Annotated in this window: 153 protein-coding genes and 2 pseudogenes; 58 read left to right on the forward strand and 97 right to left on the reverse strand. The window is 71.4% G+C overall.

Annotated elements, in window-relative coordinates; genetic code table 11:
* Window positions 1–131: 131 nt before the first annotated feature.
* The 8 genes from ABZ948_RS05760 to ABZ948_RS05795 all read right to left on the reverse strand — a co-directional run bounded on the left by ABZ948_RS05760 (window position 132) and on the right by ABZ948_RS05795 (window position 6,833).
* Window positions 132–629 (reverse strand): hypothetical protein, encoded by a 498-nt coding sequence (locus ABZ948_RS05760; protein WP_351348072.1) that lies wholly within the window; start codon window positions 627–629, stop codon window positions 132–134.
* Window positions 630–744: 115 nt separating this feature from the next.
* Window positions 745–1,344, reverse strand: a complete 600-nt coding sequence (locus ABZ948_RS05765; RefSeq protein WP_359757571.1) for a CGNR zinc finger domain-containing protein — start codon at window positions 1,342–1,344, stop codon at window positions 745–747.
* Window positions 1,345–1,457: 113 nt separating this feature from the next.
* A complete protein-coding gene (locus tag ABZ948_RS05770) occupies window positions 1,458–2,360 on the reverse strand; it encodes a universal stress protein (RefSeq protein ID WP_359757573.1) in 903 nt (300 codons plus the stop codon).
* A gap of 162 nt (window positions 2,361–2,522) precedes the next feature.
* On the reverse strand, window positions 2,523–2,765 hold the full coding sequence (locus tag ABZ948_RS05775) for a DUF397 domain-containing protein (protein ID WP_359757575.1): 243 nt from the start codon (window positions 2,763–2,765) through the stop codon (window positions 2,523–2,525).
* A gap of 83 nt (window positions 2,766–2,848) precedes the next feature.
* The gene (locus ABZ948_RS05780; RefSeq protein ID WP_359757577.1) at window positions 2,849–4,015 is read right to left on the reverse strand and encodes a thiolase family protein; all 1,167 of its coding nucleotides are present in this window, start codon (window positions 4,013–4,015) and stop codon (window positions 2,849–2,851) included.
* Complete coding sequence (locus tag ABZ948_RS05785; protein ID WP_359757579.1) at window positions 4,012–5,076, reverse strand: thiolase family protein; 1,065 nt, start codon at window positions 5,074–5,076, stop codon at window positions 4,012–4,014. The genes ABZ948_RS05780 and ABZ948_RS05785 overlap by 4 nt, the downstream gene beginning before the upstream one ends.
* Window positions 5,073–6,014, reverse strand: a complete 942-nt coding sequence (locus ABZ948_RS05790; protein ID WP_359757581.1) for a Zn-ribbon domain-containing OB-fold protein — start codon at window positions 6,012–6,014, stop codon at window positions 5,073–5,075. Before ABZ948_RS05790 ends, ABZ948_RS05785 begins: the two co-directional genes overlap by 4 nt.
* 18 nt (window positions 6,015–6,032) lie before the next feature.
* Window positions 6,033–6,833, reverse strand: coding sequence for a crotonase/enoyl-CoA hydratase family protein (locus ABZ948_RS05795; protein WP_359757583.1), 801 nt, complete (start codon window positions 6,831–6,833; stop codon window positions 6,033–6,035).
* Window positions 6,834–7,009: 176 nt separating this feature from the next.
* Between ABZ948_RS05795 and ABZ948_RS05800 the strand changes: the two genes are divergently transcribed.
* The gene (locus ABZ948_RS05800) at window positions 7,010–8,629 is read left to right on the forward strand and encodes an acyl-CoA synthetase (protein ID WP_359757585.1); all 1,620 of its coding nucleotides are present in this window, start codon (window positions 7,010–7,012) and stop codon (window positions 8,627–8,629) included.
* Window positions 8,630–9,242: 613 nt separating this feature from the next.
* Here the strand turns inward: ABZ948_RS05800 and ABZ948_RS05805 are convergent.
* Complete coding sequence (locus ABZ948_RS05805) at window positions 9,243–9,464, reverse strand: hypothetical protein (RefSeq protein WP_359757834.1); 222 nt, start codon at window positions 9,462–9,464, stop codon at window positions 9,243–9,245.
* Between ABZ948_RS05805 and ABZ948_RS05810 the strand changes: the two genes are divergently transcribed.
* Window positions 9,426–11,084 (forward strand): alkaline phosphatase family protein, encoded by a 1,659-nt coding sequence (locus ABZ948_RS05810; RefSeq protein WP_435857462.1) that lies wholly within the window; start codon window positions 9,426–9,428, stop codon window positions 11,082–11,084. The two genes, ABZ948_RS05805 and ABZ948_RS05810, sit on opposite strands and share 39 nt — an antisense overlap.
* 7 nt (window positions 11,085–11,091) lie before the next feature.
* Here the strand turns inward: ABZ948_RS05810 and ABZ948_RS05815 are convergent, their stop codons facing one another.
* The 4 genes from ABZ948_RS05815 to ABZ948_RS05830 all read right to left on the reverse strand — a co-directional run bounded on the left by ABZ948_RS05815 (window position 11,092) and on the right by ABZ948_RS05830 (window position 14,864).
* On the reverse strand, window positions 11,092–11,547 hold the full coding sequence (locus ABZ948_RS05815; protein WP_359757587.1) for an SRPBCC family protein: 456 nt from the start codon (window positions 11,545–11,547) through the stop codon (window positions 11,092–11,094).
* A 111-nt stretch (window positions 11,548–11,658) separates the two neighbouring features.
* A complete protein-coding gene (locus ABZ948_RS05820; RefSeq protein ID WP_359757589.1) occupies window positions 11,659–12,360 on the reverse strand; it encodes an alpha/beta fold hydrolase in 702 nt (233 codons plus the stop codon).
* Window positions 12,361–12,422: 62 nt separating this feature from the next.
* Window positions 12,423–13,280, reverse strand: a complete 858-nt coding sequence (locus ABZ948_RS05825) for an alpha/beta fold hydrolase (protein WP_359757591.1) — start codon at window positions 13,278–13,280, stop codon at window positions 12,423–12,425.
* An 87-nt stretch (window positions 13,281–13,367) separates the two neighbouring features.
* Window positions 13,368–14,864 carry an acyl-CoA synthetase gene (locus ABZ948_RS05830; protein ID WP_359757593.1) on the reverse strand — a complete coding sequence of 499 codons (1,497 nt, stop codon included), beginning with the start codon at window positions 14,862–14,864 and terminating at the stop codon, window positions 13,368–13,370.
* Window positions 14,865–15,018: 154 nt separating this feature from the next.
* Between ABZ948_RS05830 and ABZ948_RS05835 the strand changes: the two genes are divergently transcribed.
* Window positions 15,019–17,499: a penicillin acylase family protein gene (locus ABZ948_RS05835; RefSeq protein WP_359757595.1), complete on the forward strand. Its 2,481-nt coding sequence runs from the start codon at window positions 15,019–15,021 to the stop codon at window positions 17,497–17,499.
* 40 nt (window positions 17,500–17,539) lie between these two features.
* Here ABZ948_RS05835 and ABZ948_RS05840 read toward each other — a convergent pair whose 3' ends face one another.
* From ABZ948_RS05840 to ABZ948_RS05850, 3 genes are all read right to left on the reverse strand, one after another.
* Window positions 17,540–18,799 (reverse strand): DUF418 domain-containing protein, encoded by a 1,260-nt coding sequence (locus ABZ948_RS05840; protein WP_359757597.1) that lies wholly within the window; start codon window positions 18,797–18,799, stop codon window positions 17,540–17,542.
* Window positions 18,800–18,911: 112 nt separating this feature from the next.
* Window positions 18,912–20,465 carry an acyl-CoA synthetase gene (locus tag ABZ948_RS05845; RefSeq protein ID WP_359757599.1) on the reverse strand — a complete coding sequence of 518 codons (1,554 nt, stop codon included), beginning with the start codon at window positions 20,463–20,465 and terminating at the stop codon, window positions 18,912–18,914.
* A complete protein-coding gene (locus ABZ948_RS05850; RefSeq protein WP_359757601.1) occupies window positions 20,462–21,571 on the reverse strand; it encodes an NAD(P)H-dependent flavin oxidoreductase in 1,110 nt (369 codons plus the stop codon). The genes ABZ948_RS05845 and ABZ948_RS05850 overlap by 4 nt, the downstream gene beginning before the upstream one ends.
* 139 nt (window positions 21,572–21,710) lie before the next feature.
* Between ABZ948_RS05850 and ABZ948_RS05855 the strand changes: the two genes are divergently transcribed.
* On the forward strand, window positions 21,711–23,492 hold the full coding sequence (locus ABZ948_RS05855) for a serine hydrolase domain-containing protein (RefSeq protein WP_359757603.1): 1,782 nt from the start codon (window positions 21,711–21,713) through the stop codon (window positions 23,490–23,492).
* Between the two features lie 185 nt (window positions 23,493–23,677).
* On the opposite strand, the gene ABZ948_RS05860 is transcribed toward ABZ948_RS05855, so the two are convergent.
* The 3 genes from ABZ948_RS05860 to ABZ948_RS05870 all read right to left on the reverse strand — a co-directional run bounded on the left by ABZ948_RS05860 (window position 23,678) and on the right by ABZ948_RS05870 (window position 28,471).
* Window positions 23,678–25,270, reverse strand: a complete 1,593-nt coding sequence (locus ABZ948_RS05860; protein WP_359757605.1) for a phytoene desaturase family protein — start codon at window positions 25,268–25,270, stop codon at window positions 23,678–23,680.
* A gap of 58 nt (window positions 25,271–25,328) precedes the next feature.
* Window positions 25,329–27,557, reverse strand: a complete 2,229-nt coding sequence (locus ABZ948_RS05865) for a serine/threonine-protein kinase (protein ID WP_359757607.1) — start codon at window positions 27,555–27,557, stop codon at window positions 25,329–25,331.
* 65 nt (window positions 27,558–27,622) lie between these two features.
* Window positions 27,623–28,471 (reverse strand): oxygenase MpaB family protein, encoded by an 849-nt coding sequence (locus ABZ948_RS05870; RefSeq protein ID WP_359757609.1) that lies wholly within the window; start codon window positions 28,469–28,471, stop codon window positions 27,623–27,625.
* A gap of 196 nt (window positions 28,472–28,667) precedes the next feature.
* On the opposite strand from ABZ948_RS05870, the gene ABZ948_RS05875 reads away from it, so the two are divergent.
* Complete coding sequence (locus ABZ948_RS05875) at window positions 28,668–30,191, forward strand: ABC transporter substrate-binding protein (protein ID WP_359757611.1); 1,524 nt, start codon at window positions 28,668–28,670, stop codon at window positions 30,189–30,191.
* Window positions 30,192–30,202: 11 nt separating this feature from the next.
* Window positions 30,203–31,954, forward strand: a complete 1,752-nt coding sequence (locus ABZ948_RS05880) for an ABC transporter permease subunit (protein WP_359757613.1) — start codon at window positions 30,203–30,205, stop codon at window positions 31,952–31,954.
* Window positions 31,955–32,013: 59 nt separating this feature from the next.
* Here ABZ948_RS05880 and ABZ948_RS05885 read toward each other — a convergent pair whose 3' ends face one another.
* From ABZ948_RS05885 to ABZ948_RS05900, 4 genes are all read right to left on the reverse strand, one after another.
* Window positions 32,014–32,328, reverse strand: coding sequence for a hypothetical protein (locus ABZ948_RS05885; RefSeq protein ID WP_359757615.1), 315 nt, complete (start codon window positions 32,326–32,328; stop codon window positions 32,014–32,016).
* Window positions 32,329–32,361: 33 nt separating this feature from the next.
* A complete protein-coding gene (locus tag ABZ948_RS05890; protein ID WP_359757617.1) occupies window positions 32,362–32,877 on the reverse strand; it encodes a class F sortase in 516 nt (171 codons plus the stop codon).
* A 154-nt stretch (window positions 32,878–33,031) separates the two neighbouring features.
* The gene (locus ABZ948_RS05895) at window positions 33,032–33,859 is read right to left on the reverse strand and encodes a DUF4397 domain-containing protein (protein WP_359757619.1); all 828 of its coding nucleotides are present in this window, start codon (window positions 33,857–33,859) and stop codon (window positions 33,032–33,034) included.
* A gap of 111 nt (window positions 33,860–33,970) precedes the next feature.
* Window positions 33,971–34,612: a sigma-70 family RNA polymerase sigma factor gene (locus ABZ948_RS05900; RefSeq protein ID WP_359757621.1), complete on the reverse strand. Its 642-nt coding sequence runs from the start codon at window positions 34,610–34,612 to the stop codon at window positions 33,971–33,973.
* Window positions 34,613–34,770: 158 nt separating this feature from the next.
* Between ABZ948_RS05900 and ABZ948_RS05905 the strand changes: the two genes are divergently transcribed.
* From ABZ948_RS05905 to ABZ948_RS05920, 4 genes are all read left to right on the forward strand, one after another.
* The gene (locus ABZ948_RS05905) at window positions 34,771–35,877 is read left to right on the forward strand and encodes a MerR family transcriptional regulator (RefSeq protein ID WP_359757622.1); all 1,107 of its coding nucleotides are present in this window, start codon (window positions 34,771–34,773) and stop codon (window positions 35,875–35,877) included.
* Window positions 35,878–36,092: 215 nt separating this feature from the next.
* Window positions 36,093–37,304 carry an FAD-dependent oxidoreductase gene (locus ABZ948_RS05910; protein ID WP_359757624.1) on the forward strand — a complete coding sequence of 404 codons (1,212 nt, stop codon included), beginning with the start codon at window positions 36,093–36,095 and terminating at the stop codon, window positions 37,302–37,304.
* Window positions 37,301–38,032 (forward strand): class I SAM-dependent methyltransferase, encoded by a 732-nt coding sequence (locus ABZ948_RS05915; protein ID WP_359757626.1) that lies wholly within the window; start codon window positions 37,301–37,303, stop codon window positions 38,030–38,032. The genes ABZ948_RS05910 and ABZ948_RS05915 overlap by 4 nt, the downstream gene beginning before the upstream one ends.
* Window positions 38,029–39,588: an FAD-dependent oxidoreductase gene (locus tag ABZ948_RS05920; RefSeq protein ID WP_359757628.1), complete on the forward strand. Its 1,560-nt coding sequence runs from the start codon at window positions 38,029–38,031 to the stop codon at window positions 39,586–39,588. The genes ABZ948_RS05915 and ABZ948_RS05920 overlap by 4 nt, the downstream gene beginning before the upstream one ends.
* Before the next feature lie 40 nt (window positions 39,589–39,628).
* Here the strand turns inward: ABZ948_RS05920 and ABZ948_RS05925 are convergent, their stop codons facing one another.
* The 7 genes and pseudogenes from ABZ948_RS05925 to ABZ948_RS05955 all read right to left on the reverse strand — a co-directional run bounded on the left by ABZ948_RS05925 (window position 39,629) and on the right by ABZ948_RS05955 (window position 47,145).
* Entirely contained in the window at window positions 39,629–40,633 is a 1,005-nt protein-coding gene (locus tag ABZ948_RS05925) for a Rieske (2Fe-2S) protein (RefSeq protein ID WP_359757630.1), read from the reverse strand.
* Window positions 40,626–41,609, reverse strand: coding sequence for a phytoene/squalene synthase family protein (locus tag ABZ948_RS05930; protein ID WP_359757632.1), 984 nt, complete (start codon window positions 41,607–41,609; stop codon window positions 40,626–40,628). Before ABZ948_RS05930 ends, ABZ948_RS05925 begins: the two co-directional genes overlap by 8 nt.
* A complete protein-coding gene (gene crtI / locus ABZ948_RS05935) occupies window positions 41,596–43,167 on the reverse strand; it encodes a phytoene desaturase family protein (RefSeq protein ID WP_359757634.1) in 1,572 nt (523 codons plus the stop codon). Before crtI ends, ABZ948_RS05930 begins: the two co-directional genes overlap by 14 nt.
* Window positions 43,164–44,306: a polyprenyl synthetase family protein gene (locus ABZ948_RS05940; protein WP_359757636.1), complete on the reverse strand. Its 1,143-nt coding sequence runs from the start codon at window positions 44,304–44,306 to the stop codon at window positions 43,164–43,166. Before ABZ948_RS05940 ends, crtI begins: the two co-directional genes overlap by 4 nt.
* A gap of 160 nt (window positions 44,307–44,466) precedes the next feature.
* Window positions 44,467–46,044, reverse strand: coding sequence for an SDR family oxidoreductase (locus ABZ948_RS05945; RefSeq protein ID WP_359757638.1), 1,578 nt, complete (start codon window positions 46,042–46,044; stop codon window positions 44,467–44,469).
* Window positions 46,045–46,125: 81 nt separating this feature from the next.
* A pseudogene (locus ABZ948_RS05950) lies at window positions 46,126–46,479 on the reverse strand (MMPL family transporter); the annotation flags it as partial.
* 186 nt (window positions 46,480–46,665) lie between these two features.
* Entirely contained in the window at window positions 46,666–47,145 is a 480-nt protein-coding gene (locus tag ABZ948_RS05955; RefSeq protein ID WP_359757641.1) for a MarR family winged helix-turn-helix transcriptional regulator, read from the reverse strand.
* Window positions 47,146–47,270: 125 nt separating this feature from the next.
* On the opposite strand from ABZ948_RS05955, the gene ABZ948_RS05960 reads away from it, so the two are divergent.
* Window positions 47,271–48,635, forward strand: a complete 1,365-nt coding sequence (locus ABZ948_RS05960; protein WP_359757643.1) for a pyridoxal phosphate-dependent decarboxylase family protein — start codon at window positions 47,271–47,273, stop codon at window positions 48,633–48,635.
* 68 nt (window positions 48,636–48,703) lie between these two features.
* On the opposite strand, the gene ABZ948_RS05965 is transcribed toward ABZ948_RS05960, so the two are convergent.
* From ABZ948_RS05965 to ABZ948_RS05975, 3 genes are all read right to left on the reverse strand, one after another.
* Window positions 48,704–49,585, reverse strand: a complete 882-nt coding sequence (locus tag ABZ948_RS05965) for a universal stress protein (RefSeq protein WP_359757645.1) — start codon at window positions 49,583–49,585, stop codon at window positions 48,704–48,706.
* 193 nt (window positions 49,586–49,778) lie between these two features.
* Window positions 49,779–50,453 (reverse strand): helix-turn-helix domain-containing protein, encoded by a 675-nt coding sequence (locus tag ABZ948_RS05970; protein ID WP_359757647.1) that lies wholly within the window; start codon window positions 50,451–50,453, stop codon window positions 49,779–49,781.
* Window positions 50,454–50,472: 19 nt separating this feature from the next.
* On the reverse strand, window positions 50,473–51,549 hold the full coding sequence (locus ABZ948_RS05975) for a zinc-dependent alcohol dehydrogenase family protein (protein ID WP_359757649.1): 1,077 nt from the start codon (window positions 51,547–51,549) through the stop codon (window positions 50,473–50,475).
* A 218-nt stretch (window positions 51,550–51,767) separates the two neighbouring features.
* Here ABZ948_RS05975 and ABZ948_RS05980 point away from each other — a divergent pair, with 218 nt between their 5' ends.
* On the forward strand, window positions 51,768–52,151 hold the full coding sequence (locus ABZ948_RS05980; RefSeq protein ID WP_359757650.1) for an STAS domain-containing protein: 384 nt from the start codon (window positions 51,768–51,770) through the stop codon (window positions 52,149–52,151).
* Window positions 52,152–52,200: 49 nt separating this feature from the next.
* Here ABZ948_RS05980 and ABZ948_RS05985 read toward each other — a convergent pair whose 3' ends face one another.
* The gene (locus ABZ948_RS05985; protein WP_359757652.1) at window positions 52,201–53,082 is read right to left on the reverse strand and encodes a universal stress protein; all 882 of its coding nucleotides are present in this window, start codon (window positions 53,080–53,082) and stop codon (window positions 52,201–52,203) included.
* A 54-nt stretch (window positions 53,083–53,136) separates the two neighbouring features.
* Window positions 53,137–54,021, reverse strand: a complete 885-nt coding sequence (locus ABZ948_RS05990; protein WP_359757654.1) for a universal stress protein — start codon at window positions 54,019–54,021, stop codon at window positions 53,137–53,139.
* Between the two features lie 222 nt (window positions 54,022–54,243).
* On the opposite strand from ABZ948_RS05990, the gene ABZ948_RS05995 reads away from it, so the two are divergent.
* On the forward strand, window positions 54,244–54,945 hold the full coding sequence (locus ABZ948_RS05995; RefSeq protein WP_359757656.1) for a response regulator: 702 nt from the start codon (window positions 54,244–54,246) through the stop codon (window positions 54,943–54,945).
* A gap of 114 nt (window positions 54,946–55,059) precedes the next feature.
* On the opposite strand, the gene ABZ948_RS06000 is transcribed toward ABZ948_RS05995, so the two are convergent.
* Complete coding sequence (locus tag ABZ948_RS06000) at window positions 55,060–56,793, reverse strand: sensor histidine kinase (protein WP_359757658.1); 1,734 nt, start codon at window positions 56,791–56,793, stop codon at window positions 55,060–55,062.
* Window positions 56,794–57,005: 212 nt separating this feature from the next.
* Between ABZ948_RS06000 and ABZ948_RS06005 the strand changes: the two genes are divergently transcribed.
* Window positions 57,006–58,016 (forward strand): 2-hydroxyacid dehydrogenase, encoded by a 1,011-nt coding sequence (locus ABZ948_RS06005; protein WP_359757660.1) that lies wholly within the window; start codon window positions 57,006–57,008, stop codon window positions 58,014–58,016.
* A gap of 39 nt (window positions 58,017–58,055) precedes the next feature.
* On the opposite strand, the gene ABZ948_RS06010 is transcribed toward ABZ948_RS06005, so the two are convergent.
* Complete coding sequence (locus tag ABZ948_RS06010; protein ID WP_359757662.1) at window positions 58,056–58,496, reverse strand: pyridoxamine 5'-phosphate oxidase family protein; 441 nt, start codon at window positions 58,494–58,496, stop codon at window positions 58,056–58,058.
* Window positions 58,497–58,782: 286 nt separating this feature from the next.
* On the opposite strand from ABZ948_RS06010, the gene ABZ948_RS06015 reads away from it, so the two are divergent.
* Both ABZ948_RS06015 and ABZ948_RS06020 read left to right on the forward strand, forming a co-directional pair.
* Complete coding sequence (locus tag ABZ948_RS06015) at window positions 58,783–59,685, forward strand: universal stress protein (RefSeq protein ID WP_359757664.1); 903 nt, start codon at window positions 58,783–58,785, stop codon at window positions 59,683–59,685.
* Window positions 59,686–59,722: 37 nt separating this feature from the next.
* Window positions 59,723–60,226, forward strand: a complete 504-nt coding sequence (locus ABZ948_RS06020) for a flavodoxin domain-containing protein (protein ID WP_359757666.1) — start codon at window positions 59,723–59,725, stop codon at window positions 60,224–60,226.
* A gap of 70 nt (window positions 60,227–60,296) precedes the next feature.
* Here the strand turns inward: ABZ948_RS06020 and ABZ948_RS06025 are convergent, their stop codons facing one another.
* From ABZ948_RS06025 to ABZ948_RS06075, 11 genes and pseudogenes are all read right to left on the reverse strand, one after another.
* Complete coding sequence (locus ABZ948_RS06025; protein WP_359757668.1) at window positions 60,297–62,669, reverse strand: glycoside hydrolase family 65 protein; 2,373 nt, start codon at window positions 62,667–62,669, stop codon at window positions 60,297–60,299.
* A 183-nt stretch (window positions 62,670–62,852) separates the two neighbouring features.
* Window positions 62,853–62,939 (reverse strand): annotated as a pseudogene (locus ABZ948_RS06030) (universal stress protein); the annotation flags it as partial.
* 35 nt (window positions 62,940–62,974) lie between these two features.
* Window positions 62,975–63,856 carry a glutathione S-transferase C-terminal domain-containing protein gene (locus ABZ948_RS06035; protein ID WP_359757670.1) on the reverse strand — a complete coding sequence of 294 codons (882 nt, stop codon included), beginning with the start codon at window positions 63,854–63,856 and terminating at the stop codon, window positions 62,975–62,977.
* A 351-nt stretch (window positions 63,857–64,207) separates the two neighbouring features.
* Window positions 64,208–65,593, reverse strand: a complete 1,386-nt coding sequence (locus tag ABZ948_RS06040; RefSeq protein WP_359757672.1) for an NtaA/DmoA family FMN-dependent monooxygenase — start codon at window positions 65,591–65,593, stop codon at window positions 64,208–64,210.
* A gap of 22 nt (window positions 65,594–65,615) precedes the next feature.
* Entirely contained in the window at window positions 65,616–66,827 is a 1,212-nt protein-coding gene (locus ABZ948_RS06045) for an LLM class flavin-dependent oxidoreductase (protein ID WP_359757674.1), read from the reverse strand.
* Window positions 66,828–66,900: 73 nt separating this feature from the next.
* Window positions 66,901–67,887: an ABC transporter substrate-binding protein gene (locus ABZ948_RS06050; protein ID WP_359757676.1), complete on the reverse strand. Its 987-nt coding sequence runs from the start codon at window positions 67,885–67,887 to the stop codon at window positions 66,901–66,903.
* Between the two features lie 37 nt (window positions 67,888–67,924).
* Complete coding sequence (locus ABZ948_RS06055; protein ID WP_359757678.1) at window positions 67,925–68,731, reverse strand: amino acid ABC transporter ATP-binding protein; 807 nt, start codon at window positions 68,729–68,731, stop codon at window positions 67,925–67,927.
* On the reverse strand, window positions 68,728–69,750 hold the full coding sequence (locus tag ABZ948_RS06060) for an amino acid ABC transporter permease (protein WP_359757830.1): 1,023 nt from the start codon (window positions 69,748–69,750) through the stop codon (window positions 68,728–68,730). The genes ABZ948_RS06055 and ABZ948_RS06060 overlap by 4 nt, the downstream gene beginning before the upstream one ends.
* Before the next feature lie 31 nt (window positions 69,751–69,781).
* The gene (locus ABZ948_RS06065) at window positions 69,782–70,738 is read right to left on the reverse strand and encodes an ABC transporter substrate-binding protein (RefSeq protein ID WP_359757680.1); all 957 of its coding nucleotides are present in this window, start codon (window positions 70,736–70,738) and stop codon (window positions 69,782–69,784) included.
* Window positions 70,735–71,268 carry a GNAT family N-acetyltransferase gene (locus ABZ948_RS06070; protein ID WP_359757682.1) on the reverse strand — a complete coding sequence of 178 codons (534 nt, stop codon included), beginning with the start codon at window positions 71,266–71,268 and terminating at the stop codon, window positions 70,735–70,737. The genes ABZ948_RS06065 and ABZ948_RS06070 overlap by 4 nt, the downstream gene beginning before the upstream one ends.
* Complete coding sequence (locus tag ABZ948_RS06075) at window positions 71,265–72,392, reverse strand: LLM class flavin-dependent oxidoreductase (protein WP_359757684.1); 1,128 nt, start codon at window positions 72,390–72,392, stop codon at window positions 71,265–71,267. Before ABZ948_RS06075 ends, ABZ948_RS06070 begins: the two co-directional genes overlap by 4 nt.
* Window positions 72,393–72,989: 597 nt before the next feature.
* On the opposite strand from ABZ948_RS06075, the gene ABZ948_RS06080 reads away from it, so the two are divergent.
* Window positions 72,990–73,997: an amino acid ABC transporter permease gene (locus tag ABZ948_RS06080; RefSeq protein WP_359757686.1), complete on the forward strand. Its 1,008-nt coding sequence runs from the start codon at window positions 72,990–72,992 to the stop codon at window positions 73,995–73,997.
* On the forward strand, window positions 73,994–75,970 hold the full coding sequence (locus ABZ948_RS06085) for an FAD/NAD(P)-binding protein (RefSeq protein ID WP_359757688.1): 1,977 nt from the start codon (window positions 73,994–73,996) through the stop codon (window positions 75,968–75,970). Before ABZ948_RS06080 ends, ABZ948_RS06085 begins: the two co-directional genes overlap by 4 nt.
* Before the next feature lie 284 nt (window positions 75,971–76,254).
* On the opposite strand, the gene ABZ948_RS06090 is transcribed toward ABZ948_RS06085, so the two are convergent.
* Window positions 76,255–76,926 carry a DUF6308 family protein gene (locus tag ABZ948_RS06090; protein WP_359757690.1) on the reverse strand — a complete coding sequence of 224 codons (672 nt, stop codon included), beginning with the start codon at window positions 76,924–76,926 and terminating at the stop codon, window positions 76,255–76,257.
* Entirely contained in the window at window positions 76,923–78,149 is a 1,227-nt protein-coding gene (locus ABZ948_RS06095) for a VWA domain-containing protein (RefSeq protein WP_359757692.1), read from the reverse strand. Before ABZ948_RS06095 ends, ABZ948_RS06090 begins: the two co-directional genes overlap by 4 nt.
* A 494-nt stretch (window positions 78,150–78,643) precedes the next feature.
* Here ABZ948_RS06095 and ABZ948_RS06100 point away from each other — a divergent pair, with 494 nt between their 5' ends.
* On the forward strand, window positions 78,644–80,164 hold the full coding sequence (locus ABZ948_RS06100; RefSeq protein ID WP_359757694.1) for a TerD family protein: 1,521 nt from the start codon (window positions 78,644–78,646) through the stop codon (window positions 80,162–80,164).
* Window positions 80,145–80,834, forward strand: a complete 690-nt coding sequence (locus tag ABZ948_RS40910) for a transposase (RefSeq protein ID WP_402127843.1) — start codon at window positions 80,145–80,147, stop codon at window positions 80,832–80,834. Before ABZ948_RS06100 ends, ABZ948_RS40910 begins: the two co-directional genes overlap by 20 nt.
* Window positions 80,835–80,888: 54 nt before the next feature.
* On the opposite strand, the gene ABZ948_RS06110 is transcribed toward ABZ948_RS40910, so the two are convergent.
* Window positions 80,889–83,189 carry a transposase gene (locus ABZ948_RS06110; protein ID WP_435857463.1) on the reverse strand — a complete coding sequence of 767 codons (2,301 nt, stop codon included), beginning with the start codon at window positions 83,187–83,189 and terminating at the stop codon, window positions 80,889–80,891.
* Window positions 83,190–83,613: 424 nt separating this feature from the next.
* Here ABZ948_RS06110 and ABZ948_RS06120 point away from each other — a divergent pair, with 424 nt between their 5' ends.
* From ABZ948_RS06120 to ABZ948_RS06135, 4 genes are read left to right on the forward strand one after another with little or no spacing between them, the layout of a single operon-like run.
* Entirely contained in the window at window positions 83,614–84,498 is an 885-nt protein-coding gene (locus ABZ948_RS06120; RefSeq protein ID WP_359757695.1) for a TnsA-like heteromeric transposase endonuclease subunit, read from the forward strand.
* Complete coding sequence (locus tag ABZ948_RS06125; RefSeq protein ID WP_359757697.1) at window positions 84,495–86,873, forward strand: transposase; 2,379 nt, start codon at window positions 84,495–84,497, stop codon at window positions 86,871–86,873. The genes ABZ948_RS06120 and ABZ948_RS06125 overlap by 4 nt, the downstream gene beginning before the upstream one ends.
* Complete coding sequence (locus ABZ948_RS06130; protein ID WP_359757699.1) at window positions 86,870–88,120, forward strand: AAA family ATPase; 1,251 nt, start codon at window positions 86,870–86,872, stop codon at window positions 88,118–88,120. Before ABZ948_RS06125 ends, ABZ948_RS06130 begins: the two co-directional genes overlap by 4 nt.
* 5 nt (window positions 88,121–88,125) lie before the next feature.
* The gene (locus ABZ948_RS06135; RefSeq protein WP_359757701.1) at window positions 88,126–90,096 is read left to right on the forward strand and encodes a TniQ family protein; all 1,971 of its coding nucleotides are present in this window, start codon (window positions 88,126–88,128) and stop codon (window positions 90,094–90,096) included.
* A gap of 12 nt (window positions 90,097–90,108) precedes the next feature.
* Here ABZ948_RS06135 and ABZ948_RS06140 read toward each other — a convergent pair whose 3' ends face one another.
* From ABZ948_RS06140 to ABZ948_RS06150, 3 genes are all read right to left on the reverse strand, one after another.
* Entirely contained in the window at window positions 90,109–91,581 is a 1,473-nt protein-coding gene (locus ABZ948_RS06140; protein ID WP_359757703.1) for a UvrD-helicase domain-containing protein, read from the reverse strand.
* A 106-nt stretch (window positions 91,582–91,687) separates the two neighbouring features.
* Complete coding sequence (locus ABZ948_RS06145) at window positions 91,688–92,374, reverse strand: DUF6083 domain-containing protein (RefSeq protein ID WP_359757705.1); 687 nt, start codon at window positions 92,372–92,374, stop codon at window positions 91,688–91,690.
* 159 nt (window positions 92,375–92,533) lie between these two features.
* Window positions 92,534–92,797 carry a helix-turn-helix transcriptional regulator gene (locus ABZ948_RS06150; RefSeq protein WP_359757707.1) on the reverse strand — a complete coding sequence of 88 codons (264 nt, stop codon included), beginning with the start codon at window positions 92,795–92,797 and terminating at the stop codon, window positions 92,534–92,536.
* A 545-nt stretch (window positions 92,798–93,342) separates the two neighbouring features.
* Between ABZ948_RS06150 and ABZ948_RS06155 the strand changes: the two genes are divergently transcribed.
* Window positions 93,343–94,119 carry a hypothetical protein gene (locus ABZ948_RS06155; protein ID WP_359636263.1) on the forward strand — a complete coding sequence of 259 codons (777 nt, stop codon included), beginning with the start codon at window positions 93,343–93,345 and terminating at the stop codon, window positions 94,117–94,119.
* A 383-nt stretch (window positions 94,120–94,502) separates the two neighbouring features.
* Here the strand turns inward: ABZ948_RS06155 and ABZ948_RS06160 are convergent, their stop codons facing one another.
* Window positions 94,503–95,660 (reverse strand): acetate/propionate family kinase, encoded by a 1,158-nt coding sequence (locus ABZ948_RS06160; protein ID WP_359757709.1) that lies wholly within the window; start codon window positions 95,658–95,660, stop codon window positions 94,503–94,505.
* A gap of 440 nt (window positions 95,661–96,100) precedes the next feature.
* On the opposite strand from ABZ948_RS06160, the gene ABZ948_RS06165 reads away from it, so the two are divergent.
* Entirely contained in the window at window positions 96,101–96,637 is a 537-nt protein-coding gene (locus ABZ948_RS06165) for a phosphate-starvation-inducible PsiE family protein (RefSeq protein ID WP_359636259.1), read from the forward strand.
* On the opposite strand, the gene ABZ948_RS06170 is transcribed toward ABZ948_RS06165, so the two are convergent.
* Both ABZ948_RS06170 and ABZ948_RS06175 read right to left on the reverse strand, forming a co-directional pair.
* Window positions 96,611–98,785: an FUSC family protein gene (locus ABZ948_RS06170; protein WP_359757711.1), complete on the reverse strand. Its 2,175-nt coding sequence runs from the start codon at window positions 98,783–98,785 to the stop codon at window positions 96,611–96,613. The two genes, ABZ948_RS06165 and ABZ948_RS06170, sit on opposite strands and share 27 nt — an antisense overlap.
* Window positions 98,786–99,029: 244 nt before the next feature.
* Window positions 99,030–100,133 carry a hypothetical protein gene (locus tag ABZ948_RS06175; protein ID WP_359757713.1) on the reverse strand — a complete coding sequence of 368 codons (1,104 nt, stop codon included), beginning with the start codon at window positions 100,131–100,133 and terminating at the stop codon, window positions 99,030–99,032.
* 607 nt (window positions 100,134–100,740) lie between these two features.
* On the opposite strand from ABZ948_RS06175, the gene ABZ948_RS06180 reads away from it, so the two are divergent.
* Window positions 100,741–101,190, forward strand: a complete 450-nt coding sequence (locus ABZ948_RS06180; protein WP_359757715.1) for a DUF1931 family protein — start codon at window positions 100,741–100,743, stop codon at window positions 101,188–101,190.
* Between the two features lie 148 nt (window positions 101,191–101,338).
* Complete coding sequence (locus tag ABZ948_RS06185; protein ID WP_359636253.1) at window positions 101,339–102,532, forward strand: PP2C family protein-serine/threonine phosphatase; 1,194 nt, start codon at window positions 101,339–101,341, stop codon at window positions 102,530–102,532.
* 65 nt (window positions 102,533–102,597) lie between these two features.
* Here the strand turns inward: ABZ948_RS06185 and ABZ948_RS06190 are convergent, their stop codons facing one another.
* From ABZ948_RS06190 to ABZ948_RS06250, 13 genes are all read right to left on the reverse strand, one after another.
* On the reverse strand, window positions 102,598–103,026 hold the full coding sequence (locus tag ABZ948_RS06190) for a DUF2267 domain-containing protein (RefSeq protein ID WP_356917601.1): 429 nt from the start codon (window positions 103,024–103,026) through the stop codon (window positions 102,598–102,600).
* A gap of 34 nt (window positions 103,027–103,060) precedes the next feature.
* Window positions 103,061–103,453, reverse strand: coding sequence for a DUF2267 domain-containing protein (locus ABZ948_RS06195; protein ID WP_356917600.1), 393 nt, complete (start codon window positions 103,451–103,453; stop codon window positions 103,061–103,063).
* Window positions 103,454–103,512: 59 nt separating this feature from the next.
* Window positions 103,513–105,441 (reverse strand): MFS transporter, encoded by a 1,929-nt coding sequence (locus ABZ948_RS06200; protein ID WP_359757717.1) that lies wholly within the window; start codon window positions 105,439–105,441, stop codon window positions 103,513–103,515.
* A gap of 471 nt (window positions 105,442–105,912) precedes the next feature.
* Window positions 105,913–106,410: an Hsp20/alpha crystallin family protein gene (locus ABZ948_RS06205; RefSeq protein ID WP_359757719.1), complete on the reverse strand. Its 498-nt coding sequence runs from the start codon at window positions 106,408–106,410 to the stop codon at window positions 105,913–105,915.
* Window positions 106,411–106,457: 47 nt separating this feature from the next.
* Complete coding sequence (locus ABZ948_RS06210; RefSeq protein WP_359636246.1) at window positions 106,458–108,239, reverse strand: FAD-dependent oxidoreductase; 1,782 nt, start codon at window positions 108,237–108,239, stop codon at window positions 106,458–106,460.
* Window positions 108,239–108,502 carry a UBP-type zinc finger domain-containing protein gene (locus ABZ948_RS06215; protein ID WP_359636245.1) on the reverse strand — a complete coding sequence of 88 codons (264 nt, stop codon included), beginning with the start codon at window positions 108,500–108,502 and terminating at the stop codon, window positions 108,239–108,241. The genes ABZ948_RS06210 and ABZ948_RS06215 overlap by 1 nt, the downstream gene beginning before the upstream one ends.
* A gap of 6 nt (window positions 108,503–108,508) precedes the next feature.
* Window positions 108,509–108,967 carry a thioredoxin gene (gene trxA, locus ABZ948_RS06220; protein ID WP_359757721.1) on the reverse strand — a complete coding sequence of 153 codons (459 nt, stop codon included), beginning with the start codon at window positions 108,965–108,967 and terminating at the stop codon, window positions 108,509–108,511.
* Window positions 108,964–111,603: an ATP-dependent chaperone ClpB gene (clpB, locus tag ABZ948_RS06225; protein ID WP_359757723.1), complete on the reverse strand. Its 2,640-nt coding sequence runs from the start codon at window positions 111,601–111,603 to the stop codon at window positions 108,964–108,966. Before clpB ends, trxA begins: the two co-directional genes overlap by 4 nt.
* The gene (locus ABZ948_RS06230) at window positions 111,594–112,001 is read right to left on the reverse strand and encodes a chaperone modulator CbpM (RefSeq protein ID WP_189591915.1); all 408 of its coding nucleotides are present in this window, start codon (window positions 111,999–112,001) and stop codon (window positions 111,594–111,596) included. The genes clpB and ABZ948_RS06230 overlap by 10 nt, the downstream gene beginning before the upstream one ends.
* Complete coding sequence (locus ABZ948_RS06235) at window positions 112,001–112,954, reverse strand: DnaJ C-terminal domain-containing protein (protein ID WP_359757726.1); 954 nt, start codon at window positions 112,952–112,954, stop codon at window positions 112,001–112,003. The genes ABZ948_RS06230 and ABZ948_RS06235 overlap by 1 nt, the downstream gene beginning before the upstream one ends.
* A gap of 6 nt (window positions 112,955–112,960) precedes the next feature.
* A complete protein-coding gene (locus ABZ948_RS06240; RefSeq protein WP_358315595.1) occupies window positions 112,961–113,578 on the reverse strand; it encodes a nucleotide exchange factor GrpE in 618 nt (205 codons plus the stop codon).
* 9 nt (window positions 113,579–113,587) lie between these two features.
* Window positions 113,588–115,498, reverse strand: a complete 1,911-nt coding sequence (dnaK, locus tag ABZ948_RS06245) for a molecular chaperone DnaK (RefSeq protein ID WP_358315598.1) — start codon at window positions 115,496–115,498, stop codon at window positions 113,588–113,590.
* 51 nt (window positions 115,499–115,549) lie between these two features.
* Window positions 115,550–116,038 (reverse strand): general stress protein, encoded by a 489-nt coding sequence (locus ABZ948_RS06250; RefSeq protein ID WP_298552286.1) that lies wholly within the window; start codon window positions 116,036–116,038, stop codon window positions 115,550–115,552.
* A gap of 217 nt (window positions 116,039–116,255) precedes the next feature.
* Between ABZ948_RS06250 and ABZ948_RS06255 the strand changes: the two genes are divergently transcribed.
* Window positions 116,256–118,028: a PucR family transcriptional regulator gene (locus tag ABZ948_RS06255; RefSeq protein WP_359757729.1), complete on the forward strand. Its 1,773-nt coding sequence runs from the start codon at window positions 116,256–116,258 to the stop codon at window positions 118,026–118,028.
* 372 nt (window positions 118,029–118,400) lie between these two features.
* On the opposite strand, the gene ABZ948_RS06260 is transcribed toward ABZ948_RS06255, so the two are convergent.
* Both ABZ948_RS06260 and ABZ948_RS06265 read right to left on the reverse strand, forming a co-directional pair.
* Window positions 118,401–118,955, reverse strand: a complete 555-nt coding sequence (locus ABZ948_RS06260; RefSeq protein WP_359757731.1) for an ImmA/IrrE family metallo-endopeptidase — start codon at window positions 118,953–118,955, stop codon at window positions 118,401–118,403.
* Between the two features lie 11 nt (window positions 118,956–118,966).
* On the reverse strand, window positions 118,967–119,338 hold the full coding sequence (locus ABZ948_RS06265) for a helix-turn-helix domain-containing protein (protein ID WP_359757736.1): 372 nt from the start codon (window positions 119,336–119,338) through the stop codon (window positions 118,967–118,969).
* Window positions 119,339–119,713: 375 nt separating this feature from the next.
* On the opposite strand from ABZ948_RS06265, the gene ABZ948_RS06270 reads away from it, so the two are divergent.
* Together ABZ948_RS06270 and ABZ948_RS06275 are read left to right on the forward strand one after the other, a co-directional pair.
* On the forward strand, window positions 119,714–120,739 hold the full coding sequence (locus tag ABZ948_RS06270; RefSeq protein ID WP_359757738.1) for a nucleotidyltransferase family protein: 1,026 nt from the start codon (window positions 119,714–119,716) through the stop codon (window positions 120,737–120,739).
* Window positions 120,740–121,210: 471 nt separating this feature from the next.
* Window positions 121,211–121,717 (forward strand): hypothetical protein, encoded by a 507-nt coding sequence (locus ABZ948_RS06275; RefSeq protein ID WP_359636227.1) that lies wholly within the window; start codon window positions 121,211–121,213, stop codon window positions 121,715–121,717.
* 66 nt (window positions 121,718–121,783) lie between these two features.
* Here the strand turns inward: ABZ948_RS06275 and ABZ948_RS06280 are convergent, their stop codons facing one another.
* Both ABZ948_RS06280 and ABZ948_RS06285 read right to left on the reverse strand, forming a co-directional pair.
* Window positions 121,784–122,962, reverse strand: coding sequence for an acyl-CoA dehydrogenase family protein (locus tag ABZ948_RS06280; protein ID WP_359757740.1), 1,179 nt, complete (start codon window positions 122,960–122,962; stop codon window positions 121,784–121,786).
* A gap of 121 nt (window positions 122,963–123,083) precedes the next feature.
* A complete protein-coding gene (locus tag ABZ948_RS06285; protein WP_359757742.1) occupies window positions 123,084–123,458 on the reverse strand; it encodes a four-helix bundle copper-binding protein in 375 nt (124 codons plus the stop codon).
* Window positions 123,459–123,583: 125 nt separating this feature from the next.
* Here ABZ948_RS06285 and ABZ948_RS06290 point away from each other — a divergent pair, with 125 nt between their 5' ends.
* The 11 genes from ABZ948_RS06290 (at window position 123,584) to ABZ948_RS06340 (ending at window position 133,176) form a co-directional block, all read left to right on the forward strand.
* Complete coding sequence (locus ABZ948_RS06290; protein ID WP_359757744.1) at window positions 123,584–124,084, forward strand: ChaB family protein; 501 nt, start codon at window positions 123,584–123,586, stop codon at window positions 124,082–124,084.
* 37 nt (window positions 124,085–124,121) lie between these two features.
* Window positions 124,122–124,487 (forward strand): DUF6479 family protein, encoded by a 366-nt coding sequence (locus tag ABZ948_RS06295; protein ID WP_359757746.1) that lies wholly within the window; start codon window positions 124,122–124,124, stop codon window positions 124,485–124,487.
* Window positions 124,488–124,551: 64 nt separating this feature from the next.
* Window positions 124,552–124,902, forward strand: coding sequence for a DUF8129 domain-containing protein (locus tag ABZ948_RS06300; protein WP_359757748.1), 351 nt, complete (start codon window positions 124,552–124,554; stop codon window positions 124,900–124,902).
* A gap of 219 nt (window positions 124,903–125,121) precedes the next feature.
* Window positions 125,122–125,628, forward strand: a complete 507-nt coding sequence (locus ABZ948_RS06305; protein ID WP_359757749.1) for a SigE family RNA polymerase sigma factor — start codon at window positions 125,122–125,124, stop codon at window positions 125,626–125,628.
* Between the two features lie 11 nt (window positions 125,629–125,639).
* Window positions 125,640–126,170: a cellulase gene (locus tag ABZ948_RS06310; protein ID WP_359757751.1), complete on the forward strand. Its 531-nt coding sequence runs from the start codon at window positions 125,640–125,642 to the stop codon at window positions 126,168–126,170.
* Window positions 126,171–126,305: 135 nt separating this feature from the next.
* Entirely contained in the window at window positions 126,306–127,586 is a 1,281-nt protein-coding gene (locus tag ABZ948_RS06315) for a bifunctional glycosyltransferase family 2/GtrA family protein (RefSeq protein WP_359757753.1), read from the forward strand.
* Window positions 127,583–128,872 carry a putative hexosyltransferase gene (locus ABZ948_RS06320; protein ID WP_359757755.1) on the forward strand — a complete coding sequence of 430 codons (1,290 nt, stop codon included), beginning with the start codon at window positions 127,583–127,585 and terminating at the stop codon, window positions 128,870–128,872. Before ABZ948_RS06315 ends, ABZ948_RS06320 begins: the two co-directional genes overlap by 4 nt.
* A gap of 152 nt (window positions 128,873–129,024) precedes the next feature.
* A complete protein-coding gene (locus ABZ948_RS06325; protein ID WP_359757757.1) occupies window positions 129,025–130,689 on the forward strand; it encodes a purine-cytosine permease family protein in 1,665 nt (554 codons plus the stop codon).
* Window positions 130,690–130,840: 151 nt separating this feature from the next.
* Window positions 130,841–131,296: a hypothetical protein gene (locus ABZ948_RS06330; RefSeq protein WP_359757758.1), complete on the forward strand. Its 456-nt coding sequence runs from the start codon at window positions 130,841–130,843 to the stop codon at window positions 131,294–131,296.
* A gap of 131 nt (window positions 131,297–131,427) precedes the next feature.
* Window positions 131,428–131,913 (forward strand): cation:proton antiporter regulatory subunit, encoded by a 486-nt coding sequence (locus ABZ948_RS06335; protein WP_359757760.1) that lies wholly within the window; start codon window positions 131,428–131,430, stop codon window positions 131,911–131,913.
* Window positions 131,914–131,919: 6 nt separating this feature from the next.
* Entirely contained in the window at window positions 131,920–133,176 is a 1,257-nt protein-coding gene (locus ABZ948_RS06340) for a cation:proton antiporter (RefSeq protein ID WP_359757762.1), read from the forward strand.
* Window positions 133,177–133,240: 64 nt separating this feature from the next.
* On the opposite strand, the gene ABZ948_RS06345 is transcribed toward ABZ948_RS06340, so the two are convergent.
* From ABZ948_RS06345 to ABZ948_RS06370, 6 genes are all read right to left on the reverse strand, one after another.
* Window positions 133,241–133,822 (reverse strand): Rv1733c family protein, encoded by a 582-nt coding sequence (locus tag ABZ948_RS06345; RefSeq protein ID WP_359757764.1) that lies wholly within the window; start codon window positions 133,820–133,822, stop codon window positions 133,241–133,243.
* A 56-nt stretch (window positions 133,823–133,878) separates the two neighbouring features.
* Window positions 133,879–134,991, reverse strand: coding sequence for a winged helix DNA-binding domain-containing protein (locus ABZ948_RS06350; protein ID WP_359757766.1), 1,113 nt, complete (start codon window positions 134,989–134,991; stop codon window positions 133,879–133,881).
* Window positions 134,992–135,294: 303 nt separating this feature from the next.
* On the reverse strand, window positions 135,295–138,315 hold the full coding sequence (locus tag ABZ948_RS06355) for a family 78 glycoside hydrolase catalytic domain (protein ID WP_359757831.1): 3,021 nt from the start codon (window positions 138,313–138,315) through the stop codon (window positions 135,295–135,297).
* A 145-nt stretch (window positions 138,316–138,460) separates the two neighbouring features.
* The gene (locus ABZ948_RS06360) at window positions 138,461–139,729 is read right to left on the reverse strand and encodes an ABC transporter substrate-binding protein (RefSeq protein WP_359757768.1); all 1,269 of its coding nucleotides are present in this window, start codon (window positions 139,727–139,729) and stop codon (window positions 138,461–138,463) included.
* Window positions 139,730–139,761: 32 nt separating this feature from the next.
* Window positions 139,762–140,583 (reverse strand): carbohydrate ABC transporter permease, encoded by an 822-nt coding sequence (locus ABZ948_RS06365; protein ID WP_359757770.1) that lies wholly within the window; start codon window positions 140,581–140,583, stop codon window positions 139,762–139,764.
* A complete protein-coding gene (locus ABZ948_RS06370) occupies window positions 140,580–141,530 on the reverse strand; it encodes a carbohydrate ABC transporter permease (RefSeq protein ID WP_359757772.1) in 951 nt (316 codons plus the stop codon). The genes ABZ948_RS06365 and ABZ948_RS06370 overlap by 4 nt, the downstream gene beginning before the upstream one ends.
* Before the next feature lie 246 nt (window positions 141,531–141,776).
* On the opposite strand from ABZ948_RS06370, the gene ABZ948_RS06375 reads away from it, so the two are divergent.
* Window positions 141,777–142,814: a LacI family DNA-binding transcriptional regulator gene (locus ABZ948_RS06375; protein WP_359757774.1), complete on the forward strand. Its 1,038-nt coding sequence runs from the start codon at window positions 141,777–141,779 to the stop codon at window positions 142,812–142,814.
* Between the two features lie 6 nt (window positions 142,815–142,820).
* Here the strand turns inward: ABZ948_RS06375 and ABZ948_RS06380 are convergent, their stop codons facing one another.
* Window positions 142,821–143,714, reverse strand: a complete 894-nt coding sequence (locus ABZ948_RS06380) for a helix-turn-helix domain-containing protein (RefSeq protein WP_359757776.1) — start codon at window positions 143,712–143,714, stop codon at window positions 142,821–142,823.
* Between the two features lie 105 nt (window positions 143,715–143,819).
* Here ABZ948_RS06380 and ABZ948_RS06385 point away from each other — a divergent pair, with 105 nt between their 5' ends.
* From ABZ948_RS06385 to ABZ948_RS06395, 3 genes are read left to right on the forward strand one after another with little or no spacing between them, the layout of a single operon-like run.
* Window positions 143,820–144,410 (forward strand): non-oxidative hydroxyarylic acid decarboxylases subunit B, encoded by a 591-nt coding sequence (locus tag ABZ948_RS06385; RefSeq protein WP_359757778.1) that lies wholly within the window; start codon window positions 143,820–143,822, stop codon window positions 144,408–144,410.
* A gap of 48 nt (window positions 144,411–144,458) precedes the next feature.
* Window positions 144,459–145,889 carry a non-oxidative hydroxyarylic acid decarboxylases subunit C gene (locus tag ABZ948_RS06390; RefSeq protein WP_359757780.1) on the forward strand — a complete coding sequence of 477 codons (1,431 nt, stop codon included), beginning with the start codon at window positions 144,459–144,461 and terminating at the stop codon, window positions 145,887–145,889.
* Window positions 145,890–145,947: 58 nt separating this feature from the next.
* A complete protein-coding gene (locus tag ABZ948_RS06395; RefSeq protein WP_359757782.1) occupies window positions 145,948–146,199 on the forward strand; it encodes a non-oxidative hydroxyarylic acid decarboxylases subunit D in 252 nt (83 codons plus the stop codon).
* Window positions 146,200–146,224: 25 nt separating this feature from the next.
* Here the strand turns inward: ABZ948_RS06395 and ABZ948_RS06400 are convergent, their stop codons facing one another.
* From ABZ948_RS06400 to ABZ948_RS06430, 7 genes are all read right to left on the reverse strand, one after another.
* On the reverse strand, window positions 146,225–146,926 hold the full coding sequence (locus ABZ948_RS06400; protein WP_359757784.1) for a hypothetical protein: 702 nt from the start codon (window positions 146,924–146,926) through the stop codon (window positions 146,225–146,227).
* Window positions 146,926–147,243 carry a PadR family transcriptional regulator gene (locus ABZ948_RS06405; protein ID WP_359757786.1) on the reverse strand — a complete coding sequence of 106 codons (318 nt, stop codon included), beginning with the start codon at window positions 147,241–147,243 and terminating at the stop codon, window positions 146,926–146,928. The genes ABZ948_RS06400 and ABZ948_RS06405 overlap by 1 nt, the downstream gene beginning before the upstream one ends.
* 154 nt (window positions 147,244–147,397) lie before the next feature.
* Window positions 147,398–149,140 (reverse strand): amylo-alpha-1,6-glucosidase, encoded by a 1,743-nt coding sequence (locus ABZ948_RS06410; protein WP_359757788.1) that lies wholly within the window; start codon window positions 149,138–149,140, stop codon window positions 147,398–147,400.
* A gap of 60 nt (window positions 149,141–149,200) precedes the next feature.
* Window positions 149,201–150,028 carry a carbohydrate ABC transporter permease gene (locus ABZ948_RS06415; protein WP_359757790.1) on the reverse strand — a complete coding sequence of 276 codons (828 nt, stop codon included), beginning with the start codon at window positions 150,026–150,028 and terminating at the stop codon, window positions 149,201–149,203.
* Window positions 150,025–150,999, reverse strand: a complete 975-nt coding sequence (locus ABZ948_RS06420; RefSeq protein WP_359757792.1) for a carbohydrate ABC transporter permease — start codon at window positions 150,997–150,999, stop codon at window positions 150,025–150,027. Before ABZ948_RS06420 ends, ABZ948_RS06415 begins: the two co-directional genes overlap by 4 nt.
* Window positions 151,000–151,019: 20 nt before the next feature.
* The gene (locus ABZ948_RS06425) at window positions 151,020–152,264 is read right to left on the reverse strand and encodes a sugar ABC transporter substrate-binding protein (RefSeq protein ID WP_359757794.1); all 1,245 of its coding nucleotides are present in this window, start codon (window positions 152,262–152,264) and stop codon (window positions 151,020–151,022) included.
* A 105-nt stretch (window positions 152,265–152,369) separates the two neighbouring features.
* Entirely contained in the window at window positions 152,370–153,416 is a 1,047-nt protein-coding gene (locus tag ABZ948_RS06430) for a LacI family DNA-binding transcriptional regulator (RefSeq protein ID WP_359757795.1), read from the reverse strand.
* A 354-nt stretch (window positions 153,417–153,770) separates the two neighbouring features.
* On the opposite strand from ABZ948_RS06430, the gene ABZ948_RS06435 reads away from it, so the two are divergent.
* Complete coding sequence (locus ABZ948_RS06435) at window positions 153,771–156,413, forward strand: cellulosome protein (RefSeq protein WP_359757832.1); 2,643 nt, start codon at window positions 153,771–153,773, stop codon at window positions 156,411–156,413.
* A gap of 122 nt (window positions 156,414–156,535) precedes the next feature.
* Here the strand turns inward: ABZ948_RS06435 and ABZ948_RS06440 are convergent, their stop codons facing one another.
* The gene (locus ABZ948_RS06440) at window positions 156,536–156,880 is read right to left on the reverse strand and encodes an ArsR/SmtB family transcription factor (protein WP_359757797.1); all 345 of its coding nucleotides are present in this window, start codon (window positions 156,878–156,880) and stop codon (window positions 156,536–156,538) included.
* A gap of 134 nt (window positions 156,881–157,014) precedes the next feature.
* Between ABZ948_RS06440 and ABZ948_RS06445 the strand changes: the two genes are divergently transcribed.
* Window positions 157,015–157,992, forward strand: coding sequence for a quinone oxidoreductase family protein (locus tag ABZ948_RS06445; protein WP_359757833.1), 978 nt, complete (start codon window positions 157,015–157,017; stop codon window positions 157,990–157,992).
* Window positions 157,993–158,066: 74 nt separating this feature from the next.
* On the opposite strand, the gene ABZ948_RS06450 is transcribed toward ABZ948_RS06445, so the two are convergent.
* Together ABZ948_RS06450 and ABZ948_RS06455 are read right to left on the reverse strand one after the other, a co-directional pair.
* Window positions 158,067–159,140, reverse strand: a complete 1,074-nt coding sequence (locus ABZ948_RS06450) for a threonine aldolase family protein (RefSeq protein ID WP_359757799.1) — start codon at window positions 159,138–159,140, stop codon at window positions 158,067–158,069.
* A gap of 134 nt (window positions 159,141–159,274) precedes the next feature.
* On the reverse strand, window positions 159,275–159,946 hold the full coding sequence (locus ABZ948_RS06455; protein WP_359757801.1) for a TetR/AcrR family transcriptional regulator: 672 nt from the start codon (window positions 159,944–159,946) through the stop codon (window positions 159,275–159,277).
* Between the two features lie 153 nt (window positions 159,947–160,099).
* Between ABZ948_RS06455 and ABZ948_RS06460 the strand changes: the two genes are divergently transcribed.
* Window positions 160,100–161,218: a PP2C family protein-serine/threonine phosphatase gene (locus ABZ948_RS06460; RefSeq protein WP_359757803.1), complete on the forward strand. Its 1,119-nt coding sequence runs from the start codon at window positions 160,100–160,102 to the stop codon at window positions 161,216–161,218.
* Window positions 161,219–161,233: 15 nt separating this feature from the next.
* Here ABZ948_RS06460 and ABZ948_RS06465 read toward each other — a convergent pair whose 3' ends face one another.
* From ABZ948_RS06465 to ABZ948_RS06475, 3 genes are all read right to left on the reverse strand, one after another.
* On the reverse strand, window positions 161,234–161,764 hold the full coding sequence (locus ABZ948_RS06465; RefSeq protein WP_359757805.1) for a cupin domain-containing protein: 531 nt from the start codon (window positions 161,762–161,764) through the stop codon (window positions 161,234–161,236).
* Window positions 161,765–161,840: 76 nt separating this feature from the next.
* A complete protein-coding gene (locus tag ABZ948_RS06470) occupies window positions 161,841–162,971 on the reverse strand; it encodes a phosphotransferase family protein (RefSeq protein ID WP_359757807.1) in 1,131 nt (376 codons plus the stop codon).
* A complete protein-coding gene (locus ABZ948_RS06475) occupies window positions 162,968–163,972 on the reverse strand; it encodes a C-terminal binding protein (RefSeq protein ID WP_359757809.1) in 1,005 nt (334 codons plus the stop codon). The genes ABZ948_RS06470 and ABZ948_RS06475 overlap by 4 nt, the downstream gene beginning before the upstream one ends.
* Before the next feature lie 672 nt (window positions 163,973–164,644).
* Between ABZ948_RS06475 and ABZ948_RS06480 the strand changes: the two genes are divergently transcribed.
* Window positions 164,645–165,913 carry an MFS transporter gene (locus ABZ948_RS06480; RefSeq protein WP_359757811.1) on the forward strand — a complete coding sequence of 423 codons (1,269 nt, stop codon included), beginning with the start codon at window positions 164,645–164,647 and terminating at the stop codon, window positions 165,911–165,913.
* A gap of 81 nt (window positions 165,914–165,994) precedes the next feature.
* Here ABZ948_RS06480 and ABZ948_RS06485 read toward each other — a convergent pair whose 3' ends face one another.
* Window positions 165,995–166,774 (reverse strand): fumarylacetoacetate hydrolase family protein, encoded by a 780-nt coding sequence (locus ABZ948_RS06485; RefSeq protein WP_359757813.1) that lies wholly within the window; start codon window positions 166,772–166,774, stop codon window positions 165,995–165,997.
* Between the two features lie 185 nt (window positions 166,775–166,959).
* On the opposite strand from ABZ948_RS06485, the gene ABZ948_RS06490 reads away from it, so the two are divergent.
* Window positions 166,960–167,991: a LacI family DNA-binding transcriptional regulator gene (locus ABZ948_RS06490; protein WP_359757815.1), complete on the forward strand. Its 1,032-nt coding sequence runs from the start codon at window positions 166,960–166,962 to the stop codon at window positions 167,989–167,991.
* Window positions 167,992–168,085: 94 nt separating this feature from the next.
* On the opposite strand, the gene ABZ948_RS06495 is transcribed toward ABZ948_RS06490, so the two are convergent.
* Both ABZ948_RS06495 and ABZ948_RS06500 read right to left on the reverse strand, forming a co-directional pair.
* Entirely contained in the window at window positions 168,086–168,607 is a 522-nt protein-coding gene (locus tag ABZ948_RS06495) for a hypothetical protein (protein ID WP_359757817.1), read from the reverse strand.
* 326 nt (window positions 168,608–168,933) lie between these two features.
* The gene (locus ABZ948_RS06500) at window positions 168,934–169,527 is read right to left on the reverse strand and encodes an NADPH-dependent FMN reductase (protein WP_359757819.1); all 594 of its coding nucleotides are present in this window, start codon (window positions 169,525–169,527) and stop codon (window positions 168,934–168,936) included.
* A gap of 407 nt (window positions 169,528–169,934) precedes the next feature.
* On the opposite strand from ABZ948_RS06500, the gene eno reads away from it, so the two are divergent.
* The 7 genes from eno (at window position 169,935) to ABZ948_RS06535 (ending at window position 177,008) form a co-directional block, all read left to right on the forward strand.
* Complete coding sequence (gene eno, locus ABZ948_RS06505) at window positions 169,935–171,245, forward strand: phosphopyruvate hydratase (RefSeq protein WP_359757821.1); 1,311 nt, start codon at window positions 169,935–169,937, stop codon at window positions 171,243–171,245.
* Between the two features lie 60 nt (window positions 171,246–171,305).
* Window positions 171,306–172,310: a VOC family protein gene (locus ABZ948_RS06510; RefSeq protein WP_359757823.1), complete on the forward strand. Its 1,005-nt coding sequence runs from the start codon at window positions 171,306–171,308 to the stop codon at window positions 172,308–172,310.
* Window positions 172,311–172,334: 24 nt separating this feature from the next.
* On the forward strand, window positions 172,335–172,886 hold the full coding sequence (locus ABZ948_RS06515; protein WP_359757825.1) for a carboxymuconolactone decarboxylase family protein: 552 nt from the start codon (window positions 172,335–172,337) through the stop codon (window positions 172,884–172,886).
* Between the two features lie 49 nt (window positions 172,887–172,935).
* Complete coding sequence (locus tag ABZ948_RS06520) at window positions 172,936–174,036, forward strand: alcohol dehydrogenase catalytic domain-containing protein (RefSeq protein WP_359757826.1); 1,101 nt, start codon at window positions 172,936–172,938, stop codon at window positions 174,034–174,036.
* A 96-nt stretch (window positions 174,037–174,132) separates the two neighbouring features.
* Window positions 174,133–175,032, forward strand: coding sequence for a LysR substrate-binding domain-containing protein (locus ABZ948_RS06525; RefSeq protein WP_359757827.1), 900 nt, complete (start codon window positions 174,133–174,135; stop codon window positions 175,030–175,032).
* 210 nt (window positions 175,033–175,242) lie between these two features.
* Complete coding sequence (locus ABZ948_RS06530) at window positions 175,243–176,106, forward strand: 3-hydroxybutyryl-CoA dehydrogenase (protein WP_359757828.1); 864 nt, start codon at window positions 175,243–175,245, stop codon at window positions 176,104–176,106.
* Window positions 176,107–176,492: 386 nt separating this feature from the next.
* Complete coding sequence (locus tag ABZ948_RS06535) at window positions 176,493–177,008, forward strand: MarR family winged helix-turn-helix transcriptional regulator (RefSeq protein WP_359757829.1); 516 nt, start codon at window positions 176,493–176,495, stop codon at window positions 177,006–177,008.
* Window positions 177,009–177,082: the final 74 nt, after the last annotated feature.

Raw genomic sequence — 177,082 nt, forward strand, 5'->3', positions numbered from 1 at the left:
ACGCCCACCCCCAGTGGCCCGGGCGCGGCGGGCGCGGGGGGGGGGCCCCTCGCGGGGGGGCACGACGCGGCGGGGGCCGGCGTGGTGAGGCGGACAGCGGCCCTTTCGTGTGTGCGGGCGGCCCGCCCGGTTCAGCCCTGCTGGAAGAGCTCCGCGGGCAGGGGCTTGAGGAGCGCGTACAGGTCGTCCGTGATGGGGCGGTCCCAGGCGGCGATGGTCACCAGGACGTTGTCGCTGCGGTCGAACTGGACGCAGGAGATGCGGCCCTCGGAGAGCTTGACGCGCCGCACGATCAGGAGGTTGTCGCCCTGCATGACGGGGACGTCCTCGGTGCCGACGACGGTGACCTCCTCGTCGTTCTCCAGCGCCAGGAGCAGCTGGGCCACCTCGAAGGGCACCTCGCCCTCGGGGACGTCGCGGGCCGGGGAGCCCTCCGGCAGATTGCCGATGATCATCGCGGGGCCGCGACCGCCGAACAGGTCGTAGCGCAGGAAGACGCCCTGGCAGGTGCCGTCGGGCGCGGGCAGCAGTCCCGCACCGAGGTTGCCGGGCCAGTCGCCCGGGTCCATGGCCAGTACGTCGAAGTCGGGCCCGGCGGGAGTGGCGCTGCGGCGGCGGAGGAACGACATGTCGCCCATGGTACGTGCCCCGGCCTGCGAAGTGCCGGGCGGGCGGCGCACCGAGTCGGACCGGATCGCGGCCCGCGCCGCCGCCGGGGGCCGGGCCACTCGGGCCGTGCCGGCCCTAGGCCGTCGCCTTGTGGCGCTGGTGGTGGCGGGCCACCCGGGCGCGGTTGCCGCAGGACGGCTTGCACCACTCCTGGCGTGCGTGCTCCTTGAGGAAGTACCGCACGCAGCGTGGTGCGTGGCAGGCCCGCAGCCGCTCGCGTTCGGGGCTCGCGAGGAACGCGATCACCGCGTGCGCGAGGGACGAGGTGAGTTCGTCGTCGGGGCGGACGGGCCGCCGGTGCACGACGGGGGCGGCCTCGTCGGGCCAGTGCAGGACGGGCACGGTGGGGGTGCGGGCGGCCGCCTCGTTCAGGAGGCGTACGGCTTCCGGCACGGGCAGCAGGCGGGCCGCGTCGGCGGGGCTCGGTTCGCCGGGGCGCACGGCCCGGGCGAAGAGCGCGCGGACGGCGGCCCGCAGTTCGCGGACGGCGGCGAGCTGCGCGGCGCCGGCGGTGAAACGGCCGGTGTCGGGCAGGATCTCGGGGTGGGCCCGGACCCAGGCGGTCAGGCCGGCCGGGTCGGTCAGGTCGTCGGTGACGCCGCCGCTCCCGTCGTGCCGGATGGTGAGGGCCAGGTCCAGGGCGAGCCGGGCGTCCCTGCTGATCGGTTCCCGCATGCGGCTAATGATAGGCCGACCGGTATCCATTACCCGATCGGTATCCATTACCCGACTGGTATCCATGACCCGATCGGTATCCATGACCCCGACCGGTATCCATGACCGCGAGGTCAGTCCTCCGGCGGCGCGGGTGGGACCACCGCGACGGGGGCGGCCGAGTGCAGCAGGACGGCGTGGGTGACCGAGCCCATCATGCGGGCGGGTGCCAGCAGGTGCCGCCGGTGGCGGCCCACGACGACGAGGTCGGCGCCCGGGGAGGCCGCCACGAGGTGGCCGGCCGCGTCGCCCGGAGCCGGGACCGGCTCGGTCGGGACGTCGGGGTGCCGTTCGCGGTGCGGGGCGAGGAAGCCCTCGGCGAGGACCCGGGCCTCGTCCTCGATCACGTCCTGGTCGACGATCGGCGGCGCCAGTTCCCCGGGCAGCATCCAGGGCTGCGCGGGCCAGGGGTAGGCGGCGATCGCCTGGAGCCGGGCGCCGCGCCGGGCGGCCTCGGCGAAGGCGAACTCGAGGGTGGCCTCGTCGGGCCCGTCGACCTTGAGGCCGACGACGACCCGCGGGCCGGGACCGGCCGGTGCCTCGCCGTACACCTCGCGTCCGGGCGGGGGCACCACGACGACGGGGCACTCGGCGTCGCGGGCGGCGGTCATGCTGTTCGAACCGAGCAGCAGGCCGGCGAAGCCGCCGCGGCCCCGGGAGCCGAGGACCAGCAGCTGGGCGGTGGCACCCAGTTCGGGCAGCAACGCGGAGGTCGCGCCCTCCAGGCCGACGTACTCGGTGGCCGGCAGCCCGGCGCGGCCTGCCAGATGGGCCCGGACCCGGTCGAGGACGGGGTCGTCCTGCGGGTCGGTCGGCCCGGCGGCGAGGAACTCGGGCTGTGCCCAGTGGGCGTACTGGCGGACGTGCGCGACGCGCAGGGGCGCCGAGCGCCGACGAGCGGCGTCGACGGCCCACTCCAGGGCACGCAGGCTGCCGTCCGAACCATCGACCGCCACGACGACCGGCAGGGTGCTCATGGGTCCTCACCTCCGGGACACGACCGTTGTCTCCCCGGGGCCAGCCTGGCTCAAGTGGCGGTCCCGGGGCGGTGCCTCGGTTCGCGTGTCCCCGAATGCGGGCGGAACACCCCCGGATCGGCCGTCGGATCGGCCGTCGGATCACGGCCGCCCCGCAACGTCTCAGGTGAGGTCGAACTCCCCTTCCCGCGCTCCCGAGACGAACGCGCCCCACTCGGCGGGCGTGAAGATCAGGGAAGGGCTCTCGGGGCGGCCACTGTTCCGCATGGCGATGAAGCCTTCCACGAAGGCGATCTGCACATCCCCCAGGCCTCGGCTGCTGGACTGCCACTGTGCGTTGGTGAGGTCCAGGTCCGGCTTGTCCCAGCCCATGAGCGGGCGCTGCTGGGTGGTGGTCTCGGCCACGTCCGTGCTCCTCCCGATTGCGTCGTCCGCGGCCAGCCTAGCGATCGCGTCCCATGGCCAACAGGGCACGTGAGGGGGACCTTTCACGAGTCCGGGGGCCGGTCTCCCACGAGCCACATGGAGAAGAACTGCGATCCACCGCCGTAGGCGTGCCCCAGGACCCTGTGGGCGCCCTCCACCTGGTGTTCTCCGGCCTGGCCGCGCACCTGGAGCGCCGCCTCGGCGAAGCGGATCATGCCGGAGGCGCCGATGGGGTTGGTGGACAGGACACCGCCCGACATGTTGACGGGCAGGTCCCCGTCCAGTTCGGTGACGCCCGCCTCGGTGAGTTTCCAGCCCTCGCCCTCGTCGGCGAAGCCGAGGTTCTCCAGCCACATGGGTTCGTACCAGGAGAACGGCACGTAGATCTCGGCGCCGTCGATCTCGCGGCGGGGGTCGGTGATCCCGGCCTGCCGGTAGACGTCGGCCGCGCAGTCCCGCCCGGCCTGCGGGGAGACGAAGTCCTTGCCGGCGAAGAGGGTCGGTTCGCTGCGCATGGCGCCGCCGAGCATCCAGGCGGGCGGGCGCGGTGCCCGGGCGGCTCCGGCCCGGTCGGTGAGGATCATGGCGCAGGCGCCGTCGGAGGAGGGGCAGGTCTCGGAGTAGCGGACGGGGTCCCACAGCATGGGCGAGGCCATCACCTTCTCCAGGGTGATGTCGTGCTCGTGCAGGTGGGCGTAGGGGTTCTTCAGGGCGTTGCGGCGGTCCTTGTAGGCGACGAGGGCGCCGATCGTCTCGGGTGCGCCGCTGCGTCGCATGTAGGCGCGGATGTGCGGGGCGAAGAACCCGCCGGCCCCGGCGAGCAGGGGCTGCTGGAAGGGGATGGGCAGGGACAGGCCCCACATGGCGTTCGACTCGGACTGCTTCTCGAAGGCGAGGGTGAGGACGGTGCCGTGGACGCGGGCGGCGACGAGGTTCGCGGCGACGAGCGCGGTGGATCCGCCGACCGAGCCGGCGGTGTGCACGCGGAGCATGGGTTTGCCGACGGCGCCGAGGGCGTCGGCGAGGTAGAGCTCGGGCATCATGACGCCCTCGAAGAAGTCGGGCGCCTTGCCGATCACGACGGCGTCGATGTCGGCCCACGTCAGCGCGGCGTCGTCCAGGGCCCGGCGGGCCGCTTCGCGGACCAGTCCCGCGATCGAGACGTCCCGGCGGGCCGCGACGTGCTTGGTCTGGCCGATGCCGACGACGGCCACGGGCTCCTTGCTCATCGGGGCTCCCCTTCGAGGACGGCGACCAGGTTCTGCTGGAGGCAGGGGCCGGACGTGGCGTGGGCGAGGGCGCGGTCGGACACGCCGCGGTGGATGCGGGCGGCGGCCTCTCCGAGGCGGATGAGGCCGGCGGCCATGATCGGGTTGGCGGCGAGGGCGCCGCCGGAGGGGTTGACGGTCACGTCGTCGCCGAGGCGGAGGGCCTTGCGCAGGACGATCTCCTGGGCGGTGAAGGGCGCGTGCAGCTCGGCGGTGTCGACGGGCTGTTCGAAGGCGCCGGCCCGTTCGGCGGCCAGCCGGGTGGAGGGCGAGTCGGTCAGGTCGCGCACGCCGAGGCCGTGGGCTTCCGTGCGGTGGTCGATGCCGCGGATCCAGGCGGGGCGCGCGCACAGCTCCCGGGCCCGGTCGCCCGCCGCGAGGATCACGGCGGCGGCCCCGTCGCCGATGGGCGGGCAGTCGCCGGTGCGCAGGGGCCGCACGAGGTGGTCGCCCTGCGGCACGGCGCCTCGCAGCTGGGCGTGGGGGTTGGCGGCCGCGTTCTCCCGGTTGCGGGTGGCGACGGCGGCGAGCGCCGGTTCGTCGCTGTCGCCCGCGTCGATGAGGGCCTGCGCCTGGAGGGCGGCGAGGGCCACGGAGTCGGGCCACAGGGGCGCCACGTAGTAGGGGTCGAGCTGGCGGGTGAGGACGTCGCGGACCGGGCCGGGCGAGGACTTGCCGTACGCGTAGACGAGGGCGGTGTCGGCGTCGCCGGTCAGGAGTTTGGTCCAGGCCTCGTACAGGGCCCAGGCGCCGTCCATCTCGACGTGCGACTCGGAGATCGGAGGCCAGGCTCCGACGCCGTCGAGGGCGAGGGTGAAGGAGAAGGCGCGGCCGGCGAGGTAGTCGCTGGAGCCGGAGCACGTGAAGTCGATGTCGGCGGTCTTCAGGCCGGTCCGGTCGAGGACCTCGTGCAGCACCGGCATGAGCATCTCCACCTCGGAGAGCTCGTCGTCGGCGCGTCGGTGGTCGGTCTGGGCGAAGGCGACGACGGCGATCTCGCGGCCCCTCGGTGCGCTCGTCACAGCAGCTCCTTGTAGGTGTCGTAGTCCGCGTCGGGCTCGCCCGTGGGCCGGTAGTGGTCGGGGTAGCGGGCGCCCTCGGTCCACACGGGTTCGACGCGCAGCCCCATGCGGACCTCGTCGTACGGGATGCCGCCGATCCGGCCGTGCAGCGCGAGGTCGGCGCCGTCGAGGGCGATGTGGGCGTAGACGTACGGCACCTCGATGTCGAGGTTCTTCGCCTTGATGTTGACGATGCAGAACGTGGTGACGGTGCCGCGCGGCCCGACCTCGACCTGCTCGGATGTGGCGACCCCACATGTGGGGCACGCACCCCTCGGCGGGACGTACACCTTGCGGCAGGCCGGGCAGCGCTCGCCGACGGTCCGGCGGCCGGAGAGGGCGTTGATGTAGGCGGTCTGGGCGCGGCCGGGTGAGTAGGTGTAGTCGAGGCGGGCGGCGGCGACGATGCCGGTGACCGGGTCCTCGAACACGCCGGTGTGCCCGGCCGGTCGGCCCGGGGCGCCGTCGTACGGCTCGAAGCAGGCGATGTCCGTGATGGCGCCGGTGCGTTCCGCCGCCCAGCGGACGCGGACGCGCATGCCGGTGCGCACGGCGTCGGGGCCGGGGGCGTCGAGGGCGTGCAGGAGGGCGGTGTCGGCGCCGTCGAGGCGGACCAGGACCCAGGCGAAGGGCGTGGTGAGGGGCTGGCCGCGGCGGGGGGCGTGGTTCCAGGCCCAGGTGGTGACGGTGCCGGTGGGGGCGACCTCGACCAGGTCGCGGATCTCCTCGGCGGTGACGGGGTCGTACTCGACGGGCGGGACGAGGACGCGGCCGTCGCCGGTGCGCACGCCGAGGACGACGCGTTCGCGCAGGCCGGTCAGGAAGGCGCTCTGGACGGGGCCGAGGGAGCGGGTGAAGGGGAACTCGACGACGAGGGGGGCTTTGAGGACTTCGGGCATGGAGCGGGGCTCCTTCGGTCAGGCGCGTTTGTAGACGGGCGGTCGCTTCTCCGCGAAGGCGCGGGCGCCCTCCTTGGCGTCGGCGGTGTCGAAGACGGGCCAGCCGCGCGTCAGTTCGGCCGCGAGGCCGTCGGACTCGGTCATCTCGGCGGTCTCGTAGACGGAGGCCTTGACGGCCTCGACGGCCAGCGGGCCGCAGGCGTTGATCCGTTCGGCGATCTCCAGGGCCCGGTCGAGCGCGGTGCCGTCGGGGACGACGTGGCCGATCAGGCCGATGGCGGCGGCCTCGCGGGCGCTGTAGGGGCGGCCGGTGAGCAGCATTTCCAGGGCGTGGGTGCGCGGGATCTGGCGGGGCAGGCGGACCGTGGAGCCGCCGATGGGGAACAGGCCGCGCCGCACCTCGAACAGGCCGAAGGTCGCGGACTCGCCGGCGACGCGGATGTCGGTGCCCTGGAGCATCTCGGTGCCGCCCGCGACGCAGTACCCCTCGACGGCGGCGATCACCGGCTTGCGCGGGCGGTGGTGGCGCAGCATCGCCTTCCAGTGCAGGTCGGGGTCGGCCTTGAGCCGGTCCCGGTACTCCTCGCCCGCCATGCCGTTCCCGGCGAGCGCCTTGAGGTCCATGCCCGAGCAGAACGAGCCGCCCGCGCCGGTGAAGACGATCGAGCGGACCGAGTCGTCCGCGTCGGCTTCCAGCCAGCCGTCGTAGAGGCCGACGAGCATCGGCAGCGAGAGCGCGTTCCTCGCCTCCGGCCTGTTGAGCGTGAGCACCAGTGTGGCGCCTTCGCGCTGCACGGTGAGGTGTTCCGTCCCGCCCATGGCGAACTCCCCTCTCCTGGAACGAGAACAGGTTGCAGTAGGCGGTGAGGCACTTCAAGGGTTTTCTGACAGACAGTCAGATTTTCTGGCGCGGGCCCTTCACAGTTGGAGCGGCCTTTGCTCTGATGACCGGCGAACCGTCCGATGCCAGGCACGTCCCGGGGTCAGGAGGAGCGGTGGAGTACAACCTTGCCGACCTGTTCGAGTCGGTCGTCGACGTCGTTCCCGGCCGTGAGGCGCTCGTCCACGTCGACCATCCCGGTACGGGCGCGGAGCGCCGGCTGACGTACGCGGAGCTGGACGCGGCGGCCAACCGCGTCGGCCACCATCTGCTCGACAGCGGGATACGGCCCGGTGAGCACGTGGGCCTCCACCTCTACAACGGCGTGGAGTACCTCCAGACGGTGCTGGGCTGCCTGAAGGCGCGGATCGTCCCGGTCAACGTCAACTACCGCTATGTGGAAGAGGAGTTGGTGTACCTCTACCGGGACGCGGATCTGGTGGCGCTGGTCTTCGACGCGGAGTTCACCGACCGGGTGGCGGCGGCGCGGCCCCGTGCAGGGAAGCTGCGGCATCTGATCCGGGTCGGGGCGTCGGCGCCGGAAGCGGCCGCGGTGCCCTGTGTGGAGTTCGCCCATGTGGAGGCCACCGGGTCCCCTGAGCGGGGCTTCCCGGCGCGGTCCGGCGATGACCAGTTCATCATCTACACCGGCGGTACGACCGGGATGCCCAAGGGTGTGATGTGGCGGCAGGAGGACCTGTTCTTCGCCGGTCTCGGCGGGGGCGCGCCGACCGGTGAGCCGGTGAAGAAACCGGAGGAGCTGGCCGAGCGGGTCGCGGCGGGCGGTGCGGGGATCACTTTCTTCCCCACGGCTCCGCTGATGCACGGCACCTCCACGCTCACGGCGTTCATCGGCTTCAACTTCGGGCAGCGGGTGGTGATCCACCGCAAGTTCGTGCCCGAGGAGGTGCTGCGGACCGTGGAGAAGGAGAAGGTCAGCAGCATCTCGCTGGTGGGCGACGCGATGCTGCGGCCGCTGGTCGACGCGTTGCGCGGCCCGCTGCGGCACATCGACCGTTCCTCGCTGTTCAGCGTGTCGTCGTCCGGCGCGATCATGTCGGACACGGTCCGCCGGCAGTTCCAGGAGCTGGTGCCGAACGCCATGGTGCTGAACAACTTCGGCTCCTCGGAGTCCGGGTTCAACGGGACGGCGACCGAGGACTCGGGCCCGGAGCGGGGCTTCCGGGTCCGCGTGAACGCCCGCACGCAGGTGGTGGATCCCGCCACGCACGAGCCGGTGGACGTGGGCGAGGTGGGCCGGGTCGCCCAGTGCGGACATGTGCCGCTCGGCTACTACAACGATCCGACCAAGACCGCCGCGACCTTCTTCGAGAAGGACGGCGAGCGGTGGGTGCTGCTCGGCGACATGGCCACCGTCGACGCGGAGGGTGTGGTGACCGTCCTGGGCCGTGGCTCGCAGTGCATCAACACCGGCGGCGAGAAGGTGTACCCGGAGGAGGTCGAGCAGGCGCTCAAGTCCCACCCGGACGTCTACGACGCGCTGGTGGCCGGGGTGCCGGACCCTCGGTGGGGACACCATGTGGCGGCCGTGGTGCAACTGCGCGAGGGTGCGGCGCGCCTGTCGCTGGAGGACCTCCGGACGCACTGCCGTGACCGGCTGGCCGGCTACAAGATCCCGCGGCAGCTGGTGATCAAGGACGCCATCCAGCGGTCGCCGAGCGGCAAGGCGGACTACCGGTGGGCGCGCGAGGTGGCGGTGGCGGCGGACGGGTGAATCTCCGGCCCGTCGATTGAACCCTGGGTGACGTACGGACGTACTGGTGGTGGCAGGCTCGGTCACTGGGCTGTGTTTGCCATGCCATCGCAAGACCGCACGGAAGGACCCCCGGGTGTCGCTCTTCACTCGCTCCCACCAGCAGTCGGACACGACCGAGGGCGGGGCGGAACCGGCTGACGACACGGGGGCGGTGGCACCGGGCGGGGAATCGGATACGGAGGATCCGGACGGCGGGAAGGAAGCGGCCGCGTCAGGCGATGACGTCGGCGCGGACGGTGGGACGGAAGCAGCCCCGTCAGGCGACGCTGCCGGCACGGACGGCGGGACGGAAGCAGCCCCGTCAGGCGACGCCGCCGGCACGGACGGCGGGACGGAAGCAGCCCCGTCAGGCGACGCCGCCGGCACGGACGGCGGGACGGAAGCAGCCCCGTCAGGCGACGCTGCCAGCACGGACGGCGGGACGGAAGCAGCCCCGTCAGGCGACGCTGCCAGCACGGACGGCGGGACGGAAGCAGCCCCGTCAGGCGACGCCGCCGGCACGGACGGCGGGACGGAAGCAGCCCCGTCAGGCGACGCCGCCGGCACGGACGGCGGGACGGAAGCAGCCCCGTCAGGCGACGCTGCCGGCGACGGCGATGGCGCCCGCGGCGGCGATGTCGATGGCAGCGCGTCCGGCCCGGACGGCGTCACCGCCGCGCGTCGAGAAGGCGGCGACACCGGCGCCGCGGGCGAAGCCGCCGCGGACCCCGCTCCGGACGTCACTCCGGACACCGCTCCAGACGCCCCATCGGGCGTGCCGAGGCCCGGCTGGTTCGGCTGGCGGCGGCGCCATCCCCGCACCGCACGCGGCGTCTCGATCGGGACGACCGTGCTGGCCGGTGTGCTCGTGCTGTTCGCGCTGCTCGTGCCGAACCGCATCGAGCGGGTCGAGTTCGCCTCGTTCGTCCGCATCCCGGCCGAGGGCGTGCTCCTCGCGGGCCTGCTGCTCGCGCTGCCGCCGAGGCCCCGGCGGATCATGGCGGTCGTCACGGGCGTGTTCCTCGGGCTGACCACCATCCTGAAATTCGTCGACATGGGCTTCTACCAGATCCTGGCCCGGCCCTTCGACCTGGTCCTCGACTGGATCCTCATCGAGCACGCCACGGACTTCCTGAGGGAGACGTTCGGCCGAACCGGCCAAGTGCTGGCCGTGATCGGCGTGATCGCCCTGTTCATCGCGCTGCTCGTGCTCACGACGCTCGCGGTGGTGCGGCTGACGAACCTGATGGTCGGTCACCGCCCCGTCGCGGCCCGTACGACGCTGATCCTCGGTACGACGTGGATCACCTGCATGACCCTGGGCGTGCAGATCGGCGGCGTGCCGATCGCCACGAAGGGCAACGCCGAGTTCCTCGGCAACCGGGTGGAGCAGGTGCGCGCGGGACTGAGGGACGCCCGGGTCTTCGAGAAGCAGGCGGCCGTGGACGCCTTCGCGAAGACGCCTCCGGACCAGTTGCTGACGGGCCTGCGCGGCAAGGACGTCCTGTTCACCTTCATCGAGAGCTACGGCCGGGTGGCGATCGACGACCCGGCGATGGCGCCGCGGATGGACGCGGTGCTCAAGGAGGGGACGAACTCGCTGAAGGCGGCCGGGTTCGAGTCGCGCAGCGGCTGGCTGCAGTCGCCGGTGACGGGCGCGGGCAGCTGGCTCGCCCACTCGACGTTCCTGTCCGGCCTGTGGATCAAGAACCAGCAGCGGTACCGCAGCCTCACCACGAGCGACCGCATGACGCTGACCAAGTACTTCGGGAAGACCGGTGCCTGGCGGACCGTCGGCATCGTGCCGGGTGTGCGCCGGGCCTGGCCGGAGGGGAAGTTCTTCGGCCTGGACCACATCTACGACTCCGAGCACCTCGGCTACCACGGCCCGTACTTCAGCTGGACGCCGGTGCCCGACCAGTTCAGCATGGAGGCGTTCCAGCGTCTGGAGCACGGCAGGAAGGACCGTGAGCCGATCATGGCGGAGATCATCCTGGCCTCCAGCCACAACCCCTGGTCCCCCATCGCGCGGATGATCGACTGGGAGGACCTCGGCGACGGCTCGGTGTTCCACCGGATCAAGAAGGAGGGCACCAACCCCACGGAGGTGTGGAAGGACCCGGAGAAGGTCCGCACCGAGTACCGCAAGGCCGTCGAGTACTCGATCCGCAGCCTCACCGAGTGGGTCGAGCGCTACGGCGACGAGGACACGGTGCTCGTCTTCCTCGGTGACCACCAGCCGGTGCCGACGGTCACCGCGGGCGACACCGGCAAGGACGTGCCGGTCACGATCGTCGCCCGGGACGAGAAGGTCCTGGACCGGGTCGCCGACTGGGGCTGGACGGACGGTCTCAAGCCCGCGCCGGACGCGCCCCGGTGGGGCATGGACAAGTTCCGCGACCGCTTCATGACGGCGTACGGTCCGCAGGGCTGAGCCGGCGTCAGTCCATCCGCGAGGCGAGGAGTTCCCCGAGCTTGCCGAGGCCCTGACTCCACCCCTCCTCGTGCAGGGCACGCCGCCGCTCCGTGGCGAAGACGCCCTGGTCGAGGTCCAGTTCGGAGCGCGTGGTGTCGATGTCGTGGAGGGACAGCGTCACCACCGTCTCCCGGTCCTCGGGGTCGGGGTCCTCCCAGCGGAAGGTGTACGACAGGCGTTCGGGGGGCGCCACCTCGATGAACTCGCCCACCAGGTGGAACAGTTCGCCTTCCGGGGGCTGCATCGCGATCCGGTAGGCGCCGCCCGGGCGGAGGTCGCTCTCCACACTCGGGACGGTGAACCCGTCCGGGCCCCACCAGCGGGCGAGTTCGCGAGGTTCGGTCAGCTCGCGGAACACGACCGGGCACAGTCCGTCCAGGGTGCGCCGGAGACGCACTCTCAGCTCGCCGTCCTGTGTCATCACGCACCACCTCCCACCGAGGCGCCGGGAATGACCACCTTGTTCATTTTACGGTTGCCGTGCGCAGATCACGATCGCACCGGGCGCGGCGGACCGGGCCCCGCGGCCGGTTCAGGAACCGGCGCCGAGGAAGTCCTCCACGGCCGCCAGGAACTCCTTCGGCCGGGTCTCGTGCACGAGGTGTCCCGCGTCGATGGTGACGTGCCGCGCGTCGGGCAGCAGCCCGGCGAGGGCGGCGATCTGCTCCTGGGGGATCAGGCTGGTCGGGCCACCGCCGATCAGCAGCGTGGGCATGGTGATCCGGCCCATGTGGTCCCACCACACGGGGTGTGGGGCGTTGCGCTGTTCGTCGGTGGCGAGGATCATCGCCCAGTCGTACGGCAGGTCCCCGTCGGGGCGTTCGGCGGGCGGCCGCGGCGGGTCCAGCGGGACGGGCGCGGGCACGTCCTCCAGGACGAGCCGTCGTACCAGCCCCGGACTGTGCTGGGCGAGCAGGTACGCGACGGCGCCCCCGAGCGAGTGGCCCACGACGTCGGTGCTGCGGATGCCGAGCGCGCCGAGGAAGGCGAGGACGTCGTCGCGCATGCTCTCGTAGGCGTAGTCGCCGGGCCAGTCGCTGCGGCCGTGCCCGCGCAGGTCGACGGCGTACACCCGGCGTGGCCCGGCGGCCAGTGCCGGGGCGGTCTCCGTCCAGTCGGCACCGTCGGCGCCGCGGGCGTGGAGGAGCAGGAGGGGCGGTGCGTCCTGCGGTCCCCAGACCCGGTAGGCCAGTGTGATGCCGTTCGCGCGTACGGTCCGCGGTGGGGTGTCCATGCGGGGAACGGTAGTGCGGCGGCCATGGCGGGCGCCGCTCGCTTCGCCCACGGCAGAGGCCGTCACTCGTGCCGGCCCGGGCCCTGTCCGCAGAAGAAGGCGGTCACGCGTCGCGTGAACCAGTCGGCGTCGTCCAGCCACGGATAGTGCCCCGCACCCGGCTGCACCGCGAGCTCGGCCCTCGGGAAGACCTGGACGGTCCGGCGGGCGAGCGCCGGGCAGGGGCCGCCGTCGACTTCCCCGGCCAGGACGAGCACGGGGGTCGTGACGCGGGCGAGGGCGGCCCGCGTCGCGGCCGGGTCGTAGGCGCCGTCCGCGCCGTAGACCTCCGCCGCGTCGTCGTTCGTCTCGTCCTCCTCCCGGTCGGCGTGGGCCTGAGCGGTGTCGTCCCAACGGCCGTGGAAGAACGGGACGAACACCGGGTCGAAGTCACCGGTGCCGGACAGCCAGGCCTCGAACGCCGGGAACGCCTGGGGGAACCAGGGCTCCGACGCCCTCAGCCGTGCCGCCGCGAGCCGCTGCTCCGCCGTCGCCGGCAGCCCCAGCGCCCACGGGGTGGCCGTGATGAGCGCCAGCCGGGACAGCCGCTGCGGGTACCGGGCCGCGTACAGCATGGCGAGGCTCCCGCCCGCCGAGTGCGCCAGCAGGTCCATCCGCTCCAGGCCCAGGTGGATCCGCAGCGCCTCGACGTCGTCCACCAGACGGTCGCAGCGGTATGTCGCCGGATCGGCCGGCACCGCGGACTGCCCGGTGCCGCGCAGGTCCAGGAGCACCAACCGCCGGTGCGCGTCGAGCCCGCCCAGGTTCCCGAGGTAGCCGGAGGCCCGCATGGGCCCGCCCGGAAGCACGACGAGCGGCTCACCGGAACCGCGCAGGTGGTAGGCGAGCCGGGTTCCGTCCGGGGCACTGAAGTCGGGCATGCCGTAGATCTTCATGTCACGCGGGGGCCGGGCGCAACGGGGTTCCGGGGGCGGCGGGCGGGTGCCGCGCGTCCGCGCACGTGCCGTTCAGGCGAGGTCTCTCCTCAGCTGTCGCTTCAGGATCTTCCCGCTGGCGTTCCGCGGCAGTTCCGCCACGAACACCACCCTCTTCGGTGCCTTGAAGGGCGCGAGCCGCTCGCGGACGTGGGCGACGAGTTCCGCCTCGGTGACCTCTCCGCGGGGGACGACGACGGCCGTGACCGCCTCGATCCAGCGTTCGTCGGGCAGGCCGACGACCGCCGCCTCGGCGACCCCGGGGTGGGTGTACAGGGCGTCCTCGACCTGGCGGGAGGCGACCAGGACGCCGCCGGAGTTGATGACGTCCTTCACGCGGTCGACGATCGTGTAGTAGCCGTGGGCGTCGCGTACGGCGAGGTCGCCGGAGCGGAACCAGCCGTCGCGGAAGGCCTCGGCGGTCTCCTCGGGCTTGTCCCAGTAGCCCTCGCACAGTTGCGGGGAGCGGTAGACGATCTCGCCGGGGGTGCCGTCGGGGACGTCGTCGCCGTTCTCGTCGACCACGCGCGCGTCGACGAACAGGACGGGACGGCCGCAGGAGTCCATGCGGCCCTTGTGTTCGTCGGGGGCGAGCACCATGGCCAGGGGGCCGATCTCGCTCTGGCCGAAGCAGTTGTAGAAGGCCAGGTCCGGCAGGCGCTCCTTGAGCCGTTCGAGTACGGGGACCGGCATGATCGACGCCCCGTAGTAGGCCTTGCGCAGACCGCCCAGGTCGCGGGTGGCGAAGTCGGGGCGCCGGGACAGGGCGATCCAGACGGTGGGCGGGGCGAACAGGCTGTCCACGCGGCCCGACTCGATCAGGTCGAGGAGCCGGTCGCCGTCGGGTGCGTCGAGGATGAGGTTGGTCGCGCCGACGGCGAGGCCCGGCAGCAGGAAGACGTGCATCTGGGCCGAGTGGTACAGCGGCAGCGCGTGCGCGGGGCGGTCGCCCGCACTGAGGTCGAGGGCGGTGATCGCGCTCAGGTACGCGTGCACCAGGGCCCGGTGCGTCATCATCGCGCCCTTGGGCAGGGCCGTCGTCCCGGAGGTGTAGAGGAGTTGCACGAGGTCCTCGCCGCGCGGCTCGGGGCCGTCGTGGGCGGGTGCCTCGGCCAGCCGCGCGAGCAGCGAGTCGTCGGCGTCGCGCAGGGGCAAGGTCCGTACACCGTCCGGGAGTCGGGAGGCGAGGTCCGGGTCGCTGAGGACGAGCGAGCTGCCCGACTGGCCGACGATGTAGGCGAGGTCGTCGCCGGTCAGGTGCTGGTTGACCGGTACGTGGACCAGGCCCGCCCGGGCGCAGGCGAGGAAGGCGATGAGGTAGGCGTCGGAGTTGTGGCCGTAGGCGCCGACCCGGTCGCCCGGGGCCAGTCCCTGGGCGAGGAGGACGCTCGCCGCGCGCGAGACGGCGCTGTCGAGCTCGTCGTACGTCCAGGTGCGTTCGCCGTACTCCACCGCGACGCGCGCCGGGGTGCGCCGGGCGCTGCGCCGCAGGACTCCGTCGACCGTGCTGCCGTGTCCGGGCGTCGTCATGGGAGTCGATCCTCGGTGGGCGCCGGGGGGAGGTCAAGTCGCCCCGCGATCAACCTCGCCGCTGTCACGCGCGTCACATGTCATGGAACTGACAGCCGGGTGACCGATCCGCGCGCTCGGCCACCCCCTCCGCTCGACGAAGCCGGGAGGCACGATGCGCACCCGCTGGAGACGACTCGTTCTCGGGGCCACGGCCCTGTTCACCGCCGCGTCCGCGTTACCCGCGGCCGCCGCCCCGGACCGGGGACGGGAGGAACGGCACACGTCCGGCGACGGCCTGTCCGCCGTCATCCGCTACACCGAGTACGGCATCCCGCACATCCTCGCCGGGGACTACTCCGACCTGGGCTTCGGCACGGGCTGGGCGCAGGCCGCCGACGAGGTCTGCACGCTCGCCGAGGGGTTCGTGACCCTGCGGGGCGAGCGGTCGCGGCACTTCGGGGCCGAAGCGGCCGCCGGCGGCGAACTCTCGGCGGCCCGCACGAACCTCGCCAGCGACCTGTACTTCCGCGGGGTCCGCCAGAGCGGCACGGTGGAGAAGCTGCTCGCCGAGCCCGCTCCCCGGGGGCCGAGCCGTGAGGTGCGGGACATGATGCGCGGCTGGGCGGCCGGTTACAACGCCTGGCTGAAGCAGCGGGAGATCACGGATCCCGGCTGCGCGGGCGCGGCCTGGGTCCGGCCGGTCACCGAGCTCGACGTCGCGGCCCGCGGCCTCGCCATCGCCTCGATCTCCGGTGAGGGGCGCTTCGTCGAGACGATCACCGCCGCGCGGCCACCGGCCGGACCGGCCGGGGCCTCCCCCGCTCCGGCCACCGCGTCCGCCCCCTCCACCCCGGCCGACCCGGCCACCCCCTCCCCCCGGTCCGCGCGCACGCCGGACGCCGAGGCCGTGGCGAAGGCGGCGGACGAGCTGTGGGGCGATCCCGGCATGGGCTCCAACGCGGTCGCCTTCCGCGGCGACACGACGGCGAACGGCCGCGGCCTGCTGCTCGGCAACCCGCACTACCCGTGGCAGGGCGGACGGCGGTTCTGGCAGTCGCAGCAGACGATCCCCGGCGAGCTCAACGTCTCCGGCGGCTCGCTGCTGGGCACTCCGGCGATCGCCATCGGCTTCAACGCACATGTGGCCTGGAGCCACACCGTCTCGACCGGCATACCGGCCAACTTCCACCGGCTGACGCTGGATCCGGCCGATCCCACGGCCTACCTCGTGGACGGCAGGCCGGAACGCATGACGCAGCGGACCGTGACGGTCGCGGTGAAGGACGGCGCGCCGGTGACCCGCACCCAGTGGTGGACCCGTTACGGACCCGTCGTCACCTCCCTCAACCCCCAGGTGCCGCTGCCCTGGACCACCACGACCGCGTACGCCCTGCACGACCCGAACGCCGCGAACCTCCGCTTCGCCGACACCTCGCTCGGCTTCGGCAAGGCGCGCAGCACGGACGAGGTCCGCGCCTCCCTCGCACGGCATCAGGGCATCCCGTGGGTGAACACGCTGGCCGCCGACCGCGCGGGGCACTCCCTCTTCACCCAGGCGCAGGTGCTCCCCCGCATCACCGACGAGCTGGCGGAGCGCTGCTCGACCGAGCTCGGCAGGACCACCTATCCGGCGTCCGGGATCGCGATCCTCGACGGCTCGCGCGGCGACTGTGCCCTGGGCAGCGACCCGGGCGCGGTCCAGCCGGGGATCCTCGGCCCGGCCAGGATGCCGACGCTGCGGGACGCCCCGTACGTCGAGAACTCCAACGGCACCGCGTGGATGACCAACGCCGACCGGCCGATCACCGGGTACGAGCGGGTCTTCGGCACGGTCGGTACCACGCTCGCCCTGCGCACCCGGGGCGGCATCGAGGACGCGGCCGCGATGGCGGAGCGGGGCGGTCTGACCGTACGGGACCTGCAACGGCAGCAGTTCGCCAACCGGGTTCCCGCGGGTGACCTCGCCGCGGCGGACGTCGCACGGGCGTGCGCCGCGCTGCCCGGCGGGACCGCGACGGGCGGTGACGGCACGGCCGTCGACGTGTCGGCGGCCTGTGGGGTGCTCGAGGCGTGGGACCGCACCATGGACACCGGCAGCCGGGGAGCGCTGCTCTTCGACCGGTTCTGGCGGAAGCTCGAACAGGCGGTGCCGCAGGACCGGTTGTGGAAGGTGCCGTTCTCGGCGGCCGACCCGGTGCGCACCCCGAACACGCTGAACACGGACGATCCCGGTTTCGCCGCCGCCCTGGCCGACGCGGTGAAGGAGCTGCGCGCCGCGGGGATCGCGCTCGACGCGCCGCTCGGCGCGCACCAGTTCGTCGTCCGCGGCGGGAAGCGTCTGCCGGTGCCGGGCGGTTCGGGACGGCTCGGCGTGTGGAACGTGCTGGAGCCGACGTGGGACGCGGCCGGGGGCGGCTACACCGAGGTGCCGTTCGGGGCGAGCCACTTGCAGGCGGTGGGCTGGGACGGCGGTCGCTGCCCCGTGGCCCGCACCCTGCTCGCGTACTCGCAGTCGTCGAACCCGAACTCGCCGCACCTCGCCGACCAGACCCGGCTGTTCTCCGCTGAGAAGTGGGTGACCTCGCGCTTCTGCGAGAAGGACATCCGGTCCTCGCCGGAGCTGAGGGTCGTGCGGGTGCACGAGCGCCGCTGACCGGGTGAGGGGTGCCGCTCCTGCGGGGGCGGCACCCCGTTCACGCCCGGCGGGAGCCGTACATCAGCCGCCGCAGCAGCACTTCGGCCGGGCCTCGGCGGCCGGCCCGCTCCAGGGCGTACGCTCCCGCGACCGTGACCAGCCAGACGGCCAGGGCGAAGAGCGCCATGGTGGCGCTGCCCAGGTGCGCGCCGAGGCCGAGTCCCCAGGCGGCCAGCACCGGGGCGAAGAGCAGCGAGTGGGCGAGGTAGCAGGACAGGGACCGTTTGCCGACGGCGGTCACCGCCGCCACTGCCGTCGCGCCGCGCCGGGGCCTGCGGGTGGTCCACCACTGTGCGAAGAGGGTGATGGCGGCCACGTAGCCGAGGCCGGCGGCGTTGCCGGTCACGTCGCGCAGGACGGTGAGCGCTCCGGACTCGCTCTGCATGTCGTCCGGCACGCGCAGGACGCCGGTGTGGGCGAGTGCGGCGGGCAGCGCACCGAGCCAGCCGGTGGCGATGCCGAGCACGGCGGTCAGCCGCAGCAGGGTGCGGTGTCGGCCGGGTTCCTCCAGGACGCGGTGCCGCGCGGCCTTGAACCCCAGCAGGAAGAGGACGTATCCGCCGCCGACGAGGGTCAGCGGGGCGGCGGCGAAGGTGATGAACAGGCCCGTGCGGAGCCGGATGCCGGCGGCGGTGAGCCAGTTCTCCTCGTCCGGCGCGTACGCCTTGAAGCCCGGTTCGGCGCCGGCGTCGCCGAACGTGCCCAGCTCGCCCCGGAGCAGCGCCGCGACGACGGGTCCGGCCGAGACGAGCAGGATCAGAGCGATGCCGATCCGGATCCCCCACGTCAGGGCCCGTTCACCGCGCCGCAGGAAGGCCAGGCCGAGGATGAGGCTCAGGACTCCGTAGAAGCCGATGATGTCGCCCGACATGAGCAGGGCGGCGTGCGTCAGGCCGATGACGATCAGCCAGAGGCTGCGCCGGCGCAGGATCCTCGCGGCGTCGCGCCCGTCGGTGCCGGCGGCGGTCTGCCGGAGGTAGAGCTGCATCATGCCGTAGCCGAAGAGGAACGCGAAGAGCGGGTAGATCCGCAGGTCCAGCACCATGATCATGGTGAACTGCACGGCGTGGTCGAGCCAGGAGCCGTCCACGGGCTGCCACCCGGACGGTCCGCGCCGGGCCGCCAACAGGTGGAAGGCGGTGTTGGACAGCACGATGCCCAGCAGCATGATCCCGCGCGCGAGGTCGGGCGCGAGGGCCCGCTCGCCGGGCTGTACGGCCCCCCGCTTCAGCGGTCCCTCTGTGGTCGCGTTGGTCATGGTTCGACGCTAGGGAGGCGGGGCCCGGCCGGACATCGGCCGGAGGGCGAGCGGGGGCCGACCAAAGGATGACGCCGGCCCCCGCCCGCGATACCTAAGCCGCCGCGTCGCCTCACACCGGTCGGGTCCGGCCCTCCCAGTACGGCTCGCGCAGCCGCCGCTTGTACAGCTTGCCGTTCGGGTCGCGGGGCATCTCGGCGATGAAGTCGACGCTGCGGGGCCGCTTGTACCCGGCGAGCCGGTGGGCGCAGTGGTCGAGCAGGTCGGCCGCGAGGGCGGGTCCGGGCCGGTGGCCGGGGGCCGGTTCGACGACGGCCTTGACCTCCTCGCCCCAGTCGTCGTGCGGGATGCCGAAGACGGCGGCGTCCGCGACGGCGGGGTGGGCGAGCAGGGCCGACTCGATCTCGGCCGGGTAGATGTTCACGCCGCCGGAGATGATCAGGTCGATCTTGCGGTCGCGCAGGAAGAGGTAGCCGTCCTCGTCGAGGTGGCCGAGGTCGCCGACGGTGAAGAAGTCGCCGATGCGGTTCTTGCGGGTCTTGGCCTCGTCCTTGTGGTAGGAGAAGCCGCCGGTGGTCATCTTCATGTAGACGGTGCCGAGTTCGCCGGGCGGCAGCCGGTTGCCGTCGTCGTCGAAGACGGCGAGTTCGCTGATGGGCCACGCCTTGCCGACGGTGCCGGGCTTCTTCAGCCAGTCCTCGGCGGTGGCGAAGGCGCCACCGCCCTCGCTGGCCGCGTAGTACTCCTCCACGCAGGGGCCCCACCAGTCGAGCATGGCCCGCTTCACGTGGTCGGGGCAGGGGGCGGCACCGTGGATGGCGTGCCGCATGGAGGAGACGTCGTAGCGGTCCTTCACCTCGTCGGGCAGGGCCAGCAGGCGGTGGAACTGGGTGGGGACCATGTGGGTGTGGGTGCAGCGGTGGGCGTCGATGAGGCGGAGCATCTCCTCGGGTGTCCACTTGTCCATCAGGACCAGCCGGTGGCCGATGTGCAGGGACGCGCCGGCGAACTGGAGGACGGCCGTGTGGTAGAGCGGCGAGCACACCAGGTGCACGTTGTCGTCGAACGGCCGGATGCCGAAGATGCCGAGGAAGCCGCCGAGGTACGCCTCCTCCGGGGGTTTGCCGGGCAGGGGGCGGCGGATGCCGCGGGGGCGGCCGGTGGTGCCCGAGGTGTAGTTCATGACCCAGCCGAGGGTGCGGTCGGCGGGCGGCGACTCGGGTCGGCCGTCGAGGAGTTCGGCGTAGGGGCGGAAGCCCTCGACCGTGCCGACGGCGTACCGGTGGGTCCCGGGGAGGCCGGCCTCGTCGGCGGCGTGGCGGGCCGCGTCGCCGTAGCGCTCGTGGGCGAGGAGGACCTTGGCGCCGGAGTCGGCGACGATCCAGGCGATCTCCGGCCCGACGAGGTGGTGGTTGACGGGCACGAGGTAGAGCCCGGCCTGGCTGGCGGCGAGGTACGCGGTGAGGAACTCGACGCCGTTGGGCAGGACGACCGCGAAGGTGTCGCCGCGTGCCAGCCCGGCCGCGCGCAGGCCGTGCACGAGCCGGTTGGCGGCGGCGTGCAGGCGTCCGGCGGTCCATTCCTCGCCGTCGGGTGCGACGAGCACGCGGCGGCCGGGGTCTCGTGCTGCCTGGGCCCAGAAGCCCGGCGGGACGCTGCTGTTCACCGGCCGCTCCTTCCGGCGATGCGGTTGACGCGGTCCACGGCCTCCTCGAAGCCGCGGGTGAGGTCGTCGAAGACGGCCCGGACGCTGCGTTCGCTGTTCATCCGCCCGACGATCTGCCCGACCGGCGTGCCGAGCAGTGGTTCCACCTCGTACTTCTGGATGCGGGAGACGGCCTCGGCGACCAGCAGTCCCTGCAGCGGCATGGGCAGCGGACCGGGTCCGTCCCGGTCGTCCCAGGCGTCGGTCCACTCGGTGCGCAGTTGACGCGCGGGCTTGCCGGTCAGGGCGCGGGAGCGCACGGTGTCGCCGGAGCCGGCCGCGAGGAGCTTGCGGGTCAGGGCGGGTGAGTGGAGGTCCGCTTCTGTGGTGGTCAGCCATATGGAGCCCAGCCACACACCCTGAGCGCCGAGGGCGAGTGCGGCAGCCACCTGCGGTCCGCTGCCGATGCCGCCGGCGGCCAGGACGGGCAGTGGGGCGACGGCGTCGACGACTTCGGGTGTGAGCACCATGGACGCGATCTCGCCGGTGTGGCCGCCCGCCTCGTAGCCCTGTGCCACGACGATGTCGATCCCGGCGTCCTGGTGTTTGCGGGCGTGCCGGGCACTGCCCGCGAGGGCCGCCACGAGGACGTCCTGTTCGTGGGCCCGGGCGATGACGTCGGCGGGCGGGGAGCCGAGCGCGTTGGCGAGCAGTTTGATCGGGTAGTCGAAGGCGACGTCGAGCTGGCTGCGGGCGACCTGTTCCATCCACCCGGTGATGCGCCACCCGGACGCCTCGCCCTCGGGGAGTCCGGGCACGCCGTACTTGGCGAGGGTGTCCTCGACGAACCGCCGGTGCCCCTCGGGGATCATGGCTTCGACGTCGGCCTCGGTGACGCCCTCCACCTTCTTGGCGGGCATGACGACGTCCAGGCCGTACGGCCTGCCCTCGGCGTGCGCCTCGATCCAGTCGAGGTCGCGTTTGAGGTCGTCGGGGGCGGTGTAGCGGACCGCGCCGAGCACCCCGAAGCCGCCGGCCCGGCTGATGGCCGCGGCGACGGCGGGGAACGGCGTGAAGCCGAAGACGGCGTGCTCGACTCCCAGTTGCTTGCTCAGCTCCGTCTGCATGGGCGCAGGATGCCGGAGTCCTCCGGAGGACGGAAGAGGTTTTCTGATGCTCCGTCAGATTTTCCGGCCCGGTTCACGGACGCGTGCGACGGACATACTTCCGGGGACGTGCGGGGCGGTTGAGGCGAAGGGGTACGCGGTGACCGACAGAGCGGCGAGCGGTGGACTGACGCGACGTCAACTGGGCCGGTCGGGCCTCGCCCTGGGCGGGGCGCTCGCCCTCGCCCCGCTGCCGGCGGGACCCGCCGAGGCCGCCCCGGCGGCCACCGGACGGCGCCCCACCCTGCGGCACGGCACCGCCGCCCGGGCCGGGCTGCTCCCCTCCCACCTGCGCCGCCTGGTCACCGACGCCGAGGCGTTCCTCGGCCCCTCCCCCGCGCACCCCTGGTACGCGGGCGCCGTCCTGCTCGCCGGACGCGGCGGCACGGTCGCGCTGCACCGGCCCATCGGCATGGCGGTGCGCTACCGGGCCTACGACGAGAAGACCGACACCGGGATCGAGTTCCCGCCCGGCGAGCAGATCCCGATGGCCGAGGACACCGTGTTCGACCTGGCGTCGGTGTCGAAACTGTTCACTGCGCTCCTCGCCGTGCAGCAGATGGAGCGGGGGAAGCTGGAGCTGGAGGCGAAGGTCGCCTCGTACCTGCCCGACTTCGGCCGTGCAGGCAAGCAGGACATCACGATCCGTCAGCTGCTCACGCACACCTCGGGCTTCCGCGCCTGGATCCCGCTGTACAGCGCGCCCACCCACGAGGAGAAGCTCCGGCGCATCTGGGACGAGGCGCCGGTGAGCGCCCCGGGCACGGCGTACCTGTACTCGGACCTCAACCTCATCTCCCTGCAGCTCGTGCTGGAACGGATCACGGGCCGCTCCCTGGACACCCTCCTGCGCGAGGAGATCACGGCCCCGCTGGGTCTGCGCCGCACCCGCTACAACCCGCCGGCCTCCTGGCGGCCGAAGATCGCGGCCACCGAGGACGCGCGCAAGCCGTGGTCCGGGCTGGACCGCGGACTGGTGTGGGGCGAGGTGCACGACGAGAACGCCTTCAGCCTGGGCGGCGTGGCGGGCCACGCGGGCGTGTTCTCCGACGCGTGGGACCTCGCGGTCCTCGCCCGCACGCTGCTCAACGGGGGTGTCTACGGGCGGGCCCGGATCCTGGAACGGGAGTCGGTGGAGCTGATGTTCACCGACTTCAACACGGCGTTCCCCGGGGACGAGCACGGGCTCGGTTTCGAGCTCTACCAGCACTGGTACATGGGCGCGATGGCCACGCCGCGCAGTGCCGGGCACACCGGCTTCACGGGCACCTCGCTGGTGCTCGACCCGACGACCGACTCGTTCCTCGTCGTCCTCGGCAACTCCGTCCACCCGGTGCGGAGCTGGCGTTCCGGTTCCGCTCCCCGGGTGGCCGCCGCGAACAACCTGGCGCGCGCCGTGCCGGTCCGGCCGGCGCGGGGACGCACGGCCTGGTTCTCCGGGATGGCGGTCTCCGCCACGGCGACGCTGGCCCTGCCCGCGCTCGACACGTCGTCCGGCGGGGCGCGGCTGCGCTGCGCGCTGTGGTGGGACACCGAGCCGAAGGCCGACGTGCTGGTCCTGGAGGCCACGACCGACGGCGGTACGTCCTGGCGGCCGGTGCCCTTCACGACGTCCCGCCGGGGCGAGGAGCCCCGGCAGCACCCGTCGGGCTCGGTCACCGGCTGGTCCGGCCGCGTCTGGCACCGGCTGACCGCCGAGCTGCCCGCCGCGCGGGGGCTGGCCGTGCGCTGGCGGTACGCGACGGACCGGCTGTACGTCGGCCGCGGGGCCTACGTGGACGGGCTGCGGGTGGAGGCGGCCGACGGCGTCCTGTTCGACGAGGCGCGCCCGGCGGACGCGTCTCGCGTGGTGGCGGCGGGCTGGGCGCCGTCGGCCGACTGAGGCGGTCTCCTCACTGGTTGAAGACGGCTCACTGGTTGAAGACGGCTCACTGGTTGAAGACGGCTCACTGGTTGAAGACGGCCTTCTGCACCTCGTTCGGGCCGTCGAAGCGGTCCTCCTTCAGGCCGTCGAGGGTCCGGACGACCTTGTCGTCGGCGTGGTTGCCTTCCCTGCCGGAGTGCCCCTCAGGAGGGCAGTGATTCAGTCGGCCCGCCCTCCAGGACCGCCATGGCCGCGTTGTGCCCGGGCACCCCGCTCACTCCGCCCCCGCGCACGGCGCCGGCCCCGCACAGCAGCACGTTCGCGTGCCGCGTCTCCACGCCCCAGCGGCCCGTGCCGTCCTGGGCGTGGGGCCAGCTCAGCTCGCGGTGGAAGATGTTGCCGCCGGGCAGCCCGAGGTCCCGCTCCAGGTCGAGCGGGGTCCTGGCCTCGATGCAGGGCCGCCCGTCCGCGTCGGTGGCCAGGCAGTCGGCGAGGGGCTCGGCCAGGTGGGCGTCGAGCTGGGCGAGCGTGGCCTTGAGGAGTTCCTCGCGGACGGCGTCGTTGTCCCGCTCGAACAGCCGCGCCGGGGTGTGCAGGCCGAAGAGGGTGAGGGTCTGGTAGCCCTGCTCGGCCAGGTCGGGGCCCAGGATGCTCGGGTCGGTGAGCGAGTGGCAGTAGATCTCGGAGGGCGGCGCGGCGGGCAGGTCACCGGCGGCGGCCTGGGCGTGGGCGGTGGCCAGTTGTTCGTAGCCCTCGGCGATGTGGAAGGTGCCGGCGAACGCCTCGCGCGGGTCGACGGAGCTGTCGCGCAGCCTCGGCAGCCGCTTGAGCAGCATGTTCACCTTCAGCTGGGCGCCCTCGGCGGGGCTGGGCGAGGGGTCGCCGGTCAGGTCGGCCAGGGCCTGCGGGGAGGCGTTGACCAGGACGTGCCGGGCGGCGACGGTGCCCTCGCCGTCGGCCGTGCGGTAGGTGACCTCGGCCGTCCGGCTGTCCGTGGCGATGCGCAGCGCCTCGTGGCCGGTGGCGAGGACGGCCCCCGCGGCGCGTGCGGCGTCGGCCAGCGCGTCGGTGAGGGCGCCCATGCCGCCGACCGGCACGTCCCAGGCGCCGGTGCCGCCGCCGATCACGTGGTAGAGGAAGCAGCGGTTCTGCTTCAGCGTGGGGTCGTGGGCGTCGGCGAAGGTGCCGATCAGCGCGTCGGTGAGGACCACGCCGCGCACCAGGTCGTCGGCGAAGTGCCGTTCGACGGCGGCTCCGATCGGCTCCTCGAACAGCGTCCTCCAGGCCTGTTCGTCGTCGAGGCGGCGGCGCAGTTCCCCGCGGGTGGGCAGCGGCTCCGTGAGGGTGGGGAAGATCCGCTGGGCGGCGCGGCCGGTCATGCCGTAGAAGTCCTGCCAGGACCGGTACTCGCTGTCGGAGCCGGTGAGCCGGGCGAAGGCCTCCCTGGTCCGCCGTTCGCCGCCGCCGACGAGGAGCCCGGTGGGGCGGCCGTCGCGTTCGGCGGGCGTGTAGGAGGAGACGGTGCGGGTGCGCACCCGGAAGTCGAGGCCGAGGTCGCGGACGATCTTCTTGGGCAGCAGGCTGACCAGGTACGAGTAGCGGGACAGCCGGGCGTCGACCCCCGTGAAGGGCCGGGTGGACACGGCCGCGCCGCCGGTGTGGTCCAGTCGCTCCAGCACCAGCACGGAGCGGCCGGCCCGGGCCAGGTAGGCGGCGGCGACCAGGCCGTTGTGGCCGCCGCCGACGATGACGGCGTCGTACGTCCGGTGTGCGCGGGATCCCAGGGGTGCGGTCATGGTTCTTCGTAACACGGGGTGATCCGGGTCGGCCACAGGCGCTGTCCGCCGGAAGGCCTCACTGCCCGCCGGAGGCCCGCTCCTGGCGCAGGGCCGCCACTCTGCGGTACAGCGCCACGGCCTCGGCGCCCCGGCCGAGCTGCTGCAGGCAGTGCGCCTCGTCGTTGCGGCTGGCGAGGGTGTCGGGGTGGTCGGCGCCGAGGACGCGTTCGCGGGCAGCGGCCACCCCGCGGTATTCGGTGAGCGCGTCGTCCCAGCGGCCGAGCCAGCCCAGGCCCACGGCGACCTCGCGGCGGCTGACCAGGGTGTCCGGGTGGTCGGGGCCGAGGGCCCGCTCGCGCAGGGCGGTGACGTCCCGGGACTCGGCGAGGGCCTCCTCCCAGCGGCCGAGGCGACCGAGGTTGACGCAGCGGCCGTGCCGGGCGCGCAGGGTCTCGGGGTGGGTGGGGCCCTGGATGCGGGCGCGGTCCTCGGCCAGGGCGCCGTAGAGGTCCAGGGCCTCCGCGCTGCGGCCGAGGCGGCCCAGGCTGATGCCGATCTCGTGGCGGGCGGCGAGGGTGTCGGGGTGATCCGGTCCGAGGGCCCGGCCGCGGGCCTCGGCGACCTCGCGGTAGGTCTCCAGGGCCTCGGACCAGCGGCCCAACTGGCCGAGGGCGTACGCGACCTCGTAGCGGGTGACCAGGGTGTCGGGGTGGTCCGGGCCGAGCACCCGGGCTCGGGCTGCGGCGACCTCGCGGGCCATGCGGTGGGAGTCCTCCAGGCGGCCGAGGCGGCTGAGGTTGAAGGCGAGGTTGTGCCGGCAGCGCAGGGTGTCGGGGTGGTCGGGGCCCATCGTGCGCTCCCGGGCGGCGAGCACGGAGGTGTAGACGCGGTGCGCGTCGAAGGGCCGGTTCAGCTGGCCGAGGACATAGGCCATCTCCTGGCGGGCGGCGAGCGTGTCGGGGTGGTCGGCGCCGAGGGTGCGGATCCTGGCCTCGGCGACGTGCTTGTACTCGCGCAGGGCGTCCGGGGCGCGGCCGGTGCGGCTGAGGGTGAAGGCGACCTCGTAGCGGCTGGCGAGGGTGTCGGGGTGGTCGGGGCCGAGGAGGTGCTCGCGTTCGGCGGCGACCGCCCGGTGCACCTCGCCCGCCTCCGCCCAGCGGCCGAGCCGGCCGAGGCTCAGGCCCGCGTTGTGCCGGCCGGCCAGGGCGGTCAGGACCTCGGGGGGCGGCGTGGGCCGTTCCTCGGGGACGGGCTCCTCGACGGGGCCGGTGGCGGGCCGTGCGATCCACTCGCCGGACAGTCCGGCCGCCGGGTCCGGCGGTGTGGTGCGCAGCCCGGTGCCCGCCGCCTTGTGTCCGGTGGTCATGCCGTGGGTCCAGGACGGCAGCCGCCCCGCGCGGGCCGGTGCCCCGGGAACGGGCCCGGCCGCCACGACGGTCGGCACGTACGCCGGTGCGGCCCGGTGCCCGCTGATCCGCCGCGCCAGTTCGCGGGCGTCGCCGGGGCGTTCCGCGGGTTCCTTGGCGAGCAGGTCGAGGACGACCCGCTCCAGGTACTCGGGCAGTTCGGGGCGGTGCTCGCGCGGCGGGCGGGGCGGGGTGTCGCGGTGGCCGATGAGGATCGCCCAGGCGTCGTCGAGGTCGAACGGCGGGACGCCGGTGGCGATCTCGTAGAGCACGCACCCGAACGAGTACAGGTCGCTGCGCTGGTCGACCTCGGTGCCGCTGATCTGCTCCGGGGACATGTAGTGCGGGGTGCCCATGGCGATGCCGGTGCCGGTCAGCCGGGACGTGAAGCCGATGTCGTGGCCGAGCCGGGCGATGCCGAAGTCGCAGATCTTCACCGTGCCGTCGCCGAGCCGCACGATGTTGGCGGGCTTCAGGTCCCGGTGGACGATGCCCTGTTCGTGGCAGTACGCGAGGGCGGCGGCGACCTGCTCGGCGATCTCCAGGACGTCGGCGACCGGCAGCGGGTGCTGCTTGTTGTCCTCCAGGAGCTGGCTGAGGTTGCGGCCGTCGAGCAGTTCCATGACGAGGTAGAGGACGCCGTCGGACTCGCCGAAGTCGTGTACGACGGTGATGCCCCGGTGCTGGAGCGCCGCCGCCACCCGGGCCTCGCGGCGGAACCTCTCGCGCAGCACGCGGGTGAAGGCGTGGTCGTGGTTGGGGCCCAGCGGTTTGAGGCATTTGACGGCGACGAGCCGGCCCAGGGACTCGTCCCGGGCCCGCCACACCTCGCCCATGCCGCCGCGCCCGATCAGATCGAGCAGCCGGTACCGGCCGTGAATGAGCCTGCTGTCCCCCATCTCGCGCGACGCTCCCCCCGGTAGCTGTTCGCCCGCCCCTCCCCGTGGCCCCTCAGTATGGCGGCCTACCGTCCGAGTTTGTACGGTGCCGGACGCGTGTGCGGGCCGAGCCTCGCCATGGCGCGCAGGATGTGTTTGGGCGGGAGTTGCCAGCGCAGACGTGCGGGAACACGGCGCAGCAGGAGACCCGTGAGGCGCAGTTGCCGGGTGACGGTGGCGGGTGCGGGGGCCGGTCTGCCGTACAGCTCGTGGGCGTACGGTGGCAGGGAGGCGTACGCCAGTTGTGCCACGCGCCGCCACAGCACTTCGCGCGCCGGTATGAGGAGCGGGTGCGTCGGCGGGCGGAGGAGGAAGTCGTCCACCTCGCGTGCCTCGGGTCCGGCGGCCAGGTCGGGGCGCACCTTCTCGAAGTACTCGGCGAGTTCGGCCCGGTCGGCGGGTACGGCGGCCGGGTCGAGGCCCACCAGGCGTGCGCTCTGCCGGTGTTCGTCGATGTAGCGGTCGGCCTCGGCGTCGGTGAGGCGGAACCCGGACCGGCGCAGGACGTGCAGATAGGAGTCGATCTCGGCGCAGTGCACCCACAGCAGCAGGCCGGGTTCGTCGACGGGGTAGCGCTCGCCGGTGTCGGGGTCGGTCGCCGACAGCATGCTGTGGATCTTCCGGACCCGGGCGCCGGCGCGCTCGGCGGCCTCGGTGGTGCCGTACGTCGTCGTGCCGACGAAGTTCGCGGTGCGCAGCAGCCGGCCCCAGGCGTCCCGGCGGAAGTCGGAGTTCTGCAGGACGCCGCGCACCGCGCGCGGGTGCAGCGCCTGGAGGTAGAGCGCCCGGATGCCGGCGATCCACATCATCGGGTCGCCGTGCGTCTGCCAGGTCACCGAGTTCGGGCCGAACAGCCCCGGGTCCGCGCCGGTCATGCGACTCACCTCCGCCCGGCGCCCACGATGACACACCTCGAACAGTCGGTCGATAGCGCCGGGTTCGGTCGCGGGACCGTCCAGTCGTTGAGAATTCATCCACCCGGCGATGGGTTCGGTAAGGCTGCCCTTATATGCTGGCGCCGCCGATCAAGATCCAGCGGCATGCCCGACCTCCCGCACGACAGGACCCGACATGCGCACCACCTCCCGCGGCCTCATAGCGGCGCTCGCCCTCACCCCTCTGCTGGCCGGCTGCTTCGCACCGGGCGACAGCGACGACGGCACGGGTGCCGGGACGGGATCGGGCGGGCGGCTGCGCGTCGCGCTGGCCGTGCCGCCGGTCCAGGCGCTCTCCCCCTACAGCAACGACGCCACCGTGCTGAGCAAGCTGTCCGTCGCCGAGGGCCTCACCGCCCTGGACAGGAACGGCACGGCCAAGCCCGCCCTGGCCAAGTCCTGGAAGCAGGACGGCGACACCACCTGGACCTTCGAGCTGCGCGACGCCGAGTTCCAGGACGGCACCAAGGTCACCGCCGAGTCCGTCGTCAACGCGCTCGACCACGCGAGCGCGGCCAAGCCCAAGCCCCGGGTCCTGAGCGACGTGACCCTCACCGCCAAGGCCGAGGACGCCGACACCGTCACCCTCACCACCAAGTCGCCCGACCCGGTGCTGCCGCTGCGGCTGGCCAGCCCCGCGCTGGCGATCCTGTCGGCGAAGGCGTACGCGAAGGACGGCGCCGTCAGCCCGGTCGGCACCGGCACCGGCCCGTTCGAGATCACCCGGCTCAGCGGCAAGACCAAGGCCACGCTGAACCGCTACGACGGCTACTGGGGCGGCAAGGCGAAGGCCCCGGGCATCGACGTGAGCTGGATCGCGGACGGCACGGCCCGCGCCAACGCGCTGCGCGGCGGCGAGACCGACATCGCCGAGTGGATCCCCACCGCCCAGGCGAAGCTGCTCGACAAGGCGACCCGGCACGAGGTCCCGTCGGTGCGCACCGACAGCCTGATCCTCAACACCCGCGGCGGCCTGTTCGCCGACGCCGGGCTGCGCGCCGCCGCCCGCGAGGCCGTCGACGGCTCCGCGCTGGTCGACTCCGTCTTCGGCGGCTACGCCGACCCCGCCCAGGGCCTGTTCGGCCCCGCCGTCCCCTGGGCCGCCGACAAGCGGGTGAAGGTGACCGGCCGCGCCGCGGCCACGCCCGCCGCCCGGGTGAAGAGCGAGACCAAGGGCAGGACGCTGCGGCTGGCCACCTACACCAACCGGGCCGAGCTGCCCGAGGCCGCCACCGTGCTCCAGCAGCAGCTGGAGAAGGCCGGGTTCACGGTGAAGCAGGACGTGCGCGAGTACACGCAGATGGAGTCCGACCTCCTCGCCGGGAAGTACGACGCCCTCGTCTTCTCCCGGGTGACCCTCCTGGACACCGGTGACGCGGTCGACTACCTCGCCAGCGACTTCACCAGCGAGGGCGTCTACAACATCGCCGGCCTGAAGGACGCCGCGGTGGACAAGGCCATCCGGGCCGCCGCCGGGGAGCGCGACACCGAGCGCCGCCAGGAGAAGATCATGAAGGCGGAGGCGGAGATCCTGCGCACCGACGCGGTGGTGCCGCTCGTCCACGAGCAGGCCGTGCAGGGCATCGCCGAGAACGTCGAGGGCGTGATCCTCGACCCGCGCGAGCGCTCCCTGATCGACGTCGACACCCACCTCAAGTAGGCCCCGGCCCCGTGAGCGTCGCCCACACCTCCGCCCGTCCCCTGCTCTGGCCCACGGCGGCCGGCCGGCTGCTCGCCGGGGCCGCGCTGCTCGGCGCGGTGGCCGCGCTGCCGTGGCTGTCCGGGGCGGACCCGGCCCGCACCGTGCTGCGCGCCCGCTCCGCCGACCAGAACCCCACCCCCGCGGAACTGGACGCCGTACGCAGGCAGTTGGGGCTGGACGAGGGACCGCTCGCGCATCTCGCGCACTGGCTGCGCGGCCTGCCGAACGGGGACGCGGGCGTCTCCTGGGTGTCCGGGGAGCCGGTCATGCCCCAGGTGGCCACCGCCCTGTCGGTCTCCCTGACGCTCGTGCTGGGCGCGTTCGCGGTCACGGCCCTGGTGGCCGGACTGATCTGCGCCCGTACGGTCGTCCTCGGCTCCCGGCGCCGGCTGTGGCGGGACCGGGCGGGCGGCACGGCCGCCGTGCTGGCCGCGCTGCCGAAGTTCCTGCTCGCCTCGGTGCTGGCTACGGTGTGCGGCGTGTGGTGGGGGTGGTTCCCGTCCAGCGGGTGGGAGGGGCCGCAGTCGATGGTGCTGCCCTCGCTCGCTCTCGGCATCCCCTCGGGGGCGATGCTCGGCGGACTGCTCGACCAGGCCCTGCCCGCCGCCTTCCACGAACCCTGGGCCCGCACGGCCTACGCCGTCGGACTCCCGCCCGGCCGCATCGCCCGCAACGCCGTGCGCCGCACCCTGCCCGGCCTGCTGCCGCAGTTGCTGCCGACCGTCGTGGCCCTGGTCGGCGGTGCGGTCGCGGTGGAGAAGATCTTCAACATCCCGGGGCTCGGCCGGCTCGCCCTGGAGGCCGCCGTCGCCCAGGACCTCCCGGTGCTGCAGACGGCGACTCTGGCCCTGGTGCTGCTCGGGGTGAGCGCCGGTGTCCTGATCCGGGCCCTGCGCCACGCGCTCCTCGGCCGGCCCCTGCGCGACGGCGCGCTGCCGGCCCTGCACCGGCCGCCGCTGGCCGTGCCGCGCTCCCTGCGCTGGATCACCGCGGCCTGTGCCCTCGCCCTGCTCGCGCTGGTCACGGCGGGCCTCCTGCGCGACCCCCTCCAGGTCGACACGGCCGCGCGGCTGCTGCCCCCGTCCCTCGCCCACCCCCTGGGCACGGACGCCCTGGGCAGGGACCTGCTGGCCCGGCTGGGCCACGGGGCGCTGCGCACGGCCGGGGTCGCCCTCGTCGTGACGGCCGTCAGCGCGGTCACCGGACTCCTCCTGGGCATGGCACCGCGGGCGAGCGCCGGCCCGACCGAGGTCGTGTCGACGCTGCCCGCCGTGCTCGCGGGGCTTCTGATCGCGGGCGTGACGGGGCCGTCCGTGTGGGGTGCGGCCTGCGCGGTGTGCGTGGTCGGCTGGAGCCCGTACGCCGCCCAGACCGCGGCGCTGCTGGAGCAGGAACGCGCGAGCGGCCACATCGCCGCGTCCGTGTCCCTCGGGGCGGGACGCCTGCACCTGATGCGCCGCCATCTGCTCCCCGCGGTCGTCCCGCCCCTGGTGCGCAACGCCCTGCTCCGGCTGCCCACCACCGTCCTGGTCCTGGCCTCCCTCGGCTTCCTGGGCCTGGGCGAACAGCCGCCCACCCCGGAGTGGGGCCGCCTCCTGTCGGAGAACCAGCCGTACGCCGAACTGGCCCCCTGGGTGGTGCTCGGCCCGGCCGCCGCGCTGGTGGTGCTCTCCGTGCTGGCCGTGACGGGCAGCGTGCAGGGACGCGGGAAGGGCGCCTAGCACGCCGGGGGGCGCCGCGGTCTGCCCGTGTCGCAGGTCGGTGCGTCGAGCGCCCCGCCCTATCCGGGCTTCGGACGCCGGTGCCGGGGGCTCCGGCGGGGGCGGGGGGCGGTGCCTCCCGTATGCGGCCGGCACGTCCTTGGGTCGTGGGCCAGTTCGCGGGCGATCCGCCGCCAGACGCGTTCCGGGGGCGCGGTCGGGAGGTCGCCCAGGCGTGCGCCGCGGGCGGCGGTCACTACACGGATCATCGTCCGCAGTTCGTCGCGACAGCGGTCGCACTCCTCGATGTGCGGCAGGACGCCGGTGAGTTCGCGGCCCGGCGCCGCGTTCCCCAGCGCCAGTTCCACCAGATGTGCGGGCTGTACGTGGGCCACTGCGTCCTCCACTTCGTCGGACTCCGGGGTCCGTCAGCGCCCGACGGGCTCCGCCGTGACGACGAGGTTGGACCGATGGCCTCCGCGCTCGGGGAGGAAGGGAGGCGCACAGGTGATCAGGGTGAGGACGGGGGCGCCCGTGCGGCGGAACACCGAGGGCGGCAGCTCGTCCTTCGGCACGGTGACGCGCGAGACGACGCGGTAGTGCACCGGCTCCGCTCCCGCGCGCCGCACCTCGACACGCTGACCCCGCCGTACGTCGTACAGCGCGGCGAACTCACCGACCTCGCCGGTGTCGGTGTCGACGTGCCCGACGAGCACGGCCGAGCCCCGGTCGTCGCCCGGCGCGGAGCCATGGCGGTACCAGCCGGCCACCGACGGGTCGCCGGGGACGGTCATGTCCCCCCGGTCGGTCACGCCCACCGGTTCGACCCGGGCGTCCAGGCCGGCGTCGGCCACCAGGACACGCCGGGGCAGCGGTTCCCGGGCCCCGGCGGGCCTGGCCACCGGGGTCACGGCGTCGTCCGCGCGTTCCGCGGAGGCGGCCACAGGTCGTTCCATAGGCGCTGCCCCGGATCGTTCCGCAGGCGCCGCCACGAGGTCGGGCGGAGGGGCGATCCGGTCCGACGGCGTGGCCGCGAAGCCGAGGGCGGCTGCCAGGGCGGCAGCCGCCACGGTCCGTCCGGTCGGCCGTCGTGTGCCCTCAGCCACGTCGGCCGGCGGTCCGGCGGGCCACCAGCGCGCCCGTCACCGGGACGACACCCGCCGCGGCGGCCCAGGCGAGCCACCCGTCGGGGGAGTTCGGGGTGACGGCGGCGCCGCTGCCGCCCGCGTCGACGGCGCGGGGCGCCGACTCCATGCCGCTGAACGTCTGGGTCGCCAGGGCGAGGTTCTCGTCCTCCGCGCTGCCCCAGGCGTAGACGACGTTGCCGGTGCCCTCCGCCAGGTTCAGGTCGGCCGGGCCGACGGCCACGGTGTCCGTACCGGCGAGCACCACATCGGCGTCGACGGTGCCCGCGTCGACCTCGGCGGTGTCCTCCTTCGGGTTGGTCAGGTCGCTGAAGACCGGCTGTCCGCCGGCCCGGACGTCGACGGCGGGCGCGGCCGCGACATGGCGCACCGTCAACCGTGACGTGCCGGCGTCGACTTGTGACACGTCATCGGTGAAGGCCGTCAACTGCGGCTTCCCGGCGGCATCGAGGTGGGCCGCGAGCGTGGCGTTCCCGCCCTCGGGCACCTCCACCTTCTTCTCCAGGGCCGGGGTGCCCTCGGGGCCCTTGCCCGCTTCGAAGATCTGTATGTCATAGGTGCCGGCGGCGAGGGACTGGGGGTCCGTCACCGTGCCGGGCTCGAAGTCGCTGAGCAGTTCGTCGCCGTCCGCGTACACGTCAACCGTCATCCCCGGGATGCCGTGGAAGACGGACACCATGGCCTTGTCGGAGTCGGCGGCCAGGGCGGGTGCGGTCGTGCCGAGGGCCAGGGCGCAGGCACCGGCCGACGCGGCGAGAGCGAGACGGAAGTGAGAGGTCATGAGAAATCTTTCCTTCGAAACGGAGTCCCGCGGGATGCGGGGTCTCGGTCCTGTTTCGGGTCCGCGGTCCGCCTCGGATGCGTGCGCGCGGCGGCCGCTTCGCGGTACGCGTTACGCGGCCGTGTCGCGGACCGGGACCGTGTCGCGGACCGGGACCGTGTCGCGGACCGGGGCCGTCTCGATCGCCTGGCGCAGCCGGTGCAGCCCGCGGCGGGAGTGACTCTTGACCGTCCCCAGGGGCATGCCGGTCCGTTCGGCGATCTGTGCCTGCGTCAGGTCCTCGTAGAAGGCCATGCAGAGCACCTCCCGCTGATGGCGCGGCAGCCGGGCCAGGGCGTCGATGAGCACCACGCGGTCCAGGACCCGGTCCGGTGCCTCCTCGTCGGGTACCGGGGGGCCCGCGTCGTGGGCGGCCGAGTCGAGGAGGGTCAGGCGCCTGGTCCTGGCCGCCAGGGCGTCGACGATCTTGCGGCGCGTGATGCCGACCAGCCAGGCGCCCAGCGGGCCCCGCTCCGGGCGGAAACCGGCCCGTCCGTGCCAGGCGCCGAGGAAGACCTGCTGGGTGACGTCCTCCGCTTCATGGGTGTCGCCGAGCAGCCGGGTGGCCATGGTGTGGACGAGCGAGCCCCAGCGCCGGTAGATCGCGGCGAACGCCTCCTCGTCCGCGGCGACCAGGCCACGGGCCAGTTCCTCCTCGTACCGCGTCTCCTCCGCGGCCGGGGCGGAGGCGGTGCGTCGTGTGTCGGTGATCATGGCCTGGTTCCTCCTGCCGGGCGCGTGCGGGGGCGGAAGGCCGTGTGCCCCATCGCCCTGCCGCCCTGTGCGGCGGCGACCGTGCGCTCGTAGCCAGTGTTCGGCGCACAATCGACGCAACTCAACCTGCGTCGTTTGTGCGTCGTACAGTCGGAGGTATGGGTGCACACGAACGGGACGGCCACGACCGGAGCGGCGAGCGGGCCCCGCGGGGTGGCGGGCTGACGACCGGCGAGGTGGCCAGGCGGCTTGGGGTGGCGCCCACCACGGTCCGCAGCTGGGACCGCCGCTACGGCCTCGGGCCCGAGGCGCACGCCGGCGGCCGGCACCGGCGGTGGGCCGCCGCGGACGTGGCGCGGCTGGAGCGGATGTGCGCCCTGACGGCGACCGGGATACCTCCCGCGGAGGCGGCCCGCACCGTGCTCGGCGAAACGGACCCGAAGACGGACCCGAAGAAGGGCGCGAAGACAGGCCCGGAGGCGGGCACGAAGACGGCCCCGGAGACGGGCACGAAGGAGCACACGGAGGCGGATCCGCGGGCGGCCTCCGCCGGACCGGACGCGGCGGTGCCACCGCGGCCGTCTGTCCCCGCCCGCCGCAGCCGCGCCGGCAGCGGGCTGAACCTGGGCGACGTGCGCCAGGAGTGCAAGGGCATCGCCCGCGCCGCCCTGCGCCTCGACGCCGCCGCACTGGACGAACTGCTGCGCGACGCCATCGACGAGCACGGCCTGGTCGCCGCCTGGACCGAGGTGATCATGCCGACGCTCCAGGCGGTCGGCCGCAAGTGGGAGAGCTCGGGCGAGAAATACGTCGAGGTCGAGCACTTCCTGTCCTGGCACGTGTCCGGCGCGCTGCGGCGCGGCGCCCCCAGCGCGGTCGCCGGCCGGACGGGCGCCGTGACGGTGCTCGCGTGCGTGCCGGGGGAGAACCACACGCTGCCGCTGGAGGTGCTGGCCGCCGCGCTGGCCGAACGGGGTCTGCCGGTGCGCATGTTCGGCGGCGCGCTGCCCGTGGAGTCGCTGGTCACGGCGGTCCGCAGGACCGGGCCGGCCGCGGTGGCGCTGTGGGCGCAGTCCCGTACGACCGCCAGCCGGCCGCTGGCCCAGCACGTGGCCGCGATGGAGTGGGGGGTGCGCGGCGCCCGCCGCGGACCGGTCGTCCTGACCATCGGGCCCGGGTGGGCGGGCCGGAGCGTGGCCGGGTTGCCGCGTCCGGCGGGGCTGGCGGAGGCCGTCGCCCTCCTGGAGTCGGTCGTCTCGCCCTAGGGGGTGTCCGCAAAGTCCCGCCTGCCCTGCGGGCGGACGACGCGACTTTGCGGACACCCCCTAGCCGCGGCCCGCTGCATCCGGACACGGCCGACAGCCGGAAGGGGTGAAGGGAACCAGGCGGAGTCGTCGGACCGATGGCGGGAGCGGGGTGTGGTGGTGATCGGGGCGTGTGTCCGGGTGCCCGGTGAGCGGGCCCGCCGGGGCGGGACCCGGTGAGCCCGGGGTCCGCCGGAACGGCCGACGTGGTGGTCGTCGGGGGCGGTGCCGCCGGACTGAGTCTCGCGTACCGGCTGATCGAGACCGGTGCCGCGACGGTGACCGTCGTGGAGCCGCCGGACGGGCCCGGGCGTCCGCCGGAGCGGACCTGGTGCTACTGGGAGGAGGGCGCCGGCGACTTCGAGGAGGCGGTGGCCGCGACCTGGCCGCTGCTGCGGGTGCACGGCCCGGACGGCGGTGCGCTGACCGTCGATCCGGCGCCGTCGCGCTACCGCATGGTGCGCTCCACGGCCTTCGAACGGCTGGTGCACGCGCGGCTCGCCACCGCGCCCGGGGGCAGGCTGCTGCGCGCGACGGCGGACATCGTGCGCGACGTGCCCGGCGGCGCGGAGGTCCGCTGCACGGCACCCGGCGGGCAAACGCTGACCCTGCGTGCCCGGCGAGTGTTCGACTCGCGCCCGCTGAGCGCCCTGCCACCGGCCCGGACGCTGTTGCTGCAGCACTTCCGCGGCTGGTTCGTGCGCACCCGCGCCGACCGGTTCGACCCGGCGGTCGCCGACCTGATGGACTTCCGGGTGCCCCAGCCGGGGCACGGCCTCGCCTTCGGCTACGTCCTCCCGCTGGCCCCCGACCGTGCGCTCGTCGAGTACACCGAGTTCTCCCGGGCGCCACTGACCACCGCGGCGTACGAGACGGCGCTCGGGCACTACACGCGGGAAGTCCTGGGACTGGGCGCGTTCACCGTGGAGTCGGCGGAACAGGGTGTGATCCCGATGACCGACGCCCGCTTCCCCCGGCGCGCCGGCGAGTCCGTGTTCCGCATCGGTACGGCAGGTGGTGCGACCCGTCCGGCCACCGGCTACACGTTCGCCGCGGTGCAGCGGCACAGCCGGGCCGTCGCCGCCCTGCGCGACGGCCACGCCACCCCTCCCCCGCCGCACGGCCGGCGGGCGCTCTTCATGGACGCGGTGCTGCTGCGGGCCCTGGACACGGGCCGGATCGACGGACCCGCGTTCTTCACGGACCTGTTCCGCCGGACTCCGGCCCACCGTCTGTTGCGCTTCCTGGACGGCGCCACCTCGCTCCGTGAGGAGTGGGGCATCGGGCTGCGCACCCCGGTGGGCCCGATGCTCCGCACCGCGCTCGAAGTGCCCTTCCTGCCCCGCCGCACCCACCCCGCCCCACGAACCGGAGAGACCCCCCGATGACCCTGCTGCGCGACGACGACCTGGCACGCGCCTTCGACCACGCGTCCCGCACCTACGACCGGCTCACGGCCCTCAACCCCGGTTACCGCACCGACCTGCTGCGCTCGGCCCGCCGGTTGCGGCTACCTGGGGACGGAGCCGGGCTGCGGCTGCTGGACCTCGGCTGCGGCACCGGCGCCTCCACCCGGGCCCTGCTGCGGGTCGCGCCCCGTGCCCGGATCACCGCCGTGGACGCCTCCTCGGGCATGCTGCGGCGGGCGCTGGCCAAGCCGTGGCCCGACGGGGTGCGGTTCCTGCACCTGAGCGCCGAGGAACTCGCGACGGCCGGCGAGGGCCCGTTCGACGCGGTCTTCGCCGCCTACCTGTTCCGCAACGTCTTTGACCCGGACGGCGTGCTGCGTACGGTGCGGACGCTGCTGCGGCCGGGCGGGCGTCTCGCCGTCCACGAGTACAGCCTCGGGGGATCACCTGCCCACCGTGCGCTGTGGACCGCCGTCTGCCAGGGCGTGATCATCCCGGCGGGCACCCTCACCGGCGACCGGGCCCTCTACCGCCACCTGTGGCGCAGCGTCCTGGCCTTCGACACGGCCCCCGTCTTCACCGGCCGGCTGGCCCGGGCCGGGTTCACGGACGCGCGCGCCCTGCCCCTCCCCGGGTGGCAGACCGGCATCACCCACACGTTCGTCGCCCGCAACGGCTCCGGGACGGCAGCGGAGGACACCCGATGAGCACCGGCACCGTCCGGCGCGGCCGCGACCGCAAGGCCGAGATCCTGCTGCCCGCCCCCGGCCGGGACCGCTTCTCGCCCGGCGACGCGCCCTCGGTCGCCGTGGTGGGCGGCGGGATCGCCGGTCTCGCGGCGGCCACCGGACTGGCGGAACGCGGCGCCCGGGTGATCCTTTACGAGCGGGAGGAGTCGCTGGGCGGCCGCCTCGCAGGGCATCGCACCCGGCTCGCGGACGGCTCCGAGGTGACGATGAGCCGCGGCTTCCACGCCTTCTTCCGCCAGTACTACAACCTGCGCGGCCTGCTGCGGCGGACCGATCCCGCCCTCGCTCGCCTCACCCCGCTGCCCGACTACCCGCTGCGGCACAGCGGTGGCCTGACCGACAGCTTCGCCCGCGTCCCGCGCACCCCGCCGTTCAGCGCGCTCGGCTTCGTCGCCCTCAGCCCGGCCTTCGGCTGGCGTGACCTCCTCGCGCTGGACGCCCGGGCGGCGCTGCCGCTGCTGGACGTGCGCGTGCCGGAGGTGTACGCGCGGTTCGACCGGGTCAGCGCGGCCGGTTTCCTGCGGAGCGTCCGCTTCCCCGAGGCAGCGCACCATCTGGCGTTCGAGGTGTTCTCCCGCAGCTTCTTCGCCGACCCCCGCGAACTGTCCGCCGCCGAACTGATGCTGATGTTCCACATCTACTTCCTCGGCTCGGCGGAAGGGCTGCTGTTCGACGTGCCCGACGAGCCCTTCCCGCAGGCCCTGTGGGAGCCGCTCGGGGCGTATCTCCGGCGGCTCGGCACGGACGTCCGCACCGGGACCGCCGTACACGGCGTGCGCCCTGCCGGCCCCGGTGGAGCCGAGGTGCGCACCGGCACCGGCACCGACCGGCACGACGCGGTGGTGCTCGCCCTGGACACCGGCGGGCTGCGGCAGGTCGTCGCCGGCTCCCCCGGCCTGGGCACCGGCGCCTGGCGCGACGACATCGCCGCCCTGCGCACCGCCCCGCCGTTCCTCGTCTCCCGGCTCTGGCTCGACCGGCCGGTCCGCGCCGACCGCCCCGGCTTCCTCGGCACCAGCGGGTACGGCGGCCTGGACAACATCAGCGTCCTGGAACGCTACGAAGGGGAGGCCGCCGGCTGGGCCGGGAAGAACGCGGGGTCGGTGGTGGAACTGCACGCCTACGCGGTCCCCGACGGCGCGGAACCGGAGCGGGTGCAGCACGAGTTGCTCGAACAGCTGGGGCGGGTGTACCCGGAGACCCGAGCGGCGCGGGTCGTCGACGCCCGGCACGAGTGGCGCTCGGACTGCCCGCTCTTCCTGGTGGGCACACACCACCGGCGTCCCACCGTGACGACCCCCCACCCGTGGCTGGCCCTGGCCGGCGACGGAGTCCGCTGCGACCTGCCCGTGGCCCTGATGGAACGGGCCGCCACCACCGGCTTCCTGGCGGCCAACGCCCTGCTCGCCCGGTGGGGCGTGGGCGGTCAGGTGCTGTGGACCGTCCCGCGGGCGGGCCGCTCCCCGGTGCTGCGGGCCCTCGGCGCGCTCGTGGGGCGCCCGGCGCACCGGTGATGCCGGGCCGCCGGACGGGCCCGGGTCACCCGGGGTGGTGTCACCCGGGGAAGCGTCCGGTGCTGCGCAGTGTCCAGCGCCGCTCGGCGTAGGCGAGGTCGTCGCGCCACAGCCGCCCGGCGGTGCGCCGCATCAGGGGGCGGAGCACGGGGGCGGCGGCCCGGGCCAGGGCGAAGCCGCGCCGATCCGAAGTGGCGACGACCGCCTCGACGACGGCTGTCCGCGGCCGTTCGTCGGCCGCGGACGTCAGCGGCGTGGCGTGCGTCTCCACGACGGACGTGGCGCCCTCGCCGTCGGTGATGCGCATGAGGACGGTGCGTGGCCCGGGCGCGGTGAACTCGGCCCGCACCGGGACCACCAGCCGGCCCGCCACCCGGAAGGAGACGTCGACGACGAAGGCGTCGTCCTGGTCGCCCCGGGGCGCGCGGGCGACCGTCAGGTCGACGAAGGAGTGCGGGTGGAACCAGGACCCGTGCCAGGGGTCGAGCCGGTTGGCCACCACGTCCTGCGGTTCGCACCGCCCGACCGCCGTGAACACGGCGTCCACCCCGGTGCCGGGCGCGGGACGCTCCGGAACGACGGGCCGCTCCGACGGCTCCTCGCCGCCGACCCCGTCGAGCCGCACCCACACCAGCACCCCGTCGTCGTGGACGGGGTACGGCTGCCAGCCGGCGGCCGCGGAACCGTCCAGCGCCAGTCCGTGCCAGTGGCACACCAGCGTGCCGCACACCACCCGGCCGTCCCGCAGCGGAGCACCGAGGTGCGGGCAGATGCCGGAACCCGCGTGCAGGTCGCCCGCCTCCGACCGCCACAGCACCACCTCGACGCCGCCGACGGTCCTGCCGTGGGGGCTGCCGGGGCGCACGTCCCGGGAGGCGCCGACCACGAACCAGTTCCCGGAGGGCCGGGCGGACGCCCGTTTCAGCGCGTCGGCGATCAGCGCGGGCCGCGCCGCGCGCCAGGTCGGCGTCTGCTCCGCCCAGTCCGGTCCGCGGCGCCGCCGCAACGGCGACGTCCAGCCTGCCCTGCCCGCTCGCTCAGCCACGACCCGGTCCCTTCCGTTCCAGTGCGCCGGGGGCCGCCGCGGGTGCCGCGCGCCATCGCGCGCCGGCCACCTTGAGGAGCCCGGCCGCGGCGGTGGCCGCCCGTCGGCGGCGCGGTACCACCGCACGGCGGTGCAGCACCGTGTAGTCGTGCCGCGCGATCGTGTCGAGGATGCCGCCGTAGAGCGTGAACGCCGTGCCGATGCAGGGGCGCACCCGCGGGTCGAGCATCGCGATGCCCGGTTCCGCCGCCCGGTACACCTCCCTGGTCATGGCCTCGGCCGCGACGAACGCCGCCCGGATCCGCGGATCGTGGCGTCCGGTGCGCCGGCTCCACTCCAGCAGCGGCCGGTCCACGCCGTGCGCGGCGAGCAGGTCCGCGGGCAGGTAGACGCGGCCGCGGTCCAGGTCCTCGCCCACGTCCCGCAGGAAGTTGGTGAGCTGGAACGCCACGCCGAGGTCGGCGGCGTGCCGGGCGGCCTCCTCGCGCGGGACGACCGTGCCGAGCACCGGCAGCATCTGCAACCCGATCACCGCCGCCGAGCCGTGCATGTAGGCCCGCAGGTCGGCGTATTCCGGATAGTCCGTGACGGTCAGGTCGGCGCGCATCGAGGCGAGGAAGTCGGCGAAGTGCGTCACCTCGATGCCGTACCGGTCGGCGGTGTCGGCCACGGCCCGGACCACCGGGTCGCTCCCGCCGCCGGTGCGCAGCGCGTGGGCGAGGTCGCCCTCCAGCCGCGTCAGCAGCAGACCGGGCTCGTCGGGGGTCCGGTGCCGGTCCGGGTCGTCGACGATGTCGTCGGCCCGGCGGGCGAAGCCGTACAGCGCGTGGACCGCCGAGCGGCGTTCCAGCGGCAGCAGGCGGGTGGCCAGGAAGTAGGTCCGGCCGTGCCGGGCGTTGAGCTGCCGGCACCGGGTGTAGGCCTCGCGCAGGCCGGGGTCGGTGATACCGGCGGCGTCCAGTTCACGACGGGTCATGGGCACCTGCTCGGGTGGGGGCGGACGGGAGTTCCCGCACGGCGGGGCGCGGCCGGGACACCGGAGGGCGGCGTCCCGCGCCGCCCGTGATCCGGGCGGCCGCGAGCTTGCCGCTGATCAGCACGGTCGGTACGCCGACGCCCGGGGTGGTCCCGCAGCCGGCGAGTACGACGTTGTCCAGCCCGCGGACGAGGTTGCGCGGCCGGAAGGGGCCGGTCTGGGCGAAGGTGTGGGAGACGGAGAAGGGGCTGCCCGCCGCGTGCCCCTGGGCCGTCCAGTCGAGCGGCGTCACCAGGAGTTCCTCCTCGACGCTGTCGGCGAAGCCGTCGAGGCCGCGGCGCTCCAGTTCGGCGACCAGGCTGTCGCGGTAGCGGGGGCCCAGGTCGCGCCAGGCGGCGGCGGACGGGCCGACGTCGGTGTTGGGGCAGGGCGCGAGGACGTAGTGGAGGTGGCGGCCCGGCGGGGCCAGCGAGGCGTCGTGGGCCGTCGGCCTGGTGATCAGCAGGGACGGGTCGCTCATCAGCGCTCCCGAGCGGGTCAGTTCGTCGAAGGTGCGCTCCCAGGCGGCGCCGAAGGACAGTGTGTGGTGGGCGAGGTGGGGCCAGGTGCGGTCGGTGCCCGCGTGCAGGACCACCGCGGACGGCGCGTGCCGCAGTGGTACCGGGCGCCGGGGTGTCCGGCCGAGCAGCCGGTGCGCGGTGGGCAGTTCGCAGGTGAGCACCACGGCGTCGCACGGGATGCGCTCCCCCGAGGCGAGGCGGACGGCCCGCACCCGGCCGGACCGGCGTTCCAGCGCGCTCACCTCGGCGGACCAGCGCAGCTCGGCACCGGCACCGGACGCCGCTTCCGCCATCGCCCGGGGCAGCGCGTGCAGGCCGCCCTTGGGGAACCAGACGCCGGCCACGGTGTCCATGTAGGCGATCACCGCGTAGGCCGCGAGCGCCCGGGCGGGGGCGACACCGGCGTACAGGGCCTGGAAGGAGAAGACGCGGCGCAGCCGGTCGTCGGTGAGGAAGCGGCCGATCCGGCTGTCCAGCCGCCCGAAGCCGCCGAGCGCCGCCAGCCGGGCCAGGTCGGGGTGCGCGAGCTGGAACGGCGAGTCGAAGTTGGTGTCGATGAACCGGCGCATCTGCGCCCGGTACAGCCGCTCCAGCCACTCCCGCAGCCTGCGGTAGCCCGCCGCCTCGGCGGGTCCGGCGAAGCGCCGCACCTCCGCCTCCATGGCGTCGCCGTCGGTGTGCACGTCGAGCGAGGTGCCGTCCGCGAAGCCCGCCCGGTAGGCGGGGTGCAGGGCCACCAGCTCGACGTGCCGGTCGAGGCGGTCGCCGACGGCCGCGAACGCCTCGTCGGCCAGGTGCGGCATCGTCAGCACGGTGGGCCCCGTGTCCACCTGGTAGCCGCCGAGCCGTACGCGCCCGGCCCGGCCACCCGGCCCTGCGTCCCGTTCGACGAGCGTGACCCGCCGTCCGGCGCCCAGCAGATGCAGGGCGCACGCCAGGCCGGACAGTCCCGCGCCCACCACGACGACGTGGTCCGTCGGCCCCGTCACCGTCCTCATACCAGCTCCTCGGCGGGGCGCGGGGCGACGCCCGAGGCCCGTTCGACCAGGGCGGCGAACTCCCGCCGGGCGTCGGGCCCGGCGGTGGCCGCAGCGAAGTGGCGCAGACCGGCCGCCGCCAGTTCCCCGATCCGCGCCTCGATCTCCGCCCGGGCGCCCGTCCGCTCCAGGGCCGCCCGCATCCCCTCGACGGTGTGTGCCGTCCGTGAGCCCGCGTCCGGGGCCAGGACCGCGGCGGATTCCTGGTCGCCGACGGCTTCGGCGAGCCGGACGGCGACGGCGAGGAGCGGGGTGAGCTTGCGGGAGCGCAGGTCGTCGTCGGCGGGTTTCCCGGTCCGTGCCGGGTCGCCGAAGGCGCCGAGGAGGTCGTCGCGCAGCTGGAACGCCAGCCCCGCGCACCGGCCGGCGGCCCGCAGCGCCCCCAGGGTGCGGGCGTCCGCACCGGCCAGTGACGCGCCCAGCGCCAGGGGCCGCTCGACCGTGTACAGGGCGCTCTTGAGGACGGCGACGGTCAGCGCCTCCTCCTCGCAGGACGAGCCGCTCGCCTGCGCGTTCAGGTCGCGGTACTGCCCGGCGACCATCTCGGTGCGCATGGCCCGCCACTCGCCGAGCAGCCGGGCGCCCCGCGGCGTGCCGAGCGCCGTCTCCGTCAGCAGGTCGTCCGCCCACGCCAGCGCCAGGTCGCCCGCGAGGACGGCGGCCGACGTCCCGAACGACTCGGCGGAGCCGTAGGTGCGGCCGGTCCGGTGGACGCGGGTGAAGTCCACGTGTATCGCCGGAGCGCCCCGGCGCAGGGGGGAGCCGTCCATCACGTCGTCGTGGATGAGGGCGCACGCCTGGAGCAGTTCGAGGGCGGCGCCCAGACGCAGGACCTCGGTGGCGTCGCCCGAGCCGCCCGCGGCCCGCCAGCCGCACCACACGAACGCCGTGCGCAGCCGCTTGCCGCCATGCCGGACGAACGCGGCGACGCGGTCCGCCATGTCGTGGGCGAACAGCGCGTCGGTGTCCCGGGCCTGCCGCAGGCGCTCCGCGAGCACCCGCTCGAGGACGTGCTCCACGGCCCGCGTGGCCTGCTGGGCGGTGCGCGGGGTGTCGTCCGCTTCCGCCGGTCCGGCCGTCGTCGGCCGCGGTCCAAGCATGCGCTGCCCCTTCTCGGTTCCGGTCGTCCGCACATCAGTGCTTCCACGGGGAGCGGCGTCTTGGATGCGCCGAAGGGGCGACGCGGCCGGCAGGCGAAGTGAACAGGACGACCGCGACGGTCATGGCGTCACTCCTGGTGAGGTGGTGCGGTGCTGCGGATCACGTCTGCCGCTGCCGGGTCTTTCGCCCGGCACGGCGCCGCCGGATGCGCGGAATACCGGGGGCGCGCGATGCGACCCGGCGTCCGCTCGTGCCGTCGGCCGCGGCCCGGGCGATGTTGCGCGCCATGCCGCCGAACACCACGGCGTGGAACGGGGCGACGCTCCACCAGTAGGCGTGGCCCAGCAGGCCGCGGGGGTGGAACAGGGCCCGCTGCCGGTAGCGGGTGCGGCCCTCGTCGTCGGTCTCGGCGCGCATCTCCAGCCAGGCGAGGCCCGGCAGCCGCATCTCGGCGCGCAGCCGCAGCAGACGCCCCGGCTCGATCTCCTCCACCCGCCAGAAGTCCAGCGAGTCGCCCACCCTCAGGCGCTCGGTGTCGCGCCGTCCGCGGCGCAGTCCGACCCCGCCGGCGAACCGGTCCAGCCGGCCCCGGACCGCCCAGGCCCGCGGGGAGGAGTACCAGCCGTTCTCGCCGCCGATGCCCTCGATCACCCGCCACAGGGCCTCCCGCGACGCGTCGACCGGCCGGTGCCGCTCGTCCCGGTAGAGGCTGCCGCCCGCCCAGTCGGGGTCCGTGGGCAGCGGATCGCTGGGCGCCCCGGGCACCGACGCCGAGGACCAGCGCGTGGCGACCTGCGCCTCCCGCACCCTGCGCAGCGCCAGGGCGAGCGCCTCGTCGAAGGGCAGCGGCCGGCCCGGGGCGTCCGGCACGTGACGGGCGATGTCGTGTTCCCGGCAGACGACCTCGTGCCGCAGCGACTCGGTCAGCGGCCGGGCGATCGAGGCGGGCACCGGGGTGACGAGGCCGACCCAGTGGCTGGACAGCCGGGGGGTGAGGACCGGGACCGGCACGATGAACCGCCGCGGCAGCCCGGCAACGGCGGCGTACCGGAGCATCATGTCCCGGTAGGTGAGGACGTCGGGGCCACCGATGTCGAAGGCCCGGTCGACGTCGGCCGGCATGGTCGCCGACCCGACGAGGTAGCGCAGCACGTCCCGGACCGCGATCGGCTGGATCCGGGTGTGCACCCAGCTGGGGGTGACCATGACGGGCAGCCGTTCGGTGAGGTAGCGCAGCATCTCGAACGACGCCGAGCCGGAGCCGATGACGACGGCCGCCCGCAGCACGGTGGCGGGCACGGGCGAACCGAGGAAGGTCTCCCCCACCTCCGCCCGGGACCGCAGATGCGGGGAGAGAGACCGCTCCGGGACGTTCCGCGGTGTGAGCCCGCCGAGGTAGACGATCCTCCGCACACCGGCGATCCGCGCCTGCTCGGCGAAGGTCCGGGCGGCCTCCCGGTCGGTGTCCTCGAACCCGGAGCCGGTGCCGAGGGCGTGCACCAGGTAGTAGGCGACGTCGACACCGCGCAGGGCGGCGGCGACCGACTCCGGGTCGGTGACGTCCCCCTGGACGGTCTCGGCGTGCTTCGCCCAGGGGTGGTCGCGCAGTTTGCCGGGCGTACGGGCGAGACACCGGACGCGGTACCCCTGTTGCAGCAGTTCCGGCACCAGGCGCCCGCCGATGTACCCGGACGCCCCGGTGACCAGGCAGTGCAGCCGCTGCCCTTCCGTCGCCATGGTCGCGCCTCCCGTGCCTCGACCCCCGTGCCGTGCCGCCGGATCACGGCCCCGACGTGAACACTTCCGGCGGGGCGCCCGTCACGGATGCACGGCCCGGGTGCCGCCGGACGACTCAGCCGCGGGCGTGCCGTCGGCCCCTGGCCGGGCCGGGCGGGCCAGGGCGCTAGGCCACCCCGCGTGCGGCCCGATGTCGATCATCAGCGCGGGCACCAGCAGCGAGCGGACCACGAGCGTGTCGAGCAGCATCCCGAAGGCGACGATGAACGCGATCTGCACCAGAAACGCCAGGGGGATCACCACCAGCGCCGCGAACGTCGCCGCGAGCACCACGCCCGCCGAGGTGATCACCCCTTCCGTGGTGGTCAGCCCGCGCAGCACGCCCTGCCGGTCGCCGTGCGCGAGCGCCTCCCCCCGGACCGGGGACATCAGGAAGTCTGCTGCGCGGTGCAGCCGCCGACGAGCGCTTCGGCGCCGGTGACGCGTGCACCCTCGCGCGCAGCCGCTCGACGGTCGCCTTGGCGGCGTCGCTGTCCCGAGAAACCGGAGGGCGTCGTCCGCTTCCTCGCCGAGATGGACGCGGAACTCGCCCCGCTCCGTCAGGGATCCGGCTGAGGTCCGTCAGGTGTCGCCCAGGGACTTCCCGATCTCGCCCAGCGCGCCGGTCATCCGGCGGTAGTCGGCGGGGGCGAGCGGCGCGACGAAGTACTTCTCGACGACCTCCGCGTGGACGGCGGCGGCCCGCAGGAACACCGTCCGGCCGCGGTCGGTCGCCTCGACCAGGACGCTCCTGCGGTCCTCGGGGGCGGGCACGCGGCGCACCAGCCCGGCCGCCTCCATGCGGTCGATCAGACGGGTGATGCCGCTGCTGGTGAGGGTGAGGTCGTCGGCCAGGCGGCGCTGCGAGACCTCTTCGCCCGGGTCCCGGCAGAGCCTGATGAGGACCTCGAACATCGTGTGGCTGATCTCGCACTGCCGCCGCAGGACCGTGTCGATGCGCTGCTCCAGGCGGGTGGCGGCCTTGATCAGCAGCCCGAAGTCGTGCACGAGCGGACTGCGGGCGGCGCGGGCGGCTTCGTCGTCTCGGTTCGGCGTCTTCACCCGGCCGACTTTACTGCCACTTCACCTACTGTTTCCTCAAATACTGAGCAGTCAATTGCTGAGTAGTCAACGAAAGTCGTATGGTGGCGGCCCACCCCCTCAGCGAGCGGCAGAAAGGGAGATCAGTGGACCTCCAGCACTGGCTCGGCCGGGCCAACGACGCGATACAGGAATGGGCCGACACCTTCGGGCCCTACGAGCGGCACCCGTCCCTCCTCGTCGAGGACGACCGCTTCGCCGCCGCCTTCAAGGAGTTCACCGGGCGGCTGAAGGACAACTACCCCTTCTTCCACCCGCACTACGCGGGCCAGATGCTCAAGCCACCGCACCCGGCGGCCGTGGTCGGCTACCTCACCACCATGCTGATCAACCCCAACAACCACGCCCTGGACGGCGGCCCGGCCACCGCGCGCATGGAACGCGAGGCCGTGGCGCGGCTCGCCGCGATGTTCGGTTACGACACCCACCTCGGCCACCTCACCACCAGCGGCACGATCGCCAATCTCGAAGCTCTCTTCGTCGCCCGGGAGCTCCACCCCGGCCGGGGCGTCGCCTACAGCGCCGACGCGCACTACACGCACGGCCGCATGTGCCACGTCCTGGGCGTGAAGGGCCATCCGATCCCCACCGACGACCGGGGGCGCATCAGCCTCGACGCGCTCGAGGACGTCCTGCGGACGGGAGAGGTGGGCACGGTCGTCCTCACCGCCGGCACCACCGGCCTGGGGGCCGTCGACCCGGTCCACGACGCCCTGGCCCTCAGGGACCGCTACGGCGTCCGGCTCCACGTCGACGCCGCCTACGGCGGTTTCTTCACCCTGCTGGCCGGCGCCGACGGGCCCGAAGGGCTCCCGCCGGAGCCCTGGCGGGCGATCGCCCGGTGCGACTCGATCGTCGTCGATCCGCACAAGCACGGGCTCCAGCCCTACGGCTGCGGCGCCGTCCTCTTCCGCGACCCCGAGGTGGGCCGCTTCTACCTCCACGACTCGCCGTACACCTACTTCACCTCCAGCGAGCTCCACCTCGGGGAGATCAGCCTGGAGTGCTCACGCGCCGGGGCCTCGGCCGCCGCCCTGTGGCTCACCTTCCAGCTCCTCCCGCCCACGCCCGACGGCCTCGGCCGCGTCCTCGGGGCCGGCCGGCGCGCCGCCCTGCGGTGGGCCGAGCTGATCAGCGCCTCGGACGCGCTCGAGCTGTACCAGGAGCCCGAGCTGGACATCGTCGGCTACTTCCCGGTGGTGGAGCCCGCGACCCTCACCGCCGTCGACGCGGCGTCGGCACGGGTCCTGGCCGACGGCATGGCGGACCCCGATCCGGTGTTCCTCAGCACCCTCAGGGCCGACCACGAGGCGTTCACCGCACGCCACCCCAAGGTCGAAGCGGACGGCGACGGGGCGCGCATCCTGCGCAGCGTCCTGATGAAGCCGGAGTCCGAGCACCACGTGGAGCACCTCCACGACCGGGTCGAACGCCTCACACGGTCACTCTGAATCCGGTGTGCGCGGCGTGAGACCGTCGCCCCCCATAGTCGCCCTCCCCTAGTCGCGCTGCGGTACGACTAGTCGCGCTGCGGCACGACGGCCACGGGGCACTCGGCGTGGTGCAGCAGGGTGTGGGCCACCCTGCCGAGCTGGAGGCCGAAGTGGCCGTGGCGGCGCCGCGCTCCGACGATCACCAGGTCGGCCGCTGCGGAACGGTGCACGAGCACCCGGCGGGCCGGGCCCTCGACCGTCGTCCGACGCACGCGTACCGCCGGGTGGTCGGTCACGGCCTCGCGGAGCAGCTCGTCGAGCTCCTGACGGGCCCGCTCCTCCGCGTCACGCTCGGCTGCTTCGGCGAGCGCGGCGTCGCCGGCCGTCTCGGACGCGGGGCAGCGCCAGGCCCGGACCACGTCGAGGACGCACCCGCGGGCCTCGGCCTCCCGGAAGGCGAAGCGCGTCGCCTCCTCACCGGTCTCGGCGTCACCGGCGCCGAGCAGGACGCGCTCGTGCGCACCGGCCAGACCGGCCCGGTCGCCGCGCACGACGATCACCGGGCAGTGGGCACGGGCCGCGACGGCCAGCCCGACCGATCCGAGCAGCAGCCCCTTCAGCTCGCCGCGCCCGCGCGAGCCCGTGATCAGGGCGGTGGCGTTGTTGCCCTCGTGCAGGAGGGCGTCCGCCGCGTCGGCGAGGAGGACGTCGGTGGACACCTTCACGTCGGGGTGGCGCCGCCGGGCCCGCTCCGCCGCGGGGGCGACGATGTGGTCGGCCCCCGCCTGCCCCGCGGGGCGTCCCGCGCCGACGGACGGGGTGCGGCCCTCGTACCGCTCCCAGAGGGAGCCGTGGACCAGCCGCAGCGGGCATCCGTGCCGGGCCGCCTCGTCCACCGCCCAGTCGACCGCCGTCAGGCTGCCGTCCGACCCGTCGACCCCCACGACCAGGGGCAGTTCCCACGTCATCGCTCCCACCGCCTACCGGGGCAGTCTGCAGCTCCACTCCCACCGTCGCACCGGCGGCGGCCGCCCGCGAGGGGCGGTTCGGCCCCCTTCGGGCCCAGAGGTCCGGCCACCGGCATGGTCCGACCGGCCCCCCCCGGTGGCTCCCGGTCTCAAGACGGCGAGCCGCCGCGTTCGGACCGGCGATCCGCCGCGTTCAGACGGTGATCCGCCGCCCTGTCACGGCGACGGGCTCGACGCGCAGCCACAGCTCGCGCCGGCCTCCCGCCCAGGGCGGGCTGTAGGCCTGGTCGTCCAGGCGGGCCGTCTCGTCCGGATCCGTCACGGCCCTCGCGGGTCCGCGCACCAGGACGCTCCAGCCCTCGCTGAACGCCTCGTCGACGCGGTCGACCTCGAAGGCGACCTGCCGGCCGTCCGCCCCTGCGAGGACCGTGCCCGGTTCGGTGCGGAACACGATCGCCCCGTCGACGACGCTGTAGTTGACGGGCAAGACGACCGGACCGGCGTCCGCGGCGACGGCGAGGCGCCCCACTCCGTGCGTCGCGAGCAGCGCACGGCATTCCGCTTCGGTCAGCTCCGCGAACCGCGGTGCCCAAGCGGCCCGTCCGAGGCCGGGCGGCAGCTCGGTGTCGCCCCCGGTGAGGTGCCAGACCGTCGTCCTCAGGACACCGGCCAGCCGCAGCAGGGTGCCCGCGCCCGGGTCCGCCCCGGGCCGCTCCTCCAGGTACTGGAGATAGGCCGGGGCCATGCCCGCCTGCGCGGCCGTCTCCTGCCGGGACAGGCCGAGTGCCGTGCGCCGCTGGCTGATGCGCCGCCCGAGGTCGCCCGCCGGGCGCCCCTCCACGGCATGGGACGGGGCTTCGTCGCTCATGGCCCGTCGCCTCCTTCGCTCATCGGACTGCCTGATAGGGGACGACTTCCTCGTGCGGTTCCTCGCCCAGCACGACCTTGAGCGCCCCCGTGTCGGCGGCGCGGGCGAAGACGTCGTACGCCTCCTCCATCCGGGCCAGGGGGAAGGTGTGCGTGACCAGTTGTCCGGTGGGCAGGCGGCCGGCCGCCGCCATCCGGAGCAGCGTGGGCGTGGAGTACGTGTCCACCAGGCCGGTGGTGATGGTGACGTTCTTGATCCACAGGTCTTCCAGGTGCAGGGTCGCGGGCTTGCCGTGCACGCCGACGTTCGCCACGTGGCCGCCGGGCCGCACCACGCGCGCGCAGAGTTCGAAGGTCTCCGGGACGCCCACGGCCTCGACGACCACATCGGCGCCCAGCCCGTCGGTGAGGTCCGCGATCAGCTGCTCGGGGAGTTCCCGGGCGTCCGCGACCGCGTCCGCGCCGAGTCGTCTGGCGGCGTCCAGCCGGGCGGCGGCGAGGTCGACGGCGACGATCCGCTCGGGCGCGAACAACCGGGCCGTGGCGACGGCCGCGAGCCCGACGGGTCCGGCGCCGACGACGGCGACGGTGTCCCCGGGCCGCACGTGCCCGTTCAGCACGCCGACCTCGTAGGAGGTCGGGAAGATGTCGGCCAGCAGCACGGCGTCCTTACCGGCCAGCGTGCTGGGCAGCGGGTGCACGGAGAGGTCGGCGTGGGGCACGCGCACGAACTGGGCCTGGGTGCCGTCGATCAGGTGGCCGAGGATCCAGCCTCCGCCGCCCCGGCACTGGCCGTACATGCCCTCCCGGCAGTAGCGGCAGCGGCCGCAGGCGGTGATGCAGGAGACCAGCACCCGGTCGCCCGGGCGCACGGTGCGCACGTCGCCGCCGACGTCGACGATCTCGCCGACCGCCTCGTGGCCCAGCACCGTGCCCGGACGTACCTCGGGGACGTCGCCTTTGAGGATGTGCAGGTCCGTGCCGCAGATGGTGACGGCGTCGACCCGCACGACGGCGTCGGTCGCCTCCTTGATCCCGGGGTCCGGGACGTCCTCCCAGGCGGACTGTCCGGGACCGTGGAAGACGTAGGCCTTCATGGCGTTCCCACCTTCCTGGAGCGGCCGACACGACCGGTTTCACCCCACTTCCAGCTTGGCCCGGATCGCGGCGACGCGCTTGGTCCGGTCGGCCCCTCCCCCGGGTACCTGCGCGCCCGCCGGCCCGCCCCTCGCGCCGACGAACGGCCCGTTCGGCCCGCCGGATCAGGGCCGAACGGCCCTGTCGCCCGCCGGTGCCGCCCGGCTTTCCTCGGACCATGTCCGAGACCCTTGGCAGGTCCGCCCGGCAGTCCGCGGAACGCCGGGCACACGTCGTGGCGCTGCGCGGTGAGATCGACCTGCTCACGGCACCCGCCCTGAGGGATCGCCTCGACCTGCTGACCGCCGGTCCGAGCCCCGACCTGGTGCTGGACCTGCGGGCCGTGTCCTTCGTCGACTGCGTGGGGTTCGGGGTGCTGTGCCGGGCGCGCAACCGCGTGCTGGCACGGCACGGCCGGCTGCGTCTGGTCACCGGCAGCGCCTTTCTCCGCCGTACCCTGCGGCACGCAGGCCTCGCGGGCGTCTTCGAGGTGCTTTCCGGCATGCCGCGGGACATGGCCGGCCCGCTGACCGCCGGCGCCGCAGACGGGCCGGGCGGCTGACCGGCCTCCGCGCGCCTCCGGCGGATCGCCGCGGTACGGGCCGGCGCGGTCACGCCCGCTCGGGCACGACGGCGACGGGGCAGGACGCGTGGTGCAGCACGGCATGGGTGACGCGGCCGATGTGGAGGCCGAAGCGGCCCTGCGGGTGCCGGGCACCGACCACGAGGAGGGCGGCGTCGGCCGACGCGTCGAGCAGCGCCGTCCGGGCCGGGCCCTCGACGATCCGCCGGCGCAGCTCGACCCCCGGGAACTCCTCGGCCGGCGCGCGCAGCCCGGCCTCCAGTGCCTCGACGGCGCGCTGCCGGTGTGCCTGGGCCGGTTCGCCGGTGAGCAGCAGGTGGTCGGTGGCCTCGTGCGCGGGCGCGTGCCAGGCCCGAACGGCCTCGACGGGTACGCCGCGCCGGCCCGCCTCGCGGAAGGCGAAGCGCACCGCCTCCGAGTCCGCCGTCAGGTCGGGGACCCCGACGACGATGTGGCCGCCCCGGGCCCGGGACCCGGCCCGGTCGTCGTGCGGGCCGCGCACGACGATCACCGGGCCGTCGGCGCGCCCGGCGACCGCCAGGCTCACCGATCCCAGCAGCAACTCGGCGGCGCTCCCGCGGCCGCGGGAGCCCAGGACCAGCGCGGAGGCCTTGCGTGCCGCACGGCGGAGTACCGGCACCGGCCCGGCGGGCACCACCTCGGTGGTGACCTTCGTGCCGGGGACCCGCTGCCTGGCACGTCTGGCCGCGGCGACGACGAGGACGTCGGTGAGGATCCGCTCCGAGGTCCCCTGGCTCGCGGGGAAGACGGCCCGCTCGTAGCGCTGCCACAGCGACGCGTACACCACGTGCAGCGGGACACCGCGCAGCGCGGCCTCGTCGGCGGCCCAGTCCACGGCCCGCAGGCTGGACTCCGAGCCGTCGACGCCCACGACCATCGGCCGGTCCATCCCCCTCATCCTCTCCGGGCGGGCCCTTCCGCGCGAACGAGCGCCGGTGGACCGTCAGTCGTGGGCGACCACGGCGACGGGAGCGGCGGCATGGTGGAGCACGGCATGCGTGACGGGGCCGATGTGCGCCCCGAACGGACTGCGGCGGATCCGCCGCCCCACGACGACCAGGGAGGCCTCGTGCGAGGCGCTGATCAGATGCCCCGCCGGGCTGCCCGAGCGTGACTCCTCGACGACGTCGACGGACGGGTACTTCTCCCGCCACGGGAGCAGCGCCTCGGTGAGCGCGGTGGTCTCCCGGCGGACGACATCGTCGCCGCCGTAGAGGTCGTACGGGGACGGCTTCCAGCCGTGCACGGCCCGCACGCCGGTACCGCGCCGGGCCGCCGCGTCGAAGGCGAACTCGATCACCGACGCGTCGAGGTGGTCGGTGTCGAGGCCGAGGACGACGGGCCGGTACGGGGTGGCGGCGGACGGAATGCCGACCGGGTCCCTCTCGTGCTCGTCCGCCGCCTGTTCACCGGCCCGGACCAGGATCACTGGGCACTCGGCGTGCGCCACCACGGCGAGACCGACCGACCCGACCAGGAATCCGCCGACACCGCTCAGCCCCCGCGAGCCGAGGACGAGCAGCTCGGTGCTCCTGCCGGCCTCGCCGAGCACCTCGCTGGGCCGGCCGGTCAGGACCTCGGCCGTCACCTGGAGTCCGGGATGCCGCAGCCGGAGGCCCTCGGTGGCCTCGCGAGGGATCCGCTCGCTCCAGCGCTGCCCGGTCCCGGCACCGAGCAGGGGGGCCTGGACCACGGGTTCCGGCACGGGTTCCCACACGTGGAGGACCTTCAGCGGCAGACCGCGCAGCTTCGCCTCACGGGCCGCCCATTCGGCGGCGGCCCGGCTCTCGGGCGAACCGTCCAGACCCACAGTGATCGTGCCGGACATCTCTCCACCTCCGGAGTAGGGGCTCACGGTTCGAGCGTCCCCCCGACGGACCGTGGCGGTGCAGGGGTCCACTGGTCCCGCACGGGGACCGGCCGGCACGCTGGCCGTCTCGGTGGGACTGGGCCGGTCGGCCCTAGTGCGTCCGGGCCCCGGCACGTGATGATCGTGGGGACGGACGGCCGCAGTCCGTGCTTGCGCCGTTTCGAGGAACGAGGGGCCGACATGAGCGAGCCGCGCACCTTCACCGAGGAGCACCCCATCCGGGTCTTCCTGCTCGACGACCACGAGGTGGTGCGCCGCGGCCTGGCGGACCTGCTGGACGCCGAACCGGACATCTCGGTGGTCGGGGACGCGGAGAACGTCCGGCACGCGCTGGCCCGGGGCCCGGCGCTCCGCCCCGACGTGGCCGTGCTCGACGTACGCCTGCCGGACGGCGACGGCATCACCGTCTGCCGCGAGCTGCGCAGCCGGATGCCCGAGCTGGCCTGTCTGATGCTGACGTCGTTCGACGACGAAGAGGCCCTCCTCGACGCGATCATGGCCGGGGCCTCGGGTTACGTGCTCAAGCAGATCAAGGGGTCCGACCTGGTCTCGGCCGTGCGCACGGTCGCGTCCGGCCGGTCCATGCTCGACCCGGAGACCACCGCCCGGCTGATGCGCTCGCTGCGCGCCGACCCGTCCGAGGAACCGGCGCTCGCCCCCGAGCTGGCGGGTCTGTCGCCGCGCGAGCGGGAGATCCTCGTCCTGATCGGGGACGGTCTGACCAACCGCGAGATCGGCAGGAAGCTCTACCTGTCCGAGAAGACCGTCAAGAACCACATCTCCCGGCTGCTGGCCAAGCTCGGGGTGCAGCGGCGCGTCCAGGCCGCGGTCCTCGCGTCGCAGGTGGAGCAGCCCGAGACGGACAGGCGCGCGGCGCGCTGAGCCCGGCCGCGGGGCACCCCGCGACCGGCCCGGCCCGGCCCGCCGGCTGACGCCCCGCCGCCGGACGATCGGCGGTCAGCCGGGCGCCGGCCGTACCTGTACCGCGATCGGCGGTCAGCCGGGCGCCGGCCGTACCGGTACCCGCCACACCACCTGTGTCCCGCCGCCCTCCGGGCGCTCGTCGAGGCGGAGTTCACCGCCGAGCGCGGCGGCCCGGTCCTCCATGTTCCGCAGCCCGCTGCGCGCGGTGCCCGGCGGGATGCCGCGGCCGTCGTCGGCCACCGTGAGGGTCAGCTCGCCCCGGGCGTACCTCAGGTGCACGTCCACGGAGCGCGCCCCGGAGTGCCGGGCCGCGTTGCTCAGCGCCTCGCCGAGCACCGCCAGCGCGTGGTCGGCGACCTCGCCCGGCACGTCCGTGTCGACCAGCCCCTCGATCCGCACCGCCGGGGCGAAGCCCAGGGCGGAGGTCGCCGCCGTGACCGCGTCCGAGACCCGGCCCCGCAGGCCGCTCCCCTCCCGTGTGCCGCCGCCCTGCGCGCGCAGCCCGAAGATCGTGGAGCGGATGATCTTGATGGTTTCGTCCACGTCGTCCACGGTCCGCGACAGCCGCTCCGCGGCCTCCGGGTGGTCGATGAAACGCTGGGCGCTCTGCAGGGTCATCCCGGCCGCGAACAGCCGCTGGATGGCCAGGTCGTGCAGGTCGCGGGCGATCCGGTCACGGTCGCGCAGCAGCGCGATCTGTTCGGCGTCCCGGCGCCGCTCGGCCAGTTCAAGCGCCAGGGCCGCCTGCTCGGCGAACCCCCGCAGGGGGCGGGTGTCGGCGTCCGTGAACGGCGTACGACCCGCCGAGCGCCCCAGCAGCAGCACACCGCCGGCCTTGCCACCGGCCCCCAGCGGCACGCCGACGACGGGGCCGAGGCCGGCCCACTGCGCGTCGTCCGCGCTGGTCCGCGGGTCCTGACGGATGTCCGCGCTCACGGCCGGCTCCGCCGTCGTCAGCACGGCGGCGACGAAGCCGTCCTGCCCGGACATGAGCAGGCCGCTGCGCCGCTCCGCGTCCAGCCCGACGGCCAGCAGCGGCCGCAGGGTGCTCTCCTCCGGCACCCGCTCGGCGATCATCCCCGCATCGGCGCCGGCGATCCGCCGCGCCTGCTCCACGACCAGTTCCAGGACGTCCGTGCTCGGCGCGCCCGACAGCAGAGCGCGGGTGACCTCGGAACTCGCCCGCAGCCACCGCTCGCGCAACCGCGTCTCCTCGTACAGCCGCGCGTTCTCGATGGCCACGCCCGCCGCCACCGCCAGGGTGGACAGCACCGACTCGTCCTCGGCGTCGAACTCCGCGGCACCGCGCTTCTCGGTGAGGTACAGGTTGCCGAACACCTGGTCGCGCACCCGGATGGGCACGCCCAGGAACGAGTGCATCGGCGGGTGGTGGGGCGGGAAGCCGTAGGACGACACGTGCTCGGAGATCTCGGCCAGCCGCAGCGGCTCCGGGTGGCGGATCAGCTCGCCCAGGATGCCGTGCCCGCTGGGCAGGTCGCCGATCCGGGCCCGCTGTTCGTCGCTGATGCCCACGGTGTGGAACTCGGAGAGCATGCGGTCTTCACCGATGACGCCGAGCGCGCCGTACTCGGCGTCCACCAGCACCACGGCCGCCTCGACGATCCGCCGGAGCGCCTGCGCGAGGTCCAGCTCCCGCCCGACCGACAGCACCGCCTCCAGGAGGCTGTGCACGCGGTCCTGGGTGCCGCGCGCCGCGTCGATCCGCGCCTGGAGTTCGTCCAGCAGTTCGTCCAGTCGCAGCTTGGGCAGGTGCTGCTCGGATCGCCCGGGCCGTTCCCCGCTCATCGTCTCCTCCGACCGGTCCCGCGCACGCGGCGTGATGGGCGCCTCATCCCCTCACGATAGTGGGTGGGGCCTGGTCGGGCGGGGTTGCGGCCGCACGCTCCGCCAGGGCCGACGGGCCCCGTTCGCCGGACCGGCCGGCCCGGGCGCGGGCGGGGAAAGCCGCCTATGGTCGCTGGAGGGACAGGCCCCTCGTCAGGCGGGAGCGGAATGCCGTGAAGATCATCGCGTACGGGGTCCTCACCGACGAGCAGCCGCTGCTCCGGGCCGCCTTCGACCGAGCGTTCGGCGATCGGCACGAGCTGCGGTGCCTGCAGCTGTTCCTCGACCGGGACACCGCCCCCACCGCGACCGGTCACGAGACCGTGCTCAGCAGCGTCAACGACACGCTGGACGCGCCGGTGCTGCGGGACCTCTCCCGGGGCGGCGCCCGGCTGATCGCCCAGCGGGCCACCGGCTACAACAACATCGACCTGGCCGCGGCCCGGGACCTCGGGCTGACCGTGGCCCGGGTGTCGTCCTACTCTCCCCACTCCGTCGCCGAGTTCGCCTGGGCGCTGGCCCTGGCCGTCGACCGGCGCATCGTCCGGGCCGCGCACCGCACGCGCGAGTTCGACTTCCGCCTCGACGGTCTGCTCGGCCGTGACCTGCACGGCCGCACCGCGGGCGTGGTGGGCACGGGCAAGATCGGCGGCGCGTTCGCCCGCATCGCCCACGGTTTCGGCATGCGCCTGCTCGGCTGGGACATCGTCGAGAACCCCGGCTGCTCCGCGCTCGGCATGGAGTACGTGTCGCCCGAGCTGCTGTTCGCCGAGTCGGACCTGGTCAGCCTGCACGTACCGCTGGTACCCGACACGCACCATCTGGTGGACGCCCGGATGCTGGACCTGATGAAGGCGGACGCCGTCCTGGTCAACTCCAGCCGCGGCGGCCTGGTCGACACCGACGCCCTGCTGGCCACGCTGCGTGCCGGCCGGCTCGGCGGCGTGGGCCTGGACGTGTACGAGGAGGAGGCGGGGGTGTTCTTCCTCGACAAGTCCCTGGAGGTGATGACCGACGAGCGCCTGGCCCGGCTGATGACCTTCCCCAACGTCCTGGTCACCTCCCACCAGGCGTACTTCACCCGCGACGCCGTCGGCCAGATCGCCGAGACGACCGTGCGCAACGTCGAGGACTTCCTCACCGGCCGGACCAGCGTCAACACCCTGGTGCCAGCCGGTCATTGACTGTTTCGCCGGCGCGCCTCCCCGCGGCGGACCGATGCCTCACGTGGAGAGCCGGCCGCCGTACGGAGTGCGTCCGTCGACGAGTTCGCGCCCGGTGACCAGTTCCGGGGCCACGCGGACGAAGACGTCGTCCGGGGCGGGGTGCCAGGCGCGTGGCCCTTCCCGCAGGAGCCGGGCGTGCTCGTCGGGATCGGTGACCAGGGTGGCGGTGCCGGTGACCACGACGCTCCAGCCCGAGTGGGCGAGCGCGTCGAATTCGTCGGCCTCGAACGCCACCACCGCCCCGGCGATCGCGCTCACCAGGGCCGAGGCGACCGACGTGCGGAGCAGCACCGCCCCGTCGTCGGCCGTGCCGAAGTTGACGGGCAGGACCGCGGGCAGTGCCTGCCGGGTGAACACGACGCGCCCCACAGGCACCTTGGGCAGGAAACGCAGGCACTCCTGCCGGCTCAGTTCTCGGAATCCGTCGTCGGGGTACATCGGCCGTCTCGTCTCTCACCCAGGGGGCCGTTCCGCGGATTCCCATCCTCGGACGGCAGCCGTGGCCGGGCCAGGGCCTGTCGGTCCAGAACGTTCCGCCACACGGCCCAGTGGTCCGTCGGCATCCCGGGCCGGAGAGGGCGTCCTTCCGGGGTGCGTCCCCGGGCGGGGGCCGGATGGTCCCGGGCCGGGTCTTGTGGCCCCTGGCTCCCGTGCCGGCGGCGGTCGACGCTGGAGTGGAAGCGGCACGTCGGTTGCCCCGTGACCAACCAAGGAGGTGGCGGTCATGACCAGGCCGGTCGTCGCTGGTGTGGACGGTTCTCCCGAGAGCCTCGCCGCCGTCGAGTGGGCGGCCCGGGAAGCCCTTCGCCGAGGACTGCCGCTCCGGCTCGTGCACGCCTGGGAGGCAGGGCTCCCCGAGGGCGCCCCCGAGGCGGTGCTGCCCGAGCTGAGGGCTCCCCAGTCCCACGCCCGGCACACCCTGCGCAGGGCGCTCGACCGGGTGAGCGAGGAGTACCCGCAGCTGTCCGTCACCGCGGAGCAGGTGTGCCGACTGCCCGTCCACGCCCTGCTCGCCGAGGCCCGGAACGCCGATCTCCTGGTCATCGGCAGCCAGGGACCCGGCGGGCTGGGCGGATTCGTCTCGGGGTCGGTCGCCATGGCCACCGCGGCCCGTGCCGAGCAGCCGATCGTCCTGGTACGGGCCGGCCGGACCGCCGAGGACGAGCACGTGCCGGACGGCGACGGGAAGCCGTCGGTCCGCACGCCCTTCCGTGACGTCGCGGTCGCCGTCGACGTCGACGGTCCGAGCGACGAGGTCCTCGACGTCGCGTTCCACGCCGCCGACCTGCGCGGGGCCCCGCTGCGTGCCGTCCACGCCTGGCACCTGCCGTTCTCCCGCGGCCTCCCGGACGCCGCCGAGGCACGCGCACGGATCAGGACGGAGGCGGCACGCGAGCTGTCGGAGCTGCTCGAACCCTGGCGCTCGAAGTACCCCGCCGTCGTCGTCGAGGAGAGCCTGCGCGAAGGACGGCCGGCACACGTCCTGGTCGGAGCCGCGGACGGAGCGGGCCTGCTCGTGGTGGGCAGCCGCAGGCGCCGCGCGGCGGTCGGCCCGCGCACCGGGCCGGTCGCGCACGCCCTGATCCACCATGTGCGCTGCCCGGTCGCGCTGGTGCCGCACGACTGACGGCCGCTCGCTCGGCCCTTGAGGAGGTAAGGCGGTCATGAACGAGAAGGTGCTGGTGGCCTACGGGTCCACCAACGGATCGACGGCCGGGATCGCCGAGCACATCGGTACGGTCCTGGCCGAGGACGGGCTGGCCGTGGACGTGCAGCCGGCCGCGGACGTCACCGACCTCACGGCGTACGGCGCGGTCGTCCTCGGCGGCGCCCTGTACGCGGGCCGTTGGCAGCGCGATGCCCGTCGCTTCGCACGGCGGCACCGCGAAGCCCTCGCCGAGCGGCCGGTGTGGCTGTTCAGCAGCGGCCCGCTGGACCCCTCGGCGTCCGAGCGGGACATCCCGCCCGCGCCCCGCGTCCGACGCGTGGCGGACCGCGTCGACGCACGGGGTCACACCACCTTCGGGGGACGTCTGGAGGGCGACGTCAAGGGGCGCATCGCCCGGATGATCGTCAACTCCGGGAAGGGCGGCGACTACCTCGACTTCGGGCAGATCGGCGACTGGGCGGCCGGGGTGGCCCGCGACCTGCGAGGCCCCGGGACCTGATCCGCGGCGCCTGCCCGGGATCTGATCCGCGGCGCCTGCCTGGGATCTGATCCACGGCGTCTCGCGGGTGTCAGTCCGGAAGCAGCAGCCGGCTCGTCTCGCCGGGCTCGACGCCGACCGTCCGGTCGGGCAGCCGTACGTCGATCGGCGGGAGGTCGGACGGCGGCACGGTCACCTCCAGCAGACCGCTGCCCAGCCGCAGCCGCACACCCCAGTGGCCCTGGTACTGCAGCGAGAATCCGTACGACGACAGCTCCGGCAGCGGCACGGGGTCCAGCCACAGCGACCCCGCGCGGGTCTCCAGCCCGGTCAGACCCCGCTGGACCAGGTCGAGGGTGCCGGCCATGGCGCCCAGGTGGATGCCCTCCCCGGTGGTTCCGCCCTGCAGGTCGGCCACATCGCCTCTGAGGGCCTCCTGGCAGAACACCCACGCCTCGCTGCGGCGGGCCCGGGCCAGGATCCAGCCGTGGACGAGACCGCTGAGCGTGGAGCCGTGGCTGGTGCGGGCCATGTAGTGGTCGACCGTGCGCCGCCAGGTCCGCTCGTCCAGCCGGTGACCCAATCGGTGGAAGAGTCCCTGGAGTTCCCCGGGTGAGAAGAGATAACCGAGCATCAGCACGTCCGCCTGCTTGGACGCCTTGTAGCGGTTGACGGTGTCGCCCTCCGCCTCCAGGATCCGGTCGAGCCGGCGGATGTCGTCGTACCGCTTCCGGTAACCCTCCCAGTCGAGTTCCGCGAGGTCGCCGTAGCCGTCGAACTGGCTGATGACACCCTCGTGGAAGGGCACGTGCAGCGTGCGGGAGACGTCCTCCCACCGCTCCAGCTCGCCTTCCTCCAGAGCGGCCCGTTCCAGGAGTTCGCGCCGCCGCGGCTCGGGAAGGTGGTCGCGCAGCACCTCCAGGGTGCGGGCCAGGACCCACGCCGCCGTGACGTTGGTGTACGCGTTGTCGTCGAGGCCGGGGGCCTCGGCGTCGGGGTAGGCCTCGTGGTACTCGTCCGGGCCGACCACGCCCCGGATGCGGTGCCGCCCGAGGCTCTCGTCCCAGGTGGCCGAGTCGGCCCAGAAGCGCGCGATCTGCAGCAGCATCTCGGCGCCCTTGGTGTGCAGGAACTCCGCGTCACCGCTGGCCTCGCAGTACTGCCACACGTTGTACGCGATGGCCGATCCGACGTGGTGCTGCAGGTGGGAGTGGTCGGGCAGCCAGCGTCCCGAGCGGGGGTTGAGATGCAGGCGCTGGGTCTCCTCGCGTCCGTCGCTGCCGCTCTGCCACGGGTAGAGCGCACCGCGCCGGCCTAGGGCCCGCGCGGCGGCGCGGGCCCGGTCCAGGCGCCGGTGGCGGTAGTGCAGGAGGGCGCGGGAGACCTCGGGGAAGTGCAGGTTGAGGTAGGGCAGGACGAACAGTTCGTCCCAGAAGATGTGCCCTCGGTAGGCCTCTCCGTGCAGTCCTCGGGCCGGTACGCCCACGTCCAGGTCGGCGGTGTGCGGAGAGAGCGTCTGCAGCACGTGGAAGAGGTGCAGCCGCAGGATGGCACCCGGCTCCCCGGGGACGTCGATCTCGGCCCGCCGCCACAGCTGGCCCCAGACGGTCGCGTGCGACTCCAGCAGTCCCTCGAAGCCGGGGGCGGTGGTCACGCGGTCCACCGCGGTCTGCAGCGGGTCGCTGATCGCCGGGTCGCGTGACGTGTGCATGGCCACGGTCTTGTCGACGGTCACGGTACGGCCCGGCTCCAGGACCAGGGTCACGCGCTGGAGCGCCCGAGGAGGTTCGTGGAGGTCGGCGACCGGTGCGTCGGCGCTCAGCCGGGCGGCCATGCCGATGCGGATGTCCGAGGTACGGGTACGGCAGCGCAGCCAGACGGTGCCGGGGTGGATGGTGCCGGTGTGCACATGGGTCAGGTGGCGCCCTTCGAGGCTGCGGTAGCGGCGCACTCCGGCGTTGGTGACCCCGCCGTCGAGCGCCGCCTCGACGTCCAGTTCCGTCGTGGCGCCCTCCACGGTGAACTCGGTGCGCAGAGCGGCCAGGTGCGGATCGGCCATGTGCACGAGACGCTGCTGTCGCACCGACAGCACGCGTCCGCCGTCCAGGCCGTACCGGGTCACGCGCTCCAGCAACCCCGCGTCCAGGAGCAGTGTCTGGCGGTGGCTCAGTACGGGTGCGGTGTCGGGCGTGAGCCACGCGCCGTCCGGGGTCCGGAAACGGAGGGGCAGCCAGTTCGGCAGGTTGACCATGTCCTCGTTCTCGACCTGGCGGCCCGCGACGACGGAGGTGAGACGGTTGTAGCAGCCGGCCGCGTAGGTGCCCGGGTAGTGCACGTCGTCCGCCGTGCACTCGGGCAGGGCCCCGCGTGTGGCGAAGCGGCCGTTGCCCAGCGTGCACAGCGTCTCCCGCACACGCTCGTGCGCGGGATCGTATCCCTCGTACTCCCACGTCCAGGCCGTCATGCGGCTGCCCCCTTCGCGGCTTGGAGGGTCGGGTGTGCGGGTCGCTGCCGACCAGTGTCACCCCGGGCGGACAGCGCCCCGGCGCCCATGGCACGGGCACCGGCGTGTCGCGGGCACCGGGGCGTGCGACGCCACCGGGCCGGACGCGTGGTGCAGCGGGGTGTGGCTCACCCGGCCCAGTTACAGACCGAAGTGTCCGGACCGGCGCCGTGCGCCGACGACTACGAGGTCGGCGGCGGCCGAGCGATTCACCAGCACCTTGCGGGCCGGGTGTCCGCCCCTTTGTCGGTCGGCCTGTCGGCCGGTCAGCCGGGCTGCCGCGCCGGCACCGGTTCCCGTGCCTCCTGTCGCGCGTACACCGCCCAGTCCACGATCTGCACCGCCGCTCCGGCGGCTTCCCGGCCCAGGCAGTGGGCGTGGTGCCTGCGGGCGATTCCGTCCAGATCGAGGTGGGAGCCGAAGGCGGGGTGCGCCGCCAGCCGTCGTGCGTACGCCCACAGACGGGGACGGTCGGTGATCCGGTGCACCGCTGCGGCGTCCAGGTGGTGGCGGTGCACGGTGTCCAGCTGCACCAGCGTCACCCACAACTGCACGTCCGCGACGGTGAGTTCGTCGCCCAATACGTGCTCGTGGGAGGCGAGCCGCCACTCCAGCACATCCATCGCGCGCAGCAGGGTCGCCAGCGCGGTGTCGCGGGCCGCCGAGTCACCACCGCACCGGCCGGCGCGCTGGGCGGTTGCGGTGATGCCCTGGTCGCAGAGCCGGCCTACGGCCGCGATCGCCTCGTCGGCACCGCGCGGGTGGAGATCGGGACCGTGACCGGCGAACCGCCGGGCCAGGTCGCGCAGGATGTCGGAGGTGTGCGTGCTGACGATCCGCCCGGTCCAGTTGTCGCTGAGGACGGGCGCCACGGCCGGACCGCGGTACTGGTGCGAGCTGGCCTCGTACAGCGGACGCAACGCCCGGTGTCCGCCGCCGGGTGCGTCGGGCACGGCGGGCAGCAGCGTCACCGGGAGGGTGTCGTCGAGGCCGAGCAGGCTGTGGGTGACGGCGATCCGCAGACAGTGCGGACAGGCCGGCGAGAGGTGGAGCCGGTAGCGGTGCGGCGCGGCGTAGTAGCCGCTGCGGGCGTCACAGCCGATCCTGCTCCGGAAGGACGGCACGGTCGGCGGGGGCGTGGCGGACATGCGTCTCCCTGGGGTGCTCGGTCACAGGCATACGGACATACGGAGGCGACGGCACGCGGCGCCTTCGGCACGGCCGGGGCGGCGGTACTTACGCGGCAGGGTCAGGCGTGAACGGGGGCTGAGCCGCCGGCGTACGCGGGGAACTCGCCGCGCTGCACACGCGCACGAGGTCGATGTGACGGCGGGACGTCAGCAGGGGCAGCGGGCGGACGGCGACACGCAGAGCGTTGCCGCCGAGGTCCAGCGCAGCACGGCCCATAATTCCCTACCAGTTCACTAGGATTCCCTGGTGGAGTGTCGTGCCGCGTCCAAGCGGCGTCAAGAGGGCCGGTCACCCCGCACCGGGACGTCTCACCACGCGAGAGGGCCCCGGGCCCGCCGGTGAGGTCGAGAGCGAGGGAGGGCCAGGCCGAGGTGGTGGCGCAAGGTCGGGCCCTCGTACTCCGTGCGGAACACGCCCCGTTCCTGCAGGAGCGGGACGACCTTGTCGGCGAACTCGTCGAGGCCGGTCGGGGTGATGTGCGGGACGAGGATGAAGCCGTCACTTGCGTCGGCCTGCACGAACTCGTTGAGGGTGCGGGCGATCGTCTCCGCCGAACCGATGAAGTTCTGCCGGTTCCCTGTCTCAATGACCAGGTCGCGGATCGACCAGTTGTTCGCGGCGGCCAGCTCGCGCCACTCGCGGGCGGTGGCCAGCGGGTCGCGGTACATGCGGACCTGGGCGCGGCCCTTGGAGATGTGGTCGTCGCCGACGTCCGGGTCGATGTCGGGGAGCGGCCCGTCCGGGTCGTAGGAGGACAGGTCCCGGTTCCAGACGAACTCCAGGTGCTTGAGGGCGGTGGCGCCGCTGACCTGCCGGCGGCGCACCAGCTTGGCCAGCTCCTCCGCCTCGGCGTCGGTGTCGGCGAGGGTGTAGGTGGCGGCGGGCAGGATCAGCAGCTGGTCGTGGCGGCGACCGTACTTGGCGAGGCGCTTCTTCACGTCGGTGTAGAAGGCCTGGCCGGCTTCGAGGGTGGCGTGCCGGCTGAAGATCGCGTCTGCTTCAAAGGCGGCGAACTCGCGGCCCTCCTCGGAGTCGCCGGCCTGGAAGATCACCGGGCGGCCCTGCGGGGAGCGCGGCACGTTGAACCGCCCGTGGATGTCGAAGTGCTGCCCGGTGTGGACGAAGGCGCCGGCCTTGGCGTCCCGCAGGAAGGTTCCGGTCTCCTGGTCTGCGAGGATCTCGTCGCCGTGCCAGGAGTCGAAGAGTTCGTTCGCCGTGGCCAGGAACTCCCTGGCGCGCGAGTAGCGCTCCTCCTGCGGCAGGAAGCCGCCGCGGCGGAAGTTCTCGCCGGTGAAGGCGTCCCAGGAGGTGACGACGTTCCAGGCGGAGCGCCCGCCGGAGAGGTGGTCCAGGCTGGCGAACTGGCGAGCGACCTCGTAGGGCTCGTTGAAGGTGGAGTTGATGGTGCCGGCCAGGCCGAGACGCTCGGTGACGGCGGCGAGTGCGGCCAGGACGGTGAAGGTGTCGGGGCGGCCGACGACGTCCAAGTCGTAGATGGCTCCGCCCTGTTCACGGAGCCTGAGTCCCTCGGCGAGGAACAGGAAGTCGAACTTGGCGCGTTCGGCGGTCTGCGCGAAGTGGACGAAGGAGCTGAACTGGATGTGGCTGCCGGCGCCCGGGTCGCTCCACACGGTGGTGTTGTTGACGCCGGGGAAGTGGGCAGCCAGGTGGATCTGCTTCAACGGCTTGCTCATGGTCGTGGTCGTCCCCTCCGGCTCAGGCGGTGGCAGCTTCGGCAAAGCGGTTGGCGGGGCGGGCCAGGCCCAGCAGTCCCCGCAGGGTGTCGGCCTCGTAGGCGCTGCGGAAGACGCCCCGGCGCTGCAGTTCGGGGACCAGCCCCCGGGTGATCGCCGGCAGGTCGTGGCCGGCGACGGCGGGGCGCAGCCGGAAGCCGGTCAGCCCGGCGCTGTGCAACTCCTCCAGAAGATCGGCGAGTTGGTCAGGCGTACCGGCGAAGATCGGGGCGTCGCTGGTGTACGGCTCCCCCGCGAGGGCGTCGAGGCGCGCGCGCCGGTCCTCCGCGGCAGCCTGGTCGTCGTCCAAGAGGACCACCACGTCACCGAAGACGTGCAGGGGTTCGCCCGCTCGCCCGGCCGTCTCCTGCTCGGCGCGGATCTCGGCGACGATCGCGCGGGCCTGTTCGGCGTCGTACGGGGTGACGTAGCCGATGTCGGCCTGGCGAGCCACGAGCCGGTACGGAACGGTCTGGTGGGCGAGGGCGGTGACCGGCGGCTGGCCCTGCGGCGGGCGCGGGGTGATGGAGGGGCCCCTGACGCTGAAGAACCGGCCCTCGAAGTCGATGTGGTGCAGCTTGTCCCGGTCGATGAAGCGGCCGGTGGCGGCGTCCCGGATCTCGGCGTCGTCCTCCCAGCTGTCCCACAGGCGGCGCACGACCTCCACGTAGTCGGCGGCCTCGTCGAAGAGGTCGGCCACCAGTCCCCGGGTGTCCGGGTGGTCGTAGGCCTCGATGCGCGGGATGGTGCGGCGGCCGAAGTGCGCGGCCTCGTTCGGGCGGGCAGTGATCTGCACACGCAGGCCGGCGCGGCCCCTGCTGACGTAGTCGAGGGTGGCGACGGCCTTGGAGATGTGGAACGGCTCCGTGTGGGTGGCGACCACCGTCGGCACCAGACCTATGTGGCGGGTCAACGGTGCGACGCGGGAGGCGACCAGGACGGCGTCGAGGCGGCCGCGGACCTGGTCGGTGCGCTCGTCCGGGTCCAGGAAGTGGGCGGACTGCGGGCCGAGGCCGTCCTCGATGGTCACGAAGTCGAGCAGACCGCGCTCGGCCTCGGTGATCTGATCGGCCCAGTATCCGGCAGTGAACAGGTCGCGGGGGCGGGCCACCGGCTCGCGCCAGGAGGCGGAATGCCAGCCGGTGCCGTCCAGTGCGACGGCAAGGTGCAGGGAGGGAGGAGTTGTCGAGGACACGAGTGGGTGCCTTCCTGTCCTGTACGGAGGCAGGGGTGCGCAGACGTCGTACGGCCTGCGCACCCCGGGTCGGCTACTTGTCGGTCTTGGGCAGGCCTGGCGGGTTGATCTGGGACTTGGTCACGGCCTCGTCGGACAGGCCCCAGCGCTCGAGTACCTTCGCGTAGGTGCCGTTGTCGATGACGTGGTTGAGGGCGTCGGCGAGCGGCTTGACCAGGCCGCTGTCCTTCTTGGTGGTGGCCGCGATGAGCCCCTGGAGGGTGGAGCCGGCACCGGAGTAGGTGCCGACCACCTCTGTCTTTCCGGTGGTGGCCGCGTGGTAGGCAGCGGTCGGGTTGGGACCGAGGTAGAGGTCGATGCGGCCGGACTGGAGGGCGAGGTAGGTGTCGCTGTCGTTCTGGTAGTACTTGAAGTTCACCGGCTTGCGGCCGGCCTTCTCGTTCTCCTTGCTCCACTCGATGAGCAGCTTCTCCTGGTTGGTGCCACTCCCGACGGCGACCGTCCTGCCCGCCACGTCCTCGGGCCCGGTGATCTTCAGACCGCTGCCCTTCCTCGCCTCGAAGCCCAGGTTGTCCTCGCGGTACGGGGCGAAGTCGTACTTCTCCTTGCGCTCCTCGGTGACGGTGATGTTGCTGAAGCCGACGTCGTACTTGGCGCTGTCCAGGCCGACGAAGATGTTCTCCCAGGACACCGTGTTGATGTGCGGCTTGAGGCCGAGCACATCGGCGACCAGGGAGGCGATGTCGGGCTCGACGCCGATGACGGTCTTGTTGTCGGTGGCGAAGAAGGTCAGCGGCGCGGCGGAGCCGGAGGAGTCGACGATCTCCAGGGTGCCTCTCTTGCGTATCTTCTCCGGGACCTCGGCGGCTATGGAGTCGACCTTGCCGGTGGTGATGCGGTTCTGGCCGGGACTGATATTGATCTCCGTCTTGCCGCCCGACGTGGCCGCGACCTCGGTCGTGCCGCCGTCGTCGGGGTTGCTGCACGCGGCGAGGACGAGGGCGGTGGCGAGTCCGAGCGCGGCTGCGGCGGTGCGGCGGCGGGTGATCGAGGTGGACATGGTCGTGCTCCTTGCTGCGGAAAGGGGTGAGGGGCGGTCAGAGGACCTTGGAGAGGAAGGCGCGGGTGCGCTCGTGCTGCGGGTTGTCGAGGACGGCCGCGGGCGGGCCCTGCTCGACGACGACTCCGCCGTCCATGAACACCACGGTTTCGGCGACCTCGCGGGCGAAGCCGATCTCGTGCGTCACGACGATCATGGTGGTGCCGGTGCGGGCCAGGTCCTTGATGACGTCGAGGACCTCGCCGACCAGTTCGGGGTCGAGCGCCGAGGTGGGCTCGTCGAAGAGCAGCACCTTCGGTTCGAGGGCGAGCGCGCGGGCGATGGCCACGCGCTGCTGCTGGCCGCCGGAGAGCTGCCGCGGGTAGGTGTCGGCCTTGTCGGCGAGGCCGACCCGGTCGAGGAGCCGGCGGGCTGTCTCCTCCGCCTGCTTGCGTGGGCGGCGCAGGGCGGAGACGGGGGCCTCGACGAGGTTCTCCAGCACGGTCAGATGGGGGAAGAGGTTGAAGTTCTGGAAGACGAACCCGATGTGGGTGCGCTGCTTCAGGACGTCCTTCTCCTTCAGTTCATGCAGCTTGCTTCCGGAGCGGCGGTAGCCGATGAGTTCGCCGTCGATGCTGATCCAGCCGCGGTTGACCTTCTCCAGGTGGTTGATGGTGCGCAGCAGTGTGGACTTGCCGGAGCCGGACGGGCCGAGGATCACGGTGACCTCGCCGGCACGGACCTGGAGGTCGACGCCGCGCAGTACCTCCAGCGGGCCGAAGCTCTTGTGGACGCCGTGGACGTCCACCATCACGTCGTCGGCCGTCGGCGTCGCGTCCTCGACGGCCACCGTCACGTCGCTCATCGGCTGTCTCCCAAGGGCTTCGGTGGTATGACGGGCTGGTTGCGCTGGGCGGCGGCCGCGCGCAGGGTGCGGACGAAGCGCCGGGCGCGCTGGAGCGGGGTGGGCGGCGGGGTGCGGTTGGCGCCCCGGGCGTAGCGGCGCTCCACGTAGTACTGCGCGATGGACAGCAGGGAGGTCAGCACCACGTACCAGGCGGTGGCGACCAACAGCAGCGGGATCACCCGGCCGTTGCGGCCGTAGATCACCTGCACCTGGTAGAACAGCTCGCCGATGGACATCACGTAGACCACCGAGGTGCCCTTGAGCAGGCCGATGATCTCGTTCCCGGCGGTGGGCAGGATGGCGCGCATGGCCTGCGGGAGCACGATGCGGCGGATCTGCCGCAGCCGGGGGATGCCCAGCGCGGCGGCCGCTTCCAGCTGCCCGTGGTCGACGGCGATGACACCACCGCGCACGATCTCGGCGGCATAGGCGGCCTGGTGCAGCGTCAGCCCGATGACGGCGGCGCCCATGGTGCCGATGATGCTGTTGCTGTCGACGGACCAGAACACCGGGCCGAAGGGGATGCCGAAGCCCAACTCCTCGTAGAGGGCGCTCAGGTTGAACCAGAACACCAGCTGGACGATCATCGGGATGGACCGGAAGATCCAGATGTAGGTCCAGGCGACGGTCTGCAGCACCGGACTGCGCGACAGCCGCATGAAGGCCAGCACGGTGCCGAGGAGGAAGCCGAGCACGGTGGCGTACGCGGTGAGCTGGAGGGTCACCCACACCGCCTGCACGATCGTCTCGGACAGCACGTAGTCGCTGAAGACACCCCATTCCCAGACCGGGTTGGTGGCCAGGCCGTGCGCGAACTGGGCGACCAGCACGATCACGGCGACGGCCGCCACCCAGCGGGCGGGGTGGCGGGCGGGGACGACCTTGAGGGAGGCCGGATCGTCCGGGGCGGGCGGAGCCCCAGGGCCGGTGCCCGGGGTGGCCGCGCCGGGCGGCGCGGTGTCGGTGGTGGATGGCAGCGTGGGCATCGTGAACGTTCCTGCTCGACTCTCAGGTGTGCTCGGGCGGGTTGATCCGCGACGTGTCGATCGCGGAGGCGGAGGTGCCCCACTTCTTGAGGATCCGGGCGTAGGTGCCGTCCTTGATCAGCTCGTTGACGGCGGCCTGGAAGGCCTGGGTGAGTGGGGAGCCCTTCGTGAAGGCGAAGCCGACGTCGAGGCGGTGGAACTCGCCGAGGAACGTCGTCTGGGAGGCGGGCTGGGCCGCCTGGTAGCGCAGGCCGTTGATGGTCGACATGATCACGTCGATCCGGCCCTGCTGGAGTGCGGTGAGGGTCGCCGCGTTCTCCGAGTAGACCTTCACGTCGTACGGCTTCTTGCCCGCCTTCGCGCACACGCCCTTCCGCGCGGTGAGGGTGGCCTCGAAGGTGGTGCCGGCGCCGGTGCCGATGGTCAGCCCGCACAGCCGGGTGAGGTCGGTGACCTTCTTCTTGAGCTCGGTGTTGCCCTTCTTCACCGCGAAGCCCTGGCCGTCGTTGATGTAGGTGACGAAGTCGATGGTCTTCAAGCGTTCGGTGGTGACGCCGAAGTTGCCGGTGGCGAAGTCGTACTTGCCGCTGCCGAGGGCGGGCAGGATCGTCTCGAAGGAGGCGTCCTGCCGCTCCAGCTTCACGCCGAGGACCTTGGCCGCCGCGTCGGCGAGGTCGATGTCCTGACCGGCGGGCGGCTTGTCCTGCCCGTTCGGGTAGTACGCCCCGGGCGGGAATCCGACCGAGCTGCCGACCCGCAGTGCGCCCGCCTTGCGTACGGCGGCGGGCAGCAGGGCGGCGACGGAGTCCACCTTGTGTACGGCGGCGACCGGGTCGTCGGTCGGTACGGGAGCCGCCTGGGCGCCCGCCGGTGTGGTGCCGGAGGTGTCGCCGGAGCCACAGGCGGTCAGCGCCAGTACGGGCAGCGAAGCGATGACCGCGGCGAGGCGCAGGCGGGTTCTGCTCGGGCGAAGGTTCACAGGTCGGCCGCCTTTCCCGTGCGTGCTGTGCGTGCTGTACGTGCTTCGGCCGGCAGATGCTTCTCGAAAGGCAGCGGGCCGATGGTTTCCGGGTCGGCCTCGGTGTCGAACAGCGGTGTGTAGCCGGTGGCCAGGTACAGGCCGCGGGCCTCGGGCTGGCGTGGCCCGGTGGTCAGGTGGATCCGCCGGTAGCCCCGTGCCACCGCCTCGCGCTCCAGCTCGGCGATGACGTGCCGGGCCAGGCCACGCCGCCGGTGGGCGGAGTGGGTCCAGATCCGCTTCAGCTCGGCGGTGGTCGCGTCGTACCGGCGGAAGGCGCCGCCCGCGACGGGCTCGCCGCGCTCCAGCAACAGGAGAAGCAGGCCGCCGTACGGTTCGGTGAACTCCTCGTCGGGGTAGCGGGAGATCTCGGCGTGGGCGTCCTTGCCGTAGCGCGTGGAGTACTCGTGGCCGAGTTCGCGCAGCAGCGGTTCGACGCGCGGGTCGGAGACGGGGACGTGAATGAACGTCAGCTCCGGTGCGGAGGTCACCCGTTCACCGCCGTGAGGCTCTGCGTCCCGCGGGCCGCCCGCTCGGCGTCGCGCTTGGCGACCTCCTCGCGGACGATCGGGATGACGTACCGGCCGAAGTCGATGGCGTCGCCCAGCAGGTCGTAGCCACGGGCGGAGAGGATGTCGACGCCGAGGTCGTAGTAGTCGAGCAGGGCCCGGGCGACCGTCTCCGGGGTGCCAACCAGGGCGTTGGAGTTGCCCGCACCGCCGGTCGCGGCGGCCGTCGGGGTCCACAGGGCGCGGTCGTAGCGCTCCCCCTCCTCGGCGATGGCGATCAGCCGTTGCGAGCCGGTGTTCTGCGGGGCGTCGGTACGGTGACGCCGCTTGAGCCCTGCCGCGCCCTGCTCCCTGATGGCGCCGACCGTGCGGTGGGCCTTCTCCCAGGCCAGCTCCTCGGTCGGGGCGATGATCGGGCGGAACGCGACCTGGATGCGGGGCACGTCGGTGCGGCCCGCCGCCTTCGCGGCGGCCTTCACGTTCTCGATCTGCTCGGCGGTCCTCGCCAGGGGCTCGCCCCACAGGCAGTAGATGTCGGCCTCGGCGCCCCCGGCGGCGTACGCGGCGGGGGACGAGCCGCCGAACGAGACGTTCGGGCGGGGCTGTTGGACGGGGAAGACGTCGCTGACGAAGTCGTGGAAGCGGTAGTGCTCGCCCTCGTGGTCGAAGGGCTCTTGGGTGGTCCAGATCTTCTTGACGATCCGGATGTACTCGCGGGTGCGGGCGTAGCGTTCGTCCTTGGTGAGGGTGTCGCCCTCCCGGCCCTGTTCGTGGTCGTTGCCGCCGGTGATGAAGTGCACCGTCAGCCGGCCCTCGCTGATCCGGTCCAGGGTGGCGAAGGTCTTCGCGGCGAAGGTCGGGTACGAGACGTTGGGCCGGTGGGCGAGCAGGATCTGGAGGTGCTCCAGCCTGCTCGCGATGTACGCGGCGGCCGGCGCCGGGTCCGGCGAGCCGGAGCCGTAGGCGAACAGCACCCGGTCCCAGCCGTGGTCCTCGTGCGCCCGGGCGAGCCTGAGCGTGTACTCCTTGTCGAACGCGGCGCCGGAGCGCGGCGTGGTCTCGGAGCCGTCATGGGTGGCGGCGATGCCGAGGAACTCCACAGGCATGGGAAGGGCCTTTCAGGGATCGCGGCGGCACGCGGGCATGGCGCAATCGCCTTGCGTGCAGGCATGAGTGAACAGAACGTCAGACAGACGGGTCAGTGCAGTCGTGACGACGTCGGGCGTCGGGAGAAGCAGAGCTGCGGCAGCGCGCACAAGGAGAGAACTCGGCCCGCGACGGGGTCACCGAGGGAGGGAAGGGCCGGTCAGACGGCCCGCTGCCGAGTCAGGCGCAACACGCCGCGGACCACACCCGACCGAAGTCGATGTGATCGCGCGAGACCAAGCGCTGCTGGGCATTCATGCGACCAATTGAGCAGTACATCGTGGCGCTCGTCAAGCAGCGCCCGGATGCCGGACCGCCCGGACAGGCGCTGCCCAGGGCGCTGTTGACACATCGAAGGCCTGGGCACATACGATTGACAGCGGATCGGCTCCGCGATGCGCGGCAGCCTCTCCGGCCGCGTTGAGGGACGCGGCGCATGTGACGACGCCGGACCCCGGCCGCACCCCACGCACCCAGCGCCTTTGCCGTTGCGCTCCAAGCGTGTGTCACCGGGTGGTCACTTACGCCTGCGATCCCCTCCCCCGGAGAGCCTCTCGATGGTCACGCCTTCCGAAGTCACGCCGGCCCCTGCGACGAAACCCCCGAAACGGGCGAGCGCCCCTGGCCCCACCGTGCCGCGGATCGTGCCGCGCCGGCACGTCGGCCGGTGGCTGACCGCTGTGGTCGCGCTGCTGCTGTTCGCGATGGTGCTCAACTCCGTCGTCCGCAACGACGCCTTCCAATGGAGCGTGGTGGGCCGGTACTTCACCACCGCCGCCGTGCTCGACGGACTGCTGCTGTCCCTGTGGCTGACGGCAGTGGTGATGGTGCTCGGCTTCCTGCTCGGCACCGTGCTCGCGGTGATGCGGCTCTCCGCCAACCCTGTGCTGCGCACGCTGAGTTGGGGCTATGTGTGGATCTTCCGGTCCACGCCACTTCTGGTCCAGCTGCTGTTCTGGTTCAACATCGGCGCCCTGTATCCGACGCTCGGCCTCGGCATCCCGTTCGGCCCGCAGTTCCTCACCGTCAAGACGGTCGACCTCCTCGGCCCCACCCTGACCGCCGTCATCGGTCTGACCCTGCACGAGACCGCGTACGCCGCCGAGGTGGTGCGCGGCGGCCTCCTCTCCGTGGACTCCGGGCAGACGGAGGCCGCCCAGGCACTGGGGCTGAGCAGACGCCGCACCCTGCGCCGGATCGTCGTCCCCCAGGCGATGCGCTCGATCGTGCCCACGGCCGGGAACATGCTGATCGGCACGCTCAAGGGCACCAGCATCGTCAGCGTGCTGGCCGTGCGCGACCTGCTGTACTCGGTGCAGCTGATCTACAACCAGACCTACCAGGTGATCCCGCTGCTGATGGTCGCCACCCTGTGGTACATCGCGGTCACCACGGTGCTGAGCGCCGGCCAGTTCTACGTCGAACGGTACTACGCCCGCGGCGACTCCCGCGCCCTGCCGCCCACTCCACTGCAACGGCTGCGCGGCCACCTGACCGCCGTACGCCACCGGCTGAGCGCGGCCACGGCCGCCGACGCCCGCCCGGCGATCGGCGGTGACCGGTGAGCGGCACCCCTTCGCCGGCCGTCCTGGTCGTCGTCGGCGCGGGGCCACGCGCCACGGGCCTGCTGGAGCGCATCGCCGCCAACGCGCCCGAACTGTGGGACGACGTACGGGAGTTGCGTATCCACCTGGTGGACCCGCATCCGCCCGGCCCGGGACGTATCTGGCGCCACGAGCAGTCCGCGCTGCTGCGGATGAACTCCATGGCCGAGGACGTCACCATGTTCACCGACGAGTCCTGCACGATCGACGGCCCGGTACAGCCGGGCCCCTCGCTGGCCGAGTGGGCGGCCCAGTTCTCCGGCCGGGGCCCCCGCCACACCCCGTACGCCGAACCCGCCGACCCCGAGGTGCTCGCCGAACTGCGCACGCTCGACGGGGCCGACTTCCCCACCCGCCGCGCCCAGAGCGCCTACCTCGACTGGGTGTTCCGCAGGGCGCTGGCCCAGCTGCCGCCCACCGTCACGGTCGAGTGGCACCCCACCACCGCCACCGCCGTCACCGGCCCCCCGGACGGCCCGCAGCACGTGCACCTCGCCGACCGGACCACGCCGCTCACCGCCGACCTGGTGATCCTCGCGCAGGGACACCTCGGCTCCACGCCCGCCGCCGAGCACCGCGAGCACGCCGCCTTCGCCCGCCGCCACGGCCGCTTCCACCTCCCGCCCGACTTCTCCGCCGACGCCGACCTGTCCGCACTGCGACCCGGCGAACACGTCATCCTGCGCGGCTTCGGGCTGGCCTTCATCGACCTGACGACCCTGCTCACCGAAGGCCGCGGCGGCAGCTACCGCACCGAGCCCGACGGCACCCTCACCTACCTCCCGTCCGGCCGCGAGCCCGTCCTGCACGTCGGATCGCGGCGCGGAGTGCCGTACCGCTCCAAGACCCGCTACCGCCTCCAGGGCCCCCGGCCTCCGCTGCCGCGCCACTTCGGCCCCGAGGCGGTCGACGGGCTGCTCGCCGAGGGCCGTCCGCTGGAGCTGCGGCGTGACGTGTGGCCGCTGATGGCCAAGGAGATCGGCTTCGGTCACTACCACGAGTTGTTCCACGCCCACCCGGAGCGCACCGCCCTCCCCTGGCCGGACTTCGTCGCCGCCTACGACCGCCTGGGCTGGTACGACGACGAGATGGCAGCCCTGGTTGCCACGGCCGTACCCGACCCGGCGGACAGGCTCGACTTCGAAGCCCTGGACCACCCGCTGGACGGCCTCACCTTCCCCACCCCGGACGCCTTCCAGGACCACCTGCGCGACCACATCGCTCAGGACGTCACCCGCCGCGAGGATCCGGAGTTCAGCGCCGACCTCGGCGCGTTCCTCGCCCTGCTGTCCGTCTACGGCCGGCTGCCCCGTCTCGTCGCCTCCGGTCGCCTGACCGCCCGCTCGGTCGCCGACGACCTCGACGGCTGGTGGCACGGCTTCTTCAGCTTCCTCGCCTCCGGTCCGCCCGGCTTCCGCCTGCGTCAACTCCTCGCACTGTCCCAGGCCGGCATCGTCCGCTTCCTGGGGGCGGGTGTCCGCATCGCCACCGACGAGACGAGCGGCACCTTCACCGCCACCAGCCCCACCGTCTCCGGCCACACCACCCACGCCACGGCCCTGATCGAGGCGTACCTGCCGGGCCCCTCCCTGGCCCACACCGAGGACCCACTCCTGCGGGGCCTGCATCGGGAAGGCGCCCTCGCCGAGGAGGTCATCGCCGACCCCACGCACACCCACCGCTCCGGCCTGCTCGCCGCTTCCCCCACGGACGGCCACGTCATCGACCCGACTCTCGGCGGCCCGCACCCCCGCCGCATCGCCCTCGGCGCCCCCACCAACAGCCGGGCCGTCGCCGCCTTCGCCCGCCCCCGCACCGACGCGCCGGCCTTCCGCCAGAACGACGCGGTCGCCCGCGCGCTCCTGCGTGCCCTGAACGCCACCGAGGCCGAGACGGCTGCGTCTCCGGTGGACGGCCGACCTCTCAGAGCGTGAGACCTTGCGGTAGTGCCGCCGACCACGAGCCGCCGGCCGAAGGTGCCGGTACCGCCGCCGGCCCACTGAAAAGCCTCGTCCCAGCGGTGTGTGACCAGGATCGGTAGTTGGCACTGGACAACCTTCGTGACCTGCACCGATGCCAATTAGGTTCAGCACCTGCAGGTACGGAATCAGAGAGATAGTTGGCACTTTGGTACACCGCAGGTCACAGGGTGTCTCGCCGGGAGCGCGGGGGCATCTGCTCTCCGGGCAGAGGTCTCCCTCGTGTGTGGCCGACGACTTCAGGTCCCGACGCAGCTTCTCTGTTGGTGGTCCGTACGGTGATGCATCCAGAGCACCACGTCGCACACCCGCAACGCACTGACTGTCGCGGGGAGGTCGGCGGACTGCCGTAGGGCCAACAGTTCGCGGTGCAGCGCGTGATTGTCGGCACTCAGCGCGCCATGCAGGTCGAGCCAGAATGACCTCGGCCGACCGAGAATGCAGCGAACGACCTGATCGTAGACGGGCAGCAGCCGCGGCCGCTTTCGGGCGAGGAGCTTGCCGGCCGTCACCCACCCGATTCCGGTCTCGTTGCAGAGGACGCGCCAGGCAGTGTGGGCCGGCGACCCTTCGGCCAGGTCGGCAGCCTCGGCTTCCGCCATGTCGATGTCGAAGGGAACGCTGCTCAGCAACTTGGACAACCGGACACCGAGATCGCCTTCAAGGAGGTCGAGGGCGGCCTGTGCGGGAATCCTGACCGACAGGGTCTGCACAGCGATCAGATCATCGGCGGTCACGACGTTCGCGACCGCCTGACGGCCCCCTCCGCCGGCCAGATGCTCAAAACGCCTACCCGTGAACGGCGCTGCTTCACCGAGCTGGCCGGTGCCGTAGTAGCGGCGGAGATTGGATACGGCCTGATCAGAGGTGATGAGTCTAGTCAGTCGGTGGATAAGTGGCGGTTGGCTCAATGCCGCAACCAGAGGGCGAAGGCATCGACGAGCCCTGCATAGAACCGCTCGTCGGGCACCGATCCCGGATTCTTGCTCGCGTCGTAGAAGGCGACGTTGGTGAAGGAAGCGGAGACGGATGCGTTGAGGTTCTTGTAGAACGCGAGCTTGCCGCGCCCGAACCCGACGAACAGCCAGAAGACCCCGAGGGATGCGGTGTTCTGCAACAGGGAACGGACCTCGGCCTTGTCCCAGGGCTCATCACCGACCTGAGTCACGATGAAGGCGGGATCAGCGGCCCCGGACTCCTGGTAATGCCCTACCGCACGACGCATGGCGTCGGCGACATTGCCCCACCCCCAGTCGACCTGAGTGTGCAGCTGCCCGATGCGACCGCGGTAGTTGTCGAGGCGGATCTCCTCCAGGAACGGTTCCCTTCCGCTGGAGAAGACCACGGGCACGGTGCCGTCGTCATCGAGGTTGGCCGATAGCGCCAAGACGCGCTCGGCGAAAGCTTGCACTGCGAATGACTCGTACAGCTCTTCCATGTGCCAGTCGTGATCCAGAATCAGATATACCGCAGCCCGCCGGTTCGTGATGTCCCGGTCCGCAAGGGCCTTGCCGGCCTGTCGTGCTGGAGAGAGCAGTCCGGGGGCCAGCCGTTCGACCTTGGACAGGTCCACCGCAGGCCCCGCAGAACTGGAGTTCTGGCGTCCTTGGGCGGGAAGTGGCACAGGGGTTCCGGCTGGCTCGGATTCGACATCGACGCCGTAGTCGGTCGCGAGACCAGCCAGACCGGAGGCGTAGCCCTGTCCCACTGCGCGGATCTTCCATCCGCCATCTCGTCGGTAGAGCTCCGCCAGAACCGCGACCGTCTCCCCGGACGTGAAGTCCGGCGCTGTGAACGACCTGATCGGCGAGCCCGTCTGGGAGATGGAAAGAATCGGTGCACGGGTGAAGACCGCGCCCGGCTGCAGCGGATCGGCACTCACCACGACAACCAGTCGGTCCACGTCAGTCGGCACGCGCACAAGATCGGCCGTGACCGCCGAGCCAGCGATTGATACGCCGTCCTGGGCCGGGTGGTTGTAGAACACCAAGTCGTCGTCGCTCCGAACCCTGCCGTCCGCTCCGAGCAACAGTGCCGAGACATCCGCGGCCAATCCCTGAACCGACACCGTCAGTACCACCGGCGCCGTCAACAGCCCGGTGTTCTCCCCTTTACGCAACGACGTCGTCTGCATCCTCGCCCCCTTGATCGCCGAGAGGGAAACGGTAGACCCCTGACGCCCGACCGTCCCGGCTTTGGACAGAATTGGCCCCTGACGAACTTCCCCAGGGGCGGATGAGCCTCGCACGTACTCCCGAAGCATCTGTTAGTGCCACACTGTGCTCCCGGGGAAAGGGGTGGACCATGGGATTCGGATTCCGTGTCGGTGTGCCTGGGATGAGTGTGCGTGTCTCCACACGCGGTGTGCGGACCTCTGTGGGGCCACGTGCGGCGAGGCTCAGTGTGGGCAGCGGCGGAGCAAGGGTGTCGACGGGCCTCGGCCCTTTCTACGCGTCCAGTTCCCTAAGTGGCAGTCGTCGACGGACCACCACACGGCGTACCACGCAGACCCGGTCGGTCACTCCTTCGGCCGCCCAATTGGAGCGAGCGCGCCGCCAGGCGGAAAGAGCCCAACAGGAGGCGGAGCGCGACGCCGCCATCGCTCAACTGCAAGAACTGAGACAGCAGATGACCAGCGTCCACCTGCAGTCCTTCGCCGCCGCGCAACCGCCCCTGATCCCAGCCGCTCCGCATCTGGGTCTGCCATGGGCACTTGCCGAGGCCCAAACCTTCCACCTGCAAGGGGTCGGCCGCCTGGCACGGGCCGAGCGCGCTGCCGCCAAACAGCGCGCCCAACAGGACGCTCCCGACTACCTGGCCACGGAGACGGAACGTCTGCACGCCGCCCGGGAACAGATGGTCACTGAGGCTGGCCAGTGGTGGCAGGCACTGCTCTCCAACGACGAGGCCACCGTCTGCGAAGCAGTGAACACCGCCTTCTCCGACAACCCGGCCACCGGCTGCGCAGTCGGCGTGGACGGCTCCGTCCTGTCGGTCGTCATGCGACAGCAGGACCTCGACACAATGCCCACCCAAACCGCCGGCCTCACAACCAGCGGGCGCCCCACCCTGAAAAACCTCACCAAACGCGACCGGATCCTGTGGTGGCTGACGGCCATGGGCTCCAATATCGTCGCCACGCTCAAAGAGGGCTTCGCAACAGCGCCCGGCATCGAAGCCATCGACTTGGCCGTCCTCACTCGCCTGCCCGACACTCAGCGACTCGGCTTTGTCGCCTACGGCCGCTGGACACGGCACGCGATCGAGTCGACGCCTTGGCGGGAGCCGGACGACGCCCTGCGCTTTCTGGACATCGGTCAGGACCTGGCCTGCTCCGTCACCACCACCGCTTCCGGCAACTTCTCGAGCACCCTCAAGCCTCTGGACACCACCCGCGTACCTGGCCTCCAAGACCTGCTGGACGGCGCCCAAGACGCCTCCGACTCCGGCGAGCCCTCCCTCACCGACCTGGACATCACCCTCGGCGCCAACACACCCTCCGAGCCCCCGGCCAGGGCCGACGACCCGTACCGAATCAGGTCATTCGCCGAGTGGAAGCAGCAAACTCTCTCTCCGTCCCACCCCACGCCCCTTGTTCCCCCGACCCCGTCCACTGTGCTCATTCCGGGCCAGAACCTCGTCCTGCCCGGGGAAGCCTGGCAGGGACTTCGCGTCTCATTCAGCTTCGCCGGCGCCGACGCCGACCTCACCCTGTTCCTGGTCGGGAACGACGGCCGGGTCTCTGGTGACGAGGACTTCGTCTTCTACAACCAGCCGTCCGCTGCCGGCGGTGGCGCACGCCTCCTCGGCAAACAGCAGGAAGGCCCCCAGACAGTCGAACGCGCCATCGTCCATCTGTCCGCCCTGCCCGATGGGACGCAGCGGGTCGCCATCGCCATCAACATGGACGTCGAAACCGGTCTGACCTGCGGATCCCTAACCCACGCAGCCCTGGATCTCGACTGCGCAGGCGGCGTCGGCTGGACCTTCAGGCCTCCCGCCGACCCTTCCATCCGAGCTATGGTCATCGCCGAGCTCTATCGGCACAGTATCGACGGCCACCCGCTATGGAAGCTCCGGGCCCTCGGCCAGGGCTGGGCAGACGGGCTTGACGGCCTCGCCCGCGCCTATGGAGTCGACGTCGCATGATCTGAAGAAGGGCACGCACACGGTTGGCGTCCAACGCCAGTACACCGGCCCCGCCGGCACGACCGAGAACGCCCAGGGCGCCGTCTACCTCACCTACACCTCCCGGCACGGGCACGCGGGTATCGACCGTGCTGCACCTGCCCAAGTCCTGGACCGGCGACGTCGAACGCCGCGAGTAGGCCGCCGTCCCGGACAAGGTGGACGTCACCACCAAGCCGCAGCGCGCCCAGCAGATGGTCGAACGCGCCCTGGACACCGGGACTCCGGCCCGCATGGGCAGCCGCCGACGAGGTCTACGGCGACAACCCGAAACTCCGAGTCGCCCTGGAGACACGCGAACTGGGCTACATGCTCGCGGCCTCGTGCACTAACCGCGTCCCCACCCCGGCCGGCTCGCAGCGCGCCGACCACCGCAGCGCCTGTTCATCGCCCTGACCGTTCAACCAGTCCGCGACACCGCCCACCGACAGCGCTGGTCAACCTGGCCTCGACGCCACCAAGCCACCCTTCACCCATGAAGATCACGATCTACGGCTGGAGTACTAGGAAGTCAGATACCGATACCGTCTACCCGGTTGCCCAGTTGTCGCCTACGCAGCACGGTAGGCAGGGCAGGTGGAGCCAGCCGTCGGTGAGGTCGAATACTCGCCATACCGTGAGCCTCACCTGACCCGGCGATCAGCCTTCCCACTCCACCGGACTGCCTCATCGGAGCGAGAATGTCTCAGTCATCCGCCGGACTGTGATTCGTGGGGCCGGCGCGCTTAGAATGCCCCCTCCTTGCGCTACGGCGCATTACCATCTGAATCGAAGCCAGGGCTGACCCTAGGTCATCACCATCGGTAGCGGCGTCAAGCACGGCTTGATAAAAAGGCCCCCAAACTCCAGCATCAGACCATTCGCTAAATCGCCGGAACGTCGTTTGCGCTGACACGACGAAGTCCGGCGGAAGCTTTAGCCACGAACAGCCAGATGTCGCGACAAATAGGATTGCCGCCAACGCATCCCTATCACTCGTCCGTCGCAATCGTTGGCTCTCACCGCAAAGCGCTACACCTGCAAATAGGCGCCATACAGAATCGGAGAGAATCTCTGCACGGACATCTCCCACATTACATGGAATTCGATCTGAACTCATGGTTAGCGTAGTGGGAGCTGCATAAGGCAGAGTGGCCTGCGGCTCCCCTCCAACATTCGTGCCGCGTGATTCGATGTTGGGCTCGTCAGCGATGCAGTCAATTGCCGCAACCCTGAGATCCAGCCCTTCATCGCAGGCATTCGCCAGTAGGCCCGAATACAGTTCAACACGCCGCATAAGACGCAGGGTGGAACCCCGAGAATCCATGTAGGTCATGCGCGTCAACTGCGACGAGAGGTCTTGAGTGCTCTTGCCTTGTCGGCGCATCATTTCAGCCGCGGGACTACACATACGCTCACCCTGCGTAACCCCACTCCATAGGAGCACTGATCCGATCGTAGAATCTTTAGCTTTCCTCAGCCCGTCAAGGCGCGGTAAACCATCCAGCAATACAAGCCAATCAGCCACGCTTAGGCTGTAATCCGCCATTCGATCGCGCCGATTAGCAAAGTCCACCCGTGTTGTCGCGGCATCAAGATGTTGCGCCACATTTTCGACGGCCGTATCGAACATCGCCATCAATCCAAGGTCATCCAGTTGACTTTGGAGCCACTTAAGTGACTGCAGTGCTCGACTCTGCTTCATATCCAAGATAGATGCACATTCACTCCAGGGGAGCCCTGAGACTTGCTGGACAAGCCGCAATGATGCGGAACGTCGAAGGCGGCGCTCCATGAGCCCATCGAACGCCGGTAGGCGACTAATGAGATCTGAGAAGTGAGCTTCGAGCCAAAGCCGAGGGAGAAATGATGGGATTTCAGTGATCTTATACGTATGAGCAGTTGGCGTGACTCGTAGCCTCACACGAGACGTTGCGCCGTGAAGCCGGAGTGATGTCGCACGCACAAGTGCGGGTGAGAGTTCCTTGTGATTACACACACGATTCGCAAAGCTGCGTGATCTACGATACGCCTCACGAACGATTGGCTCTATGCGAGCGCGGAGGGATTCTGGTTCCCGATCCCCTAGAATTGACTCTGCAGCGACCAACAGTGCGCCACAGATTTCCGAGTCCCCAGGGGCTCCCTTCATCAGCATACGCCCTGACCACCTGTTCTCTTCGTCGGCCTCACCGAGGCCCGAGAATAGATCTTCAACGTGGTGATCGATGCAGCCAACCAGGCGCGATGAAGGCAGGTGGCCCGCCGCCAGTGGCCACGTCAGTCGGACAAGATGGGTCACGGCGATCAAATCCGGGAAGATCATTGAACGAGTGAGCGGATTATCCGCCTTCTCCTGTTGCCGACCATGAAGGTGGTCCAGGAGGCGCCTCTGCAAGTCCATCAGCATCTTCAATTCGGCACTAGAACGAGACGCTTCAATGCCGTTCCGACTTCGGTCTAGGAGGGAGCCGCAAGGAACGCTCCGATGCCGCTTTCCGAGACTCCGAAGAGGCCCGAGAACAGGAACCCTATTTCGACACGCCACCGGATGGATGCCAATCATGGACGGGTTCTTTACAATCTCCTGTTTCTCTCCGCTTGATCCGTTGATCAGCTGTCCACAGCTCGGACAAAGGTGTTCCAGCAGCCGACCATGACGGATGCAGGCGAAAACAACAGGCAGATGCCAGAGAGTACTCCAAGGACCTCCAAGGGCGTTCTGCACGGGACTCCCATCGCCCAGTAGGCAATCAGGGCAATAACGACTGCTGGGTAAAACCGCCCAATTATGTGTTGCACCGGTGCCAACGCGCTTTTCACCCACCCTAAGCCGACCCAGTGCGGGATACGTGTCCGCGAATCCCCGCAGCGTGAGACCATTCACCTCGTCTGCAGTAAGGCGCAATGTGTGTGCCACATGTGTTACCGAATGTTGCGGCAGACTTCGGAGGCTGGAGTATGAGCAAGCGCGCCGTGGCGTTGCGAGCTCGCATAAACTGGCAATACGTGAAGGGGGAGAGACCTAAACGGTAGGAAATGCGGAGCAAGAAGCCCGCTAAAGATTCCTGCGGTAGAGGGTCCAGACTTCGGGGCAACTGCCTAGAGCTCATGACTGCCATCCACGCGCCTTCAATAGGTGCACCGAGGTCAAAGCTGGGCCGACCAGGTTGCCTGGGAGATCGCATGATCACGCCCACGTCGCTTCAACGATAGCTAGATCATCTCGATGCATCGTGCAACGCCCTCCCAGCCCAACAGAACAGCTCGCCTGTCGTCACGGAAGACACACGGGATGACATTCACTCAATCGTGTGACTCTCGAAAAGACTGACTACCTCAGATCGCGAGGTAAGCCGTACCGTCCTAATGCTCTTAGCGCACAGATCATGGGGCGATGTCGGTGAAGTCGGTCAGGGGAGTCGCAGCAGGTGAACTCGACGGATCCGAAGGACGGTTGGTCCTGCCGATCGTCAATGCGCTCCTCCGACGCCGCCTGGTCTGACGCTTGCCGTCTTGAGGATCTTGCAGTTCTGGATGCCGGGTTCATGGACTACGTGCAGTGGTTAGATCTTGATGAGAACTGGCCCGTACGGTGGACCACGACGTGGAAGTTCGGCCGGAATCTCGTAACCGGCCCGGTGCGCGACCTGGACAAGGTAGACGTCGGGCGGAGCGCTCCTGTCCGCCGCTTCACGTGGCGCACTGACCAGTCCCACCGTCCGGGGCTCGAGTACCTGATGGCAACGGACAGACACCATGGTTTTGAGAGCCATGAGGAAGAGTGTCTGCTGCTGGTCTCAGACTTCGCCTCCGGGCTGGTGGAGGCCCTGTCTCAGCCGTTCCGGCTGCGGTTCACCGCCGAGGGGAGGAAGATCGAGCACACGCCGGACTTCCTGTTGGTGACTGACTCCGGGCTTTTCCTGATCGATGTACGTCCGGCCGGCCGGATTAAAGCGGAAGACGCTTTGAAGTTCGCCGCCTCAGCGGAAGCCGCGCTGTCAGCGGGCTGGCGGTATGGCGTCGTGGTGGGGTGGCGCCAGCATGTGCTGACCAACGTGGACGCGCTGTCGGCGGAGCGGCGCCCGTTGCCGGACGTACTCGGAATCCAGACGCAATTACAGGAGACGGCCGCGCAAGGGCCCCTGTCGTACGCAGAGTTGGTCGAGCGCTGCTGCCTGCCGGCTATCGGCCGGGCGCATGCGTTGCATCTGCTGTGGAGTCGGCGTCTGGGCGTGGATTTCTCCGTACCGTTCGGGGACGCGAGCCTGATCCGGCTGACTCCGCGGCAGCACCACCGGGGGCTTGAGCGGTGAGCACCGCAGTGGAGGCCATGTGGCCCCTGGAACCGGGCGCAGAGCTGATCGTCAGCGGCGCCGCGTGGCGGATCCAGTCCTGTCTGCCTCACTTGGGTCGGGTGACGCTCGTCAATGACGACGGCGAGTCGTGGAAGACTTCAGTCAGCGAACTGATCCATCGTCCGGACTGCGGCCCTTCGACTCGGACCCGTACAGACCTGCCGGCCGCTGACCGTGGTCGCCAGCCGAAGTCGATGGACGACCTGGAACCGGTGCAGCGCACCATCGTCATGCTCCGGCTGGAGCACTTGCGCGAGGTCGAGACCGGCTACCGCAGCGGCGACCCGCTGGCCGCGCTGCCGCATGAACCGCGCCCGCAGTACGACCCGGACACGACAACGCTCACCCAGCGTCGGCTCGCGAAAGTACAGGAACTACGCCGAGCCGCTGCTGAAGCACCCACACAGGCGAAGGCGAACGGCCTGCACCGGGTGAGTCTGCGCACGCTGGTGCGCTGGGATACCGGACGAGGCAAGTACGGTCCCGTAGGCGTGGCAGATGACCGGTGGTTGCGGGAGGCGACCGGCCACCAGATCTCGCCCGAACTGCGCGAGGCCCTGTACGCGGTGTACGCCGAGGCACAGCACCGCTCGAAACTGACCATGCGGGAGAAAGAACGCCTCATCCACCAGTACATACGCGAGGTGTTCGGCTCGGCGGATGACAAGCCCGCTGACGCTCAGCACGTGGAGATCCCCGGCTACGACACCCTGCGCACCATCTGGAGAGAATGGTTCGGCTCGAACGGGGCTCGGCAGCGTTATGCGCGCTCGGCGGCGAAGGCGAAGGGGTACGCGACGGGCCGGCACGTCGTCGTGCACCGGCCCGGACAGGTGGTGGCCCTGGACACCACGGTGCTGCCGGTCAAGGTCCTGGAGAACGTGTTCGGCGATCCGGTGTCGGTGTACCTGACGCTGGCTTTGGATGTCTACACGCGCTCGATCGTCGCGTTCCGGCTCAGTCTCGTCTCCGACACCTCGATGGACGTGGCGATGGTGCTACGGGACATGATGATGCCGCTGCCGATGCGTCCGGACTGGGGCGAGGACATGGAGTGGGCCTACCCCGGTGTCCCCGGCACTGTGGTCGCGGACTTCGCCGGGCATGAGGTGGCGGGGCTTCCGTTCTTCGCCCCCGAGACTGTCACCACCGACCACGGCGCCGTCTACCGCAACCATCATTTGGTCGAAGTGCAGCGGGTCATCAAAGCGAACATCAAGCCCAGTCGCGTGCTGCGGCCCACCGACAAGTGGTCCGTGGAGCGGACGTTCGGCGCCATCCAGTCACTGGTGTTCGGCATCCTGCCCGGCTATCAGGGCGTGGACACCGCCGACCGCGGCGTAGACCCGGAGGCCGACGCCTGCCTGACGATGGCGGAGATGGAACATCTCATCGCCACGTGGATCGTGAAGGTCTGGCAGAACCGGCGCTTCGACTCGTACGCGCCGAGCTGGGACCCAGGCGGCGCTCACAGTCCCAACAGCCTGTTCGCCGCCGCCATGGCCCAGGGCGGCTTCGCACTGCGGATTCCGTCTGCCGAGCTGTACTACCAGTTGCTGCCGCGGCACAAAGTCGTGATCCACGGCAAGCGCGGCGTGAAGATCAAAAACCTCTGGTACGACGGCGCCGCCCTGGATCCCTACCGCGGCGAGCTCTCACGTCGCGGTGGGCGGCACAAGAACAGATACGTCATCCACCGTGACCCGCGCGATCCGTGCTTCGTGTTCTTCCAGGACCCCCGCACGCACGACTGGCACACTCTGCGCTGGACGGGGCTGCCCGACGAGGGCAAGGTGCCGGCTTTCAGCGACGCCCGGGTACGCGAAGCCATGCGGGAGCTGCGCCGACGGGGCCTCGCGCCCAAGGCGGATACCGAACTACTCCCCGTGCTACTGGAGTTGATCGGGAAAAATGTCCCGGTCGACCAATGGCCGACGCAGTTGTCGAAGAAGGAGCGCACCGAGCATGCACGTGAGGTGGCTCAGGCAGCCGCGGCAGCAGCCGACCGCCCCACAGGCGCCACAGCCAAGAAGAAAGCCAAGCAGGAAGCGACGCCTTCACCCGTCGTCGCCGTTCCGACAGCTCGAGCTGGCTCCGGCGACGGCAAGGTCGTCCCCCTGCGCTGGAGGGAGCGCGCTCAGCAGGGCGAGGACGCGGTGACCCGCGAACGCCGACGCCGCCGGGAGGTCGCCGTGCCCGAGCAGCCGGCGCCGCCCCAGGACCTGTCCGAACGGCTACGTGCCTCAAGTTTCATGGCCCTGCCTGATGACGACTTCGACGATGCCGAACCTGACCAGCCGGCCGCCAGGACCGAGGAAGAGGCCAGCCAGTGAGCCCCGAATGCAGCAATCCTTCCTTCCTGCCCGGACCCCCGCTGGATCGCACCACCTGGGAAGGCTGGCAGCGCTGGTGCGAGACCCGCAAGGACTTCGTTCCCGCTCCCGTGCTCACAGCAGAGGAGTTTGCTCGCTTGTCCCGACGCCAGCAGCGCCTCTACAACCTGTACCGGATCGCCACGCATAGCAGCCTGCCAATCGAGGCCACCCCGATGAGCGAGAGAGTTGCCAACGCGGTACGAGCCAGGGTCGAGGAAGGCGCCTTCAGCCACAAGGCCGGCACGCGGGGCGGGATCATGGTCAATGGGGACGGCGCCCAGGGCAAGACGGAAACAGTGTGCGAGGCGATGGCGCTCTTCATGGAGGAGTGGCTGCACTTGCACAACTACATGAACCCGGATGCGATGCCCGGCACTCGCGATCTGGTCACACCGGTCGCCTACGTACGCTGCCCAGTGAAGGCCACGCCCATCTCCACCTGTCAGCGCATCCTCGACTTCTACGGCGAGGACTACAAGGGCATGCGGCTCGAGGATCTGATCCGCACCGTCAAAACCGCGATCATCGAGCACGCCACGAAGGCGCTTGTGATCGACGACATCACCCGCCTCAAGCTCCATCGAGAAGCCGATCAGGACGTCCTGGACTTGATCCGCGAGATGATGAGCATGCCCGTCACGCTCGTGCTCGTCGGCGTCGGCATCCCCACTTCAGGGCTGTTGCGTGAGGGCAGTCGTGATCCGAAGACGGGTGAGTGGATCTATCCGCCGGTGAGGGACCGCGGCCGCAGTCCTAACGACCACGCCGCCAGTCAGCACGAGCGCCGCTTCCAGGTGGTCGATCTGGGTCCTTTTCGGTACGGCACAGCGAAGGAGATGAAGGCCTGGATTACCCATCTGCGCGGACTGGAGGGCCACATGCGGCTCCTGGTGGACACCAAAGGCATGCTCACCGACGGCGACATGCCGGAGTACCTGTTCCGCCGCACCGGAGGCATCGTAGGAGTACTGGAGAAGCTCATCCAGCGCGGACTACGTCTCGCCATTGAGGACGGCAGCGAGCGGCTGACGAAAGGCCTTCTCGACCAAATCACCGTCACCCCCGGCGATATGCCCGACCTCGACGCCTCATCCGGCGAACAGCCCACTATCCCGCCGCACGAAGCAACGGCGAAGAAGAAGCCCAAGAGCCGCAACACCGTGTTTGACGACATTGGTCCGGTAGCCACCGGGTCGGCGGGGTGAACCGGATGGAGAGCCGGGCACTAGCCCGCAGCCTGGCCCCGTTGCCTGAAGAGTCGCTGCCCGGTTTCCTGCTCCGACTCGCCTGCCGACTGGAACGGTCGCCTGCCCGCATCGGCAAGTTGTGCGGGCTCAGCACCATGCACCGTCGCCTGCCCGCCGACTATCTACTCACGTTGCCCCCGCAGCCCGCTGCCACCCTCGGTGAAGCCACACGGCTCTCCTCTGCCGAAGCACAGGGGCTCACCCTCGCTGGGTCGGGGCTCGCCTCGACGTACGCGCCGCTCCGCACCACCCGTCTGGACCAAGGTCGTAACCATGCCGCCGCGCGACGGCGCTGGGCGATCAACCTGTCCAGCCGCTTCTGCCCCCAATGCCTGGCCGGCAACGGAAGCCCAGTACAGGATGCGCTTGGTGGTGCCTGGAAGCTCCGATGGCACCTCCCCGTCGTCTTCGCCTGTACCAAGCACGCGACGCTGTTGTCCAGTGCCTGCCCACAGTGCGGCAATCTGGCCAACCGGCCCCCCGGTTCGGAACGCTCCGGCCTGCTCATGCAGCGGGCCGCGAACGGGCTCCATCCGGCACAATGCCGTCAGCCGCTGGACAGCGCCCGCTCGGCCACGACCGAGAGCCACCGCTGTTGCGGAGCCCGGCTCGATCGGTCACCCATCAAGGCACCGATGATGACGCCCGAGGAGCTGGATCGCGTTCTCGCTCTTCAGCTCCGCATCGAACGGAACCTGTTCACCGGGCCTTCCCACCGCACAAAGAATGATCGCTACTTCTTCCTCGATCTGGTCGCCGTCGCTCATCTGATCAAATGTAGCTGGCCGTTAGGTGCTCCCCTGGTCGGCTCGGCACGCTTCTGCTCACTGATCGACAGCCATGCAACGGCAATCGTCCGGCAGCTGGATCAGGCGCACGATCGGGGTCAACGGTCATCCAGTCCGTGGCCTGCTCCGGACGATCCAGCTCAATGTGCCGCCCTCCTCGTTGCGGCCGCCCAGGTTCTCAGCCACCGGGATGAAGGCGATGCAGAGTTCCGGGACCGAGTGCACCCGCTGGCGCGCGCAGCATTCGAGCGGCTGACGCCGAACCAGGCCGCAGGCTTCCGTCGTATGGATTTCTCACCGGTTCTCGCCCGTGCACTGGCTCGTAAGTTCAACGGCTTTTACCGGGCGGGCGGCCACCGTGGCTCCAGCCTCAGAACACCATCGCGGGAGTGCGTCTTCCGTATCGAGCACGTTTCAGCGTTACTGCCCACAGCAAGTGCGGCCCTTCACTTCACCCCGCTCCAGGAACGCATGGGTCCCCTCACAAACTGGAATATCCGCCATCTGCGCCGGGCCACCTCACTGAAGCTTGCAGAGATGGCGGCAGGTGGCACGTGGTCCGAGTGCGCTGAAGCCCTCGGTATTCCCTGGGCCACAGCACAGCAGAGCCTCAGAGTCCTCAAGCAAGTACTGGATCCGACGAAGTCGCGGGCGGAATTCGACCGATCAGTTGAACGAATCGCCTGTGACCTGGACTCAGATCCACAACGCATCGACTACGCGAAGCGACGTCGCGCTTTGCACTCTTGGCGCCTGTCCGAAGCAGCATGGAGCGAGCTGTCCGATGGACTAAGTACGTTCAGTGGCGCACCGACCTCGCCTAGCCCGGCAGCCGCGACCGTCTTGGTTTGGGCTCAAGTCACTCAAGGCGACTACCTGCACAGTCCTGTTCTCCGTGACCTGCGTGCGTCCGGAGGCGACACCAAGTACGTGGTCGCCAGCCTGAACCAGGTCCTGCGAGCTGCCTGCCGGCGTAAGGGGGAGAAAGCACTGCTGGCTGATCGGCTGGGGCATTTCGCAAGTCATCTGGCACTCGTGTGCGATCAGACGCGCGGCAGCCAGCTCATTACGGACGCTGTCCTTGCTGAGCAACATGTGCAGGGCCGAGAGGAAGAAGGGGCTACCTGGTGGCTCGGGGTTCGCTGACCGCCAGAATCATCAGCCTGCAACCATGCTGGAAACTGTTGGCGGTTCGGCCCAAGACAACCCCCCTAGGTCGAGGCGGCGGCGTGCCCGGGTCACGGCTACGTATGCGAGGCGTGCGTCAGCGTCTCTGATGGGCTCCGGAATTGGGCGGCCCTCGGCGTCGCATTGGTCAGTATCCTTGGGCGGTGGAAAGTCCTCACCGATGCGGACGGTCTGCCATTCCCGGCCCTTGGCCTTGTGGGCGGTGGACACAATGACGTCAGCACGGTCCTCGCCGGTGAGCTCGTTAACCGCGGTGAGAATGGCGTCCGGACCATGCGTGTTGACGAGGTCGACGAAGGGCTGGAGGTCTCCGCCGGCGGGGTCGTACGCCGCGTAGTCCTGCACATCTCCCCAAGACGCGAAGAGGACGAGCTCCGGATGGCTGGTGCGGCGGCCTTCCTTGAGGTCACGAGCCGCCAGGGCAAGTGCGGCAAGCGTGTGGCCACCGCGGGCCAGAGCGACTCGGCGGCCTGCGGAAAGGAGACGCATGACTTCGGCCATGGCGCCGATGTTGGTGCGGCACAGCACCGCGTCCGGGTGGGTGACGTCGCCGACCTCCGTAGGGATGGATTCGCTGCCGGTGAGACGGATGGGTGCCTCGACGAGTTCGAGCCAGTGGTTGGCATGCTCGGCGAGACGTGGGCCGAAGCGGAAGGAGCAGGTCAGCGTGAGGGCAGTGGCGTCGAAGTCAGTCATCACGTCGCGTGCGCCGCGCCAGCCGTAGATCGCCTGGGCAGAATCGCCGACCATGACGAGTTGGGCATGATCGCGTTGGGCGTTGAAGACATGCTCCAGCACCGGGTTGGTGTCCTGGGCCTCGTCAAGGAAGAGGAGGTCCCCTTCCATCTTGGGCTCAGTCAGGGCCCACATCTTCAGGTAGTGGTCGTGTTCGAAGCGGACCACGCCCTGCTCGGGATCCTGTAGATCGGCCCAGGCCTTGGTCGCGAACGGCATGACGACGTCCGTGAGCTCGGCGTGTTCGTCGTTCGCCGTCAGTCGGCGAAGGCGCGGCACGTGGTGGCGAGCCAGAGCTCGATCGGCGGAGTAGCAGAAGCGTGTCACGGTTCGTAGCGCCGTGTGGGAGAGCGTCTTGTGACTGATCTCGTGATCACCGATGCGGACGGGCCGGGTGATACCGAGGGCCTGGCCGGTCTTCCAGGCTGGTTGGCGTGGGCCGTTGAGTCGCCTCACATAGCGGTGCCCGAGCGCCGCATACGCGGTCGCATGGGCCGTTTTGCACATCACCGTGCGGGGGAAGCGTGCGGCGGCGTCACGAGCGATGTCTTTGTTGAAGGCCAGGTAGCGACCGTGGCGTTTTGTACTGGAGGCGAGCATCGCGAGGGTGGTCGTCTTCCCGGTACCGGCTCCCGCTTGCAGGACGAGGTGGTGTCCCGCCCGGAAGGTGTCGGCGGCTCGGACTTGTTCGTCGGTCGGGGTAGGCACAAGGGCTCCTCAGGAAGAGGCGGAGCGGGACGGAGCGCTGAAACGGGCTGTTGTGACGGCTGGGGAAGGTCCTCGAGTTCATCAGCTCCCACGGTGCGGTGCGCGGTCAGCTCGGGGTGCCTTGCTGCCATAGCCAGCAGGCGCCCGGCGTCGGGCGAGCGTCGGGAGCCGGGTGCGGATGTGCCGTCCAGACACCTGCCCGCGTGTCATGGGTGAGGAGTGGGCTGGTGCAGCGGTGACGTCGGCGGGTCTGGGCAACGCACTGGATTTCGTCCACGGGGTGATTGGCGAGGTAGCGGAGATACAGGAGCTGCACGACGGGACGGGCCGGACGGCAGGTAGTGCTCGCTGACGCTTTGGTGTCCGGCAGGGCGGGAGGGGGAACGAATGCGCCACTGTCGATCAGGCGACGGGTGTTGACCGCCAGAGCGCGACGCAGCCCTGTCAGTTCCGGCGCGGCCGGATTGGTGTCGCGAGCCGGACACACCATGGCGTGCGGCAGGCGGCACCAGCCGCTGCCGTCCCCTGCCGGATGTGCGACGCCACTGCTGACGTGCCAATGGCACGATGGCGGCACTTTCTCAGCAGGCAGCTCGTGAGGATGCAGGCGGACGGGCCGTTCGTTGGTGCTGTGGTACCACTCGATTCGGTTGCCGCAATCCCGGCACCGGTCACCCTGACCGCATCGCAGCAGACGGCTTGCGCTGTCGCTGCTCAGGCGCAGGGAACGCCTCCTACGGACATGGAAGAGGCTGCCGTCCCAATGGCGTGAAGGAAGGGGTGTTGAGCGCATGCGGGCGAACCTGCCAGGCAACACGCCGACCAGCCGGCGTCACACCGCTCATGTCCCCCGGACTGCCGCATCTGATGACACTGATTTTCGAGCGCCCGAACACGGGTTCGTAGCCAGTCACCGATCCGGGCGGATGGCAACCGCCGCTCGCAATCCCCGTCACCCGTCGGCGTGTTTGGGGGGCTGATGCCCATCGCACAGGGCGGCGAAGAGTTCATCGAGAGGGGTGTTCAAGGCATGCGCAAGGGCATGCCAGGACTTCAGAGTCCCAATCGTGCGGCCCTGCTCGATCTCGATGAGCGTGCGCCGGGCGAGTCCACTGCGGGTAGCAAGCTCGTCATAGCTCCATCCGCGGACCGCCCGGAGGCGCGCGAGCTCCAGGCGCAGGGCCTCGAAGTCCGGATCGGGCGGGAAGATCGTCACCTGACCATCCGACGGGGCAGACCACTGCCCTGTCAGTGCAGACCTCTGCCCTATTTCTGCCGGTGAGGATGCGAGCGAGAGGGCAGAGGTCTGCACTACCGTGTGCGGCCGTCGCTCTCGCACGAGAGGACGACAGCGCGGGATCGATTGGGAGGAGCGCGCGTTCCATGAGACTCCGTACAACACGCTCAGCGAAGCAGCGTGCCTGGACAGTGGAACTGCGGACCGGTTCAGGCGGGCCGCAGCTTGTTTGTCGGCAGTGCGGCATCGGGGGCATGGTGCTCGTGGCCGCCTCCGCACGCTCAGCGGCGCTCGAGCATCTAGTGGGACATGCCCGGCGTGACGCTCTGCCGTCATACATGCGGATCTGCCAGTGCCGTGAGCGAGGCTGCCGCTGGCACCCACGCCACCGTGGCTGTGCAGGACCTGTCCGTCTACTTCTCACCCGCGAGCGGGGCGGCCGCCTCTGGCGGCTTGCGGATGCATGTACGGCATGCGCGTCGGTGACGGAACAGGCCGCCGTGGTGCCTGAAAGCGTCCCGCGTGTGACCATGACGTCTTCCGGAAGCAGCGTCGCGCGGCGTCGCAACCGGCGGCCCAAGGGTCCGGGTGACCAGATTCGGGTGCGCGAGATGCTCAGCTACCTGGCCGCTGCCCTGCCCAGCCACACCGGTGCTGCGGCCCGGCTGCTCGCCGTGCAGTGCGCCCTACGCATGGATTCAGAGGCGAAAGTCCGGCTGGCGGCCGGCGTGATGCGCAGTCTTCGTCTGGGCCGTGACCCGCTTCCGTGGAGTGAGTTGGAGCAGTCACGTTGGCTCCGCAGAACGCCTACTGCGACCGGGGCAGCCGACGGCGTGGTGACCGCCCAGCTCCTCGACGGCGTGTTGTTTACTCAGAGTCCCGCGCGTCCGGACCGCAGGAGCGCCGCTGACTGGGCTCTCCGTATGGCGAGCGGTGGATGTATGGCCGCCGGCAACCTGTCTCTGCGGCTTACCGCTCTCTGCCTTGCGGCGCACACAGATGCCTCCGCTGTTCGAGGATGTGCCGAGTTGGAGCGGATCGCGCGTGAGTGCGGACTCGTTCCCGCGGAGCTCATCGCTGTGCTCGATCGGTTGGCCACATGTCTCATCGGCTGGCACGTTGTCTCCAGCTCGGGAGATCTGCACTGGGAACTGCTGCCGGAGGCATCGGTATCAGCGGACAAGCGGTCGATGTGGCACCAGGGTGACACCGGAGAGCGAAGGGAAAACAGCCATCTCACGCTCGCCGGCATCGACCTACCGCTGGAAGGGCAGTCACGCCGGTCCGAGCAGGCAATGTAGGGGCGGCGCCAGCCATCCCTCGTGGAGCTCTTCTTTCACGACGGCGGCGCGGGTACTTCTCGTGCCGCGGTGCGAGCTCCGCCAGCTCGCGCTCTCCTCCGCCGTGCACCGGGCACGCGCCTCGGCGTCGGCAAAGCCGTGGGAGAACGGTACCCGCCAGGTGTGTACCGCGCGCAGCTGTGCCCGGCGCAACTGTGGGTGTCGATCTGCCCTCATGGCGTGGGGGTCCGTGACCACGCTCGTGGGGCCCACGGCGAGCACGCTTCAGCCCTGGCTCCGAGCCTCGTCCAGGTGGTGGTCCTCGAGGGCGACGTCCGTTATCTGGTAACAACACGACTGGCCACGCACCAGACATGACAACAAACTTGTCCAACTGGTGACAGCTACCGTGTCCGGTCAGCAACGCCGAGCACCCGTCGGGTCTCGGCGGCGATCTGCTGTGTCTCGCCGGTTGCGACCACGAGGACCGGGACACTTCTCACCGCCTGATCGATGCGGCGGAGGCCTTCCCGCATCAAATCCTCCAGTTCGGGGACGAGTAGCCCGCCTCGTACACCGAGAACAGTCAGGGCCGAGCAGATCTCCTCGCGAACCTCGGGTTGGTCCTCGCCGATCTCGCCGGTGAAGACCAGCGCGTCCAGCCGGTCCAGCGAGGCGGCCATCGAGGCGATGCCCCTGCGGCAGCTGAGTGTGAACGTCGCCAGCGCCAACGCGGCCGCGGCATCACCCTCCGCGCGGGCGCGCACCAGGTCCCGGGTGTCTCCTGAGGTACCGGAGAGACCGAGCAGACCGGAATGCCGGTGGAGTGTGTCATCCAATTCGGCCGTGCTCAGACCGTGCCGCCGCTGCAGCCACAGCAGCGCGCCGGGGTCGAGGCTGCCGCTGCGCCGGCTCATCACCAGGCCCTCCAGCGGAGTGAGGCCCATGGTGGTGTCCACGCTGTGTCCGTTCCGGACGGCGCAGGCCGAGCAGCCGCCGCCCAGGTGCACGAGCACGACCTGGAGGTTGTCGACGGGTCGGCCCAACGCCTGCGCCGTCCTTTGCAGTGCCCACGAGTAGGAGAGCCCGTGGAAGCCGTACCGGCGCAGCCCGTATTCGGCTCGCCATCGCTCCGGCACGGCGTACGTGCGCGCCTGTGCCGGCAGATCCTTGTGAAAGACAGTGTCGAAGCAGGCGACATGAGGAACGTCGGGCAGGAGTTCCCGTGCGGCATCGACCACACGCAGGGCAGGGGTCACGTGCAGCGGCGCGAGATCGGCGACGTCCGCCAGCAGAGCCCGTACGGGTGTGTCGATCAGCGTATGTCCGGTCAGGTGCGGACCGCTGTGGACGATGCGGTGACCAACCGCCGCAGGAGCGGGCACCTCGCTGAGGAAGTTCCGCAGTTCCGCCGCCGCAGCAGGCCCCGGAGGCTCCGAGGCGTCTCGAACCGCCACCCGTTCACCGTCCGCCGCGAACAGAGCGATGTGGAGGCTCGAAGAACCGGCATCGAGGACCAGTACGTGACCATCACGGCTCTCGTGGGAGCGGTCAGCTCTCATCACACACCTCCAGTGCACCTGCGTCCTCCGGCACGGTGCGCCCGCCACGAAGTGCGCTCTGCCCTCATGGTCGGCCTGGGTTGGGAAGACGCCGATGTCCCAGCCGCCGTCCTCCAGGCGGTACCGACGTTCCGGACACGCCGACCTGCTCGCTCGCCGCGAGGGGGCACCATCGGTGTCCGCCCGGCGGTGCGGCGGCGCGGTTCCTCCCGCAGGCCGGGGCGAGGTCCCGGGCCGAATCGGAGGGCAGACCCCGGGTCGGCGCCAGGACGGGCCGCAGGTTCCTGCCGTTTGTGTCCGCGTCGGGTTACCTCGGGGTCCCTGCTGCATGGTAGGCCTGTCGTGCTCCGCCGCTTCCCCAGGCTGCCACGACAGGGAGGGATCCGCCCGTCCACCCGTTCGCCCAGCACGCAGCGCCTGCGGGCCGGGGCACTCCTAACATGCTGACTGTGCGACCCATTCTCCCGAAGATCGAGGGCGGCCGGGTACAGGGCCTCCTGCAGCTCATCGAGGACGGCATCCACCTCGTCGTCGCGGCGCTCCTCGTACTGCTCGCGGGGATCCTGACCGTCGGGGTCGTCCATGACGTCATCCGGTCGGTTCAAGGGCCGTACCGCGAGGAGACGGTCGTTCTCTCCGCCCTGGACAGCAGCCTGGTGCTGTTCATCGTGGCCGAGCTGCTCCACACAGTCCGCCTCACCATCAGGAACCGGACCCTCGACGCGGAGCCGTTCCTCGTCGTCGGCCTGATTGCCGGCATCCGCAAGGTGCTCATCGTGACGGCCGAGGCGGAGAAGTCCTTCCGGTGGAACGTCGAGGGGATCGAACTGCTCGTCCTGGCGGGGCTGATTCTCGTGATGGCGACAGCGGTGTACGTGTGGCGGCGCTCGACACGGCCGGGAGACTACGGCCCGCTCCAGGAGGCGCGGCGCTCACGGTCGCCGGAACCGTCACCCACCCCGGTGCGCGGGTCCTGATCCGTCACCTTCCCCAGCCACGGCCGCCCGCACCCGTTGCTCCTCGCGAGCTGAGCTGACGTCCCGTTCCAGGGGTGTGCGGCCCACTGCTGCCGCGAGGTCCTCCAGGGCCCGTTTCTGCAGCTCTGCCCCGCGCCGAAGCACCGGGCTCCGGTCCCCGGCGGCGCCCTCCCACGCGTGGAGCGCCTCCTCCACGCGCCCCCAGTCCGGATTCCTGTGCTCACGCACATCGACCGCCGCCCGCGCGGTGTCTGCCTCCAATGCCTCGGCGAACCGCTCCGCCTCGGGGGCGAAACGACTGCCGGCCCGCGGGACGTGGCTCTCCATGAGCATCGCCGCCCGGTCAAGTCCCTGGAGCGCCTCCTGCGCCTCCTCCGCCTCGCGCGATGTCAGACCTCTGGGGCCGACCGGTTCCTGCCTTGCCTGGTCGTAGGCCGCCTGCCAGGCGGCGCGTGCCTCCCTGCTCGCCAGCAAGGCCCTGCGCATGTCGGCGCGATGCTCCCGGGTCGGTTCGGCGTAGCTGCGGAGCACTGCGGCCGCGTAGCGGCCGTCGGCGGCGAGCCAGTCCGCCAGTCGGCCCAGCAGCCGGGGAGTCTCCCATGCGGGGAACACCACGTACGCCAGCATCGCCAGGGCCCCGCCGAGCAGGGTGAGCACCACCCGCTCCGGGACCGTCTGCTCCCATGCCTGGCCGCCCATGCCGAGCAGGAAGACGACGTACGCGGCAGTGAAGCACTGGGAATAGGCGTAGCCGGTACGGAGCAGCGTGTACGACAGGGCCGCCGAGACCACCGCCAGGGCGCCGAACACAGCGGCGTCCGGGCCCAGGGCCTGCACCATGCCGGTGGCGAGCGCGACCCCCGCCAGGGTCCCGGCGAGACGGCCCACCGCACGCGCGTACGTCTGGTGGAAGTCCGGCCGCATCACCATCACCGAGGCGATGGGCGCCCAGTAGCCGTGCTCCAGTGGCAGCCGGGAAGCGATCAGATAGCCGAGCGTGGCCACTGCCGCCAGGCGGACTGCGTGCCGGAACACGGGCGAGTCCCGGCGGAGCTCCCGGCGGACCGCCCGGACGACGACCGGGAGCAGCCGGAGCATGGTCGGGCGCACCAAGAACTGGGCGCTCGCGGGCCCGGGCGGCGCAGGCGCCTTGTCGCGCGCCCCGCCGCTCCCGGCGATCTCCAACGCCTCGGCGAGCAGTTCCACGAGCCGTTCGGCGGCCTGGCGGGCGGGCCCCTCCAACACCTCGCCCTCCTCGTCGACGCGCAGGACCTCCGCGCTCGCGGGCGGCACCTCGGCGGGAGTGCCGCGGCGGATCGAACGGGCGGCCGCGTCCAGGACGTCGGCGGCCGCATCGAGCAACTCCCGTGCGCGATCCCGCCCGGATCCCTCCGCCGGGGCGCCGACGTCCGGGTCGGCGAGCGCGGCGACGACCGGCAGGATGCGCTCGGCGAGGCCCCGCGGGCCGTGGAGGACGGGGGGCCGGGTGCGGGCCTGTGATGGCGTCACGGCGGCCGCGTCCCGGGCCGTCATCAGCGGCTCCGGGTCGAACGGCGCGGTCGGGTCGTGCCGCAGCCGGCGGGCGTGGTCAGCCACGGCGGCCAGAGCTTCGGCCAGCGCGTCACGATGCGCCCCCCAGCGGCGAATCGGGAACAGCAAGATCAGCGCGGCCTGCGCCACGCCTCCGAGCGCGATGACCCCGGCGTGTTCCAGGGCCCGCCCGACGCTGGTGGGCAGGGTGATGGTCACCAGCATGCTGCCGACCGTCGTCGCTGCGACGATCCCAGCAGTCGATCCGAGGGACCACGCCATCCCCGCGGCAAAGGCCCATACGGCCAGCAGCGGGAGGAGCGTCACGAGTCGTCCCGCCGCCAGGTAGCCCACGAAGGTGCTGAGAGCCAGACCCGCGCCCGCGCCGAGCGCGATCACCTTGCGCGGACGCCAAGTGCGCTGGAAGGTGGCCGCACCCGCGGAGTAGGCACCGAGGGCGGCGGACGCGGCGTACGCAGGGGAGACCAGCCACAGCGCCGACCCGATGACGATCGCCACCCCAGCAGCCGTACGCAGCGCGAGCAGGGGCTCCAGCCGCGCCTCCTCGATCGTGAGCCCGGATCGCACGACCTCCCCGAAGGTCCGCAGCCACCTCACTCATGTGAGCCTAGCCGGAACGCCCTGCCGGGGCGCGTCGGCCGCGCCGCAGCCTCCTGACGGCACCGCGCTCGGCGGACGCGCACCCCCGAGCCGACCTCCCGGCTGTTGTGGAGCGGCCCCAATTCAGCGGGCGTTGATTGGTCCGGATGACCGCCGCAGGCGACCATGAGTCCCGGTACGCGGGACTCGGTGAGCTGCGATGCCGAACACGTGGCCGGGAGCCAGTTGTGCCGGTGTCGGTTCACTTCGAGGGCTGGTCACCGTGCTCGTCTTGGAGCGTGTGGCGCCGTTCCTGTTCGCGCTTGGAGTAGGCGGCTGCCCGGATCGCCTCGTCGCTCTCCAAGCCCGATCCCAGCGCGCCGCCCACGGTGGCGACCGAAGCGACGAACCAGGACAACGTCAAGTACTCCTCGGCGTGCAGTGGGTTTTGTGTCACGGAAGCGAACACTTGGTCGTTGAGGATGAACAGCGCCCACACCCAGTTGATGACCAGCAAACCCACGTAGCAGACGAGCACGCCGATACCCACGGTCACGACCGTCGAGGCGTTGTACAGCCGCGCCCTCTGCCTCGCCTCCGGCGAGCTCTCTGTTGATCGATGCCACAGCTCCGCGTCTATGATCAGCCAGCCGATCATGATCGCGACAGATCCGACCGTGGCAATCACGAGGCGTGGCGTGCTGAGGGACGCGGCCAGGGTCCAGACGGTGGAGTTTACGGTGGCGACCGCTCCCGTGGCGAGTGCGGCCGCCAGGGCTTTCGACAAGCCCGGCACCAACCGCCACGGCCGGTTGGCGCGGACCATACCGGCGAGCACCCGGAGGTAACCGCGCGGCCCGCCGACGACGTACCGAAGATCGTCGGTCTCCTTTTCATCGGTTCGGCCCGGATGAACAGGCGCGAGACGATTGACGAAGGGCCCCAGAAGCGGCTGACTTCGTGGAGGTCCTTCAGCCTCGGTAGTTCGCGGATCCGCCAAGCCGAGCACGGCTTCTTCGACGGCCCGCCGGGCCCTCGTCTGCAGCCGCAGGCCTCCCAGCGAAGGAAGAGAGAACAGCGCCAAGCCGTGTTCGTGGTTCAGATTCACAGCGAGCTTGCGCCCGTGTGAGTGCAGCGGAAGGTCGGTGAGGGCCACGACGATGTCCCAGTTCTCCGCACTCCCACGGTCCATGATCCGGCGCATCAAAGTGGGCGGGTCCTCCGTCCCGGAGGTGAAGGGCTCACTGACGACCTCGACGTCGAACCGACGCCCCTGGCCCGACTTGTCGGCGAGCCGAGCAGGAAGTGTCCGGGCCATGCGCTGCGCGATCTCCGTCGGCGCGTCCGGATCCGCCAGGAGAGCCACGACCGTAACGCCCTGAGACGACACCCGCATGAGCGGACCCTCCTAGTCGGCTGTCCCGCGGTCCCGAGTGCCCACAGACGCCGCCGAGGTAACGTCGACGCCGCGTGACACGCTGGCCTCCGCCAGCAGGTGGCAGGCAGTACGGCCGGACCTCCTCGTCTTCTCGGCACAGGGCCTGCTCCCACCACCGGGCCGGCATCGCTTGTGCCACCGCGGACACCCGCTCCGGCACGCACTGCACGCCGCGCCATCGACCACCCCGCTTCTCTGTGCCCGGCCCGGGAGCCGGAGGCCGGCACGCGGGAAATCCAGAACGCCTGCGAGGCACAGCGCTACGTCCTGCCCGGTCGGGCGGCTGGTGGGCGGGATGAGTCAACCGGCCCTGGCTTGCTGCTCACCGGCCTCTCCGGAGCGCGCTCCGGCCCTGCGCTGGGTCCGCACGCCCGTCCGACAACCCGGGCTCTCGGACGCCTGGGCCTGGCAGGGCAATACAGGGAGGCTAATTGGGCCCGACATGCGCATGCGTTCGCGCGCCCCCGTCGGCCAGGCTGGCTGAGAACCCCAGGCGCCGGGAGCGACCCGGCGCCCGCAGCCGGAGGTTGCCGTCATGACCGTGATGTCCATCGCCAGATTCGAGAGGTTCTTTCGCGCGGCCGCAGGACTCAACGTCGACAAGAACGATCTCAAGCGCCACAGCGACTTCGTCGACGCCAAGCTCTACGATCTGCTCACCGTCGCCCAGGCCACTGCCAAGGCCAACGGGCGCGACATCATCCGGACCAGTGACCTGCCGATCACGAAAGGCCTGCAGGAGAGCATTCACCACTTCCGGAAGATCGACCACGAAATAGAACTCAAGCCGATCCTGGAACAGCTCGCCACCCATCCCGCTCTGGACCGCACGCCCGATGAGGAGACCGAGGCGGCCTACCCGGACATCATCGGCGGACTCAGCCTGGCCCTTGCCCAGAGCTTCAAGATCCTCCACCCCGACCTGAAAAACCCCCAGACCCAGCACTGGGACGAGGCTCGAGCCGTCTTCGACCTCCTGCTGTGAGTGGCGACCGGAACAGGCGGTGCAGGCCACGGCCGAGCAGCGTCAGCGCGTTCTGCCTCCTCGGCTGCGCAGCGACCTGATCGGCCCCAGCTCGGGCGTCGGAGAGCTCAGATTGTGACGTCTCGTCCTCGAAGGGATCATCGAAGGCATGGACAGGGACATGTCCGTCGGGTCCGGTGAGCGGCTGCTGGAGGAACTGGTCAGAGCAGCCCAGCTGGCATCACCTGCGGAACTGCCCGTGGCCCTGAACCGGTATGCCGAGGCCATGGGTATGGGCAGGGTGGTTATCTACCTGATCGACATCCAGCAGAGACTGCTGTTGCCGCTAGTTGAAGGCGAGCCGGAACTGGAGCTCGACACTTCGCTGGCCGGATGGACCTACCGCACCGACTCTCTCCGAGTGGAAGAAGTGCCCTCCGGCGGGCTGAAGGTATGGCTGCCCCTGGCCGACGGAGCGGAGCGGCTGGGCGTCGTGGAGCTGAACATGAGCACCCTGGACGGGCTCAAGCTACGGCGCTGCCGAACGGTGGCGCTGCTCCTCGCACTGATCATCACGTCCAAGCGCACCTACAGCGACACCATCGCGCAGCGCATGCGTACCAGGCCGATGCACCTGCCCACGGAGATGGTGAGGGCATTTCTCCCTCCCCGGTCGATCGGCACCGGGCGGGTCGTGTCGACGGCGGTTCTGGAGCCCGCGTACGAACTGGGCGGCGATGCTTTCGACCATGCGTTCACCGAGGACGTTCTGCACGCCGCAATCCTTGACGGCATGGGGCACGATCTGGCGTCCGGACTTGCCACGTCTGTAGCCATGGCAGGCTGCCGTAACGCCCGACGCAGCGGGGCAGATCTGAACGAACTCGTGGGCACCATGGACGAGGCGTTGGCGAAGTGGCTTCCGGAGCAGTTCTGCACGGGTGTCTTCGCCCAGTTGCACATGCCCACCGGTGTGCTGCGGTGGTGCAACTGCGGCCACCCGCCTCCGTTGCTCATCCGTCGACACCGCCTGCTCCACAAGGCCTTGGAGCGGCCACCGGAGCCTCCTTTGGGTCTGCCCGCCAATCTCGCCGGGACCGCCCGTCAGGTGCACGACGTCAGCCTGGAACCCGGTGACCGAATACTGCTCTACTCGGACGGCGTCGTGGAGTCACGCGACGAGGCGGGCGAGGAGTTCGGCCTGGAGCGCTTCACCGACTACATCATCCGGTCGACCGCAGCAGGGCAGAGCGCCCCGGAAGTGCTGCGCCTGCTCATCCATGCCATCCTCGCGCATCAGCACAACGAACTCAGTGACGACGCCACGATCTTGATGTTCGAGTGGCAGCCCCCTGATCCCTGACCGCAAGAGCTCCAAGACGCAGCCCGTGGCGCCGTACTCCGCGGGCGCAGACGCTGGGTCGGTGGTCACGGCAGGAGCGCGGCAAACGAGTTCGGCACCCGAGATTTGAGGTGCTGCCATTCGCCGGCGCTGACATGGCGCTCCAGAGTTTTCAGTACGGTGCGCACCAGCTTCTCGTCGCCGCCTTCGACGGCGTAGGGGAATTCGCTCCGGACCCGTGCGAAGAACTCCTCGTTGCTCATCTTTACGGGCGTGTCGGCAGGCCTCCAGCCGTCGTAGTAGACGCCTCTGACGATGGTCGGCAGTTGGGCGCCGAACTGTACGGCCGTCTCGACCGGGAGGCGATCCCGCAGCGGGTGCAGCACGGCCCGCAGTGCCGCGTACGACTGCTTACGCCGTTCTTTGGGCCACTCGAAAGCCTCCTCGACGTCTTTGAGGAGCCGATTGGCCTTGTCCACCATGGTGTCGAACGAGGAGAAACCTGTATCAACCATTTTCGTGGGCCTTTCGTTCTGGACGCCTCACGGCTCAGTCCGCGAGGTCGGCCTTGCCGAACAGGACCGCGTAACTGGAGGGGAGTTGGCTGATGATCTGATTCAGTTCTCCGCCAGTCACAGCGTCGGCAACGGTGGTCAGGACCGCGCTGGCGTCCCACTGCGCCGTACGCGGCCGGGCATCGGTGCGCTCGGCGACCCGGCGGTAGAACTCTTCGATCCCGAAGCTCTGCGCCTGCTGCGGCGTGGCACGGTCCAGAACCTGGCCCAGCGGGCCGGGCAGCTGGGATGCGAGGTCCTTGACCTCTCCCGGGCTGATCCGTTGGGCCAGCACTTCCAGCACGGCCTTGGTGACGTCCGCGGCTTCGCTCTGGTCCTTGTATTCGCCTCGTTCGCGGACGTGGGCGAGGAATCCGTCGTATTTCATCGCTGCCTCCTTCTGCGCCGGCCACCGCTGGTCATAGGGGTCACCGCTGGTCATGGGGGTCACCGCTGGTCATGGGGGTCGCGTGCACTGTCGGCCTGGCCGCGTCCGTCCGTCGGCGCGTAGCTGCCGTTGGCAAGGCTCTTGGCCCTGGACTCACGCTCGGACTCACGCAGGGCACGGTGGAAGCGTCCGGGGCCCCAGGAACGGCCGCCCACGGCCTGTTCGAGTTGGTCGCGGCTCGTCGGGCCGGTTTCTCGGAGCGCGTGGGTGATCTGTTCGATCTCGTCGTCGAGGCGTTGTTCGGCCATGGCGGACGTACGGCTTGCCGTGCCCGCGGTGCCGGCCATCCCCGGCGAGTACATCCGGCTGCCCGGTCCGGTGCCCGGGCGGTAGCGGCGGGCTCCGGCGCGCTCCCGCTCCCGGCGGCGAGCAGTGCGGTCGGCGATCCGCCGTTCCCGCTCGTCGGCGGCCTGACGGACGTGCTCGGGCCGGCGGCGGTCTCGTGCGTCCTGTGGCGCGGGCTCGTTGCGCCAGGCTGCCTCGGCTTCCTCAGCGGTGAGCGGCCGGGCGATGTTCTCCAAGGACTGTTGTTCGGCCCGGACACCGAAGAAGACCTCGGCCAGCCCGCCCAGCGCCATGGCAGCCGCTCCGACGAGGAAGCCGATGGCCACCAGGTCCGCATCGCCACTGTGAATCAAGTGGCCGAACAGCAGCGGGCCGGTGACTCCGCCCACGGCCGTGCCGATCGCGAAGAACAGCGAGATGGACAGGGCTCGGGTCTCCATGGGGAAGACCTCGCTCACGGTCAGGTAGGCCGAGCTCGCTCCCGCGGACGCCACGAAGAAGGTCAGCGAGACCAGCAGGAAGAACGGCCACGTCGTCAGGGAGCCGTTGACCAGCAGGACGGCGAGGACGGCTGCCACGACTGCCGAGCCGAAGTAGGTGCCCGCGATCATCGGTTTTCTGCCGACGGTGTCGAACAGCCGGCCGAGAAGGAGCGGCCCGAGGAAGTTGGCGATGGCGAAGAGGGCCAGGAAGTAGGGGATCGAGCCGGAGCCGATGTCGAAGAAGCCGTTCAGGATCGTGCCCAGGTCGAAGACGATCGCGTTGTACAGGAACGCCTGTCCGACGAAGAGCGCCAGACCGAGAACGGCGCGACGGGGGTACCGCCGCAGAGCCGCGCCGGCGATTTCCCTGAACGGAATGACGTCGCGCTGCCGTACGGTGACCGCCTCGCCCGGTTCCGGCAGCTCGCTGCCGGTCTCTTGGCGCACCTCGGCCTCGATCCGGTCGACGATGCGTTCAGCCTCGGCTTGATGCCCGTGGATGAACAGCCAGCGCGGACTCTCCGGCACATGGCGGCGTACCAGCATGATGCCCAGGCCCAGGATGCCGCCCAGGCCGAAGGCCAGCCGCCAGCCGAGGTCGGCTGCCAGCAGACTCTCGTTGAGAAGCAGCACGGCGACCAGGCTGCCGAGCGCCGCGCCGACCCAGTAGCTGCCGTTGATGGCCAGATCCACCTGCCCGCGGTTGCGGGCCGGAATCAGCTCGTCGATGGCCGAGTTGATCGCGGCGTACTCTCCGCCGATGCCCATACCGGTGATGAAGCGGGCGAGGTAGAGGTACCAGGCGTCGTGGGCGAACGCGGTCGCGACGGTGGCGAGGATGTAGATGCCGAGCGTGAGCAGGAACAGCTTCTTGCGCCCGTAGCGGTCGGTGAGCCTTCCGAACAGGAGAGCGCCCGCACAGGCGCCTGCCACGTAGATAGCGGCGGCAGTGCCTATGTCGGCGCTGGTCAGGTTGATGCCGCTGCCCGGCTCGGTCATACGGGCGGCAACCGCTCCGACGATCGTCACTTCGAGTCCGTCCAGAATCCAGACGGTTCCCAGACCGATGACGATCCGCCAGTGGAATCGGGACCACGGCAGCCGGTCAAGCCGGGCGGGGACCTTGGTGGTGACGACACCGAGTTCGGCGGTGGTGGTCATGCCATGCCTCCTCGTTCAGGGCCGTGGGCCGTTGCCTGGAGGGACAGAACAGGCCGGAATAGGCCGATCCGCCTAGGGTGGTCTTCTGTGCTGCGCTGCCACCTTCTGGGACACCGTTTTCGCTTTCGCCATCAGGGCGACACGATGCTCTGGCACTGCGCGCGTGGGTGCGGAGCGGAGGGAAGCAAGCGATATCCGACGGCCCAGGACGCCGAGCGTTACGCAGTGGCATTCGACCGCGAGGACCAGGCGGACATGGGCCGGCGAGCCCCGCTGGGTCTCCTCCCGCTTCGGCTTCTGCGCGCCTGGCGTCTGCGACGCCGAAAGGGAGCCGGTGGCGAGCCACATGCCGAGCCTCCGCCGCCGTGAGGGGTTGTGATACGGGACGTCATTCATGAGTCACCCCGGTGTCTCGCCTCGCCGGCCCGGCCGCGGTGCCGGACGGATGTCCGGAACCGCGGCGTTCGCGTCTCAGCCGCTGCTCCCGGTGCTTTCACTCGTCTCGCTGATCTCGACGTGCCGGGGCTTTGCGACCTCGGCCTTGGGGACGCTGATGGTGAGCACCCCGTCCGACATCCGCGCGTTGATCTTTTCGGTGTCGACCTCTCCGGGCAGCCGCAGCCGGTACTCGAAGGCTCCGGTGCGGCGGGTGCTCCGGCGCAGGACGCCTTTGCGTTCCTTCTCCTTGATCTCTCCGGTGACCACCAGCTCCTGGCCGTTCGCTTCGACGTCGATGTCCTTGCTCTTGACGCCGGGGAGTTCAATCTCGATGTGGAATGCGTCGTCGGCCTCCGTGACATCCGCGAGGGGTGTCCACGCGACTGCGGGCGCCGCGCCTCCCACCGTGGATTCGATCAGTCCGCTCATCTCGCTGAGCAGTTGGTCGAACTCCGTCAGCGGATTGCGTGCCCAGCCAAGGGGCCTGTCCTGCACTGCGCCACCGCGGTGGCGCCGGACGGGCGTGGCCATTCCCATCGCCTCCTTCTCCTTCTCGTGATCTCATCGCCCGCTCGGTGTCATGCGAGCCAAGCGGACTCCTTCGGACGGGTGTGCGGTGAGCTGTCGGTGCCGCCGGGCGTGGCCGTGTGGCCCAGGTAGCGATGCACGAAGTGGATGCTCATCGCGCCTTCGCCGACCGCGGAGGCCACGCGTTTCACCGAGCCGCTGCGGACGTCGCCTGCGGCGAAGACACCAGGCAAGCTGGTCTCCAACGTCAGGCAGTCGCGGCCCTGGCTCTGCCACAGTCCGGGGACGGAGCAGGCCTGCGCCTCCGCGCCGGTGAGCACGAAGCCGCGCGCGTCGAGGGCGAGCGCGCCGGACAGCCACTCGGTGTGGGGGTCGGCGCCGGTGAAGACGAACAGGGCCCGCACCGCGAGCCGACGGTGCTCGCCCGTACGGTGGTCGACCACGGTGACCTCCTCCAGCACCTTGTCGCCGAACGCCTCGGTCATCTCGGTGTGCAGCAGCACGCGCACCCGCGGGTGGCGCTCGACCTGATCGATCAGGTAGCGGGACATGTGCGCCTCGAGGCTCGGCCCACGGACGAGCAGATTCACCTGCGGTGCGTATCCCGCCAGGAAGAGCACGGCTTGGCCGGCGGAGTTGCCTCCGCCGACGACGGCCACCGGGTCGGTGCTGCACTGCTGGGCCTCGTAGACGGTCGCCGAGTAGTGGACGCTCGTTCCCTCCAGGCGTTCGATGCCGGGCACGTGGAGGCGGCGGTAGCGGGCGCCGGTGGCCAGGACGACGGTACGGGCGGTGATCTCGCTTCCGTCGGCGAACCCGACGGCGTAGTGCCCGTCCCGCGGTTCGACCTGAGCCGCCTCCGCCGGGACGCTGATCCTGGCGCCGAACTTGTCGGCCTGGAGCACAGCGCGTTCGGTGAGTTCGGCGCCGGAGATGCCGGAGGGGAAGCCGAGCAGATTCTCGATGCGGGACGACGTGGCGGCCCGGCCGCCGCTGGCCATGGCCTCGACCACGGTCGTGTCCAGGCCCTCCGAGGCGGCGTTCACCGCGGCGGCGAGACCAGCGGGTCCGGAGCCGATGATCAGGAGATCGCCGTGATGGTTTCCGGCAGGCAGCGAGGGCAGGCCCATGAGCCGGGCCAGTTCCGCGTTACTGGGGTTGCGCAGCAGAGTGGTGTCCCGCCAGATGACGAGCGGTGTCTCCGCCGGGCCGACGCCGAAGCGGCGCAGCAGTTCCTCGGCCTCCTCGTCGGTCTCCAGATCGATCCAGCGGTGCGGCAGCCGGTTGCGGGCGGCGAACTCGCGCAGCCGCCGGGTGTCAGGCGAATAGCGCGAGCCGATGATGCGGAAACCGGCGCCCTGTCCGACGAGCAGAGCACGGCGGCCCAGGCAGGCGCGCAGAACCACATCGCCAAGGACGGAGTCCCGGGCCACCAGGTCACGCAGCTGATCCATGGACAGGGCGAGGACCTCACCGGGGTCCCTGATCACGGCGGTGTAGAAGGCCACCTGCCCGTTCAGGAGACCGAGTTCCCCGATGAAGCGGCCGGGGCCGTGCACACGCAGCAGGCGTTCACCGGTCGTGCCGTAACCCTCGACGATGGCGACCGAACCACTGAGGACGACGTAGAACGTCTCGCACGGCTCCCCCTCCCGGATCAGCACATCACCGGCGTCAACAGCGCGCCGCCGACCGTGCTGCGCCAAACGGGCCATCTGGTCATCCGGCAGACGGGGATAGGCGCCGTAGATGTCAGCGGTCTCGAAGGGGACGCTCTCCTCCGCCTCGGCCGGCACAGGCGCTGCGCCCGGCCGCGTCTCGTCGCCGGCCATCACACGAACGCCTCGTGGGCGAAGCACCACCGCCAGTCCTCGCCGGGCTCCAGCGACGCCACGATCGGATGGCCGTCGGCGGCGGCGTGACGGCGCGCGTGCCGGTTGGGCGAGGAGTCGCAGCAGCCGACGTGGCCGCAGGTCAGGCAGAGCCTGAGGTGAACCCACGGGGAGCCGAGCAGCAGACACTCCTGACACCCCTCGGGGGTCAGTGGCTGGACCGGCCGGACGAGGGCGAGGTGGGGATCGGTTCGTACGGTCATGGCTGATCACCCTTTCCCGGCCGGTTCGCGTCCCGCGATCGACTGCTCCACCCACCGCTGCAGGGCAGGGGCAGGTGCGGCACCCGCCTGCCGTGCGATGGTCTGTCCTCTGTCGAGGACCAACAGCGTCGGTACCGCCTGGACCTCGAACCGCTGCGCCAGCCGCGGGTTCTTGTCGATGTCGACCTTGACCAGCTTGATCTTTCCCGCAAGATCGGCGGCGACCTTCTCCAGCGCGGGGCTCACCATGCGGCAGGGGCCGCACCAGGTGGCCCACAGGTCGACGACGACGGGCACGGTGGCCTGCTCGACGACCTCGGTGAAGTCGTCGTCGCCCGCGTCGGCCATCCACGGCAGCGGCTGCTTGCAGTTGCCGCACGTGGGGCGGCCCTCGGCGGCCACGGGTACCCGGTTGGTGCGCCCGCAGTGCGGGCAGGTGATGTTGGTGGCCTGCACGGTGCTCATGCCGCCCTCGCTCCCTTCTCGTCCTCGGGCTGGTCGTAAGTGACCACCAGCTCGCCGTGCTCGGCGTCGACGCGGACCTTCGCGCCGTCCTGTACGTCGCCGCGCAGCAGGGCGCGCCCGACCAGCGTCTCGACCTCGTGGGAGATGTAGCGCCGCAACGGCCGGGCCCCGTACACCGGGTCGTAGCCCTGGTGGGCGATCAACTCCCTTGCCGTGTCGGTGAGTTCGACGGTGATGCGGCGTTCGGCGACCCGCTGCCGCAGCTCGTCGAACTGCAGCTCCACGATCCGCTCGATCTGCCGCTCACCGAGCGGCTTGAACAGCACGATGTCGTCGACGCGGTTGAGGAACTCCGGACGGAAGTGCCCGCGCAGCTCACCCATCACCAGGGCGCGGGCGTCCGGCTTGATTTCACCCTCGGCGGTGGCGCCGTCGAGGAGGTGCTCGGAGCCGATGTTGGACGTCATGATGATCACGGTGTTGCGGAAGTCGACGGTGTGGCCCTGAGCGTCGGTGATGCGGCCGTCGTCGAGGATCTGCAGCAGGGTGTTGAAGACATCGGTGTGCGCCTTCTCGATCTCGTCGAACAGCACAACCGAGTACGGCTTGCGGCGTACGGCCTCGGTGAGCTGTCCGCCCTCCTCGTAGCCGATGTATCCGGGCGGGGCGCCCATCAGCCGGCTGACGGTGTGCCGCTCCTGGTACTCGCTCATGTCGAGGCGGACCATGTTCTCCTCGGAGTCGAACAGGGCCCGGGCCAGGGTCTTGGCCAGCTCGGTCTTCCCGACGCCGGTGGGGCCGAGGAAGATGAACGAGCCGATGGGGCGGCGAGGGTCGCGGATGCCGGAGCGGGCGCGGATGATGGCGTCGGCGACGAGCTGAACGGCCTCGTCCTGGCCGATGACGCGCTCGCGCAGGATCTCGTCGAGGCGCAGCAGCTTCTCGCGTTCGCCCTCCTGGAGGCGGGCGACGGGAACGCCGGTCCAGGCGGCGACGATCTCAGCGATCTCCTCCTCAGTGACGACCTCACGCAGCAGCCGGTTCTCCCCTTGCTTCGCGGCGAGTTGCTCCTCCTCTGCGGCGAGTCGGCGCTCCAGGTCCTGGAGGCGGCCGTAGCGGAGTTCGGCGGCGCGGTTGAGGTCGTAGGCGCGTTCGGCCTCCTCCGCCTCGTGGCGGACCTGCTCCAGTTCCTGGCGCAGTTCCTGCACGCGGCGGATGGCCTGCCGTTCGGCCTCCCACTGGGCGTGCTTGGCGTCGGCCTCGCCGCGCAGGTCGGCCAGTTCCCTGCGCAGCTCCTCCAGGCGGGTTTTGCTGGCGGGATCGGTCTCCTTGGAGAGGGCGGCCTCCTCGATCTCCAGTCGGGTGACGCGGCGGGTGATCTCGTCGAGTTCGGCGGGCATCGAGTCGATCTCGGTACGCAACCGGGCGCACGCCTCGTCCACGAGGTCGATGGCCTTGTCGGGCAGGAACCGATCGGTGATGTAGCGGTGGCTGAGGGTGGCCGCGGATACCAGCGCGGTGTCCTGGATCTTCACGCCGTGGAAGATTTCCAGGCGTTCGCGCAGTCCGCGCAGGATGGAGATGGTGTCCTCCACGCTCGGCTCTTCGACCAGGACCTGCTGGAAGCGGCGTTCGAGGGCGGCGTCCTTCTCGATGTGCTTGCGGTACTCGTCGAGGGTGGTGGCACCGATCATGTGGAGTTCGCCGCGGGCGAGCATCGGCTTGAGCATGTTGCCCGCGTCCATGGCTCCTTCGGCGGCGCCCGCACCTACGACGGTGTGGAGTTCGTCGACGAAGAGCAGGATGCGCCCCTGGGCGGCCTTCACCTCGGACAGCACGGCCTTGAGGCGTTCCTCGAACTCGCCCCGGTACTTCGCCCCGGCCACCAGGGATCCCATGTCGAGTGCGAACACGGTCTTGTCGCGCAGTCCTTCGGGCACATCGCCGCGGACGATGCGCTGGGCGAGGCCCTCGACGATGGCGGTCTTGCCGACGCCGGGGTCGCCGATGAGGACCGGGTTGTTCTTGGACTTGCGGCTGAGGATCTGGGTGACGCGGCGGATCTCGGCGTCCCGCCCGATGACCGGGTCGAGTTTGCCGTCCCTGGCCTCGGCGACCAGGTCGCGGCCGTACTTCTCCAGCGCCTCGTAGGCCACTTCGGGGTTTGCCGAGGTCACGCGCTGGTTGCCACGGACCTGGGTCAGCGCGCTCAGGAACGAGTCCCGGGTGATGCCGTGCTCCTTGAGCAGCCGTCCGGCGGCGGTGGACGAGCCCTCCTCGGCCAGGGCCAGCAGGAGGTGCTCCACGGACACGTACTCGTCCTTGAGGCGTTTGGCCTCCCGCTCGGCCGCGTCCAGCAGCCGGGACAGGCGCTGGGTGACGAACACCTGGCCCGGCGCCGCGGCCGGGCCGGTCACCTTGGGCCGGCGGGAAAGCTCCTCACGCACAGCCGCACGGAGCTCTTCGGGCTCCCTGCCCGCCTGTTGCAGCAGCCGCGGGATCAGGCCGTCCTCCTGGTCGAGGAGCGCGAGCAGCAGATGCTCACCGTCGACCTCGGTCTGGCCCATGCGGACGGCGGCGGTCTGCGCCTCCTGGAGGGCTTCCTGTGACTTCTGGGTGAGACGGTTCATGTCCATGGGGGTGAGTCACTCCTCCTGCCGCGGTCGCGCAGTGCGGCTTCGAGCAGGCTGATGCGGTCGAGCAGGTCGAGCACCAGACCGATGGATGCATAGTTGAGGCAGAGTCCGGAGCGCAGCCGCTGGACGCGGGCGAGGATCGCCGGGGCCGCGGGGTCGAACACGAGGTGCCCCGCGGCGTCGCGTTCGGCGTCGACCAGGCCGAGGGCGACGAACCGGCGGACCAGGTCGGGGTGGAGGCCCGAGCGGCGGGCCACGGTGTCCAGGGAAAGCCTGGGCACGGGGACGAGCGCGTACCGCACCGCCGTGGAGCCGGCGCTCGTCCGTACGGGACGCCCGCCCGCGTCGGCCCGGGCGGTCCGACCGCCGGTCGCCGCCCATGAGGGTCGGTCGCTCATCAGGTCCTCCTGGGGTCGTACGCAGAGGTGGCGGCGAGCTCCTCGAACAGCTCGCGCTCCCGGTCGCCGAGGGCGGGCGGCACCATGACACGGAGTTCGGCGTACAGGTCGCCGTTCGCGCCGCGCGGGTTCGGCATGCCCTCGCCGCGCAGCCGCAGTCGCCGGCCGCTGGAGGAGCCCGCGGGCACCGTGACCTTGGCCGTGCCGCCGCCGGGGGTGGGCACCGGCACAGTCGCACCCAGGGCCGCCTCCCAGGGGGTGATGGGGACCTGTACGTGGACGTCACGGCCGTCCAGCCGGAACCGGGGGTGGGGCTGGATACGCACCCGCAGGTACAGGTCGCCCGCGGCGGCGTCACCACTGCCCCGGCCGCCCTCGCCCGCCAGACGGATGCGCTGCCCGTCGGTGACGCCGGGCGGTACGTCGACCTCGTACCGCCGCGGCTGCCCGGTGGGGCCGGCGAGCGTGACGGTGCGGCGGCCGCCCCTGTAGGCCTCCTCGATGGTGAGCGGCAGCTCGGCCTCCTGGTCGGCTCCCGGTACACCGCCGGGGGCGCCGCCGGCTCCGAAGAGCGAGCCGAGCAGGTCCTCGATGTCGACGCCCTCCGCTGCGAAGTCGTCGCCGAAGCCGGTGTACCGGACATGGGGGCCGCCCGCGCCCGCGGTCCTCCGAGCACGGAAGCCGCCGCCGGGCCCCGCGCCGGCACCGACCCGCTCCTCCCAGTCCTCGGGGACCTTCCGGAAGTCCTCGCCGAAGCGGTCGTAACGGGCCCGTGTCTTGGGGTCCGACAGGACGCTGTATGCCTCGTTGAGGTCCTTGAAGCGTTCCTCCGCCCCCGGGTCCTTGTTGACGTCCGGGTGGTACTTGCGGGCGAGTTTGCGGTATGCCTGCTGGATCTCGTCCTGGCTCGCGGTCCGTGACACGCCCAGCGCTTCGTAGAAGTCCCGTGCCATGACTGGTCACTCCCGCTTCGCGACAGTCACGGCGGCGGGCCTGAGCTGGCGTTCACCGTCCCCGTAGCCCGGGCGGAGCACCTCGACGACCGTGCCCGGTGGGGCGTCGGGGTCCTGGACGACGCCGACGACCTCGTGCCGGGCCGGGTCGAAGGCGACGCCGGTCTCCGCGTGCCGCGGGTAGCCGAGCAGTTCGAGGACGTTCACCGCTTGGTCGCGAACGGCCCGGACGCCCTCGACGATCGCGCCGGGGTCGGATCCGGCATGGGTCAGGGCGAGTTCGAGGTTGTCCAGGACGGGCAGGAAGGCGGCGGCCGTGCGGGACCGCTCGGCCGTCCGCTCCCGCTCCAGTTCCCTGGTGTGGCGCTTGCGGAGGTTGTCGAGGTCGGCGAGCGCGCGCCGCCAGCGGTCCTCGAGTTCCTTGAGCTCGGCCGTGGGCTCGTCCTCGGACGGTGCGGGGCCGCCGGCCGCGTCGGGGCCGGGTTCCTCGTCCGTCTCAGGCCCCGGCCCGGTCGGCGGGCCGGAGCGCGGAAGATCCCCTCGGGGAGGGCGTACGGCGCCCTCCGGAGCCGGGTCGGCCGGGTCCGGCACGACGGGGTCGGATTCCCTGGGGTGGATCGGCATGGCGGTTCCTCAGTCCTTGTCGAACTCGGCGTCGATGACGTCGTCGTCACCGCCACCGCCACTCGGGCCGCCACCGGTCGCGCCGTCCCCGGTGGTGTACTGGTCGGGACCGCCCGTGGTGGCGTCGGCCTGATGCGCCACCAGCCCTGACAGCACCTGCTGGAGTTCAGAGGTCAGGGGCCGCACCCGCTCCACACCTGCCTCCTCCTTGACCGCCGCCCGGGCGTCCGACACCAGCATCTCGGCGCGTGCCTTCTCGTGCGCGGGTGCGCCGTCGCCCAGCTCGGCGAGGCGCTTTTCGACCTGGTACGCGACGGCGTCGAGTTCGTTGCGGGCATCGACGGCCTCGCGCAGGGCCTTGTCCTGGCCCTGGTTGCGCTCGGCCTCCTGGACCATGCGTTCGACTTCGCCACGGTCGAGGTTGGAGCTCTCGGTGATGGTGATGCCCTGTTCCTTGCCGGTGTCCCGGTCTCGGGCCTTGACGTTGAGAATGCCGTTGGCGTCGATGTCGAAGGTGACCTCGATCTGCGCTTCGCCGCGCGGCGCCGGGCGGATGTCGGTGAGCTGGAAGCGGCCGAGCACCCGGTTGTCGGCGGCCCGTTCGCGCTCGCCCTGCAGGACGACGATGTCGACGGCGGGCTGGTTGTCCTCGGCGGTGGAGAAGGTCTCGGTGCGGCGCACGGGGATGGTGGTGTTCCGCTCGATGATCTTCGTCATCACGCCGCCGCGTGTCTCGACACCCAGCGACAGGGGCGTGACATCGAGCAGCAGGACGTCCTTGACCTCGCCCTTGAGCACCCCGGCCTGGATCGCGGCACCCAGGGCCACGACCTCGTCGGGGTTGACGCTCATGTTGGGTTCCTTGCCGCCGGTCAGCCGGCGCACGAGGGCCTGGACGGCGGGGATACGGGTGGAACCCCCGACGAGGATGACCTCGTCGATGTCACTCTCGCCCACCTTGGCGTCGGCCATGGCCTGTTGGACCGGCCCCAGGCACCGCTCTACCAGGTCGCTGGTGATCTGCTCGAACGTGGACCGCATGACCGAGTCGGTGAGGTGCTTGGGCCCCGAGGCATCGGCCGTGATGAACGGCAGGCTGACCTGTGTCTGCGTCACCGAGCTCAGCTCGGTCTTGGCCTTCTCCGCCGCTTCGAACAGGCGCTGCAGGGCCTGCGGGTCCTTGCGCAGATCGATGCCGTTCTCCTTCTGGAAGTCGTCCGCGAGGTAATCCACCAGACGCCGGTCGAAGTCGTCACCGCCCAGATGACTGTCGCCCGCCGTGGAACGCACCTCCACCACGCCGTCGCCGACGTCGAGGATGCTCACATCGAACGTGCCGCCGCCGAGGTCGAAGACCAGCACCGTCTCGTGCTGCTTTTTGTCCATGCCGTACGCCAGCGCGGCCGCGGTCGGCTCGTTGATGATCCGCAGCACCTCCAGTCCCGCGATCCGCCCGGCGTCCTTGGTGGCGGTGCGCTGGGCGTCGTTGAAGTAGGCGGGCACGGTGATGACCGCCTCCGTGACCCGTTCCCCGAGCTGCTTGGAGGCGTCGTCGGCGAGTTTGCGCAGTACCTGGGCGCTGATCTCCTCGGGCGCGTAAAGCTTGTCGCGCACCTTGAAGCGGGCGACGCCGCCCGGGCCCTCGACGACGTCGTACGCCACCGCCCTGGCCTCGTCCGGGATCTCGTCGAAGTGCCGGCCGATGAACCGCTTGGCCGAGTAGATGGTGCCTTTGGGATTGAGGATCGCCTGGCGCCGGGCCAGCTGACCCACCAGCCGTTCCCCGGTGTCGGTGAAGGCCACCACGGAGGGCGTCGTACGGTTGCCCTCGGTGTTGGGCACGACGGAAGCTTCGCCGCCCTCCCACACGGCGATCACCGAGTTCGTGGTGCCCAGGTCGATGCCCACTGCCTTGGCCATGAGGAACTCCTCCCGTGCGGCGGCAAGCGCCGGCACTGCAGATCCGATCGTTCAGGTAGGGGCGGGACGTCCACCGGCACCGGCGGTCCGCAACCCGCCGAGCAGCCGTACCGCCTCGTCGGCGACCGCTTCGTCCACGACGACGTCGTACCGGCTGGGCTGCATCGAGCGGACGGAGGCGAAGTCCCGTCGGCCGCCCTGCAGGGCGTACAGCAGCAGGCCGAACAGCGCGCCCACGATCGCTCCGAAAATCAGGCCGTAGAGGGCGACGAGCAGGGCGGATACGAGCGGGTCCACCCAGTCGACCAGGCCGAAGAGCCAGCCGATCAGCGCTCCGGGAAGGGCCCCGCTCGCCGCTCCGTGCAGGGCGGCCCTGCCGTAGTCCATACGGCCGACGACCTGCTCGACGAGCCTGACGTCCTGTCCGATGATGGCCACCCGCTGCACGGGAAACCCCTGGTCCGAGAGGTGGTCGACGGCGCGTTCGGCTTCCTGGTACGTCTCGTACGTGGCGACGGGCCTACGAGGCTGCTCGCTCATCGCCCAGTCCTTCCTGCCCGTGTGCACGGCGGCCCCGGCACGCCCCCCAGACTCGCGAACCGAGCAGCTCTGCGCCTGCACCCGGCAGGTCAAAGAACAACGGAGCCCGTCCCCCCGCGAGCACGAGAGGGACACGCCGGACATCTCAGGTACCTTGGTCGGGGAAGGCGAAGAGGCGCTGTCACCTCTATGGGGGCTCAGGGAAGGGAGCAATCCCATGGCCAGCTTCAGGGGCCGGAGCAGGTACCGACACCGTCCCCACCGGGAAGGCGGCCTTCCGCCGGGCCGTCTGGGACAGCACCCCACGATCTCGCGGCGCGGGTCTCGCCCGCCCCTTTCGACCCTGGCATCCCACAAGTGGCCGGCAGTCTCTCGCGCTCTGTTCGACACTCGGGACGAAAGCGAGATCCTGCGCCTGGCCATGAACCACGTGTCGGCTGTCGGCCCGTTCAGAGCCGAGGCCGGATACCTCAGGGTGCACGGCCATATGGTCCCCAGCCCGCAGGTCGGGCCGGGTCATGCGCCAGCCGTGGACCGGACGGTGCGAGAGCTGACAGGGCGGGACGTCCCCGTAACCGTTCCCGGCCGGTCCAGGGGCAGGGCCTTGGCCCTGCAAGGACCCGGTGGACTGCATGGCTACCTTGTGGTGACGTCTCGCTCGCGGCCTACCGAGGCCCAGCACTTCCTGCTCGCCACGCTCGTACGCCTCACCGCCGCGGCCCTGTCGGTTGCCGTCGCGCACCGCCGCCAGCGGGAGGACGCCCTGGAGCTACACCGACTGCGACGGGAACGGGCAACACTTCAGCAGCGGTTGGTCTCTTTCGTGGTCGAGCTGGGATATCAACGGGCCGTGCACGAGGCCCTCGCCGAGGTCGCGGCCTCGGGCGGCGGCGAGGAGGCCATCATCAGCGCGCTGCATGGGCTCACCGGGTTTCCCGTGCTGGTGGAGGACCGCTTCGGACGACTGCGGTCCTGGACCGGTCCCGGCCGGCCCGACCCCTATCCGGAACCGGACCCCGCACGCCATGAGGAGATGCTCCAGCAGGTCGCCCGGAGAGGCGGACCCGTGCGCATCGACGACCGGCTGATCTCCCTGGTACGCCCCCGCGGTGAGGTCCTCGGAGTACTGGCCCTGGTCGATCCCGAGGACGACGCCGACGAGTACACCGTGTTCGCGCTGGAGCACGCCGCCACGTCACTCGCCGTGGAACTGTCGCACCTGCGCCATCTGGCGGAGGCCGAGCTGCGACTGCGCCGCGAACTGGTCGACGATCTCCTGGGGGGCACGGACGAGGCGAGCGCCTACGCCCGGTCCGAGGCGTTCGGACACGACCTGCACCGCATCCAGTACGTGGTCGTCGTGCAGTGGAGGAACCAGGCCGCGGACGACGCTTTCGCGCGGACCGTGGGCCGGGCGGCTTCGGCCGTGGGCATGCCGTCGCTGGTGACTCGGCGTTCCGACCACGTGGTCCTGGTCGCCGAGGGCAGCCCCCACGACCACGCCTTGTACGAGACGCTCGCCCGGGAGACCGGAACACCGGACGGGACGATCGGGGTGAGCGCCCGCTGCGACACCCCGGACGGTATCCCCGGCCGCTACCAGGAAGCACTGCGCGCCCTGGAGGTACGCCGCCGGTCCCGAAGGCGATACGGCACGACGTTCTTCGACGATCTGGGCCTCTATCGCATCCTGGGGCCTGGAAACGAATACCAAGAGCTGGAGGCGTTCGTTCGGGAATGGCTCGGACCCCTCGTCGACTACGACGGCCGGCACCGTACGGCTCTCGTGGAGACCCTGTCCCGGTACTTCGACTGCGGTGGCAACTACGCCGAGACCGCCGAATCCCTGGCGATCCACCGCAGCACGCTGCGCTACCGGCTCCAGCGCATCCGTGAGATCAGCGGCCATGACCTCACGAGCGTGGAGGACCGCCTCAACCTGCAGGTCGCCACCCGGGTGTGGAAGATCATGCTGGGCGGACCGGGTTGAGGAGCCCACGCACCGCGGGCCGCTCCACTGTCCCCATCGCCGTAGGAGCAGGCTGCCCCTCCGCCGAAGGCTCGTCAGCTATCACCCCACTGCGAAATATCCTGCTCCGAGCGGTTACTCCGCGCCGCGGAACTCGAGTAGCTGCAGGGATTGCGATCACAGCGGGTTGAGCATGCGGGGCCGGTTCCGTCGGCCGCCACCGAAAGGCCCGCCGCCCCGGTTTCCAGGGAAACCTCATCGTCCGGTCGAGAACGATCCCACTGTGGTGGGGTCGGCGAGACCCAGTTCGGCTGAGTCATGGCCGGTGATGCCCGCCCCAGTAACCCAGGTCATGGCGGGTTGGCGCGCTCGTCGGCACAGCCAGGCACCAATTCAACTCGCGGACCGATCACGCCGAGCGCTCGCGCCGCTCATGTTCATGCGCCACGTCAGCATCCGCCTGCTGACCCCGAACCGGAACATCGCTGCCTCAGGACTGAGCGCGCTTCTGGCGATCGACCACGCAGCTTCAGTCGTGATCAATAGGCTTCCGGCCAGCCAATCCGCTTCTTCTTCGATGTCCCCGTCCCAGTGCCTGCAGCCGCGCACATCGAGCGCCGGGCCGGGTGGATGCATCAGGAGGGCATGGGCGATCTCATGGCTGGCCGAGCTGTTGTGCCGCCCCATGTCGTGCGAGTCGTTCACCCAGATCTGTCGCCGGAAACCGGCGTGCACGGTGAGAGCACTCACGGCTTCCCGTTCGGTGGTGAGAAGTCGCTCAATGCGAGGGTCATCCGCTATGGCCGAGCTGAACATCCGGACAGGGATCATCAAATGCTTGGCAAGCCGAGAAGGCGCGAGCGGTGAGGCGGGGCCGAGCCCCAACTCTCTGCGCATCTGCACTGCCAGGCGGTTGGCTTCAGCCTTGAAGCCATGACGCAACGCCATAGGGAGCTCCCCTACTCTGGCCGATCAGACACCAACTGCTTGTAGGCAACGGTGATCAGAGCTTCGAGGGCCTCTGCGGCCTCGGGCGTGAGATTTCGGTCGCCCCGCAGGTGCGTAGCCACCTTTGTCAGAGTGTCTGGGCTGCGCGGCTCGTCGGTCCGGCGGACAAAGTCATCCGCGCTCAGATTCGCCCACGTGACGAGGGCCGCGAGCCCGTCGACATCGGGTCGGCGCCCCTGCGCCAACCGCGTCAACGTCGAAGCGCTCACGCCAGCCTGCTGAGCCACGTCCTTCCAGAGAAGCCCGCGGTCCTGACGCGTGCGATCCAGGGCCGTGTGAAACGCGACCGCGTCAAACCGTCCTGCAGCGTTCCGCTCGCTCACGATCTCCTCCCTTCGACCCCATCCTTGCATATCAGGAAACGCTTGCGAAAGTCGAAGCGCACCCCTTACCCTCCAGATTGCAAGATCGGAATCAATGCCGATCTCGCAAGCGAACGGATGGTCCGACACGAAGGGTGGTGGAGGCATGGCCACGAACACCGGCAAAGGCTCCCGTCGTGGCAGCGTCTCTCAGCGGAGCCAGGTCTGGAATTCACAGACGCGCACATGGACGAAGCGGGGCGAGAACGGCAGGTTCACGGACGGCAAGACAGGCGGCCGGCCGTGCAAGGGCGTCCGCCGCGAGAAGTAGCACGCCAAGTACACGGGCCGGAGGCGCAACTCGCGTCTTCCGCCAGCCGCATACCGGAGGTACCGATGGCTAGTAACAACTCCCTGGCGTCACTTCTCGACGAAGGACGCCGCAAGATCCAGGTAACGGCCGAGGAACTCGACGAGGCGAGGCGCCGCCGCCGACTCCTGGCTGCGTCCGCGCGCCGGGCGTTCCCCGGCTCGACCACGTACTTCAACGGGAGCGTCGCACACGGCGACGCCAACACGCCCCTGACCGACGTCGACCTGGGCGTCGTGCTCAGCAAGACGGACGCCAAGCCGTACGGCCCGGGCAAGAAGAGCGCCCTGTCCCTGATGGAGAAAGTGCGCGATGTGGTGCACGAGGATCTCGACGACGAGTTCCCGAAACTCACCATCGAGGTCGCCGGCCGGCGCCGCGCCGTCCTGGTGCGCTTCGGCGACCCGGTGACGTACGGACAGCCAGACTTCACGGCGGACATCATGGCCGCGATCCCGCATCCCTCCGGCTGCGGGCTGTACATCCCGAACACGAAAATCGCGGACCAGTGGGACCGCGCCGACCCGGTCACCCACACCCGGATGGTGCTCGAAGCGATTGCCGACACGAAGGTCGCGTTCGCTCGTACAGTCCGGCTGCTCAAGCACTGGAACGCGAAGCACAGCAAGCCCATGTGCTCCTGGAACATCAAGGCGCTTGCGCTAGGGTGCCTCGACCAACCGATGCCGCTCATCGACGCACTCCAGATGTTCTTCATCTACGCGGCGGACGAGCTCGACAAGGGACCGACGCCGGACCCGGCCGGCGTGGCCGGCGCCATTCCTCTGAACATGCCGCGCCGCGAGGTACACAAGCGGCTGTGCACTGCCCGCGACTACATCGACCTCGCGATCGAGCAGGAGATGGATGGACGCCCACTCAGCGCTCAGCACGCCCTGCATCAGGTCCTCCCGGACCTCATCCCGGACGCGGACCCCACGGAGGAAGAGGCCGCTCGTCTCCCCATGGCCGTAGGGGCGGGCGGGACGGCCGCCTCTGGTCTGGGCCTCGCCGTCGGACGCGTCACTCCGACCCGCGCCTGGGGAATCTGACGCCATGCCGGTCTGGTACGGGGTCCAGCCTGCCTGGTGGGCCCCGCTCGAACGAGACGCCCGCCGACGATTCGGCTTCGCTCTCCGTCACACGTATCACCGCGGCTCCTTGACGTACGAACTGTCCGGACTCGACGTCATAGGTGAACCCGCCCCGGTCAGCGTCAAGGTGCGCTTCTACGAGAACCCGCCTTATGCGACCTACGGCCAAGATCCCCGGGACTTCCCGCGGGTGCACGCCAAACCGGGAGCTCCGTCGAAGCACCGCTATTCCGACGACGGCGCCCTCTGCCTCTGGCACCCGCTCGACCCTAAAGAGCGGCGCTGGACCAGCGCCAAGGGCCTTCTGGACCTCATCGAGATAATCCGCACACACTTGTTCCTCGAACACTACTGGCGGCTCACCGGCGGTGAGCACGGCGGCCGGTGGTTGGTGGAGGATGCGCCTCACGGCATGCCGGGGAGTGGTGCGTGGAGGTCTTCGCGGCGGGACAGGCGACGGGCGACGAATGGACCTGGGCCGAGACAGCAGCACTGATCGTCCCGTGCATCGCCCTCCTCGGCGCCTTCCTGACCTACGCCCTCAACCAGCGGGCCGTACGAAGGGAACGCCGGGCCAAGACCTTCGCCGAGGCACTGACGGCGGTCGAGGAGTACCTGGAGATGCCGTACCGCATACGGCGCCGCTCAGAGTCCTCGTCCGCCGTACGACAGCAGCTCACCGACGAGGTCAGCAGTCTGCTGGCGCGAATGGCCTTCCACCAGGCATGGCTCCAGATCGAGGCCACAACCGTCGCGGGCCCCTACGCGACCCTCGTGGCCACGGCGCGAGCGGAAGCCGGCGCGCAGATGAGCCTCGCCTGGCAGCAACCACCGATCACTACCGACAGCGGCATGAACCTCGGTATCCCGTACCCCCGGGACCGATCGAACGCGGCCCGAGCAGCATGCATCGAGGTGATGCGCCAACACCTCTGAAAGGATCGTGATCTTGGTGCCAACTATCCCTCTTTTGTGCCAACTAAAAATCCTCGTCACACGGTGTCAGCGCCGTACCCGCGGCATCCCCAGCCCGATCCACGCGATGATCTCCCGCTGGATCTCGTTGTTGCCGCCGCCGAAGGTGAAGATGACCGCCGAGCGGTAGCCGCGTTCCAGTTCGCCGTGCAGGACCGCGCCCGCCGAACCCTCCCGCAGCGCGCCGGGTGCGGCGACGATCTCCATCAGCCAGGCGTAGGCGTCGCGCCGGGCCTCGGAGCCGTAGACCTTGACGGCGGAGGCATCCTGCGGGGTGAGCGTGCCGTCCTGCACGGCGCCGACCATCCGCCGGTTGAGCAGCTTCAGCGCGTCCAGCCGGACGTGGGTGCGGGCCAGCAGACGGCGGACCCAGGGCAGGTCGGCGACGCGGCGGCCGTCGGCGAGCTTGGTCTCCCTCGCCCAGCGCTGCACGTCGTGCAGGGCGCGGATCGCCATGGTGCCGTGGGCGGCCAGGGTGACGCGCTCATGGTTGAGCTGGTTGGTGATCAGCCGCCAGCCCTGGTTCTCGGCGCCGACCCGCTGCGAGACGGGGACGCGGACGTTCTCGTAGTAGCTCGCCGTGGTGTCGTGCGAGGCGAGGGTGTTGATGAGGGTGCAGGAGTAGCCGGGGGCCGAGGTCGGCACCAGGAGCATGGTGATGCCCTTGTGCGGCGGCGCCTCGGGGTCGGTGCGCACGGCCAGCCACACCCAGTCGGCGGTGTCGCCGTTGGTCGTCCAGATCTTCTGGCCGTCGACGACGTACTCGTCGCCCTCCCGCACCGCGCGGGTCCGCAGGGCGGCGAGGTCCGTGCCCGCGCCGGGCTCGCTGTAGCCGATGGCGAAGTCGATCTCCCCGGAGAGGATCTTCGGCAGGAAGTACGCCTTCTGCTCGTCGGTGCCGTACTGCATGATCGTCGGTCCGACGGTGTTCAGCGCCATCAGCGGCAGGGGGACGCCGGCCTGGGCGGCCTCGTCGAAGAAGATGAACTGCTCCATCGCCGTCAGGCCGCGCCCGCCGTACTCCCGCGGCCAGCCCACGCCCAGCCAGCCGTCGGCGCCCAGCCGCCGGATGGTCTCGCGGTAGAACCGCTTCTGGGCGGCCGGGTCGCCGTGGCGCGCGTAGGCCTGGTCCGGGACGAGTTCGGCGAAGTACGCGCGCAGTTCGCTGCGCAGCCGCTGCTGCTCGGGCGTGTATTCGAGGTGCACGGCGCCTCCAGGCTCCCAGACCGGTCCTGTCGGCGCACACCGTAGAACGTGTTTCAGTAATTGGGAATGGCGATGCCCCCTCCATGCTCCTCGGGGTCGCGCGGCGCGTGCGGGCGCCGGGTCAGTCCAGGGTCGCGAGGAAGTCCGTGCACGCCCGCGCGCACGCGCGGCAGGCCTCCGCCGAGTCCTCCGCACCCGGCTGCCGATCGAAGGCGTGGGCGGCCTCCAGGCACACGGTCCGGCACCACTCCACCTGGACGCGGATGCTGTTCTCGTCCACCTGGTTCTGCTCGGACAGCACGCGGCAGGTCGCGTCGCAGACCTCCGCGCACATGATGCCCTTGCGTCGTACGAGTTCCTGGTTCTCGGTGCCGTCGGGATCCACGAGGCTCGCGCGCAGCGCGCAGGCCCGCGCGCACTCGGTGCACGCCTGGGCGCAGGCGAAGCGGTCCTCCAGGAACCGGAACAGCTCCTGCTGGGATGTCGTCGAAGTCACACCGCGCGGGTAGCCCCCGGACCTGCCGGTCAAACCCGGTGTTCCCAAGGGCCGCGCCCCGTTTTCCGGCCTCGCCGCCGGGCACCCGGCCGACCCCGGAACGACCACGCACGGAGGTGAGTCACATGCCCGGGCGAGAGGAGCTTCCGTCGACCCTGGAGCGGTCCTCCAAGGAGGCGCAGCGCACCTGGATCAAGGCGCACGACTCGGCCGTGGAGCAGTACGGCGAGGGCGAGCGCGCGCACCGCACGGCGTTCGGCGCGCTGAAGCACACCCACGAGAAGGTGGGCGACCACTGGGAGCGCAAGGAGGGCGACCGCAAGGGCCCCTCCGACCCCAGGTCGGCCCGGCCCCGGCAGCAGGGCGGGCGCAGCGGCGAGGGCGTCGACGAGCAGGCTTCGAAGGAGCACCTCTACGACCTCGCGAAGCGGATGGGGGTCGAGGGGCGCTCGCGCATGTCGAAGGCGGAGCTGCTGGACGCCGTCCGCAAGGAGAACCGCGCACGGACCGCGTCCTCGCGGGCGTCCTCGGGGGCGTCCTCGCGGGCGTCCTCGGGCTCGTCTTCTCGGTCGTCCCCGCGGTCGTCCGCAGGCTCCTCGTCGCGGTCGTCCTCGCGATCGAGGTGAGCCGGTTCATGGGGAGGACCAGGGGTACCCGCGAGCCATGAATACCGCATGGATGGAGCTGGCCGCGGGCCGTGGCGCCCTCGGCATCGGGCTGGTCGTGGCGGGCGTGGTGGTCGTGGGCCTGCTGCTGGGAGCCTTCGTCCTCGGCTTCCGCAACAAGCGCAGGGAGCTCCCCACACCACGCCCGGAGGAGCAGCCGCGGATGCCCGCCGGCGGCCCGGTCCGCGAGACGCATGAGCGCCGGGAACCGGACGAGGTGCCGAGAAGCGAGGACCGTCTGACGCCGCACCGGCTCAAGGGCCACGGCAACCAGAGCGACCGGACGAGCGCCTCGCAGGAGCGTCCGCGCTGGAGCGAGGGCAGCAGCGGCGGCTTCGGCAGCGGCGGACCGGGCGCCCGCTGAGCCACCCGCCCCGCGCCGCCCCGCCCCGGTCGTACATCACGTCGTACACAGGGAAGTGAGAACCATGGCCGATCCCGCCCGCAACACCCTGCCGCTGCCCGACTACGACCATCTGCCGATCGGCGGCCTGGAGAGCCGTGTGCGGTCGCTGTCGGCGGACGAGGTCGAGGAACTGCTGGCGTACGAGCGGTCGCACGCCGACCGGCTGCCGGTGACGGAGCTGCTGGGGTCCCGGCTCGAGCAGTTGCGCGCGGGCGCGGAGCCGACGTCCGGCGACCCGGGCGCCCTGCGTCCCGAGACGGGCGAGGGGCACGGCGGCTCGCCGGTGTCGCCCGCCACGTCGCCGGAGCCGTTCAGCGCGCCGCCGCACGGCACGCCGGACCAGCCGGGCAAGCCCAAGGGCGACCGGACGTAGGCGTCACCCACACCTGCCCGAGCCCCCCGGCCGAATGCGCCCGCCCAGTCGGCTGAGCCGGCTCGGCCGATCCGAAGGGCCCGCGCCCAGTGCGCGGGCCCTTCGTCATGCCCGCAGCCCGTCGGGGTGAGGTGGATCACAGGAACGGGGTGCAGCGTGGAGCGGGGTCCAGCGTCTTTTCAGGGGTGTAGGAGGCCACTGAGACGCGGGACGGTGAGGATGGAGCAGGTTCGGGCGGACGGCTTCGACGAGTTCGCGGCCGCCCGTTGGTCGGCGCTGCTCCATGTCGCGCGTCTGCTCACGGGCGGCGACCGGCAACGAGCCGAGGACCTGGTGCAGGAGGCCTTGGTCAAGCTCTGGTTCGCCTGGCCGAAGGTCGCCGAGCAGGCCCCGGAGGCGTACGTGCGCACGGTGCTCGTGCGGATGGCGGCGCGCTCGGCGCGGCGGCGCTGGTGGGGTGAGCGCCCGGTGGAGCAACTGCCCGACCGGGCCGACCCGGGCGACGTGTCGTCCACCGTGGCGGAACGCTCGCGGCTGGAGGCGGCCCTGGCCCTGCTGACGCCGAAGCAGCGCGCCGCGGTGGTGCTGCGCTACTACGAGGACCTGCCCGAGTCCCAGGTCGCCGAGGCGCTGGGCTGCCCCGTGGGGACCGCGCGGTCCCACGCGTCACGCGGAGTCGCACGGCTCCGCCAGATCCTGTCCGACGCCGTCAGGCCCGTGGGGTGAAGGGAGAAGCGATGGACGACTTCGAGCGGGACCTGTCGCGGCTGATGCGCGACACGCAGCAGCACACCCCCTTCGAACCCGCGCACCGGCAGCGGCTGCACGCGGGCATCCGGGCCCGCCGCCGCTCCCGGCTGCTGTGGAAGGCGGGCGGCTCCGCCGTGGCGGTGGCCGGGCTCAGTGTCGGGCTCGCCCTGCTGCCCGGCATGCTCACCAGGGCCCAGCCGCCCGCCGACCAGCGGCCCCGGCCCGTGGTCAGCCCCAGCCCTTCGCACGACAGCGCCCCCACGTTCGACTCGCCCGAACCGAGCGCGACTCCGACCCGGCCCGAGCCGACCGCGCCGACCGCGCCCGCCGGCACGACCGGCGGCGTCACACCCTCCGGGACCACCAGCGCGCCGGCCGGTTCCACGCCGAGCACCGCGGCCCCGGAGAGCCGGACGACGTCGGCGCCGCCCCCGCGTGCGCCGTCCCCGACACCCACGACGGTCCCTCCGTCGGTCCTGGAGCCGGAGGAGCCGTCCGTGTCGGCCGGCCACGAGTAGCCGCCCGAGCCGCCCCTCCGACCGGGGCGCCACCGCCCCGCACCCCGTCACCGCAGCACCGCCACGGGCGCCTTAGGCCTGCCCGGAAACCGGCGCCGGCCGCGTCGCGCGCCAGAGAGAGACCGTGAACCAGCGATGAGAACCGTACGGCCGCCGGTCCCGACCGGCCGCCCGACAGCACCCGAGCCGGCCGCGCTGCCCCGCCGGGCCCCTCTGCCGGCGCGCCATCCGGAGCCCGTCCTCGACGTGGTCGTCCCCGTCCACAACGAGGAGCAGGACCTGGAGCCCTGCGTCCGGCGCCTGCACGCGCACCTCGGCGAGACCTTCCCGTACCCCTTCCGGATCACCATCGCCGACAACGCCAGCACCGACCGGACGCCGGGGATCGCCGCGCGGCTGGCCGCCGAGCTGCCCGGCACGCACTGGATACGGCTCGCCGGGAAGGGGCGGGGCCGCGCGCTGCACGCCGCCTGGTCGCACTCCCGGGCGCCGGTGCTGGCGTACCTGGACGTGGATCTGTCCACCGATCTCGCGGCCCTGCTGCCGCTGGTCGCGCCGCTGATCTCGGGCCACTCGGACATCGCCATCGGCACCCGGCTGGCGCGCGGTTCGCGGGTGGTGCGCGGGCCGAAACGGGAGATCATCTCCCGCTGCTACAACGGGCTGCTGCGCTCCACGCTAGCCGTGGGCTTCTCCGACGCGCAGTGCGGGTTCAAGGCGGTGCGACGGGACGTCGCCGAGCGGCTGCTGCCGCTGGTGGAGGACCGGGAGTGGTTCTTCGACACCGAGTTACTGGTGATCGCCGAGCGCGCGGGGCTGCGGATCCACGAGGTGCCGGTGGACTGGGTGGACGACCCCGACAGCCGGGTGCACCTGATGTCCACGGCGCTGGCCGACCTGCGGGGCATGGCCAGGCTCGGCCGGGCCCTCGCCCGCGGCAGGCTGCCGCTGAGCGCGCTGCGGCGCAGCGGCGGTGACCTCGCCGGGGAGCTTCCCGCGGGCCTGGCCCGGCAGTTGGTGCGCTTCGCCGCGGTCGGTGCCGCCAGCACCCTGTGCCATCTGCTGCTCTACACCGTGCTCAGACCGGCGACCGGGGCGCAGGCCGCCAACGCGCTCGCCCTGCTCGCCGGCGCGGTCGGCAACACCGCCGCCAACCGGCAGCTCACCTTCGGGGTCCGGGGCCGGGGCGGCGCACTGCGCCACCACCTCAAGGGACTCGCGGCGTTCCTGGTCGGACTGGCGCTGACCAGTGGTTCGCTGGCCGCCCTGCACCACGGCGTGCCCGGGGCCGGGCATCGGGTCGAGCTCGTGACGCTGGTCGCCGCCAACCTGGCCGCGACGCTGCTGCGTTTCCTCCTCTTCCGGGCCTGGGTGTTCCCCGCGCGGCCCGCCCGCCGTACGGCAGGACCCTCATGAGCACCGTCGAGCTGCGTCGCCCACCGTCGGGAGCGGACCCGCGCGGAACCTCGCATCCGCCACCCCGCGCGGGAGTTCGCCGAGCACGCAGCACCCGCGGGTCACGCCTGCGGCCGGCCGTCGCGCGCTACGGCCCCGTGCTGCTGACGTACGGCGTGCTGAAGCTGGCCGGCTTCGCCGTCTTCATGTACCTGCTGGACTCCGCGGGCGACTTCCGGAAGAAGAACCCGCGCTTCGGCGGCGGCGAGCACCCCTGGGACGTGCTGGCCAGCTGGGACGGCTGGTGGTACCAGCAGATCGCCCGGCACGGGTACGACCCGGCCCTGGAACCGGTCCCGGGCGCGACGGGCCTGATCACCCTGGAGGGCAACTCGGCGGCGTTCTTCCCGCTGTACCCGACGCTGATGCGCCTGGTCTCGGAGTGCACCGGACTCGGTCTGTACGGCGCCGGCCTGACGGTGTCGGTCGTCGCCTCGTTCGTCGCGGCGCTCGGCGTGTACGCCGTGACGCGGCGGCTGGGCGGCCACCGGGCCGGTCTCGTCGCGGCCGGGCTGTGGGCGGTCTGGCCGGGGTCGGGCACCGAGTGGTCGGGCTATTCGGAGTCGCTCTACACGGCCCTCGCCGCCTGGGCCTGTCACGCCGTCATGGCCCGTCGCTGGCTCACAGCGGGTCTGCTGACCTGTGCGGCCGGGCTCTGCCGGCCCACCGCCGCCGCGCTGGTCGCCGCCCTCGCCCTCGCCGCGCTGCTGTCCCTGCGCCGGCGGGAGGACGGGGTGCGCCGTCCGCTGGCCGCCGTGGCGATCGCACCGCTGGGCCTGTTCGGCTACCTCGCCTGGGTCAACTGGCGCATGGGCGACCTCAACGGCTACTCCAAGCTCCAGGACGGCGCCTGGGCCCACAAGTTCGACGGGGGCGCCCACACCTTCACCGTCCTGACATCCCTCCCCGTCGGGCACTTCGACTACCTCTTCGCGAGACCCTTCGAGGATGTCATCGGCGTGTGCGTGGTGCTGATGGTGCCGGTGCTGACGGTCCTGCTGCTGCGTCTGCGCCCGCCGGCGGTGCTCGTCGTCTACACCGTGCTGTCGTACCTCATGGTGATGACCACCCAGCAGATCTTCGGCAACGTCTCCCGCTATCTCCTCCCGCTCTTCCCGCTGTTCGTCCCCCTCGCGCTCGCGATGCGCCGGCTCCGGTGGCCGTCCCTGGCCACGGTCCTCGGCACGGCGGCACTGGCCTCCGGGTCGTACGCGGGGTACGTGCTGTTCGAACTGGGCGTGCCCTAGGGCTCGTCCGGGTGGAGGGCGTCGAGGGCGGGGGCGATGCCGGATGAGATGCCTCCGAAACATTCCCTTCACGCAGGAAGTATTTAGGGGTAACGACCGCTGCCTACCGTGCCTGCCTTGTCGGTCCCCAACCCGCAGCAAGGAGGCGTGGCATGAGTACGGAGCCACGACTGGCAGAAGTCGTCGAACCGGAACCCGCGCCGAAGGCAGCGCGGGGTACGGACCAGGCCGTCAAAGAGACCCTGGAGGACTACACCCTCCGCTTCGCGCCCCGGAGTTACCGGCGCTGGACCCCGATGGTCGTGGCGACGACCGCGCTCGGCGGCATCGCCTACATGGCCGACTTCTCCATCGGCGCCGGCATCGGTCTGGCCCACGGCACCGGCAACGCGCTGCTGGCGATCGCCGTCGCCGCGGTCGTCATCTTCGTGACCGGGTTCCCGCTCGCCTACTACGGCGCCCGGTACAACATCGACCTGGACCTGATCACCCGCGGTTCCGGCTTCGGCTACTTCGGCTCCGTCCTCACCAGCGTCATCTTCGCGAGCTTCACCTTCATCTTCTTCGCCCTCGAGGGCTCGATCATGGCGCAGGGCCTGAAGCTGGGCCTCGGACTGCCGCTGTGGCTGGGCTACCTGGTCTCCACGCTGATGGTGATCCCGCTCGTCATCTACGGCATGACGGCGCTGAGCAAGCTCCAGGTGTGGACCACCCCGATCTGGCTGCTGCTGATGGTCGGCCCGCTGGTCTACCTCGTCGCCACCGACCCCGGGAGCGTCGACCGCTTCCTCGCCTACGCGGGCACCGACGGCGACGGCGGCGTCAACACCGCCTCCGTGCTGCTGGGCGCGGGCGTCTGCCTGTCGCTGATCGCGCAGATCGGCGAGCAGATCGACTACCTGCGCTTCATGCCGCCCAGGACCGAGGCCAACAAGCGTGCCTGGTGGACGGCCGTGGTGATGGCCGGCCCGGGCTGGGTGGTGCTCGGCGCGCTGAAGCAGGCCATCGGCGTGTTCCTCGCGGTCTACATCATCGCCGAGGTCGGCGCGGCCGCCGCGCCCGAGCCGATCCAGCAGTTCAAGCACGCCTTCGACGCGATGCTGCCGTCCTGGATCGTCGTCCCGCTGGCCGTGGCCCTGGTCGTGATCAGCCAGATCAAGATCAACGTGACGAACGCGTACTCCGGCTCCCTCGCCTGGACCAACTCCTTCACCCGGGTCACCGGGCACTACCCGGGCCGGATGGTCTTCGTCCTGGTCAACCTGGGCTTCGCGCTCGCCCTGATGGAGGCCGACATGTTCAGCTTCCTCAACAGCATCCTGGGCTTCTACTCGAACTGCGCGATCGCCTGGGTGGTCACCGTGGCCACGGACATCGGCATCAACAAGTACCTGCTGAAGCTGTCCCCGCACGCCCCCGAGTTCCGGCGCGGCATGCTCTACGCCGTCAACCCGGTCGGTGTCGTAGCCTTCGTCGCCGCGTCCGGGCTGTCCATCGCCATGTACTTCCACGCGCTGGGCGACACCCTCCAGCCGTACTCCCCCGTCGCCGCGGCCGTCATCGCCTTCGTCCTCACCCCGCTGATGGCCGTGGTCACCAAGGGCCGGTACTACCTGCGCCGCACCGACGACGGCATCGACGAGCCGCTCCTGGACGAGGACGGCAACCCCAGCGCCACCACCTACGACTGCCACGTGTGCCGGCAGCGGTTCGAACGTCCGGACGTGACGGCGTGCCGGACGCACGACGCGGTCGTCTGCTCCCTCTGCCTGAGCACGGACAAGGTCGGCGACCACGTCCTGCCGGCGGCCGTCTGATCACCGGGGCGGGCGCGCCGCGAGTCGCTCCCGCCCCGGACACGGCAGAGGACCGTGCCTCTCCCCCGGGCGGCGGCTGCCGAGGCCGGGCGGCATACTGATCTCCGCTGCCCCGTGACCAGGGCGACGGGCGGAGAGGGGATGACGGGACGTGACCACCGAAAGACCGGGCGGACGGGAAACGCCCGACGAGCCGGACGGCGCTCCCCCGGTCCCGGACGAGGTGTGGCTGCGGTTCCTGACGGACAGCGAGTCCGCCATACGCGCCTCGGCCCCCAGGGAGCCCTCCGCGCGGGAGCGGGCGGCGGGGCGCCGGCCCCAGCCCCCGCACGCCGTCGGTGACCTGTGGCAGCCGGAGGAACTGTGGGTCCGCGTGCCCTGGCGGGACCTGGACCGCGGCGCCAAGGCCCGGCGCGTGGGACGTGTCGTCGCCACCGCCGCCGCCGTGGCCCTGGCCCTCGGGGCCTGGTCCCAGCTGTCCACCGGCGCGGGCCCGGGCCACCGGCCGGGGACGGACACCGTGCGCCAGGTCGAGGGGGCGACCGCGCGGCAGCCCACGACCACTCCCTTCCCGTCCGGATCCCCCGCCACGGAGCCGTCCAGGTAGCACACGCGGGACGGGTACGGTTCCGCGCGGCCGCCTAGGATGAGCGCACAGGCCGGATCTGGGCGCTCGTCCGGGCGAGGCCCCCCACAGGCGAGTCACCACCACGCGCACGCCGACCGAAGGGGGACGAGATGAGCGCGCCACGCCTCAGCAGCACACCGTTGCCGGGCATCGGGGTCCGCTACGACCTGACGACCCGGGACGGCCGCCGCCTGTCGGTGGTCGCCCACCGCGACGGACACCGGACGATCAGCGCGTACCGCGAGGACGACCCCGACGCGTGCGACCTGTCGGTGCGTCTGACGGCGGAGGAGGCGGCCACGCTCATCGACGCGCTGATGCCCGCCCACCACACGCCGAACCTGCTGTCCACCACCGACCTGGGGCTCGTCGCCGAGCGGATCGAACTGTCCGGCTCCTCGCACTGGAACGGACGGCTGCTGGGCGAGTCCCGGATCCGCACCGACACCGGCGCGTCCGTCGTGGCGGTGCTCCGCCGGGCCGAGGCGATCCCCTCCCCCGCCCCGGACTTCCGGCTCGCCGGCGGTGACGTCCTCATCGTCATCGGCACCCGCGAGGGCGTGGAGGCGGCCGCCGCGATACTCGGGCGGGAGTGACCCGCCATGCACTCCTCCGCGGTCTTCCTGATCGAGTTCGGCTGTCTCATCCTCGGCCTGGGGCTGCTCGGCCGCCTCGCCGGGCGCTTCCGCTTCTCGCCGATCCCCCTCTACCTGCTGGCCGGCCTCGCCTTCGGCGAGGGCGGGCTGCTGCCCCTGGGCGCCAGCGAGGACTTCGTGGCGGTGGGCGCCGAAATCGGCGTCATCCTGCTGCTGCTCATGCTGGGCCTGGAGTACACGGCCGCCGACCTCGTCTCCAACCTCAGGACCCACTACACCGCCGGGATCGTCGACGCCGTCCTCAACGCGCTGCCCGGCGCCGCCCTGGCCCTGCTGCTCGGCTGGGGTCCGGTCGCGGCCGTCGTGCTGGCCGGCGTCACCTGGGTGTCGTCCTCCGGAGTCATCGCCAAGGTCCTCGGCGAGCTGGGGCGGCTCGGCAACCGCGAGACCCCGGCCATCCTGAGCATCCTCGTCCTCGAGGACCTCTCCATGGCGGTCTACCTGCCCATCGTCACCGCCCTGCTGGCCGGGGTGAGCCTGGCCGCGGGCGCTCTCACGCTGGCCATCGCCCTCGGGGTCGCGGCCCTGGTGCTCGTCCTCGCGGTGCGTTTCGGGCGTCACGTCTCCCGCTTCGTCTCCAGCGACGACCCGGAGAAGCTGCTGCTGGTCGTGCTGGGTGTGACCCTCGTGGTCGCCGGGGTCGCCCAGCAGTTGCAGGTGTCCGCCGCCGTGGGCGCGTTCCTGGTCGGCATCGCCCTGTCCGGTGAGGTCGCCGAGGGCGCGGCGAGCCTGCTGGCGCCGCTGCGGGACCTGTTCGCCGCGGTGTTCTTCGTCTTCTTCGGCCTGCACACCGACCCGGCCAGCATCCCGCCGGTGCTGCTGCCCGCCCTCGCGCTGGCCGCCGTCACCACCGCGACGAAGATCGCCACCGGCTACTGGGCCGCGCGCCGTGCCGGGATCGGCCCCAGGGGCCGCTGGCGCGCGGGCGGGACGCTCGTGGCCCGCGGCGAGTTCTCCATCGTCATCGCCGGGCTCGCCGTCACGTCCGGCATCGAACCGTCCCTCGGCCCCCTGGCCACGGCGTACGTCCTCATCCTGGTCCTCCTCGGCCCGCTGACCGCCCGCTGGACCGAGCCCCTGGCCACCCGTCTGACCGGCCGCCGGGCACGCCGGCGGCGGGTCGGGGCGGCCGGGCCGGCGGCGCGGGTTCCGTCCGGCGCCCACGAGACGATCGAGGGGCAGGACACGGTCGGCCGCGCGTGAGCGAAGGCCAGGACACGGTCCGCCGCGCGTGAACGGGAGGGAGGGCGGCGGGACGACCGCAGGTTCAGCCCGTCTTCCATCCCCGCCGCGTGTCGATCCGCTCCCACTCCGCGTCCCACTGCGCCATCCGCCGCCGGTCGAGACAGAGCCGGGCCACCCAGGCGGCTCCCAGTACCGCCCCGCCCGTCAGGGCCCCTGCCAGTACGCCGCCCACGGTGGTGTGCAGCCAGGCCTCGCCGGGGGACACCGGCGGGGTGGTGAGGTCACCGTCGCGGTCCACCCAGACGGGGATCGTGCTCCCGGCGGGAGCCCGGGGCGGCACCCGTGCCTCCTCGCGGTAGGCCGAGCCGTCCGGCGCGGTCCAGCGCACCTTGCCCCAGACCCGGTGGTCGCTCGCCGCACGCGCCGGGGACGGGCCGGGCGCGTCCTCGACCAGGACCGCCGTGACCTCACGGCTCTCCGCCCGCTGCCGTTCGACGGCCCGATCGACGGCGCCGGCCGCCATCGCCCCGGCGACCAGCCCGCCCAGCAGGGCGAGCACCCACCCGGCGAGCACGACCCAGGCTTCGACGACGTCGATGCGCCGCTTGAGCGCGTTGTGCCGCCACCGCCAGCACCGCACGGTCGTACGCCCTGACGCTTCCATCGGCCGACACCCCCTCGTGAGCACCGGCAGCTCCCTTCCAGTGTGCTCCCTCCACGTCAGCCGGCCCAGGCGGCCACCCGTACCCGGTCGCCGGCGCCGTCGGACAGGAAGGACGCCAGCGCCCGCCCTTCTTCCTCCACGGCGGCGCGGTCGGCCCGGGAGAAGCGGCGCAGCGGGGTGACCAGGACGGTGCCGGTGCCGGTGCCGGCTTCGACGGTCCAGGTCGCGGCGACGCGTCCGTCGACGAGGACGAAGCGGGCGCCGGCGACCGAGAGGCCGCGGTGGGCGTCGTCGATGATCCGGCCGCGGTCGTGGTAGCCGAGGACGGCGTTGTCGAACGCCGGGAGGAAGCGCACCGGGGCGGAGGTCTCGGGGTCGGGCCGGGGGGCGTCGGGGAGGTCGAGCAGTTCCCGGCCGCGCTCGTCGCGGAAGGCGACCAGTTCGCCGCGCAGGGCGGAGACAGCGGCCGGCAGTCCGGCCAGGCCGCACCAGGCGCGCAGATCGGCCGAGGCGGCGGGTCCGAAAGCGGCCAGGTAACGCCGTACCAGCGCCTGTCCCACGGGGTCGGAGCCGTCCGGGGCGGGCGGGTCGATCTCGCGCCCCAGCCAGGCGGAGATCAGCGCGTAGCGGGCCCCCGCCGTCGTGCGCCACAGCCCGCGGGGCGGCAGTTGCGCCGTCGGGAGGAGGGCGGCGGCCAGCATCTCGCCCAGGGGCCGGTTCCCCGGGGCGGGCCAGCGGCCGGAGACGGCCCGGGCGAGGTCGGACATCGAGCGGGGCTCGCCGTCGGCCATGACCTCGTGCCCGGCCGCCGCGAGTTCCCGGAGGTCGACCCCGTCGAGCTCGCGGCGGTAGGTCCCGAGCACCCGGGTGCGCAGCATGTCGTGGTGGCGGGCCCGCCAGGCCAGGACGTCGTCGGCGGTGACGAGGTGGACGGTGCGGCGCATGGGGTGGGTCCGCACCACGCGCCGCCCGGTCAGCAGGTCCGACAGCGCCGCCGGTTCGAACGTCCGCAGCCGGGACCAGAGGCCGACGTACGGTTCCTGCGGTTCCTGCGCCTGGAGGCCGCACAGGTGCGCGACGGCGCCGAGCGCGGGCAGGTCGGCGCGGTCGAGCAGCAGCTGCCGGGCGAGGGTGGCGCGGTTGAGCGCCCGGGTGTCGAGAACGGTCATGGCGGCATCTGGGCCTTCGCGTCGGGTGCCGGCCCGTGGTCGGGGTGTCCGGGCGGCGTGCGCGATCACCGTCCCAGGGGATGCGGTCAGGTGCTGACCGCATCCCCCGGGACGGCCGTCATCGGCTCTCCGGCGGGGACGCGGCCGCGTCGGCGTCCAGCGGCTCGTAGTCGAACCAGTCGAAGTGGACCGTCCCGGTCGCGGCGTTGGCCTACCACGTCACCAGGACCGGCACCACGGTCACCGGCACCCCCGCCTGAGCCGGGCGCCGGTGACCAGGGCGGTGTGGCCGGACCGGACGCGTCAGCGCAGCTCGCTCGTCAGGCGGTAGGAGCCGGACGGCAGCCGGAACGACGCCACACCGCCGCTGTGCCCGAGGAACCGCACGCCGTCCGCACGCGCCAGCGGGGTGCGCCCCTCGCGGACGGCGTCGGCCGAGACCGCGGGCAGGTGCAGCGTGGCCTCGCTGTTGGCGGGCACGACGGCCTCGTACGACAGCCGCCCGCCGCCGTCCGGCACGCTCCACTCGCTCCTGATCTCGCCGTACGGCGAGACGTGCGAGCCCGTGACGTGCGTGATCCTCCCGGTGGGGTCGAGGTGCGGCCGCAGGACGAAGTGCTTGAAGCCGGGGCTCTCCGGATCCCGGGCGATGCCCGCCATGCAGGCGTACATCCACTCCATGACGGCGCCGTAGGCGTAGTGGTTGAAGGAGTTCATGCTGACCGGGCCGAACCCGGCCTCCTCGGAGTAGGAGTTCCAGCGCTCCCAGACGGTGGTGGCGCCGTTGCGCACGGAGAACAGCCAGGACGGCATGGCGTCCTGGTGCAGCAGCTCGTACGCCAGGTCCGCGCGGCCCTCCTCGGTGAGGACGGGGGCGAGGACGTTGACGCCGAGGAAGCCGACGGACAGCGTGTTCTCGGCGTACTTGACCCGGCTGCTGTCCGGGTGGGCCGCCTTGTAGGCCGCGTCGTTGCCGATGTTGTCCGCCAACGCCTCGACGAGGGCCCGGCGTTGCGTCTCGGTGTCGTAGAAGCCGAGCTTGAGCACCCACAGCAGCGCCGACTGGGAGTTGTCCTCGGTCTTCTCGTCGGGGTCCGCGCCCGGTTCGATCGGGGAGGCCTCTCCGAGGCTGGAGCGCACCGTGACCGTGCCGCCGTCGGTGGCGAGGTACTTCTTGATGAAGGCCTTCCTGATGGCGCCGAAGAGCCGTTCGTACGCGGCGGCCTCCGAGGGGCGGTCGACGGCTCGGGCCATCTGGGCCATGAGCCGGGCAGAGTAGCCGTAGTAGACGTCGCTCATGAGCTGGGCGCTGGTCTTCTGCGGTGCGAGCCAGTCGCCGGTGAGGGAGCCCTGCCCGGCGTAGGTGTCGCCGGTCTGCTGCCGGATCCAGTCGAGGTAGCGGGTCATGGCGGGCCAGCTGCTCTCGATGACGGCCGCGTCGCCGGTCATCTGCCACAGGGTCCACGGGAGCACGACACCGCAGTCCGCCCAACCGCTGCCGCCGCCGGGGAAGTTGTAGCGGCCCCCGGGGGCGACTCCGGTGAACTGGTCCTTGTCCTCCCCGTAGATGGTCTGCGAGTCGATCACGGTGTTCTGGAAGTGGGCGAGGAAGGGTCCGGCGTCCGCGTTGTACAGGCCCGTCGCGGCGAAGACCTGGGTGTCTCCGGTCCAGCCGAGGCGTTCGTCGCGCTGCGGGCAGTCGGTGGGGACCCAGAGGTAGTTGCCGCGCTGGCCCCAGCGGATGTTGCTGATGAGCCGGTTGGTGTCGGGGTCGTTCGTGGTGAGGGTGCCGGTCTCCCGGATCGCGGAGGTGGCGACCTTGCCGGTCAGGCCGGTGATCGTGACCGTGGAGGTCGCGGTGACGGAGACGTAGCGGAAGCCGTAGAAGGTCAGGGAGTCCTGGTGAGTCTCGCCGTCGCGGTCGCCCTTGAGGATGTAGGTGCTGGTGGCCTTGGCGCTGCGCAGATTGGCGAGGTACACGGACCCTTCGGGGCCGTCGGCGCCGGCGCTGGCGTCGTTCAGCATCTCGCCGAACCGGAAGGTGACCTGGGCGCCGGCCGGCCCGCGCAGGGTGTAGCGGGGTACGCCGACCATGTTCTGTCCCAGGTCGAAGACGGCGGTGTCGCCGGCTCCGATGGTGACCGGCGCGGACGCCGCCCGGTTCGGGTCGGTCACGGTCCGGTCGGGGTCGACGACGATACGGCCCCGGCCCTCGCCGGTCACTCCCGTGTAGACGGTGACGGACCGGGGCCTGCGGTCCCAGCGGCTCATCAGCCGGGCGGTCTCGGCCGGGTAGGCGGCGAGTTCCGCCTGCGGGTACCTGGTCTCGAAGGGGACGCGTTCGGTGCCGGTCCAGGCGGAGTCGTCGAAGCCGGAGGAGGTCCAGCCCGGCAGCTCCCGGCGGGCGTCGTAGGTCTCGCCGTCGTAGATGTCGTCGGCCCGCCAGGGGCCGGTGTCGGTGGCCTTCCAGGAGCCGTCCGGCCGGGTGACGACGGACTGGGTCGTGCCGTCGGCGTAGCGGATCAGCAGCCTGGCCTTGAGGGCGAGGGCGTTGCCGCTCTCGGAGTAGTAGGTGCTGCCCTCGGAGATGCGGCCGTTGTACCAGCCGTTGCCGAGGACGGCCGCGAGGGTGACGACCGGTTCCCGGGCCACGAGGTGGGTGACGTCGTAGGTGAGGTAGGTGACGCGTGCGTCGTAGTTGGTCCACCCCGGGGGCAGCAGTTCGAGGGTGGTGCCGCCGTCCTGGGGGACGGTCACGCGGTGCCCGCTGACGTAGGCGTCGTAGACGCCGAGGGCGGAGACGTAGAGCCGCGCCTCGCGGACCCGGCCCCGCAGAGGTGCCTCGGTGCGCAGCAGCGGCGCGCCCGGGGAGTGGGGGGCCTTGCCGCGCATGCCGATCCACTGCGCGCCGTCCCAGCCGGTGACGCCGTCGGTGCTCATCAGGCCCGTCTCGAAACGGGCGACGGGCCCGCTGCCGACCTTGCGGCCGTCGGTGTCCCAGACGGTGACGGTCCAGTGGTAGCGGGTCGAGGGCTTGAGGGGTTCGCCCGCGTACGGCACGGCCACCGACCGGTCGGAGCTGACGCGGCCGCTGTTCCAGACGTCCGCGCGGGCACTGTTCAGTTTGCCGGGCGAGGTGGCCACGAGGATCTCGTACGCGCCCTGGCTGCGCCCCCGTCCGTCGGCTCGCATGCGCCAGCCGAAGCGGGGGCGCGCGGCGTCCACGCCGAGCGGGTCGGTGCGGTGTTCCACGGTCAGTCCGTACACGGTGCCGCCTTCCGGGGGGCGAGTCGGTGCTGCCTGCGCGGTGGCGCCGGCGCTCATCACCTCGGCGAGCACCGGCACCGCGCCGGTGCTCGCCGCGAGCACGGTCCGGCGGCGAGGTCCCCGGCTCCCGGGTTCCGCGTCGTCGGGCTCGCGCACGTCCTTCGTCACTCCGTCTTCCCTTCGGTCGGGGCCGGCGTCACGCTCACGAGCCGGCCTTGTAGTCGGCGTCCATCTCGGCGAGGAGCTTCGCGGGTGTGGTCTGGCCACTGAAGATCTCCTGGAGGCCGCTGAGCATGGTCTGCTGGACCTTGGCGTTGGGCCAGAGCTGGTCCATGAACGGCACGGTGCGGTCCTTCTGGATGAACGTGGAGAGTTCGGTCAGGGACGGATCGACCTTGTGGCCCGTGTCGGGCAGGGAGGGCAGACTTCCCTGCTTCTTGACGAAGAGGTTCATGCCCTCCGGCGACATCACGAAGTTCACGAACTTCAGGGCCAGTTCCGGGTTCTTCGCCTTGGCGTTCACTCCGTAGCCGGCACCCGCCGCGGCCGGGATGAGGGTCGCGGACGGATCGTCGGTGGCCGGAAGCGCCTTGAAGGTGAACGTGCCCTTGGGGTTCTTGCCCTTGAGCAGGGCGATCACCCAGTTTCCCTGGACGATGCCGAGGGTCTTGCCGGTGGCGGCGAGTTGCTGGCTGGCCTCGTAGTTGGTGCCCAGCGGGTTCTTCTGGAAGCAGCCGGTCTTCTGCATCGTCAGGTACTTGTCGACGGCGGTGGTCCACGCCGACTTGGCGAAGGTGGCCTGTCCGGCCTGCATCTTCTGGTCGAAGTCGCGGTCGGGTCCGTAGACGGTCGTGGCCACCAGCGCGTACAGCACGAGCTGGGTCACCCAGTTGTCCTGGATGCCCAGCGCGAAGGCCGGGGTGCCCTTGGCCTTCGCATCGCGGCAGAACGCGAGCAGTTCCTGCCAGGTGTCCGGAGGGGTCAGGCCGGCCTTCTCCATGGCCTGCTGGTTGTAGACGGCGCCGATGCCGTTCAGCCCGAAGACGGCGTTGTAGGTCTTCCCCTCGTACTGGGCCACGGTCTTGACCGCGTCCGGCAGCTTCGCGGCCCACGGCTGGTCCGAGAGGTCACGCAGGTATCCCGGCTTGGCCAGGACGTAGGTGGCGCCGGGGTTTCCGTTGCCCGGCCAGACCGACATCACATCCGGTGCGGTGCCCGAGGACAGCTGGGTGCGGATCTGCTGCTGGTACTGGTCGGCGCCGCTGGTGGTGTAGCGGACCTTGACGCCGGGGTTGGCCTTCTCGAACGCCTTGACGACGTCCTCGACGGAACCCTGGTCGACCGAGGCCAGCGTCAAGGTCTTGGTACCACCGCCGCCGGAGCCGCTCGCCTTCGTGCCGCCGCTGCAGGCGGCCAGGAGGGCGGCGGCCGTTGTCGCGGCCACCAGGACGGTGAGGTTGCGTGTGTTCATGAGGTCTCCCTTACGGAGAAGAAAGGCGGGGATCATCCCCGCAGCCCTCCGGCGAAGCCGTTGATGATGCTGCGTTGCAGGAGGAAGTAGACGAGCAGGACGGGCAGGATGCTGATCACCAGGGCGGCGAAGATGAGGTTCCAGTCGGTGACGTACTGGCCGACGAAGCCCGCGATCGCGACCGGCATGGTCTGCTGGGCGCTGCCGCTCAGATACAGCAGCGGGGTGAAGAAGTCGTTCCACACGGCGACCGTGTTGAGCACCAGAGCCGTGACGGTGATGGGTTTGAGCATCGGCAGCACCACGTACCGGAAGGCCTGCAGCGGTGTGCAGCCGTCGATCAGGGCCGCGTCGTCGAAGTCCCGGGGCAGAGCGCGCAGGAAGCCGACGTAGAGGAAGACGGTGAACGGCACCTGCAGCCCGGAGTAGAACAGCACCAGCGCCCAGGGGGTGCCGAGCAGGCCGAGGTCGCGCATGGTCTGGTAGAGCGGCAGGGACGCGAGCTGGAAGGGCAGCACCAGTCCGAGGAGGACGAGCAGGTAGGTGCCCCGTGACCAGCGGGCCGTGACACGGGCCAGCGGATAGGCCGCCAGGGAGGAGACGGCCAGCACGATCGCGACGCTGCACACCGTCACCAGCAGGCTGTTGGCCAGTGCCCCGCCGAGCGCGCCCTGCTGCCAGGCCTGGGTGAAGTTGTCCAGGGTCGGCGAGCCGGTCGGACTGAGGGGCGAGGAGGTGTCCGAGGTCGGCCGCACGGCCAGGTTGACCAGGACGTACAGCGGGAACGCCACGAACAGGGCGGCGGCGATCATCGCCAGTTCCAGGGCGAGCGTGCGGGGACGGTAACGGTTCATGACGCGGCCTTCTCGTTGCGGGAGAGCAGCAGGTACTGCCCCGTGGAAGCGACCGCCACGATGATCGTCAGCACCACCGCCAGAGCGATGCTGTAGCCGAACTCGCCAAGGGTGAAAGCGTCCTTGTAGATCAGCGTGGAGATCGTGTCGGTCGCGTGGCCGGGGCCGCCGCCGGTCAGCGCGTACACCTGGTCGAAGAGTTTGATCCCGCCGATGATCGACAGCATCAGGTTGATGGTGAACGCCGGGGCGAGCAGCGGCCGGGTCACCGACCAGAAGCGCCGCACGGGACCGGCGCCATCGAGCGAGGCCGCCTCGTGGACCTCCTTGGGCACCGACTGCAGGCCGGCCAGGAAGATCACCATCGAGTAGCCCGCGTACTGCCACACGATCACCGCGACCACCGCCCAGAGCGCGAGGCGTGGACTGCCCAGCCAGTCCTGCTGCCATCCGTCGAGGCCCGCGGCGCCGAGCAGGCTGTTGACCGCTCCGTCCGGCCCCAGGAGGTTGCGCCACAGGTAGGCGGTCACGATCGGGGTGACCACGGCCGGGGCGAACAGGAACACCCTGAGCAGGTTCCGGGACTTGATGGCCGAGTTGACGCCCAGCGCCAGCAGCAGCCCCACCCCGTTCTGTACGACCGTGATCGCCACCGCGATCAGCAGGGTGTGCCAGACGGCCTGTCGCGCGTCGGCGTCGCCGAGCATGTCGGCGAAGTTGCCGAGGCCCACGAAGGCGTAGTGGGGATCGAGTCCGTCCCAGTCGGTGAACGCGTAGTACACACCGCGGGCGCTCGGCACGAGGACGACGAACGCGAACAGCAGGAGCGCCGGCGCCGCGAACCACCAGGGCGGGGTGGTGCGCGCGTCGCGGCGGGCGGTCGTGATCCGGCGGGGGTCCGGGGGACGGTCACGATCCGGCAGTTGCTGGTTCGGGGCGAGGGTCACGGGCGGGCCTGCTTCCTTGAAACGTTTCAGCACCTGACGCGGGCAAGCTGATGGGTAACGTTTCCCATGGGGTGGGCCAGACCCTAGAGAGCCCTCCACGGGGCGTCAAGATGTCGCGCACGCTGCACTGTCGTTACGCGCTGTGGCCGCCTCGCCCGGAGAAGCAAGGGGGGAGCCCCCTTACCCGGTCCGGGCTAGATCCGTACACTTCTCGCCAACGTTGCCCACGGCACCGGAGGAAGCCGCATGGAGCCGCCCGCAGCACCCCGTCGCGTCACCATCGTCGACGTGGCCCGGCACGCCAACGTGTCGACCACCGCCGTCTCCAAGGTGCTGCGCAACGCCTACGGGGCGAGCCCCGAGATGCGGGCCAAGGTACGGCGGGCGATCGACGAGCTGGGCTACCGTCCGCTGGCGGCCGCCCGGGGGCTGCGCGGCCGGACGTACACGATCGGCGTGATGCTGCCCGATATCCGCAACCCGTTCTTCCCCGAGATCCTCGACGGCGTCACCGGCCGCCTGGAGGGCACCGACTACCAGGTCCTGCTGGGCCCCGGCGGCAACGGCGAGAAGGAGGAGGCCCGCGTCACCGACGCCATGATCGACCGCGGCATGGACGGCCTCGTCCTCGTCGCCCCCGTGTCACCGCGCGACCGCCTCGAACACGTCGCCTCCGCCGTACCCACCGTCGTCGTCGGCCGCCACGGGCACTCCCCCGTGTACGACACCGTCGCCGACGACGACCGGGCGGGCGCGGCCCTGGTGGTCCGTCACCTCGCGGAGCTCGGCCACCGCCGGATCGCGCACATCGAGCACCACGAGACCGACCCGACGCGCACCACCGAGATGCCGAACGCCCAGCGCGCCGACGGCTACCGGCAGGCGATGCGGGACCTCGGCCTGGAGGGGGAGATCGACGTCGTCTCCACCAGCTACACACAGCAGGGCGGTTACGAGGGCGCGAAACAGCTGCTCGCGCGCCCCCAGCGGCCCACGGCCGTCTTCGCGGGCGCGGACATCGTCGCCATGGGCGTCCTGGAGGCGGTCGCCGAGGCCGGCCTCTCGGTGCCCGGCGACCTCTCGGTGGCGGGCTACGACAACACGACCTTCGCCGCGCTCGGCCCGATCTCCCTGACGAGCGTCGACCAGGCGGGCCGCGAGATCGGCCGGAACGCCGCCCGGCTCCTCCTTGAGCGCATCGCGGACCGCGGCAGACACTCGGTCCAGGTCAGGCTCTCCCCCACGCTGGTCGCGCGCCGCACCACGGACCGGCCGCCCGCCTAACGGCGTTCAGTCGCCGTCCGGGCGGAGTGTTCCCGCCCGGAACTCCCCGGGCGTCGTGCCCGTGCGCAGCCGGAAGAACTTGGTGAAGTCGCTGGGATCCGCGAACCCCAGCTCCGCGCCCACGTCCTTCGCCGCGCGCTCGGTGTGCAGCAGCAGGCGCTTCGCCTCCAGCAGGACGCGTTCGTCGATGTACTTCTTCGCGCTCATGCCGGTGACCGCCAGGCTCGCCCGCGACAGGGTGCGGGGGCTGTAGCCCAGCGCGGCGGCGTAGTCCTCCACCCGCCGCGTCACCCGGTGGTCGCGTTCCACCGCGTCGAACAGGCGCCGGAACACCTCCGCCGCGGGACCCGGCGCGGCGGAGGTGCCCGTCGTCCTGGCCAGGCGCAGGACCAGTACGGACACCAGGTGCCGGAGCACCTCGACGTGCGAGGCGAGCGGCAGCGACGTCAGTGCGGCGAACTCGAACGCCAGGTGTTCCAGGCCCAGGCGCAGCGCCCGCGCGTCCTGCCCCGAGGGCAGCACCGGCGCCTGCCGGTACGGCGGGTCCACACCGGCGGCGGCGAGGGTCGCGGGCGGCAGGAACCCCGGCTGGAACACCACGATCGTCCCCTCGGCGTCCGGCAGGCCGTGCCCGAACCGCTGGACCTGCCCGGGGCGGATCCACAGCCAGGCACCGGGCGGCAGCTCGTGCTCGACGAAGTCCACCGTCAGGTGCAGGGGCCGCTCGCGGACGGCGATCAGCTGGTGGAAGGCCGGGCGCAGGGCGGCGTAGGGGTCGTTGCCGTGGCGCCGGGCCCGGTCGAAGAGCCCGCCCAGGGGCACCACCTCGACACCCGCCGGCGCGCCGACGGCAGCCGTGTACGGCAGGTCCCTGATGGCAGGCTGTCCGTTTTTCCCCATCGTGAGTCCCGAGCGTACCCAGACCCTGGCCGAGGCACCACCTAGGTTCGAATTGCTGCGCCGGGCACCGAAAGGCGCAGCTCACACCGGATGAGGAGGACGACCGTGCGGCTCATCGTGGGCATGACCGGGGCCACCGGCGCGATTTTCGGGGTGCGGCTCCTTCAGGCCCTGCGCGGGCTGGATGACGTGGAGACCCATCTGGTCCTGTCCCGGTGGGCGCGCAGCACCCTCGAACTGGAGACGGGCCTGTCGGTCGCGGACGTCGGCGCGCTGGCCGATGTCACGCACAAGCCCGACGACCAGGGCGCCACCATCTCCTCGGGCTCGTTCCGCACGGACGGCATGGTGATCGCGCCCTGCTCCATGAAGACACTCGCGGGAATCCGCGCCGGATACGCCGAGGGGCTGGTGGCCCGCGCCGCCGACGTGGTGATCAAGGAGCGTCGCAGGCTGGTCCTCGTGCCGCGGGAGACGCCGCTGAGCGAGATCCACCTGGAGAACATGCTCGCCCTGACCCGTATGGGCGTGCGGATGGTGCCGCCCGTGCCCGCCTTCTACAACCACCCGGCCTCGGTCGACGACATCGTCGACCACATCACCGCCCGTGTCCTCGACCAGTTCGACCTGCCCGCGCCCGCCGCGCGGCGCTGGGAGGGGATGCGCACGGCCCGCGCCGGCCGGCCCGCCGCCTGACCCGCCGCCGGCAGGCGGCCCCCGCCTCGCTGCCGAAGGACCTTCGCCATGGCATACGACGACCTGCGCAGCTTCCTCGCCGCTCTCGACCGGGAGGGGCAACTGCTGCGCGTCACCGACGAGGTGCTCCCCGAGCCCGATCTGGCCGCCGCCGCGAACGCCGCCGGCCGGATCGGCGAGGGCGCGCCCGCCCTGTACTTCGACAACGTCAAGGGCTTCACCGACGCCCGCATCGCGCTGAACGTGCACGGTTCCTGGGCCAATCACGCCCTCGCCCTGGGGCTGCCCAAGGACACCCCGGTCAAGGAGCAGGTGGAGGTCTTCGCCTCGCGCTGGGACGCCTTCCCCGTCGCGCCCGTGCGCCGGGAGGACGCCCCCTGGCGGGAGAACGCCCAGGAGGGCGGGGACGTCGACCTGTTCTCCGTGCTGCCGCTGTTCCGGCTCAACGACGGCGACGGCGGCTTCTACCTGGACAAGGCCGCCGTCGTCTCCCGCGATCCCGAGGCACCGGGCGACTTCGGCAGGCAGAACGTGGGCACGTACCGCATCCAGGTCATCGGCCGCGACCGGCTCGCGTTCCAGCCGGTCCCGGTGCACGACGTCGCGCTGCACCTGCGCAAGGCCGAGGAGAGGGGCGAGGACCTGCCCGTCGCCATCACCCTGGGCAACGACCCGGTGACGGCGATCGTGTCGGGGATGCCCATGGCGTACGACCAGAGCGAGTACGAGATGGCCGGAGCCCTGCGCGGGGCGCCCGCTCCCCTCGCGACCGCGCCGCTGACCGGCTTCGACGTGCCGTGGGGCAGCGAGGTCGTCATCGAGGGGGTGATCGAGTCGCGGAGGCGGCAGATCGAGGGGCCCTTCGGCGAGTTCACCGGGCACTACTCCGGGGGCCGGCGGATGCCGGTCATCCGGGTCGACCGCGTCTCGTACCGCACCGACCCGGTGTTCGAGTCGCTGTACCTGGGCAAGCCGTGGACCGAGGTCGACTATCTGGTGGGTCCCAACACCTGTGTGCCGCTGCTGAAGCAGTTGCGCGCGGAGTTCCCCGAAGTGCGGGCCGTGAACGCGATGTACACGCACGGGATGCTGGTGGTCGTCTCCACGGCCAAGCGGTTCGGCGGCTTCGCCAAGGCCGTCGGGATGCGCGCCATGACCACGCGGCACGGTCTGGGTTACGTCAGCCAGGTGATCGTCGTCGACGAGGACGTCGATCCCTTCGACCTGCCGCAGGTGATGTGGGCGATGTCCGCGAAGGTCGACCCCCGGGAGGACGTGGTCGTCGTCCCCAACCTCTCCGTCGTCGAACTCGCCCCCGCGGCCCGGCCCCCGGGCATCACCAGCAAGATGATCATCGACGCGACGACTCCGGTCGCCCCCGATGCGCGGGGCAACTTCTCGACGCCCGTGCGGGACCTGCCGGAGACCCGGGAGTGGACGGCCAGGCTCCGGCAGCTGCGCGCCGCCTCCGCCCGGTGACCGGCCGCCGCCTCAGCCCGGTGACCGGCCCGCCCCGCCGACCCCTCAAGGAGCTCTCATGACCCCCGACGCCGTATGCCCTCGCTGTGCCTTCGACGCCGTGCGGACGCTCGCCGCCTCACCCGTGGCGGACGTGTGGCTGGTCCGCCAGTGCGAGCGTTGCCTGTACACCTGGCGCACCACCGAGCCCGCCCGCCGCACCACGCGCGAGGCCTACCCGGAGGAGTTCAGGATGACCGCGGCGGACATCGACAACGCGATCGAAGTACCCGCTGTCCCGCCGCTGAGCGCGCCGGGCGACCGCAGCTGATCCTCCCCGGCCCCACTCCCTCCTCTCACCACTCCCCGTCGCCGTCGTCGCGCCCCGCGGACAGGACCGCCCGGCGCGTGGACCAGGCGTGGACCGCGATCCGGAGGGCGTGCATGAGGTGGCGGCGGCGCGGCTCGGCCGCGAGGTCCCAGAGCTCGCCGCGCCACTCCTCGGCGTACCGTGCCCGGTCCGCGGCGGGCAGGACGCGCGCCGCCGAGCCGATGAGCCAGTGCGCCGCCGGGCTGACCCGGCGTCGAGCGGTGAGGGGGGCGGCGGCCTCTCCCGGGCTGTGCAGGGCGGTGGCGAACCGGTCCAGGAGCGTCGTGGCCTCGCCGCAGGCCTGGGCGACGCGCCGGGCCTGAGCACCCCCGCGGGGGTCGACGCGGTCGAGTTGCAGCGCGAGTTCGGCGGCGGCCGTGGAGGCGTAGGCGAGCCCCTTGACCAGGTAGGCGGTGCGCGCCGCGACGACCCGGGGCCTGTCGACCACGGACGGGAGCCGGACGGCGGCGATATGGAGCTGGCCGACGGCCTCGGCCAGGTCGAGCGCCAGGTCGATGTCGCTGCTGATGACCCTGAAGCGCCGAAGGGCGAGGCCGTGCGCCAGGTCCTTGGCACGGATGTCGGCACGGGCGAGCGTGCGGACGAGGTCGCCGGCCAGGCTGACGGCCTGACTGTAAGGGGACTCGGCGGCGAGGCTCGGGCCGCCGGGAAGGGGCTCCGCACTCATCAGCCGGCGCCTCCGGCCAGACCGGGACGGAGTACGCCGAGCGCGTTCCGGTCGGCCGTGGCGCGGGCCAGTGCGGCCCTGGCCGACACACAGCCGTCCGGGCTGAGCCGGTAGTAGCGCCGCCGGGGGCGGCCCTGCTCGTGCGGGTCCGCCTCCTCCCAGCGGGACACCAGCCAGCCGACGGACTCCAGGCGGGCCAGGATCGGGTGGATCGTGCCGCTGGCCAGCTGGGCTCTGGCGCAGACCTCCAGCCCGTACAGCTCTTCGGCGGGCTGCTCCAGGAACGCGCGCAGCACCAACTGGGTCGGCAGCGTCATCCGTGGACTCGACGGCTCGTGAGGCATGCTCCAACTCTACTTAGGGCTAGGTAGAGTTGGAGCATGCTGTGACGGCCGACGGTAATGCGATATCCGTTCGATCGCCGGTGGGCCGACCGCACGCCCCTGGCTGCCGCGCGGATCGGGGCGGGCGTCAAGCGGTCGTGGTGCGCCGGAGTTCGTGGGCCTCGGCGAGGAGCAGGTAACCGGCCGCGGTCCAGGTGTAGGCACGGTCGCGCAGGCCCGTCCCGGTGAGGGCGTCGAAGTTCTCCGCGAAGCCGTGGGTCTCGCACAGGGCGCGGAAGCGGGCGCTGATGTCGTCGGCGAGGCGGTGGTGGCCGGCGCGGCGCAGCCCGTCCTCGACGAGGACGGTGGCGGGTGCCCAGATCGGGCCGCGCCAGTAGCCGTCGGAGAGGTAGTGCGGGGAGTCGGGCCGTTCGGTGGCCAGTCCGTACGCCGTCAGGTGGGTCTCGATGCGGGCGGCCAGGGCCGTGCCGATGCTCTCGGGCAGGTGCTCGCCCAGGACCATCGGCATCAGGTCCAGCAGACTGGAGCTGCCCCATGTCCGCCCGCCGGCGACCCCCCGGGCCACGAACCGCTCCCCCGTCCACAGTTCGTCGAACATCGCCGCCTGGGTCTCCTCGGCGGTACGGGTCCAGCGGCGAGCCTCGTCGGGAAGGCCCAGCTCGGCGGCCAGAGCGGCGAGTTCGCGGAGCTGGAGGACGAGGAAGGCGGCCAGGTCGGCGGTGACGACGACGCGCTCGGGGTCGAAGGTGGTGGCGTTGTCCCAGCCGCTGTCGTTGCCGTGCTGGTAGTGCGGCAGGGCGTCACCCGGTGCGCGGCGGGCGGTGAGCCAGAAGTCCGTCCACCGCGCCAACCTGCCGTACATATCGGCGAGTTCGGTCCGGCCGAGGGGTTCGGGAAGCCGTCGGCGCAGGCGGGAGAGGGTCCAGCCGTGGATGGGGGGTTTGACGAAGTTGTAGAGGACCTCGGAGTGGGTCACCGAGTCGGGCAGGGCGCCGGTCTCGTCCTGGTGGTCGAACGGCAGGGAGAACTGGTCCCGGGCCAGCGCGGGTGCCCCGGGCGCGAGGGCGAGGGCGTTGAAGCAGTGGTCCCAGCTCCAGACCTTGTCCATCCAGTGCTTGGACATCAGCACCGCCGGGCGGGTGACGAGGGAGGCCGGTCGGACGGTCGCCGACCACAGGACGTACGCGGCGAGTTCGGCGGCCGGGGTGTCCGGCGTGCGCCAGGGGGCGACCGCGTCGGCGAAGGCGGCGAACGCGGCCTGCGCGGCCGCCACGATGTCGTCGAACGTGCGCGAGGAACGGTGGGGGGCGCGTGCGCTGTCCAGTTCCTCGACGGCCGCCTCCCAGGTCCCGCCGGCCTCGGCGGTGAGGGTGACGCCGCGTTCGCCGGCGCCGAGGGCCTGGGTGCCGGACTCCTCGGTCACGGAGCCCGACAGCACGGTGATCCGGTAGCGGCGGCCGGTCTCGTACGAGGTGAACACGTGTGCCCCGGCCACCGGGTCACGGTAGAAGTAGGTGCCCGTGAAGGGGGTCAGGGTGTCCGCCGCCGCGGTGATGCGCAGGGCCAGTCCTTCGCCGCGCAGGCGGACGGTGTCCGGTGCGGCGTAGGCGAGGCCGATGCGCCCTCCCGCGCCGGTCCAGGTGAGCAGGCCGGGTGTCGCCTCGGCGTGGGTCGCGGCCCGGTCGCGCGTCGTCGCGTCGAGGGGCGTGAAGCGCAGGACCGCGTGCATGCCGTTCTGGTGCGAGACGAGGTGGAGGTCCTCGGAGCGGGTCTTCTCCGCGAGCACGGGAGAGATACCGAACCAGGAGCCGTGCGTGCTGAACGGGATGTCGTGGAGGGAGAAGGCCGGGCCGGATCGGGCGGCGGTCATCAGGCGTGACTCATTTCTTCTGCGGTGGTCTGCTGCTCCGGTGAGCGCTGACCCGGGTCTTCAGTCCTTGACGGCGCCGGCCGTCACGCCGGCGGCGACATAGCGCTGGGCGAGGACGAGGATGACCGTGGCGGGCAGGGAGGCCACGACGGCGGTGGCCATGATGGCGTTCCACTCCTGGTTGTTGTTGCCGATGTAGTGGTAGATGCCGAGGGTGATCGGCTCGTGGGCGCCGCCGCCCGCGAGGGTGCTGGCGAAGACGAAGTCGGACCAGGACCACAGGAACGCGAACAGGGACACCGTGACGACGGCGTTGCGGCTCATCGGCAGCACCACGGACCGGAAAGTGCGCAGGGGCCCGGCCCCGTCCATCTGCGCGGCCTGGAGCAGTTCACCGGGGACGCCGGACATGAACGCGGTGAAGATCAGCACCGCGAAGGGTACGGCCAGGGTGGAGTCGGCGACGATCAGGCCCGGCACGGACTGGAGCAGTCCGAGCTGGAGGTAGATGGCGTAGAAGCCCATCGCCATGATGATGCCGGGGATCATCTGGGCGACCAGGAGCAGGAAGCCGATCACTCCCCCGCCGCGCGGCCGGAGTCTCGCCAGCGCGTATCCGGCGGGCGCGGACAGCACCACGGTCACGGCGACCGTGCCGAGGCCGATGACCAGGCTCGTGCCGAGGTAGGGCAACTGCTGGTCGAGGACGGCGCGGTAGCCGTCCAGTGTGGCGTGGACGGGGAACAGGTCGGGCGGGCTCTTGCGCATGTCCTGGTCGCGGGTGAAGGACACGTTGAGCATCCAGTAGACCGGGAAGAGCATGACGGCGGTCAGCGCCAGTCCGAGGACGGTCTTCCAGCCGGTGCGGCTGCGGGGCGGGGAGTTCATGCCGGTGCCTGCTTTCGCTGGACCCTCAGGTACACCAGGCCGAACACGAGGGCGGCGACGACGAGCAGGTTGCCGACGGCCGCGCCGGGCCCGAAGGCGGGGAGCAGGTTGCCGAAGCCGAGGCGGTAGGACCAGGTGGCGAAGGTGGTGGACGAGTCCGCCGGGCCGCCCTTGGTCATGATCCAGATGATGTCGAAGACCTTGAGCGTGTACACCAGGCCCAGCAGGAGGGTGATGGCGGAGACCGGGCGCAGCAGCGGGAAGGTGATGCTCCAGAACCGCCGCCAGGCGCCCGCGCCGTCGAGAGAGGCCGCCTCGTACAGGCTCGCCGGGATGGACTGCAGGCCGCTGTGGAGCAGGACCAGGTTGAACGGCACGCCGATCCAGATGTTGGCGATGATCACCGACGCCAGCGACCAGTCCGGCGACGTCAGCCAGTTCACCGGACCGATGCCGACGGCGCCGAGCAGGGTGTTGACGATGCCCGAGTCGCTGTTCAGCATCCACGACCAGGTCGAGGCCGACACGATCAGCGGCAGCAGCCACGGCACCAGGAACAGGGCCCTCAGGGTGGCGGAGAGCCGGAAGTGCTGGTTGAAGAAGACCGCGAGGGCCAGGCCGATGGCGTACTGGAAGACCAGGCACACGACGGTGAACACCACCGTGTGGGTGAGTGCCGGGCCGAACACCGGGTCGTCGAAGACCTTCCGGTAGTTCTCCAGCCCGGTGAACGGCGCGTTGCCCTGGACGAAGGAGCGGACGGTGTAGTCGCGCAGGCTCAGGTCGACGTTGCGGTAGAGCGGATAGGCGTAGAAGAGGGCGAGGTAGAGGGTCACCGGGGCGAGGAAGGCCCAGGCGGCGAGCTGCTGGGAGGTGGGGCGGCGGCGCCGTGCGCGGGGCGGTGCGGCGGGGGCCGCACCGCCGCGGCCGGGCACGGTCCGGCCGTGCGGCACTTGTGTCGTGTGACTCATCGAAGGGCCCTTCAGTACCGTCACTTGACGGCGGACTGGGCCTTGGCCAGCGCGTCCTCGGGCGACTCGGCACCGCTGAGGGCGGACTGCACCGCCTTCCACAGCTGTTCGGAGATCTTCGGATACGTGGTGCCGAGGTTGTCGCTGGTGCGGCCCTTGGCCGCCTTGACCGCCGCGACCCAGGGCTTCAGCTCGGCGTTCGCGGCCACCTGCTTGTCCTGGACCTCGGCGGTGGGGGCCACGTAGGACAGGGTGGTGTCCGTGGCGTACAGGTTCTCGGTGCTGGTCAGGCAGGACACCAGCTTGCGCGTGGTGGCGTAGCGTCCGGTGTCGCCCTGGGCGGGGACCGTGACGAACTCGCCGCCGGTCGGGGCCGCGGCGTTGCCACCGCCCGAGGCCGGGATGGGCAGGACGCCGTAGTCGAAGCCGGCCTTCTGGGCGTTCGCGAGCTGCCAGGTGCCGTTCTCGGCGAAGGCGTACTCGCCGCTTGCGAACTCCTGCCAGCTGGTGGTCTGCGTGTTGTTGATGACCGAGTTGGGGGCGTAGCCCTTCTTCAGCCAGTCGTGCCACAGGGACAGGGCCGAGACGCCCTGCGCGGAGTCGAGTGCGGTCAGCTTCGCGCCCGAACCCCAGAACCACGGCAGGAACTGGAAGCTGCCCTCCTCCGTTCCGATCGCGGAGAAGGTGATGCCCTTCTTGCCGGCCTTCTTCACCTTCTCCAGCGCGGCCGTCAGCGACGCCCAGTCCTTGATGGAGGCGACGTCGACACCGGCCTTCTTCAGAACGTCCTTGTTGTAGTAGAGGGCGAGGGTGTTGGCGCCGATGGGCGTGCCGTAGGTCTTGCCGTCCGCCTGGCCGGCCGCCAGCAGATTGGGGTCCGCCTTCGAGGTGTCGACCTTGTTCTCGTCGGTGGTGGTGAGCACGCCCGCCTCGGCGAGCGTCGACACCACCGGGTTGTCGAGGATGAGGACGTCCGGCGCGTTGTCCTGCTGCGCCGCCAGCAGCGCCTTGTTCGTCAGGTCGCTGGTGTCGAAGGCCGTCCGCTTGATCTCGACCCCGGCCTTGCCGCCGCAGTCGTCCAGCAGCTTCGCCCAGTCCGAGTCCTTGGCGAACTGCGGGTACGGGTCCCAGATGGTGTAGGTGCCGCTGTCCTCGGCCGTCGCGGTGGTGGTGCCGTCCCCGGAGGAGCACGCGGTGGCGCCGGCCGTCAGGGCGAGGACGGTCAGGGCGGTGGCGGTGAGACGGCGTCTGGCGGGTCTGGTCATGGGTGTTCCTTCGGGTAGAGCGACCTCGTTGTGGACGTGGGCATGCCAAGCAGGCCCGTCCCCGGAGCGAGGTCCGGGGCGAGGGTGCCCGCGGGCGGCGGCCGGTCAGGCGGTCGGGTCGGAAGCGGGGCTCGGGGGCGCGACCGGGCCGGCGGGTCCGGTGCTGGCGCGCAGTGAGATCGGCGGGGCGAGCAGGTGGTGGCGCGGCGGCACGTCGGGGTGGTCGAGCCGCTCGACGAGCAGTTCCACGGCCAGGCGGCCCATCTGCGCCGCGGGTACGTCGGCCGCCGTGAGCTGCGGGGTCACCGTCTCGGCCCAGCGCGAGGCGACGACGCCGGTGACGGAGAAGTCGCGCGGCACATGGCGGCCCGCGTGGGCGAGGCCCCGGTAGAGGCCTCCGAGCGCGGCCTCGTTCAGGGTGACGAGGGCCGTGGTGGCGGGGTCGTCGTGCAGGATCCGCTCCAGGCAGGCCTGGCCGGAGGGCGCGTCGTCCCCGCAGGTGTACGTGCGGACGGTGAGTCCGCGTTCCGCGGCGGCCTTGGTGAAGCCGTCGAGTCCCCGGTGGGCGGACTCGTACCCGGCGCGCAGCAGCCGCTCGGGCCGGTTGACGAACGCGATCCGGCGGTGGCCCAGGTCGGCGAGGTGGTGGACGCAGGCCGCTGCCAGTGCGGTGTGGTCGAGGCCGACCCACCAGTCACCCTCCGGCCGCGCCGTGCGGCCGATGCAGACGGCGGGGAAGTCCTCGGCCAGGAGGTGGTCGACGCGGTCGTCCTGGAGCCTGATCTCCATGAGGATGGCGCCGTCGACGCGCCGCTCGCCCAGCAGCCGCTGGAACGAGCGGTCACTGTCCACGCCGCTCGGCGAGAGCAGCACGTCGTAGTCGTAGGTGGTCGCGGCCTCCACCACGCTGCCGATGAAGTCCAGCTGCATCCCGGTGTAGTGGTCGCCGGCCGGCGGGAAGACCAGGCCGATGGTGTTGGTCCGGCCGTTGGCCAGCGCGCGTGCGCTCGCGTTGGGCCGGTAGCCCAGGTCGTCGATGACCCGCTGGATCTTCTCCCGGGTCTCGTCCGACACCGGACGCTTGCCGCTCAGCGCGTACGACACGGTGCTCCGCGAGACACCGGCCCGCCGGGCGATCTCACCGATGTTCACGGGGACTCCTTCAGGGGCTGGTCCGGCATCGTCGAACCGGTTCGCGTGAAGGGAAGGTAGGAGCTGACCGCGCGCCTGTCAATGCCCCGCGCACCCGTCCCGCGGCATCCTGCGAGAACACTGCGCACTCGGCACAGACTTCGCGTACGGAGTATTGCTGGCCCGTACCGCCGGTGCTAGCTTCCGTCGAACCGGTTCGACCCCTCAGGTCTCATCCCCCACGCCCCCATCACAGTCACGCCCGTCTCGGCCGCGCCCTGGCGGCGGTGCTCACCCGGGCCTCTCACGCACGACTCGGAGACTTCAGTGCGACGCAGAAGAAGAACCACAGGAGCAGGAGCCGCGGTGCTGGCCGTGGCGGTCCTCGCCACCATGCTGGCCACCACCTCTGCCGGCACGGCCGGCGCGGCGGAGCCGGAGCGGCTCGTCGTGGACCTCGGCACCGACACCGGTCCCTTCCACGGAGGGGCGTCGGGTTCGCTGTACGGCGTCTACGGCGACGGCGTGCCCACCCGCAACCTCCTGGAGGGCATGCACGTCCGTACGGTCTCGACGAAGGCACAGGACGGGCCCCAGCATCCCGGAGCGGACGCGCTGGAGATCCTGCCGCCGTTCGTGGACTCCGGTGGCAAGGACGTCTACATCTACATGACCGACATCTACCGCGGCTTCCCCTACCAGTGGCCGGGCGCGGACGGTCCGGCCCGGCTCGCCGACTTCAAGGAGAGGATCAGGAAGCAGGTCCGGCAGGTCCTGACCATGGGCGAGTACAAGGACAACGTCGTCTACGTGCCCTTCAACGAGCCCGAAGGGAACATGTTCGGCACCGGTGAGTGGAGCTACGACAGGGTCTCGTGGCTGAAGGACCCGCAGCGCTACTTCGCCGCGTGGAAGGACGTCTACCGGCTCATCAAGAGCCTCGACCCCGACGCCCGCATCGCCGGCCCCAACACCAGCGTCCTCTACGACCAGGTCAAGGGCTTCCTGCAGTACGCCAAGGCCAACGACGTGGTGCCGGACGTGATGACCTGGCACGAGCTGTCGTCGCCCGCGGCGGTCCGCACGAACGTGGCGAGGTACCGGCAGATGGAGAAGGACGTCGGCGTCGGTCCGCTGCCGGTCAACGTCAACGAGTACGGCCACAACTACCACCTGTCCGTGCCCGGCCAGGTGATCCAGTGGGTCTCCGCCATCGAGGAGTCCAAGATCGACGCCGATCTGGCGTACTGGAACATCGACGGCAACCTCAACGACTCGGCCGTGGAGGCCAACAAGGGCAACGGACAGTGGTGGCTGTTCAACGCCTACGGCCAGCTGACCGGCCACACCGTCGAGGTGACCGCGCCGCACCCCAACCAGCAGTACACCCTGCAGGGCGTGGCCACGCTCGACGAGGACAAGAAGCAGTCCCGGGCGATCTTCGGCGGCAAGAGCGGCGACGCGGACATCGTCTTCGAGAACATCGACCCCGCCCTGTTCGGCACGACCGTGCGCGCGATCGTGCAGGAGATCCCCTGGACCGGGCAGGTCGGCGACTCCGCCCAGCCGCTGCGGCTGTCCGACCGGGAGCTGACGGTCGGCGCCGACGGCTCGGTCACGCTCCCCATGGCCGGCATGAACGAGATGTCGGCCTACCAGGTCATCCTCTCCCCCGGCGGCAACGGCGGGACACCGGCCGAACCGTCCGTCGGCTGGCGCAGGACGTACGAGGCGGAGAACGCCACGTACACCGGCCGCGGCTACTCGAAGAACGGGCCCGAGGGTTCACCGAGGGACGTCGGCAAGTTCGCCACCTCCGGCGCCTACAACGTCGGCGGCCTGCGCACCGGCTCCGACGGTGTGCTGGCCTTCGACGTCGAGGTCCCGCAGGACGGCACCTACGACCTCAGCGTCTTCGCCAACTCCTACAACCTGTACGACCTGGTGAAGGAACAGGGACCCACCAACGTCTTCCTGCGCGTCGACGGCAAGGACCCGCAGGAACTGCGACTGCCCCTCGGCTACAAGTGGGTGGTCTGGGGCCACACCGACACCACGGTGCGGCTGACCGCCGGCAAGCACCGCATCACGCTCGCCGCACAGGACCCCGACCTCGGCGTCACCAAGGGCGACGCCATCGTCGACAAGATCGACCTGGCCCTGCGCGACGAGCACGTGACCGCGCCCGCGATCTACGAGGCCGAGTACGCGACCCTCTCCGGAGCGCGGCCCGACTACGCACGCCCCGGCGCCTCGGGGCCCGGAACGGTACCGCTGGCCAAGGGCGACTCGGCGACCTTCTGGGTGCACTCCCCCACCGACGGTGAATCGACCGTGTACGTCGACCACCTGGGCGGCGGCCGGGCGGTCCTCTCCCTCAACGGCGAGAAGCTCGACCTGCCCAAGGCGGGCGGCGCCCGGAAGGGCACGGACGCGTTCCGGCTGTTCCTGTCCGGCGGCATCAACAAGATCACCGTCACGGGCACGTCACGCGAGCTGCTCCTCGACCGCCTGCGCGTCACGCCGTCCGGCGGCGCCCTGGTGCCGAGGGTGTACCAGGCGGAGTCCGGCACGGTCAGTGGCGCCGCCAAGGTGACCGAGGCCTACGGCTTCGCCTCCGGCGGCAAGGCCGTCACCGGCATCGGCGACGGAAAGGCCAACGCCCTCACCCTCGACGTCGTCGCCGAGCACGCCGGCCGCCACGCGCTGACGATCCGTTACTCCAACGCCGAACAGGCCCCGGCCACCCACTACAACCCCGACCCGATCGCCCGCCACGCGGACCTCTCGGTCAACGGCGGACCGGCCCGGCGCATCCTGTTCCCGACGACCTTCCACTTCGACAACTTCTGGGACCTGACCGTCCCGGTCACCCTGAAGAAGGGCACCAACCGGCTCACGTTCACGGCGGAGGAACTGCCCGACTTCGACGGCGACACGTTCAACGAGTACGACCAGCGCTCGCCGTACGCACCGGTCATCGACCGGGTCGCGGTCACACCGCTCACGCGGAGGTGACCCGCGGCTGACCACCGCGCCGTGCCCTGACGGAGGCCGCGGTGCCGCACGGCGGAGTTCGTCGCCGTACGGCACCGCGGCGCACGAGGACTTCCGCACGAGGACTTCTGGTGGGGCGCGCCTCACGCCACGTCGTCGGCGCGCAGGACCAGGTCGAGCAACCCCGGGAAGCGCGCGTCGAACTCCTCGCGGCGCAGTCGGTTGACCCGCTTCGGCCCCTCGTCCCGCTGCTCGACCAGGCCGGCGCCCCGCAGGACGGAGAAGTGATGACTGAGCGCGGCCTTGCCGACCGGCACGTCGAAACTGCCGCAACTGCGCGTCCACACCGGGGAACCCGCCAGCTCGCGGACCAACTGGATGCGCACCGGATCGGCGAGCGCGGACAGCGCGGTGAGGACGGAGACGTCCTCGGGATCCGTGTGCACCGGTGCGGCGCGGTGACTGCCGCCCGTGGTCTGGTTCGCCATGCCCCTCTCCCTGCCCCGCGACCTCGTCGGCACCCCGTCGAGCGTCCGGGCCACTTGCCGAGTGTTCGATGAATATCTTACAGTCCGGGTGTTCGCTTTCCATTGAACACTCAGTCGAGGGGTGCGTTCCGATGATGCGTGCGGTGGAGTTCGAGGAGTACGGCGATCCCGAGGTGCTGAAGGTCGTCGAGGCCGAGGTCCCCGAGCCCGGCCCGGGCCGGGTGGCCGTCGACGTCGCCTACGCCGGCGTGAATTTCGCGGACCTCAAGGCCCGTGCCGAGGGCTACCGCGTGCCGTCGCTGCCCTACCGCCCGGGCCTGGAGGTCTCCGGCCGGGTCCGGACCGTGGGTGCCGGCGTCGAGGGGCTGCGCCCCGGGCAGGAGGTCGCCGCCCTCGTCGACAGCGGCGCCTACGCGGAGGTGGTCGTCGCCGACGCCGCCACCGTCTTCCCGCTCCCCGAGGGCCTGGACCTGCGGACGGCGGCCACCCTCCCCACCGTGGTACCGACGGCGCATGCCCTGCTGCACGAGGTGGGCCGGCTGAGCGCCGGGGAGAGCGTGCTGGTGCACGGCGCCGCCGGAGGCATCGGCACGGTGGCCGGGCAGTTGGCCCGGGCGGCGGGCGCCGGCGCGGTCTACGGCGTGGTCTCCTCCCCGGCGAAGGCCGGGCACGCCCTGGAGCACGGCTACGACGAGGTGTTCACCACCGGCACCTTCGCCGACGACGTCCGTCGCGCCACCGGCGGCAGGGGCGTCGACCTGGTCCTCGACCCGATCGGCGGCGAGACACTGCGCCAGGACCTCGACGTCCTGGCGGTGTTCGGACGCCTGGTGTCCTTCGGCAACGCGAGCGGCGCGGAGCCGTGGCGCGTCGGGCAGCCCGAGCTGTACCCGCAGGGCCGGTCCGTCGCGGGCTTCTCCATCCTGGCTCTCGCGCAGACCGCGCCGCAGGCGCTGCGCGCGCTGGCCGAGCGGGCGTTCCGCACGGTCACCGACGGCCTGGTGCGCCTTCCGATCACGGCGGAGTTCGCGCTGTCGGAGGCGGCCGAGGCCCATCGGCTGATGGGCGGGCGCACGTCGACGGGCAAGCTGCTGCTGCGGATCACCGACTGACGGGCTCCGAGGACCGGCCCGGGCGGCGCCGACGGGAGCATGCCCGCGGGTGAGGACGCAGCCCGGCCGTCAGATCAGGCCGCGTGGCGGGCGGCTGCCCGGACGAGGTGGTCGACGTCCTGCTCCGTGGTCGCGAAGGAGGTCACGAAGCGGACCACGCCGGGCTCCCAGCGGTCGTGGTAGAAGGCGAAGCCCTCCGCCAGGAGTCCCTCGGTGATCCGCTGAGGCAGACGGCAGAAGACGATGTTGGCGTCGGCGGCGCCGAGCATTTCCACCCCGGACACTGCCTTGAGGCCCTCCTGGAGGCGTGCGGCCATGGCGCCCGCGTGCGCCGCGTTGCGCAGCCACAGGCCGTCGCGGAGGTAGGCGTCCAGCTGGGCGGCCTGGAAGCGCATCTTGGAGGTGAGCTGGCCGGCCCGCTTGGCACGGAAGGCGAGTTCCGGCGTGAGCGAGCGGTCGAAGACGACGATCGCCTCGGCGGTCATCGTGCCGTTCTTGGTGGCACCGAAGGACAGCAGGTCGACCCCGGCCCGCCAGGTCAGCTCGGCCGGGGTGCAGCCGAGGGCGGTGACGGCACCGGCGAACCGCGCGCCGTCCATGTGCAGGCGCAGACCGGCTTCCCGGGCGATGGACCCGAGGGTGCGGATCTCGTCGAGGGTGTGGACGGCTCCGGTCTCGGTGGCCTGGGTGACGCTCACCACCGAGGGCTCCACGCTGTGCACGTCGCCGGCCTTGTGCCGGGCGGCGGTCCGCAGCTCGTCCGGGTCGATCTTGGCGTCGGCGCCGCCGAGCGGGACCAGCTTGGCGCCCGCCGTGTAGAACTCGGGCGCTCCGCACTCGTCGTTGTTGATGTGACTCTCGCGGTGGCACAGCACGCTGCCCCAGGGCGGGGTGAGCGCGGCCAGGCTCAGGGCGTTCGCGGCGGTTCCCGTGGAGACCAGCACGACGTCGACGTCACGCTCGAATATCTCGCCCAGTGCCCGCCGGACCGTGGCGGTGCCGTCGTCCGCCCCGTAGGGCAGGGCCGGGCCGGTGCTCACCGCGGCCATCGCCTCGACGATCTCCGGTGAGGTGCCGGCGGCGTTGTCGCTGCTGAAGATGCGGGCCGTGGGAGTGGTCGCGGTCTCGGTGGCGTGGGTGATGCTCATGGCGGAGGTCCTCGGGGTCGGTTTTCTCGTTCGGGGGTTTCCGGTGGGCGCCGTCGCGCCGCCGGGGGGTGTTCGGCACCGGGGCGCAGAGGTGCGCCGAGCGCTCGTCGCGGAGGATCACTCGTCGCGGAGGATCAGTCGTTCTCGCGCTCCGGCGGGAGGGGCCGCCGTGCCGGGTCCGCGGCCGCGATGAGCTGGCGCAGCGCGCCGTAGTAGACCTCGTGGTCGGTCACCGCGGGCACGATCGCGGCGAGGTTGCCGCTCAGCACCGGGAACTCCTCCGGGTCGAGGGCGGCCAGGGCGGTGCGGGTGGCCGCCTGCGCGGCCTTGGCGTCGCCGTGGTCGACGAAGCCCGCGCTGCCGAGGGTGAGCAGATACATGCGCCGGTAGGCGGTGATCGCCTCCTCGGGGCTCATGCCGGCGGCGAGGCTGTCGGCGAGCTGCGGCTCGACGAGGCGGGCCAGCAGGTGAGGACCGAGCCAGGGCCGCGTCCCCCGCAGGGCGAGCAGCCCCGGGCGTTCCGCCAGCAGCCGGTAGAGCGCGGTGAACCTGACCTCGGTGGTGGTGGCCCAGTCGGCGTCCGGCCGGGGCTCGGGCAGCCGGGCGGCCAGGTGGTCCAGGCACAGGTCCAGCAGTCCGGCGAGATCGACGCACCGGCGCTGGAGCGAGGCGAGGGAGATCTCCAGCCGCGCCGCCAGCGCCCGGAACGTCAGGGCCTCGGGACCGCCCTCGTCGACGAGGAGCAGGGCGGTCTCCGCGATGCGGTCCGGCGTCGCGCGATCCAGCGAGGGTGAGTGACGAGGCATGCGAGTCATCGTACGGTACGACGTATCGCTCGTCACTGTCGCCAGTCCCGAGGTCGCCTCGCCATCTTTCCGCCGGACTGATGACACTGACGGCCGGGACATCCCGCGACCTGTACAACGGACGCAGAGATCACCACTCGTCCGGGAGTCCCCATGGCCCGTATCCGCCGCACCCGATCCGCCGACGCCCTGGACGCCATCGAGCCCCCGGACACCGTCCAGATGCTCGTCGGCGTGGTGTCGGTGACGGTGCTGGTGGAGTTCCTCGGCCTGGTCTCCGGATCCGAGGTGTGGCTCCTCGGACTGCTGGTCTTCCTGCCGGGCACGGCGTCGGCGCTGTGCACGGTCCGGCAGACGGCCTTCGTCGCCGTGTGGACCACGCTCGTCGTCACCTTCACCGTGCTGGTGCGGGACACCGACGTGGGCCGGTGGCTCGACCGGGCCCTGCTGGTGCTGCTCACCCTCGCCCTGGGCGCGACCTCCGTCTACGCCTGCCGCCGGCGTCTCGGACGCGAGCACGAGATGCTCCGTCTGCGCTCCACCGCCGCGGCCATGCAGCGGCACATCCTGCACCCACTCCCCGTCCTGACCGACGACGTCCTCGTCAACGGCGTCTACGAGCCCCTGCAGGAGGACCGTCTCGTCGGCGGCGACATCTACGACGTGGTGGACTCGCCGTGGGGCAGCCGCGTGCTGATCGGGGACGTGCAGGGCAAGGGCCTGGCGGCCGTCGGCGCCGCGTTCGCCGTCATCGGGGCCTTCCGTGAGGCGGCGTACCGCGAGCCCACGCTCACGGCGCTGGTCGACGCCCTCGACGCCGCCGTGGTGCGCCACAACTCCCATGCCGAGCAGGCCGGTGACGACGAGCGCTTCGTGACCGCGCTCGTCGTCGGTGTCGATGCCGGCCCGGAGGCGCAGATCGTCAACTGCGGGCACGTCCCGCCCCGGCTGGTGCGGGACGGCGTCGTCTCCACGCCCCGGCTGGACTCCGGCGTCCCGCTCGGTCTCGCGGAGCTGGCGGACGCGCCCACGACGGTCAACTGGTGCGCGTTCCCGGAGGGTTCGACGCTGCTGCTGACCACCGACGGGCTCGACGAGACCCGGTCCGCCGACGGCACGTTCTACCCGGTCGAGGAACGGCTCACCGGGCACCTGGGCCTCTCCCCCGCCGAACTGCCCCGGGCCCTGTACGAAGACGCCCGCGCCTTCGCCGACGACCACGGGCACGACGACGTCGCCGTCCTGACCGTCCGCCGCTCTCCCCACCGCTGACCGGCGGTCGCCCCATCAGCCCTCAGGCTCCGTGCCGATGAGGACGAACGCCATGGTCGTCGGACGGCCGCTGTCGTTGCGCCAGGCGTGCCGGGTGCCGTTCTGGATCACGATGTCCCCGGCGGAGAGCCGGGTGCGGTGGCCGTCGTCGAGTTCGAGGAGGATCTCGCCCTCCAGCACGATGCCGTAGTCCACGGTCGGTGTGGCGTGCATGCCGTCGGGCCCGATGAGTTCGGCGAGCCCGGGCGAGTCGGCGCGCTGCTCCCGGTCGAAGGCGACGGGGTCGAACGACGGGTCGGCCAGCGCGCCGTCCGGCGGGAAGGTCAGGACGATGAAGCGCGTGCCGCCCGGCGCCGGGAGCAGGGTGGTGACCTTCGGGGTGGGGTCCTCCCCGGCCCGGTTGGGAGGGTCCCCGGGGTCGGTGGCCCACGGCAGGCGGGACACCCAGCCGGGCAGGCTGGTGAACTCCCGGCTCCGCGGGATCGGGCCGTCGCTGACGACGACCGACCGGCCGTCCCCGTCATGGCCGGTGACGACCCTGCGCACGGCTCTCCCCTCCCCACGCACACGCCCGTCCTCTTCAGGCGTACGTCCGTCCTCTCCAGGCATACGCCCGTCCCCTCTACGCATACGTCCCTCCTCGCTCGGGCCCGCCGGACTCGCCCGACTGATCGGTCTCGCCCCACCCATCGGTCTCGGCGGACTCGGCGGACTCGGCCCGCACCGTCAGCGCGTTCTGCCAGGCGTCGACGACGTCCGCCACCGTCGGGGCGGGTGCGCGCAGCAGCGCGGTCGCCACCTCGCGGACGAACGACCGCTGCCGTTCGTCCGTGAGGTACTCCACCGGGGACTTGCCGTCGACGCGCGCGAGCAGCAGGGCCGGCAGCAGTGACGCGGCTCGCGCTTCGAGGTCCGGCCGCGGTTCCCAGTCGACGTACCGGACGTACTCCTCGGCGAGCACGCGGGCCGACCGCAGGAGTTCGGCGCGGCGCCCTGCCACCACCAGGCTCTTCAGGAGCAGGTGGTTGGCGCAGAAGGCCAGGTCGAAGGCCGGGTCCCCGTACCAGGCGCACTCGGCGTCCAGCAGTACCGGCGCGACCGGGCCGACGAGGATGTTCTTGGGGCTGACATCGCCGTGCACCAGGGTCAGACGGGTCCCGGCCGTGCGCTCGGCGAGGTCCTGGAGCACGGGGCCGAGGGCGGGGTGCGCGGCGGCCGTCGCCAGCAGGTAGGGCTCGATGCGCAGCGCGTGGAAGTTGTCGTCGGTGGCGAACCGGGCGGCGAGGGCGGCGTCGCCCGCACCGGCCGCGTGCAGGCTGCCGAGCAGTACCCCGACGGCCGCAGCGGTCGCGACCCGCACCTCGCCGTACAGGAGCTGCGCCTTCCACACCGGGTACCGCTCGGGGCGCAGGTACGCCATGGCGAAGAGGCCGGCCTCGGGGTCGTGGGCCAGCAGTTGCGGCACGCTGTCCGGGCGGTGCCGGGAGGCGAACCGCATCCAGGCCCACTCGTAGGCGTTGCGCGACACCGGCGCCTGCCAGTCGGCCGCGACCTTCAGCCGGGCCAGGGCGCGCTTGACGCAGAGGGAGCGGCCCGGGAGGTCCACCCGCCACAGGTCGGACGAGACGCCGCCGGTCAGCGGCGTCCAGTGTGCGGCCTCGCCCGGCTCGGCGAGCCGGTGGGCGGTGAGGAACGCGGTGAGGGCGGTGTCGGGCGCGGATCCTGCGGCCGTCCGCGCGGCAGCGGAGCTCATCGCGTCTCCCCCGGCCCGGCGGGCAGGCCACGCGGGCTGTTGCGGGCGTGCGCCGGCGCCTCGCCCGCGAGGATCCGCACGACCTCCTCGGCGGCGCGGCGGCGCAGTTCCGTGACCGACGCGTCGGAGGAGAAGGCGACGTGCGGGGTGAGCAGGGCACCCGGCTGGTCAAGGAGCGCGGCGGGGACGTGCGGTTCGGTCTCCAGGACGTCGAAGGCGGCGCCGGCCAGCTGCCCGCTGTCCAGCGCCTTGACGACCGCGTCGGTGTCGACGAGGCCGCCGCGGCTGACGTTGACGAGCAGGCCGCCGGGCTTCATCAGGGCCAGTTCGCCCGCTCCGACGAGGTGGTGGGTGGCGGGGGTGAGCGGCGCGTGGAGGATCACCACGTCGCTGCGGCGCAGCAGTTCCTCCAGGCCCACCGCCGCGACTCCGGGGACGTCCGCCGGCGGATGCGGGTCGTGGGCCAGGATCCGGCAGCCGAACGCGCCGAGCTTGGCCGCGGTGGCGCGTCCGATCCTGCCGAATCCGACGATGCCGCACGTCAGCGTCGACAGCCGGCGCAGCCGGGCGCTCGCGGGGTCCCAGCGGCCCGCCCGGACCTCGCGGTCGAAGAACGCCAGGCCGCGCGTCCACGCCAGCACCATGCCGACGGCGTGGTCGGAGACCTCCTCGACGCAGTAGTCCGGCACGTTGGTGACCCATACGCCCCGCTCGGTGGCGGCCTCCACGGCGATGTTGTCGAGCCCCACCCCCAGCCTGGCGACGATGCGCAGGTCCGGCGAAGCGCCGATCGCGGCGGCGGTCACGGGCGCCCAGCAGGTGAGGATCCCGGCTGGCCGGTGTCCGGCGACCAGTTCCTCGATCGTCCCGGCGGACGCGGGCTCGGCGGGGCCGGTGACCAGGGTGTGGCCCGCCTGCTCCACGACCGACCGCTCGACGCTGTCGTCGGGCCAGGCGTAATCGGTGAGCAGCACGGTGCCGGGGCGGCTCGGTGGTGTCATGGCAGGTCGTCCTCGCAGATTCGTGCGGCCGCGGCGGGCGGCGGGTGGCCGACGGCATGTCCGAAGGCCTGCATCCGCCAGGGGCGGGAGGGAGAGGGGTCGTCGGGCTGGGTGGACTGCCGGCGCTCGCCGACTTGTGGTCGGATCGGGCGCCGCGGGGCCCCTGGGACGGATCGCGCGATGTCGGGGCATGTCGAATTCACTCTGTCACAGCCACGTGATGCTAACGATAGCACTGGCGGACTTCGAGGCGTCAAGAGCACGGTGTGCGACTGTTCGCGCTCCCCGCACCGTCACGAAAAACCCGGCGACCACGGAAAACGAGAACTCACCGAAGAAATCCGGCGTTCACATCTTGACGCGCCGGGGACTTCCCCTCATGGTTTCTGCCAACGCCGACCGTGTGGCCCGAGAAGGAGCCCACGGGGTCCGGCTGTCGAAGACGCCACAGCCACGGACGTCCACGACGGGCGATATACGGCTGCATTCCGCGTGCGGTTTCCGATCGCGCGGCAGACCGTCGCCCCCTTCCGCCGGTCGGCGCCGACTCGTCTGCCCCGACTCGATCGAGTCCGTGTTCTGCTCACCCCTTCTCGCCGTCGCTCGTACGCCCTCGTACCGGCGAGGCATCCGCCGCGGTCCGCCGCGGCCCATTCCTCCTCAGGAGCCGCCATGACTCACGCAGCGCAAGTCGACACCGGTGCGGTGCCCGCCGACGGGACGCGGGAAAGCAGCAGCCCTGCCCTTTCCCGCGCCATGGTCGGGACGGGCTTCGCACTGATCGTCCTCTCCTACATGGTCAACGCGATGGACCGCCAGGTCTTCCCCCCGCTGCTGCCCGACATCCGTGCCGAGTACGGGTTCTCGCTGGAGCAGGGCGGCCTGCTGGCGACGAACTTCACCCTCGGCATGGCCCTGGCCGGCCTGCCCGCGGGCTACCTCCTGGACCGCTTCCGCCGCAAGACGGTGCTCCTGGCCAGCATCGTGCTCTACTCCCTGGGCACGATGGCCACGCCCCTGGCGGTCGGTTTCGCCGACATGACCCTGTACCGGGTCGTCTCCGGCTTCGGCGAGGGCATGCAGTCCGCGGCCATCTTCGCGGCGATGGGCGCCTACTTCGCCCACCGGCGCGGCCTCGCGTTCGGCGTCATCGGCCTCGGCTACTCCGTCGGCGTGTTCATCGCCCCGCTGATCGGCGTCCACCTCATGACCCTGCACGGCACCTGGCACTCGCCGTTCTACCTGTTCGGCACGGCCGGACTGCTGATCGCCGCCGCGTCCCTGTTCCTGGTCAGGACCGGTCTGACCGAGCGCTCCGTGGAGAAAGCCGTCGCCACCGAGACCCACGAGTCCATGCCGGCCTCCGCCTACAACCGCAACTCCCTCGCGCTGGCCGTCCACGCGGTGGTGAGCGGCGTGGCCATCTACGGGTTCCTGGGCCTCTACCCGACGTATCTCATCTCCTCGCTGCACTACTCCGCCGAGCAGGCGGCGCTGGCCATGAGCTTCCTGGGCTTCGGCGGCATGCTGGCGGTCCTGGGCGGCTGGCTCGGCGACCGCGTGGACCAGCGCTCCCTGCTGATCGCCAGCCTGCTGGCCGTCTCCGTCATCAGCGTGTGCGTCTACGAGACGCGCGCGGGGGTCGGCGTGCAGTGCGTGTTCGCCTTCCTCATGGGCGCCTTCGGGCTCGGCTTCGTCTATCCGAACACCAACAGCGCGATGCAGCGGGCCGTCCGCCCTTCGCAGATCGGCCGCGCCTCCGGCCTCTTCGTCACCAGCTACTACGGACCGGCGGCCTTCTCCGGTCTGCTCTTCGCCGCCCTGGTGGACTCCTTCGGATGGAGCCGGGCCGGACTGCTGCAGGTCACGCTCCTGCCGCTGGTGGGGGTGGTCGCCCTGCTCTTCATCCGTCCCGCCGGGTTCAACAACGCGGTCCGCTAGCGGACCCGCCACCGGCACACCGAAGGGCCTGCCCACCGCCGAGCGGTGGGCAGGCCCTCGTATGTGGTCACCGGGCCGGCGTCAACGGCTCTCGGCCACGACCGGGTTGCGCAGCACGCCGATGCCCTCGATCTCGACCTCCACCACGTCTCCGGGGCGGATCGGCCCGACTCCGGACGGGGTGCCGGTCATGATCACGTCTCCGGGCAGCAGCGTCAGATGCCGGCTGAGGTAGCCGATGATGCCGGGAACCGTGAGCAGCAGGTCGGCCGTGCTCGCCGACTGCACGACGGTGCCGTTCAGCCGGGTCGTCAACGCCAGGTCCGAGGGGTCGAGCCCGGTCGCGAGGACGGGCCCGAGGGGCGCGAAGGTGTCCTGGCCCTTTCCGATCAGCAGCGTCCCGAACGCGCTCTCCTTGCGCTGGACGACGCGATCGCTGACGTCGTTGCCGCAGGTGTATCCGAGAACGTACTCATGGGCCTCGGACGGCTTCACATGGCGGGCTTCCTTTCCGATGACGACGACCAACTCGCCCTCGAAATGCACGATCTCGCCGTCCGCCGGATAGACGATCGCGTCTCCCGGCCCCACCACCGCCGTGCTCGGTTTCATGAAGCACACGGGAACGTCCGGAATCTCACGGTCGGTCTCGTCGACGTGTGAGGCGTAGTTGTAGGCGAATCCGAAGATCCGGGGTTTCTCGACCGGCGACAGAAGGACGACGTCGCCGACTTCGTCGATGTGCCCCGTGGGGGACAACCCGGTGAAGGGATCACCCTCGAATCTGGCGATTCTCGCGTCACCGTATTCGAGTTCCCCATAGTGACGCACGCCGCCGACGGCATACCTGACGATCCGCACGGAAACCTCCTGCAACTAGGCGGCCGGGAGCGGCTGCACGGCCCCTCCAGCAGTGCTAACGTTAGCACAGACGCGATGATCAATCGCGTTTCGCTCCATCCGCGACCACAGAGCGCAACGAGAGTGCTATCGTTGGCACACGGACAGTGACGGCACGGGACCAGGCAGCCGAGGGGGCCCTTCACGTGATCACGACCAGGGACATCGCCGAGCGCATCGGGGTCTCCGTGTCGACGGTGGGACGGGCGCTCGCCGACGATCCCCGCATCAGCGAGGAGACCAAGGGCCGGGTGCGGCAGGCCGCGTCGGAGCTGGGCTACGTCGGCAATCGCGCGGCGCGGATGATGCGCGGGGCGTCCAGCAACGTGGTCGCGCTGGTGATCCCGGACATCCGCAACAGCTTCTACTCGACCATCGCGCACGAGCTGTCCAAGAACATGGAGGCCGAGGGCTTCCAGCTGATGCTCTCGGAGACCGATGACGACCGGCTGGCGGAGCTGCGCCACCTGCGGGAGCTGTCCGCGAACCGCGTGGCCGGCGTCATCATCGTGCCCACCGCGCGCCCGCACAGCGAGTCGGTCAAACTGCTGCGCGCCGTGCCGCACCTGCAGCTGCTGCGCAAGCACCCCTCGCTCGGCTCCCAGTGGTTCGGGGTGGACGACCACGAGGCGCTGCGCCGGGCGACGGCCCATCTGGTCGCGCAGGGCCACACCCGCATCGCCTACCTCGGCGGCCCCGAGGAACTGCCCACGGGCGCGGAGCGCCTGCGCGGTTTCCGCAGCGCGCTGCGCGAAGGCGGCCTGCCGGACGACGCCGGGCGCACGGAACTGGGGCCGCCGTCGTCGATCCAGTACGGCCGCGAGGCGGTGCGCAGGCTGCTGGACTCACCGGACGCGCCGTCCGCGCTCGTGTCGGGGTCGATCCAGCTCACCCTCGGCATCCTGGAGGAACTGTCCCGGCAGGGCGTGAAGGTGCCCCGGGAACTGTCGGTGGTCGGCTTCGGGGACGAGCCCGGTTTCTCCTGGTGGGGCCCCGGCCTCACCACGGTCGGCCTGCCGATCCAGGAGATGGCGACCGGCTGCGCCCTGTGGCTGCTGCGCCGCCTGAAGACCAAGCCGAGCAACGACGGCCCGTACACGTCGGTCTCCCCCGGCTCACTGATCCTGCGCGGCAGCACGGCACCGCCCGGCGACAGGGGCCCGTCCAAGTCCGCGTGAGCCGCGGGGAATTCGGCCGGTCGCGGGAGTGGACCGGCGAGGGGCCGCCCGGCCTCTGTCCGGACAGCCCCTCGGCGGGAACCGCGTCAGCCTGCTAGGCGTTGTTGTTGATCCACGGCGCCTCGCTGATGTCGCTGGGAGTGCAGGAGGTGTTCACAAGGTCGCGACGGCAGGTCTGGAAGCGCACCCTGCTGCCCTTGCCTTCGAAGTAGTTGGTGCTGGAGGACTCGTAGTAGTCCTTGTTGCACGCACCCCAGTTGGGGGCGCCCAGGTTGTTGTTGCACCAGCCGTATCGGTACGGCTGCCAGACGGCGTTCTTGCCCTTGAGCCAGTTCTCCCAGTAGATGAAGGTCTGGTTCCCGTCTCCGAGGGAGTCCTGGATGCTCCACTTGTCGCCGTACCTGGTGAAGCAGCCCTTGGCCGTCCTGTCGTACGAGAGCGATTTGGGGTTCCAGACGAAGACTTCCGAGCAGGACTCACCCGCCGACTCATAGGTGAGCGTGGACATCTCGTCCTCGAAGGGTTTCTCGAAGTCCACAGCGAGGGCCTGGCCCTGCCCCGCTATGAGAACGGTGAAGATGACTGCGATCGCTGCGACTACGGAACGGATGCGCATCTGTCTCCTCGGAGATCACGCGGACGAATGGAGAAGCTGCCGACTGCCGGGGAAAACCGCGGCGCGCCCGGCGACGCCGTACCAGGCCGATGACTCCACCTTGGTTTCGGCTTGGTTCCCTGTGGGGCCGAGCTTGCCGACATCGTCCGCACCGGAGCAACAGTCTGATGTGTCCCGGACAATCGCGGCCTGTCCGGCCTGGTCAGCGGCTTGTCCCGGACACCGTCCGGCTCTCCGGCGTGACACCCAGGGCTTCCTGCACCGGTTCTGACAACTGACGTCCCTAGGCTCGGCGCCCCGGGCGACTTCGCGCCGACGCGGCCGTGTCAGAACTCCCCGCCGCGCAGCCGCCGCATGACGGTCGCGGTCCGCGCGAGTTCGTCGAGTATGCGCTCGGCCGCCCGCTCGTGGATCTTGCCGGGGCGGAAAGCGCCGTCCTCGACGCGTTCGTCGACGAACGGGATGCTCACGGTCGGACCGATCGGCAGCATCCGCAGGTTCGCCACGACCGACTTGCCCATCTGCACCGCCCGCGTGCCCGCCGAGACACCCCCGTAGCCGACGAACCCGGCCGACTTGTGCTGCCATTCCACGGCGAGGAAGTCCCACGCGTTCTTCAGGGGCGCGGGGAAACCGCCGTTGTACTCCGGGGTGACGAACACGAACGCGTCCGAGGCGTCGACGATCCGGCTCCAGGCCCGGGTGTGGCTCTTGGTGTAGCGCCGCTGCGCCGGCGGATGCGGCTCGTCGAAGAACGGCAGGGCGAGTTCACGCAGGTCGACCAGGCGTGCCGCGAACCGGCCGTTCTCCGTAACCCGGCCGGTGAACCAGTCCGCGACGGACCTGCCCACCCGCCCGGGACGCGTGCTGGCCACCACGGTGGTGAGGGCGATGGGCGCCGCGGAGGGCTCGGATGTCATGTCGGGCTCGCTTTCCTGCCGGCTGCGGTCGGGCCCGGCGGACCCACGCCTCCTGTGCTGTCCGTCCGTCCAGGAGCGCGGGCCCGCCGAAGGCTCCGCCGGAGCGCCACGGAGCGCACAACGGAGTGTGCGAACGATAGCACGCGACCGCGGGAGGACCCTGGAGACCAGAAACAAACACCTTGTGCGTGAGGTCCAGCCGCCCGCCACCCCTTGACACAACCGTCGATCCTTCGCACGATTGCGCTATCGATAGCACAACGAGCCGCAGCGGATGCGCTTCTCCCGTCCGCTCCCCTGTCCCGTACGCCCCCGGGTGCCGCCCCACCGGGCCCGCCCCACCGGGCTCGCGCCCGTCGCGCGGCGAGGACTCTCTTACGCCTCGGACTTCGAAAGGTTGCACCGCCATGACAGACGCGCGGATCGCCAGGCTCCACGGCCGCAGGGTGTGGGACTCCCGCGGGCGCCCCACCGTGGAGGTCGAGGCCCACCTCGCGGACGGCTCGGTCGGCAGGGCCATCGCACCGGCGGGGGCCTCGACCGGGCAGGGCGAAGCGCTCGACCTGCGCGACGGGGGCCGGCGCTTCGGCGGGCTGGACGTCCTGCGCGCCGTCGGCTCGGTCAACCAGGAGATCGCGCCCGCACTGCTGGACCGCGACGCGACCGATCAGGAAGCCGTCGACCGGCTGCTGGTGGACCTCGACGGCACCCCCGACCGCGGCCGTCTCGGCGGGAACGCGATCGTGGCCACGTCCATGGCGGTGCTGCACGCCGCCGCCGCCTCGGCGGGCGTACCCCTGTGGCAGCACCTCGCGGCGGGGCGCCCGGTCCGCATCCCCCTGCCGGAGATCCAGATCTTCGGCGGCGGCGCCCACGCGGACCGCCGCGTCGACGTCCAGGACTTCATGGTCGTCTGCCCCGCGGCGCGCAGCTTCGCCGAGGCCCTGGACTGGACGGCGGAGATCTACCGGGCGGCCGGCAGCCTGATGCGCCGGGCGGGCAAGGCCCAGGGCGTGGCCGACGAGGGCGGCTTCTGGCCCGCGTTCGACTCCAACGAAGAGGCCCTGGAGACGCTGACCCGCGCCATCGAGACCGCCGGTTTCGCGCCCTCGGCCCAGGTCGGCATCTCACTCGACGTCGCGGCCTCCCAGTTCGGCAGCGGCGGCAGGTACACCCTCGCGCTCGACGACCGCACGCTGGACACCGCGGAGCTGCTCGACCTGCTCGGCGGCTGGATCGAGCAGTACCCGATCCTGTCCGTCGAGGACCCGGTGGGCGAGGACGACACCGACGGCATGGTGGAGTTCACCCGGCGCCACGGCCACCGCTGCCAGGTGATCGGTGACGACTACCTGGTCACCGACGCCAAGCGGGTGGAGGCCGCGGCCACCGGCGGCGCGGTGAACGCCGTCCTCGTCAAGCCGAACCAGGCCGGCACGGTCACCGAGGCCCACCAGGCCCTGTGCGCCGGGCAGGACGCCGGCTTCGGCACGATCGTCTCGGCCCGGTCCGGGGAGACGGAGGACGTCACCATCGCCCACCTGAGCGTGGGATGGGACGCGGGCCAGCTGAAGGTGGGCTCGTTCACGCGGTCCGAGCGCATGGCCAAGTGGAACGAGGTCCTGCGCATCGAGGAGTCCCTCGGAGATTCCGCGGAATTCAGCGGCTGGTCGGTCTTTCCGTTCGCCGGTTCCGCGCCTTCCACGACCAGGTCGTAAAGCATTCCCGCCGTATTAGAGTCAGCGAAATCCAGAGCCGATCGGAGCACGGAGACCAGCATGCTGCCCCCCGTAAATCTGCGCCCGAGTTTCAACATCACCCGAACCAGCCATGTGCGTCTCACCGTGGCCGATCTCACCGAGAGCCGGAATTTCTACACCAGGGCCCTGGGGCTCGTCGTCAGCGACGAGGACGAGCGCACCTGCTACCTGCGCGGTCTGGCCGAGGCCTGCCACCACAGTCTCGTCCTGGAGCTGGACGAGGAGGGGGCAGGCGCCTGCCGGAGGATCGGTTTCCGGGTCTTCCTCGACGAGGACCTCGACATCGCCCACGCATGGTTCCGCGACCGGGGGCTGCCCGCCGAGTGGGTCGACCTCCCGTACCAGGCCCGCACCCTGCACGTCACCGATCCCGCGGGGACGCCGCTGGAGCTCTGCGCGCACATGGAGACGCGGCCGAGGCTGCACATCGCCTTCGAGCACCACCAGGGCGCCCACGCCCAGCGGCTCGACCACTTCCAGACCTTCGCGCCGAACGCCTACGAGCTGACCGCGTTCTACGGCGAACTCGGCTTCCGGAACTCCGAGTACCTCGCGCACGGCGACAAGCTGCTGAGTTCCTTCATGTACCGCAAGGGCACCACCCTGGACCTCGCCCTCGTGGAGAACACGGGTCCCGCCCTGCACCACTTCGCCTACACCGTCTCCGAGAGCCGGGACATCTTCACCGCCTGCGACTGGGCGGGCATCCTCGGCTACGGCGAGGGCGTCGAGCGGGGCCCCGGGCGGCACGGCCCGGGCGGCATGCTCTTCACCTACCTCCGCGACCCGGACGGGCACCGGGTGGAGGTCTTCAACGCCCACTACCAGACCATCGACACGGAGATCGAGCCGGTGCGGTGGGACGCCGGGTCGCTGAGCACCAACGTCCGCTGGGGCTTCCCCGCGCTGGAGAAGTGGTACGTCGAGGCGTCGCCGTTCGTGGGGACCCCGCAGACACCGCCCGCCGAGCCGCCGCGGCCGATGACGCTCGAGCGGTACCTGCTCGACCGGTCCGCCCACTGACCCGTCCGTCCCCGAGGAGACACCATGGCACGCGTTCCCTACCTGCGCCGCGAGGACGCCGACGAGGCGCACAAGCCCCTGTACGACCGGCTCGAAGCCGAGCGCAAGGTCCCGACGGCGAACATCTTCCTCGCCCTGGCGGGCGCGCCGGAGCAGTTGGACGCCTTCCTGACCTACGCCAACGCGCTGCGGGCCGCCGACCTCAGCCCCAGGCTGCGCGAGCTGGCCATCCTGACCGTGGGGCACGCGACCCGCTCCGCGTACGAGGTCGCCCACCACCAGTCGCACGGTCTCAAGGCCGGGCTGACCCGCGAACAGCTCGCGGCGGTGGCCGACTTCGAGACGTCCGGCCTGTTCGACGAGACGGAGAAGGCGGTGATGCGCCTCGCGCGGGAGTCCACCCTCGAAGTCGACGTCTCCGAGGAGACATGGCGGGCCGCAGCCCGCCACCTGACGGACCGGCAAATGGTGGAATTGTCGTTGTCCATCGCCTGGTACAACTCCGGCGTCCGCATCATGGGGCTGCTGGACATCGACCTCGAGGACAATTACCCGCACCCGTTCCCGAATTCTTGATTCCACGGCACCGTACGGCCCTCAATTCCGGAGTATTTCAATGACGAAAATGCTCGCTGCACGACTGCACGCGCTCGGTGAGCCGATGTCCGTGGACACGATCGACGTGCCCACTCCGCGGCCGACCGACGTGCTGGTGCGGGTCAAGGCATGCGGAATCGTCCCCAACATGGCCAACGTGATCAACAACTGGCCCACCTGGTACCCGCACCAGCCGCTGCCCAAGCTGCCCGCGATCTTCGGCCTGGACCCGGCGGGCGTGGTCGAGGCGGTCGGCGAGGCGGTGCTCAACACCAAGCCCGGCGACCGGGTCTACGTCAGCCCGCTGCGGTCCTGCGGCAGCTGCCAGGTGTGCCGCGGCGGCGAGCTCAGCCGGTGCCGCTACTTCACCCTCAACGGGTACTTCAGCACCTCCCGCGACGGCCAGCGCATCTTCGACCTCTACCCCTACGGCGGCTTCGCCGAGTACATGACGGCGCCGCAGTACGCGATCGTCAACCTCCCCGACACCATGACGTTCGAGCAGGCGGGAAAGCTCGGCTACATCGGCACCTCCTACGGTGCCCTCAGGCACGCGGCGGCCGGCCCCGGCCAGGTCGCCCTGATCGACGGGATCACGGGCACGCTCGGCGTCGCCTCCACCCTCCTCGCCCTGGCCTCGGGTGTCTCCCGGGTCCTCGGCACGGGCCGCAACGAGGAACTCCTCAAGCGGGTCAAGGAGTTGGCCCCCGACCGGATCGAGGTCATGCGGCTGGGCGAGGGCTCCAGCGGCGAGTGGGCCAAGTCCCGCACCGGCGGCGAGGGCGCGGACTTCGTCATCAGCGCGCTCGGCGCCAAGGCCCCGGTGGAGACGATGCTCGACTCCCTGCGGGGCGTGCGCCGCGGCGGCAGGGTCGTCAACGTCGGCGGCGTGGCCGACCGGCTGCCCGTGGACGTGAAGTGGCTCATGGACGAGCAGGTCCAGCTGATCGGGTCCAACTGGTTCACCACCGCGCAGGGCCAGGAGGTCGCCGACATGGTGGCGACCGGGGCCCTGGACCTGTCGTACCTGATCACCAAGCCCTTCCCGCTGTCCAAGGTCAACGAGGCGATCTCCGGACGGGCCACGGACCTCGACGGTGGTTTCAGCAACTACGTCGTGATCCCCTGAACCCGGGATCCCCCCTGCTCACCCCGCGGCGGTCCTGTTCTGCCCTGACGCCGCCGCGGGGTGATCCCAGCACGACGGCGTACGACGGAGGTACCGGTGGAACTGCGCTGGCTGGAATCGTTCGTGGTGGTCGCGGAGGAACTCCACTTCGCGCGGGCCTCGGACCGTCTGCACCTGGCACCGTCGGCGCTCAGCGCCCAGATCAGGGCGCTGGAGTCCCATCTGGGCGCACGGCTCATCGACCGCGGACGGCGTACCCGCCCCGCCCTGACCAGTGCCGGGCGGCTGTTCCTCGAGGAGGCGCGGCTGACCCTGGCGCAGGCCGCCCGGGCCGAGGCGGTGGGCCGGCGGGCCGGGCGCGGGGAGGTGGGGCACGCCCAGATCGCGTACGTCGCCTCGGCCGCGTTCTCCGGAGTGCTCACCGACGTCCTCTCCCGCTGCGCGGCCCTCGGCACCGAACTGACCGTGCACGTGCGAGAGTTGGAGACTCCTGCCCAGTTGGAGGCCCTCGTCTGCGGGGACGTCGACGTCGGCTTCCTGCGCTGGCGGCCGGAGTACCCGCCCGAGGTGACGGCCACCTGTCTGCTCGGCGAGCAGGTCGTCCTGGCGCTGCCGGCGGCCGCGCCGCTCGCGGCGTACGAGGCCGTACCGGCGGCGCGACTGCGTGACGAGTGCTTCGTGGCCCCGCACTTCGACGAGGAGTACGGCTGCCGCGACCAGATCCTCGAGGTGGCGGAGCGAGGCGGCTTCACGCCCCGGTGCGCTCCCCCCGTGCGGGACTTCATCGCGGCTCTCACCATGGTGGGCGGCGGTCTCGGGGTGGCTCTGGTCCCGGACTCGCTGCGCCGGGTGCGGATCCCGGGCGTGGCGTACCGGCCGCTGGCGGACGTGGCGCTGACGACCCGGCTGGTCGGCGCCTACCGCAAGGGGGAGACGTCGCCCGCGGTGCGCGGCGTGATCCGCCGGCTGCGGGAGGCCGCCGCCGCCACGGCCTGAACCGTCGATCCGCGTCCGGGCGTCCGGCACGATCCGGACGCCCCCTCGGCATGTCCGGGCTCTCCTCACCACCGGACCGACGCACGTTTGTACGCGGATGACGCACCGTCCGAGCAGGTCAGAGGGGGTCTGACCGCCCTACGCTCGGCACTGCGGCACACACCATGGCGGCGGTCGGCCGCCGCCCGACGGAGGACAGCGGAGAGGCACATGACAGGGATCAGGAACGTGGGCGTCGTGGGCGCGGGCCAGATGGGCCGGGGCATCACCGAGGTGTGTGCCCGGGCCTGGCTGCACGTCACGTTGTGCGACGTGACCGAGGACAGGGCCCGGGCCGGGCTGGCGGGCGTGGCGGACTCCCTGCTGAAGGCGGAGAAGCGCGGCGCCCTCTCACCCGAGGACCGCGCGCACGCCCTGGCCGGCATCTCGGTCACCGGCGATCTCTCCCGCCTGGGCGGGGCGGACCTGGTCGTCGAGGCCGCCGTCGAGGACGAGCGGGCCAAGACGGCGCTGTTCCGGCAGCTGGGCGAGGTCACAGGCCCGGAGGCCGTACTGGCCAGCAACACCTCCTCGATCCCCATCGCCCGGCTCGCGGCCGCGGCCGGGCGTCCCGAGACGGTGATCGGGCTGCACTTCTTCAACCCGGTCCCCGTCATGCCGCTGGTCGAGATCGTCCCCTCGCTGCACACCTCGCAGGCCACCGAGCGGCGGGTGCGCGCCTTCGCGGGCGAGACCCTGGGCAAGCGGACGATCGTCGCGCAGGACCGCGCCGGCTTCGTGGTGAACTCCCTGCTGATCCCCTACCTGTTGGCCGCCGTGCGGCTGGTCGGCTCCGGCACCGCGACGGCGGAGGACATCGACACCGGGATGACCGCCGGCTGCGCCCACCCCATGGGCCCGCTGCGCCTGGCGGACCTCATCGGACTGGACACGGTGGCGGCGATAGGCGAGGCGCTCTACGAGGAGTACCGGGAACCCCTGTACGCCCCTCCCCCGCTGCTGCGCCGCATGGTCGAATCGGGCCTGCTGGGCCGCAAGTCGGGGCAGGGCTTCTTCGACTACCGGGCCGCCTGAGGTCATCGGCGCGCCGCGCGCGCCTGTCGGGGACTCATGCCGTACGCGACGAATTCCCTGTTGAATCGGCGTGCTGAAGCCGATCTCACAACTCCAACGGCGTCCTGACCATCGTCCGCCTGAGGGAGTCGCGCGCGGCGGAAGCCGAAGAGATCGCCCAGCTCAAGGCCGACGTTGAAGCACTGGTCGGCACCCTGCACCCAGGTCACGATGGAAAACAGCCACTTGCACCAGCAGCTCGCCGACCGCCATGCCACCGTCCGCAGACTGACGACGCAGGCCACGCTCGGCCCATAGCAGGCCCTTCACCGGCATTCGCGGAGAGTCCCGATACCGGTGACCTACAATTAATTGTCTACGGAAGATAATTCTCTGGAAGATGAGTAATGGCTGACGCTGACCTGAAGCTGCTGTACCGGGAACTGGTCTCGCTGGAGATCGAGTTGTGGGGCGGCATCGAGGAGCGGTTGCGTGCGGAGTACGACCTGGCGCTGACCTCGTTCGAGGTGCTGCACCTGCTGTTGAGGCGGCCTGGGCGGCGGATCCAGGACATCGCGGAGGAGTTCTCGATCACGGTGGGCGGCACGAGCAAGGTTGTCGACCGTCTGGAGGCGGCGGGGCTGTGTGGTCGGAAGGCCAATCCGAACGACCGGCGTTCCTCGATCGTCGAGCTCACCCCTGAGGGGCGGAAGCTGGTGGACGGGGCGCTGAAGGTCTTCGAGGAGGAGCTGGAACTGCGGATCGGGTCGGTGATTCCCGAGGAGTCGGTACGCGAGGTGACCGCGGTCCTCAGCACTCTGCGGGCGGCCGGACGTGCTCTGGACGCGGAACGGAAGGCCGCGGGTCAGACGCCGGTCCCGGGGACTCGGGCGCCGAAGCAGCCCGGCCGGTCGGCCTCGTGAGCCAGGGCGTCTCGGGCAGGCCAATGGGCGGCTGGTGCGGGGCAGATGAGCATGGTCATCTGCCCCGCACCAGC

The sequence above is a fragment of the Streptomyces olindensis genome (genome assembly GCF_040645895.1).
In the GTDB taxonomy this organism is placed as follows: Bacteria; Actinomycetota; Actinomycetes; order Streptomycetales; family Streptomycetaceae; genus Streptomyces; species Streptomyces olindensis.

Bases quoted from the DNA above. Each gene is read 5' to 3' on its own strand.
- ABZ948_RS05895 (WP_359757619.1), bottom strand. From the start codon at position 33,859: ATGACCTCTCACTTCCGTCTCGCTCTCGCCGCGTCGGCCGGTGCCTGC.
- ABZ948_RS06415 (WP_359757790.1), bottom strand. From the start codon at position 150,028: ATGAACTCCCCGCCCCGCAGCCGCACCGGCTGGAAGACCGTCCTCGGA.
- ABZ948_RS05795 (WP_359757583.1), bottom strand. From the start codon at position 6,833: ATGGGCGGGACGGAACACCTCACCGTGCAGCGCGAAGGCGCCACACTG.
- ABZ948_RS06315 (WP_359757753.1), top strand. From the start codon at position 126,306: ATGAGAACCGTACGGCCGCCGGTCCCGACCGGCCGCCCGACAGCACCC.
- ABZ948_RS05825 (WP_359757591.1), bottom strand. From the start codon at position 13,280: ATGCCCGACTTCAGTGCCCCGGACGGAACCCGGCTCGCCTACCACCTG.
- ABZ948_RS05835 (WP_359757595.1), top strand. From the start codon at position 15,019: ATGCGCACCCGCTGGAGACGACTCGTTCTCGGGGCCACGGCCCTGTTC.
- ABZ948_RS06165 (WP_359636259.1), top strand. From the start codon at position 96,101: ATGCTGACTGTGCGACCCATTCTCCCGAAGATCGAGGGCGGCCGGGTA.
- ABZ948_RS06255 (WP_359757729.1), top strand. From the start codon at position 116,256: ATGGCCAGCTTCAGGGGCCGGAGCAGGTACCGACACCGTCCCCACCGG.
- ABZ948_RS05975 (WP_359757649.1), bottom strand. From the start codon at position 51,549: ATGAAGGCCTACGTCTTCCACGGTCCCGGACAGTCCGCCTGGGAGGAC.
- ABZ948_RS05900 (WP_359757621.1), bottom strand. From the start codon at position 34,612: ATGATCACCGACACACGACGCACCGCCTCCGCCCCGGCCGCGGAGGAG.
- ABZ948_RS05940 (WP_359757636.1), bottom strand. From the start codon at position 44,306: ATGCTTGGACCGCGGCCGACGACGGCCGGACCGGCGGAAGCGGACGAC.
- ABZ948_RS05915 (WP_359757626.1), top strand. From the start codon at position 37,301: ATGACCCTGCTGCGCGACGACGACCTGGCACGCGCCTTCGACCACGCG.
- ABZ948_RS06160 (WP_359757709.1), bottom strand. From the start codon at position 95,660: ATGAGAGCTGACCGCTCCCACGAGAGCCGTGATGGTCACGTACTGGTC.
- ABZ948_RS06475 (WP_359757809.1), bottom strand. From the start codon at position 163,972: ATGACACCACCGAGCCGCCCCGGCACCGTGCTGCTCACCGATTACGCC.
- ABZ948_RS06320 (WP_359757755.1), top strand. From the start codon at position 127,583: ATGAGCACCGTCGAGCTGCGTCGCCCACCGTCGGGAGCGGACCCGCGC.
- ABZ948_RS06050 (WP_359757676.1), bottom strand. From the start codon at position 67,887: ATGTCCACCTCGATCACCCGCCGCCGCACCGCCGCAGCCGCGCTCGGA.
- ABZ948_RS05780 (WP_359757577.1), bottom strand. From the start codon at position 4,015: ATGAGCAAGGAGCCCGTGGCCGTCGTCGGCATCGGCCAGACCAAGCAC.
- ABZ948_RS06305 (WP_359757749.1), top strand. From the start codon at position 125,122: ATGGAGCAGGTTCGGGCGGACGGCTTCGACGAGTTCGCGGCCGCCCGT.
- ABZ948_RS06420 (WP_359757792.1), bottom strand. From the start codon at position 150,999: ATGAGTCACACGACACAAGTGCCGCACGGCCGGACCGTGCCCGGCCGC.
- ABZ948_RS06470 (WP_359757807.1), bottom strand. From the start codon at position 162,971: ATGAGCTCCGCTGCCGCGCGGACGGCCGCAGGATCCGCGCCCGACACC.
- ABZ948_RS06080 (WP_359757686.1), top strand. From the start codon at position 72,990: ATGGTCACGCCTTCCGAAGTCACGCCGGCCCCTGCGACGAAACCCCCG.
- ABZ948_RS06290 (WP_359757744.1), top strand. From the start codon at position 123,584: ATGCCCGGGCGAGAGGAGCTTCCGTCGACCCTGGAGCGGTCCTCCAAG.
- ABZ948_RS06340 (WP_359757762.1), top strand. From the start codon at position 131,920: ATGCACTCCTCCGCGGTCTTCCTGATCGAGTTCGGCTGTCTCATCCTC.
- ABZ948_RS06445 (WP_359757833.1), top strand. From the start codon at position 157,015: ATGCGTGCGGTGGAGTTCGAGGAGTACGGCGATCCCGAGGTGCTGAAG.
- ABZ948_RS05875 (WP_359757611.1), top strand. From the start codon at position 28,668: ATGCGCACCACCTCCCGCGGCCTCATAGCGGCGCTCGCCCTCACCCCT.
- ABZ948_RS06260 (WP_359757731.1), bottom strand. From the start codon at position 118,955: ATGGCGTTGCGTCATGGCTTCAAGGCTGAAGCCAACCGCCTGGCAGTG.
- ABZ948_RS06210 (WP_359636246.1), bottom strand. From the start codon at position 108,239: ATGGCCGGCGACGAGACGCGGCCGGGCGCAGCGCCTGTGCCGGCCGAG.
- ABZ948_RS05860 (WP_359757605.1), bottom strand. From the start codon at position 25,270: ATGACCGCACCCCTGGGATCCCGCGCACACCGGACGTACGACGCCGTC.
- ABZ948_RS05805 (WP_359757834.1), bottom strand. From the start codon at position 9,464: ATGGCGCCGCCGCCAGCCGAACCAGCCGGGCCTCGGCACGCCCGATGG.
- ABZ948_RS06520 (WP_359757826.1), top strand. From the start codon at position 172,936: ATGCTCGCTGCACGACTGCACGCGCTCGGTGAGCCGATGTCCGTGGAC.
- ABZ948_RS06040 (WP_359757672.1), bottom strand. From the start codon at position 65,593: ATGAGCAAGCCGTTGAAGCAGATCCACCTGGCTGCCCACTTCCCCGGC.
- ABZ948_RS05905 (WP_359757622.1), top strand. From the start codon at position 34,771: ATGGGTGCACACGAACGGGACGGCCACGACCGGAGCGGCGAGCGGGCC.
- ABZ948_RS05840 (WP_359757597.1), bottom strand. From the start codon at position 18,799: ATGACCAACGCGACCACAGAGGGACCGCTGAAGCGGGGGGCCGTACAG.
- ABZ948_RS05870 (WP_359757609.1), bottom strand. From the start codon at position 28,471: ATGACCGGCGCGGACCCGGGGCTGTTCGGCCCGAACTCGGTGACCTGG.
- ABZ948_RS40910 (WP_402127843.1), top strand. From the start codon at position 80,145: ATGGAGTCGACGTCGCATGATCTGAAGAAGGGCACGCACACGGTTGGC.
- ABZ948_RS06440 (WP_359757797.1), bottom strand. From the start codon at position 156,880: ATGGCGAACCAGACCACGGGCGGCAGTCACCGCGCCGCACCGGTGCAC.
- ABZ948_RS06365 (WP_359757770.1), bottom strand. From the start codon at position 140,583: ATGAACCGTTACCGTCCCCGCACGCTCGCCCTGGAACTGGCGATGATC.
- ABZ948_RS06510 (WP_359757823.1), top strand. From the start codon at position 171,306: ATGCTGCCCCCCGTAAATCTGCGCCCGAGTTTCAACATCACCCGAACC.
- ABZ948_RS06270 (WP_359757738.1), top strand. From the start codon at position 119,714: ATGGCTAGTAACAACTCCCTGGCGTCACTTCTCGACGAAGGACGCCGC.
- clpB (WP_359757723.1), bottom strand. From the start codon at position 111,603: ATGGACATGAACCGTCTCACCCAGAAGTCACAGGAAGCCCTCCAGGAG.
- ABZ948_RS06205 (WP_359757719.1), bottom strand. From the start codon at position 106,410: ATGGCCACGCCCGTCCGGCGCCACCGCGGTGGCGCAGTGCAGGACAGG.
- ABZ948_RS06310 (WP_359757751.1), top strand. From the start codon at position 125,640: ATGGACGACTTCGAGCGGGACCTGTCGCGGCTGATGCGCGACACGCAG.
- ABZ948_RS06300 (WP_359757748.1), top strand. From the start codon at position 124,552: ATGGCCGATCCCGCCCGCAACACCCTGCCGCTGCCCGACTACGACCAT.
- ABZ948_RS06200 (WP_359757717.1), bottom strand. From the start codon at position 105,441: ATGACCACCACCGCCGAACTCGGTGTCGTCACCACCAAGGTCCCCGCC.
- dnaK (WP_358315598.1), bottom strand. From the start codon at position 115,498: ATGGCCAAGGCAGTGGGCATCGACCTGGGCACCACGAACTCGGTGATC.
- ABZ948_RS06450 (WP_359757799.1), bottom strand. From the start codon at position 159,140: ATGAGCATCACCCACGCCACCGAGACCGCGACCACTCCCACGGCCCGC.
- ABZ948_RS06035 (WP_359757670.1), bottom strand. From the start codon at position 63,856: ATGTCCGCCACGCCCCCGCCGACCGTGCCGTCCTTCCGGAGCAGGATC.
- ABZ948_RS06360 (WP_359757768.1), bottom strand. From the start codon at position 139,729: ATGAACACACGCAACCTCACCGTCCTGGTGGCCGCGACAACGGCCGCC.
- ABZ948_RS05820 (WP_359757589.1), bottom strand. From the start codon at position 12,360: ATGGACACCCCACCGCGGACCGTACGCGCGAACGGCATCACACTGGCC.
- ABZ948_RS06495 (WP_359757817.1), bottom strand. From the start codon at position 168,607: ATGCGCATCCGTTCCGTAGTCGCAGCGATCGCAGTCATCTTCACCGTT.
- ABZ948_RS05980 (WP_359757650.1), top strand. From the start codon at position 51,768: ATGTCCGAGACCCTTGGCAGGTCCGCCCGGCAGTCCGCGGAACGCCGG.
- ABZ948_RS06390 (WP_359757780.1), top strand. From the start codon at position 144,459: ATGGCATACGACGACCTGCGCAGCTTCCTCGCCGCTCTCGACCGGGAG.
- ABZ948_RS05920 (WP_359757628.1), top strand. From the start codon at position 38,029: ATGAGCACCGGCACCGTCCGGCGCGGCCGCGACCGCAAGGCCGAGATC.
- ABZ948_RS06535 (WP_359757829.1), top strand. From the start codon at position 176,493: ATGGCTGACGCTGACCTGAAGCTGCTGTACCGGGAACTGGTCTCGCTG.
- ABZ948_RS06025 (WP_359757668.1), bottom strand. From the start codon at position 62,669: ATGACGGCCTGGACGTGGGAGTACGAGGGATACGATCCCGCGCACGAG.
- ABZ948_RS05850 (WP_359757601.1), bottom strand. From the start codon at position 21,571: ATGCAGACGGAGCTGAGCAAGCAACTGGGAGTCGAGCACGCCGTCTTC.
- ABZ948_RS06410 (WP_359757788.1), bottom strand. From the start codon at position 149,140: ATGACCGCCGCCCGATCCGGCCCGGCCTTCTCCCTCCACGACATCCCG.
- ABZ948_RS06235 (WP_359757726.1), bottom strand. From the start codon at position 112,954: ATGGCACGGGACTTCTACGAAGCGCTGGGCGTGTCACGGACCGCGAGC.
- ABZ948_RS06405 (WP_359757786.1), bottom strand. From the start codon at position 147,243: ATGACGCTGCCGACCCAGTTGGTGCTGCGCGCGTTCCTGGAGCAGCCC.
- ABZ948_RS05865 (WP_359757607.1), bottom strand. From the start codon at position 27,557: ATGGGGGACAGCAGGCTCATTCACGGCCGGTACCGGCTGCTCGATCTG.
- ABZ948_RS06075 (WP_359757684.1), bottom strand. From the start codon at position 72,392: ATGCCTGTGGAGTTCCTCGGCATCGCCGCCACCCATGACGGCTCCGAG.
- ABZ948_RS06295 (WP_359757746.1), top strand. From the start codon at position 124,122: ATGAATACCGCATGGATGGAGCTGGCCGCGGGCCGTGGCGCCCTCGGC.
- eno (WP_359757821.1), top strand. From the start codon at position 169,935: ATGACAGACGCGCGGATCGCCAGGCTCCACGGCCGCAGGGTGTGGGAC.
- ABZ948_RS06020 (WP_359757666.1), top strand. From the start codon at position 59,723: ATGAACGAGAAGGTGCTGGTGGCCTACGGGTCCACCAACGGATCGACG.
- ABZ948_RS06355 (WP_359757831.1), bottom strand. From the start codon at position 138,315: ATGAGCGCCGGCGCCACCGCGCAGGCAGCACCGACTCGCCCCCCGGAA.
- ABZ948_RS05760 (WP_351348072.1), bottom strand. From the start codon at position 629: ATGTCGTTCCTCCGCCGCCGCAGCGCCACTCCCGCCGGGCCCGACTTC.
- ABZ948_RS06240 (WP_358315595.1), bottom strand. From the start codon at position 113,578: ATGCCGATCCACCCCAGGGAATCCGACCCCGTCGTGCCGGACCCGGCC.
- ABZ948_RS06400 (WP_359757784.1), bottom strand. From the start codon at position 146,926: ATGAGTGCGGAGCCCCTTCCCGGCGGCCCGAGCCTCGCCGCCGAGTCC.
- ABZ948_RS06345 (WP_359757764.1), bottom strand. From the start codon at position 133,822: ATGGAAGCGTCAGGGCGTACGACCGTGCGGTGCTGGCGGTGGCGGCAC.
- ABZ948_RS05945 (WP_359757638.1), bottom strand. From the start codon at position 46,044: ATGGCGACGGAAGGGCAGCGGCTGCACTGCCTGGTCACCGGGGCGTCC.
- trxA (WP_359757721.1), bottom strand. From the start codon at position 108,967: ATGAGCACCGTGCAGGCCACCAACATCACCTGCCCGCACTGCGGGCGC.
- ABZ948_RS06195 (WP_356917600.1), bottom strand. From the start codon at position 103,453: ATGAAATACGACGGATTCCTCGCCCACGTCCGCGAACGAGGCGAATAC.
- ABZ948_RS06095 (WP_359757692.1), bottom strand. From the start codon at position 78,149: ATGCAGACGACGTCGTTGCGTAAAGGGGAGAACACCGGGCTGTTGACG.
- ABZ948_RS06135 (WP_359757701.1), top strand. From the start codon at position 88,126: ATGGAGAGCCGGGCACTAGCCCGCAGCCTGGCCCCGTTGCCTGAAGAG.
- ABZ948_RS06015 (WP_359757664.1), top strand. From the start codon at position 58,783: ATGACCAGGCCGGTCGTCGCTGGTGTGGACGGTTCTCCCGAGAGCCTC.
- ABZ948_RS06530 (WP_359757828.1), top strand. From the start codon at position 175,243: ATGACAGGGATCAGGAACGTGGGCGTCGTGGGCGCGGGCCAGATGGGC.
- ABZ948_RS05790 (WP_359757581.1), bottom strand. From the start codon at position 6,014: ATGCCCGAAGTCCTCAAAGCCCCCCTCGTCGTCGAGTTCCCCTTCACC.
- ABZ948_RS06500 (WP_359757819.1), bottom strand. From the start codon at position 169,527: ATGACATCCGAGCCCTCCGCGGCGCCCATCGCCCTCACCACCGTGGTG.
- ABZ948_RS06380 (WP_359757776.1), bottom strand. From the start codon at position 143,714: ATGGGGAAAAACGGACAGCCTGCCATCAGGGACCTGCCGTACACGGCT.
- ABZ948_RS06395 (WP_359757782.1), top strand. From the start codon at position 145,948: ATGACCCCCGACGCCGTATGCCCTCGCTGTGCCTTCGACGCCGTGCGG.
- ABZ948_RS06425 (WP_359757794.1), bottom strand. From the start codon at position 152,264: ATGACCAGACCCGCCAGACGCCGTCTCACCGCCACCGCCCTGACCGTC.
- ABZ948_RS05990 (WP_359757654.1), bottom strand. From the start codon at position 54,021: ATGTCCGGCACGATCACTGTGGGTCTGGACGGTTCGCCCGAGAGCCGG.
- ABZ948_RS06230 (WP_189591915.1), bottom strand. From the start codon at position 112,001: ATGAGCGACCGACCCTCATGGGCGGCGACCGGCGGTCGGACCGCCCGG.
- ABZ948_RS06215 (WP_359636245.1), bottom strand. From the start codon at position 108,502: ATGACCGTACGAACCGATCCCCACCTCGCCCTCGTCCGGCCGGTCCAG.
- ABZ948_RS05830 (WP_359757593.1), bottom strand. From the start codon at position 14,864: ATGACGACGCCCGGACACGGCAGCACGGTCGACGGAGTCCTGCGGCGC.
- ABZ948_RS06480 (WP_359757811.1), top strand. From the start codon at position 164,645: ATGACTCACGCAGCGCAAGTCGACACCGGTGCGGTGCCCGCCGACGGG.
- ABZ948_RS06180 (WP_359757715.1), top strand. From the start codon at position 100,741: ATGACCGTGATGTCCATCGCCAGATTCGAGAGGTTCTTTCGCGCGGCC.
- ABZ948_RS06190 (WP_356917601.1), bottom strand. From the start codon at position 103,026: ATGGTTGATACAGGTTTCTCCTCGTTCGACACCATGGTGGACAAGGCC.
- ABZ948_RS06350 (WP_359757766.1), bottom strand. From the start codon at position 134,991: ATGACCGTTCTCGACACCCGGGCGCTCAACCGCGCCACCCTCGCCCGG.
- ABZ948_RS05985 (WP_359757652.1), bottom strand. From the start codon at position 53,082: ATGGACCGGCCGATGGTCGTGGGCGTCGACGGCTCGGAGTCCAGCCTG.
- ABZ948_RS06460 (WP_359757803.1), top strand. From the start codon at position 160,100: ATGGCCCGTATCCGCCGCACCCGATCCGCCGACGCCCTGGACGCCATC.
- ABZ948_RS06325 (WP_359757757.1), top strand. From the start codon at position 129,025: ATGAGTACGGAGCCACGACTGGCAGAAGTCGTCGAACCGGAACCCGCG.
- ABZ948_RS05930 (WP_359757632.1), bottom strand. From the start codon at position 41,609: ATGACCCGTCGTGAACTGGACGCCGCCGGTATCACCGACCCCGGCCTG.
- ABZ948_RS06375 (WP_359757774.1), top strand. From the start codon at position 141,777: ATGGAGCCGCCCGCAGCACCCCGTCGCGTCACCATCGTCGACGTGGCC.
- ABZ948_RS06100 (WP_359757694.1), top strand. From the start codon at position 78,644: ATGACCAGCGTCCACCTGCAGTCCTTCGCCGCCGCGCAACCGCCCCTG.
- ABZ948_RS06000 (WP_359757658.1), bottom strand. From the start codon at position 56,793: ATGAGCGGGGAACGGCCCGGGCGATCCGAGCAGCACCTGCCCAAGCTG.
- ABZ948_RS06185 (WP_359636253.1), top strand. From the start codon at position 101,339: ATGGACAGGGACATGTCCGTCGGGTCCGGTGAGCGGCTGCTGGAGGAA.
- ABZ948_RS06515 (WP_359757825.1), top strand. From the start codon at position 172,335: ATGGCACGCGTTCCCTACCTGCGCCGCGAGGACGCCGACGAGGCGCAC.
- ABZ948_RS05970 (WP_359757647.1), bottom strand. From the start codon at position 50,453: ATGAGCGACGAAGCCCCGTCCCATGCCGTGGAGGGGCGCCCGGCGGGC.
- ABZ948_RS06055 (WP_359757678.1), bottom strand. From the start codon at position 68,731: ATGAGCGACGTGACGGTGGCCGTCGAGGACGCGACGCCGACGGCCGAC.
- ABZ948_RS06335 (WP_359757760.1), top strand. From the start codon at position 131,428: ATGAGCGCGCCACGCCTCAGCAGCACACCGTTGCCGGGCATCGGGGTC.
- ABZ948_RS05770 (WP_359757573.1), bottom strand. From the start codon at position 2,360: ATGAGCACCCTGCCGGTCGTCGTGGCGGTCGATGGTTCGGACGGCAGC.
- ABZ948_RS05815 (WP_359757587.1), bottom strand. From the start codon at position 11,547: ATGACACAGGACGGCGAGCTGAGAGTGCGTCTCCGGCGCACCCTGGAC.
- crtI (WP_359757634.1), bottom strand. From the start codon at position 43,167: ATGAGGACGGTGACGGGGCCGACGGACCACGTCGTCGTGGTGGGCGCG.
- ABZ948_RS06250 (WP_298552286.1), bottom strand. From the start codon at position 116,038: ATGAGCGAGCAGCCTCGTAGGCCCGTCGCCACGTACGAGACGTACCAG.
- ABZ948_RS05765 (WP_359757571.1), bottom strand. From the start codon at position 1,344: ATGCGGGAACCGATCAGCAGGGACGCCCGGCTCGCCCTGGACCTGGCC.
- ABZ948_RS05965 (WP_359757645.1), bottom strand. From the start codon at position 49,585: ATGACGTGGGAACTGCCCCTGGTCGTGGGGGTCGACGGGTCGGACGGC.
- ABZ948_RS05995 (WP_359757656.1), top strand. From the start codon at position 54,244: ATGAGCGAGCCGCGCACCTTCACCGAGGAGCACCCCATCCGGGTCTTC.
- ABZ948_RS06010 (WP_359757662.1), bottom strand. From the start codon at position 58,496: ATGTACCCCGACGACGGATTCCGAGAACTGAGCCGGCAGGAGTGCCTG.
- ABZ948_RS06455 (WP_359757801.1), bottom strand. From the start codon at position 159,946: ATGCCTCGTCACTCACCCTCGCTGGATCGCGCGACGCCGGACCGCATC.
- ABZ948_RS06145 (WP_359757705.1), bottom strand. From the start codon at position 92,374: ATGCGCTCAACACCCCTTCCTTCACGCCATTGGGACGGCAGCCTCTTC.